The following is a 230,686-nucleotide window of genomic DNA, read 5'->3' on the forward strand; positions in this document are numbered from 1 at the left end:
GCGGGTTGTGCGGGACCGATCTGCACATCCTGCAGGGCGAGTTCGCACCGACCCTGCCGGTCGTGCCGGGCCACGAGTTCGCCGGGGAGGTGGTGGGCCTCGGCAGCGAGGTCACCGAACTCGCGATCGGCGACCGGGTCGCCGTGGACCCCTCGCTGTACTGCCACGAGTGCCGCTACTGCCGGACCGGCCACAACAACCTCTGCGACCGGTGGCAGGCGATCGGCGTGACCGTGGCCGGTGGCGCCGCCGAGTACGCCGTGGCACCGGTCGCCAACTGCGTACGGCTTCCGGACCACGTCGACGTCCAGGACGCGGCGCTGATCGAGCCGCTGTCCTGCGCCGTGCGCGGCTACGACGTCCTCAACAGCAGACTCGGCTCCCACGTCCTGATCTACGGCAGCGGAACGATGGGCCTGATGATGCTGGAGCTGGCCAAGCGCACCGGGGCAGCCTCGGTGGATGTCGTCGACGTCAACCCGGAGCGACTGGCGACGGCCGAGAAGCTGGGCTGCTCACAGGCGGCGCTCTCGGCCGACGAGTTGGGGCGACCGACCGGCTGGGACGTGGTGGTCGACGCGACCGGCAACGCCGCCGCCATCCAGGACGGCCTGGACCGGGTCGCCAAGGCCGGCACCTTCCTGCAGTTCGGGGTCTCCGACTACGCGACGACGGCCACCATTTCGCCGTACCGCGTCTACAACCAGGAGATCACCATCACCGGCTCCATGGCGGTGCTCCACAGCTACGAGCGCGCGGCGGAACTGTTCGCCACGGGTGTGCTCGATCCGCAGCTGTTCATCAGTCACCGGTTGCCGCTGACGGAGTACCCGCAGGCCCTCGACCGATTCGCAGCCGGCCAGGGACGCAAGATCGTCGTTCTGCCCTGACCTCTGTCCTGGCCCGGCATGAAAGGTCTTCCCGTCCATGCCGGGCGTGGTCGTCGGTGGGAGATGGTGCGCGATGCCGGAATCACGAAGCCATCTGAGTGGTGACGTAGAACCACACGCAGACCGACAGCAGGAACAACTCGGCCATGCCGCCGGCGCGTCGCTTGGTACTGACTTCTGGAGTGCTGCTCGGGCTGCTGCTACGTGCGGCGATGAGGTCTGTCATCATCTGCCGGCCGCGGGGCCCGGCAGGCCAGCCCGCGTAGGCGTCCAGCCGGACCGTAGGACCGCTGTGCAGTGCGAGTCGGGGCCCCTGACCAGGTACCCACGTTACGTCGGCGATGTCGCTGAACGGAACGTGCCACCTGGAGAAGCGGTTCCTCACCGTCAGCGCGGTGGGGCTTGCCTTGAGGTGAGCGCACAGGCCGAAACGCCACACGTAGTAGACCCCCATCGCCCCAAGCGTGCAGAAGGCGACGCGGCGCCAGGCTTCCAAGTGCCAGACTCCACGGAGCAAGTGGGCGCACAGCAGCAGCCACAGGACCAGCACGATCACCCAGCAGACCGTCTTGCCCACCCGCCTGGACGCCATCTCCATGCGGTGACCGCCGGCCGCCACCTGCGCCATATTCCCTCCCCACATCCCCACGCGGATGAGCATCGTAGGGCCAGCTCTGAGTCCGGATCACCGGGTCGTCGGCAGGCCGCGTAGTCAGAGGATGGATCCGCGCAGGTAGAGCGTGGCGTCGTGACTGGCCGGGCGGCCTCCGGCTGTTCGCTTCCTCTTGTGGTCGGCGGTCTGGCCGACCTTCTCCGGGATCACTGCCTGCGGCGTCGGCTTACCGCGCGGCGCCGCGCCCGTTCGGCTTCCTCACTCGGCGATCACCGCTTCCATGAGCGTCTGGAAGTCCCCGGTGGATGCCCACATACGGAACCGGTCGCAGATCGTCGATCAGCAGCCGTAGCTCTCGTGGCTACGCAGGTCAGGGATCAGCCCGACCGCCCCGAGTGGGAGGTGCGGCTCGATCAGCTCCCCTTCGCCATCGGTCAGGTCACCACCCGTTGCACAGCTGTGCTAGCAGCCGAAGGGTGAGCGCTTCAATTGTGGGTCTCCCCCTCCGCCGCCTCACCGGGCGGGCGCAGGAGCGTCGCAGGATCCTCCCGCATGGCAGGCGCTCTCGTAGGAGGACTCGTAGTAGTCCTGCGCCGCGCTCCCAGCGGCAAGCGCCAGCATGAGCAGCACTCCGCCCGCTATCAGCTGCCCGATGACCACTCTCCAGGAGCGGAGGACGGCGGCGACGAGGACAGCCGCGCCGGCGGCGGCCGCCACATACAGGGACTTCTCCTGGTAGGCGGCCGGCGGATCTCCGTAGCTCTGCGGATCCCACGACAGGTAGGACACAAACCAGCCCAGCCAGATCAGCCCGAAGATGGCCAGTTCGACAGCGCCCAGACCCACGCACACTCCCACGGCGACACGTACGCGGCGGCGTTCCTCTTCATCAACCATCCATCGACCGTCCCCTCTCCGCAGCCTGCTGTCTTGAGTACGGATACTCACGACAGAAGCAACTTCCGGGAGTACCGGGGGCACCAGTACGGGGCCTATTGGTGATCTGAACTCAGATCACGCCCTAGCGGGCAGGCGTGCAGCAGCCATGTCGGCATCGGCTCGGCCTCAGCCCGCAGCACAAACTACGGCCGACGTATGCAAGGACGTGTGCAAGGACGTGTGCAAGGACGTGTGCACACCGGACACGCGACTCAGCCTGCCGGTGCCGGCGCGGGGCAAGGCTGGTCAGATGCCGCTTCCGCCGTGGTGCGCCACCAGCGGCGCGACGCCAGCGCGGCCAGTACGGCGCCGCCTGCGTTGACCAGTACGTCGTCCACGGAGGACACCCGGTCAAGCCCCAGGACGTACTGCGCGGTTTCGACCAGGACCGAGCAGCCCGCCCCGAGTGCCAGGATCCGCGGCATGGACGCCAGCGCCGCGAACCGCATCGGGGCGAAGAATCCCAGCGACGCGAAGACCAGCAGGTTGCCGACGATGCCGAGCGGCCCCATCGTGACCAGGTCCCGCAGCGGCACCAGGCTCACCCGGGCGGGGACGATGCCCGCCCCGGCGCCAGGCATCATGGTCAGCCATACGAACGGCACCGTCCCATGGACCATGCCCACCTCGGCCAGAGACGTCCGCCACGCCGAGGTGACGCCTGCGGCGCGCCGACGGCGCGCCAGAACCCACGCCACCAGCGCGGCCAACGGCAGCGTGACCAGCGTCATGAGCACCACACCGTTGAACGTGTCGAAGCAGCCGTGCCATCGCCCTGCCATGCACGTCGGAGCGGACATCATGAGCGGCCGCCACAGAACGAACACGGCGCTCGCCATGCCGAGGAGCACCAGGCCGAGGAGCACGATCCCGCGCGTGCGGCGGGGCGTTGCTGACTGGGATGCGTTGTGGGTCATGCCCTCATTGGAGGCGGAGGGCCGTTGCGATGCCGTATGCGATTTTCGATACGCCCGCGATACCACGACATCAGACGCAGGGGGTGTCCAGGAGCCCCGGCGCTTCTGTCTCGCCATAGAACGGCGGTACCTCGCTTGTGTCGAAGTCCGGCTCGAACTTCCATACCCACCCACTGCGGCGGCACAACACTTCGCCGACGTACCACACAGCCCCTTGGATGAAAGGGGTCCGGCGCTGCTGAGTTACCTCCTCGGTCTTGGCGTACGTCTCCCTCACCAGGGGAAGTTCCGCGATCAGCCGTGGGCATCAAAGCCGTTGCTATCGAGTGCCGCTCGGATCTGGCTGAGCCACTCGGTGCCCAACTGGCGCCCGTTGGGGAGTTGGTCGCCTCGATCCCAGCGCCACGCTGTGATCATCGCCAGGACGAGGATCCGGCACTCGCGCAGCAAGTCTTGGTTGACACCCGGATAGTGCTCACCGACTTCTTCGGGTGCATGGGCGAGGTCGAATTCGACGGGCCCACGGCAACACGTCTCGAAGTCTATGAACAGCAACCCGTTCTTCGTGGTGAGCACGTTTCCCGGGTGCGGCTCTCCGTGCAGCAACTGCTCCGCGCCGCCGCGCTCGCCGATCACTCGTCTCAGTCTTCGTAACGTGTCGCCGAGCAGCTCCCGGTCCTCGTCGGCGAGCGCAGGAGTGCGGTCGCGGCTCGCCACGAGTTGCTGAGCCTGCTCGACTCGATCCGTGTACCGCGGCGTCGGGACTTCGAGTTTGCGCATGCCGGCATGCAGCCGCTCGAGCGCACCGGCGTAGTCGGCGGGTGAGGATTCTCGATGCGTCACGGGTTCGTAGTAGGTCCACAGCGTGACCGCAAAGCCCTCGCGCTCATGGACGCGTGGCTCCACTCGAGGGTCGAGAGCAGCCACAGGGCACCCGGATTCGGCGAGCCGCTGAGCAAGCTCGATCTCGAACTGTGCGACCTGATGCGCTACAGGTGCTACCCGGGCCATGACGTCACAAGGCAGCAGACGCAGAGTGAGCTTGTTCGAGTCATGCAGTACGACCGCGTCGTCCACTGCCAGGCCAAGTGATGAGACGGTCGACATGGCCGCGGCCACCGCGCGCCGGAATTCTGACGCCTGCATCGTCGCCTGGGCCCCTCTCCCTCGAGCGCTGCCACAACTCTCCAAGCGGTGAACCTGCCCAACCTACCAAGTCGTCGGTGGAGGAGCCGCGGTGGCTCGACGGGCAGGGCGCGACGGAATCCGCTTCTGCCCCTTCGGCTGCTCAGCCGACCACCGTCAAACAACGCAAACGACACCGCTCGCGGCGCTGGTCAAACGGTTGCGTCCATGGAGGTGGTGGTCGGTTTCGACCTGATCCGGATGTCTGCTCCGGCATCGGGATGGTGCCTGCACAAGACGATGCCTTGATTGGTGGCTGATACGCGATGGGGGCTGCCGTGTTACAGCTGATACCAGCCGTCGCCGCCGTCCCGTAGGGCGCGGCTGAGGTAGTCCTGCAGATTGTTGGCGACCCATCGACGACTGTCGCTCTCGTGTTCCCAGACGAAGATGTCGGGACGCTCGGGCGTCTGCACGAAGGCGAACTGGTCGCCGCCCCCGTTGTCTCCGAAGAAGAGGAAGGGTGTGAACGGCATGTAGAGCTGCGCGGACGTCTGGTCGGACCAGAAGTGAAGGTTCGTCTGGACGATCTGATCGATGGGCCAGACGGCGTCCACGTGCGTGTGGCCGATTACCCCGTTGCTCTCGAGGAGCAATTGCCGAAGCTCTAACGGCAGCGTTCGCCTGAGTTGCTTCTCCGCCGCGGCGAGTTCGGGAGCCTGCGCTGGTTCACGGAAGCCCACGCCGGGAAAGACGGCTGTCGCTGCTTCTCTCCACATGATCCGGAGCTTAGCCAACCACCTGCAGGGCGCCTGTACTGCACCGGCGGTAGCAGATGAGTGTGCTGGCGATTCCGACGAAGGCCAGGAAGTGCTCGGCCTGGCGTTCGTAGCGGCGGTGCAGGCGACGGCAGCCGTTCAGCCAGGACATCGTGCGCTCAACCACCCAGCGATGCCGGCCCAGACGTCCGGACGGCTCGATGCCTCGCCGGGCGATGCGCGGCACGATCTGACGGCGCCGTAGCCATCCGCGCAGGCGGTCGAAGTCGTATCCCTTGTCTGCGTGCAGCTTGGCCGGACGGCGACGCCGCGGGGGCCAGATCGGGAGCGGATCGGCGGGATGCCACACATCAACGGAATCAGCGCCTGACTGTCATGCAGGTTGGCACCCGAGATGCCCACCGAGATCGGCAGGCCGTTACGGTCACAGATGACATGGATCTTCGATCCGAGCTTGCCGCGATCGGTCGGATTCGGTCCTGTCAAGGGCCCCCTTTGACAGCTCGGATGCTGACTGAATCGATTGCGCACCGCGACCAGTCCAGCTCACCGCTCGAGCCGAGTAGGTCCAGCATGATCCGGTGCAGCTTCGCCCATACCCGGGCCCTGGACCAGTCCGTGAAGCGTCGGTGCACCGTCTGCCATGCCGAGGCAACGAGCCACCGCCAATCAAGACATCGTCTAAATGAACGGCCACCGGCTGATCTTCGAAGTGTCGAAGGAGATCAGCACGATGACCGCACCTGACAGCCTGCCCCTGCACACCCTCGCGCGCGCGACGCTCACCCTGCCGAGGAGCCACAGATCCCCCTCGCAGCAGCTGCTTGACATAGGAGCAAGCGGACGTGCCCCTCCGGCTGGGCTTCCTCCAGAGGCACAAGACGGCACTTGGCTCGGTTGATTGCGGCTCAGGTGCCGTCACGGCATCCGAGCGTTCTATGCCGGACGATGGCTCCCTCGTCGACCTCTGAGCCCTCCAGTCGAGTCGGCCAGCATGTAAGCAACGGGGTCCGCCGCCGGGGACCAACCGAGGGTACGCGAGCCAGATGGAGAAGCGCAGGGGGCTCTGCACTCAGCCGAGTTCAAGTCGCCCTGGAACAGGCGCCGTCGGATCTGTCCAAGAGGGTTCAGATCCAGTGCGGCTCTGCCACACTGATCGCAGGCGCGGCAACGGGGGGTTGCATGACAAGCGTTGTCCTGGTTCATGGCACAGGGGTCCGCGAAGACGGTTATACGGCGCTCTTCGATCGGGTTTCCGGTCATCTGTCGAAACTGAACCGCGACCTCACGCTGGTGCGGTGCTTCTGGGGGGAAGAACACGGAGCTCGCCTCAACCGCGACGGATCCTCGCTTCCAGCCCGGCCCGACAAGGCCGATGCCCGGGCACCGGCTCCGCTCACCGAGGATATGCGTCTGGCGTCCTGGGCTCTCCTGGACGCCGACCCTTTTGCGGAGCTATACCTCCTGGCCGAAGAGGACGAGCGCCGCGTCGAGAAGTACGTGCCCCTGGAGGAGACCCCGGCGGAGGAGCTCTGCCCACGCCTTCAGGATCTGGCTAACCATCCCACCGTCGTGGACACAGCCGCAGCGCACGGGCTGCTCATTCGCGAGATGGTCGACGCGGCGCACGAGGTGTCGGACATTCTGGCGACGACTCTGCGGGAGACGACGTCACCGCTGTCGACGGTGCGTCAGGTCGCCGCGCGTGCCGTGGTGGCGGCTGCCCTCGCCTCGGCGGACCAGCGATGGGACGCGGCGGGAGCGAGTGTCGACGGGAGCGCCGTCGACGCCCTTTTGGAGGTGGTGCTGAGCGCGCTGGGCGAGCCGGGGGCGGCGCTTGGCATCGTCTCCGATGTCACGCGGCCGGTGTGGTTGCCGTTGTGGCGCAGCGCGGAGTGGACGGCCTCATGGCGTGTGCGCCGCCGTCGGTCGGATCTCAGCCGTCAGGCCGCGCCGCCCATCGGCGACATCCTCCGCTATCAGGCCCGGGGGGAGGGACTTCGCCGGCACATATCCGAGGTCCTGCGAGCGGCGTCTCCGCCGGTAGTGGTCCTCGCCCACAGCCTGGGCGGCGTGGCGTGTGTCGACCTGCTGGCCACCGAGGACCACCGCAAACTGGTCAAGGCCTTGGTGACAGTGGGCTCCCAGGCTCCCTTCCTGTATGAGCTGGACGCCCTGAGCTCGTTGTCCTTCGGTGACGCACTGCCGTCGTTCTTCCCGGAACGGTGGATCAACGTGTACGACCCTCGCGACCCGCTCGCCTATGTCGGCGCCGGAGTCTTCGGGGCCAACCGAGTAACGGACGTTCCGTTCAACACCCGCCGGCCGCTGCTCCGCGCGCACTCGGCCTACTGGGATCACGCCCCGTTCTACAAGTGGCTGGACAAAGAGATCTTTGATGTCGCACGCGATTGATCCACTACGCACTCATGCACTGGTCGTAGGTGTCGAGACGTACGAAGACAGCGACTGGAACGTCGCGGGGCCCTATGCGGACGCGTGCGCGTTCATCTCCTGGCTGGTGAAGTGCGGCGTGCCCGGCAAGAACGTCACGCTCTTCGCCTCCCCGCTGCCTGCCAGTCTGCCCGGCGCCGGCGACCCTGCCGTCCTGCCGGAGGGCGTGCGGCCGCAAGAAGCGTGCTCCGCCGTAGTATCTCGTCACCTGCAAGAGGGCATGCGGCATCTGGAAGCCGACCTCCTGTGGGTCTTCTGGTCAGGGCACGGCCTGATCGACAGCAGCGGGAGTCATGTGCTGGTGCTGTCCGACAGTTCCGTGGACACGAAGCGGGTCGTGGACGTGGACTCGCTGCAACTCGCCCTGCAGTCCACCAGGTTGGGAGCGCGCGAGGGCCGGGGGGTGCCGAAGGTCGCCGTCGCTGTCAACGCCTGCCAGAACCAACCACGTGAGGACTGGATCAGCAAAGTCGAGGTGGGCGTCCGGCACAGCTACGTCACCGAGCGCGGCATGTTCGTCATGCACGGGTGCAGTACGGGTCAGAGGGCGCGTGTCGCCCCGCGCGAGAGGCAGGGACGGGGACAGGCAGCCAGCCTCTTCCCCCAGGCCTTGCTGCGGTTCCTCGACAATGGCACCAACGACGTCCTGCCGGACCTCCACCAAGTCAGCGACCGCGTCGACGCCGAGTTCGATGACTTACGGAAGAAGCGGCTGACCTGGCAGAAGCCGAGCCTGTTGCGGCGTAACTGGGACGGCCGGACCATCGCCACCGGCGACTTCCTCGTGCCGCCCACCGCTGAGGAGCAGCGCCTGGCCACGCTGCTTGACACGGTGCTGCCCGACGGCGCTGCCCGTGCAGCATGTGTCGCAATGCTCGGTGAGCGTGTCCCGATCGTGGTACCGGTGAGCGTAGGCGCGCGGCATCCGACGTCCCAGCAGATCGTCAGCGCCGCCGCCCGCACCCCGCACGGCGTTCCGACCCTGCTCGACCTGCTGAGCGGGCTGACCGAGGCACAGGCGGATACAGACACCCTGCGCATCGTCCGGGAGGCAGGACGTGAACTGCGCCCCAACGAGTACCTCACGAGCGAGGAGCACTCCCGGCTCATCGATCTCCTCTCCGCTCCTGGACTGCCCGACCCGCGTGCCACCGCACTGTACGACAGAAGGCTGCGCCACCATGTCGCCGCGAGCGCGGACACGGATGCGCTGGTGCGCTCGCTGGAGGCCACCGGATGTCGCAAGGACACAGGGGCGATTCCGCCGCTGTTCCGCTTCACATCACTCCTGGCCGCCGAAGCCGAGGCACGTGAAAGCGTCGAGGCCCTCGTGGAGTGGGGCGCACGTGTCGCACACCGGACCGGACATGGTGAAGCCCTGGCCTCCCGGCTGACGACGGCACGACAGGAGGCGGCACGCCGACGCGGCCACAAAGCCTGGCTGCTGGTGCGTCTCGACGTCGACGACCCGGAGGCCCCCACGGGGCGCGCACGCTACGTCCACTCCGCATGGCTCGTCGATCCCGTCAACAGGTACCCGCAGGCCCTGCCCTGCGAATCCGGCACCGAGTTCTCCACTTGGCGCCACACACAACTGGCCCTCGCGGAGCTGATCGAGCCGTTGATCTCCATGCGGCACGACAGCACGGAAGGGCAGGCCGACCTCGGCGTGGAGTTCTTTCTGCCCCGCAACCAGTTGGAACTCCAGGTTGAACGCATCCCCGTATGCCACCGCGAGGTGGACAACACGCCGTTGGGCCATGTCGCGACGGTCGTCGTCCGCTGTGCCGGTCGGCGCACGGCCTGGCACGACCGATGGAATGCGTGCCACCAGAACGACCTCCCGGGCGATCACCACTGGCTTCGGCAGGACGCAAAGGATTTGGCGGCCCTCAAAGCCGCCCTCGATGAGCAGCCGAACGTCGGATGCGTCGAACTCACGGGCTCGTGTCCGGAGTTCACACCGGCTCTGGCGTACTGCGCCGAGGCAGGGGTGCCCGTCATGACATGGCACCGGCGAATCGACGGCAGACGGTGCGACGGCGACCTCGCCGACCTGCGGACGGTCGTCCATCCGTGCCGTCTGCCCGAGGAGGTCCGGCAGTTGCGCAGCGACGCGGACGAAGCGACTGTGCGCAGCAGGAATGATCTGGTTCTCCTGTGGGACGATCCGGGCCGTGTGCCACCACGGATCCGCCCCCGCGTTCCTGGAAGGATCCCACGCTCGTGAGCGCCACCAATTCCCCCAGCGGGTTGTTCGGTCACTCCCATGACACGCGGCCAGTAAGGCTGCCTCCCGGCCCGCCATGGCGGCGGTTCGGACCTCAACGGCCCAAGCGCCCGGCCTATGTGATCAGGCCCGAGGACACCGATGTGGTCAACGCGGCCCTTCAACTGCGGCGGCCACTGCTCGTCACAGGCTTTCCCGGCGTCGGCAAGTCATCACTGGCGTACGCGATCGCCGACGACCTGGGCCTCGGAGAAGTCCTGCACTGGCCGGTCAACTCTCGCTCTGTCCTGACCGAAGCGCTGTATCGCTACGACGCTGTGGCCCGCCTCCGTGACGCCACCGCGTCCAAACAATCGGGCCGCCGCCTGCCCGTGGAGAAGTATGTCGTTCTCGGCCCTCTCGGCACGGCGCTGGCCTCCACCGCCGGCAGCCCCCGCGTGCTGCTGATCGACGAGCTGGACAAGGGCGACATCGACCTTCCCAACGATCTCCTGACTGTGTTCGAGGACGGTGCCTTCGAAATCCCCGAACTCAGCCGGCAAGCCCTGGAGACCGGTGACCAGGCAGCCCAGGTCGCGCTCACCCGCCCCGCCCCCTACCGGGCACCGGACACAGACGGCACGTCCGCGCAGGCCGGTCCGGTCACCGCATCGGCCACAGTGGTCGACGGGTGGGTGTACTGCCAGGAGTTCCCGGTCGTCGTCATCACCAGCAACGGGGAGCGGGACTTTCCCCCGGCCTTTTTGCGGCGCTGTGTACGCCTCGATCTCAAGGATCCGGAACCGGAGCACCTCAAGGAGGTGGTCAAAGCCCAGTTCGGGGATGATTTCAGCGGCGCGGACGAGGACGCACTGGCCGCAGTGGAAGAGATGATCAACAAGTTCGGTGAGGCGGGACGCCACGGCAGACTGGCCACGGATCAGCTGCTCAACGCCATCCATCTGCGGCTGAATGCCGTCCACCTCGACCCGCACGTCCTCAACGCCGTGCTCAGGCCGCTCGACAACACGGATGCCTCGTGATCGCTGCTCTGCGTGCTGCCCTGGCCTCCGCCGGGTACGACCCGACGCCCGAGGAACTCGCCGACATCTTGTGGCTGGCCGTGCAGCCGCGCAGAGGAACACTGCGCGAGCCGCTCAGCGGTGGGCCCCTCGCGGAGGGCGGTCCAGGGGCGACGGCCTTCGGCACGAGCGGCACCAACGGGCAGCTGACCGAGCGGGAACAGGCCGCCAGCCGTATGCTCTACGCCTCGGTGGACTGGTCGGGCACAGCAGGATCGGCCGTCTCACCGACTCGCATTCCCACACCGAGGGCTCTCACCAACGCCCGCGGCATGGCCAGAGCCCTGCGGCCGCTGCGTTCCACGGTCCGCTCGCGGACGCGTTTCCGTCTCGACGTCGCGGCCACGGTGACGGCACTCGCCGACGGCTTCCGTGACATCATCCTCGCCCCCGCGCGCGAGCCTCTGCTCGACCTCACACTCCTCGTCGACGACGGCATCTCCATGGCCGTGTGGCACGACGTGGCGAAGGAAGTGCACCAGGAGTTCCACCGGCTCAGGGCGTTCCGGCGCATCCGGGTCCTGGGCATGAACACCGACGACCCGAAGCAGGTCCGGTTCACGACCGAACCGTTCCGCCACACAGCTCCCGCAGCTCACCCTGCAACCGGCGACCGCAGCCTCGTGCTGGTTCTCACCGACGCAGTGGGGCAGGCCTGGCAGACCGGCAAGGCACAGGAACACGCGCTGCGCTGGGCGGCGAAGGGGCCCACCGCGATCTTCCACGTCCTGCCGGAGGACATGTGGCCGGGAACGGGCCTGCCCACCCTGCGGCTGATGGCCTCAGCCTCCCGACCCGCTGCCCCCAATCACCACATCCGCCTGCGCCACCCCCAACTGCCCCGAGGCGTCCTGCTCCTCCCCTCCCCACCGATACCGGTGATCGACATCATGCGTGGCACGTCGGCCCGGGCATGGGCCCAGTTGGTCGGCGCACCCGTTGGTGAGTCTGCCCTCCACTTCTACGACCCACAGCAGTTGGGCGCACTGCCGCCCTACGTGTCCGACGACGATGTGGTCGATCTGCCTGCGGAGGATGCCCTCGAGGAATTCCTGGCGTGCGCCTCGGACGGCGCGCGCCGACTGGCCGCACATCTCGCGTGCGCGGGAAGCGCCTTGACCGTCCCGCTGATGCGGCTGGTGCAACGCTCCGCCGTGCCGGAGTCGCGACCCGAGCATCTCGCAGAGGTGTTTCTCGCGGGCATGCTGACCCCCTACAAACCCGTAACGGCGGACGGGGCCGACCCGCTCCCTCACGAGGCAATGCCCTGGGACCGGCGCTCATTCGCATTCCCGCCGGTCGTCGCGGAATCATTGCGGGAACTCGTGCGACGGTCCGACGAACGGGCCACGCACCACTATGTGACCGAATACCTGGCACAGCAGTACAAGGAGACCCAGGCGGGTGCAGCTCTCATCTCGGACCCGCATGGGGTGCTGCGCGCGCGGACCGACCTGCCTTTGGGGAGCACCGTCGGCCCTGGCGGGTCCATCGTGCGAGGGCCGACCGGGACGAGCCGACAGGTCTCCCTCACCTCTCTGACAGTGCAGTTGAACGGACTCATGGACCGAATCCATGCCCCCCGCCTTGACTGGGTACACGAGGCCGTCGCCTCTGGCGCCAACACCGCCGAAATCGAGCGGGTGGCGAACCTCCTCACCCAGGCGACGGCACACAACCGAACAGCAGAAAGTTCGGGCGACTACACCGAACTGCAACGCGTGCTCGAGGCCCTGGCGCACGAACTCAGGCAGCCGGAGATGGCCAACAGGTACCGACGGGCGATCGCAGCCCTGCAAGAGACAAAGCCGGAGCCGGCCTTCTCGACCCACGCCCCCACCCCCTACGGCGACTCAAGCGAGACAGCTCCGTACTTTTACCTGAGCTATGCCCGCGCCCCCCGAGACGACGCAGAAAAGTCGGACCCCGACCTATGGGTCAACCGGCTCTTCGGCGACCTGTGTGACCACATCCGGAACATGACTGCTACGCCTGGCCCAGCGGGATTCATGGACCGATCCGTACGGGCAGGACAGGCCTGGACCCGAGAACCCCCCGAGGCGCTCGCCCACTGCCGGGTCTTCGTGCCGCTTTACTCCCCCCGCTACTTCCTTAGTTCCTGGTGCGGCAAGGAATGGGCCGCGTTCGCTCGGCGCCGAACGCAATACCGGCACGAAGAATCCAGCACAACGCCCAGCGCAATTGTCCCAGCCTTGTGGGCGCCAGTAATGGACTACCAACTCCCTGATATTGCCCAGGCATTGCAGTACACGCACCCGGAACTGGGGGACCGCTACAGAGACTTCGGCTTGTACGGACTCATAAAGATCAGCTCCCATCGCAGCACCTACCAGAGGAGTGTGTTCCATCTGGCCCAGCGCATCATCGAGGTTGGCGAGAGCATCGTCGTGGAGCGGGGCGACCCCGTCGACCTCTCCGCCCTGCCGGACGCCTTCGCGCCCCCGTCGTCCCAGCCGCCCAGGCCCGACCTGCGCGCCCCTGAACAGTCAAGCCGCGAGACACCCCGCTTCCGCATCAGGGCCGAGCCGCCGTCCCAGGAAGACTGACTGTTCCTTCGCCCACCGCGCACGAACCCGTTGGAACCGGGACAGGGCGCCTGAACATCGCAATGCATGTCAGGCGCCCGACGCAGCAGCTCGGCGCACCCTGCCGGGGGGCGATCGTGGCCTCGGCCACCTCGCTCCATCTGACGCCGGCGCCGACGGTGACGGTGGTGCTGTCCGGCCCCAGGGGGCCGATGTCCGCGAGGGTCGCCGTCTCGATGACCAGCCCGCCCTGGATCTGCGCCTGGCCGTTGGTGGCGTGTCCCTGGCCGCGGTGGTGCGACCGACAGGCGGTGGGTGTTGCAGTACCGGACCACGGCTACGACGTCACGGACCGAGCCCGGGCGCAGTACGGCGACGGGACGGCGGTGCACGATGTGGCCGAAGTCGTCGCAGGCGGCCGCGAGTGACGTCTCGTCCGTGACGAGAGTCCCGTCCAGCGCGGGTGTCCCTGCCAGGTCCGGGGCGGACTCGGCCCCGGTGCCGGTCGTGGCCCAGCTCCGGGTAGCGGGGTCAAAGCCGTCCGGTTCATCCTGGGCGACTTGAGGCCGTTTGGGAGCTGTTCACCGGTGTCCTGGCACCCCTGGCGGGTCACGGCACGGCCACCCCGTGCAGCCCGGCCCTGGTGCGGGGGAAGGCGACGGTGATGTCGAGCCCGCCCTCCGGGCCTTGTTCGGTGACGATCCGGGCCCGGTGGGCGCTGGCGATGGCCGCGACGATCGACAGTCCGAGGCCGTGGCCGTCGGCGCGCGCGGAGCGGTGGCCCAGGCGTTGGAAGGGCTGGTACAGCGAGGGGATGGCCTCGCGGGGGACGACCGGTCCGCTGTTCACGACCCGAACCGTGGGCGCCCCGTCCTGGAGGCCGGTGGTGATCCGGATCCAGCCGCCGTGGGGGGTGTAGCGCTGGGCGTTGCCGACCAGGTTGGTCACCAGCCGTTCCACGAGGCTGGCGTTGCCCTCGGCCTCGGCGGCGGTGAGACCGACGTCCAGGGTGACGTCCTCGGGGCGGGTGGGCGCGAGGTTGTCGAGCACGTCGGTGACGACCTCGGCGAGGTCCAGCGGATCGGTCCGGAAGACGCCGCTCTGGCTGCTCGCCAGCGTCAACAGGGCCTCGATCAGCCGCTCCTGGTCCTCGCCGACGGCCAGGGCCCGCTCGCACACCGCCCGCAGGGTCTTCACGTCCGGGTCCGGTTTGCTGAGCGCGACCTCGATCACCGTACGTTGCAGGGTCAGCGGGGTGCGCAGCTCGTGCGAGGCGTTGGCGACGAAGCGTCTCTGTGCGTCGAACGCGGCGTCCAGGCGGGCGAGCAGGCCGTCGAAGGTGTCGCCGAGGTTCTTCAGCTCGTCGTCGGCGGGCCCGGGCATCGCGAGCCGCTCGTGCAGATTGTGCGCCGAGATGCGCCGGGCCCGTTCCGTCATCACGCGTACGGGCCGCAGCACCCGTCCGGCCACCAGCCAGCCCAGCCCACCGGAGACACCGGTCATGACGCCGAGCGCGATCCCGGACCGGGTGAGCAGCGTGCGCTGTGCCTCTTCGCGCTGGCGGTCGGCGACGTACGAGATCTGTGCCGAGATCTCCTGCACCGCCGGGTTGCGAGAGGCGTTCATGGTGGTGATCTTGGTGCCTTTGGAGGCAGGGCTCTGCAGGACCAGAAGGTAGGTGACGGCGAGCAGGGTGGCGCCCGAGACGAAGAACAGCGTCCCGTAGAGGAGAGTGAGCCGGAGCCGGGCCGACCAGCGGATGCGGAACCGGCCGGCCGGCTCAGATGCGGTAGCCGACATGCGGCACCGTCTCGATCACGGGCGGTTCGCCGAGCTTGCGGCGCAGCCGGCTGATGGTCACCTTCACGGTGTTGGTGAACGGGTCGGTGGCGTCGTCCCAGGCCCGCTCCAGCAGTTCCTCCGCGGACACCACCGCGCCCCGCGCGGCCAACAGCAGCTCCAGTACGGCCATCTCCTTCGGGGACAGGTCGAGTTGGCGTCCGCCGCGCCAGGCGGTGTGCTCGGCGGGTGACAGCGACAGATCGTCGTGGGTGAGCACGGGGGGCACGGCGGGGTGCGCGCGCCGGGCGAGGGCGCGGATCCGCGCGACCAGCTCGGCGAAGGCGAACGGCTTGGTCAGATAGTCGTCGGCCCCCAGGCTCAGTCCGTCGACCCGGTCGGCGATGGTGGCGGAGGCCGTGAGCATGAGGATGCGGGCCCGGCAGCCGTGCTTGATCAGCGCGCGGCAGACCTCGTCGCCGTGCATCAGCGGAAGGTCCCGGTCGAGCACGATCACGTGGTAGTCGTACACGGTGGCCTGCTCCAGCGCCTGCTGGCCGTCCAGTGCCAGGTCGATGGCCATGCCTTCCTGCCGCAGTCCGGCGGCGATCGTCTCGGCGAGCTCGAGGTGGTCGTCGACAATCAGCACTCTCATGCCGGTCAGGATGCCCTGGGACCCATAACAGGGGAATAACGCCTGGGGAGGGCGAAAGTGGTCGACGACGTTGTTCCCCGCGTGTAACCGCACCCGGCGTACAACTCCGTTCATGTTCTCAACACACCGTCGCGCCCGGATCGGGCGCGTGCTTCTTCCCGTATCCCTGCTGCTCACAGGCGCGCTGATCAGCGGCTGTTCCGGCGACTCCAGCGCGGCCTCCGACGCAGAGGCGACCTCGGACTCCTCCGGGTCGGCGAACAGCGCGTTCGACCAGGCCCTGGAATTCGCCGAGTGCATGCGCGCGGAGGGCGTCCCCGAATTCCCCGATCCCCAGCAGGCCGACGGCGGTATCCGCATGGACGCCGGCGGCGTCGACACCAATTCGGCCGAGTTCCAGGGCGCCATGGAGGCCTGCCGCGACAAGGCCCCGCAGGGCCAGGGCCAGGGCGGGGGCGGCGAGCCGCTCGATCCGACCAAGGTCGCCGCCTGGGCGGAGTGCATTCGCGAGAACGGCGTGCCGAAGTTCCCGGACCCCGAGATCAACGGCGGCCAGATGGCTCTCGACTTCGGCGGCGCCGGCCTCAGCATGGCCGACCCCGCCTTCCAGAAAGCCCGTTCCGCGTGCCAGGACAAGTGGCCCGGCGGCGGCATGATGATTCAGGGCGGCGGAGGCCAGTGACCACGCAGGACGAGACAGAACACCTACCGGCCGTCGTGGAACCCGGCGGGGCCCCGGCGGTCGCGAACGAGGCGGAGCGGACGCCGGCCGTCGCCGAGGAGGCTGCGCAGCCGGCGGTGGGCGAGGCGAGGGACCGGCGCAAGCGCCGCACCCGCCGTACGGCCTTCATCGTGGTGATCGCGACAGCCGTGGCCGCCGCCGCGGGAGTTGCCGCCACCGGCGCGTTCAGTGGTGACGACGCAGCCGCGTCACCGACCGCCCCCGACCGGCCGGTCGCGACGACGAAGGTCCAGCGGATCACGCTGACCAGTACCGAGACCGTGGACGGCACCCTGGGCCACGGCGAACCGACCGCCGTCACCGACGCCTCCGCGTCCGGGCAGAGCGGGCAGGGTGGCGGCAGCCAGGCCGGTGCCGACGGTGAGTTCATCACCTGGGTGCCCGGCGAGGGCGACACGCTCGAACGCGGCGACACCGTCTACCGGGTCAACGAGCGCAAGGTGCCCCTGCTGTACGGGTCCATCCCCTTCTACCGCACGCTGGAGCCCGGCATTGAGGGCGCCGACGTGCGGATGCTGGAGCGCAACCTCGCCGATCTGGGCTACGACGGCTTCGACGTGGACGACGAGTACACCTCCGGCACCGCCCAGGCGGTCGAGGAGTGGCAGGACGACCTGGGCGCCGAGGAGACCGGGACCGTACGGCCCGGGGACGCGGTGGTCGCGCCGGGGGCGCGTCGGGTCGCGGAGCTGAAGACCTCGCCCGGCGCGGTCGTCGGCGGCGAGGTGCTGACCTGGACGGGTACCGAGCGGATCGTCTCCATGGACCTGGACCCGCAGCACGAGGACCTGGTGAAGGAGGGTTCCAAGGCCACGGTCCGGCTTCCGGACGGCAGCACCGTGGTCGGCGAGGTCACCGACATCGGCACCGCGGGCAACGACACGGCCGGTTCCGGGGCCGGGGCCGGCGGCGAGGGCCAGGGCGCGGACGAGGCGACCCTTCCGGTCCAGCTGAAGATCAAGGACCAGAAGAAGCTGGGCCGCTATCAGGCCGCGTCCGTCGACGTGATCCTGGAAGCCGACAGCCGCCGGGACGTGCTCGCGGTGCCGGTCAACGCGCTGATGGCGCGGCCGGGCGGCGGCTACGCCCTGGAAGTCCCGACGGCCGGCGACGGCGGCGACAGCGGCAGCGAGCTGGTGCCGGTGGAGCTGGGGATGTTCGCGAACGGACTGGTCGAGGTGAAGGGCTCGGGCATCAAGGAGGGCATGAACGTGGGGGTGCCCAAGTGACGCCTCACGTGGTCGAGTTGACGGACGTCTCCCAGCAGTACGGGGAGGTCGTCGCGCTGGCCGGCGCGAATCTGGTGATCGGGCGCGGTGAACTGGTCGGGATCGTCGGTCCGTCCGGGTCCGGGAAGTCGACCATGCTCAACATCATGGGCACGCTGAGCCGCCCGACCTCCGGGCACGTCCGGGTCGACGGCCACGCGGTCGAGGAGCTCAGCGACCGCGAGTTGTCGGCGCTGCGGGCCGGCACGATCGGGTTCGTGTTCCAGCAGTTCCATCTCACCTCGGGCATCCCGGTGCTGGACAGCGTGGCCGACGGGCTGCTCTACAGCGGCACCCCGCGCACCAAGCGGCGCCGGCTCGCCGAGGCGGCGCTGCGCCGCGTGGGGCTCGGGCACCGGCTGTACCACGAGCCGCACCAGCTCTCCGGCGGCGAGAAGCAACGCGTCGCGATCGCCCGTGCGGTGCTGGGCGATCCCCCGCTGTTGCTGGCCGACGAGCCGACCGGCGCACTCGACTCCCGGTCCGGCGCGACCGTGCTGGAGCTGCTGCACGAGCTGAACGAGGCCGGCACCACGGTCGTCGTCATCACGCACGACCGGGACGTCGCCGCGTCCCTGCCGCGCGAGGTACGGCTCAAGGACGGGCGTATCGAGCATGACTCGGCCGCGGGCCGGGAGATGGCAGCCGCCGCGGGCCAGGAGATGGCTGCCGTCGCCTCCGGGGCGGAGCGGTGACGGGGCCCGGCCGGCGCGCGGCCGGCTCCCGGCCCCGTCCCGCCCGCATGAGCCCGGCCGACGTGCTGCGAGTGGGTGGCTACGGGCTGCGGGCCCGGCCCATGCGGGTGTTCCTGTCCGCGCTGGGCATCGCCATCGGTATCGCGGCGATGGTGGGCGTGGTGGGCATCTCCACGTCCAGCACCGAGGACCTGGACCGGCGGCTGAGCGCCCTGGGGACCAATCTGCTGTCCGTCACACCGGGGCCGTCGCTCAGCGGTGACGCCTCCCATCTGCCGAGCGAGTCGGTGGAGATGGTGGGCAACATCCCGGACGTGGAGTCGGTGACGGCGCTCGGCAAGGTCGACGCCAAGGTCTACCGCAACGACCACATCCCCGAGGCCGAGACCAGCGGTATCGCCGTCTACGCGGCGAAGACCAACCTGCCCGACACCACCGGGGCGAAGCTCACCGACGGCCGCTGGCTGAACGCGGCCAACGACCGCTATCCGTCCGTCGTGCTCGGCCCGCGCGCCGCCGAACAGCTGGGGGTGCACCGGGCCGGATCCGACGTCCAGGTGTGGCTCGGCGACCGCTGGTTCACCGTGATCGGACTGCTCGCGCCGAATGAACTGACCCCGGAGCTGGACACCCAGGCGCTGGTCGGCTGGCCCTACGCGGAGGAGAACCTCGGCTTCGACGGCTACCCGACGGTGATCCACGTACGCGCTGTGGAGGAGCACGTCTCCGAGGTGCAGGGCATCCTCGGGGCCACCGCCAACCCGGAGAAGCCCGACGAGGCGGCCGTCTCGCGGCCTTCCGACGCGCTCGCCGCGAAGGAGGCCACGGACGACACCCTGAGCGGGCTGCTCCTCGGGCTCGGCGCGGTGGCGCTGCTGGTCGGCGGGGTCGGGGTGGCCAACACCATGGTCATCTCCGTGCTGGAGCGCCGCTCCGAGATCGGTCTGCGCCGGTCACTGGGGGCCACGCGGGGCCAGATCCGCAATCAGTTCCTGTGCGAGTCGCAGCTGCTGTCCGCGCTCGGCGGTGTCGGCGGGGTGACCCTGGGGATCGCGGTGACCATCGGCTACGCCTCCTATCAGGGCTGGCCGTCGGTCGTCCCGGCCTGGGCCATGGCCGGAGGCATCGGCTCGACGCTGCTCATCGGCGCGCTGGCGGGCTTCTACCCGGCGGTGCGTGCGGCCCGGCTGCCTCCGACGGAGGCCCTGGCCACGCCCTGATCAGCGGTGCCCCTCGACATTCCCCCGCCAGGGGCACCGTGCCCGGTCCGGAAATGACCCGGACCCGTGCCCTTCCCGGCCACTGGGCCGGGAAGGGCACGGGCGTGTCGCATTGCGTCACACGGGAAGCCCGACCAGCGCGAGTTCGGTCTCGTCCCGTACGTCGGGGTGCTGTACGACGTCCCAGCCCGCCGAGGCCAGCTTCTCCGCCAGGGTGTCCGCCTCGTCCGCGGCGAGCTCGAACCGGATGACCAGCGGTCCGTCCGGGCCCTGCGGAAAGAGGGGCGCGGCGACGGTGTCGGGGCCGGCGCCGCTTGCGGCCGCGGTGTCGAGGAGCCGGGCGAGTTCGCCGGGGCGCTCGGCGATGGTGACGTCGACATGGGCGGTGTCGGCGGCGAGCGGGCCGGACGCCGGGGCGGGCAGCGCCTCCAGCGCGGCCACACCGCGTTCCAGCAGGCCGGTGAGGTTTTGCCGGCTCCGCGCCCGGTGCCGAGGATCCCGCAGCGACAACTCCCCCACCGCGGTGAGCAGTTCGGTGAGGTCGGTCTGCAGGGCGGTGAGGACGCCGGCGACCTCGGCGGCGTTGGTCTCGATGATGTCGGTCCACAGCCGGGCCTCGCCGCGGGCGATCCGGGTCGCGTCCCGGAACCCCTGGCCGACGAGGAGCGCGGTGACCGGAGACCGGCCGCCGAGCCGGGCCGCGATCAGGCTGGCCATGAGGTGCGGGGCATGGGAGGTGAGTGCCACGGTCTCGTCGTGGGCCCCGCTCTGCATGACCGTGGGCACGCCTCCGCACAGGGCGATCAGGTCCAGCGCCCGGTCGAAGGTGGGTTTGGAGGTGAGCCGGGAGGGTGTGAGCACCCAGACCCGGTCCTTGAAGAGGTCGGGGCGCGCGGCGAGCGGCCCGGAGCGCTCACGGCCGGCCAGCGGGTGGCCGCCGACGAAGTGCGTGGGCCGCGCGGCGCGGGCCAGTACCTCGCGCTCCGGGCCGGCCTTGACGCTGGCCACGTCCGTGTAGCTGTGTGCCAGGCCCCGCGCCTGCTGGTCCGAGAGCACGTCGGCGACCTTGCTCGGGGGTACGGCGAGCACCGCGAGGTCCACCGGCTCCTCGGGCGGCTTCGCGGTGCCCGCGCCGAGCAGTTCGGCGGTGCGGACCGCGGACGCGTCGGCGTCGAGGAGGTGCACGGTGACACCGCGCCGGGCGGCGGCGAGCGCCACCGAGGTACCGATCAGCCCGGTGCCGACGACGGCGAGGGTGCGGATCACGAGACCGCCCCGGTGGCGATGCCGGCGGTGGCGTCGGTCGCGGTGTTGCCGGGCAGGCGTGCGGAGATGGCGGCGGCGAGCCGGTCGAGCCCCTCCTCGATGCGCTCCGGGGTCAAGGTGCTGATCGACAGCCGCAGTTGGCGGGAGTCGGTTCCCGCCCCGAAGAAATGGTGCATGGGCGTGAACAGCACCCCGTGCTCGCGCGCCGCGTGCTCCAGGAAGGCGTCGTGCACGGTGAACGGCACGGTGACGACCACGAAGAACCCGCCGTCGGGTTCGTTCCAGCTCACGCCGTCGCAGTCCCGGAACCGCTTGGCGAGCCCTTCCAGCACCTGAGTCAGATTGCTCTGGTACACGGCGGTTTCCCTGGTGTTGGCGGCCACCAGGCTGAAGTCGTTGGCGATCAGCTTGCCGCCGATGACGGCCTGGGCGATCGGTGAGGTGTTCACCGTCAGCATGCTCTTGATCTTCGACAGCTCGTCGGCGAGCAGTCCGCCGCCCACCGGCTGGTCGGCGACGGCGAAGCCGACCCGCGCGCCCGCGACGCCGCTCTTGGCGAAGGAGCCGAGGTAGACGACCCGGCCGTCGGTGTCGAGGGACTTCAGCGTGGGCGGGCGTCGGTCCGGGGTGCGGTGGAAGAGTCCGTAGGGGTTGTCCTCCAGCAGCAGGAGGCGCTCCGACGCGGCGATCTCCAGCAGCCGGTGCCGGTCGGCGACGGTCATGCTGATGCCGACGGGGTTGGCGAAGTCCGGCGTGACGTAGCAGGCGCGCACGCGACGGCCGGCGTCGCGCGCGGCGCGCAGCAGGCTCACCAACTCCCCCAGGTCGAGCCCCTGTTCCCCGGAGGGCACCGGCAGCACCGGCAGATCGGTGAGCAGGGCGGCGCCGCTGAGACCGACGTAGGTGGGAGACGGGGCGAGCAGCGCGTCGCGGTCATCGGCGCGCAGGGCGCGCAGCACCAGGAACAACGCCTCCTGGAAGCCGACCGTGACGACGACGGAGCGTGGGTCGGCGTCGATGCCCTCGTCGACCGCGAGGTTGCGGGCGATCAGCTCGGCGATGACGCCCTTGGTGTCGCCGTATTGGAGGAGGGTGCGGGAGACCTGCTGTTCCGTCATTCCCCGCTCGCTGCGCAGATAGCCCGTGAACACCTTCAGGTATTCATGGATCTGATCCGTGTCGAAGAATCCCTCGTAGGGCCGTCCGGCCGCGAACGACACTGCCTCGGGATAGGTCCCGGCAATATTGTTCAGCAGATTCATCGACTCCATGGACGCAGCGGTGAGCGAGGCGTGCAGCGGCTCCGAACTCAATTCCGCGAGATTTTCCCGGATCTGCATGGGGGCAGTATCACGCACCGCGTCAACTGCGACAACGCCGCTTCTTTGACACCCGTGAGACGTCCCTGACCAGCACCTTCCGGTGTCCGCCTTTGACAAGTGCGGCATTCACCAATCGAGTTGTACCGTGGCGCCGCAAATCCGATCCTTCTTCGACTCAGGGACCGTCATGAATGATCGAGCGAGCGCCCATCAGCCCATCAGTCACTACACGATCGACTACGTCGAGTTGTACGTAAAGGACCTGGAGACGGCGGCCCGCGGCTGGCAGGAAACATACGGCTTTTCAGTGGCCGGGGAGAGCACTTCCGCCGATCATCACGGCGTCGCGCTCCGGCACGGCGGGATCACCCTTGTCCTGACGACCCCGCTGAGCGACCGGCACCCCGCGTCCGCGTATCTCCCGGCCCACGGCGACGGAGTCGCCGACATCGCGCTGCGCACCCGGGACGCGGGTGCCGCGTTCGCCGCCGCCGAGGCCGCGGGGGCCCGTGCGCTGCGCAAGCCGGAGCGGCACTCCGGGGACGGGCCGCGCGCGAGCGCGCTCATCGGCGGCTTCGGGGACGTCGTCCACACGCTGGTGGAGCGCGAGCCCGGGGCGCCGGGCGGGCTGCCGGCCGGCTTCACGCCCGTCGCCGGTGAACAGCCGTCCTGGTCCGAGGAGGTGGGGCTGCTGGACATCGACCACTTCGCGGTCTGCCTGCCCGCGGGGGATCTCGACACGACCGTGCGGTTCTACCGCAACGCCCTCGGCTTCAACGAGATCTTCGAGGAGCGGATCGTCGTCGGCGCGCAGGCGATGGAGTCGAAGGTGGTCCAGAGCCCGAACGGCGCGGTGACCCTCACCCTCATCGAGCCCGACACCAAGGCGGAGCCGGGACAGATCGACGACTTCCTGAAGAACCACGACGGGGCCGGCATCCAGCACATCGCCTTCTCCAGCGACGACGCCGTCCGCTCGGTCCGCGCGCTGCGCGAGCGCGGGGTCCGCTTCCTGAAGACGCCGGACGCCTACTACGACCTGCTCGACGGCCGTATCGAGCCGGAGACGCACTCCATCGACACGCTGCGCGAGACGCAGCTGCTCGCGGACGAGGACCACGGCGGTCAGCTGTTCCAGATATTCACCGCCTCCACGCACCCCAAGCGCACGCTGTTCTTCGAGATCATCGAGCGGCAGGGCGCGGGCACGTTCGGCAGCGCCAACATCAAGGCGCTGTACGAGGCGGTGGAGCTGGAGAAGGCCGGGCAGCATGGCCTTCGGTGACTTGGACGGGCACGCGGCGGCGGGCCCGCTCGACATGGACGACGTCGAGCGGGCCGCCGCCATGGCCCTGCCGCCCGAGGTGTGGGACTTCATCGCCGGGGGCAGCGGCCGGGAGCTGTCGCTCGCGGCCAACCGGGCGGCGTTCGACGGTGTCTTCGTGCGCCCTCGGATCCTCAACGACGTTTCCGCGTGCGGTACGGAGGCGACCTTGCTCGGGCGGGCGGCGCGGATGCCGGTGGCGATCGGGCCGGTGGCGTACCACCGACTGGTGTGTCCCGAGGGTGAGTTGGCGACCGCACGGGCCGCGAAGGCGGCGGGTGTGCCGTTCACCGTGGCGACGCTGAGCAGTGTCCCGGTGGAGGAGGTCACGGCGGTCGGCGGCTCGGTGTGGTTCCAGCTGTACTGGCTGCGTGACACCGGGCGGACGCTGGATCTGGTCCGCAGGGCGCAGGACGCCGGCTGCGAGGCGATCGTGCTCACCGTCGACGTGCCGTGGATGGGCCGCCGACTGCGGGACGTCCGCAACGGGTTCGCGCTGCCGGACGACGTGCGCGCGGTGCACCTGGGTGCCGGGCCCTCTACGGCGCACCGCCGCGGCGACGGCGCTTCGGCGGTGGCCGTGCACACGGCGGAGACCTTCTCCCGCTCCCTGACCTGGGCGTCCGTGGAGCGGCTGCGCGAGTCCACGCGGCTGCCTGTCGTGCTCAAGGGCGTGCTGGCCCCCGAGGACGCGCGGCGCGCGGTGGAGCACGGCGTCGACGCCCTGGTGGTCTCCAACCACGGTGGCCGCCAACTCGACGGCGCAATGACCGCCGTGGCCGCGCTGCCCGACGTGGTCGACGCCGTCGGCGGCGCCTGCGAGATCCTCCTGGACGGCGGTGTGCGCAGCGGCACGGACGTCCTCAAGGCCCTCGCGCTCGGTGCGTCGGGCGTCCTGGTGGGCCGCGCGCCGATCTGGGGCCTGGCGGCCGGCGGCGAGGACGGGGTCCGGCAGGTGCTGGAGCTCCTGCACGGGGAACTGACGGACGCGCTGGGGCTGGCGGGGTGCGTGGGGGTCGCCGACGCGCGACGGCTGGAGACGCTGGTGACTTCGGTCGGCGGGAGCGTGCGCGACTCCGGCGGGCGGAGCGTGTAGCGCGGGGCGGAAATGGAAGCGAGGGGGCCGGGTGACCCGGCCCCCTCGCTTCCATTTCCGCCCCGCGGTCAGGCCCCGCCCGCCTGTTCCTGGTCGTGGACCGTGATGGCGTGCCCCGGGCAGCGCCAGACGACCGACCGCACGGCCGCGGCCAACTCCGCGGCCGGTGCGGCGTTGTCGACGACGCCCATGCCCTCGTCGTCCTGGTCGAAGACCTGGGGCGCGAACATCGCGCAGACGCCGCCGCTCACACACTTGTCGCGGTCGATCCGGATCTCCATCGCTCTGCCGTCTCCTTTCCGCCGGTCACCAGACGACCGGCAGCCGGTGCACTCCATGAGCCAGCGCGCGGTTGTAGAAGCGCACCTCCTCGGCGGGCACGGCGAGCCGCAGCTCCGGGAAGCGCCGCCACAACGCCTGGTAGGCGATGCGCAGTTCGGTGCGGGCCAGCGCGGCGCCCAGGCAGTGGTGGACGCCGTGTCCGAAGGCGACGTGCGCGACGGGCTCGCGGCCGAGGTCGAGGCGGTCGGGTCCGTCGGTGAGGCCCGGGTCGCGGTTGGCCATGGTGAGCGAGCAGATGACGGTCTCGCCCGACTTGATCAGGTGGTCGCCGATCCGCACGTCGTTCACGGCGGTGCGCGGGGTGGGCGCGTTGGCCACCGACATGTAGCGGATCAGCTCGTCCAGGGCGCGGTCGGAGGCGAGCCGGCCGCCGTCGCCCCGGCCCGGCCCCCTGTCCGACCCCGAGCCGCTGCCCGCACCAGAGGCCCTGCCCCGGCCGTCGCGTTCGCCGAGCAGCAGCGGCAGCTGGTCCGGGTGCTCCAGCATCGCCAGGACACCGAGGCCGATCATGCCCTCGATGTTGTCGATGCCGGCGAGGATCAGCAGGACGCACACGCCGCGCATCTCGTCGTCGGTGAAGTTCTCGCCGTGCTCGCGCACCAGCGCGCCGATGAACCCGTCGTCGGGGTCCTTGCGCTGCCGGGCCACCATCGAGACGAGATAGCGGGAGAACGCGGCGCCGTCGGCCGCCCGCACCTTGCGGCTACGGGAGAAGTCCAGGTGCCGGTGGCAGTGACGCAGGAACTCGGGCCGGTCGTCGCGCGGCACGCCGATCAGCTCGCACAGCACCTCGCCCGGCACGGGCTGGGCGAACAGCGGCATCAGATCGGCACCCGGTCCGGCGGCCTCGACGCTGTCCAGGTACTCCTCGACGATCGCCTCGATGTCCGGCTCCAGCCGGCGCAGCCGCCGTACCGTGAACTCGGGGGTGAGCATCTGACGCAGGCGGGTGTGCTCCGGCGGGTCGTAGTCCATCAGATGGCCCACCAGCTCCGGCGGGCGCCAGTCGGGTCCTTCGGCGCCCCACCGGCGGCGGGTGCTGAAGTTGGTGTGGTCGCCGAGGATCTGGCGCACCTCGGTGTAGCCGGTGGCCAGCCAGACCCATTCGTCGGACTCGTTGGGGCCGATGACGTACCTGCTCAGGGGCTCCGCGGCCCGCAGGTCCTCGGCCGGGTCGAACCGGGTGCGCCGGGTGTAGAGCAGTTCGGGGTACGCCTGCTGGGCCCGCGGGGCCTGCGGCTGGGTTTGCTGCGGCATGGGCGTGTCCTCCTACCAGGCCACCGGCAGCGCGTCCACGGAGTACACCCGCGAGGACGGCGTCCGGAACCGGATCTGCTCGTGCGGGACGGCGAGCCGCAGCTGCGGGAAGCGACGCCACAACGCCAGGTAGGCGATGCGCAGTTGCATCCGGGCCAGCGGGGCGCCGAGACAGTGGTGAACGCCGTGCCCGAACGCCATGTGCGGGGCGGGCTCACGGGTGATGTCGAACCCGTCCTCGGGATCGCCGCCGGGGGTCGCGATCCGGTTCACCGCGAAGGCGGAGCAGATGATCCGCTCCCCCTTCGGCACCACGTGCCCGCCGAGCGGCACGTCCTCGAGCGCGGTGCGCGGCGAGAGGGTCGGGATCACCGTGACGTAGCGCAGCAGTTCCTCCACCGCACGGTCGACCAGCTCGGGGTTCTCCTTCAACTTGGCGAGCTGGTCGGGGTGTTCGAGCAGCAGGAGGGTTCCGAGCCCCAGCATGCTGGCGACGTTCTCGATGCCGGCGGAGGTCAGTGACGCGGCCAGGCCCTCCAGTTCATCGTCCGTGATCTCCTCGCCGTACTCACGCACCAGCATGCCCAGCAGTTCCTCGCCGGGGTCCCGGCGCTGCCGTGCGGTGAGCTGCTGGAAGTAGGCGCGGAAGGCCCGGCCGGCCGCCATCTGGCGGGTCCGGCCGCGGCCGTCGTCGCGGGAGATGTCGAGATGACGGGACAGCTCCGCGCGGTCGTCGCGGGGCACGCCCAGCAGTTCGCAGGCGGTCTGGCCCGGTATCTGCCAGGCGAAGTGGTGCATCAGGTCGGCGGGCGCCCCGGCCTGCTCCATCGCGTCGAGGCACTCCTCGACGACGGCCTCGATACGCGGCTGGAGGCGTTGCAGGCGCCGCATGGTGAACTCGGGGTTGAGCATCCTGCGCAGCCGGGTGTGCTCCGGCGGGTCGTAGTGCAGAAGGTTGCCGATGTTCTGCAGCCGGCGGGACTGGGCCTCGGTGTCGGCGGGCGGCAGCATGGTGAACCGGTGCTGGTCACTGAGTACCTCGCGGGACTCCTCGCTGCCGGTGACCAGCCAGCCCACGACCTGGCTGGAGGGCCCACCGTGCAGTTCGGTGCGCAGCACCGGGCACTCGGTGCGCAGCCCGACCAGCTCCGGGACGGGGTCGAACCGGTCCCGGAGCTGGTACACGGGTATGTCACGGGACGCCATGTCGGGGCTCGCCTCCCTCAGGCGGTGGTGGACGGCAGCCAGTACAGGCCGTCCGCGGAGGAGACCAGACCGCCGGGGAACATGGGCGCCTCGGGTTCGGCGTCCTCGCCGAGCAGTGCCCGCATCTGCACCTGGCCCGCCTCCTGCATGGCGTTGCGCACGACGGAGGAGCTGAACAGGGGCACCGAGCTGCCGTCGTCGTTCGCCGCGTACTTCTCCACGGCGGTGGCGAACTCCTCGGAGTTCTCCGCGAGCCGCTCGCCGAGCGCCTCGGCGTTCATCAGGCCCTGCTCGCCGGAGGAGACACCGCCGATCAGCTCGACGAACGCCTGCAGTTCCGGCTCGGTGTTGGCGGTGACCTTCTTGGCCTGCCAGAAGTAGGAGTTCTCGTCGCGGTGCATCTCGTAGAAGGAGACGAGGAACTCGTAGAAGACGCCGTACTCGCGCCGGTAGCGGGCCTCGAACTCCTTCATCGCGGCGTCCTCGTCGACCTTGCCCTCCAGGACGCTGTTGAGGGAGCGGGCGGCGAGCAGCGAGCTGTAGGTGGCCAGGTGCACGCCGGAGGAGAAGACCGGGTCGACGAAGCAGGCGGCGTCGCCCACGAGCATCATGCCGGGCCGGGTGAAGGTGGTCTGGTGGTACGAGTAGTCCTTGCGGACCCGGATCTCGCCGTACTGGCCCTCGGTGACGCGGGTGGCCTCGGAGAGGTAGTCGGCGATCATCGGGCACTCGTCGATCAGCGCCCGCAGCGCCTTCTCCGGATCGCCCTGGATCTTGTCGGCCATCTCCCGCCTGACGACGGCGCCGACGCTGGTCAGGGTGTCACTGAGCGGGATGTACCAGAACCAGCCGCTCTCGAAGGCCACGCAGAGGATGTTGAAACGGTTGGGCTGCGGCATCCGCTTGCCGTTCTCGAAGTAGCCGAAGAGGGCGAGGCTGCGGAAGAAGTCGGAGTACTCACGGGTGCCGCCGACCTTGTTGTACAGCCGGCTCTTGTTGCCGGAGGCGTCGACGACGTACTTGGCGCGGATCTCGCGCTCGCTTCCGTCGGCGCCCGAGTAGGTGAGCCCGCGGACCCGCTCGCCCTCCTCGATCAGCCCGCGCACCGAGCAGCCCTCGCGGACGTCCGCGCCCTGCTTGCGGGCGTTCTTCAGCAGGATGTCGTCGAACTTGGAACGCTCGACCTGGTACGCCACCGAGGTCGGACCCGCCATACGGGGCGAGACGGAGAAGGCGAAGGTCCAGGGCTCGGGCCGGGCGCCCCAGCGGAAGGTGCCGCCGCGCTTGAGCGGGAAGCCCGCCTCGGCGAGGTCGTCCGCGGCGCCGGAGAGCCGGCACACACCGTGAATGGTGGACGGCAGCAGCGATTCGCCGATCTGGTAGCGCGGGAAGTTCTCCTTTTCCAGTACGACGACCCGGTGCCCTTGTTTGGCGACGAGTGCGGCGAGGGTGGAACCGGCGGGTCCGCCGCCGACGACGGCCACGTCGAATTCTTCGGTCTTTGCTGCCACAGCCAACTCCCTGTCCGTGTCTGCGTTCCTATTGAGCCTGAATTCGTCCGGCGGGCTGGTCAACTCGTCCAATTTCCTTTTCTGGACGGTCATTTCGCCCGATCAGGGTGAGCAGCGGGCCGGTCATGAAGGTGGTGATGAGCGCCATCAGGACCAGCACCGTGAACAGGCCGGGACCGATCACTCCGGCTTCGAGCGCCACGTTGAGCACGATGAGTTCGGTGAGCCCGCGGGTGTTCACCAGCGCGGCGACCCGTGCCGACTGACGGGGGTCGAGGCCGGTGAACCGGCAGGCCGCGTACGCCGGGCCGAGCTTGCCGACGACGGCGATGGAGAGGATCAGCGCCAGCAGCGCGAGTCCGTCGCCGTCGAGCGTGCCGACGTCGAACTTCAGCCCGGTGGTGACGAAGAACAGCGGCAGCAGCAGGGCCGCGGTCTGCTCCATGGGCTGGAGTACCTCGGCGTCCGGGACCTCGTTGCGACGCGGCATGACCAGTCCGGCGAGGAAGCCGCCGAACACCGGGTGCAGTCCGAGCATGGAGGTCACCCAGGCGCTGCCCATCGCGAGTCCGAACGCCAGCGGCACCTGCCCGAGCATCCGTGACTCCGAGCGCCGAAGCAGCCAGTCCAGGGCGGGCCTGACGAGGAGGAACATGACCGCGCTGAAGAGCACGACCAGCACCAGCGCCGCCAGCCACGACGGCCGCGAGGAGTGCCCGGTGCCGGCGAACGCGGCGGCCAGCACCAGCCAGGCGACCACGTCCATGACCCCGGCCGCGGTGGTGGCGACCGTGCCGGTGGCGGTGCCCGCCAGACCGCGCTCGCGGACGATCGCCACCAGCACCGGCAGCGCGGTCACCGAGCAGGCCACGGCCATGAACATCACGAACGTCCGCCCGCCGGCGTCCGGTTCGACCGCGCTGAACATCCCCTCCAGCACGGTCACCGCACCGGTGCTGAGTCCCGCCGGGACCAGCAGCGCGAGCGCCGCCACGGCCAGCACGGACCGTCCGCCGCCGCGCAATTGCCGGTAGTTGATCTCGTATCCGGCGAGGAACATGAAGATCACGACGGCGACCTGCGAGAGCACCGTCAGGAACGGCAGCACCTCCGCCGGGAACAGCGTCCTCGTGGGATCGCCCGGCAGCCGGCCGAGCAGGGTGGGGCCCAGGGCGATACCGGCCACGATCTGCCCGATCACGGTGGGCTGTCCGAGCCGACGGGCGAGCGCGCCCGTCAGCCAGGAGGCGACGACTATCAGCGCGACGTCGCCGATGACCAGAGCGGTCACCTGTTCGGAGTTCACGCGGCGCCTTCCGTGCGGGCGATGAGGCTCTTGGGCCGCATGTCGGTCCAGTGCTGCTCGACGAATTCCAGGCATTCGGCCCGGCTCGCCTCGCCGAAAGCGGTCGTCCAGCCCTGCGGAATCTCCGCGAAAACCGGCCAGAGCGAGTGCTGGCCCTCGTCGTTGACCAGCACCAGGAAAGTGCCGTTCTCGTTGTCGAAGGGATTCGTCATGGTGTCATTCGCTTTCTGTTCGGGAGCGGTTGGCGGATTCTTCGTTCGGCCCGGAAGCGGTGAGTTTCCGGGTGAGGACGCGGCCGACCGGTGGGAGATTTCCGGGGTGGAGCATCCGGTAGTGGTCGATCGGGATCTCGTGTGCCTCGACGGCACCGCCGGTGTACGGCGCCCAACTGGCCCTCGCCTCGGGGACGGGGAGCTCCTCGGGGCGGTCGTGGGCGGCGATGAACAGCAGCACGTCACCGCCGAAGCGGCGCGGGGTGTGGCCGGGCGCGAACCGGGCCATGTTGCCCAGCACTTCCTGCATCCGCGACAGCACCCGGTCGCCCAGGTTGCCGCGCGCGTCGACGCCCGCCGACACCTCGATCTCCTGCTCCATCAGTGTCGACGCCTGCTCCTCACGGGAGACCCCGCGATCCCTCGAGACCGACTTCCCGGCGTTGCTGGGGTAGGCGTCGAGCAGCGCCAACAGCGCGACCTCCTCCCCCAGTTCCTCCAGCCGGCAGGCGATCGCCTGGGCGATCATGCCACCGAAGGACCAGCCGAGCAGGTGGTAGGGGCCCTCGGGCTGCGCCGCGCGAATCTCGTCGGCGTAGTCGGCGGCCATCTCCTCGATGCTGTGCGGGAGTTCCCCGGGTCCGGCGAGTCCGCGCGCCTGCACGCCGTACACCGGAAGGTCGGCCGGCAGATACGGCAGCAGCGCCGCGTACGACCAGCTCAGGCCCATGCTCGGGTGCAGGCAGAACAGCGGCTTCCGGCTGCCCTCGGGACGCAGCGGCAGCAGCACGCCCAGTTCGCTGCCCGCGCGGCCCGCCGGCCTGCTTGTCGGCGCGACCCGCCGCTCGCGCAGCGACAGCACGCCCTCGCCGTCACGTCGGGCCCGCTTGCCGGTCCGCAGCATCCGGCCGCCGGTCCGGTACGGGTCGGCGACGAACAGCTCCGCCGTCGGTGCCGGCCGCCCCGAGTAGCCGCGCGCCAGGGTCCCGCCCGCCACGTACAGGTCCCCCTCGACGCCGGTGGGGACCGGGCGCAGCCGGTCGTCCAGGACGTAGGCGAGCGTGTGCGGGAGCGGCCGTCCGGCCGGGAGTGCGGAGGCGGGCGGGTGCATGCCGGCGCCGAGCCGGGTCTCCAGCCAGGTGCCGCCGGTCTCGGGGGTGGCGTGACCGGTGACCCGGGTGGTGACGGCGGGTGTCCCGTGCGCCTCCTCGTCGGCGACGAGAATCTCCGCGTACGACGATGCCACCACGGTTCGTTCGGCGAGCAGGGCGCCGGTGGTGACCAGGAGGTCGGCGCGCGGCCCGTCGGCGTCGGGGGTGCCGAAGCGCACGGTGCCGCCGGCGGTCAGCGTGGCGAGCAGCGGGGTGATCAGTGACTCGACCGGGACGCGCGGGTCCAGCAGGGTCACCCCGGCGACGGGCGAGGTCTGCGCGCGGTGCGCGGCGCGGGCGGCGAGGGTGCGGTGCTCGACGACTGCGTGCGCGCCGTCCCGGGCCGGGAGGAGGAGGGCGGGGTGGCCGGGGAGTGGGGGGCGTGGGGTGGTGTTCTTGGCGCTGGGTGCGAGGGTGGCGGGTTCACCGGTCACGGATTCACCGGTCACAGGCCCGCCCACCCCAAGGCCGCCGCTCTCAGGTCCCCCGGTGTCAGCGACCAGCACCGGCGTCCCCTCGACGGGTGCCCAAGACCCGGCGCCCGCCGCACTGGTGACCACGGCGGCAGTCCGGAGCTCCCCGAGGTCGGTGTCAGGCCCGGGCACCAGGCGGAACGCGGCGCCGGATTTCAGGACCCCGGCCAGCGCGCCGACCAGCCCGGCGCCCACGGGCTGGTCGACGGCGACGACGTCCTCGGGGCCGACGCCCCGTGCCATGAGCCGCAGTGCAAGCGTCGTTGCCGCCGCGTCGAGTTGGGCGTACGTGAGGGAGCCGGTGGCGTCCGCCACCGCGATCGCGTCCGGGCCGGCCTCCGCCTGCGCGGCCAGTGCCTCGACGATCGTCGTCTCGGGCGGTTCGGCGGCGGTGTCGTTGCCGAAGGTGAGGGCCGTGTGCCGCTCGGTGTCGTCCAGCAGCAGGTCGACGTCCGCGACCCGCAGTTCCGGGTCGTCGGCGACCTGCTCCAGGACCCGGACCAGCCGCGCGGCGAACGCGACGGCCGTGTCCCGGTCGAACAGGTCGGTGGCGTAGCGCAGTTCGCCCGTCAGGCCGCCGGGGGCGCCGTCGACGTCCTCGGTCTCGTCGAGGTGCAGCGACAGGTCGAACTCCATGGAGTCCGTACCGAGGTCGATTCGGCTGGTGTTCAGGCCCGGTAGTTGCCAGGCGTCCCACGGGTCCTCTCCCTCGTCGCGGACGTCGAGGGCGACCTGGAAGACGGGGTGGCGGTCGGGGGTGGGTGGCAGGTCGAGGGCCTCCAGGAGCCGGGCGAAGGGTACGTCCTGGCGGCGGCGGGCCTCACGGGCCGCCTCATGCGTCCGGCCGAGGAGTTCGCTGAACGTGGGATCGCCGGAGAGGTCCGTGCGCAGGGCGAGGGGGCGTGCGAAGGCGCCGATCAGCCCTTCCAGCTCGACCTCGTCGTCGCTGCGCGGCAGCACGGTGCCGAGGGTGACGTCGTCGGCGGCGCCGAGCCTGCCGAGCAGCAGCGCGAGGGCCGCCTGGACCACGGTGAACGCGGAGGCACCGGAGGGTTCCGCCGCCCGGGTGAGCCGGGCGTGTGCCTCGGCGGCGAGTTCGACCGGCACGGATCCGGCGCGGCGGGTGGGCAGCGCCGGGCGGGCACGGTCGACGGGCAGGTCCAGGGCCTGCGGGGCGCCCTCGAGAGTGGCACGCCAGTACTGGATCTCGTCCCAGGCCAGGGTCTCGCGGTCCTGCTCACCGCTGAGCAGCTCCCGCTCCCACAGCGCGTAGTCGGCGAACTGCAGCGGCAGCGGGGCCCGTTCGGGGGCACGGCCCCGGCGCCGGGCGCCGTAGGCGGCGGCCAGGTCGCGCATCAGCACACCGGTCGACTGCGCGTCGGCGGCCATGCGGTGCACCAGCACGTGCAGTACGTGGTCGGTGTCGGAGAGGGCGAACAGGGTGTGGGTCCACGGCACGTCGCGGGTGAGGTCGAAGGTGTGGGCCGTCGCCCGTTCCAGCAGCGCGGGCAGCTCTTCCTCACGGGCCTCGGTCAGCCGCAGCGCGGGCCGCCCGGCCGCCGGTTCCAGCACTTGCTGGCGTACCGAGCGGCCGGTGCCGGGGAAGGTGGTGCGCAGGATCTCGTGCCGGTCGGCGACATCGCCCAGCGCCGCCGTCAGAGCGTCCCGGTCGAGGGCGCCGTGTATGCGCAGGGCCAGCGCGTGATGCGCGGGCGCGGCGTGGTCGTCGTCGGCGAGTCGGTCCAGCAGCCAGGTGCGCAGCTGGCCGGCGGTGACGGGCAGCGGGTCCGGGCGGTCCTCGGTCTGCCGGAGCACGGGCCGGACCTTGGCGGCGAGCGCCCGCGCCACGCCTGCGGGGGTGGGCGCGGAGAACAGTTGCCGGATGGGCAGGTCGACGCCGAGTTCCTCGCGGATCCGGCGCGCGAGGCGCATCCCCAGGCCGGAGTCGCCGCCGAGTTCGAAGAAGTTGTCCTCGGCGCCGACCTCGTCGAGGGCGAGGACCTCGGCGAACAGCGTGCACATCAGCTGCTCGGTCTCGCTCTGCGGGGCGCGTCCGGCTGACCGCGAGACGAAGTCGGGGGCGGGCAGCGCCTTGCGGTCGACCTTGCCGTTGGCGGTCACCGGCAAGGTGACCATGGCCATCACCATCGCCGGGACCATGTACTCCGGCAGCACCTGCGCGACCTGTTCGCGGACCCGTTCGGGGTCGAGGTCCTGTCCGTCGGCGACCACATAGCCGATCAGCCGTTTCTCTCCGGGCCCGTCGTCACGGGCGGCGACCACGGCCTGCCGGACGCCGGGCTGTGCGGCCAGCGCGGACTCCACCTCGCCGAGTTCCACCCGGAAGCCGCGGACCTTGACCTGGGCGTCGGCCCGCCCCACGAAGACCAGTTGACCGTCGTCGGTCCAGCGCACCAGGTCCCCGGTGCGGTACATCCGCCGGCCCTGTGCGTACGGTTCGGGCACGAACCGCTCGGCGGTCAGGGCGGCCCGCCCGGCGTAGCCGTGGGCGACGCCCTCACCGGCGATGTACAGCTCGCCGGGTACCCCGGCCGGCACCGGCTGGAGGAAGGCGTCCAGGACGTAGACCCGACGCCCCGTCAGCGGCCGTCCGATCGGCAGCGTGCCGGTGCCGGGCGAGCCGGGTTCGACGAGGTGCCAGGTGGCGCACAGCGTGGTCTCCGTCGGCCCGTACAGATGCCGGATCCGCAGGCCCGGGCAGACCTGCCGTACCCGCTGCACGGCCTGCGGCGGGACGACGTCGCCGCCGGTCAGCACCTCGCGCAGCCCGCTGAAGCACTCCGGTGCCTCCTCGGCGAGCACCCTGAAGGTGCCCGCGGTCAGATGCAGCACGCTCACCCCGGCGGCGATCTCCTCGCGGATCCGCAGCGCGTCGACCACGCCCGGCTCCGCGACCACCACGCGGGCCCCGGACACCAGCGGCACCCACATCTCGAACAGCGTGGCGTCGAAGGCGTGCGGGGCGTGCAGCAGGACCGCGTCGTCGGGGCGCACGTCCCAGCCCGCGTCCCCGGCGAGCGCGGCGACGGCGCCGTGCGGCACGGCCACGCCTTTGGGCGTCCCCGTCGAGCCGGAGGTGTACATCACGTACGCGATGTCGTCGGCGCTCAGCGGTGCGACCGGCGGCTCGCCCGTGCCGGCGGCGAGGTCGTCGAGGACGAGCGGCGCCACCGGGGTGTCCTCGGGCACGGCGCCCCGCGTCGAGCGGGTGCACAGCACGGCGGCCGGCGCGGAGTCCTTCAGCAGGAACGTGATCCGCTCGGCCGGGTCGGTCACGTCGACGGGCACGTACGCGGCGCCGGTCCGCCAGATCGCGAGCAGCGCGGCCGGCAGTTCGGCCGAGCGTTCCATGAGGACGGCGACCCGGTCGCCGCGCCCCACGCCCCGCCGCGCCAGAGAGCTCGCGAGCCGGGCCGCGCCGGCGTCCAGCTCGGCGTACGTCAGGGTCCGCTTGCCGTCGACGACGGCGACGGCGTCCGGGGTGCGGGCGGCCTGCCGGGCGAACAGCTCGGGCACCGAACCGCCGGGCAGGGCCGCCTCCTCGGTGGCGTTCCACTCGCGCAGCACCCGCTCGCGCTCGGGCCCGCCGACCGCGGTGAGCCGGCCGACGGGCACGGCCGGGTCGGCGACCAGCTGTTCCAGCACGCGGATCAGCCGGTCCAGCACCGACTCGGCGGTGGCGCGGTCGAACAGCTCCAGCTGGTGGTCGAGTTTGACGTGGAGTCGGTCACCGGGGGCGACGACCAGCGTGAACGGGTAGTGGGCGGTGTCGCGGGAGAGTTTCGCCGGGCGCATGGTGAGGCCCTGGGGGCCGGGCTTGCCGGGCGCGTGCGGGAAGTTCTCGTAGACGACGAGGGTGTCGAAGACGGCTCCGGGGCCGCCGAGGCGCTGCACCTCGGGCAGTCCGAGGTGCTGATGGGCGATCAGCCCGGCCTGCCGCTCCTGGAGGGAGGTGAGCATCTCGACGGCGGGCTGCCGCCCGTCCAGGGGCACCCGCACCGGCAGGGTGTTGATCAGCAGTCCCACCATGGACTCCACGCCGGGCAGTTCCGCGGGGCGGCCGGAGACGGTGGCGCCGAACACCACGTCGGTACGCCCGGCGAGCTGGCCCAGCACGACCGCCCAGGCGCCCTGCACGACCGTGTTGAGCGTCAGCCCGTGGCCGCGGGCCAGGCTCACCAGGCCCGCCGTCAGCTCCTCGGAGAGGTCGGTGAGCACGAAGCCGGAGTCGGGCAGCCGGGTGAGGTCCGCGGGCGCGACCAGCGTCGGCTCGTCGAGACCGGCCAGCTCGGCCCGCCACACGTCCCGTGCCCGCTGCTTGTCCTGCCGGTTCAGCCAGGCGAGGTAGTCGCGGTAGGAGGCGGTGGGCGGCAGCCCGGAGGCGTCGCCGCCGCCCGCGTACAGGGCGGACAGCTCGCTCATCACGACCGGCATCGACCAGCCGTCCATCAGCACGTGGTGGCTGGTGACGACCATCCAGTGCCGGGTCTCGGCGAGTTTCACCAGGGCGATCCGCAGCAGCGGGGCCGCGGCCAGGTCGAAGCGCCGGCCCAGTTCCTCGCCGGCCACCCGGTCGGCGACGGCGGTCGCCTCGGCCTCCGGCCGGTCGCTGACGTCCTCCTCGTGCCACGGCAGGGTCACCTCGCGGGCGATGACCTGCACCATCTGGGCGCCGCTGACATGGCGGAAGCAGGCGCGCAGGGCCGCGTGCCGGGCCACCAGCGCCTCCCAGGCGGCGCGCAGCCGGGCGCCGTCCACCGGTCCGTCGAGCGCGAGCACGGCCTGCACGGTGTAGACGTCGGGGCCGCCGCGGTCGTCCAGGGCGGCGTGGAACAGCAGACCCTCCTGGAGCGGGGACAGCGGCCACACGTCTTCGACAAGGGATCGGGGCATCGCGGTACTCCTCACAAAGGCTTGCGGTCGTCTGTCACTTGTCGTCGGCGAGTCCCGCTTCCAGCTCCTCGATCTGGCTCTGCGCGAGGTCCAGGAGGGAGAAGTCGGAGGGGGTGTGGCCGCCGGCAGCGGGGTCGTCCGTGTGGGCCGCGAGGCCGCCGAGCAGCTCGTGCCAGGCCTGGCCGAGGCGGTCGAGCGCGCCGCGGCCGAGAGCGTCGGCCCGGCCGCGCAGTTTGAGGGTCAGTTCGAGGCCGTGGGGTGTGTCCCGCAGCTCGGCGGTGGCGTGCACCGGGTGGGCCGGGGGCCGGGTGGCGGCAGTCCGGGCGAGGGGCTGCCACGGCTCTGAGGTGTCCGGGGCGTGGCCGTGGTAGCCGAACGCCAGGGTGGGCGGGGCGAGCGCGGCGAGCCGGGGCGCGGTGTCGGGGTTGAGGTGACGCAGCAGCCCGTACCCCAGGCCGTCGCCCGGCACTGCCCGCGCCTGCTCCTTGACCGTCTTCAGCATTTCCCCGGCCGCCGCGCCACCGGCCCGTGCCGAGCCGAGGTCGAGTCCGTCGAGATCGATGCGTACGGGAATGTGGTGGGCGAAGCGGCCGACCGTACGGGCCGGATCCACCCCGTCGAAGGGCTGCCTGCCGGACACCTCCAGGTCCAGCAGTGCTCCGCAGGCGGTTGCGTTCTCCACGACGGCGCCCGCGAGGGCGGCGAGGACCACTTCGGACGGTGCGCAGTGGAAGGTCTGCGTGGTGCGCTCGGTGAGTACGGCCGTGACGTCGGGTGTCAGCGACCAGGTGGCGCGGGCCTCGGCGCCGGCGGCGGCGACCCGCTCGCCGGACGTCAACAGGGCCGCCCAGCCGTCGAGTTCGCCGATCCGCTCCTCGACGGTGGCCTGTGCGGCGAGCAGCCGCGCCCAGCGTCGGTAGGAGGTGACCTCCTGTTGCAGCGCGGGTTCCTGTCCGCCCACCGCGGCCTCGTACGCCGTCCGCAGGTCGGTGACCAGGATCCGCCACGACTCCTCGTCCACGACCAGTTCGTGGGCGACGACCACCAGTCGGCTCTCCCGGCCCGAGTCCGCCCACACCAGCCGGACGAGCACGCCCGCGGCCGGGTCGAGCCGGGACGCGGCGTGGGCGACGGCGTCGTCGAGCCGTCCGGCGGCGTCGACCCGGTCGACCAGCCCGGCCGCGTCCGGCGCCCCGGGCTCGCCGACGACCAGATCCTCGCCGATACGACAGCGCAGCATCGGATGGGTGTCGAGCACGGCCCGCAGCGCACGCACCAGGGCCGCCTCGTCGAGGCCCTCGGGCGTGGCGAGGGCCACCCACTGGGCGGGGCCGCTCGGCTCGGCCGGCACCGCCCGCATGGCCGGTGTCCACGGCACCTCGCCCGTGGCCGCCTCCTCGGCCGCGGCCGCCTCGGCGAGCAGCGCGAGCCGCTCGGGTGTCTTCTCGGCGAAGACCTGCCGGGGCGTGAGCGCGATCCCCTCGCGGCGGGCTCGCGAGGCGAGCTGCATCGAGGTGATCGAGTCGCCACCGAGCGCGAAGAAGTTGTCGTCCGCGCCCACCCGTTCCAGGCCCAGCACCTGCGCGAACAGGCGGCACAGCAGCGTCTCGGCGGGGGTGCGGGGGTCGCGTCCGCCCGCACGGCCGGCGAAGTCGGGGGCGGGCAGCGCGCGCCGGTCCAGCTTGCCGTTGGGGGTGAGCGGCAGCCGGTCCATCGGAACGAAGGCGGTGGGGACCATGTAGGCGGGCAGCCGCCGCTCGACATACTCGCGGAGTTCGGCCAGCAGGGCGCCGGTGCCGCGGCCGGCGGCGGGGTCGTTGGTGACGGCCGAAGGCGGCACCGGGGCAGGTGTGTAGACGTCCACCACGGTCGCCGACTCGGTCAGCCCTGCGCGGACGAACACGGCGTCCACCTCGTCCGCGGCGGTCGCCGCCCACGTGACGCCCACCCAGTAGCCGAGCCGGTCGCCGAGGTCGTACAGCTCCTCGACGTCCGGTCCGACGGCGGTCTGCTCGGGCACGGGCGGGACGTCCTCGTGGAGGGCGCGGGCCAGCGCGACCTCATGTGCCACACGGGAGTTGGGTACGCCGGTCAGCCGCAGCCGGTCGGGCCGCGCGGACTCCAGGTGGCGGGCCAGCCCGGTGAGGCCCCCCGTCCCGGTCCAGGGCAGCAGGGGCGCGTCGGCGGCGGTCAGGGTGGCCGCGCCCGTCCTGCGCAGCACCACGTCGTAGCGGTGCCGGCTCAGTTCGTTGTGGTGGCGGGCCCGCTTGAGGCGGATGTCGGCGCCCGCCGCGTCGGGCAGTTCGGCGCCGAGCGCGGCGAAGAACTCGGGGTCGACCAGCAGTTCCTTCTCGAGGGTGAGGTGCTGCTCGACGGCCCGGCGCAGGGCGGGGACGTCCTGGCCGTCGGCGCGCGCGGACTCCACGGCGGTCGCGAACGGCCGCAGCAGCCGGTGGTTGCGCACATCGCCGACGAACAACGCGCCACCGGGCACCACCAGCCGCAGCGCCCACTCCAGCACGCCCCGCAGGTAGTCCGCGTTGGGGAAGTACTGCACAACGGAGTTGAGCACCACGGTGTCGAAGTGGCCCTCGGGCAGTCCGTCGGTCTCGTCCGCGGCCTGCACCCGAAGCCGCACCGTCGCGGCCAGCTCCGGATCTCGCTCGACCTGGCGGCGCAGCTCTTCGATCACGGGGGCGGAGAAGTCGGTGCCCCAGTACTCCTCGCAGTCACCGGCCAGTTGGGACAGCAGCAGTCCGGTGCCGACGCCGATCTCCAGCACCCGGCGGGGCCGCAGCGCGCGGATCCGGTCCACTGTGCGCTCGCGCCACTCACGCATCTCGGCGAGCGGGATGGGCCGGCCGTCGTAACTGCTGTTCCATCCGGCGAAGTTCTGGCCGAACGCGGCGTCGGTGGGCTCGGCGTGCACGGAGTCGTACAGCACCTGCCACTCGCCGACCTGGTCGCGCGCGATCCGCTCGTCACGGCCGCGGTCGGCGTCGTCGGGCACGACGTACCCGATCAGGCGCCGCTCCCCGGGTGTGTCCTCGCGGGCGACGACCGCGGCCTGCGCGACGCCGGGATGTCCGGCGAGCACGGTCTCGACCTCGCCCGGCTCGATGCGGTGGCCGCGCACCTTGACCTGGGCGTCGGCACGGCCGGCGAAGAGCAGCAGCCCCTCGGGAGTCCAGCGGGCCAGGTCGCCGGTGCGGTACATCCGCCCGCCGGGCGTGAACGGGTCGGCCACGAACCGGGCGGAGGTCAGAGCGGCCCGGCCCAGATAGCCGCGGGCCAGCCCGGCGCCGGCGACGTACAGCTCGCCGGTGACACCGGGTGGGACCGGTTTCAGGAAGGCGTCGAGGAGGTAGGTGCGCCCGTTGGCGATGGGCCTGCCGATCGGGACGGCGTCTGCGCCCGGTGCCAGTGGCGGGCTCATCGACGCGCAGACGGTGGTCTCGGTCGGGCCGTACGCGTTGATCATCCGTCGGCCGCCGGCCCAGCGGTCGGCCAGGGCGGGCGGGCACGCCTCGCCGGCGACCACCAGGGTCCGCAGTCCGGCGGGGAGTTCGTCGGCGGTGGCCAGCGCGCTCGGCGGCACGGTGACGTGGGTGACGTCCCAGTGGCGCAGCGCCTCGGCCAGCGACACCTGCGGGGGCAGGGTCTCGGCGGGCGCGACGATCGCGGCGGCGCCGGACAGCAGCGCCATCAGCAGTTCGGAGACCGCCGCGTCGAAGCCGAGGGAGGCCAGTTGCAGCACGCGCGCGTCCGGGCCGACGGCGAAGCGGTCGATCTGTGCGGCGGCCAGGTTGCCGAGTCCGGCGTGCGGGACGACGACACCCTTCGGGGTGCCGGTGGAGCCGGAGGTGTAGATGACGTACGCGGCCTGCTGCGGCGGTACCGGCACCGCGTCGAGCGGCCGCGCGGGCAGGGTCACGTCGTCGAGGACGACGACGCGGCCGGGGTGTCCGGCGGGGATGGCGGCCCGGGTCCCGGCGGTGCACAGGAGCAGCTGGGGCGCCGCGTCGCCGAGCAGATATGTGATGCGGTCGGCGGGGTGCGAGGGGTCGATCGGCACGAAGGTGCCGCCTGTCCGCGCGACCGCGAGGAGCGCCACGACCATCTCCACCGAGCGCGGCACCAGCAGCGCCACCCGGATCTCGGCGCTCACGCCGAGGTCGCGCAGATGGCGGGCCAGCCGCCCCGACTCGCGTTCCAGCTCGGCGTAGGTCAGCTCACGGTCGGCCCCGACCAGGGCCGTGTTGCCGGGCGTGCGCGCGGCCTGGGCCGCGAACAGCTCCGCAAGGGCGGCCCGCGGCCGAATCGGCGTGAGGGTGTCGTCGCGGCCGTGGTCGGCCGAGCCCTTCGCCCACTCCCCCAGCACCAGCTCCCGCTGCGCGGCGCCGGTCACCTCCAGCCGCCCGACCTGGACGGACGGGTCGGCCACCAGCTGCTCCAACACCCGGACCAGAGCGGAGAGCAGCTCCTCCACGTCCGCACGCTCGAAGGCGTCGGGCCGGTAGACGAGGTCTCCGCGCACCCGCTCGTTCTCCAGGACCGCGACGAGGGTGAGCGGGTAGTGGCCGGCGTCCTCCGGTGTCCCGGCGGGCCGGATGGAGAGGGCATCCGGGTCGTCGGAACTCAGCGGCGGGCGTGGGTAGTTCTCGTAGACGACGAGGGTGTCGAAGGTGGCGGCGGGTCCGGCCAGCCGTTGGATCTCGGTGAGCCCGAGGTGCTGGTGGGACATCAGCGCGACCTGGCGTTCCTGGAGGTCGGTGAGCATCTCCAGCAGCGGCTGCGCGCCGTCGAGCCCGACCCGCACCGGCAGGGTGTTGATGAACAGGCCGATCATCGACTCGACGCCCGGCAGTTCGGTGGGGCGTCCGGCGACCGTGGTGCCGAACACCACGTCGGTGCGGCCGGTGAGCCGGGCCAGCAGGATCGCCCAGACGCCCTGGAGAAGCGTGTTGAGCGTCAGGCTGCGCCCGCGGCCGAGGGCGACCAGTTCGCGGCCGAGTTCCTCGTCGAGCTCGTAGGTCACCCGCTGCGGCTCGGCGGGCGCGGTGACCCGGTCCGCCGAGACCACCAGGGTCGGCTCGTCCACCGGGGCCAGTTCCGCCCGCCAGGCGGCGCGGGCGGCCTCCTTGTCCTGCCGCGCCAGCCACTCCAGGTAGGCGCGGTAGGAGGTGGCGGGCGGCAGGGCACGGGGGTTGCCGCCCGCCTCGTAGAGCCGGGCGACCTCGCTCACCATCACCGGCAGCGACCAGCCGTCGGAGGCGATGTGATGGCTGGTGAACGCCAGCCGGTGCCGCCGCTCGGTGATCCGCACCAGCAGCACCCGCAACAGGGGTGCGCCGGCGATGTCGAAGCGGTGCTCCTGGTCCTCGGCGGCCAGCCGCTCGAACGCCGCCAGCGCCTCGGCTTCGGGCAGGCCGGAGACGTCCTGCGCGCGCCACGGGATCTCGACCTCGCGGGCGACGGTCTGCACGAACCGCCCGGACTCCAGCTGCCGGAACCCGGCCCGCAGCGTGGCGTGCCGGGCCACCACGGCCTGCCAGGCGGCCCGCAGCCGTGCCACGTCCAGCGGCCCGGTCAGCTCCAGCCAGCGCTGGCCCTCGTAGACGTCGGGGCCCTGTTCGTCGTACGCGGCGTGGAAGAGGAGCCCTTCCTGGAGCGGCGAGAGCGGCCATACGTCGGCGAGCGCCGGCACCGCCGCGTCGATCTCGGCGACCTCCTGCTGGGTGAGGTCGAGCAGCGGGAAGTCGGAGGGAGTGTGGCCGCCGGCGGCGGGGTCGGTGACGTGGGCGGCGAGACCGGTCAGCATCGCCAGCCAGGCCCGCCCGAGCGCCTCGGCGTCCGTGGCGTCGAGCACTTCGCCGGCCCAGTTCAGGCTCAGCGTCAGCTCCGGCCCGTCCGCCGTGTCCCGGACGGCGGCGCCCGCCTCGATCACGTGCTTCACCGGTGTGGCGGGGTCGACCGATCCGCCGATGCCGGCCGTGGCCTGCCAGGGCTCGACGCCCGACGCGGCGGCCGGGGCGGCGGACCTCCCGAGGTAGTTGAACCCGATCTGCGGGACGGGGAGCGCGGCGAGTGCGGGCGCGGTGTCCGGGTTGAGGTGCCGTAGCAGTTCGAAGCCCAGCCCGTCACCCGGCAGGGAGCGCGCCTGCTCCTTCACGGCCTTCAGCAGCGCCCCCGCCGCGGGACCGCCGGCCTGCGCGTCGGCGAGATCGACCCCGGCGGTGTCCAGGCGTACCGGCTTCACACTGGTGAACCACCCGACCGTACGGGACAGATCGACCCCGTCGAGCGCCTCCCGGCCGTGGCCCTCGATGTCGACGAGAACGGAGGCCGCGGCCTTCTCGGCGGCCCGCTCCCGCCAGTGCGCGACGCCTCCGGCGAGGGTGGCGAGCAGCACCTCGTGGACGCCGCAGTGGAAGGCGTTGGGGGCGCGGTTGACCAGGTCCCCGGCCTGGGCGGGGGGCAGGGTCCAGGTGGCGCGGCGCACGGTGGCTGCGGTGTCGCGTGCGGGGTCGAGCGGCCGGCCGCCGATCGGGGCGTCGCGCTCGCCGAGCAGGGCGGTCCAGGCGGGCAGTTCGGCGGTCCGGGTGTCCGTGCGGGCCTCGGCGGCCAGCTTCTCGGCCCAGCGCCGGAAGGAGATTCCGGCGGGCACCGGCTCCGGCTCCCGTCCGGCGGCCACGGCCTCGCACGCCGCGCGCAGATCGGCGAGCAGCACCGGCCAGGACACGGCGTCGACGGCCAGGTGGTGCACGGCCAGCACCAGGCGTCCGGTCTCCCGGCCGCCGTCGATCCACCCGGCCTGCGCCATGACGCCGGAGGTGGGGTCGAGACGGGCCACGGCGTCCCGGGCGACACGGTCGGCGAGCGCGTCGAGATCCTCGACGGTGCCGGTGCTCGCGTCGATCCGGGTGACCAGCGCGGCGACGTCCACCGTGCCGCGCCCCGCCACGAACAGCCTTGGCTCCGCACCGGGTTCGACGCGGGCGCGCAGCATGTCGTGCGTGTCGAGCACGGCACGCAGACCGACGGCCAGCTGCTCACCGAGGCCGGGCGGGGCCGCGACCACCGCCCACTGGGCGAGGCCCCCGGTCTCCACGGCGTGCGGGGCACGCTCGCGCAGCGCCCGCATCACCGGCGTCCACGGCACCTCCCCCCCAAAGTCGGCCTCGGCGGTCTCCGGCCCGCTCGTGTCGTCCGCGAGCCGGGCCACGGCGGCGATGGCGGCCGGGGTCTCGTTCTCGAAGACGTCCTGGGCGCTGAAGACGATGCCCTTGCGGTTCCCGCGCGCGGCGAGCTGCATCGACATGATGGAGTCACCGCCCAGCTCGAAGAAGCTGTCCTCCACACCGACCTGCTCCAAGGAGAGGACGTCGGCGAAGAGTTCGCACATCAGCTTCTCCGCGGCCGTGCGCGGCACGCGGCCCGCGGTGGCGGTGAACTCCGGTGCGGGCAGCGCCTTGTGGTCGACCTTGCCGTTGACGGTCAGCGGCAAGGCGTCGAGCACGACAAGGGCGGCCGGAATCATGTAGTCGGGCAGAGTCCGTGCGAGCCGCGTACGCAGGTGGTCCGGATCGGCGTGCTCCCCGACGGGGACGACATATCCGACGAGCCGTTTCTCGCCGGGCCGGTCCTCACGGGCGACCACGATCGCCTGGGCGACACCGGGCAGCGCGGCCAACGCGGCCTCCACCTCGCCGAGTTCCACCCGGAAGCCCCGGATCTTCACCTGCGCGTCCGCACGGCCCGCGAAGACGAGGTCACCGTCGTCCGTCCAACGGGCCAGGTCCCCGGTGCGGTACATCCGCTCCCCGACGGCGAACGGCGACGCCACGAACCGCTGCGCCGACAGAGCCGCCCGCCCCGGATAACCCCGCGCCAGCCCGGCACCGGCGAGGTACAACTCGCCCGCCACGCCGGGCGGAACCGGCTGGAGAAAGGCGTCGAGCACATACGCCTGACGGTTCGTCAGGGGATGCCCGACCGGCAGCACTCGGCCGGTGTCCTGGCCCGGCTCCAGAAGGTGCCAGGTCGCGCACAGGGAGACCTCGGTGGGCCCGTACAGATGCCGGACGCGGACGCCGGGGCAGGCCGCGCGCACCCGCTCCACAGCCTCCAGGAGTACGACATCGCCGCCGGTGAGGACTTCCCGTGCACCTGTGAAACAGTCGGGCGCCTCCTCGGCCAACACCCGGAACAAGCCTGCGGTGACGTGCACATGGGTCACTCCGGCGGCGATGTGCTCCCGGACGGCCACGGCGTCCACCGCAGCACCCGGCTCGGCCACGACCACCCGAGCCCCGCTCGCCAACGGCACCCACACCTCGAACAACGAGATGTCGAAGGCATGCGGGGCATGGAACAGCACCACGTCACCGGGACCCACACCCCAGCCCGACTCCCCCACCAGCGCCGCCACACTCCCGTGCGGCACAGCGACACCCTTGGGCGTGCCGGTCGAACCGGACGTGTACATCACGTACGCGAGATCGTCCCCGGCCACCGCGACGCCGGGAACCTCGCCCTCGCCCTCGACGACCGCGTCGATCGTCACGACGGGGGCCGAGTCCTCCAGCACGAACGCGACCCGCTCCGCCGGATACGCACTGTCCACCGGAACGTACGCCGCCCCCGCCTTCCACACCCCCAACAGCGCCCCGATCAGACCGACCGACCGCTCAAGACGCACAGCCACCCGATCACCCCGGCCGACCCCACGCTCCCGCAGACGCGCCGCCACCCGATCCGAAGCCGCATCCAACTCCCCGTACGACACCCGTCGCTCGCCGTCGACCACAGCCACCGCGTCCGGCGCCTGCGTCGCCCGCGCGCGGAACAGTTCCAGCACCGAGGATCCCGCCGGGATGTCACCGGCGGTGGCGTTCCAGCCCTCCACCACCAGCCCGCGCTCCAGGGGGCCCACGACGTCGACCCGGCCGACCGGCGCGGACGGATCGGCGACGATCTGTTCAAGGACCCGTTCGACCTGGCGGGCCACGTGGAGGGCCTCGTCGCGGTCGAAGAGGTCGGGCCGGTAGGTGACGTGCACCCGCATCCGGTCGCCGGGCATGACCCCGACCGCCAGCGGATAGCTGGTGCTGGCACGGGTGTTGACGCGGGCGACGGTGATCTCGTCGTCCTGGGCGGTGAGTCCGGCCGGGTCACCCGGATAGTTCTCGAACATCAGCATGGTGTCGAACACGGTGCCCGCGCCGCACAGGGACTGGATCTCCGCGAGGCCGACGTGCTGGTGGGCGAGCAGCGCCGACTGGCTGGTCTGGAGGCGGGTCAGCATCGCCAGCACGCTCTCGTCGCCGTCGAGCCGCACCCGTGCGGGCACGGTGTTGAGGAACATCCCCACCATGGACTCCGCCCCGGCCAGCTCCGGCGGGCGGCCCGCGACGGAGATGCCGAAGACGACGTCGGTGCGTCGGGCGAGCCGGCTCAGCACCATCGCCCAGGCGCCTTGCGCGAGGGTGTTGAGGGTGAGGCCGTGGGATCGGGCCAGGGTGGTCAGGGCGCGGGTCAGCTTCTCGGTGAGCAGCAGCGAGTCGCCTTCCGTGGCCGCCGGTTGCCGGCCCGTAGCCGTCGGCGCGATCAGGGTGGGCTCGTCGGCGTCCGCCAGTTCGGTCCGCCAGGCCTCGCGGGCCGCCTCCTTGTCCTGCCGGGACAGCCAGGCCAGGTGATCGCGGAAGGAGGGCGCCGGGGCAAGCCCGGAGGCGTCGCCGCCGGCGGCGTAGATCCGGGACGCCTCGTCGAGAACGATCGGCGTGGACCAGCCGTCCAGCAGGATGTGGTGGGAGGTCATGACGAGGCGGTGGCGGCGCTCGCCGAGCCGGACGAGGAGCAGCCGCAGCAGCGGGGCACGCGTCAGGTCGAAGCGTTCGGTGCGCTCCGCTTCCGCCAGCGCCTCGGCCTCGGCGAGCGCCTCCGTCCCGGGTCGCCCGGAGAGGTCGACCTCGCGCCAGAGGGGCTCGGCCGCGCCGGTGACGGCCTGGACGCTGCGCCCGTCGGCCAGTTCGTGGAAGCTCACCCGCAGCATGTCGTGCCGGGCGACCAGGGCGTTCCAGGACCGGTGCAGCCGGTCGGCGTCCAGCGGGCCGGTGAGGTCGAGCACGCGCTGGGTCTCGTAGACGTCGGGGCCCCGGTCGCCGTAGGCCGTGTGGAAGAGGAGTCCTTCCTGGAGCGGGGAGAGCGGCCAGACGTCGCTCAGGGCAGGGAGCGTGGACTCCAGTTCCTCCACGTCGGAGCGGGTGAGGGTGAGAAGGGGGAAGTCGGACGGGGTGTGGCCGCCGGCCGCCGGGTCCGCGAGGTGCGCGGCGAGGCCGGTGAGGAGGGCGAGCCAGGTGCTGCCGAGCTCCTCCGCGTCGGCGGCGTCCACGATGTTCCCGGCCCAGTTCAGGGTGATGGTCAGCGCCGGGCCGTCCGGGGTGTCGCGGACCACGGCGGCGGCCTCGATCTTGTGCAGCAGCGGTGTGTCGGGGGCGACGATGCCGCCGAGGGCGGACGGTCCGGCCGGCTGCCAGGCTTCCGGTTCAGGTGCGGAGGCGGGGAAACGGCCGAGGTAGTTGAAGCCCACCTGGGGGGTGGGGAGTTGGGCCAGGACGGGCGCGGTGTCGGGGTTCAGGTGGCGCAGCAGTCCGTGACCGAGCCCGTCGCCGGGCACGGCTCGTATCTGCTCCTTGACCGCCTTCAGCAGGGCTCCTGCCGCCGGTCCGCCGGCCAGTGCGTCCGTGAGGTCGATGTCCGCGGTGTCCAGCCGTACGGGGTGGGTGTCCGCGAACCAGCCGACCGTGCGGGAGAGATCGACGTCGGCGAGCGGCTCGCGGCCGTGGCCCTCGACATCGACCAGGAGGGCGGTGTCGGCGGCGCCGGAGCGCACGTCGGCGACCGCGCCCGCCAGCGTGGCCAGCAGTACCTCGTGGACACCGCAGTGGAAGGCGGCGGCGACACGGGCGACGAGGTCGTGGGCCGGGGTGCCGGTCAGGGTCCAGGAGCGGTGCCGGAGGGTGGCGGCGGTGTCGCGCGCCGGGTCCAGGGCACGCCCGCCTATCAACGCGTCGCCGTCGCCGAGCAGTTCACGCCAGAGGTCCAGCTCCGCGACCCGGCTCTGGTGCCGCGCCTGGGACTCCAGCAGCCGCGCCCAGTGCCGGAACGACGTTCCCACCGGCGCGGGTTCGGCCGGCCGCCCCGCCACGGCCGCCTCGCACGCGGCCCGCAGATCCGGCAGCAGGATCCGCCAGGACACCCCGTCGACCACCAGGTGGTGCGCCACGAGGACCAGCCTTCCCGGGCGCCCATGCCCGGCGTCCACCCAGACCAGCCGCACCATCGCGCCGCCCGCCGGGTCCAGCCTGTCCGCGGCGTCCCGTGCCGCCCGCTCCGCGGCCCGGTCGAGGTCCTCACCGGTGCGGGGCTCGACACGCGCCACGAGTGGGACGGGGTCCACGGAGCCGCGCTCCGCGACCACCAGGGCCGCGGTGTCGTCCGCAGCTCGGGCGCGCAGCATGTCGTGGGTGTCCAGCAGGGTGCCGAGCGCGGCGGCCAGTGTCCGCTCGCCCAGCGCCGGCGGCGCCGCGACGACCGCCCACTGCGCGAATCCGGGGCGGGCGGCGGCAGGGCCCAGGGCACGCATGACGGGGGTCCACGGCAGTGAGCCGACGGCGTCGCCGGTCTCGGCCGGGGCACTCGCCTCGGCCGGGCGGGCGGCGAGGGCGAGCCGCTCGGGTGTACGCAGATCAAAGACCTGACGCGGTGTCAGCACCAGGTCGGCCCGGCGGGCGCGGGCGACGACCTGCATCGAGGTGATCGAGTCGCCGCCCAGATGAAAGAAGTCGTCCTCGACGCCGACGCGTTCCAGGCCCAGCACCGCCGCGACGATCTCGCACAGCGTCCGCTCGGCGTCGGTGCGAGGCGCGCGGTCCGTCGCCCGGCCCGCGAAGTCGGGTGCGGGCAGCGCCTTGCGGTCGACCTTGCCGTTGACGGTCAGCGGCAGCGCGTCGAGCACGATCAGGGCGGCCGGGACCATGTACTCGGGCAGCACCTTCGCCAGGTGCTCGCGCAGCAGCTCGGCGTCCAGGTCCTCGCCGTCCGGGACGACGTACCCGATCAGCCGCTTCTCCCCGGGGCGGTCCTCGCGGGCGGTGACGACGGCCTGACCGACGCCGGGCCGCGCGGCCAGCGCGGCCTCCACCTCGCCGAGTTCCACCCGGAACCCGCGGACCTTGACCTGGGCGTCGGCCCGCCCCACGAAGACCAGTTCCCCTTCGTTGGTCCAGCGCACCAGGTCCCCGGTGCGGTACATCCGCTGCCCGTCCGCGAACGGACAGGCCACGAACCGCTCGGCGGTCGACGCGGCCCGGCCCGCGTAGCCACGGGCGAGTCCGGCACCGGCGATGTACAGCTCGCCCGTCACGCCGGGGCCGACGGGATGCAGACAGGCGTCGAGAACATACACCTGACGGTTTGTCAGCGGTCGGCCGACCGGCAGTACTCGGGGAGTGTCCTCGCCCGGCTCCAGAAGGTGCCAGGTCGCGCACAGGGAGACCTCGGTGGGCCCGTACAGATGCCGTACCCGTACCTCGGGGCAGGCCGCGCGCACCCGCTCCACGGCCCGTCCGGGCACCAGGTCTCCGCCGGTGAGCACCTCCCGCGCTCCCGTGAAGCACTCCGGCGCCTCCTCGGCCAGCACCCGGAACAGGCCTGCGGTGACGTGCACATGGGTCACCCCGGCGGCGATGTGCTCCCGGACGGCCGCCGCGTCCACCGCCACGCCCGGCTCGGCCACGACCACCCGAGCCCCGCTCGCCAACGGCACCCACACCTCGAACAACGAGATGTCGAAGGCATGCGGGGCATGGAACAGCACCACGTCACCGGGACCCACACCCCAGCCCGACTCCCTCACCAGCGCCGCCACACTCCCGTGCGGCACAGCGACACCCTTGGGCGTGCCGGTCGAGCCGGACGTGTACATCACATAGGCGATGTCGTCCCCGGTGACCGTGACGGACACACGGTCGCCCTCGGCGGCGAGGGCCGAGGGGTCGTCGAGCGACACCAGGCGGACCGGTACGTCGTCGGGCACGAGGGCGCGCGTCCGCCCGTCGCACACCACGGCCGCCGGGTCGCAGTCCGTCAGCAGGAACGCGATCCGCTCCGCCGGGTACGCGGTGTCCACGGGGACGTACGCGGCCCCGGACTTGCCGATCGCGAGCAGCGTGATCAGCAGTTCCGCCGAGCGCTCCAGCACCACGGCGATCCGGTCGCCGGCGCGCACTCCCTGGTCGGCCAGACGGCGGGCCAGCCGGTCGGAGGAGGCGTCCAGCTGGGCGTACGTCAGTGCCCGCTCACCGTCTTGGACGGCGACGGCATCCGGCGCCCGCTCGGTCTGCCGGGCGAACAGCTCCAGGACCGACTCGCCCGGCGGCTCGGCCGCGGTGGCGTTCCAGTGGTCGACGACGCGGGTCCGCTCGGTCGTCCGTATCGCGTCGACGCGCCCCACCGGCTGCAGCGGGTGGGCGGCCAGTTGCTCCAACACCCGGACCAGCCGGCCGAAGATCGCCTCGGCTGCCTCGCGGTCGAAGAGGTCGGGCCGGTAGTCGAGCTTGAACAGCATCCGGTCCTTGGGGACGGCGACGAGGGTCAGCGGGTAGTGGGCCGTCTCCTGGCCGGCGGCGAAGCGCAGGGTGAAGGCGTCGGGGGCAGCGGGCTCCTCGGGCGGGCGAGGGTAGTTCTCGAAGACGACGAGGGTGTCGAAGACCGCGCCCGCGCCGCCGAGCCGCTGGATCTCGGCGAGGCCGAGGTGCTGATGGGCGATCAGCGTGGACTGGCGGGTCTGGAGTTCCTTCAGCACCTCCACCGAGGGCCGCTCGGCGTCGAGTTCGACCCGTACGGGGAGGGTGTTGATGAACATGCCGATCATCGACTCGACGCCGTCGAGACCGGCGGGGCGCCCGGCGACCGTGGCGCCGAAGACGACGTCCGTACGGCCGGACAGCCGGGCCAGGACCATGGCCCAGGCGCCCTGGATCAGGGTGTTGACGGTGAGGCCGTGCCGCCGGGCGAGGCCGACCAGGTCGCCGGTCAGCCGCTCGGGGATGTCGGCGATGAGGCTCTCGGGCAGGACGGGCCCGCGACCGGGGTCGGCCGCCACGACGAGCGTGGATTCGTCGGCGCCGAGGAGTTCGGCCCGCCACGCCTCGCGGGCCGCGTCCCTGTCCTGGCGGGCCAGCCAGGCGAGGTAGTCGCGATAGGAGCTGGGCTCGGGGAGCTTCGCGGCGTCGCCACCGGCCGCGTACACCTCGGTCAGCTCGTGCAGCAGGACCGGCATGGACCAGCCGTCCATGATGATGTGGTGACTGGTGACGATCAGCCGGTGCCGGTTGTCGGCCAGCCGTACCAGGAGCAGGCGGAGCAGGGGCGGGGTGACCAGGTTGAAGCGCTTGGCCCGGTCCTCGGCGGCCAGTTCCGCCAGCCGGGCCGCCGCCGTCTCCTCGTCCAGCCCCGAGAGGTCCTCCACCCGCCACGGCAGGTCCGCCTCGCGCGCGATGACCTGCACGGCCTCGCCCGACTTGCGGCGCCTGAAGCCCGCCCGCAGCACCGGGTGCCGGGCCACCAGCGCCTCCCACGACGCCCGCAGCCGGTCGGCGTCGACGGGGCCGTCCAGGTCCAGGAGCCGCTGCCCTTGGTAGACGTCCGGCCCGTCGCTGTCGTAGGCCGCGTGGAACAGCAGGCCCTCCTGCAGCGGCGACAGCGGCCAGACGTCCTCGACCTGGGATCGGGTCATCGCGTAACTCCTCAGAGACAAGCGTGTGCCGGGCGGACCGGCCGCCCACAGGCCGGTATGGGGCGGGGGATTACGGGTGCTCGTCGGCGAACTCCGCTTCGAGTTCGTCGACTTCGTCCTGATCGAGGTCGAGCAGGGTGAAGTCGGAGGCGGTGTGGCCGCCGGCCGCCGGGTGCGCGGTGTGCGCGGCCAGGCCGTCCAGCAGCCGCAGCCAGATCCGGCCGAGCTGTTGGACGCAGGCGGTGTCGAGCGGGCCGGAGGGGTGGCTCAGCAGCAGGGTGAGTTCGGGGCCTTCGGCGCCGTCGCGGATCACCGCTCCCGCGCCGAGGGCGTGCTTGACGGGCATGTCCGAGTCGTTCGAGGCGCCGAGCGCGGACGGTCCGGCGGGCTGCCAGGCGGCCACGTCCGCCGTGGGGGCGGGGAAGCGGCCGAGGTAGTTGAAACCCACCTGGGGGGTGGGGAGCGCGGCCAGCAGCGGCGCCGTCTCCGGGTTGAGGTGGCGCAGCAGTCCGTGGCCGAGTCCGTCGCCGGGCACGGCCCGGACCTGGTCCTTCACCGCCTTCAGCAGCGCCCCCGCGGCCGGTCCGCCGGCGCCCGCGTCATCGAGGTCGACGCCCGTCAGATCGATCCGGACGGGGTGGACGCTGGTGAACCAGCCGACCGTGCGGGACAGGTCCGCGCCGGACACCGCCGTACGGCCATGACCTTCGACATCGACGAGAACGTCATGGTTCGTACCGGGGCGCCACTCTACGACGGCTGCGGCGAGCGTGGCGAGGAGCACCTCGTGGACACCGCAGTGGAAGACAGCGGGGGTGCGGCCGACGATCACCCGCGCCCGCGCCGACGGCACGGTCCAGACATGGCGTTCGAGGGTGGCAGCCGTGTCCCGGGTCGGGTCGAGCGCCCGTGTGCCGATGGGCGTCTCCGGGGCGCCGAGCACCTTGCGCCAGCCGTCCAGCTCCGCGAGCCGGTCCTCGTGCCGCGCCTCGGACTCCAGCAGGGCCGCCCAGCGCCGGAACGAGGTGCCCACCGCGCCCAGTTCCGCCGCGCGGCCCCGCGCCGCCGCCTCGCACGCGGCCCGCAGATCCGGCAGCAGGATCCGCCAGGACACCCCGTCGACGACGAGGTGGTGCGCCACGAGGGCGAGCCGCCCCACCTGGTCGGGGCCGGCGTCCACCCAGACCAGTCGCACCATCACGCCGGCCTTCGGGTCCAGCCGCCCCGCCGCCGCACGCGCGGCCCGCTCCACGGCCCCGTCCAGCTCACCGGGGTCGGTCACCCGCAGCACGGAGATCAACCCCGAGGGCTCGATGCCACCCCGCTCCCCCACCACGAGCTGCGTCCCGTCCGCCAGCCGGGCCCGCAGCATGTCGTGTGTGTCGAGCAGGACGCCCAGCCCGGCGGCGAGGGTGTCGACGCCCAGCGCGGGCGGTGCGCCGACCACCGTCCACTGGGCGAATCCGGGACGGGCGGCGGTGGCGCCGGCGGCCACGAGGGCGGGGGTGGGCGGGACGGGGCCGGTCTCGACGTCCTGGGTGGCCTCGTCGTCGGTCTCCAGCCGGGCCACGGCGGCGATGGCGGCCGGGGTCTCGTTCTCGAAGACGTCCTGGGCGCTGAACACCACGCCCCGGCGGGTGCCGCGCGCGGCGAGCTGCATCGACATGATGGAGTCGCCGCCCAGCGTGAAGAAGCTGTCCTCCACACCGACCCGCTCCCGGCCGAGCACCTCGGCGAACAGCTCGACCAGGAGCTTCTCGGCGGGGCTGCGCGGCTCCCGGCTCGCGGACGCGGCGAACTTTGGAGCGGGCAGGGACTTGTGGTCGACCTTGCCGTTGACGGTCAGCGGCAGCGAGTCGAGCACGATCAGGGCGGCCGGGACCATGTACTCGGGCAGTCGGCCGGCCAGCTGTGCGCGGACGGCCTCGGTGTCCAGGTCCCCGCCGCTCGGCACGAGGTAGCCGATGAGCCGTTTCTCGCCGGGCCGGTCCTCGCGGGCGGCCACGATCGCCTGGGCCACATCGGGCAGCGCGCCCAACGCGGCCTCGACCTCGCCGAGTTCGACCCTGAAGCCCCGGATCTTCACCTGCGCGTCGGCCCGGCCGACGAAGACCAGCTCGACGCCGGTGGTCCAGCGCACCAGGTCGCCGGTGCGGTACATCCGCTCCCCTGCGGCGAACGGCGAGGCCACGAACCGCTCCGCCGACAGAGCGGCCCGCCCGAGATAGCCGCGCGCCAGCCCGGCACCGGCGACGTACAGCTCACCGGTCACTCCGGGCGGCACCGGCTGGAGGAAGGGGTCGAGGACGTAGACCTGACGGTTGTTGAGCGGCCGGCCCAGCGGCAGGACGTCGCCCTGCTCCTCGCCGGGCTCGAACAGATGCCAGGTCGCGCAAAGGGAGACCTCGGTGGGCCCGTAGAGGTGCCGGACGCGGACGCCGGGGCAGGCCGCGCGCACCCGCTCCACCGCCTCCAGCGGTACGACATCGCCGCCAGTGAGGACTTCATGAACGCCGTCGAAGCAGTCGGGCGCCTCCTCGGCCAGCACCCGGAACAGCCCGGCGGTGAGGTGCACATGAGTCACTCCGGCAGCGATGTGCCGCCGTACGGCCGCCGCGTCCATCGCCACACCCGGCTCGGCGACCACCACCCGAGCCCCGCTCGCCAGCGGAACCCACACCTCGAACAACGAGATGTCGAAGGCATGCGGGGCATGGAACAGCACCGCGTCACCGGGGCCCACACCCCAGCCCGGCTCCCCGACCAGCGCCGCCACGCTCGCATGCGGCACGGCGACGCCCTTCGGCGTCCCGGTCGAGCCGGACGTGTACATCACATACGCGATGTCCTCTTCGGCCGTCGCCACCACCGGGGGCTCGCCCTCGGAGGTGAGGGCCGAGGGGTCGTCAAGGGTCACGACGGGCGCGGAGTCCTTCAGCACGAACGCGACCCGCTCCGCCGGATACGCACTGTCCACCGGAACGTACGCCGCCCCCGTCTTCCACACGCCCAGCAGCGCCCCGATCAGGTCGATGGACCGCTCCAGCCGGACCGCCACCCGATCACCCAGGCCGACCCCGCGGCCCCGCAAGCAGGTCGCCACGCGGTCCGAAGCCGCGTCCAACTCCCCGTAGGACACCCGCCGTTCACCGTCGACGACAGCGACCGCGTCCGGCGCCTGCGCCACCCGCGCGCGGAACTGCTCCAGCACCGAGGAACCCGGCGGGACCTCCCCGGCGGTGGCGTTCCAGCCCTCCACCACCAGCCCGCGCTCCAGCCGCCCCACCAGGCCGACCCGGCCCACCAGCACCGACGGGTCGGAGACCAGCTGCTCCAGCACCCACTGCAGCCGGCCCAGCAGGTCCCGGGCCACGTCGGTGTCGAGCGCATCGGGCCGGTAGGTCACATGGACCTTCATGGGCCGTCCCGGCGTCACGCCGAGGGTCAGCGCGTAGTGGGTCGCCTGGTGGCCCTCGACGTGGGTGAAGGCGAGCGCTCCGGGCGCCGATGCCGCGTCGGGCGGCTGGGGGTAGTTCTCGAACATGAGCATGGTGTCGAAGACCGCGCCCGGTCCGCCCACCCGCTGGATCTCGGGCAGGCTGAGGTGCTGGTGGGCGAGGAGCGCCGACTGGCGGGCCTGAAGCTCGGTCAGCAGCCGCAGCACGGGCTGGTCGGCGTCCAGCCGGACCCGTACGGGCACGCTGTTGATGAACAGGCCCACCATCGCCTCGACGCCGGGCAGTTCGGCGGGCCGGCCGGCGACGGTCGCGCCGAAGACGACGTCCGTGCGGCCGGTCAGCCGGGCCAGAAGCATCGCCCAGGCGCCCTGCATCACGGTGTTGACGGTCAGTCCGTGGCGGCGGGCGAGGGTGGCGAGGGCGTCGGAGAGTTCGGTGGAGAGGGGCAGCTCCTGCTTCTCGGGCAGCGCGGGGGTGCGCTCCGGGTCGGCGGGGGCGACCAGGGTGGGGCCGTCGGCGTCCGCCAGTTCGGTCCGCCAGGCCTCGCGGGCCGCCTCCTTGTCCTGCCGGGACAGCCAGGCCAGGTGATCGCGGAAGGAGGGCGCCGGGCCGAGGCCGGAGGCGTCGCCGCCGGCCGCGTAGACGGCGGCGAGTTCGGTGAGCATGACCGGCATCGACCAGCCGTCCAGCAGGATGTGATGGGAGGTCATCACGGTCCAGTGCCGTTCGGGGCTGAGCCGGACGAGCAGCAGCCGGAGCAGGGGCGCCTTGGCGAGGTCGAAGCGCTCCGCCCGCTCCTCGGCGGCCAGCCGCCGCACCTCGGCGAGGGCCTCCGCCTCGGTCAGGTCCGGTTCCGACAGATCGGCCTCGCGCCAGCGCAGGGCGACCTCGCGCGGGATGAGCTGCACGGTCCGGCCCGACTTGCGGCGGTGGAAGCTGGCCCGTAGAGCGGAGTGCCGGTGCAGCAAGGCCCGCCAGGAGGCGCGCAGCCGGCCGGCGTCGATGGGTCCGTTCAGCAGGTCGGTGCGCTGGATGGTGTAGAGGTCGGGCCCCTGTCCGCCGTACTCGGCGTGAAAGAGCAGACCTTCCTGCAACGGGGACAGGGGCCAGACCTCGGCGAGCGCCGAGCCGTGGACCGGGGGTGTGGACGTCACCGGGAGAGTCCTCCTTCGAGGTCCGCCGCTATCGCTTCGAGTTGCTCGACCTCGTCCTGGTCCAGGTCCAGCAGGGGGAAGTCGGACGGTGTGTGGCCGCCGACCGCCGGGTGGTCGCAGTGGGCCGCCAGTCCGCGCAGCAGCGCCAGCCAGATGCGGCCGAGGGAGTGGGCGGCCTCGTCGGCGAGGACCCGGGCCGGGCGGCCGAGGGTGAGGGTCAGTTCGGGGCCGTGGCGTGTGTCGCGGATGACGGCGCCCGCCTCCAGGGCGTGCGGCACGGGCATGCGCGGATCGTCCGAGCTGTACAGGGCACGCGCGGTGGCCGGCTCCCAGGGCACGGCCGCGCGGGATCCGCCGGGGCCGCCGGCGCGGGCGTCGAACCGGCCCAGGTAGTTGAAGCCGACCTGCGGGACGGGCAGTTCGGCCAGGACCGGCGCGGTCTCGGCGTTGAGGTACCGCAGCAGCCCGTAGCCCAGCCCGTCGCGGGGCACCGCCCGGCTCTGCTCCTTGACGGTCTTCAGCAGCCGCCCCGCCGCGGCCTCGCCGGCCAGCGCCCCGTGCAGGTCGACCCCGCCGATGTCGAGTCGTACCGGGTGGGCGCTGGTGAACCAGCCGACGGTCCGGGACAGGTCGGCGCCGTCCAGCGGGGTACGGCCGTGGCCCTCGACGTTCACCAGGACCGGCGCGAACGGGTCCTGCCGCCAGTGGGCGACGGCTCCGGCCAGCGTGGCCAGCAGGATGTCCTGGACGCCGCAGTGGAACAGCGCGGCCGTCCGGCCGACGAGGGTGGCGGTGTCGTTGTTGCGCAGGGTCCAGGAGTCGTGGCGTACGGTCGCCGCCGTGTCCCGGTCCGGGTCGAGGGGCGGCACACCGGGCAGTGGGGTGGCGTCCCGCAGCAGGGCGGCCCAGGCGGGCAGTTCGGCCACGCGGTGGTCGCGGTGGGCCTCTGCCGCCAGCCGCCGGGTCCAGCTCCGGTAGGAGGTGGCGACCGGGGCGGGACGTGGTGTGCGTCCGGCGGCCGCGGCCTCATAGGCCTCCTTGAGGTCCGGCACCAGGATCCGCCACGACACCCCGTCGACGACGAGATGGTGTGCGGCGACGACCAGCCGCCCGGCCCGCTCGGGGCCGGCGTCCAGCCATACGGCACGGACCATGGCCCCGGCCGCCGGGTCGAGTCGCGCCACGGCATCGCGGGCGGCCTGGTCGGCGGCGTCGGCGAGTTCGGCCGGGGTCGCGGTCCCGGTCGCGTCCACGCGGACGAGGAGACCGGCGGTGTCCGCGCGGTCCTGGGCGTCGGCGAGCAGCCGGGGCCCCGCGCCGTCGTCCGTCACGCGGGCGCGGAGCATGGCGTGGGTGTCGACCATGGCGGCGAGGGCGGCGGCGAGGGCGTCCTGGCGCAGTCCGGGCGGTGCCGTGAGGATCGTCCACTGTGCGAAGGCGCTGCCCGTGACCCGCTCGCCGAGGAAGCACGCCGCGGGCGTCCAGGGCACCTCGCCCGCACCGTCGTCGGCGTCGGCTGCCCGGCCCCCGGTTCCGACGGGCTCGGCGACGACCGCGAGTCGCTCGGGGGTCTTCTCGTCGAAGATCTGCCGGGGCGTGACGAGGAGTCCGGCCTGCCGGGCCCGGGTGACGAGTTGCAGCGAGGTGATGGAGTCGCCGCCGAGCGCGAAGAAGCTGTCGTCGGCGCCGACCCGGTCGAGCCCGAACATCTCGGCGATGGCGGTGCAGAAGACGTCCTCGGCGGGAGTCCTCGGCGCCCTGCCGACGGCTCCGGCGCCGAAGTCGGGCGCGGGCAGAACCTCGCGGTCCAGCTTGCCGTTCGGGGTCAGGGGCAGCTCGTCGAGGACCACCACGGCCGCCGGGACCATGTAGTCGGGGAGCGTGCGGGAGGCGTGGGCGCGGACGGCCGAGGGGTCCGCCTCGCGCCCGTCCGCGGGCACGGCGTAGCCGATCAGCCGGGCGTCGTGGATCGCCGCGACCGCCTGCTCGACGTCCGGGTGGTCGGCGAGCGCGGCCTCGACCTCGCCCAGCTCGATCCGGTGTCCGCGCAGCTTGACCTGTTCGTCGGCCCGTCCGGCGAACACCAGCTCGCCGCCGCGGGTCCGGCGGACCAGGTCACCGGTGCGGTACATCCGTCCGCCGCGGCCGCGCGGGTCGGCGACGAACCGCTCGGCGGTGAGCGCCGGCCGGTGGAGATAGCCGCGGGCCAGCCCGGCGCCGGTCACGTACAACTCGCCCGTCACGCCCGGCGGCACGGGACGCAGGAAGCCGTCGAGGACGTGTACGCCTGCCCGCGCGATCGGGCCGCCGATCGTCAGCGGGCCCGTGTCGTCGAGGGGGGCGGTGACGGTGGAGACGACAGCCGCCTCGGTCACGCCGTACTCGTTGTGGAGGTCGCAGCGGGTTGCCCAACGCCTGCGGGTGTCCGCCGGGAGGGCGTCACCGCCGCTCACCAGCACGCGCAGCGCGGGCAGTTCACGGTCCGGGAGGTGGGTGAGCTGGACGGCGGGCATCACGGCGTGGGTGATGCCGTGGTCGGCCAGCAGGCCGCCGAGCTCGTCGCCGGTGGTGTGCCCGCCGGCGGGCGCCAGCACCAGCCGCCCGCCCGCGCACAACGTCGGCCAGATGTCCGCCATCGACACGTCGAAGCTCGGCGAGACCAGCTGTACGAGACGTGTGTCCGTGCCGATGGCGTACCGCTCGATCCGGTCGGCGACCAGATTCCGCAACCCGCCCCAGGTGACGGCGGCGCCCTTGGGGGTGCCGGTGGAACCGGAGGTGTGGATGACGTACGCGGTGTGGTCGGCGTCGGGGGCCACGAGGACCCGCCCGTCGAGGGCCACCGCCGGTGGTTCCTCGTCCAGGATCACCAGCGGGCCCGCGAACCGCTCCGGCACCATCGGCCGGGTCCGCGCCGTGCACAGCACCGCGTCGGGCGCGGCGTCGGCGAGCACGAAGGCGATGCGGTCCGCGGGGTGGCCCGGGTCGACGGGGACGTACGCGCCGCCCGCGAGCGCGATGCCCAGAAGGGCGGTGATCAGCTCCACCGAGCGGGGCGCCAGGACGGCCACGCGGGAATCGGGGCCGACGCCGTGCGCGACCAGGTGGTGCGCCAGGCGCTCGGCGTCATGGGCGAGTTCGGCATACGTCAGCTCGCGGTCGGCCGCGACGAGGGCGATGCCCGCGGGGGTGCGGGCGGCCTGGTCGGTGAAGCGGCGAGGCGGGAGCGGGGAGGCGTCCGGGTGCGCTTCGCGGGCGTGCGGCGACGGGGTGGGATCGGCTGCGACGCCGGGCACGGTCAGCCGTCCCACCGGCACCGACGGATCCTCGATCATCTGCTCCAGCACCCGTGTCAGGGCGTGCGCCAGGCCTTCGGCGTCCGCGTCCGGGAAGCGGGCGCGACGGTGGGCGAGGCGGAGCTGGAGGCGGTCACCGAGGACGACGCCCAGCGTCAGCGGGTAGTGGGTGCCCTCCACGGTGGAGACGTGGTCCGTCCGCAGGGCGTCGGAGGACTGCGGGGAGCCGACCGCGCGGGGGTAGTTCTCGAAGACGAGGACCGAGTCGAAGGCGGAGCGGGACCCGGTGAGCCTGTGCAGTTCCGGCAGTCCCAGGTGGTGGGAGCCGATCAGCGCGGACTGGCGGCCCTGCAGCGCGGTCAGCATCTCCAGCACCGACTGGCCGCCGTCGAGCGGTACCCGGACGGGCACGGTGTTCATGAACACCCCGACCATCCCCTCGACGCCCGGCAGTTCGGTGGGACGGGCGGCGACCGGGGCGCCGAACACCACGTCGGTGCGGCCCGTGAGCCGCGACAGCACCAGCGCCCAGGCTCCTTGCAGCAGGGTGTTGACCGTCAGCCCACCGCCGCGCGCGAAGGCGACCAGCCGGGCGGTGAACTCCTCCGGGAACTCTCGGGTCAGACAACCGGCGTCGGCCGAGTCCTTCGCCCGTTCCAGGGGATCGACGAGGGTCGGCTCCGCCACCCCGGCCAGCTCGGCCCGCCACGCCGCACGCGCGGCCTCCTTGTCCTGCCGGGCGAGCCACGCCAGATGGTCCCGGAAGGACGGTGCCGGCCCGAGCGCCGAGGCATCGCCGCCGGACGCGTACAGCGCGGAGACCTCGTTGAGGACGACGGACATGGACCAGCCGTCGAAGAGGATGTGGTGCGTGACGACGACGAGCCGGTGACGCGTGTCGGAGAGCCGGACGAGGACGAGGCGCAGCAGCGGGGGCCGGGCCGGGTCGAGTCGTACCGCCTGCTCCCGCGCGGCCGTCTCGGCGAGCCGCGCCTCGGTCTCCCGCGTACCGAGCCCGGAGAGATCGACCTCCCGCCACGGGATCCGTACGTCCTGCACGACGGCCTGGACCAGCCGTCCCGAGGCGAGCCGGTGGAAGCCGGCCCGCAGGGTCGCGTGCCGGGCCGCCACACCCTGCCAGGCCGCCCGCAGCCGGCCGACGTCGAGCCGCCCGCTCAGTTCCAGCACCCACTGGCCCTCGTAGACATCGGGGCCCTGCTCGTCGTAGGCGGCGTGAAAGAGCAGTCCTTCCTGCAGCGGGGTGAGCGGCCAGATCTCGGCGACGCCGGGAACCTTGGCCTCCAGCTCGGCGGACTCGTCCGCGGTGAGGTCGACGAGGGGGACGTCTGCCTGCGCTGCCGCCGCGTCGTGTGTGACGTCGAGCTGTGCCACGGCGGCGAGAGCGGCGGGCGTTTCATGCTCGAAGACGTCCTGGGCGCCGAAGGCGATGCCCTTGCGGTTGCCGCGTGCGGCGAGCTGCATCGACATGATGGAGTCGCCGCCCAGCTCGAAGAAGCTGTCCTCCACGCCGACCCGCTCGCGGCCGAGGACGTCCGCGAAGAGCGCGCAGAGGAGTGCCTCCGCCGGGGTCCGCGGCGCACGGCTTGCCGTCGCCGTGAACTTTGGTGCGGGAAGGGCGTTGTGGTCGACCTTGCCGTGGACGGTCAGGGGCAGGGCGTCCAGGACGACCAGGGCGGCCGGGACCATGTAGTCGGGCAGGACCTGCGCCAGACCGTCGCGCAGGAGGTCGGGGTCCGTGGCGTCGCCGTCCGGGACGAGGTATCCGATGAGCTGCTTCTCGCCGGGCCGGTCCTCACGGGCGACGACGACGGCCTCGGCGACGCCCGGCCGGCCGGTCAACGCGGCTTCCACCTCGCCGGGTTCGACCCGAAAGCCCCGGATCTTCACCTGGGAGTCCGCGCGGCCCGCGAAGACCAACTCGCCGTCCTGCGTCCGGCGGGCCAGGTCACCGGTGCGGTACATCCGCTCCCCGTCCGCGAACGGGGAGGCCACGAATCGCTCGGCGGTCAGCGCGGCCCTGCCCGGATACCCACGGGCCAGGCCGGCACCGGCTATGTACAGCTCGCCCGTCACGCCGGGGGCGACGCACCGGAGCGAGTCGTCGAGAACATGGACCTGACGGTTCGCCAGGGGGTGGCCGATCGGCAGTTCCCGAGCGGTGTCGTCGCCCGGCTCGATGAGGTGCCAAGTGGCGCACAGGGTCGATTCCGTGGGGCCGTACAGATGACGCACGCGCACCTGCGGGCAGGCCTCACGGACCCGCTCCACGGCCTCCAGCGGTACGACGTCACCACCGGTGAGGACTTCCCGTGCGCCGGTGAAGCAGTCGGGCGCCTCCGTCGCCAGCACCCGGAAGAGTCCCGCGGTGACGTGCACGTGCGTGACACCGGCGGCGATGTGACGCCGTACGGCCGCCGCGTCGACCGCCACACCGGGCTCCGCCACGACGATGCGCGCACCCGTCGCCAACGGCACCCACACCTCGAACAGCGAGATGTCGAAGGCGTGCGGGGCGTGGAACAGCACCGCGTCGCCCGGCCCCACGGCCCAGCCGCGGTCGGAGACCAGAGCCGCTACGCCGCCGTGCGTCACGGCGACACCCTTCGGCGTTCCGGTCGAACCGGACGTGTACATCACGTACGCGAGATCGTCCCCGGCCACGGCGACGGACGGAGCCTCGCCGTCGTCCTCGCCCTCGTCGGTGACGACCGCGTCGATCGTCACGACCGGCGCGGAGTCCTCCAGCACGAACGCGACCCGCTGCGCCGGGTACGCACTGTCCACCGGCACATAGGCCGCCCCTGCCTTCCACACGCCCAGCAACGCGCCGACCAGGTCGGCGGAACGTTCCAGCCGGACGGCCACCCGGTCTCCGCGACGGACGCCGCGCCCGCGCAGATGCGCCGCCATGCGGTCGGAGGCCGCGTCCAGTTCCCCGTACGACATCACCCGCTCACCGGCGAGCACCGCCGCCGCGTCCGGTGCCTGCGCCACTCGGGCACGGAACAACTCCAGCACCGAGACCGGCGCTGCCACCGACGTGCCGTTCATCTCTCCCCCTTCGAGGGACGACTGCTTCCGCGTGCCGCTGATGCCGATCAGGGGGAGCCGTCGCCCCGCACCCGGGGGCCACGCAGACCGCCGCCGCCCATGCCGGGACCGCCCGTTCCGCCGCCGGGCATGCCACCTCCCATGCCTCCGCCGGGCATTCCGCCGCCGCGCGTCCGGATCTTCGGGGCCGGCGGACCCTGCGGCGGGACCTGTTCACGGTGGCCGTTGCTGGGGGGCGGAGGCTGCGTCTCGGACTTGCGGAACTGGGTGTTGTACAGGTGGGTGTAGAGGCCGCCGGCGGCGAGGAGTTCCTCGTGGGTGCCGCGTTCGCGGACCTTGCCGTCGTCGATGACGAGGATCTGGTCGGCCTCGCGGACGGTGGAGAGCCGGTGCGCGATGACCAGGGAGGTGCGGTTGCTCAGGGCCGTCTTCAGGGCGCGCTGGACGGCGGCCTCCGATGCGGAGTCCAGGTGGGCGGTGGCCTCGTCGAGCACGACGATCGCCGGTGCCTTCAACAGGAGCCGGGCAACGGCCAGTCGCTGCTTCTCGCCGCCGGAGAGCCGGAAGCCGCGGTCGCCGACGACCGTGCCGAGCCCGTCGGGCAGGGAGGCGACCAGGTCCCAGATGCGGGCCTGCACGCACGCCTCGATCAGCTCTTCCTCGGTGGCCTCGGGGCGGGCGTAGGCGAGGTTCGCACGGATGGTGTCGTGGAAGAGATACGCGTCCTGGGCGACGACGCCGACGGTGGAGCGCAGCGAGTCGAACGTGAGGTCGCGGACGTCCTTGCCGTCGATGCGGACGGCTCCCGAGGTCACGTCGTACAGCCTGGACACCAGGTGGGTGAGGGTGGTCTTTCCGGCGCCGGACGGGCCGACCAGTGCCGTGAGCGTGCCGGGGGCGACGGTGAAGTCCAGTCCGTGCAGCACCTTCGGCACCGCCCTGGCGCGCTCGTCGCCGGAGGCCGGGTGGGTCTCCAGGGAGGCCAGGGAGACCTCCTCGGGCCGGGGATAGGCGAAGGACACCTGCTCGAAGCGGATCTCCGGGGCCGACCCGCTGCTGGGCGCGGGGAGCGCTACGGCGTCCGGGCGCTCCTCGATGAGCGGTTTGATGTCGAGCAGTTCGAAGATCCGGTCGAAACTGACCATCACCGTCAGGGCGTTGGCCTGCATGCTGGAGAGCTGGGTGATGGGGCCGAACAACCGGCCCAGCAGGGTGGCCAGGGCCACCAGGGTGCCCAGTCCGATGACCTCGTCGAGGACGAGTCCACCGCCGACGCCGTACACGAGGGCGGTGGTGAGCGCGGTGAGCAGGGCCATGAGGATGAACGCGAGGCGACTGAAGATCGTCAGCCGTACGCCGACCTCCCGCACCTTCTCCGCCTCGCTCTGGTACTTCGCCAGTTCCTCCACCGGGCGGCCGAACAGCTTGGCGAGCATGGCGCCTTGCACATTGAAACGCTCGTGAATCGTTCCGCTCAGGTTGGCGTGCAATTCCATTTGCTTCCTGGAATGCGCCTGAAGCCGACGGCCGATGTACATCCAGGGCAGGAAGAACACCGGCAGCAGCACGAGTGCGATCAGACTGACGAGCCAGGAGAGATAGAACATCTCGGCGAGTACCAGCACCACGGTGAGGGAGCCGGTCGCCGACAGCAGCAGGGTGGTGAGGGCCTGCTGGGCCATGACCACGTCGGTGTTGAGCCTGCTGGAGAGGGCGCCGGTCTGGGTGCGGGTGAAGAAGGCCAGGGGCAAGCGCTGCACATGGCGGAACGCCTGGACCCGCAGGCCGTAGCTGACTCCCTGGCCGATACGGCCGGAAAGCGCGCTCTGCGCGAGCTGGGTCACGGACCCGACCAGGGCGAGCGCGGCCACGAGCAGGGCCAGGCCGGCGACGACGCCGGCGTCGTCCTTCAGGATCCCGCTGTCGACTATCTCCTTCAGCACCAGCGGAGTCGCGACGATGATGAGTGAATCGACGAGCGTGATGAGGATGAGGGCGATCACCGCGCCGCGATGCGGTTGGACAAAGGCGAGTACCCGCCGCGGTGTTCCCGGCCTGATCTTTGAGGGCTCCGAATCATCGCCGCCCTTCATCATCACCCCACCGGGGGTCTGAGTGACCAGCATGTCGAGGAGGACCTCCTGCTGTAGGGATTGGGTGAAGCAGCGAACGCGAATGGGCGGAGAGTCTCTCGGGTGCATTCCCGCACCGCGATCCGGGAGGCGACGATACCTGTCTGAATTCCGGCCAACCACGCGATCCCGCTGGGCTTTTGGGCGTTCCTGTCCTGCCCGAGGGGGACAGCCGAAGATAACGTGCACATGACAGAAATGCGGGCGTACTTCGCACATGGAAGTACGGGAAGCGCATCGGGTCAGCCGTACGGCATACCGTTCCGGCCGGGCGGCGTCAGACAATGCCGCCCGGCCGGAAGGCTTCCGCTCGCCGCGAGAGGGGTAAGCGGCGCCCGCGTCCAACTGCTCGCACCACACAGTTGGACAAGCCGGTTGAACAGGCCGGTGAAATCACACGGTCGGACAGGCCGACGAATCGGCCGGGGAATCCGATGAATCGTTGCCCTGGGCGGTATTCTTCTCGACCCGGGCGGCGACCTCTTCCCAGATATGCGCGCACTCGCGGGCCAGATGGGCCACGGTGCCGCTCCAGTACGGCGGGACGGTGTCGACGATTCCCTCCCACTCGTCCGGCGGAAGCATGTGCACGCTGAGGAGCCGCAGCAACTGCCGCCCGGTCTCGTTGAGCCGGAGAGCGGGGTCCGCCTTGAGCCGGTTCACCGCCGAGAGCCCTTCCGTGAAGGCGGACCCGGCGGCCGTGTCGTGCCGGTCCTCACCATAGGGAGTGCGGGGCACGACCTTCAGGATCTCCTCACGCGGACGGGGCCGGACGCCCCGTGGCCTTGGAGGGAGCAGCGGCTCCTCCCCTCGGCCGAGGCGATTGCGCACATCCCGCGCGGTCTCCGGGGAAATGCCGGCGGCCCGGGCTATCTGACGTAGCGACAGATTCGGGTTCTGCGTGATGAGTTCGCCTGCCCGCCTGCGCCCCTCGGCGATGTCGACGGGACGGACCCGCCCGTCCCGGCCGATCCTCGCGACGTCCCCGGGCGCGCCGACCGTCGCCGACCGTCGGACATCGGCGACCGTACCGGCGGCGATACCGGTGACGGAGGCGATCTTCCGGTCCGACCACTGCGGATGCGTGGCGATGATCCGCGCGGCGGCCCGTTTGCGGTCCGGCAGTGACAGCGGCAGTCCATGCCGCACGTTCGACTCGACGGCGAGCACGAAAGCGTCCGCCTCGGTGCCCTCGTAGAAGGTCACCGCGATGGTGCTGTGGCCGCGCAGTTGGGCGGCACGCAGTCGGTGCAGTCCGTCGATCACCCGCATCGATTCGCGGTGCACGATGATGGGCGGCAGTGGACCGTCCAATTCCGCGAGAGCCGCCACATGGTCCGGGTCCTCGCCGCCGTTTCTCGGTGAACCTTCCACGGATAATGATCGAATATCGATGTCGACGATCCCGTCATTGGTACTCCCCCGTCGCACCCACATCTCCGTTCGCTCGATCAACGCCTTCCTCATGCGTCGCACCTTCGGGCGACGCATTCCGGCACACCCGATTCCGCTGCCACGAGTGGATCAATCGACCCTCGTCGCAATTTGATCCGGGGTGACGTGCACCGACATCAGGCGCTCATATCGTGGCGACCGGGTCATCGATGCCGGCACTGTACGGCTGCGTCACCACTGCGCCCGCCGCAGTCAGGTCGTGGGGCACTTCGATTCCCCTACCTGTGGAGTCCGCTCGAGCGAGGAGCCGAACTGTGACGCACCCGCTTTTCGAACGAGCCTCCAGGTGAACAAGAGTCCTTTTCCCTGGCGCGTTCACTCTAACAGCAGCGCACAGTCCAGAGGGCGGGCCAGTGGCGCCATCCAGCACGTGAGGCGGCCCGTCAATTCCGCTGAACAGGAAACCTCTACACGGCAGCACGGAAGCCGGAACGACTCATTCTCCCTTTCCTTCCGGCAATTTCTCGCCCATTCAACCACCGGCCGACCGCTCGGTCGGGCCGGGGGAATACTCGATGCCATAGGCGGCGGCCGTTAGAGGGCGCGCCGAAGCCCCCGGAAGCGGAATTCCCCTCCCTCCCGCAGAGCCGCCAATCCAGGATGCGCACCCCGACAGCCGATCAGAGCCCTTTCGCCATGGATCTGCGCAGCCCTGACTTCACCGCCGGCGCCCGATGCTCTCACCGAGGGGGTTTCAGCGACGTAACAGCCGTCCGGCCTGCACCATCGCGACCGCATCGCACATCCCGGGTTGCAGCGGGGTAACGGCAGGCGTTCCGGCGCGGTAACCATCGCCGCGCTCTACTGAGCAACGGATCGCGATGACCCCCCACTCCGACCCGGGAGGCCCCATGAGCAACGCCACCAGTCTCTGCGCCACATGCGGCATCGAGTTCGTCCCGACGTCCCGTCGCCGCGACCGCCCCGACTCACGCTTCTGCACTGCCACATGCCGTGCACTCTGGGAGCGGACGCATGGCACGCGGATCGCCCCCGCCCCGCCCACGGCCGAACCGGCGGGCACGGGCGAGGCGGTTGAGGCGGTTGAGGCGGCTGAGGCGGTCAAGATGCTCGGGTCGGTCGGAGCGGCCGGGGCCGACGCCGGCCACTCGGTGCCGTTGCCGCCGCTGGGTACCGAGCACTCATGCCCCCACTGCGGGCACCAGCTCACGATCGTCAACTTCGTGCAGCCGGGCCTGGATTCGGCCGGTGCCGTGGACGCGGCCGACGAGGGGGACCTGGGCAGCCGCTACTCCGCGGGGTGAGTGGCGCCATTACGCGGTCCGCGACACATCCCCGTCCGGCGAACCGGCCGAGAGAGGGTTTCGTCGACCTCAGCTCCGGAGACCTGTCAGCGTGCTCAGACGGTGCCGTCGGGGCGGTGCAGAAGCGGGCGCAGGGTCTCGATGACGCTCGGGTCGTCCACCGTGGACGGGATGGGTTCGTCGAGGCCGTCGGCGATACCGCGCATCGTCTTGCGCAGGATCTTCCCCGAGCGCGTCTTGGGCAGGGCGGCCACGACGGCGACCTCCTTGAGGGAGGCGACGGCGCCGATGCGCTCGCGTACGAGTTGGACCAGTTCGGCCTCGACCTCTTCCGGGTCGCGGGCGGTGCCCGCCTTCAGGACGACGAAGCCGCGGGGGACCTGCCCCTTGAGGGTGTCCGCGACGCCGATCACGGCGCACTCGGCGACATCGGGGTGTGCGGCCAGGGCCTCTTCCATGCTGCCGGTAGACAGCCGGTGTCCGGCGACGTTGATGACGTCGTCGGTACGGCCCATGACGTACACGTAGCCGTCCTCGTCGAGGTGCCCGCTGTCGCCGGTGAGGTAGTAGCCGTCGTAGGCGGAGAGGTAGGAGGCGACGAAGCGGGCGTCGTCGTTCCAGAGGGTGGGAAGCGAACCGGGCGGCAGGGGAAGCTTCACGACGATCGCGCCGTCGACGCCGGCCGGCACGGGCTGCCCCGAGGGGTCGAGGACGCGCACGTCCCAGCCCGGAAGTGGACGGGTGGGCGAGCCGGGTTTGACGGGGGCGGCCTCGATGCCGACCGGATTGGCGACGATCGGCCAGCCGGTCTCGGTCTGCCACCAGTGGTCGATCACCGGGATGTCCAGGAGGGCGCTCGCCCAGTGGTAGGTCTCGGGGTCGAGGCGCTCACCGGCGAGGAAGAGGTAGCGCAGCCGGGACAGGTCGTAGTCGGCGGTGAGTGCGCCCTTCGGGTCCTCCTTCCTGATGGCGCGGAAGGCGGTGGGCGCCGTGAACATGGTCTTGACGCGGTGCTCGGCGGCGACCCGCCAGAACTGGCCCGCGTCCGGGGTGCCGACCGGCTTGCCCTCGTACAGCACCGTCGTGGCACCGGCCAGCAGCGGCCCGTAGACGATGTACGAGTGCCCGACGACCCAGCCGACATCGGACCCGGTGAACATCGTCTCGCCCGGGCCGATGTCGTACACGGCACCCATCGACCAGTGCAGCGCCACCGCGCAACCGCCGCAGTCGCGGACAACTCCCTTGGGTTTCCCGGTCGTTCCGGACGTGTAGAGGATGTAGAGGGGGTCGGTCGCGGCCACGGGAACACAGTCGGCCGGCGGTGCGTCGGCGACCACGCCGGCCCAGTCGAGGTCGTCCGGCCCCAACGCGGCTTGCTCCTGCGGCCGTTGGAGGATGATCCGCTTCTGCGGCTTGTGCCCGGCGAGTTCGATCGCGCGGTCCAGCAGCGGCTTGTACGGGATGACGCGCTTGCCCTCGATGCCGCAGGAGGCGGAGACGATCACCTTGGGGGTGGCGTCGTCGATGCGGACCGCGAGTTCGGGTGGGGCGAACCCGCCGAAGACGACCGAGTGGACGGCCCCGATGCGTGCACAGGCCAGCATCGCGATGGCGGCCTCAGGGACCATCGGCATGTAGATGACCACCCGGTCGCCGTGTCCCACACCGAGCCCGGCGAGTGCCCCGGCGAAGGCCGCGACCTCGTCCCTCAGTTGGGCGTAGGTGTAGGTGCGCCCGGTGCCGGTCACCGGGGAGTCGTAGACGAGCGCGGGCTGTTCGCCCCGGCCGGCCTCGACATGCCGGTCCACCGCGTTGAAGCAGACGTTGAGCCTGCCGTCCGGGAACCAGCGGTAGAAGGGCGCGCCCGAGGAGTCCAGGGCACGGGACGGCGCCACCTCCCAGTCGACGCCCTGCGCCGCCCGCAGCCAGAAGCTCTCCGGGTCTTCGAGGCTGGTGCGGAAGACGTCGTCGTACATTCCCATCGCGCTCTCCTTGACCAGAGTCGTGGTGCCCTGCCTGCAACCATGTCACATGTTGATCACGTGGCAGGCCAGGCTGTGGACAGCCTTCACGAGTGGTCGTCCAGGATCTCGTCGGCTTTGCGCGCCGCGTCGTCGTTCCAGCGGCGCCGTGCCTCCAATGTCGCCCGGTGCCGGGCGATGAGCTGATTCTGGATGCGTACGTCGATGGCGTGCACGGTGCGGACGTAGCCGGTCCGCTGCTTGCAGCGGGCGTCGGCCGTCGCGGTCCGCTTCTCGAGGGCGGAGGGCTCGTCGGCGTCGCGGGACGCCCCGTTCAGCCGGTCCTCCAGCTCCTGGCGTCGGCGGTCCTCACCCATCTCGGCGTCCCTGGGGCTTGCGTAGCGGTAGCCGGCTTTGCGCATACAGGCCGACCACGCCCTGTCCGCCTCCTTCCAGACGGGGGACAGCCTGCCCTGCTGGATGCTCTTGGTCTGAAGGTCCAGGACCGGATCCTTGCGGTCCTGCGGATTCGCCCCGTAGATCGCGCGGTCCGCCTCGCCGAGACAGCCGCGCCTCGGGATGCGGTGGCCGTGCACGCTCGTCGGATCCTCCCCGACGAACTGGCCGGTGAGCGCGAGGTATTCGGACAGGGTCCAGTTCTTCTCCGGGTAGCGGCGCTCGTGGTCGGCCCGCGCCGCCTGGTAGCCGTACCGCGCGGCCTGCTCGGGGTCCTGGACGCCGTAGCGGAGGTCGTCGGAGGCGTACAGGGCAAGCTGCACCACCCCTGTGCCCGCCGGACGTCGGGGCCAGGCGGGGAGGGGGTCGATGTCGAGGTTCCTCAGGCCTCCGAAGCCGAGGCGGACCATGCACTCCTTGGCGAGCGTCCACCTCGCCGTCCCGACCGTACGGCTGTCGCTCTCGGCCATGTCGTAGGCGGCAAGCGGCTGGAAGCGCGGGTCGTTCGAGGAGGTGGGGCTCGCGTGGGATGCGGGCGGGCCGGGTTGCTGCCCGCATCCTGCGAGGGCCAGGGCCAGGGCGAGGACCGGTAAGAGGGGGGCGGCTGTGCGCATGGGGCCACCTCATCAGGGCCCGGGAAAAACGGACCGTGGCGGAGGCCACACTTCCGGGTCACAGCCGCATTACAGGGTCCGGCGCCGGTCAGCCGTTCGCGAGCAGTTCCAGCGTGTCGATCACGCGGTTGGAGAAGCCCCACTCGTTGTCGTACCAGGCGACCACCTTGATGTGGCGGCCGTCGACGCGGGTGAGGGCCGAGTCGAAGATCGACGAGGCGGGGTTGCCGGTGATGTCGGACGAGACGAGGGGGTCCTCGGAGTACTCCAGGACGCCGGCCAACGGACCCTCCGCCGCGGTGCGGTAGGCCGCCAGTACGTCCTCGAGGGTGACGTCCCGCGCGACGGTGGTGTTGAGCTCCACGATCGAGCCGACCGGAACCGGTACGCGGATGGAGTCGCCCGACAGCTTGCCGTCGAGGCCCGGCAGCACGAGGCCGATCGCCTTGGCGGCGCCCGTCGTGGTCGGCACGATGTTGACCCCCGCGGCACGCGCCCGGCGGGCGTCGCGGTGCGGGCCGTCCTGCAGGTTCTGCTCCTGCGTGTAGGCGTGCACCGTGGTCATGAATCCGTGCTCGATGCCGGCGAGTTCGTCGAGGACGGCGGCCAGCGGCGCGAGCGCGTTGGTCGTGCACGAGGCGTTCGAGACGATCGTGTGCAGGGCCGGGTCGTAGACGTCGGTGTTGACGCCGTAGGCGAGCGTGACGTCCGCGCCGTCGGACGGCGCGCTGACGAGGACCTTCCGGGCGCCCGCGTCGAGGTGGGCGCGGGCGGCCTTGGCGGAGGTGAAGCGGCCGGTGGCCTCCAGCACGACGTCGACGCCGAGCTCGGCCCAGGGCAGCTGCGCCGGCTCCCGCTCGGCGAGGACCTTGATGCGGCGGCCGTCGACGACGAGGGTGTCGCCGTCCACGGTCACGGGGCGGCCGAGCCGACCGGACGTGGAGTCGAAGGCGAGGAGCCGGGCGAGGGCGGTGGGCTCGGTGAGGTCGTTGACGGCGACGATCTCGAGGTCGCTGTCGCGTTCGAGCAGGGCGCGCAGCACGTTGCGCCCGATGCGGCCGAATCCGTTGATGGCGATGCGAGTCATGGGTGTCCCTGGTGTCCCTTGGTGTGCCTGCGGTTCTCGTCACCACCAGCCTTCCGTGCGGGACCCGGCCATGGCCGTGGCGTGAGCGCCATGGTTCGCAAGGATCGCGCCAGCCAGCCGTAGGACGGGCTACTGCCGTACGACGGGCTACTCACCCTTGGTGAAGGTGCGCCGGTACTCGCTCGGCGTGGTCCCGAGGATGCGCTGGAAGTGCATGCGCAGATTGGCGCCGGTGCCCAGACCCACGTCGGTCGCGATCTGCTCGACGCTCCGCTGCGACCGCTCCAGCAACTCGCGGGCCAGGTCGATACGGGCGCGCATGACCCATTGCATCGGCGTGTACCCGGTGTCCTCGACGAAGCGCCGCGAGAAGGTGCGCGGTGAGACCGCCGCGTGCTCGGCGAGGGCTTCCAGGCCGAGAGGTTCGTCGAGCCGGTGCAGGGCCCACTCGCGGGTGGCGGCGAACCTTTCGCCGAGCGGCTCGGGCACGCTGCGTGGTACGTACTGCGCCTGGCCGCCGCTGCGGTAGGGGGCCGCGACCAGACGCCGGGCCGCGTGGTTGGAGGCGGCCACGCCGAGGTCACCGCGCAGGATGTGCAGGCACAGGTCGATGCCCGAGGCGGCACCGGCCGACGTCAGCACGCTGCCCTCGTCGACGAACAGGACGTTCTCGTCGACCCGGACGAGGGGGTGCTTCTCGGCGAGCGCCCGTGTGTAGTGCCAGTGTGTGGTGGCGCGCCTGCCGTCGAGCAGGCCCGTGGCGGCGAGCGCGAAGGCGCCCGTCGAGATGGCGGCGAGGCGGGCTCCTCGGCCGTGGGCGGCGGTCAGCGCGTCGACGACGGACCGCGGCGGGTCCTCGCGATCCGGGAACCGGTAGCCGGGCACGAAGACGATGTCGGCCCAGGCGAGCGCGTCGAGCCCGTCGGCGACGTGGTACGCCAGCCCGTCCCCGCCGGTCACCAGCCCGGGCGCCGCGCCGCACACCCGTACCTCGTACGGCATGCTCGCGCGCGTCGTGAACACCTGTGCCGGGATGCCGACATCGAGCGGTTTGGCACCTTCGAGCACGAGGACGGCGACACGGTGCAGGCGGGAGGGGGACACGGGAACAGGGTACGAGCGGTCGGGGGCGCAGCGATCATCCGCACCTGCTCCCTCTTGTCCCGAACGGCACATCACCCGTACGCTCACCAACCGTACCGACCAGATGGTATGCCATGTGGGAGCGCCGAAGGAGCCGCCGGAGATGAGCAGGATCAACCGCCAGGTGCGTCTGGCCGCCCGACCCGTGGGAGAGCCGCGGCCCACCGACTGGGAGCACGTCGAGGAGCCGGCCGGGCAGCCGGGCGACGGGGAGTTCCTGGTGCAGGTGCTCTGTCTGTCGATCGACCCGGCGATGCGCGGCTGGATGAACGCGGGCCGGTCCTACATCCGCCCGGTCGAGATCGGCGAGGTGATGCGGGCCGGTGCGGTGGGAAGGGTGATCGCCTCCCGGCACTCCGGGTTCGCGGTCGGCGACCATGTGTCGGGCTCGTTCGGCGTGCAGGAGTACTGCGTGTCGGACGGACGCGACGTGACCAAGGTCGACCCGGCGGCCGCTCCCCTGCCGACCTACCTCGGTACGCTCGGTATGTCGGGCCTGACGGCCTACTTCGGCCTGATCGACATCGGACGTCCCGAGCCCGGCCAGACCGTCGTGGTCTCCGGGGCGGCCGGGGCCGTCGGCAGCGTCGTCGGGCAGATCGCCAAGATCCTGGGCTGCCGGGTCATCGGCATCGCCGGCGGTGAGGCCAAGTGCCGGATGGTGGTGGACGAGTTCGGGTTCGACGCCGCGATCGACTACCAGAACGAGGACATCCGCAAGGCACTGCGCGAGCACGCCCCCGACGGCGTCGACGTGTACTTCGACAACGTCGGCGGAGATGTTCTGGACGCCGTGCTGCTGCGGCTGGCGCGCGGGGCCCGCATCGTGGTCTGCGGCGCGATCTCCCAGTACAACAGCACCAAGCCGCAGGGCCCCGCCAACTACCTGTCGCTGCTGGTGAACCGCGCCTCCATGACGGGCTTGGTGGTCTTCGACTACGCCGACCGGTACGCCGAGGGCATCACTCAGATGGCCACGTGGCGGGCGGAGAGCCGCCTGAAGTCCCTGGAGGACGTGGTGTCCGGCTCGGTCGCGGAGTTCCCCGAGACCCTGATGCGGCTCTTCCGTGGTGACAACCGCGGCAAGCTCGTGCTGAAGATCGCGGACTGACCGGCCTGAGGGGAGGGCGAAATCCGATGAAGGCACTGACCTACCACGGCCGTCACGACATCCGCTACGGCGATGTCCCCGACCCGGCCGTCACCAGCCCCACCGACGCGGTGGTGCAGGTGACCGCGGCCGGTATCTGCGGCAGCGACCTGCACATCTACGGCGGCAATCCGTTCAGCCCGGAACTCGGCTACACGCCGGGACACGAATGCGTCGGCGTCGTCGTCGAGACCGGCGGCCAGGTCACCCGCTTCAAGCCCGGCGACCGGGTTCTGGTGCCCGCCTCCGTCGGCTGTGCGCACTGCCGGTCGTGCGCGGCCGGGTTCACCGCCCGGTGCGAGAACGCCAAGTCGAGCATGGAGCTCTGCTACGGAGTGAGCCCGCAGCTTCCGGGCAGCCAGGCTCAGTCCCTCGCGGTGCCCTATGCCGACGTCAATCTGGTGCACCTGCCCGAGGGCGTGTCCGACGAGGCCGCCCTCGTCCTGACGGACAACGCGCCCACGGCCTGGTACGGCTGCCGCCGCGCCCGTATCCAGCCCGGCGAGACCGTCCTGGTCGTCGGCCTCGGCCCGGTCGGCCTCATGGCGGCCCAGTCCGCCTTCGCGATGGGCGCCGCGCGCGTGCTGGGCGCGGACCTGGTCGCGGAGCGCCGCGCCTTCGCCGCCACCCTGGGTGTCGAGCCGGTCGAGGGCGAGGACGTGCGGGCGGCCGTACGGGAGTTGACCGGCGGACGCGGGCCGGACGCCGTGGTGGAGGCCGTGGGCTCGGACGCCACCATCGAACTCGCCCTCAAGGCAGTCCGACAGGCCGGCCGGGTCAGTGTCATCGGGGTCAGCCAGAACAAGGCGTTCCCCTTCCACATGGGGCTGGCGCAGATCAAGGAGCTGGAGTTCGCCATCGGGCTGTGCTCGGTGCACTACGAACTCCCGCCCCTGATCGCCCTCACCCAGGCCGGCCGGATCAAGCCCGAGGTCGTGGTGTCCCACCGCTTCGCCCTCTCCGAGGGTCCCGCGGCGTACGAACTGTTCGCGAGCCGCGCCGACGGCGTCCGCAAGATCCTTCTCGACCCCACCTCCTGACGCTCCTCCCCCGGCCGATGGGCAGGGCTGCGGACCGCCGTACGGCGTCCGGGCGGTCCGCAACCGCGCCCACGCAGCCCTCAGGAGGTGCCGCCGGCCAGTATGCGGCGTTCGAAGGCGGCCCGGGCGGCCGGGTGGGGCTTGTCCCTGCTCAGCACGGAGCCGAGCCATCCGAGCACAAATCCCAGAGGGATGGAGACGATGCTCGGATACTTCAGGGGGAACACGGCGAAGTCCATGTCGGGGAACAGCGCCGTCGGAGATCCGGAGACGGCGGGCGAGAGCACCGCCAGAGCCACCGAGCAGATCAGGCCCCCGTAGAGGCTCCACACCGCTCCGGTCCGGCGCTCACGGTACCCGTAGTCCGATAAACCGAACGACGTTTGGAACGAGAGGCAATCAATCCCTCGGGGAGGTTCACTTGCTAAGCGTTCAGCCAGTCTCCTAGGGTGAGCCCCCGGACGTTGGAGGTCGCCATGTCACAGCGCCACGAAGCCGCCCGACAGGCCAGTCCCCGGCTGGTGCCGATCCCCGAAGAGCAGTGGGACGCACGGACCCGGAAACTGCTGGCCACCGCGGCCCGCGACCCCGGGGGCCGGATCCCGAACATCTTCACCACGCTCGTGCGCCATCCCGACCTCTACGAGCAGTTCCTGCCTTTCGGAGGCCAGTTGCTCCGCAGGGGCCGACTGTCGGAAGGACACCGCGAGCTGCTGATCCTGCGCACCGCCTGGAACACCGGCGCCCGCTACGAGTGGGGACGGCACCTCCCCCTGGCCAAGGCCGCGGGCGTCACGGATACGGACATCGACCGCATCACCGAGGGACCGGACGCGCCCGGCTGGACGGGCCTGCAGAGGCACTTGATCCTTGCGGCGGACGAGTTGAACCGCGATGCGCGGATGTCCGACACCACCTGGGAGGCCCTGGCCGAGCACTTCGGCGACGCCGAACTCATCGAGATCACCATGCTCGTGGGGCAGTACCACATGGTGGCCTTCTTCCTGAACTCCACCGGTGTGGAACTGGACCCCGGTTTCGACGGCACCGGCTTTGCGGAGGGGGACCGTACCCATGGGTGAGGGACACCTGGAGGACCCGGCCCGCCGCCTGACCGGCCGCAAAGTGCTGGTGGTCGGCGCGGGCACCCGCCCCGACGACGGCCCACGCGCACCCGTCGGCAACGGCCGGGCGATCGCCGTCCTCGCCGCCCGGGAGGGTGCCGACGTGGCCTGCGCGGACGTGGCCGCACCGGCCGCGGCCGCGACCGCCGAACTCGTCGGCCGCGAGGGGAGGTTGGGCGTCACGGTGGTGGGTGACGCCACGCAGGCCGAGCAGTCGGCCGCCATGGTCGCCGAGGCGGTTCACGGGCTGGGCGGGCTGGATGCGCTCGTGGTGAACGTGGGCGTGGGTCTCGGCACCGGGCTGGAGGGCTCGTCACCGGAGGACTGGGAACAGGTGCTCTCCCTGAATCTGCGCGCCCCCTTTCTGGCCGCCAAGCACGCTCTTCCGGCGTTGGCCGACGGGGGCGCCGTCGTCTTCATCGGGTCCGTCGCGGGACTGCGCGCCGCCACGAACTCGCCGGCCTACGACAGTTCCAAGGCCGGCCTGTTCGGGCTCACCCGCCATGTCGCCAAGGAGGGCGGGGCTCGCCGCATCCGCGCCAACCTGGTCGTGCCCGGCCTGATCGACACACCCATGGGACGGCAGGCCTCGGCCGGGCGGGCGTCCCGTACGGCATCGTTCGAGCGGATCCCCCTGGGCCGCCAGGGCACCGCATGGGAGGTCGCGCAGGCCGTCACGTTCCTGCTCTCCGACCGGGCCTCCTACATCACCGGTCAGAGCCTGGTGGTGGACGGCGGGCTCACTGCCGTATGACGCGAGGACCCGGTTCCCGCCCACGCCGTTGACCTGGACCGCCGGCGTCTGCTCGCCGCGCTGCGGCACTGCCGACGCATATCTGCGGCCGACTGTCCGCGAAGGTCCTGCCGGTGGCGTCCGGCTCCGGAGGCGTCCACCACGCGTAGGTCGCTCACTCCGTGCACCCTGAGCCGGCGAACGCGGTCCGGGCGGCGATCTCGTGCTCCGACGCGGCGGCATCCCGATACCCGATCGGCCATGGCCGAAAACGGGCGGCGGCGGGTCGCCGCCGGGCGACCGGAAGCTCAGTCTCCGCCCCGCGTCGACGTGAGCCCGAGCGCCAGCATCTCGTGGGCGGCCCGTCCGATGTCCGCCAGGCGGGTGCGGGCGGAGTCCAGTTGATACTGCAGGAGCACACCGCGCGCGATGCTCTCCACCAAGAACGCCTGCGCGACCGTATCCAGGTCCGGGCGGATGCTTCCGTCCGCGATCCCGCGCCGGATGTCCTCCTCGACGCCGGTCCGCACGAGACTGAGATGCTCGGCCATCAGGCCCTTGATCCCGTCGGCGCTGCCGATCGCCTCGACGAGGAGCACCAGCAACGCGCGCGCCCGTAGCCCCGGTTCGGGCTCGGCCAGTCTGGCGAAGAACTGGTCGAGCTTGGCCAGTACGGCTTCCAGCCCGCTCATCCGGGCGTAGCCGGGCCGCGCCCGCAGCACGTCGATGAACGTCTCGCGGATGTCGGCGACCACGGCTTCGACGAGCCCGGCTTTGGAGGTGAAGTGGTAATTCACCATGCCTCGGCTGACTCCGGCACGCTCGCCGACCTTCTTCACCGTCAGCCCGAGGTAACCCTCCTCGGCGAGGATCTCCACCGCCGCGTTCAAGAGCCTGCGCCGGGAGGCCTCTCGCTGCTCATCGCGCTTGGTCGTGGGGCGTCCGGCTGCCGCGGTTGGTTCGCTCATCGGACCAGAAGTATGCCATCGACGGTGCGGCTCCCCGGCCCTGCGGCGGCTCCCCGCCCCGGCGTCCCCCGCCGACACCTCCGCAGGCCGCGAGCGCCTCGGCCGGTCGGCGCGACCAACACTCATGGCGCTCAAGCGGCTTCTTCTCCCCAGGGTCACGGCATCCTCATTCGGCCATTCAGGCGTCCGCCGGTGGACGCGGCACAGCCTGAATGGAACGCTCGCTACAGACCGGGCGGTATGGAGGCGCGGCTCCGTGGCCGCGCCGACGCCATGCCCCGTACGAGCCGCCGCGCATCGCTCGCCGGCACGAAGTCCTCGCAGCAGCCGAGTCCTGCCATGCCCGGATTCCTGACCCGAGAGGGGTTCACCGCATGAAGTCCTTGGCCGTCACGGCCGCAACCGCCGCCGTCCTCCTTGCCACCGGGGCTCAGCCCGTCGCCCACGCCACGGCTCCCGCGGCCGCCGACCCTGCGGAGTTCACCGTGGACACCACGTCCGACGCGGTCGACGCCGACGCCTCGGACGGCCGGTGTCTCACCGCTTCGGGCGCGTGCAGCCTGCGTGCCGCGGTGATGGCCGCCAACGCCCGGCCGGGCAGTACGATCACGCTGCCTCCCGGCCATTACCGGCTGACGATCCCGCCGGACCCAAAGCTGATCATCGGCGACAACCCCGACCCCACCACGGGCGACCTGAACGTCGCCGCCCCCGTCACGATCAAGGGCGCCGGCGCTCGGACCACCGTCATCGACGCCAACCACCTTGACCGGGCCTTCCGCATGCAGGCGGACTCCCGGCTGTCCGATCTGACGATCACCGGTGGAGTGGCCAAGCAGCGCGAACTGCCCATCACCGACACCGGTGGTGGCGCGATCGCCAACGGACATCACATGACGTTGCGCCGGGTCACCGTGAGCGGGAACTCCGCCGGTTACGGCGGCGGCATCTTCAACGTCCCGGACTCCCACCTCGATCTGATCGACAGCACCGTGAGCGGGAACGTCGCGGGAGAGGCCGGAGGCATCAGGTTCGACGACACCGGCACCGTGACCAACTCGACGATCGCGGACAACCGGGTGACGAACCCCGGCGACCGCCCCGGCAGCCTCGCCGGTTACGGCGGAGGAATCGACATCCGCGGGCGAGGACCCGTGGAGATCCTCAACTCGACCATCACCGGGAACCGTTCCAGCGACGGCGGGGGCGGGATCAACATCGCCCCCGCCTATCTCGACAGCCTGCCCTCACCGATCCCCGACATCATCGATCTGCCCCTGGGGCGCATGACGCTGCGCAACTCCGTCATCGCGGGCAACACCGTCGACGGCGCACCGGCCGACTGCAAGAAGGCCTTCGCCACCATCGCGTCGCAGGGCAACAACCTTGACGGCCACGGCAGTTGCCGCCTGAGCGCGACCGGCGATCTGCCCAGCCGCGCCCCGCTGATCGGACCGCTCGCGGACAACGGCGGCCCCACCGACACCGTGGCGCTGCTGCCCGGCAGCCCCGCCCTGGACGCGGCCGCCGACTGCCCGCCCACCGACCAGCGCGGCGTCGCACGCCCCCAGGGCGCCGCCTGCGACATCGGCGCCTACGAGCGAACGCCATGACACTCACACCGGCCCCCACATACCGGCACCTGGAGCGACGGATGAGACCCCTGAGCCTGCGCCCCACACTGGCCCGGGCCACAGCCGTCTTCGCGGCCCTCTTCCTGTCCCTGACCCTTCTCCCGCTCTCCGCCCGCGCCCATTCCGGCGCCGATACCCTGCTCGTCCGTACCGACCGGGGCTGGGTGCGGGGCGCTGCCGGCCACGACGGCGGGCGGGTCTTCCACGGGATTCCGTTCGCCGCCCCGCCGACCGGTGAGCTGCGCTGGCGTCCGCCACGACCCGCGGCGCGATGGACCGGCGTACGGGACGCCACCGCACCGGCCCACCCCTGCCCCCAGTTACCGCTCACGCTGCTCCCCGACGGCGGCCCCGTCCTGCCCGGCGAGTCCAACCGCACCGGCAGCACGGTCGAGGACTGCCTGTACCTCAATGTCCGGACACCCGCCCGCGCCAACGGCCGACCTCTCCCGGTGCTGGTGTGGCTGCACGGCGGAGGCAACACGTACGGCGCGGGCAGCGACTACGACAGCGCCGCGCTGGCCGCGCGGGGTGTGGTCGTGGTGACGGTCAACTACCGCCTCGGAGCACTGGGATTCATGGCTCACCCCGCCCTGTCGGCCGAGAGCACGGACCACGCCTCCGGCGACTACGGCCTGATGGACCAGCAGGCCGCGCTGCACTGGGTACGGCGCAACATCGGCGCCTTTGGCGGCGACCGGAACCGGGTGACGCTCGGCGGCCAGTCCGCCGGATCGGCGGACACCTGCCTCCACATCGCCTCACCGACCGCGAAGGGCCTGTTCCACCGGGCGATCCAGCAGAGCGGATCCTGCGCCGCGGACGGCGGTCTGACACCGCTGACACTCGACGCGGCCGAGCGCAAGGGACGCGACTTCGCGGCCTCGGTCGGCTGCACCGACCCGACGACCGCGGCGAGCTGCCTGCGCGCCGTCCCCACCACCGACCTCATCCGCGCCACCGGGACGGGGACCGCCTCCCTGTGGGCCCCGAACACCGGACCCCGTGTCCTCCCCCGCCCTCCGCGTACGGCCTGGGCCGAGGGACGAGTAAACGCGGTCCCGACGCTGAGCGGCAGCACCCATGACGAATACCGCTACTTCACCGCGCTGTACGTGGATCTGCTCGGCGGCGGCCCACTGACCCCCGCCTCGTACGCCGCCCTCATCAGCCTCCAGTACGGCAACCGCGCGGCCGCTGTCCTGGACACGTACCCCGCCTCGGCGTACCCCTCCCCCAACCTGGCCTACTCGGCCGTCGGCACCGACCAGCGATTCGCCTGCCCGGCACGGGCCGACAGCCGGCTGTACGACAGCCGGGTGCCCGTCTACGCCTACGAGTTCCACGACGCCCAGGCACCGCCGTTCATCCCGGCACCACACACACCGCAGGGGGCCTTCCACGCCTCCGAACTGGTCTATCTCTTCCCCATGAACACGCTGGCGCCCCTGACGCCCGCCCAGCGGCGGCTGTCCGCCACGATGACCGCCTACTGGGCCCGCTTCGTGGCCACCGGCGATCCCAATGCGCCCGGGACTCCGCCCTGGCCGCGCTACACGGCCGCCGGGGACCGGATCCAGGTACTGGCACCGGACAGGGTCGCACCCACCAGCGGGTTCGCGGCCGACCACCACTGCCCGTTCTGGCAGCCCGCCCCGGATTCCCGAGAAGCCGTGCGATGACATCGGGCGGCGACCACCGAGTCGTCATTCCCCGGTCGTGACGGGGCCGGAGGGGGCGTCCTCGCCAGGGACGCCCCCCACCGGAACACCGTGGTGGGTCGCCAGTGCCAGCAACGCCACGCGCAGCGGCCCGGTCTCCAGGACGGCGTCCGGATCGAACCAACGGGCCACCGCGGTTCCGCTCGCCATCCTCAGGGTGAAGCGCGCCAACTCGTCCGCCACCTCGGGGCGGTCACACAGGGCGAAGACGGAGCTCACCGAATCCCGGGCCCAGGCCAGCAGCGCGTCGCGGTACTGATGGACCTCGGCCGCTGCCGCCGCGCTGGCGTCCTGCTGCACCATGCCCAGCCCCAACAGCAGCTTCACACCTCGCGGATGGCGTCGGAACGCGTCCTCGACCTCCGTGAGAAAGGTGTCCAGACGCTGCGCGACGTCGGCGCCCGGCACCTCGGCCGGGGGCAGGGCCGCCAGCAGCGCGGTCCTGGCGCGTTCCAGCACCGCGACGTAGATACCGTCCTTGCTGCGGAAGTGCCAGTAGATGGAGCTGACCGGCAGGCCGCAGGCGGCGGAGATCATCGAGATGGACGTGGCGGCGTAGCCGTGACGCGACATCAGGTCGCCGGCGGTGTCGAGTATCGCGTCACGCGACCGCGCTCCGCGGTCCAGGGCCGGTGCCTCCGTCATAGGGCCGACTTTAAAGGAGGCACAGGCCGATGGTGCCCAAGACAGGTGTCAGAAGGCAGAGTTGGCGAACCAGTCGGCCAGCAGATGCTCGTCACCGTCGTGTGTGAGGGTCTCTGCCGCGTAGGGCAGGCGGCCGTAAACGAGCAGGAGCAGGTCGGCCGCGGTTCCCCGGACGGTCGCGTCAGCGGTGTCCGTGGTCGGGTGGGCGGTGTCCAGTCCGAAGCCGTCGGGCCGCAGGCGTACGAGCCAGGCGTCGTCTCCGTCGGTCGTGTCGAAGCGGATGGTCTTGTCAGGGCCGCGCAGGTTGGCCACCTTGGGGGCGAAGAAGGTGGCGAAGGGCAGGTTGACGAGGAACTCGTCGATCCCGTCGACCGCGAGCGGACGGTCGATGACGGGCCGTAGCCCCAGTGCGAGCTCGGCGTCCGCCCGGTGCAGCAGGGTCTCGAAGAGCATGCGGCGTGCCCAGAAGCGGGCGTGCTGGTCGACACCCCATGCCCACATCGGCAGGTCCGGATCGGTGGCCGCGAAGGCGTCGGCGGCCACGGTCGCGCTCTCGGCCAGCCAGTCGGCGTATCCGTCCTCCTGCTCCGGGAGCCGCAGATCCACCTCCCGCTTGCGCGGGGGTTCCTGGATGCGCGCCCGCAGCAGGGCCGAGAACCAGCGCTGGACACTGCCTGTGTGCTTGACCAGGTCGGCGAGGGTCCAGTCGGGGCAGCTGGGCACCGCGGTGGCCAGGTCGGCCTCCTTGACCACTGCGACGAACCGGGCCGTCTCCGACGCGACGGCCCTGCGGTGGTCGACCGGCGTGAGAACGGGTGCGTGGCCGGTGTGGTCGTACGTGCTCATCGTGACGGGCCTTTCGGAGAAGCTGCGGGTCAGCCGGACGGACGGGCCGTACGAGGCGCATGCGCCGGCGAGTGAGCCCTCGACGAACTACTTGCGAACGTCGAAGCTTGAGAACGTCAAGCAATGGGCGTGACCGTAGCCTCCGATATTTGAGGTAGTCAAGTTTTCGGGCGCCGGGTGAGGTACATGGCACTCCCCCGCGTTCAGGGGCGGGGGCGGTTCCAGGGACTGGGCATCGACCGGGACCGCCCCCGCCGGCTCACTTGGTCGGCGGGCCGAACTCCTTGCGGGTGTCCACCGGCTCGCCGAACAGCTGCCACCGCTCACCCTTGAACTTCATGAGCTGCATCGTTTCGAGCGGGAAGGCGTCGTCGGACCCCGTGGAGAGGGTGACTCCAGGCAGCAGCATGTCCACCTTCACGTCCTTCAGGTTGCGCACCGCGTCCCGCAGCCCTTCCCTGGTCGGGCACTCCATCGCGTCCAGGGCCTTGTGCAGGCTGGAGGCGACGGCCCAGCCGTAGGCGTTGAGCTGGTTGGCCGGGTCGGAGTCGGGCGCGTACTTGTTCAGGGCCTCCTTGTACGTCTTCATCTCGGCGTCGTCGGCCCACTGCGGGTCGGCGGGGTCCTTGAAGTAGGTCGCCGAGACAACGCCCTGGACGTTCTTGAATCCGACGGGCTTGAGCACGGTGGTGGACGCGGACACCGCGTTGACGATGTGCAGCGGGTTCCACTTGGTGTTCTTGGCGTCGGCGGCGAGGGCCTGGCTGCCGAACTTCGGCGTGGTGATGTCGAGCAGTACATCGGCCTTGGAGCGGGCGAGACTTGTCAGCTGCGCCGAGACGGACGGGTCCGTGACCTCGTAGCTCTCCTCGGCCACCACCTTGATGCCGCTGCCGGCGACGGCCTCCTTGAACCCGCCGAGCAGGTCCTTGCCGAAGTCGTCGTTCTGGTACAGGACGGCGACCTTGGCCTTCGGCTTCTCCTCCTGCAGGTACTTCGCGTAGATCCGTGCCTCGGCAACGTAGTTGGGCTGCCAGCCGGTGGTCCACGGGTGCTCGTCGTCCGTGCCCCAGATGGAGGCCCCCGTGGCGACGAAGGGCTGGGGCACCTTCCGCTTGTTGAGGTAGTCCCACACGGCCGCCGTGGACGGGGTGCCCAGGGTCTGGAACACGGCGAAGACCTTCTCCTGCTCGACGAGTCTGCGGGCCTCCTCGACCGCCTTGGGCGGCTGGTAGCCGTCGTCGCGGACGACGAACTCCACGGTGCGGCCGTCGATTCCGCCCTTTTCGTTGACGTGCTTGAAGTAGGTGCTCACGCCGTCGCTGATCGCACCGTACGCCGAGGCCGGTCCCGAGAGCGGGTAGATGCCGCCCAGCTTGATGGTCTTGTCGGTGATGCCGGTGGTCTGCTGGCCCCGGCACGCGCCGTCGGCGGCGGCTTCCTTGTCGTCCTGGCCGCGCTGGCTGTTGCAGGCGGTGGCGAGGAGCAGGGCGGCGGACGCGGCCGCGGCCGCCCGCAGAGCGGTCGTCTTGCGCATGTGAATCATTCCTTTTCCGTGCGGGGCGGTGCGCCCACGGGTTCGGCATCGGCAGGTGCGGTTTCCGCGGGTGCGGGGGGCGCGGAGGGGGGTTCGGATTCGGGGGTCCGCACGGCGGCGGAGGGTTTGGTGCGGGTGAGGAGAGGGGTGATCACGCCCCGGACGCGGCCCGCCAGTCCGGCCAGTCCCGTCGGGGCCACGAACATCACCGCGATGATCAGCAGGCCGAACACCACACCGGGCGCCGCCTCACTGATGTCCTGGGCCACGCTCGGCACGTACATCACGAACGCCGCCCCGAGCAGCGGTCCGTACAGCGAGGCGAGGCCCCCGACCACCAGGCCGGCCAGCAGCGTGATCGAGAGGACGAAGCTGAAGGAGTCGGGCGAGACGAAGCCGATCACCCAGGTGTACACACACCCGGCGACACCCGCGAACATCGCGCTCCAGGCGAAGGCGAGGGTCTTGTGCAGGGACAGCCGCACGCCCATGACCTCGGCGGCGCTCTCGTTGTCCCGCACGGCGAGCAGGGCCCGGCCGACCCGGGAGCGCAGCAGGTTGCGGGCGAGCAGCAGGGCCACCGTGGCGACGGCGAGGACGACGAAGTACATCCACTGGTCCTCGGCCAGCCCGCTCCACGCGGGCGGCTGCAGCTTGTCCACGGTCAGTCCCATGGAGCCACCGGTGACCGGTTCGAGCCGCTTGAGCAGCGGCGGCAGGAACACCGCGAACGAGAGGGTGACCAGGGCCAGGTACAGCCCGCGCAGCCGGAGGGCGGGCACTCCGAACCCGAGGCCCAGCAGGAAGCATCCGGCGGCCGCGACGGGCAGCGTGGCCAGGTGGCCGGTGTCGTACCGGTCGAGCATGACCGCCGCCGTGTAGGCGCCCGCCGCGAAGAAGGCGCCGTGCCCGAGCGATATCTGCCCGCCGAAGCCGACCAGCAGGTTCAGTCCGGCCAGCGCCACGGCGTACAGCAGCACCATGGTCAGCTGGAAGACCTGGAAGGGGGCGAAGTAGAACGGTGCGCCGACGACGGCGGCCACCGCGAGCAGCGCGGTGAGCGCTGCTCGCAGGCGTCGGGCGCGGTCGGTACCGAGGGTTGCGACGTTCATGCTCATGCGCGCTCCACCGCCGCCCGTCCGAACAGGCCCTGGGGGCGCACCAGCAGCACCGCCAGGATGATCACCAGGGGTACGCCCACTTTGAGATCGGCTCCGATCACATCCACGTACGCCCCGGCCAGCGTCTCGGCGACGCCCACGAGCAGGCCGCCGACGACCGCGCCGACCGGGCTGTCGAAGCCTCCGAGAGTGGCCGCGGCGAACGCGTAGATCAGCACTCCGCCCATCATGTTGGGCTCCAGGAACAGCACCGGGGCGACCAGCACGCCCGACACCGCGCCGACCGTCGCGGCCAGCCCCCAGCCGAGCATCAGCACCCGGCCCACCCGGATGCCCGACAGCCGGGCGGAGGCGGGGTTGCAGGCGACCGCCCGCATCATCAGGCCGATGGAGGTGTGCTGGAACAGCAGGTACAGCAGTCCCATCACGACGGCCACCACTGCGATGATCCCGAGCGTCGACCAGTCCACCCGCACCCCGGCCAGGTCGATCCCGCCGTCGGGGAACTGCTGCGGGAAGTCCTTCACGGTGAACGACCAGATCAGGCCGGCCATGGCGTTGACGAAGATGAACAGGCCGACCGTGACGATGACCGTCGTCAGCTCGGGCGCGGCCTGCACGGGACGGATGACGAGCCGTTCGATGAGCATGCCGCCGGCGAACGACACCGCCAGGGTGACCGGCAGCGCCAGCCAGAACGGCATCCCGGACGCCACGAGCTGCCACGCCACGTAGGTGGAGATCATGGCCAGCTCGCCCTGGGCGAAGTTGACGATGCCGGTGAACCGGTGGATCAGCACCAGGGCCAGCGCCAGGCTGGCGTAGACGGCGCCGGAGCCGACCCCTTCCACCACTTGCTGGAGTACTTCGGTCACGGCGCTCACCCGCCCGTCCCCGCGCGGACGGAGACACCGAGGTACACCTCGGCGACCTGTCCGTCCTCGCGGATCTGCGCGGCAGGCCCGGACAGCACCAGGCGGCCGGCCTCCAGTACGTGGGCCCGGTGCGCGACATCCAGCGCGAGTTGGGCGTTCTGCTCGACGACGACCACGGTGGTGCGTTCCTCCTCGTTCACGGCACGGACGATCTCGAACAGCTCACGGGTGACCAGCGGCGCGAGCCCCAGCGACGGTTCGTCCAGCAGCAGCAGCGAGGGGCGCAGCATCAGCGCCCTGCCGATGGCGAGCATCTGCTGCTCGCCGCCGCTGAGACTGCCGGCGGCCTGACGGGACCGATCACGCAGCTTGGGGAAGTAGCCGTAGATCCGTTCCAGGTCGGCCGCCACGGCCGCGCGCTGGGCGCGGCCCCGCCGCCAGTGGCCGGTGTGCAGGTGGGCGCCGATGCGCAGGTTCTCCTCGACGGTCAGGTCGTTGAAGGTGCCCCGGCCCTCGGGCACGTGCGCCACGCCGAGCCGTGCGGCCTGCTCGGGCGAGCGGCCCAGCAGCTCCGTACCGTTCAAGGTCACCGAGCCGCGTCCGCGGACCATGCCGCACAGGGCCCGCAGGGTCGTGGTCTTGCCCGCGCCGTTGGGTCCGAGGACCGCGCACACTTCGCCGCGTGCGACGGTGAAGTCCAGGCCCTGGAGCACGCGGGCCTGGCCGTATCCGGCGTGCAGGTCGGACACCTTCAGGAAATCCGGCTCCGCCGGCGTCCGCCCGGCCTCGGTGCTGGCCCCGGCCTCGGTGTCGTCGGTGGTCGGCTTCTCGCTCATGCGGCCACCCCGAGGTACGCCTCGATGACCGCCGGGTCGCGCTGGATCTCCTCCGGCGGGCCCTCGGCGATCTTGCGCCCGAAGTCGAGGCACACCACCTTGTCGCACAGGCCCATCACGAACCCCATGTGGTGTTCGACCACGACGAGCGTCAGGTCGAAGTCGTCGCGCACCGCCCGGACCAGATCCGCGAATTCGTCGACCTCGCCGTGACTGAGACCGTTGACGGGTTCGTCGAGCAACAGCAGCCGGGGGCGTACCGCGAGCGCCCGGGCCAGTTCGACGCGTTTGAGGGTGCCGAACGGCAGCCCCGAGGCGGGGTGATCGGCCACGTCCGCCAGGCCGAGCCGCCGTAGCAGCTCGTCCGCCTGGTCACGCAGTTCCCTCTCCTCCCGCCGGACTCGGGGCAGCCGGAGCGCCGCGGCGAGGTGTCCGGCGCGCCCCCGGTTGTGGGCGCCGACCATGACGTTCTCCCGGACCGTGAGCCGCGGGAACAGTCCCAGGTTCTGGAAGGTGCGGGCGATGCCACGCCCGGCCACGGAGTGCGGCGGCAGGGCGAGCAGGTCCTCGTCCTCGAACCGCACCGTTCCCGCATCCGGCGTGCAGCGCCTGGTGAGGCAGTTGAACAAAGTGGTCTTGCCGGCTCCGTTCGGTCCGATGAGCCCCACGGCGGTGCCCGGCTCGACGCTGAACGCGACACCGTCCAGTGCCGTGATCCCGCCGAAACGCACGCTGATACCGTCGACCGCGAGCATGAATGACGCCCCTTCCGATGTGCTGGGGGGTGAGCGAGCGTCACAGTAGGTGGGGGCCTTCCAGGCGCACATTGGGTGCGAGCACCCAACTTCACGGCCACCGACTTGTGCGCCGCGCCCAACACGCCGGAGATCTCCCCCGCCGGACCTGTTGACGTGACACGAGGCGGAGAGCGACGATCTGCGCCATGCCTGACGGTCCCGCCCCGGGCGCCTCCGCACTCTCCGAACCGCTCAGCCGGGAGCGGCACCGGATCCTGCACGCCGTGCAGGACCGGCTCGAGGAGATCGCGCAGACCACCGTCGCGGTGATGCGCACGGAGATCCCCTCCTACGCGCTGCAGGACGAGCGGTTCTTCGACGACGTACGGGACCAGGTGCTCACGCACTACCGGATGCAGCTGGCGGCGCTGGCCGGCGACCGCGACATCGCCCCCGAGGACCTGGTCTTCAGCCGTGCCGCGGCCATGCGCAGGGCACGCGCGGGGTTCGCCCTGGAGGACTGGATCAGCGCCTTCCGGGTCGGCCGCCAGGTGCTGTGGGACGCGCTGCTGGACTGCGCGGGCCCGACCGCCGAGGCACAGCAGGCCGCGCTGTCACTGGTCACACCGCTGATGCGGTACATCGACTACGCCAGCACCCATGCCGCGCAGGCCTACGTCGAGTACAAACAGCACGTGGTCGCGGACGCCGACCGCGAGCGCCGGGACCTTTTGGACCAGCTCCTGTCCGGCGGGGCTCCGACGCGCGGCCCCCTGCACGCCGCGGCCCAGGCGTACGGCATCGGGCCGCACTCGCCGATGATGGTGGTCGTGGCCGTGTGCGTCGACGACACCCGCACCGGCGTCCTCACCTCCGCCGAGCACGGGTACGCGACCAGCGCGTCCATCAGCCTCGCGGGGCCCTGGGCCGGCCGGACCCTGGTCGTCGTCCGCCACGGCGAGGTGGTGGCCGTGCCCGTGGTCCGCACCGGCATGGACGCGGACGACATCTGCGCTCACTTCGAGGCCGTGCAGCGGCGGCTCGCACGGGAGGGAACCATGCTCGCCATGGGCATCAGCACCGTCGCCCAGGGCGCCGGCGAACTGCCGCGCGCCTACGAGGAGGCCCGGGCCGCCCTCGACCTCGTGCCGAACGCGGGCGGGGTGGCGGCACTGCCGCGCCTGTCTCCCTTCGACTACCTGGCGCTGCGCGCCGACGACCTCGCCCGCCAGCTGGTCGATCCCCGCGTGCGCGCACTGCTGGAGGAGGACCGAAGACGGGGCGACCCGCTGGCGGCCACCATCCGGGCCTTCGCCGAAGCGGATCTCAACCTGCGGCTGGCCGCCGACCGGCTGCGGGTGCACCACAACACGGCGCACTACCGGTTGCGCCGGATCGAGGAACGCACCGGGCGCAATCCGCGCCGGATCGCCGACCTCCTGGAACTGCTGGTCGCCCTCGCCATCCGCGACGGGGCCGGGGAAGACGGAGATCACCAGTGAGCGAAATCCTGGAGCCGGCCGGGGCGCAGACGCCGCAGCAGCACCCGGACGGGCGGGCGACGACGCGCCCGCCGGAAGCGCTTGCCGAGCGGAACGGCTCCGTTCGGCACGCCCTGCTGAACGCCGCGCTGGAGGTGTTCATCGAGCGCGGCTACACCGAGGCCGGTCTCAACGAGATCGCGACCCGCTCCCGCATCCCGCTGGGCAGTCTCTTCCAGCACTACGGCGGAAAGCGCGGCCTGTACCTCGCCCTCTGGGAGGAGTTCCGCGAGGAGCAGGAGCGCCGCACCGCGGCCACGCTGGCCGCCGAGCGTGAACGCGGCGTGGACGATCCCATCGCCCTCTTCGTCGCGGGAGCCAGGGCCTACCTGGAGGGTGCCTGGGACAACCGGCGCCTCGCCGTGCTCCTCGTGGAGGACGACGGCCCCGCCGGCATCGACGCGCTGCGCCGCCAGTGGGACCGCGCCTGGGTACGGCGCAACGCCCGGCTCCTGGAGGTGGACGAGAAGCGACGTGTCGGACGGGTCCGGGTGAGAGTGCTGACCACCGTGATCGGCGGGGCGGCGCGCGAGCTGGGCGACTGCGAGGACGAGCGGGAGGCCCGGGAGATCGTGGACGAGGTGTGCGGCATCCTCATCCATCTGTCGGCTCCGCCCGACGAAAGCCCCGGCACCTCGGGATAGGCCACCAGCGCTCCCGCGCCGTCATCACCGGCTGTTGAGGAATCCGATCGTCAGGGCTCCCCACCACCCGAGTTGGGAGAGAACGGCCGAGATCACTCCACGCACGAGCAGCCGCCGCGGGGGCCGGGAGCCGGCCCGGTCGACCAGGGTGCGGTGCAGGGCCTGCGCGTGCACTCCGTTGAGCGCGATCAGCAGGACGAGCACTGCGGCGTCCGACGCCCCCGGTCTCGAAGCCGGCTCCCCGCCCCTGACCTCTCGTCAGCACCAGATCGTCCGGTTGGTCGCCCAAGGCGCGACCAACAAGGAGGTGGCGGCCCGGCTGTACCTGAGCCCACGCACTGTCGACTGCCACCTGCGTCGCATCTTCGAGCGCCTGGGCATCACGTCGCGTGCCGACCTGATCCGCCGGTGCGCAGCCGACGCCGGTTCCGGCAGGTGAGCGGCCGGTGCCGGCAGGTCGGCTCGGCGACATCGCCCGCGGCGACCGTCCTCCGGAGACCTCGCGCGGCGGCGCACTAGCCTCGCGTCTCATCGGGAAGGCGGTAGGCGGCGAGGGCTGCGATGTCGTCATCGAGGTTCCCGCCGCTGTATGCGAGCAGGTCCTGGTGCAGGTGGTCGAGGAGCTCGCGGGGAGGGAGGGTGGCCCATGAGCGGATGCGCTCGGTGAGCGGGTAGAAGCATCCGGCGCCGTCGCGTGTCTCGGTCACGCCGTCGGTGTAGAGCAGCAGCTGGTCGCCGGGGTGGAAGGCCTCGACATCCACGCGATAGTCGGCGCCGAGCAGAACACCGAGGTTGATGGGCAGTGCCGGATCGGCCGAGTCCAGCTCGGTGATCCCGTCGGGGCCCAACCGCAGGGGTGGCGGGTGGCCGCAGTTGACGATGCGGACCACGGGTTCGTGGTCGGGGACCTCGGCGAACACGGCGGTGACGAAGCGCTCCGCCACTTCGCTGCCCGGCAGCTCCGCGGCCCTGCGGGTCATGCTCCTCTCGACGCGGTGCGCCACACCGGCCAGATCGGGCTCGTCGTGGGCGGCCTCGCGGAAGGCGCCGAGCATCGTCGCGGCCGTTTCCACCGCCTGCAGGCCCTTGCCCCGGACATCACCGATGAGCAGCCGGATTCCGTGTGCGGTGGGCACCGCCTCGTACAGGTCACCACCGATGCGTGCCTCGGCGGCGGCGGACAGATAGAGGGCTTCCATCGAGACGTGGCCGAGGCGGCGGGGCACCGGGCGCAGCAGCACACGCTGCGCTGTCTCGGCCACCGAGCGCACGGTCGCGAGGGTACGCTCCCGGCGCGTTCGGTGGGCAGCGAGCAGCGTGCCGAGGACGCCGACCAGGGCCGTGCAGACGTAGGCGCCCACATAGTGGCGGTCCCACAGGTAACCCACCATGCGCCCCGCGCAGCACGGGGTGCCGGCCAGGACTCCTTCCAACACGACGGCGAACACCGCGATCGCCGCGACACCGGCAGGACGGTGGGCGTAGGCGGCGACCACCGGGAGCGCGATGAGCAGGAAGCTCACCGGCCACTGCACCGGGGTGATCGGCTCGAGCAGCAGGACGGCCGCGACGTAGAAGGCCGGCAGCCAGCGCATCCATGCGGGCGGGGCAGGCACCTGCGGGCCGGTACCGCCGGCCCGTGCCGCACGGCGGCTCTCGGCTCTACGACGGCCGGGCCACCTCACGGCTCACTCCGGTCGCCGCGGATCCACCCACGCGTGCTGTGCAAGAGAACTCCCCGCGGGGCTTGATCACAAACAACAGGATCTTCATCGTAATTGCATGACATTCCTGACTCGTGATGATTACCGCGATCCCTGGACGAACCGGACTACGAGGTGCATGAGCTCGCCGGCGGTGCCATCGGCTGCTGCGGCAGGATCACCTGCCTGGCCGCTGTCGCCTTCCGCAGCAACGGCTACGACGTCGTACGGGAGTTGGTGTGCCCGCGGGTCGGTGTGTCGCGCCGGGACTCGGCCACCGCCCGCAGCACGTCGATGGGTGCCGCCACCGTGGGCCGGCGCTCCGCGGAGCAGCGGAACACCACGACGATGTGCCGCTCGACCGTCTCGCGCAGCCGCACGACGTCGAAGCGCGAGGCGCGCAGTCGGAGCATCAGATCCGTCACCGTGCTCACCCCGATACCCGCCTCGACCAGCGCCAGAGTGGCCGCGGTGTCGGTCACCTCGTCCCGTACGTCCGGCTCGACGCCCGCCCGTCGGCAGGCGGTGCGCACGGCGCGGCCGGCCGTCGACCCGGTGGGCACGGCGAGGGAGAACCTCTCCCGGTACAGCTGCGCCACCCGCAGGACGGGGTCGCGGGGGATGGGGACGTCGGGGTAGTGCAGGCCGAGCGCCAGGTCCACGGCGCCCGAGGCGACGGCGTCGTACACCTCGTCCCCGGTACGGCAGGCCGGCGTTGCACCACCCTGCGGCCCCTCATCGTCCACCGCGACATCGCGGACACGCTCGTCGCCCGTCTGACGTCCGCGTACGCCCAACTCCCCATCGGCGACCCGTTCGACGAGGGCACCCTGGTCGGCCCCCTCATCACCACCGCCGCGCTCGACACCATGCGGGACGCGGTCGCCCGGGCGCAGGCACAGGGCGGGAAGGTTCTCGTGGGCGGCGGCCGGCGCCTGACCGACACGGCGCCGCGGGCCGCCTACGCCGAGCCGGTCATCGTCCGCGTCGACGAACAGAGCGACGTCGTACGAGAGGAGACCTTCGCCCCCCATCCCCTACGTCCTCACCTACGACACCTTCGAGGAAGCCATCGCGCTGCACAACGACGTCCCGCAGGGCATGTTCTCCAGCATCTTCACCCGCGACCAGCGGGAGGCCGAGCGCTTCCTCGCCTCCGAGGGCTCCGACTGCGGCATCGGCAACGTCAACATCGGCACCTCCGGAGCGGAGATCGGCGGCGCCATCGGCGGTGAGAAGGAGACCGGCGGCGGCCGCGAGTCCGGCTCCGGCGCCTGGCGCGCGTACATGCGCCCGGCGACCGACACCATCAACTACTCCAGCCGCCTCGCTCTCGCCCAGAGCGTCAGCTTCCTGTAGCCCACGCGGCACGAACGAAGAGCGCCCGCAAGCCGGTTCGGCCCGGCTTGCGCGGCAGGGCCGAGATCCGCCCTCAGTGGTCGGTGTCGGCGTCCGTCCCGACGGTGTACAGGTCCTTGACCTTCACCTCGGTGACGCCGCGGCCCTCGGCGAACACCGCCCGCCAGTCGCCGATCACGTGCAGCTCGTCGGTGCCCATCGCACGGACGACCATCAGGCCCTGGTCATAGGCCCGGTAGGCCTTGAGCCACAGGTTCACGAAGGCCTGGCTGCGGATGAGGTGCATCCAGTCGGTGCGGTAGATCTCGCGGTTGTAGTTGGACTCGCCGAGGGTGGAGACGAACTTGGAGTACATCGCCTTCACGTACGCGAGTGTCACCTCGTCGTCCTCGGCGATCGCCTTGTCCCGGGCGTCCTTCATCGCCACGCGGAACTTCTCCAGCAGGCCCTCCGTCGCTCCGGAGGTCCACGACTCGTGGATCTCCGGCGGGTCGCACAGGCCGTACTTCGGTCCGGACAGGCGCAGCAGCAGGCGCAGGGTGGGTTCGGTGACCCACAGGGGGCCCGGCTCGTCGCGGCTGCCGATCGGGTTGGGCAGTACGGCGTCGTGGTCCCACTCGGGTGGGGTGATCAGGTGGACGCCGGCGCGGCGGCGGTCGTGGTGGTTGCCGGTGGAGTGGTTCAGCTGGCCGAGCGGCAGCCAGGTCTTGAGCGCGCTCAGATAGGCGCCGTTGGTGTCGAGCGCGGCCACCTCGTGCTTGCCCGGGGGGAGTTCGGGCCTGGTCCACTTGGGGCGCGCCTCCCAGATCTGGTCGGGCCCACGGGCGCTCTGCTTGTGCAGGATGTCGGGCAGCCACGGGTGGGCGACGATCTCGTACCGCCCGCCGATGCGGGTGGTGTCCAGCAGCGCCATCGCGTCCGGGATCGCCCGCTTGACCAGCGCCGCTGTGGCCTTCTCGACGTCACCGGCGTGCTTGGCGAGCGTCTCGGACACGGCCTGATCGATCAGGTCGGGCATGGCGTCGGCCGACTGTGCCCGGCGCCCGACCGGCATGATCTTGACACCGGGGCCGGTGTCGGCGGGCCGCGGCCGAGTCCGGGGCGCCTGTCGTGGTTCCCGGCCCGCGGGCTGGGCCTCGGGTTCCGGTGCGGGGGCGGCGGACTCGGCAGGGGTACTGGCGGCGGCCGCGCAGTCGGCCGGGTCGAGGTGCTGGGGGAAACCGGCGACCTGGTGGCGGGCGGGTGCGCCGCACAGAACACACGGCTGAGCCACCGGGAGGGCCTCGACCTCGTCCGCGGCGACGTCCCCGTCCGGGACCTCGGCCGGTGTCTCGTCGCCGTCGGAACTGTCCCCGCCGACCGGGACGTCCGTGTCCTCGGCCTCGGGGGCTGCTTCCTGGGCCTGGGCCTGGGCCTGCAGTTTGGCGTGTGCCTTGTCGAGGAAGTACGCGTATTTCTCACGGAGTTCGCCGCTCGGGTCCCGGCCGGACTCCCAGCCGCCGACCGTGGACGGGCTCACCCCGAGGGCCTGTGCCACCTGTGCGCGGGACACGTTCAGGCCCTCGCGCAGGCGGCGCCTTTCGTCCGCGGGAGGCAACGGGACCTGTTGGCGGGCGCCGTCCACGAGTGCGTCGATGGGGTCGAAGTCGGTCACGCGTTCTCCCGGGCGGCGGCGTCGGCTTTCAGGTAGGCGATCGGTCCGCCCGAGACGGCGGTGTGCACGCGGGCGCCGAGCAGTCGGCGCGTCAGGTCCGCCACCGCCCTGTCCGTGGCCAGGACCCGGAAGGTCTCTGAGCTGTCGAGGGTTCCGACCCGGCCGGCGACGGTGGCGGTGAAGGAGTGCCGCACCTCACCGTGGCCCAGATGCCATGTGTCGTCTCTCCCGTGGACAGCGAGGACCCCGGTCACCCACCCGCCAACGGCCACCGGCAGCACCCCCGCCCGCACGATCGCCTCCGGCTCGCATCGCCACCACCGGCGCGAGGCCTCGCGAAACTGCTCGTCCGTCAGGTCGGGCGAGTCGCCGATGAAGGCGCGGTCGTCGTCCGGGTGGGCGGGAGGCGCGGCCGCGGCGGTGCGCAGCACCGGGAGTATGCCCTCGACGACGCTCACGTGCGGGGCACGGGCCAGGGCCAGCACCCGTGTCGCCTGCAGATCGTGAAGGAACTTGCTGTCGAGCAGCTTGGTGACGGTGTTGGGCGACACGCCCAGGGCGTTCGCCGCCTGACTGCGGGTGAGCACGTCGTCGGTGGAGTCCTCGGATTCCACCAGTTCGATGGACGGCAGCAACGATCGACCTCACTTGGCGGGTGGCGCTTCCGCTTCTGTGGGAGCACGGCGACGACTGCATTGCATCAATACACAGTGCGTTGCGTCAACGCATGATCGACTGAGATCGTGACCCATGTCGGCCGACCCATGCGGTGCGCCTCAGATGCGGAGCGTCCCGGGGAACGCACCGTGGCCGACACCCGGCTCGGTGAGGGCCAGCCAGCCGTGGCCGCGCACCTCGGTGTCCGGGCCGACCGCGTCGGGGTCGACCGAGAGGTACCCGCAGGCGGACCGGGCGCCCATGGTCCCCGCGTTGGACGGGGCCTCGTCGTAGTCCGGGTCGTCGGCCGCGAGGATCTCCCACGGCAGCGGGTCACCCTCCCATTCGGGGTAGCCCTCGGCGGCGTACCGACGGATCATCCGGCCGTTCTCGGCAACCATCCACACGTCGGAGCCGCCTGCGTCGTCCAGGAAGAAGAGCTGGGCCTGGCCGCAGTGGACGCTGACCCGCTCGACCGTCTCGATCATGCCGTCCCAGGGGTCCCCGGCGACGAGCAGGTCGAAGGAGCCGAAGACCAGGCGCCAGCCGTCCAGTTCCGGGGTGACGAAGACCCGCCCCACGCTGCGGCTACCGCCCTCCGGCCCGGGTACCTGGATCTCCCGGCCCTCCGACGCCCGGACGCCGGCGGCGACCGTGACGGGCCGCCGGTCGTGCAGGCCCAGAGCCTCGAAGACCCCCTCGTACGACGCCCCGGGCACGGCCATCCACCAGCCGCTGAGGGTCGACGACGGAAGGCTCGGGATCTCGTCGAGGATCTTCACCCGTATCAGCCGCTCGACCGCCGCCCGGTCGCGATCGTCGAGCGCGTCGGCGCCGCCGCCCGCCACCAGCGCCGCCATCGCGCCCCGCCGGATCCTCGGGGACTCGGCCGGGTCGCGGCGCAGGGAGCGCAGCCGGGGTCGGTAGGAGTCGTGGAGCAGGCGGGCGTAGTCGGATGCCTTGTGGGGGATGAAGCCGCTGCGGGCGAAACAGGCCACCAGAGCCCGCAGTCCGGCTTCGGAGTCCGTCCGCAGCCTGACGAGCCCCTCGAAGCCGTTGCCCGACTTACGGAAGTCCGGATCGGCCGCCAGGGCCGCGTACTGGTCGGCGGAGCGCTCGTCGAACACCTCGAGGAAGTGGCCCACTTGCCAGTCCGCCACCTCCTTCCGGCGCCAGGCCGCCAGCAGGGCGTCGAAGGCAGGCGGTCCGATGTACCTCAACACCCGTATGAACGGCTTGAGTTCATCGGTCGGCCGCCTGTCGGCCAGCCCCTGCAGCAGCGTCGGCACCACACTGTCGGCCTGCTCCGCCAGCCGTGCGGCGGCGGCCTCCACGCGCGCGGCGTCGTCGCTGTCCAGGTCCTCGAGAAGGGATTCGATCTTCATACGGCAGCACAGTAGCTGCGGCCACTGACCGCGCCCTGCGGGGGCCGTGGGCCGGGGCGGCTCACGCCGGGAACGGCGGGCTGTTCACTTGTGGGCGTCCAGGAAGGCGGGGATGTCGTCGCGTGTCGGGTAGTTCGGTACGGGTGACGGTCCGGCCTGAAGGAACGCGTTGATGACGGCGGCCGCTCGGTCGTTGTTGTCGTCCAGACCGTTCCACATGCGGTGGCCGACTCCGGGCATGTACTGCGTGCGCTCGATGCCAGGGGCGTTGGCAAGAATTTCCGTCGCCCATTGACGGACCTGGGAGGAGCACTCAGCGATCATCAACATCGCGGGGGTCCGGGAGCGTCCCAATTCCGGGGAGATGGAAGGCGAGTCCTTGACCGTCTGCTGGACGCGGAGGCTGGCAGCGGGGCTGAAGGAGAAGTTCTGTGCGGTGTCCTCGGTCGGAATACGGTGTGCGTCGCGCGCGCAGTAGGCGGATGCGGTGTCACTGGCGAGGTCTGCGGCGGTGAAGGCGTTGTCGCCTTCGGCCTGTCCGATCAGCCCGGTGTCGGGGGTGAGCAGCCCGAGCCGCATGAGGCCGAACGCGACGGCGTAGCGGGGGACGTGCGTCGAGCGCGGTCCGGTCATCTCCGGCGCGAGGCCGCGCGCGGATGGCCGGCCCTTGTGCCCGGCGCTCCGTGCGGTCGGGCCGTCCATCGGGCCGGGCTCGGCGATGATCGCCCGGTGCAGGCGTGCGGCGGCACGCGTGTCCGCGAGGGCTCGGGTGAGTATGACCCCGCCGCCGGAGAATCCGAGGACGTCGACCCTGCCCTTGTCCAGGCGGTCGACGAATGCGGCGAGGTCGCGGACCGACCTGGAGATCGTGTACTGGTCCATGGGAAGCAGGTCGCTTCGACCGCCGCCGGCCTGCTCGTAGGTGTAGACGTCGTAGCCCTGTCGGGCCAGGAGTTGCAGGAACCGGTGGTCGAGCACCGAGATGCCGCGGACCGGCCCGCCGTTGAGGTAGACGAGCGGAACAGGGTGTCGGGCGCCGGTGTTCGCGGGCGGGTAGTGATACACCGCGACCCGGCTGCCTGTGGCCAGGCTCCAGTGCTGCGTGGCCACGAACGGCAGGTCAGGCGGGTACTGCCGGGCCGTGGGCGCGGTCGGGACGCAGACCGACGCCGTCAACGCCGCGGCGACGACCACCGGCAGGAACGGCACGAGCCGCGCCGCCCGGGTACGACGCCGACCCCGCCACAGTGCGGCGAGGGCCCCGATTCCAAGGGCCGTCAACCATGCGGCGAGTCCCGAGCCTGCCCCGTCCGTGAGGACGATCGCCGCGAGGAAGACGACGGTCAGCGTCGCGACGGCGGCCAGCGTCAGCAGTAAGCGTCCGGTGAGGCGAGCGAGGCGTATGGCGAATGCGGGCATGGCGAACCTCCGAAGTAGCGTAACGCCGTTTCAGAACAGTGTTTCAAAACGACGTTACCAAAGGGGGTAGGCTCCTTGTCATGGGTAGGCCGAGAACGAACGACGCGACCGTCAAAGAGCGACTCGTGGACCGCGCGACCGAGCTCCTCGCCACCCGTGCGCAGGAGTCGGTCACGGTCCGCGCCGTGGCCACGGCCGCCGAGACGTCGACGGCGGCCGTCTACTCCCTGTTCGGCGACAAGGAAGGACTGATCGCAGCGGTGCGCGACAGAGCCGTCGCCAGCCTGTTCCAGGCCGTGACGGCGGTGCCGACCTCCGAGGATCCTCTCGCCGACCTCTACGCACTGGCCGTCGCCTACCGGCGATGGGGACGCGAACACAGCCACCTGTACTCGGTGTTGTTCGGTGGGGTGCAGTCCTTCAAGCCGTCAGGGGCGGCGGTCGGTACCAGTGACCCGGTCCGGCCTCTCGTCAAGGCGATCGATCGCGCCGTGACGGCGTCCGTCCTCGACGGCGAAGCGACGGCGATCGCCGTCTCGCTCTGGGTGACCCTGCATGGGCTGGTGACCCTCGAACTCGCCGGTGCCTTCGACACCTCCACGGCAGAAGCCGCATTCCGATCGACGATCCACGCCACGCTGCGTGGCTGGACGACCCCCGAGGTGTTCCGCAACCTCCGGCACGACGAACCCGCCTTCTGACCAGCACCGCCGGTTCCGCTGTGTCAAGTCCCGACAAGCAGTGCCATGACGTGCATCGATGACCAGGGCGCAATGGAGTCATGGATCGCACGGAACTGTGGCATCCGCTGAGGTTGGGAGTGAGTCAGATGCCGAAACGTCCTGAGCAACCCTCGACAGAGGGCGCGGTACCAGCCCCCCGGTGTCAACCGAAGGGCTTCCGTGCCGCGCTGCGGTGGCAGATCATCGCCCTGGCAGCCTTCGCGATCTGCTTCGGCACGCTCGCGGTGGGGTGGTACATCACGGACAGTCCCAGCGCGGGTATTCACGGCGGCAGCAGCGCAGGTACTGATGGTGGAGGGGATCCCCGTACCGACAGCACGGACCCAGGTGCAGGCGGAGGCGCCGAGGCGGGTGCGGGCGGAGGTGCCGAACCAGCCCCCGAGGAACCGGCCGCCGAAGAGCCGCCCCTCGAGGATCCGGCCGCCGAGGACCAAGCTGTCGCGGAGCAAACCCCCGGCCCTGCTACCAGAGCCGACATGGGCGCCATCAACGAGGGCGGGCCGGACCTGGCCCCAGCCAGCGTGCTGGCACTCGTGATCGCCGGAGTGTCGGGCGTCGGAGGCTTCCTCAGCGGTGCCGCGGCGATGATCACCGCGCGACAAGGCGCCCGCCAGGGGCGGAGGCCGCAGGCCCTCCGCACCAGGCACGCGTGGCACCCCTCGGAGCGCCATCGCCTCCGCCGACGTCGCGGCCATTGACGCCATCCCGACAACCCCGGATGTCGCACGGGTGCGCCCACCTCGCGTGCGCCCACCTGCTGTGCGATTGACTGGGCCGGCACATGACCGAACCACACGAGCTCATGGGGGCCACGCAGTGCAGAGCAACGACACGCCGCTGATACCGGACGCGGCGTGGCTGGAGGAACGGCTGGGCCAAGGCTCGCTCTGGCGACCGGACGAGGCCGACCTGCCGGCCGAGCTCACCCACGCGGGATCGCGAGAATTCCTGCTCACCGTCGGCTTTCCCGCCGTCGACCTCGAGGTGGTGGGGATCGACACGCGGCATCTGCGGGACGAGGACGGGATGGAGCCGTTCGACGCCGACGAGATCTACGGCGAGCGCTACCCCGACGACGACTCCCCGCCCAAGAACTTCGCCTTCACCGTGGCCACCTGGTCCGACCAGCACCTGATGCTCGGCGCGGCGGACGGCGGGATCACCCACTACGACCCCAACGGCTGGGACCACGGGGCAGGATGGAAGGGCCTGGCCGCCGATGACCTCCCCCGGCTGGCCGTGCTCCTGGGGCTGATCGCCGAGTCGAGCAAGGCCCTGGAATCGGCCGACGCCGCCGTACGCGCGGCCGCGGTCACCGATCTGCGCGAGCGAATGATCGGCCAGGATCCGTATGTGGACGATTCCGCGTTCTGGGACGAGATCTTCGAGCATCTGGAGTGAGGACGGGGCAGGTCGGCGCGGGCGGACCACCCCTGCCGCACCAGGCCCATCGGTGGACCGGTTCGTAGCGCACACCGCCGGCGTCCGGATTCTGGACGGCGAGAGCCACTTCGCCGGTACCGGCCTTCGGGGGAATTCCGGGTCCGCCGCGCGGTCCGGTCCCCCGGTGGGTGGTACGGGCATCAGATGTCCACGCCCTCTGATCCGCCCGCCGCGCCGCTCGGACGTCCGAGCGGCGCGGAGACACGCGTGCCGGGCTCGCTGCGTACGGCGGCCGCGTACGCGTGGCGGATCATCGCAGTCGGCGTCGTCGTGCGCGCCGCCTTCTCCGTGCTCGGGCAGTTCCACCGGATCGCCGTCGCCGTCTTCCTCGGCCTTGTCGTCACTGCCGTGCTGCGCCCCGTCGCCGGCCTCCTGGCCCGGTTCCTGCCCCGGCCGCTCGCGGTCGCCGCCGCGCTCGTCGGCGGCATCGCCGTCGTCCTCGGGGCACTGGCCCTGGTCGGCGAGATCGTGGCAGGTCAGCGGACCGGGCTGGAGAAGGAGTTCGTGGCGGGCATCGACCGGATCGAGCGACGGCTGCAGGAGCCTCCTTTCCGGCTCTCGCCGGACGTGTTCAACGATCTGCAGTCCCGCATCGGCAAGCTCCTGTCGAGCCACCGCTCCGCCCTGGTCAGTGAGGCGCTCAGCGGCGCGAGCCGGCTCCTCGAGGTGCTGACCGTGCTCGCCCTGGCCCTGTTCTGCGCGGTCTTCTTCACGCATTCCGGCGATCGGCAGTGGCAGTGGCTGTGCGACCAACTCCCCGCAAGGACGCGGCAACGTTTCACGATCGCGGGCCGGGCGGCCTGGCGGACCTTCACCGGCTACACGCACGGCATCCTGCTGGTGGCGGCGACCAACGCGGTACTCGTGGGCATCGCACTGTCCGTTCTGCGGGTACCGCTCGCCGTGCCGCTGGCACTGCTGGAGTTCCTGGCCGCCTTCATCCCGCTGATCGGCTCGCCGATCGCTCTGGCCGTCGCGGCCGTGGTCGCGCTCGCGACGAAGGGTCCGGTCATCGCCCTGCTGGTCGTGGTCCTGATCGTGGTGATCGGACAGATCGAGGGCCACCTCCTGCACCCCATCGTGATGAGCTGGGCCGTCCGGTTGCACCCTGTGGTGGTCGCACTGGCGGTCGTCGGCGGAGCGGTCGCGGCCGGCGTGATCGGCGCCGTCGTGGCCGTGCCGCTGGTGGCCGTGTTGTGGTCGGTGCGCCAGGCGCTGCGGGGCCGTACCGGTAGCCCGGACGGGGGCGAGGAAGGGGGCGGGGCAGGTGACAGCCGCCCCTAGACCGGCGGTCACCCCGCTCCGAGACCACGAAAGACCCGCCGCGTTACGGCAACCACCTTCACCAGCGGCTTCACGGCCGGCGTCACCGCTCCCGGATCCGCCCCAGGTCCCCACACAACGCGAGGCCTCGCACACGCTCGCAGGAACGACACGCCCGCCCCGACGTCAATCCTCGCCACCGAATCCGCTTTGTCATAATTTTTCGGGTATTCACCATGCCCTCTCGCAGGAATACCGAGGCCTGCCCCACCATGTCCGACGGACAGCCCAACCGGACGCACAGGACGCGCGGCCTACGCGCATACATGCTGAGGATCTGCGCCGCCTGTGCTGCGACCGCAATCGTGGCGTCGCTCGCCGCCTGCTCCACCGCCGGCACGCACCACAAGACGCAAGCCCCGGCGCGGACAGGCGCACCGGCTCCCGGCCCACCGGCACCCCCGCGTGAGAAACGGGGCGCGACTCTCGCGCGTGCGCTCAAGCCGCTCCTGCCGGGCGGCGACACTCGGCTGGCGGTGGCGGTGCTCGACCTCGACAGCGCCGACCAGGAGATCGCGTCGTACGGGGAGGACTCGAAGTTCGCCACGGCGAGCATCGTCAAGGTGAACATCCTCGCGGCGCTGCTCCTCCAGGCGGAGGACGAGGACCGCGAGCTGACACCCGCGGAGCGTCGGCACGCCGAGGAAATGATCCGGTCCAGCGACAACGCCGCGGCGCACGTCCTGTGGCGGGCGATCGGCGAGGCGGAGGGCCTTGAAGCGGCGAACGAGCGGCTGGGGCTCTCCTCGGCACAGGGCGGCCCCGACAACCGCTGGGGGCTCACCCAGACCACAGCGACGGACCAGGTCAGGCTGTTGCGCGCGGTGTTCGCCCGAGGGCCGGTGGCCTCCACCTCGTCGCCCGACGGGCTGAGCCCGGCGTCCCGGGCCTACATCCGGGAACTGATGGGCCAGATCGTGGAGGAACAGGACTGGGGAGTGTCCGCGGCCGCCTCCCGAGATTCCCGGTGGGCCCTCAAGAACGGCTGGCTGCAGCGGAACACCACCGGCCTGTGGGTCATCAACAGTGTCGGTCAGGTCACGGTGCACGGACATCGGTATCTGGTCTCGGTCCTCAGCAGCGGCAACGCTTCGATGAGAAGCGGGATCACCCTGGTCGAGCGCGCCGCAAGAGCGGCGATCGGCGCGGCCAGCGCACATGTCCGCCCCTGGCCGCAGTGAGCGGTCCCTCGGGCCTGATACGACGCCGAACTCGGCAAGGCCCTCGCCACACACCCCGACGACACCGAGGCCGCGCTCACCGACTACGAGCAGACCATGTTCCCGCGCAGCGCCGAGGTCGCAGCCTTGAAGGGGCCGGTGTCCACAGGCTCGACTCCGACGACACCGATGCCCGATGCCCAGTAGGTTTGTGCCGCCGAAGCTCGAGTGGCTGGAGGCCCTTCAGGTGTCGAAACGCGGCGGTGTGGCGGAGACTGATCTCGAGCTGGGAGACGGCCGTAGATTGCACGTCTACGACACCGGCACGGAAGATTCCGACAGCCGTACCGTCGTCTTCTGGCACCACGGCACGCCGAACATCGGGACCCCTCCCGAGCCCCTCTTCCCGTACGCCGACCGGCTCGGCATCCGCTGGGTGTCCTACGACCGGCCGGGCTACGGCGGGTCCACACCCCGCCCCGGCCGGGACATGGCGTCAGCCGCCGGAGACGTGGCCGCAGTCGCCGACGCGCTGGGCATCCAACGGTTCGCGGTCATGGGACATTCCGGTGGCGGTCCGCACGCCCTCGCCTGCGGCGCCCTGCTGCCCGATCGCGTCCTCGCCGTGGTCAGCGTGGCGGGGCCGGCACCGTTCGGAGCCGAGGGGCTGGACTGGTTCGCGGGCATGTCGGACTCCGGCACGGCATCCCTGCTTGCCGCCACAAAAGGGCGTGCGGCGAAGGAGACCCACGAGGCGTCCGCCACGTACGACCCGCGGATGTTCACCCCGGCCGATCACGCCGCGCTCGCCGGTGAATGGTCCTGGTTCGGCGATGTCGTCGGTCCGGCCGTGGAGGCCGGCCCGGGCCCGCTGATCGACGACGACCTGGCGTACGTCGCCCCATGGGGTTTCGACCCCGGGCAGGTCACACCACCCGTCCTCTTCCTGCACGGCGGCAGCGACCGCGTCGTGCCCAGCTCCCACAGCCAGTGGCTCGCGAACCACTGCCCCACTGCGGAACTGCGACTGAACCCGACCGCCGGACACATCTCCATCCTCAACGCCGGCGCGGCTGCCCTGGAATGGCTCGCGGACCGCTCCAACTCCTGATCCGCGACCTGGACTCGAACTCGAGCCTTGCCCGCCTGCCTCCGCTGCCGCACGCCCCTGCCTCATGCGTTCTTGGTGAAATTTGGTGTGCAGATATGTTGACCTCTGTTCGAGGTCTCTTCTACGTTTCGGAAGCCCACCAAGCCGCCCAACCCGCATGCGAGGTTGCGCGGTCGCACCTACCCAGAAAGGGATGTCGTGCCACGAGAGAACCATCGCGGGACAGCTTGCCTGGCGGCAGTGCTGGCCGGCGTCACGGCATTCGGCGCAGCCCTCGCCTCCCCCGCCTCCGCGGCTCCGGGGGACGCCTCCCGCCCCGCCTCGCCGCCGCCCGTCAGCGACTTCCGCGGGGTCAACTGGGCCGACCCGCGCGACAACTACGCCGACGACGCGGTCGTACCCTCGGGTCTGTCGACCTCCGACAGCTATGCCACGACCTACGCCAAGTCCAAGGCGATCATCGGCGGGTTCTCCGAACTCGGCGCCAACACGGTCCGCCTCCCGGTCAACCCGACCTCCGTGAACGGCCCTTTCTGGAAGGCGTACCGGGGCGCGATCGACGCCGCCACCGCCAAGGGCTTCAAGGTCATCCTGGGCTACTGGGAGGCCGACAACGCCAAGGACGGCAAGATCGACGACCAGGCCTCCTGGGACCAGATGTGGGCGCGGATCACGTCCGCCTACGCCCGCAACTCCCAGGTGTACTTCGAGCCGATGAACGAGCCGTTCGGCTACACCTCCCAGGAGTGGCGCGACGTGGCCGCTCGTTGGGTGACCACGCACCGCTTCATTCCCCGCGACCGGATCCTCATCGGAGGCATCAAGTACAGCGAGGACGTCAAGCCCGTGTGCGCCGACAGCCGACTCGACGGCACCCGCATCGCCCTGCACAACTACGGCTTCTGGCACACCGACTGGACCAGCGTCGACCAGTGGAAGCAGGACTTCAAGGAGCGCATAGGCACCTGCGCCTCACGCACCGTCCTCGACGAGTTCGGGGCGACCATGACCTCCGGCCTCGACTACAACGGCCCGGTCAACGGCTCCGGCGAGATCGCCTACATCCAGGCCGCGACCGACACCATCCGGGAGCTGGGCCTGGGCTCGGTCTACTGGCCCGGCCTGCGCAACGGTGACACCTACTCCCTGACCACCCTCCAGGGCACCGGCACCCGCCTCAGCCTGAAGGTGAACAACCCCAGCGGGCTCGACCGCCTGCACTGGGCCTGGAAGCAGTAGCCGCACAAGGCGCTCCAGCCGATCGGTCCCCCCGGGCCGGCAGGAGGCCAAGCCCGGGGGACACCGTCCCCTCCCCCACCGCGAGCGACGTGGCGCCCTGCCCGCGGCCCAGCCGAGTGTGTGGTGGCCGAGCCTGGGCATTCGGACTGCGGGAGGTCTCCATGGGCACGGGTGGGTTGGCATGGCCCGGACGGTTCCGGCCGCGGCGGACGGCGGCACGGGGTTCGGTCACCGAGGGGGCGGCGCGGGCGGGTCTCGCCGCGCGGGGTGTGATCTATCTGCTCGTCGGCGCGCTGGCGCTGCAGATCGCCTTCGGCGACACGAGCGAGGAGGCCGACCGTAGCGGGGCACTGGCGGAACTGTCACAGCAGCCGTTCGGCGCGGTGCTGCTGTGGGCGCTGGGCGTCGGACTCGTCGGCATGGCCCTGTGGCGGCTGTCGGAGGCGGTCTTCGGCTCGGTCGGGCAGGACGGCCGGAGCGTGCGCAAGCGGCTGCTGGCGGCCGTCCGCTGCGCGTTCTACGTCTTCGTCGCCTACTCCGTGCTGTCGTTCGCGGCAAGCCGGAACCAGAGCGGCGGCGGATCCAGCGACCAGCAGTCCCGGGACGCCACCGCCCGGGCACTGGAGATGCCCGCCGGTCAGTGGCTGGTCGGCGCGGCCGGGCTGGCCGTCGTCGTGGCCGGTGGCTGGATCGGCGTACGGGCCGTCCTGCGCAAGTACCACGACAATCTCAGGCTCGGGCAGATGAGCCACCGGACGCGGCAGCTGGTGGACGTCACCGGCGTGGCGGGCGGCGCCGCTCGCGGGCTGGTGTTCGCCGTGGCGGGTGTCTTCGCCGTGCGAGCCGCCATCGACTACGAACCCGAAAAGGCGAAAGGGCTCGACGACACTCTGCGTACCTTCGCCGACACTCCGCTCGGCCCCTGGCTGCTGGCCTGCGTCGCGGCCGGGCTGGTGCTGTTCGGTGTGTTCTCCTTCGCCATGGCCCGCTGGCGACGGGTGTGAGCCGTGTTCCCGCCGGTGACATGTGTGGGCGGCGTTCTGTGGGAAACACGAAGCGAATGAGCGAATCCGAGATTCCGTATGGCGACGGCCGGCCCGTGGACGTGTACCTGGACCTCCTGCGCATCCGGATGGACACGGAGGATTACCGCCTTCTGCTGCGCATGGTGGAACCGGTCCTCCGGGCGATCGAAGAAGAGCGCCTGTCCAGCCTCGACCTTGCGCTCGACTCAGGGGCAGGCGAAGAGCTGCCCCAGGAGGTCCGTGACGAGGCCGCCCTCGTCATCGCCACAGCCGTCACCGGTCGCCTCGACAACGAAGTGATCGAGATCGACGTCGATGAGACCGGCCCGGTCCGGATCGTCACCGACGCGACCACCGCCTCCGACCCCGAACGCCTCGGCGAGATCGCCGACTACATCAGGGAACGGCACAGGGAGACCGAGGAGCTGCGCGGTATCGCGGAGGTCAGTGGGCTGCCCACGGACTTCTGAGCGGCCGCGGCAGCGGCAGCGGTGTCACGGCCGGGGACGCCGATTCCTCGGCCTGGGCGCCGTGCGCTGTCATACCCGGCTGACACGATGTCCACATGACGACCAGCCAGTCGATAACTTACGTACGGATTGCCGAAGTTCTCACCGAACTCGGAATGATCACGGAACAGACGGCCCGACGCGTCCTGGACGAGTTCGTCGACTTCGCGGCCAAGCCGATCGAGGATCGCTATGAGGTCGCCAGCGCCCTCGAATCCTTCGACGTGGCTGTTTCCATTCACGCCGACGACGTCGACTTCGCGGACGCGCACTACGAATGGCTCCTGAACGAGGCGGCGAATCTCACCGGAGGCAAAGTCACGGTCTCCGACTACCGCTTCGACAAGTCCTACCCGGACGACGAGGACTGCGGCCTGGGGACGATGCACTTCGCCTGCAACGGCAAGCCGCTGTCGTTCGGCATCGAGCAGGAGTCGAACGACTACCTCGACATGGGAGCGGCGCAGGAGGCCATCGAGGCGCTCGACCTCGGTGACGACCCCCGGGAATTCCGCCGCTTCGAGCAGGAAGGCCCAGACCTCAGCGACGACATCATGGTGCTGGCCTCGGCCGAGCAGCGGGAAGGTCTCCTCCGGCTTCTGGGCCTCACGTTCGAGGCCCGGTGGTATCAAGGCTGACTGCGGATCGAGTCGTTGCCGGTCACCGCTTCCAGGGACAGCGCGAGGACCGCCCGGTCGTCGTCGTCCGGCTGGGTGCACTGGGCCGACCACCGTTCCGCATCGGTCCGTACGAACGACACGACCGTCTCCGGGTCGGGTGGGCGCTCCCCGCAGAACCGTTCGCCGAGGCGTTCGAGGACCGGGTAGAAGACGCCGTCAGCGTCGCGTGCCTCGCTCACCCCGTCCGTGTGCAGGACGAGCACCTCCGCCGGTTCGAGGCGGTGCACCGTCGTGTCCTCCCCGTCCGGTGCCAGTGCGCCGAGCCCCAGGGGCAGTCCGGGCGCCGTGACCAGCCGCCGGGCACCTTGCGGGCCGACCGCCAGGGGAGCGGGGTGCCCGCGGTCGGCGATGCGCACCTCGCCGCCGTCCGGCGAGAACTCCAGCACCAGTGCGGTCACGAACAGCTCGGGGTCGCCGTCGTCGCCGGCCGGGCTGTTGCGGGCGATGCTCAGCTCCAGCCGCCCGGCCAGAGCGCTCAGGCTCTGCCACTCGTGGGCCGACACCCGGAAGCTGCCCAGCACCGCCGCGACCGTCTGGACCGCGTCCAGCCCCTTGCCGCGAACGTCACCGATGATCGCGCGTACCCCGAAGGGCGTCTCGCACACGTCGTACAGATCCCCGCCGACGAGCGTGCCGCCCTCCCCGGCCTCGTAGAACCCGGCGGCGCGCACCGGCCCGAGCCTGCGCGGCACGGGACGCAGCAGGGTCCGCTGCATCGCCTCGGCGACCGAGTTGGCCCGGATCAGATGCTGCCGGGTCCGCTCCCGCTGCCGGGCCAGGGCGACGCCGGCGATGCCGATGAGGGTCGTGGCGATGTAGACGGCGACATGGTGCTGCTCGTCGAAGTGGCCGGGGCGCCGGGCGGCCATCCACATCTGCAGCCCCAGGCACACCAGCGCCGACAGGGCGGTGCCCCTCGGGCCACGTGTCGCGGCGGCCAGCGGCGGCACCGCGATGAGCATGAAGCTCACCGGTTCGCGGCCTCGGACGATCAGTTCGGCCGCCACGTCGACGAGTACCGCGGCCAACGGCAGCCACCACACCCACCCGCGGGGTGAGGGGGGCCGGAGGTCGGAGCGGAGGTAGCGGTCGGACACGGGGCGCCTACCTTCCGGGCCCGGTGGGCCGGGACGTGGAGCCCACGGTTCCGGTGGCCGTCTTACCGCGGCCCGGCCCTCGGATCGCCTCGGGCAGCCCGGCCTCGATACGGGCGAGCTGATGGGTGAGGCTGCGCAGCCACATGTCGAGGTCGACCAGCACGGGCAGCGCCGGAGCGGTCGGTTCCACGGGTGCCTGCTCTGTCCGCGGCGGCTGCGTGCGGTCGCCGTCGCACAGGGCGGCGAGCCGGTCGGTGGTCTCGGCGAGCGTGCGGGCGCCGGTCCGAGCGCGGTCGGCCGCGTCCGGGGGCAGGGCGGTCGTGGACAAGTCGAAACGGGGCAGCCACTGGGCGCCGAGCAGGATGTGGTTGGCCGTGATGAGCACGGCGTGCCAGTCCGCGCGCACAGATGCGCTGCTCCCCGGTTCGCTGCGGAACTGGGCGTAGGCGGATTCCGCCAGGCGCAGCCGGTGCAGAGCGGGCAGCGTCGGCGGGGCGGGGGCCGAGCCCGGCGGTAGGGCGGTCAGCATCTCGACGGTGCCCTTGATCAGCGCGCCGCACTCCCGCAGCAGCCCCGCCATGGTTCTGCGTACCTCTTTGCGGGCGCCGGCCGGCCAGGCGAGCATCGCGCACAGCAGGCCGATGGCACTGCCCGTCACCACGTCGACGATCCGCGCCTCGGCCAGTCGCCACGAGGACGGCGCTATCTGGGCGAACGCGGTGGCCACCACGAGGGTGAACAGGCCCTGCGCCCAGGCGATACCGAGCAGCGGGCCGAGCGCGAAGGCGATCAGCATGGCCGGTGCCAGGATCGCGGCGTACGCCTCGGTGTGCCGGCCCAGGCCGATGAGCAGGGCGCCCGCTGCCACCGCGCCCACGAGGTTGCCGGTGACGGCCTGACGGATGGCCGTCCAGGTCTCCCCGACGGTGGTCCGGCTCAGCGTCAGCACCGCCAGCAGCACCCAGAAGCCGTGGGTCAGGTCGAGCGAACCGGCCACCAGGCGTGCGGCCGCCAGGGCCACGGCGATCCGTACGGCGTTCTGGAACTGCACCGAGCGCAGTGTCATGTTGCCGGTGATCCGGCGCACCCACAGCCGGGGCGTGGCGGCCTCGGTGTACCAGAAGAGTTCGCGTGGCTCGATCGGCGGGGTGCGCCGCCCTTCGAGGCCGACCCGTACGGAGATCTCCAGGATGCGCACCGACTCGGCGACGGCCAGCAGCGCCGCCTGCCGACGCAGCACCGGTACCGGCGGTACCTCGTCGGCGGACCCGGTCGCCTGCCGCAGGCGCATCCGCTGGAAGTCGTCGATGGCCTGGTCCATCCGCTGCGGGCCGGGAGCGGCCCGACCGGTGCGTAGGGCGGTGGCGGTGTCGTCGCACAGGGACACGACCTGAGGCAGCAGTGACCCGGACGCCGTGTCGGTCGGGCTCCTGCCCGGGTCGGCGCCGTACCGGACGAGTTCGCGGAGTTCGCCGGTCTCGGTCAGATGGGCCAGCTGCTCGAGCAGCCGGCGGGTGGCGGAGCCCGCCTGGGAGAGGCCGCGGGCCGCGCGGCCCGGACCCGCGGGGCGTTCCGCGGGCGGGACGCTCGACAGCCGCAGCCGCGCACCGGCCTCCCGCAGGGCCTGCGGGGACAGGCCGCCGCGCCCCGCGATGCTGTCCCCCGCCGTGGTCAGGGCGTCGGCGAGGGTCGTCCGGTACGTCGGCTCCGGCGGCTGCGGCAGCAGGAACAACTCGCACAGGGCCAGCACCGCCACGCCGAAGGTCAGACCCGCCAGCCGCAGCCACAGGGTCTCGGGTTCGTACGGCGGGAAGCACGCGAGGATGTAGAAGAGCTGGAGTCCCGGCGCCGCCCCGGCCGGGCGCGGGCCCGCGATCGCCGCGAAGGCGAGGAGGAATCCCACGACGAGCATGCCGAGCACCGCCGCCCAGGTCCGCACCGCCAGCACGGTCCCCAGCGCCACCAGCAGCATGCCCACGGGCAGCGCCTTCAGCATCACCTCGGCGCGCTGCCGTCCGGACCCCGGGATCGGGGACAGCAGGCCGAGGGAGATCGGCGCGAACAGGGCGTACAGCGCCAGCACCGGCTCGTCGAGCCCGTACACGAAGGTGTAGAAGCCCGTCGACGCGGCGAGGGTCACCCGCACCGACCGGTGCAGGATCAGCGTCCGCTCCGCCGCGCCCTTCACGGCAGGCGCCCGCCGCACGGCACTCGCGAGCCGACCGGCGGGACCCTGCCGTGGACCACGAGCCGATGGCGTACGGACATGACGACGACGGAAGCCGCGAGGATCTGCGCGCCTCCGAGGCGCGGGATCGCGTCGTACGCGGCCTTGGGTGTTCGCTCCGGCACCATCGCCGTGAACACCGCGCCCAGCGCCGTCCCGCCGAGCAGCGCGCCCCGGCGTCCGACGACGTCGCCGACCCTCCCGCCCACGATGAAGCAGCAGCCGATGACGAGCACGTACGCGGACAGCGTCCACTGGGCGGCCGAGGCGATGACGCCGAACTCGTCCGCGATCCCGGGGACGGCCAGGTTCAGCGCGAAGGAGTCGAGCCGGATGCAGAACAGAGCGACCGCCACCGCGATGAAGGCTCCCGTCCGCGCGGCCGGCGAAGACTCAGCGCGCATGAGCACGTTCCTCTCGGGCCGACGCGCCGCACCGGCGTCGTGGCCGGGCCGGACATGCGATCCACTGCCCATTGTCGGCCGACCCGGGAGGTACCGCAGCACGGCGGTTCCACGCCGGAACGCCCCCACATCGGAACCCGAGCCACGGCCGTGTTGCCGAATCGGCAAACGGGCTCGTCTTCTCGGCTCGGCCGTCCGGATGATCGGCGTTGAGGTAACGAACGACCGTAGGGGCGGGTGGCGCGCGCAAGGCGCCGGGTGTCCCGGAGGAGGGCGTATGTCGCAGCACATCGGGGAGATCACTCACCGGTCGGTGTCCTCGCCGGCCGGGCAAGCAGGTCGCGGCCGGATTCACCTCGTGGAGCAGGGAAGCGGGCCGCTGGTGCTGCTCGTCCACGGATTCCCGGAGTCCTGGTACTCCTGGCGCCACCAGCTGCCGGTGCTCGCGGCGGCGGGATACCGCGCGGTCGCCATCGATGTCCGCGGCTACGGCCGTTCCTCCAAGCCGGTCGCGACGGAGGCGTATCGGATGCTCGACCTGGTGGCGGACAACGTGGCGGTGGTGCACGCCCTGGGCGAGGAGTCGGCGGTGGTCGTCGGCCACGACTGGGGCGCGGCCATCGCCGCGAACTCCGCCCTGCTCAGGCCGGACGTCTTCAGGGCGGTCGGGCTGCTCAGCGTCCCCTACGCGCCACGTGGCGGACCCCGCCCCACGAAGGCCTTCGCGGGGATGGGCGGCGACGAGGAGTTCTACGTCTCCTACTTCCAAGAGCCCGGCCGCGCCGAGGCCGAGATCGAACCCGATGTACGCGGCTGGCTCACGGGTTTCTACGCGGCCCTGTCCGCCGACACCATGCCCGCACCGGGCGCTCCCGATCCGCGTTTCGTCAGCCGGGGCGGAGCGCTGCGAGACCGGTTCCCCACCGGCCGGCTGCCCGCCTGGCTCAGCGACGCGGACCTCGACGTCTACGCCGGGGAGTTCGAACGGACCGGCATGACCGGAGCGCTCAACCGGTACCGGAACATGGACCGCGACTGGGAGGACCTCGCCGCCCTCGAAGGCGCCCCCATCCCCCAGCCGTCTCTCTTCATCGGTGGCAAACTGGACGCATCCACGACATGGCTGGCCGACGCGATCGCGGCATACCCGGTCACGCTGCCGGGCCTGATCTCCTCCCACCTCCTCGACGGCTGCGGCCACTGGATCCAGCAGGAACGGCCCGACGAGGTCAACCGCCTCCTGACCGACTGGCTCGCCGCTCTGCCCGCGTGACGCGCAGAACGTGGGGAACGTGCGGAACGTGCGGAACGTGCGGAACGTGCGGAAGGACGTGATGACAGTGCCGACCAGCTCCGACTACGCCAAGGTCAACGGCCTGGAGATGTACTACGAGGTCCACGGCGTCCACCACGAGGGCCGGCGCCCGCTGGTGCTGCTGCACGGCGGCGTCACCACCATCGGTCTGTCCTTCGCCGCCGTGCTGCCCGCTCTGGCGGCCGACCGGCACATCGTGGCTCCCGAACTCCAGGGACACGGACACACCGCCGACACCGACCGTGACCTGACGGTGCCGAACCTGGCCTCCGACGTGGTGGCACTGCTCGATCAACTCGGCATCGGGCAAGCCGACTTCCTCGGGTACAGCCTCGGCGGGCTGACCGCACTCGAGATCGCCGTCAAGCATCCGGAGCGCGTGGGCCGACTCGTACTCGCGGCCGCTCAGTACAGCCAGGACGGCGTCCACGACGAGGTACGCGCCGCCGACTTCGACTCCCCGCGGCTGCCCAGCCAGGCGGACTTCCAGGAGATGGCCGACGCGTACGCCGCCTGCGCACCGTATCCCGGGCACTTCGAGGCCTTCCTCGCCAAGGTCTCCGCGTCGGCGCACGCCCCGCTGCCCTGGACCATCGACGACCTGCGCGGAGTGCGGGCACCCACGCTGCTGGTCGTCGGCGACACCGACTTCGTACGCGTCGAGCACGCGGCCGCCATGCAGCGACTGATTCCCCGGGCCCGGCTCGCCGTCCTGCCCGCCACCACGCACATGACCCTCATGCGGCGCACTTCTCTGCTCCTGCCACTGCTGAGCGAGTTCCTCGTCGAGTGACGGGCTCACCTCATGGGCATGAAATCGGGCAGGGTGAGGGCCGAATGAGCCGGTCGTCCCGCCGGCGAGGGCACGGCGGAGGGCATGGCACTGAGATGGCGCAGCATGTCATTGCGCTGCTCCAGAGCCCGATCGGTGGTCGGGAAGAGCGTGGCATCGCCCTCGCCGACCTGCTCCTGATTCAAGGTCACAAACTCACGGGTGCTGTGTTCGTAGGCGGCGAGTCCCGCGGCGTGGTCCCTGTCGGCCAGAGAACCGGCGAGCATGTACGCGCCGACGAGCGCGAGGCTGGAGCCCTGTCCGGTGAGGAACGAGGGTGCGTACGCGGCGTCGCCCACCAGCGCGACCCTGCCGCAGGACCATCGGGGCATGCGGATCTGGCTGACCCCGTCGAAGAACAGGTCATCCGCGTCGCGCAGGGCGGCGAGCATGCCCGGGACCTCCCATCCCGCGTCGGCGAAGACCGCGGCGACCAGGTCCCGTTGGGCTTCCGGGTTCCGGAACGCGTCGAACGGTGGTTCCGGGCGGGCGAAGTTCAGGAAGGCGTGCACGTCGTCGTTGTCCCCCACGGCGTAGAGTGCCGCGGCCCTGCCCGGGGTGTTCCACATCATGAGCTCGTGGGAGAGCCCGAAGGTGTTGCGCATGGTGAATCCGGCGAAGCAGTAGCCGAGGTATCGGTGGAACCGCTCTTCGGGGCCGAACAGGAACTCGCGGGTATGTGAGTGCACCCCGTCCGCGCCGAACACCATGTCGAACGTACGCCTGCCGCCTCCTCGGAACGTGATGTCGACCCCGTGGCCGGACGACTGGTCGAGGGTGTCGATGGAGTCGTTGAACAGGAACTCCACGTCGTCGCGGACCGCCGTGTGGAGAGCGTCGGTCAGATCTCCGCGCCGCACTTCGAGGTCCTGTCCCGCGACGCCGCCGGTGACGGTGTGGGGGTTGACCGAGGCCACCTGCTCACCGTCCCCGTCGAGGAAGGTCAGCCGGCGCAAGTCGATGTGCGCGTCCCGCAGTTGCGGGAGGATACCCATCCTCCGGACGACCTCGAGTGCGGTGCCGCGTACGTCAATGGGATAGCCACCGCCACGCAGTGAGCCCGCCTTCTCGACCACCGTGACCGCGAATCCGTAGCGGTTCAGCCAGAACGCGAGGGCGGGCCCCGCGATGCCGGCCCCGGATATCAGGACCTCGCGCCTCGGCGTGGCACGGGCACCCCTGTCCCTCAACAGACCGGTGCGGGTCATTCCTTGACTCCTTTGCTCATGGTCCGGGCGACCAGCAGGGACAGCGCCGTGACGGCGCCGGCCATGACGAAGCCGGTGACGAAGGCTGATTCGGCCGGGACATCCGACCCGGAAGGAGTCTGGGCGGTGAGGAGCGCACCACCGACCTGCACACCCACGGCGTAGCCGATCACGCGAGTCACCAGGACCAGGCTGGTGGCGATTCCGGTGTCACTCCGATCGACGGATGTGGCGGTACTGGTCACCAACGCCGTGACGCACAGGCCGTTGGCAAGCGCGATCATCACCTTGCCGATGACGAGGTGCCAGACCTCGGTGTGCACGGCCGCCAGGGCGATCAGGGCGGCGGCCATGATGACGATCCCGGCGGTGACCACGGCTCGTGAGCCGAAACGACGCGCCCCGATCCCGCTGATCGGCCCGGCAAGGGACGCGGCCATGGCGCCGGGCAGCAGGTAGAAGCCGATTTCGGTGGCACTGGCCCCGAAGCCGTACTCGTCCGCGGACACCGCGAGCAACTGCGGGACGAGATAGACCGCCACCGAGGTACCGACGCAGATCACGAACGTCAGCACACACGACTTCCACACCGCGGGCCGTGCCAGCATGCGCAGATCGACCATCGGCGAGACCGCACGACGCTCGACGGCTGTCCATGCCGTTACGAAGGCGGCCAGTACGGCGATGAGGGCGCCGAGCACGAGTGGCTGCGAGCCGAGGTCGGGTGCCAGCGCGAGCACGAGCATGAGCGTGACCAGCGTCCCGCTGAGCAGAACCAGGCCGGGCCAGTCGATCCCGGCGCCGTCCGACCGCCGGCTCGGCGGATCATGCGGCATCAGCCTGTTCACCAGCGTGGTGGCCGCGATGACCGCGATCGTCGGCAGCGCGAACATCCAGTGTCGGGACAGGCCTTCCGCCACGGGCCCGGCCGACAGCGTTCCCGCCATCCCGCCGCCCACGAACAGCCCGCTGACCACACCGATGGCCACCTTCGACTCCCCCTCGGGGAGGTGTGCGCGCACCAGGATGAACGACAGGGGCAGCGCGCCCACCATCGCTCCCTGCAGTACCTGACCGACTAGCAGCACGGGCAGGTTCGGCGCCAGGGCGGACACCAGACCACCGGCCGAGACGACCGCCATCAGCCGGATCAGGACCCGTTTCCCGCCGTAGCGGTCGCCTAACTTGCCCGCGACCGGTGTGACGAGCGCGCCGGTGATGAGAAGCATGATGCTGAGCAACGCCCCTTCGGCCGGACTCATGTCCAGCTCGCGTTGCAGGAGCGGGAGCGTCGGCGTCACCACCGACTCCAGGGCACCGGTGGCGACTGCCAGCATGCCGAGGGCCCCGACAGCGGCCCTCCCGATGCGGAGTGGGGGAGCCAGAGTTGCGGTCATGGACGTCCTTCCGTCATTGCCTGGCGGGTAAGGGGTCGGCCGTACACGTAGAGCTGCCGGGCGGAGCGGATGCAAGAGCCATGCGCGCTCCAGGCCACTATCACAATTACTACACTACACCGTGCAGTGTAGAACGGTTACGATGTGCCCATGCCGACCACGAAGACACTGCGCGAGGGGTCCACGCGGAAGCGGACCGCCATCCTTTCGGCGGCCCGGGAGCTGTTCCTCGCCGACGGCTTCGACCGGACCAGCGTCGACGCGGTCGCCGCCCGGGCCGAGGTGTCCAAGCGGACGGTCTACGACTACTTCGGCGACAAGCAGACGCTGCTGCGAGCAGTCGTCGACGCCATCGGCCAGTCGCTGATCACCACGATCCGGCGCACCCTCGACGACACCCTCACCGACCTCACCGAGGCCGCCGACCTCGAGGACGCCCTGGTCACGTTCTCGATGCGCATCTCGACCGACATGCTCGACTCGGCGGAGTACGCGACGCTGCAACGACTGGTCCGGGCGGAATCCGGCCACCTGCCGCACCGGGGCTACAACTCCATGGCCGACACCCCCGACGAGGCACTCGCCGAGCGTTTCGCCGCCTTCGCCGCGGCCGGGATGCTCGACGTCCCCGACCCGCGGCTCGCGGCCGACCAGTTCATCGCGCTGACCTTCGGCGTCGCGCTGGACAGACTCGGTTCCGCGAACGCCGCGGAGGACACCCGCGTCCGGCCACTCATCGTCGAGGGAGTGCGGACCTTTCTCCGGGCCTACCGAACTGTGTAGGGCTTGGGGCAGCACGGGAGAACAGCGCGCCGTCAGCCCACGTTTCCTCCCTCTTCGGCCGAGCGCTCACGCCCTTCCGAACGGCCGAGGCGCGACACGGAGGATTGCTCCCGATTGCCGTGTCAGGGACGGGGGTTGAGGGGTCTCGGTCCAGCCCGAGGACGTCACCGTGGATCGTGCCGGATGAGCTGTGGGGCCGTCTGAAGACGTTGTCCGCCGCGGCGTGAGCGGGGTTTCGCCATCCGGGCCGCAAGCCGTTGCGGCCCGGGGTTGAGCGGGAAGCCTCCGGCAGCACATGCAGCGGCAGATTGTGTCACCGGCTTCGCAGCCGCGGGCGTAGGCGCGCTCGGCGGCGGGGGTGTCGCCGAGTTGCTCGCGCACGCCGCCCAGGGCAGTGGGCCAATGTAGCGCGCCGGAATTCGCCCCGGTCCCCGGAGCGTTCCCGGGGCCGGGACCGGAGTCGGCCTGCGTCCCAGGCTGCGGCCGCCTGTTTGCCGTCCGGCTTCCCATGCGGCCGCGGCCCGGCGCTCGCCCGCCGCCCGGGCGGCCACGGCCTGGCGTTCGGCGGCGGCGAGGGTGAACACCCCCGTGCGCGCCCCGCCGCCGATCGCGGCCCCGGCGGCGACCAGCGGCGGCGCCACCAGGGCGTCGGCCTCGTCAGGCGCCCAGCGCCGCGAGCACCACGGACCTGGCCTCCTCCTGGACCTGCCGCAGATGGTCGGTGCCGAGGAAGGACTCCCCGTAGATCTTGTAGACGTCCTCGGTGCCCGAAGGACGGGCCGCGAACCAGGCGTTGGCGGTGGCGACCTTGATGCCGCCGAGGGCGGCGCCGTTGCCGGGGGCCTCCGTGAGCACGGTGGTGACCGGCTCGCCGGCGAGGGTGTCGGCGGTGACCTGGCGCGGGGACAACTCGGCGAGCAGCGCCTTCTCCTCGCGGGAGGCCGGGGCGTCGACGCGTGCGTAGGCGGGGGCGCCGAAGCGGTCGGTGAGCTGCGCGTAGTGCTGCGAGGGCGTCTTGCCGGTGACCGCTGTGATCTCGGAGGCGAGCAGGGCCAGGATGATGCCGTCCTTGTCGGTGGTCCACACCGACCCGTCGCGGCGCAGGAAGGAAGCGCCCGCCGACTCCTCGCCGCCGAAGCCGAGGCTGCCGTCGGACAGGCCGTCCACGAACCACTTGAACCCGACCGGGACTTCGACCAGCTCCCGGCCGACGTCCGCCGCGACTCGGTCGATCATGCTGGACGACACCAGGGTCTTGCCGATACCGGCGCCCGCGGGCCACTGCTCCCGGTGCGAGAACAGGTACGAGATCGCCACGGCCAAGTAGTGGTTGGGGTTCATCAGGCCGCCGTCCGGCGTGACGATGCCGTGCCGGTCGGCGTCGGCGTCGTTGCCGGTGGCGATGTCGAACCGGTCGCGTTGCTCGATGAGCGAGGCCATGGCGTACGGCGAGGAGCAGTCCATACGGATCTTGCCGTCCCAGTCCAGCGTCATGAAGCGCCAGGTGGGGTCGGTGAGCGGGTTCACCACCGTCAGGTCGAGCCTGTGCTGTTCGGCGATCCGGCCCCAGTAGGCGACCGAGGCACCGCCCAGCGGATCGGCGCCGATCCGCACACCGGCGGCCCGGATCGCGTCCAGGTCCAGCACGCTCGGCAGGTCGGTGACGTAGTTGCCGAGGAAGTCGTGGCGGCCGGTGCCGGGGGCGGCCAGGGCGCGGGCGTAGGGGATGCGCCGTACGTCCTTCAGGCCGCCGGTGATGATCTCGTTGGCCCGGTCCTGGATCCACGAGGTCGCCTCGGAACCGGCGGGGCCGCCGCTCGGCGGGTTGTACTTGAAGCCGCCGTCGGCGGGCGGGTTGTGCGAGGGAGTGACGACGACTCCGTCGGCGAGCGCCGAGGTGCGGTTCCGGTTGTGGGTGAGGATGGCGTGCGAGACCGCCGGGGTGGGCGTGTAGCCGTCGGCCTGGTCGATGAGGACCGTCACGTCGTTGGCGGCGAACACCTCAAGGGCCGTGATCCGCGCCGGCTCGGACAGGGCGTGGGTGTCGGCGCCGAGGAAGAGGGGGCCGTCGGTGCCCTGGGCGGCGCGGTACTCGCAGATGGCCTGGCTGGTGGCCGCGATGTGGTCCTCGTTGAACGCCGCCGCGAAGGACGAGCCACGGTGTCCGGAGGTCCCGAACGCCACCCGTTGCCCGGGCTCGGCCGGGTCGGGGTGCAGTGCGTAGTACGCCGTCACCAGCCGGGCCACATCGATGAGGTCCTCGGGCCCGGCGACCTGCCCCGCTCGCGCGTCCTGCATTTCCCCACTCCTCCGCAAGGGTCGACCGTTGGGTACGGCCCTCATTCTCCCCTGCCCGGCCGGCCGGGACGCGCACTTGGGCGGGCGTTGCGGGACGGGTGGGGCGGATGCGATGCCGCGGCTCGCTTGGCTGCCAGACCTTGACATTGCCTGCCGAAACGCCAACTCGCGGCGCTGGGGGTGCGGTTCCTCTGAAGGGCATCCCGTTCAGGCTGTGGGGGCGTGTTCCTGCTCCTTGCCCGATCCCGGTGGCGCCCCCTCACGCTTGCAGCACACAGGAGCCTCATCCCACCCGCCAGGACCGCCAACCCGGCGAACCTACGGCACTAGACACCTCCGATGTGGCGCTGCGCCGCCGGCACCACTTTGCCGAGCGTGGTGGCGAGCGTGGCTCCGAGGACGCTGACGCCGACCAGGGTCAGCCAGATCTCGGCTGCTCCCGTGGACAGCAACCCGGAGAGGGCGGCCGGAGCGACCGCTCCCGCGACGCTCACGGCGAGCTGGTTGAGGGCCAAGTACCGGCCGCGGAGCCCGTCTGGGGCGCTCTCCGCGGCGACAGTCGACGTAATGGGGCCACTGACGACTTCACCGAAGGTGTAGCTGATTGCACCGAGCAGCACGACGCCGACCGCGAGGGCGTGGGAGGCCAGGCGGTCGGCGGCGAGGAACAGGAGGTAGCCGGTCGCGAAGCAGGCGTGTCCGACGACGAGGACGCGGCTGCGGATCCGTCCGCCGAGCCACCCGACGATGATGCCTTGAGCGAAGCCGACCATCAGGGTGTTGAGCGTGAAGACAGCGCCGGCAGTCCAGCCAGGCAGTCCCAGCACGTCCACGGCGTAGACCGGTATCGCGATGTTGAGGACGAACAAGGAGATCGCGAAGCACAGTTGATGCGCGACCACTGACAGGTACCGCAGGTCCCGGAGTACGCGCCCCCAGCCTCCCGCAGCGTCCTGGCCCACCTCGGGACGGATATTCGGCACGGCCCGCATCAGAACGAAGGCGGTGAGATAGGACAAGGCATTGACGACCACGATCGCGGCGTAGACGCCGTGAGTACCGAAGCTGACGGCGACGGCGGTGAGGAGGCCGCCGAGTGCGTAGCCGAGGTTGCGTACCGACCCCAGAAGACCGAACCAGCGCTCGCGTCGGCCGGGCGCGGCCAGCGCCGTGACGGTCACGCCGTAGCAGCTGAAGAACACCGCCCGTCCGGCACTGTTCAACCAGGCGCAGATGGCGATCTGCCATGTCTGGCCCACGACGAGGTACCCGGCGAAGCCGAGCGCCTGGGCCAGGTTTGCCGCCTGCAGTACCGGTTTGGCGCCGTACCTGTCGACCAGTCCTCCGACCATTGGGCCCACCGGGAGCGCCAGCAGCCCGGCCGTCGTCAGTGCCGCGCCCACCTGCACCAGCGTCAGCGACGTCGTGGCCAGGAAGTACAGCATCGAAACGGGGACGAAGACACCGGTGCCGATCGAGTCGATGACGATCGCTGCGACGAAACGGCGGTGCCGAGCCATCGAGGGACGCACCGTGCAATCGGGAATGGTCACAACCCGGACGGTATAGATTCGATACCGGTATCTACAACGCTACCGGGAGTCGTGCATGGGTAACGCCTACAACGTCATGGCCGCGACCTGCCCCAGTCGCACCGTTCTGCACCGGATCGGGGCGCGCTGGACGGTGTTCATCGTCAACGCGCTGGACAACAGGCCGATGCGATTCACCGAGCTCAAGGCGCACATCCGGGGGATCACACCGAAGGCGCTCACCGAGGCGCTTCGCGCGATGGAGTACGACGGTCTGATCTCTCGCACGGAGATTCCCGCAAGTCCCCCGCATGTCGAGTACGCCCTCACCGACCTCGGGCGGTCACTGCTGACGCCCCTACGTGCCATCCGGGAATGGGCCGAGAGCCACGTCCCCGACATTGAACGCGCCCGCGCGCGAGCCGATGCGCAACGGTAACTCCGTTCGCCGATGGATGCGGTTGGCCGTACCTTACGGATCACGTCGAGTTGATGGCCCGATGGCGTCCCAGCCGTTGAGAGGCCTCGATGCCCCTGCGGGCGATGCGTGGGGGGATGTTCCGCTCGCGGAGCCACCTGCGCAGATGGTCGTAGTCGTAGCCGTTGTCGGCGTGGAGCTTGTAACGGTGGCCAAGCCCGGCGGCAGTTGCCGCCACGTCGGCCGGCGGCTTCCGCGCGGCGAGCCGCGACAGCGCGTGCAGCGCCACTGCCCGCACCCGATCCGCCCTGAAGGCTGCCTAGCTGGCCCCACCACATGGCGGGCGGCGCCGACTCGCCGCGCTCAAGCACGAGTTGGAGCGGCGCACGGCTCCCCAAGCGCCGATCCACAGGCCTCACCAAGGCCCTCGACACCGGGGAGTCCGCGACGCGCGAGGAGAGGTCGGCGACCGGCCGCCGTGCGCACGCGAGCCGTCGCACCTTCACGCGGAAGGTGTTCTTCGCCAGCGGTGCCACGGCCGTCGCGACGACGGGCGGCGAGGCGCCTGGGCCGCCATGGCCGACGCCACCGCCTCCGCGGCACCGAGCGGGACACCCAGCGGGGCCCCCGGTGGCGGCACCGGATCGACTCCTACGACCGTCTGCGCGTCTCCCTCGCCGACCTGAGCGACGAGCAGAAGGCCCTGGGCACCGCCCGACACCGAGCCCTGGGGCTTCCAGTTCGACGGCCACCACCTGGTCATCAACTACTTCGTCCTCGGCGACCAGGTCGTCATGAGCCGCTGTTTCCGGGGCTCCGAGCCGACCTCGACAAGGCCGACGTCGCGCAAGCCCGGATGGCGGAGGTCCGCAAGCACATCAACGACACGTACGTGACCTGGGCGGGCGGTATCGAGGAGTCGACTGCCAGGCCCCCGGCCCGCTCGCGGGCGCGTACGGCGCGAGCCAGGGCAGCGGCGCGACCCAGATGCACGTCCACTCCGTCATCCGGACCCCCAACGGGAACGACTACGGAAAGGAGCTCCTTCGACAGCGCTACCTGACGTCACCGCACCACCAGTGACGTGACAACCGAGCATTCCCGTCATCGCGAGGGCCGCACTATCCGGTCATGTGCCCCTCTCCCAGAGCACATGCAGGCTGACGGGCTTACGGAAGACCAAACCGTACGGGGCCGCCGGGCGGTCGGGGTCGAGGCGCAGGGCGGGGAGGCGGTCGAGGAGCTGCTGGAGGGCGATGCGGGTTTCCAGGCGGGCCAGGTGTGCCGCGAGGCAGTAGTGCGGGCCGTGTGCGAAGGCCAGTTGGAGGCGGGCGTTCTCGCGGCGCACGTCGAAGCGGTCGGGGTCGGGGAAGACGGCCGGGTCGCGGTTGGCTCCCGTCAGGGAGACGGTGACGAGGTCACCGCGGTGAATGGTGGCGGGGCCGAGGACGGTGTCCCGGGTGGCGTAGCGGTCCACGACCGCGGCGCCGGGCTCGAGGCGCAGTGATTCCTCGATCGCGCCGTCCAGCAGGTCGGCGTCGGCCCGGACCAGTGCGAGTTGGTCAGGGTGTCGTAGCAGGTGCAGCAGCGCATTGGTGATCATCGCCTCGGTGGTCTCTATGCCGCCGAACATCAGCACCGCGGCATTGGACGCCACCTGGGGCACTGTCAGTTGCCCGGCGGCCGATACGAGGAGCGACGAGGCGTTCCGGTCGGCGACGGTGGCTTCCACCGCACGTCGCAGCTGCGTGTACGCCGCCACGCCCGCGGGTCCTGCCTCGTGGCCGGCGGTGATGTCCGAGACCGACTGCACGATGGAGTCGTACCAGGCGAGCACCGTGTCCCCGGTGGTGCCGACCAGCCCCAATGCCTCGGTCACGACCGCGACTGCGAGAGGGCCGGCGAAGGATCGTCGCAGTTCGGCGACGCCTGCCGGCTCCAGCGTGGTGATGAGCCGGTCGGTCTCCCGCTCGATGAAAGCGGCGAACCCGTCCCGCACGGCACGGGGGCGGAAGGGGGCGGTGAAGGGTTCGCGGTGCCGGGTGTGGAAGTCGCCGTCGAGGGACAGCATGCTGGGGCCGACGACTTGCGCCGTGGAGAACCGGGGGTCGTCGACGGTGAAGGTCTCGGCGTCCCGCATCACGCTCAGCGCGAGATCACGACGGGTCACCAGCCAGCCGTCCAGCTCGGGGAGCCAGGAGACCGGCTCCTGCGCACGGAGCAGCGCCAGGCGCGGATGCGGATCCCGCGCCAGTTCGGCGAGCGTGGTCGCGGCGCCCAGCGGACAGGAGTCGACGACGCTCACGGTGTGCCGTGGCCCGGCAGGGAGGAATCGATCACGGTGCTGAGGCTAACAAAGCGCTCCACGGGTGAGGAGGCTGAAGGATCTACCCCAGGGGACGGCAGCGACGCCCGCCCCCTGCGTGAGCTCCCATCGTGGCTACCGCTCGAACACGGCCACGGAGCACGCCGGGACCGTGAAGGAACCCGAATTCTCCTTGTATGACGCCTACTTGACCACGTCGTCGCCACCGGCGGACTGCACGGGATGGAGCCGGTAGGCCGTTCCCGCGACACCCGCGACACACGCGACGGTCTGGGTCTGCCGTTCGGGCGTCGCGTTGAAGACGACGAGGTCACCGAGGCGCATGGTGATCACGCCGGGCGTCTCGTCCTTCCCGGACAGCGGGAAGGAGAGCTTCGACTGCACCTGGTCGGCCGTGTCGAGGGAGAACGCCGTCTCCGTCGAACGGATCCTCAACAGGTCCCGGTACGCCGCCGAGGTGCCCTCGATCTGCTCGCAACCCACCTTGACCGAGCCCAACAAGGGCTTGGCGACGGCCACTTCGAGGCGTTGTAGGCCGCCATCGGCAGGCGGTGAGGTTGCCGGACAGGCCGACCTTGATCAGGTCCTGGTAGTGCAGCAGGCGGGCCTTCTGCTCGGCCGACGTTCCGTTGTTCTTGGAGGAGTTGGGGTCGGTGTACAGCCCGGACGCGAAGCCCTGGATGCCGGGGTCCTCGTCGAAGGGCCCGCCGCCGCGCGCGGCGTCACGCGCCCGGTCGGAGAACGTCGCGATCCCCGTCCCCGCCATGTTCTTCTGGGTGGCCTGCACGAAGCGGACGTCGTCGGCGATCTCGCCGAAGTTCCAGCCCTCGCCGTACAGGATGATCTTCTTGCCGTCGACGCCGTCCCTGGCCGGGGTCAGCGCGTCCAGGGCCTTGCGGACCGCCAGGATGTTGGCCTTGGGGTGGTGGCCCATCAGGTCGAAGCGGCCCCGTCGCTGCGGCGAGGGCTCCGTTGGCGAGGCTCTGGGTCAGGACTACCTGGCCGCGCAGCGCCTCGCGGACCCGGTCGCGCGGGTCGACGGACCAGGCGGTGTAGTCCTTCAGGTGCGGGAACTTCGCCTTGTGGGCATCGGTCAGCGATCCGGGCGGCAGCCGGAGCCAGCGGCCCTCACTGCTCAGCGATCCGTCCTCGACGGTGATGCGTCCGTCGTGGTCGTACACCAGTTGCGTGGACTCGGCCGGCTTCGCGTCGACCTTCTGGGGCAGGGCGACGGTGTCGGCGTCGAGCCACTGGGCCTGTGCCTTGGTGAGGTCCGGGTTCGATGTCGAACCGAATCGTGGGCAGGAGGTAGTCGGCGTCGGCGGAGTTCAGCCACACCCCGTGGCCGTATGTGGTCAGGTCGAGGGAGCGGTCGTACGCGACGTCCTTCTCGTCCCCTTGTGCATGATGGAGCTCAGCGATGTCGCCCCGGCCGCGAGGGGCACCTCGAAGGTGACGCCGTACGCGTCCCAGCCGGTGGGCCGCGACGCACCTGGGTGGGCGAATCCTCCGGCGTGTGCCTCATGGGTGCCGCAGGACCTGGTCAACTACGGGAGCGTGGAGCACAGCGTGCTCTTCCGGGGCGCCCGGATCGGCGCGGGGCGAGGGTGCGACGCAGCGTCGTCCTGCCCGGCGCCACCGTCCCGGTCGGCGCCGACATCGACTCGGCGGTGGTCCTGGAGAACGGCGCCGTCCAGCACGTGCCCCACGACGACGTGTCCGATCCCGAGCCTGCGAAGGAAACACACCCATGACCGAGACCACGTACGACATCCTCGTTGCGGGCGGCGCCGGAGTGGACACCATCGTCCGCGTGCCGGAGCTGCGCGTGCCGCCCGGCGACTCCGTGTCCGTGCCGCCGGTGCACGACTACGTGGCCCACACCGGCAACGGCGTGGCCCGCGGCTGCCGCGCACTGGGCCTGGCCACCAAGTTCATCGACTTCCTCGGGGAGGACTCGCAGGGCCGGGAGATCCTGTCCGTGTACGCCAAAGACGGTCTCGACTTCAGTCACGTCGTCTCCCCGCACGGCACCCCGCGCGGCATCAACCTCGTCGACGCGCAGGGGCGCCGCTTCTCCTTCTACGACGGCCGCCACCCCGCCGATCTGCGGCTGCCGCGCGACTTCTATCTGCCCTACCTGGAACGCGCCCGGTTCGTGCACCTGTCCATCACCGGCGTCACGAAGGACATGTACGCCGACATCCACCGGCTCGGCCTGCCCAGTTCGACCGACCTGCACGACTGGGACGGCGTCAACCCGCACCATCGCGCGTACGCCCTCGCCTCCGACTACGTGTTCCTCAGCGCCGCCGCGATCCACGACCGGCTGGACGCCGTGCTGCGCTCCGTCCTGGACGAGGGCCGGGCCCGGCTCGTCGTCGCCACCGACGGCTCAGCGGGCTGCCATGTGCTGCAGCGCGGGGACGCGAAGGTACGGCACTTCCCCGCCGTGACCCCGGAGCGGCCCGTCGTCGACAGCAACGGCGCCGGGGACGCCTTCGTCAGCGCCTTCCTGCACGCCCTGTCGGAGGGGCGGCCGGTGGAGGAGTGCGTGCTCGCCGGATCGGTCTCGGGCGCGTTCGCGTGCACCAGCGCCGGCACGCACACCGAGTTCATCGACCTGCCCGGATTGCGCGCGGCCTGCGTGCGCGCCGCAGCGACCGGTTGACCGAGGAGGACGACGTCCCCGTGCACATCATCACCTTCTCCTTCGAGTGCGGCGCGTTCGACAACCGGCTCATGCGCCGGAGGGCTCTCCCCGCTCGTGTGGCAGCTTTCGCGCCGGTACGCCGCGCTCGGCCACCGGGTCTCCCTGGTCACACCGGCGCACGGCCATCTCGACCGACTGCGCGAGACCTACGCCATCGAGGATCTCGACCATCGGTGCGCACACACCTTGCCGCTCGTGCCCGACCCCAAGGTGTGGGAGAACCAACCCGTGAGTTCACCTGGGAGCGCGCCGCCCGCACCCGCCTCGACGCGTTCGAGGCCCTGCTCCGTGGCAGGACCCTCCCCCCCTGACGTACGGCGATCTGGACGCGCGGGAGCGCTGCACCGGCCAGACGCAGGACGCGGACACCTACGAGCAGCTCTTCGAAGCTGCCTACCGAAGGGCCGACGTCGAGCGTTGCCTGCACCTCGCCGTCAAGGACGCCGGCGGCCGGTGGCGCGTGGAGTACCGGCACGATCACGTGGAGCGCGCCGAGGTCGTGGTCGAGAGCACGGGCACCGGTGCCGTCTCGGCCCTGGGGTCCGCGGCGGAGGTCCTGGCCTCGGACGAACCTGTGCCGGCCGGGAACGGGGCGGAGCTGCGGGCGCTGTCCCCGGGTGCCGAGCCGGGTTCCTTCACGGGCCTGCTGGACGGCCCGCCCGGGGGACGGGACTTGGTGCTGATGCTCACCCTCAGCTCCGGCCGCGTCACCTGGGAGCGACTCCCCCTGAGCCGTCCCCTGTACCGCCGCGTCGCCACCGACCTCGACGGCACCCGGCACCCTGCTCCGCGGCGACCTGACCGTGTCGCAGCGAACCCTGCGGCGCCCTCCCGCCCGACGAACGCGTGTGCCTGACCAGCGATCAGCTGACCCGGTTGCCGCGCATGCGTGGCATTCGGGTGCTGAGGGTCCGGGAGAGTGCGGGTGGCGTGGTGGTGCGGTTTCAGGCCACGTCGCGGTGGACGCCGTCTCGCCCTTCCCGTGGGTGACGTCAGCCGGCATGTGTTCAGGGACGCAGTCAGATCCATCTGCCTTGGTGCATGACCCGCTTCAGGTGGAGGTTCTCGTCGAGCACAGCGAAGTCGGCTGCGGCACCGGGCTGGATCGCCCCGATCCGTCCGCTCTGGCCGAGCAGGTGAGCCGGACGCTCGGACGCCGCGGCGACCGCCTGCCGAACGGTCATCCCGCAGTCGCGGACGAAATTGCGCACCGCGGCGTCGAGGGTCAGTGTGCTGGCGGCCAGTACGCCGGTGCCGTCGACGGTGGCTCTTCCTTTCCGGACGGTGACGGGCAGCGTGCCGAGCATGAACCGGCCGTCTCCGTACGCGGCGGCGGCCATCGCGTCCGTGACGAGCACGGTGCGTTCCGGTCCGGCGTGTCTGGCCGCTATCCGGACCATCGTGGGATGCACCAGCACCAGGTCACAGATGAGTTCGACGTTGACGCGGTCGTCATCCAGTAACGCGCCGACGGGCCCGGGGTCGCGGTGATGAAGCGGAGGCATCTGGTTGAACAGGTGCGTGGCCACCGTCGCTCCCGCGTCGACGGCGGCCCGGATCCGGGCGTCGTCGCCGTCGGTGTGCCCGATCGCGGCGATCACGCCCGCGTCGCTGAGCTGTCGTACGGCGTCGATCCCGCCCTCCAGTTCGGGGGCGATCGTGACCATCCGGATGGTGCCCCGGCCCGCATCCAGCAGTCGCGCCACCGCTGTACGGTCCGGCGGGCACAACACCGCCGCGTCGTGTGCTCCGCACCGGGCCGAGGAGATGAAAGGGCCCTCCAGATGGATGCCTGCGAGCAGACCGTCGTCGACGAGATCGGCAAGCCGACCGATCTGCTCGATCAGCTCAGGGAGAGGTCGGGAGACCAGGCTGGCCAACGTCGTGGTGGTGCCGTGACGGCGGTGAGCGGTGACGGCGGCCGCCAGTCGCTCCGTGTCCCCGTCGGCGTACGACGCGCCGCCACCGCCGTGACAGTGCAGATCGACGAAACCGGGCAGTAGCCAGCAGCCTGCGGTGTCCGTCGCTCGCCGCGTCGTCGGTCTGCCGGCCGTCACCGCTGTCGTGGCCGTCTGCGGTGCGGTGGCGTGCACGGACTCGATGACGTCGTTGCGCACCACCACCCACCCGGGGTCGAGGATCCCCTCCGGAGTGACGACCCGGCCACCCCCGATGACCTGCTGGGGGCCTGTCACCGGTTCACCTACTGCCAGGCCGGAAGTGCCGCACCGTGACCGTCTCCTCCCCGGCGTCGACCGCCAGGACGCTTCCCGGGTTGCTCATACCGGCCCCTTCCGCCGTCAGGCGAGCCCTGGCTCCACTGCCAACGCCTCTGCCGGCGCGGGGAGTTGAGAACACGGCCGCATTGAAGCAACCCGGCTCAGGGGTGTCATGTCCCCTGAACACGTGACCCCTGGCCCGGTACCGCGACACCGGCTCCCGGACCACCATGGGAGGCATGTCCAGGGCGTGCGGCGATCTGACGCACGGAGCCCCGGACGCCGGTCACCCGCATGAAGAGGATGTATGGCGCGTCACAGTCCAGCAGTCCTGGTAGCGACAAAACCCGCGCCTGTCGTCCATGAACGGGTGGGTGACCATGTTGTTCCCCGCCTCTCGGTGAGCACGGGAAGCGTGGTCGGAGACATGGCCGGCCGGCTGCGGGTCACGGCCGTGGCGAGCGCGGCTTCCGAGGAGGATGCCGTACTCGCGCAGCGCTTTCCGGAGGGCATGGCGGTGCGGGCAGCGGGTGGCCAGGAGATCCGCCTCCGCCTGGTCCGGCACGCCCCCGAGACGCTGTCCGCCGAGAACTACGGGCTGGTCACCGAGGTGCTGTGGCACACCATGCACAACCTCTGGGACCGGTGGAGCAACCCGACCTTCGATCGGGCCTCCCGGCGTGCGTGGGACGCGCTCCACGCTCTCAACGAGGACATCACCGACGCGCTTCTCGCACAGTCCCCCGGCCAGGGCGCCGGATACCTGGTCCACGACTACCAGCTCAGCCTGGTGCCCGCGCGACTGCGCCGGGCCGATCCCACGGCTCGCGTCCTGTTCTTCCATCACATCGCCTGGCCCGGACCCGAAGGGCTGACGCTCTGGCCGCGACAGTTCGTCGACGACCTCCTGCAGGGCGTCCTGGGTGCGGACGTGATCGGGTTCTTCGCCCGGCGCTGGTGCCGGAACTTCCTGCGCTGCGTGGAGGATCTCGTCCCCGCGGCGCGGGTCGACCACGACGCCGGCACCGTGCTCCTCGACAACCGTGAGATCCGGGTCGTGGCCGAACCCCTGAGCTACAGCCCCGACGCTCTGGCCGGGCTTCCTCAGTCCTGGCCGGACGAACTGGACGCATGGGTGGGTGACCGCCCGCTCGTGGTGCACTCGGGACGCACGGACCCGATCAAGAACGCGCACCGGGCGGTGGATGCCTTCACGCTCGCGGCGGAGAACCCGGCTGTGGCGGACGCCCGGCTGTTGCTGCGTGTCAATCCCCACCGCCTGCACATCGGCGCCAACGCCGAGTATCTGGAGAAGACCGAGCGGGCGGTCGCCGCGGCGAACCACCACTTCGGCGACGAGCGGGTCCGCATGCTGGTGGGCAACGACCGGAGCCTCACCTTCGGCTGTCTGGCGCGCGCCGACGCGGTGATGCTCAACTCGACCGCGGACGGCCAGAACCTGACCGCCTTCGAGGCGCTCGCCGTGGGAACACGCGATCCCGTGCTAGTGATCTCCCACAGCTGCGGCGCGAGCGAGGTCCTCGGCGACGCCGCCTTGGTCGTCCACCCCCATGACCTGGTCGACCAGGCTGACGCTCTCGTCACCGCGGTCGCCATGACACCCCTGCGGCGAGCTGAGGCAGCCGGTCGCCTCAAGGAGCGTGCGGCGCGCATCTCCCTTCCCCGGTGGACGCAAAAGCAACTCGAACTGCTCGGCATCGGGTCGACGATGACCGATGCGGTGAGACTGAACCATGGCGCATGACGCGGTACGGCGCGGGGCCGTACGCGCCGCGTGGCTCGCGTTCGGGTGGTTCTGGGGTACGTGGAGCGCGCTGATCCCGGCCGTGAAACGGGCCACGGGCGTGGACGACGAAACCCTGGGCCTGCTCCTGCTCGCCGTGCCCCTGGCCGCGATGCCGGCCATGATCGTCTCCGGTCGCGCATACGACCGCAGGGGCGGAAGCGTCCTGATCGGCGGGTTCCTCACGATGGGCGCGCTCGCCCCGGTGCTGGGAGCGACGAGCGACGGCCTGGTGCTGGCCGGCTGCCTCGCGGTGCTGGGTGCTGCCTCGGGGATGGTGGACGTGGCCCTCAACTCCGCCACCGTCGCGACCCCGTCGCGCCCGGGGCGGGACTTCGTGCAGTCCGCGCAGGCCATGTTCCCCGTCGCGGGCGTCGCCGCGAGCGCGGTCGTGGCGGCGGCACGGGAGCTCGGGGTGCCTGCCTGGGCGATGCTCGGCAGTGCCACCTTGTTCCTGGGAGCCGCCGCCGTATGGCTCGGTGTGTCGGGCATCGCGGCAGCGCCCGCGCGCAAGGCGGTGGACGGTGAGGCGCCGGCGCTCACGGGGACCACGCTCGTCCTTCTCGGAGCCACTCTGGCGGCGGCGCTCCTTGTGGAGAACGCGATCCAGCAGTGGAGCAGCAACCGGCTGGAGTTCGAGCTGGGGGCCGCTCCGGGAGTGGCAAGCCTGGCGCCGGGAGTGTTCGCGCTGTGCATGTTCGGCGCCCGGCTCCACGCCCAGCGCAGGGCACGGATCACCGCCCTCGTGCCCACTCTGCGTACCGCCGCGATCGTGTCCGGGTGCGGCCTGGTCATCGCGGCATGGGCACCCTCACCCCTCCTCGCTCTCGCGGGCTTCGCCCTGGCGGGGCTCGGTCTGGCACCGGCCGCACCCGCGCTCTTCGCTTCGGCGGGCCGGAGCGTTCCCGAGGAACTGCGCGGTCGTGCGATCTCGTTGGTCTCCACCATCGGCTACTCGGGCTACTTCATCGGGCCGGTGGCCGTCGGCCTCGTGTCCTCGGGCGGTGGCCTGAGCGCGGGCTTCACGGTCGTAGCCGTCATCGCGATGTCACTGGCCGTCCCGACCCAGTGGCTACGGGATCGTGTCGCCCGGACGGCACCATGAGCCAGACGGCACACGACGTCGGCCGGCCCGCCCAGGAGCTCCGGGCATCGGGTGGGCGCCCGGTCGCTCCCTTCCCCGCGGCGCAGACCCTGATCCTGACCGACCTCGACGGCACCCTGCTGCCCGCGAACGCTCCCTCGTCGGACATGGCGCGTCACCAGGCCGACCTCCACGATCTGTGTCGGCTTCTGCTCGCACAGCCGCACTGCGCCGTCGTGTGCGTGACCGGCCGACGCGCCCTCAATGCCCGGGACATCCTCGCGGCTCCCCTGTGGATCGCGGGCGTACACGGCGCGGAACTCCTCGCACCGTACGCAGGTGCGCCGCTGCCCCATCCGCGGATGTCCAGACCGCTGCCCGAAGTACGACGGCTGGCCCGGGACATCCTCGAACTCGACCTGTGCCCCGCCGAGATGCACGTCGAGGACAAGGGTGTCGTGCTGGCCGTGCACCACCCGCACCTGCCCGCCGACCGTGCCGCGGTGCCGCTGGCGCGGTTGATCTCCCTCGCCCGTGCCTCCGGGCTGGTGGTGGTGGCAGGACGCGGGTGGACCGAGATCAGGCCGCCCTGCCCTCCCCACAAGGGTGATGTGGTGGTGGAGATGGTCCGGCGATGGCGGCCTCGGAGGGTGATCGTGGCTGGTGACGACCACAGCGACGTGGCCATGTTCGACGCGGCCGGCCGGCTTCGGGAGGCGGGCCTGGTCGAACAGGCCATATGCGTGGCCGTCAGCACTCCCGGAGCCGCTCCGGAATGCATTCGGCGCGCCCATGTCGTCCTTGAGGGGCCGGCGGAGTGCCGTGCCTGGTTCCGTGGCGGTGCGCACCGCTTCACCGCCCCTACCAGGACAGCCGGTTGGGTCGGTCGGCGAACGCGACCGGAGGACGACCGTGGATGACGTGCGCGCGGTCCTGCTGGCCGGCGGTGAGGGACGGCGATTGGGCCGTCTGGGCAGCGGTCGGCTCAAACCCCTGGTGCCGTTCGGAGGGACCAGCCGACTGGTCGACTTCAGCCTGGCCAACGCCCGGCGATCCGGCTTCTCCGAGGTGCTGCTGTTGTCCCAGTACGAGGAGCGGCAGCTCATGGACGATCTGCATCAGGTGTGGAACTGCCGGGACTTCCGGGTTCACTTCGGCCCGTACGACACCGCGTACCGCGGGCTGCCTCCCGGCGAGCTGCCGGGCGGGCTGCCGGAGCGGAGCCTGCCCAGGGAACGCGGCACCGCCGACGCACTCATCCGCAAGGCCGCCCATGTGTTCGGCGGGCACCCGTCCGACGTCCTGGTCCTGCATGCCGACCACGTCTATCGCTTCGACTACCGGGACATGCTGCGTGAACATCGCGCGACCCGCGCTGCCCTGACCATCGCCTACCAACGCGTCGAACGCCGCTACGTGCACCTCTTCGGCATGGTCGAGTTCGATACCGGCGGGAATCTCGTGCATTTCACGGAGAAACCCGCCGAGCCGACCAGTGACCTTGTTTTCGCCGCCTTCTGCATCTTCGACGCGGCGCGCCTGCGGCGATATCTGGAAAGACTCGACGGCACTGACTGGCAGCACGACATCAGCCGGGACGTGATACCCGCCATGCTGGCAGGGGGTGAGCGAATCCGGGGCCATCTCGTTCGCGGGCACTGGGAGGACATCGGAACGGTGGACCGGTACCTCCGAGCGCACCTGGCTCTGCTCTCCGCAGCGCCCACGCTTTCGCTCGGCCATCTGCCGCTCACGATCCGGCCGGACGTCGCACGGCGGTTCATCCGTGGCACCGCGGGTGTACGAACCGCCATCGTGCCGTCCGACCTGGACAACGCCGGGTTGGTCGAGCGCAGTGTGGTCTTCCCCGGTGCGCGGATAGGGCAGGACGCCGTCGTCCGGGACAGCGTGCTGCTGCCGGGCGCCGAGGTACCCGCCGACGCCCGAGTCGGTTCGGCCATCGTCCTGGAGGACGGTTCCGTCCAACCGGTCGACCCGTATTACTCGGCTGAATTTCCACCTACCGAATAATCGATGCAGCCTACATGTTTCAACCCTGCAGGCAATACACAGCCATTCACCTGGGATTTTCACGAGCGGTCCACAAACCGCCATCCGTTCGATTTTGTACATCATGTAAAATCCAGGTTATCCGGGTCGCAAGCCATCCGGTTCCCGTGTCAACCTTCTATCCGCGGACGGCGAAGCGGAATTTCTCATGGCGCATCGCCGCGCCCAGGGGAGAGGGAGGGGCAGGACATGTCGACACCGGTCTGGGAGATGGAACCCGCCCAAGGACAGCGGAGATTGGTGCACGTCAACGCGACAGCCACCGGCGGCGGGGTCGCGGAACTGCTGCACGGCCTGCTGCGCTGCCAACGCTCCGCCGGACTGAACGTGGGATGGGCCGTGATCGCCGGCGACGAGGCCTTCTACGCCGTCACCAAACTCCTGCATCACCTTCTGCACGGAGCCGCCGACCCAGGGAAGTTACGACCGGTGTTATTACGGACCTACCATGATCGGCTCGCGTCGCAGGTGCCATGGTTCGCCGGACGGCTGACCCGTGACGACGTGGTCGTCCTGCACGATCCGCAGACGCTGGGCCTCGCACCCGCGTTACGGGCCCTGGGAGCCCGGGTGGTGTGGCAGTGCCATGTCGGCGCGGACGTCCCGCCCGACCGCGGACCCGGCACCGTCTGGCGAGCCTTCGAGAAGGAACTGTCCGCGGCCCACGCGGTGGTCACCACACTGCCGGAGTTCGCGCCCCCTTCGGTACCGCGGGCCAGCCGGTTCGTCGCCGCCCCGGCCATCGACCCCGCCGCCCCGAAGAATCGGCACCTGACCCCGGCGGAGATCACCGCACTCCTGGACGAGGCAGGACTCACGACCACCCGCACAGCGCCCGACGTGACGGTCGTCCAGGAAGCGCCTTTGCCGGGCGACGCCCGCGTCGTGTTACAGATCTCGCGCTGGGATCCGCTCAAGGACATGCCCGGCGTCATCCGCTGCATCGAAGGTCTCGCCCCGGACGTGCACCTGGTGCTCGCGGGCACCGACCCCACCGAAATACCGGACGACCCCGAGGGGTTGGCCGTCCTCGCCGAGGTGCACGACACGCTGGCCGCTCTGAGCCCGCAGGATCGGGCACGGGTGCATCTGGTGAGCATCTCCATGCGGACACCGGTACGCAATGCGCTGCTGGTCAACGCCTTGCAGCGGCGGGCGGACGTGGTGGTGCAGAAGAGCCTGGAGGAGGGCTTCGGGCTCACCGTGACCGAGGCGATGGTCAAGGGCCGGGCCGTGGTGGCCTCCGCGGTGGGCGGGCTCCGGCTGCAGGTGATCGACGGGCGCAACGGATTCCTCGTCGACCCCACCGACCTCGACGGTGTCCGCAGCGCGCTGACCCGGCTTCTCGACAACCCCCAACTGCGCCGCGAGCTCGGTGAACAGGCCCGCAAGGACACGCTGGAGCGGTACACGATGCCCCGCCTCGCCGCCGACTACACGGTGGTCGTCGACACCGCCCTGGAGGCTGCCGCATGAGTGTCGCCGTCGTCACCGCCGCCGCCGGCGGAATAGGCCGGGCCGTGGTCACCACGCTGCTGGCGGAGAAGACCGTCTCCCGGGTCATCGCCGTCGATGTGGCGGAGCCGGCCGCACCGCTGCCCGACGGCGCCGAACTGCTGCGCTGCGACCTGCGCACCGAGGAGGGCCTGGCCGACCTCGCCGACGCCGTCCCCGCGGAACTCGCCGTACTGGTCAACGTACTCGGCGGAGAACGGCAACCGCCGGTAGAGCCCATCGAGGACGTGGCCTGGCCGCCGCCGTCCGTCTGGGACGACATCGTCGACCTCAATCTCTCCGGGGTCTACCGGGTCACCAGGCTGCTTGCCGACCGGCTGACGTCCGGCGCGGCGGTCTGCAACGTCAGCTCCATCGCCGCCACCATGCCCTGGGTCGTCTCGCCCGCCTACGGCGCCGCCAAAGCGGCACTGGAGCACTGGACCGTCTCGCTCGCCGTGCTCCTGGCCGACCGCGGTGTCAGGGTCAATCTGGTGCGCCCCGGGTTCGTGTGGAGCAGGCAGTGGCAGCTGGTCGACCGCGCGGAGTTCGAAGCGGTGGTGCGCGACCGGGTGCCCCTGCGGCAGGTCACCGGTACGACGCCGACCGACCGGGAGCAGACGGCGGACGACGTCGCACGGTCCGTCGCGTTCCTGTGCTCGCCCGCGGCCGCGCATGTCACCGGACAGGCCATCAACGTCGACGGCGGCGCCACCCTCGTACGCGCCGCCCGATGAGAGGGAATCGCATGGCAAGCAGCGTGCGCGCCACGAGCGCGACCGGGCTGCGCGGCAGCACCGTCTTCCTGGCCTTCGGCGCGTTCGGACTCCTGTGGGGCCTTTACGCAGCGGCGCTTCCGGAGATCAAGGCGAACACCGGAGCCACGGACGGCGAGCTCGGCACCGCCCTGGCCTGCGTCGGGCTGGCGGCGGCCCCGGCGATGTTCCTGGTCGGCAGACTGCTGGACCGCTACGGAAGGCCGCTGGCGATCGGGGCGCTGTTCCTGTTCGCTGCGGTGGCGCCGCTCCCCACGCTCGCCGATTCGACGACCACACTGGTCGTGACCCTCCTGCTCTTCGGGTTCGGATCGGGCGCCTGTGACGTCGTGATCAACAGTCTGGCGGCGACCGTCGAGGCCGAGACGGGCGGACGCGTACTCAACCGGGCGCACGCCCTGTTCAGCGTCGGGCTGCTGCTCGGCTCCGTGGCCACCAGTGCCACGCGTGGCAGCGGAGTGTCGACCGCCTGGCCGCTCGGCGGGCTGGCCGTCCTGACGGTGATCGGCGGATGGGTCCTGCGCGGCAGGCTGCCCGAGCGGTTGAGCCGCGCGCAGCAGTCCGACAAGTCCCCCCGCGGCCGCAGGATCGACCCCTACGTGCTCGCCTTCGGCGCGCTGGCCGCGCTGGCCGCCCTGGTGGAGAGCGGCGTCCAGCAGTGGAGCGCGGTCTTCCTGGAGGACGGGGTCGGCGCGTCGCCTCAGCTGTCCGGCCTGGCACCCGGCGTGTTCGCCGGATCGATGGCGCTGGGCAGGCTGGGCGGGCACTGGTTGTCGACCCGCTGCTCCGACCGGATCGTGCTGCTGTCGTCGGGGCTGGTGTCCGGGCTGGGCGTCCTGGTCGTCTCCCGGTCGCAGGAGCCGCTGGCCGCGCTGGCCGGATTCGCCGTCGCCGGTGCGGCGATCTCGGTCGCGGCACCGACCGTGTACAGCGTCGCGGGCCGAGCCGCACCGGCTGAGCGGCGCGGAGCGGTCATCGGCCTGACCGCCTCCATCGGCTATGTCGGACTGCTGCTCGGCCCGGTGGTCGTCGGCCAGGTCGCCGAGTTCACCCAACTGCGTACCGCGATCGGCTCGTTGGTCGTGGTCTCCCTGGCGCTGAGCATCGCCGCTCTCCTGCTGCGGGCAGCGGGCCGAAGCCAATCGCCAGGGTCGTAGGCGCTCCCACCGTTTCGTAGACGCCCCCACCGTCACGAGGGATTCCGTGTTGAACGCAACCCCATCTTCGATCACGGTCTTCGACATCGGAGGAACGTATCTTCGCTGGGCCGACTGGTCACCCGGGCACGGGCTGAGTCGGATTCAGCGCACGCCGTCGCCCAGCCGGGCACGTCTGCCGGGAACCGCGGTCGACGAACTGCAGTCGCTGCTGGTGGACGCCGTGGCCCAGCCGGTACCGCCCGACGGGGTCGCCGGGATCTCCATGGGCGCGGCGCTCGACCACCGGACGGGCACCGTGTACGCCTCCGCTCCGCTGTGGGGCGCACACGAGCGGCCCTTCGACCTGCTCGCCGCCCTGCGCTCGGCCCGCCCCGACGTGCGGTGGCACATCGTCAACGACGTCACCGCCGCTCTGCTGCACCTGGCGGACACGCCTGTCGCACAGGCCCGGTCCAAGATCCTGCTCGCCACCATCAGCACCGGCATCGCCTGCCGCAGCATCGACCGACGGACCGGTGCCATCCCGGTGGACGGCTGCGGCCTGCAGGGCGAGATCGGCCACCTGCCCGTGTCCGTCGCGCTCGACGGCGGACCGGTGGAGCTGCGCTGCGACTGCGGTGAGCCGGGACATCTGGCGGCGTACTCGTCCGGGCCCGGGATCCGCCGGCTCGGCGAGGTCATGCGCGACGGTAGGCCGGACCGATGGCACGCGTCCGGGATCGGCACACGGCTCTCGTCCGGAGCCGAGTTCGAGCCCGCGTTCGTGGCCGCCCTGGACGAAGGCGACCCGGTGGCGACCCGGCTGCTCGACGCGGCGACCGGCCCCGTGGCCGATGTCGTCCGCACCGCGTTGTGTCTCGATCCGCAACTCGACCTCGTGGCCTTCACCGGCGGTGTCGCCGTGGCCCTGGGACACCACTACCGCGCCTCGCTCCTCAGGCACCTGGACCGATCCGGCCTGTACCTCACCAGCGAGCGGGACCCGGGCTGGCTGCGTGACCGCATCGTGGTCTGCGGGCCGGGCCAGGCGGACGGGCTCGTCGGCGCCGGGCTCGCCACGCTCTCCGGGGAGGCCGCATGACCGGGCATCGCGCGGTCGTCCGCACCGACGGCGACGTCTCGGTCGGTGTGCGGCCGACCGCCGCGCCCGGCCCGGGCGAGCTGAGCATCGCGACGCTGTACGCGGGGTTGTGCGGCACCGACATCCAGATGCTGCGCGGTCTGCGCGACGACCCCGCGGCGGTGATCGGCCATGAGGGGATCGCCCAGGTGGTGGCGGCCGGCGCGGGGGCGCCCGACTGGTGCGCGCCGGGCACGCTGGTCGCGGTCAACCCGACCCATCCGACGGACCCCGCCTTCCTGCTGGGGCACAACGTCGACGGACTGCTTCAGGAACGTACGTTGCTGCCCGCCTCGGCGCTCACCGGCGGCATGGTCCTGCCGCTGCCCGCCGGGACGGACATCAGCCTGGCACCGCTGCTGGAACCGCTCGCCGTCGTCCGCTACGCACTGGCAGGACTGCGTCCCTTCGCTCCCCGGACGCTGGTGATCGTGGGAGACGGCACGATCGGGCACCTCGCCGCCCGTGCGGCCCGTCGCTGGATCGACGAGGACGTCACAGTGGTCCTGGTCCACCACACCGCCGACAGCCGCGCCCTCAGCCGGGCGGGATCACACCACGCCGATCTGCTGCTCCTCGCACCGGAACTGACGACCACTCGGTTGCCCGGTCCGGTCGCCGCTCTGCTCGCCACCCCTCGCAACGCCACGGTCGCAGCCCTGGAGGCCGTACTCACCGCGGCGGGAGGGGACCTCGTCGTGGACGTCGTGGGCGGGCTGCCCCCTGGTGCGCGGACACCGTTGCTGCCGGGAGTCGACCTCGCCGCCGTCCGCGCCGCGAACTGCGGTGGCATTCCCGATCCGCCGAGCATCACCACGACAGCGAACGGCGTGCGCCTCTTCGGGCATCGGGGGGTGGCCAACGACCATCTGCTGGCATCCGCCGCGGAACTCGCCCGCGACCCCGGGCGCTACCGAGATCTGATCACCCACGAGACCGACCTCGACGGCGCGGCCCGCGTGATGCGAAGCCTCGCCGGCTCACCGGACCGCGTCATCGACGGCCGACGACTGGTCAAACTCGCCGTCCGGATCAACAACCGATTCGACGACAGGTCCGACAACAGGGAGGAAACATGACGGCCGCATCCCCACTCGCCGGCCACCGCACCATCGTCGTCGGCGGCTCGACGGGCATCGGCCGCGGCATCGCCGACGCCTGGGCCGCCGCAGGCGCCGAGGTGATCGTCTGCAGCCGCCGACGTCCTACCGGCGCCGGTGCCGAACGGCTGGGCTGGGAGCACGTGGATCTCACCGACCCCGAACTCACCCGCTCGCGATTACGCCGCCTCGCAGCCGACCCGGTGAACGCCGTGTGCTTCTCGTCCGTCCACTACGGCGCCAGGCGTGCCCCTTTCAGCGACGTCCGCGAACAGGAATGGCGCGACCAACTGGAGGTCAACACCACCGGGTTGTGGCTCACCCTGGCGGCGACGCTGCCCGCTCTGCGTGCGGCCGCGCCGGGACTCTTCCTGGGCGTTTCGTCGGAGGTCGCCTTCAACGCCGGTCCGGGCAGGTCCGGCTATGCCGCGTCGAAGGCAGCGGCAAAAGCCCTGCTGGACTCCGTCGCCCAGGAGGAAGACAGCACGCGGGTACGCATCGTCCAGGTGCTGCCCGCCGGCATGGTCGACAGTCCCGGCATCCGCAGCCGCCGGCCCGCCGACTTCGACTACAGCTCCTACATGCGGCCGGCGGACTTCGCCGCGGTCGCCACCGAGCTGGCCGCGACGGCCGGGGACAAGCACCACGGCGACTGCCTGGTCGTCGGCGACAACGGGCAGTGGTGGTCGGCATACGACTCCGCGCCCGTCTCCCAGAGCCGACCGGTCCGCCGATGAACTGCCAGGTGGCCTTGGCCGAATGGCGGCTGCCCGTGCAGGGAACCGAGGCACTGCGGCTGGCCCGGGCCGTCGGAGCCGACGGTGTGCAACTGGACTTCGGCGGGCCGGGACGCGGCGAGTGGCTCGACACACCCGGTCGCGTCGACGCGCTGCGTGCCGAGGCGCAGTCCACCGGCGTACGGCTGCTCGCGGTGGCGGGCAACCACCTCAACGACGTCGGTCTGACGTCGCGCGCGGCCCGTCCGGTGCTGGAACGGCTCCTCGACGCCGCTGCCGCGCTCGCCGTGCCCCTGGTGTTCGTGCCGAGCTTCCGGCGCAGTGCCATCGACAGCGCCGCCGCGTTCGACCGCACGGCCGAGGTGCTGGGGTGGGCCGCTGCCGACGCCGCGGCGAGAGGCCTGGTGCTGGCCAGCGAGAACGTCCTCACCGGCAAACAGGCCCGCACCCTCGTCGAGCGGGTGGCGTCGCCCGCCTTCCGCCTGGTGCTCGACACGTTCAACCCGGTGGAGGCCGGCCTGTCGTGCCGGGAACTCGTCGCCGAACTGGGCGAGTTCCTGGCCGACCAGGTCCACCTCAAGGACGGGCCGCCGGCCGTCGGCGCCACCCCGCCGCTGGGCACCGGCACGGGCCGGCTCGACGACACCCTCGAGGCGCTGCGCGAGCAGCAGGTACCGGTGCGCGCCTTGGTGCTGGAGAACGACTACCGCGACGGCGATCGTGCACGGATGCTCGCCGATCTGCACTGGGCGCGGCAGCGGACGCGCTCGTTCGTCACGACCCGAGGAGGGAACGAAGGATGAACACCGCACCGCTGCCGACGGGTATCTCCGCCACAGCCCTGCTGTTCGACATGGACGGCACGCTGGTCGACTCGAACCCGGTGGTCGAGCGGACCTGGCGCGGCTTCGCCCGCAGACACGGCCTGAACGCCGAGCGGATTCTCGCTGTCTCACACGGCCGGCGCACGGAGGAGACCGTCGCACGTTTCGCCCCCGCAGGGGTCGATGCCGCCGCGGAGGCCCAGCGCCTCATCGCCGAGGAGGTCGCGGACACCCGAGGGGTCGTGGCGATACCCGGTGCCGCGGAACTGCTCGCCACGCTGACGTCCGGCAGCTGGGCAGTGGTGACGTCCGCCGGGCGTGAACTGGCCGAGACGAGGATGCGTGCGGCGGGGCTCCCTCTGCCGTCGGTCCTCGTCAGTGCGGACGACGTCACCATGGGCAAGCCCAGCCCGGAGGGATATCTGAAGGCGGCCGGACACCTGCGGCATCCGCCCGAGTCGGTCGTGGTCTTCGAGGACGCGGAGGCCGGCATCCTCGCGGCCCGGGCGGCCGGGGCCAGAACCATCGTGGTCGGCCAGTCCCGTTGCGCCGCCGCCACGGGTCTCGACCGCGTGCCGGACCTACGCGGCGTCCGGGTGGACATCGACCGGGCGACCGGCAGGTTGCGGGTGTCACTGACAGCGAACTGACTGACGGCGAACCAATCGACCAACCATCGACGCTCGACCCAACCGACCATCGATGCTCGACCCGAAGGAAGCAGAACCATGACCAGTACGAACCTGACCGAGACGCCTCTGGGCCTGCACTTCAGCGAAGGCTCCCAGGGATGGCTGGTCCGTGCCGAGAAGCAGATCAGCTACGAGGTCCGGTTTCGGGACGGAATATTCCGGCCCGAGTTCACCGACCTGCTGGAGAAGGCGGGGGGGAACGAAGGCACATTACGCTGCTTCGTCATCGTGGACAGCAACGTCGACATACTCCACGGAGATCAGATCCGCGCCTATTTCGAGCATCACCGTGTCGACTGCTCGATCATGGTGGTGGAGGCGAACGAGACCGTCAAGGACTTCGAGACGGCCGCGCGCATCGTCAGCGAGATCGACGCCTTCGGGATAGCGCGACGCAAGGACCCGCTCATCGTCATCGGTGGCGGCGTCCTGATGGACATCGTGGGCCTGGTCGCCAGCCTGTACCGCCGTGGTGCGCCGTTCCTGCGGGTGCCCACCACGCTCATCGGGCTGGTCGACGCCGGTGTCGGGGTGAAGACCGGCGTGAACTTCAACGGTCACAAGAACCGGCTCGGCACCTATGCCTCCGCGGACCTCACACTTCTCGACCGCCGGTTTCTCTCCACCTTGGACCGTCGGCACATCGGCAACGGCCTCGCGGAAATACTGAAGATCGCGCTGATCAAGGATGCGACACTTTTCGAACTCCTTGAGGAACACGGCCCCACCGTCCTGGACGAGAAATTCCAGGGCGTTACCGCAGCCGGTGAACAGGCCGCGCAATCGGTGCTGCACGCCGCGATCCAGGGCATGCTGGAGGAGTTGCAGCCCAACCTCTGGGAAGCCCAGCTCGAACGCTGCGTCGACTACGGACACACCTTCAGTCCCACCCTGGAGATGCGCGCCCTGCCCGAGCTGCTGCACGGCGAGGCCGTCTGCGTGGACATGGCCCTCACCACCGTCATGGCCTTCCTCCGTGGACAGCTCACCGAGAGGCAGCGCGACCGGATCTTCGCCGTGATGAGCGCCCTGGAACTGCCGAGTTGGCATCCGATACTCGACCCGGACACGCTGGCGCACGCCTTGCAGGACACCATGCGCCACCGGGACGGCCAGCAACGGCTGCCGCTGCCCGTCGGCATCGGCGGTGTCACCTTCGTCAACGACGTCACGCCCCAGGAACTCGAAGCGGCCTGCGCCCTGCTGGAACGGCTGGGCGACGCACGGGTTCCGGAACACGGCCGACGGCGGGACGGCGAGAGCCGGCAGACGTCCGGAGCCTCGGCCGCCTGACCGACGGTGTGCCCCCGCACCCGCCCCCCTTCGGTGAGGGGGCACACCGTCGGCCCGTCAACTGTCTGGCAGCGCTTTCAAGGGAGCCTGGGAGTCTGCGGCTTGATGCCAGTCACGACCCAAAAGTCAGCCCAGGAGCGGCAACTCATACCTCGTGTGAGCCACGGCCTGGCATCGCTGTCTCATGGTCGACGCAATCGCTATCACGGGTGCTGATCGGAGGCCTATGACCTCGCACGACGCGTCCGGGACTGAACCTGTCTTAGGTGTCGGCATCGTCCACGGAAATCCCCTGATGTTGTGGGCTCTTCGGGAGTTGCTCACCACGCAGCCCGGCTTGGACGTCCGTCTCGCGGAGCCGAGCCTGCGGGAGACACCCGTCAGCACGCTGGATGTACTGATCCTCGACCCCCGTGCCTGTCAGGCGACGTCGGCCACCCGATTGACCGCACGGGTCTCCCCCCACACACGGGTCCTGATGATGACGCCCCCGGATGAAGACATCCCGTCACCGGTGCCGGTGACCGCTTCGACGCCCGGCCGGTTGAGTGATCGATCCAGCCCTCGGTCGATCGTCGAGGCCGTGCGTGCGGCCGGCTGGAGCCAAGGGCTCCGCTCGCATCCCACCGACAGCACGACCGGCAGCGCCCTCGAGGAACACCAACCTGCCGCACTCTCCGTACGCGAGCGCCAGGTCCTGACAGGCATCGCCAAAGGGCTCACACACGATCAGATCGCCAACCGCCTACGGATCAGCCGCCACACCGTCGACACGTACGTCAAACGTGTGCGCAGAAAGCTCGGGCTGGGCAACAAGGCGGAGCTCACGAGGGCAGCCGTGAGCCAGGACTTCCTCTCGGCCTCTTGGTGAATCCTGCTCTCCGGATCTGCACAACACCGAAAGAACGGTATTCCTGTGAACGGGGAACTCCTTCCTGCCGTCCTGGTCTTCAACGAAAACTACCTCCCGACCTCACACGGGATGGCTTCCAGGGTGGGTGCGACTTCTTTCATGCTCGAGGCTGCCGCATGCCTTGAGGAAGCCGGGGTATTCGCAGGCGTCATCCTGTACAAGAGACAGGAAGGGCTGGAAACGCCGACGCTGCACCCCGTCATCAGGAACGGCATGCCGTGCATGGAAATGCGGTTCCATTTCTCCATGCCGCCCGAGGAAATTCGGTCCGCCCTTGCCGTGGCGGCCATGAAACTGGCCTCCGAAGCAACGGCCGCGGGACCTCCCATGCTGTACTACCAGACCGACACCCTGCTCAGATATCACCCCCGTCACCTGCCTGCCTGCGTCACACACCACGGCCCCTTCTTCAGTGATTTCGCGGATCAGTTCTCCACGGATGGAGCGTTCCAGGCGTTCGGAAGCGCAGAAAAGGCCCTGCACATAATGCGCCAGCAAGAGCTCGGTCTCGCCGAACTCGTCGCCGGAAAGCACCTCTTCGTGATTCAGCACTCCAGGATGCAGCGCAACTACCTGGTTGATCAGGGGGTGAGTCCAGCACACATAAGAGAGGTCAGCCCACCCATCGATCCGGTCAGCATCCGGACTGCTCGCCCCCCTGCCGAACTGCTGAGTTTCGTCGAGTCGGCTCAACTTCTCCTCTGCACGGCGGTGGCACGACTCGACTACTTCAAGAACATCGACCTCCTCGTCGGCGCGAGCGTGGAACTGATGGACCGCGGACTCCCCATAAAGGTTCTACTGATCGGCGGAGACGAATCCGACAGAATCCATCGGAACTCCCTGCTCCGCGATGTCCCGGCACATCATGAAGGCAGGTTCTCGGCAACCGGGAGACTTGCCAGGGGTGAACTCTACTCGGTCTTCGGAACGGCACGGGAACGATCGGTCTTCGTTTGCACATCTCGATATGAGACCCTGGGGATCACTCCCCTCGAAGCAGCGTTGAGCGGCCTCTCCACCATAATTCCTGACGCACGCCCCATCGAGGCTGCAAGATTCTTTCCAGTAGATTCAAAATTCGAGCCCACCACCAGCGGCCTGGTGAAGTTGATCGAGCGTCTCAAATGCGACGACTTCATCAAACGCGGCACCGAGTTACGTGAGTTGATGAGGGATCAGATCTCCATCCCGAAATTCCGGAAGGATCTGATCCAGGCTTGGCAGGGATTCTCCGTCATGGGCAGACGTTCCGTGCAGCGAGGAGCCCGGTGAACCAGTGTCACGGCCCCGGGGTTCGGCACGGGTGGGACTCCGATCGCGCCCGCGCACCCCTCCGGGTGACCATGGCAGGAGGAAGCCGGCCGACGTAGCGCGCCCGCGCCGATCCGGGAGGTGACCACGCTGCACACCCCGCTGTCCGTCGTGTTCGCGCTGTGTGCGGCGCTGAGCAACGCCGTCGCGACGGTGCTGCAGCGCAAGGCGGCGCTCACCGTGCCGCGCTCCCAGGGGTTCCGGGCCGGGCTGATGCTCGACCTGCTGCGACGGCCCGTCTGGCTGGCCGGCATCCTCGCGGTGATCGCCGCCGCGGTCTGCCAGGCCCTGGCGCTGGCCACCGGACCACTGACGATCGTGCAGCCGCTCTTCGTGCTGGAGCTGCCGCTCACCCTGATCGTCGCCTCGCTGCTGATGCACGGGCAGCTGGCGGGCACGGGGTGGCTGGCCGTGGCGGCTGTGGTGGCCGGGCTGGCGATCGCGCTCGCCGCCGCGTCCCCCACCGGCAATCGCACCCATGTGCCCCTGGACCGCTGGATTCCCGCGCTCGCCGTATGCATGGGGGTGGTCGTCCTTCTCGCGCTCGCCGCCCTCCGGCGGCCGGAGGGCCGTGCCCGGGCAGCCTGCCTGGGCGCCGCGACGGCGATCAGCTACGCGGCCACCGCGGCGCTGATGAAGGCCTCCACTCACATCCTCGACGAGCAGGGCCTCGTCGCCTTCTTCTCCGCCTGGCAGACGTACGCGTTCGCCGCGACCGGCGTATGCGCGCTGTTCCTGCTGGAGAACGCGATGCAGGCCGGCCCGCTGGTCGCCTCCCAGCCCGCGCTCACCCTCGGCGACGCCCTGGTGAGCCTCGCGCTCGGCATCACCCTGTACGAGGAGCACATCCGGTCCGGGTGGTGGCTGGTCCCCCAGCTGTTCGGTGTCGCGCTGATCGCCGCCGGCGTCCTCACACTGTCGCGGATCCCGCTCACCAAGACGCTGGTGGCGCTCGAGGATGAGCGTCGGACGGCGTAGCCGATGCCGGTGTACGGTCCGTTACGGGCTCTTCGAAGTTGAGCGGTTCGCTGGTCCTGAGAGACTGACCGGCTGTCACGTTGGGTGAGTGTCAGGGGTGGTTGGGGGCGGCCCTGGTAGCGGGACGTGATGCCTCCGAGGCCGAGCCCTCGGCCGTGCCGCAGCCGTAGATGTCCAGGCAGCTGCTGGAGGCCGCGTTGACCTGACGGTCACTGTGTGCCCGCCCACCGGGGCCCGTGTGGCGATGCCCCGGGCCATGGTTCCGGGCGCCGACGATGGTGATCTGCACAGGTGCAGCGGTGTGTACGGCCGGGGACGACCGGTGGCCCGCGCTGCCCCGGCACCTTCCGCCACATCCACCAGGGCCAGTAGCGGCGCCGTGAAGGCCAGGTGGCGGGCGCGGCCGATGACATTCGAAGCGCTTCGACGGCGAAGCGCTTCGACAGCGATGTCCGCCGGTGAAAGAAATGTGTCTTGCTGCGCAGAGCCTTGCCGTTCAAACATCCCATCATTACTGTCCACTGACGCAAGCGCTTCGACACTTCGCACCTGCGTCTGGCAGGTCCGGTGCTTGAAAGTAAGGGGACCGAGCACCGTTCCCGCAGCTCTTGAGCGCGCCACCTCGGCGACGCGAGCCACCCATCATCGCGAGCAGCACCACAGGCGAACGGAGCGGAGGTGTCAACGCGTCAGCTGACCGACCGTCTCGGCCGCCTCGCTTTCGGCGGGGACTCCAACTGCGAGCAGTGGAAGGAACCACTTCGCTCAGGGTCGGCCATCGAGCCGATCAGTCGGCCAACTGCGCAAGTACCTCGGACGGGCTGAGTCGCGCCGTCCCGAGCCCGGACTCGCCGACGAGTGACACCTCCCGGCACCAGAGTCCACCACCAGACCGGGGGGGCCGGAACAACCCATAGCCGTCCTTGGAGGGACACATGAGATGGCAAACCTTTAAATCCATCAGCAGCAAGTCGGCCGGGTTCGGCCGGTTGGCCGTGATCGTCGCCGTGATAGCCGGGTTCCTGAGCATCGCGTCTCCGGCGCAGGCCGCGGTGTACAACACCTGCGACCGGTGGGGTTCGTACACCCAGGGCACCTGGACGGTCTACAACAACGTCTGGGGCGAAAACCACGGCCCGCAGTGCCTGACCGTCGACAGCATCAAGTCCTGGTACGTCGATGCCAACCACTCCGGCGGCGGGATCAAGACCTACCCGAACACCTCGGTCCGGCCCCAGACGCCGCTGTCGCAGCTGAACTCGGCGGGCTTCTGGTACAACACGTCGTCGGCTCCCGTCTCCGGCAGTGACCACTGGAACTGGACGAGCGACCTCTGGTCGACCAACAACCAGGACGAGATCATGGTCTTCACCAGCTGGGCCGGGGGGACGGCAGGCGGCTGGGGACGGCAGATCGCGTCCAACGTGACCATCGGCGGCATCCTGTACTCGGGGATCTGGCAGGCCGATCCCGGCTGGAACGTCCTGCAGCTCATCCCCGCCCAGCAGACCAACACCGGCAGCATCGACGCGTCGGCGGTCTGGCGTTGGGCCGCGTCGTGGAACCTGCTACGCAACACCAATTTCGACACGATGCAGTTCGGCCTTGAGATCACCTCGACCAGCGGCGTGCAGAAGCGGTACTCGCTGAACGCCTACAGCGCCTGGTGGAGCAACACCTCCGGCGGCGGATCAAGCATCTAGCCGCACTACGCGCGACACGACGGTGCACTCCGTCCGCGCATAGAGACGAACGCCGGAGCAATTCCCAAACGCATACCTTGCCGCCGGGCCTCGAACGATAAATTCCGTCGGCAAGGTTTGTGGCGTCTTCGAATTCAGGCAGGGTGGAGGTGGCCTCGGGCCCGGCGGGTGGTGACGCAGCGTGTGCGTAGGCGTTGGTTGGTGGGGTTGCGGAAGCAGTGGGCGGCTCGCCAGGCGAGCTTGATCACGCGGTTGATGCCTTCGCTCTTGGCGGTGCCGCGGCCGGTGGCGATGAACGCTTGGATCTCGGGCCCGCCACCAGCGGTCGATGGTGCGCGCGAGGGTGGGGACTTCTGGGATGACGCAGTCGGCGCACCAGGTGAGGAACTTCGTTGAGCATCTTGTTCGCCGGCTGAACGACGTGGAAGTGGTCGACTTGTCGATGGCGACGTAAGCGATCTGCTCACGCCAGGGCTTGGGGGTGGTTGCCAGCCAGGCCAGCCCGTCGCTGGGGGCGCGGCCTTCGACCTGGCCCAGCAGGCCCTGGATCCCGGTTGCGTCCACGAAGCCGGTGTGCCAGCGGTCCGCCGTCTGCTCCCACCGGCCGGTGCCCGGATCTTGGCGTCACCGCATGCGACCTCGGCGGGTCTCTTCGATCCCCAGCACCGTCACCGGCCCAGGAGGGGCGGTGATCACCTCCTGCCCGACCTGCCGGAAGGCGTCCATCACCGTCGGCCACGACAGGCCCAGGTCCGGCCTGCACGACCGTGGATCCGGCATCCCGAACCCGCCTCCCGGCCGCCTGCCGCAGCCGGCTGGTGATCCTCGCACCCGCCGGGACCTGGCGAACCTGCTCGGTGAACGACCGGCGAGCACAACCCGGTTGGGCGCAGTACCAGCGGCGTTCACGCCATACCAGCTCCAGCCCCCACTCCCCGCAGGCAGGTCACGTGGCCGGGTGACCACCCAGCCCTTCACCCGCGTGGCGAGCACTCACGACCACGGGCGTCCTGCTGCCGGTCCGCTCCCCCGAGGCACCAGAGGCGGTCGAGGTATCCGCGGCGATCGCGCCGAGCCGGGCGCGCAACCGTCCCTCGTCCCGCGGCAGCCTCCCGGTGGCGGCCAGCCAGTGCCGAGCCGGTCCTCACTTCCCTCCTGGAGAAGGCCGCCGCCGACACTCGAGTGACGCGCTTCTCCCGCGCCCCGCCTCAGGGTTCCAGGACGCGGTCCGGTCCCAGCGGCACCTCGTGCAGCAGCAGTCGGCTGCGCAGTTCCCGCACCCCGAAGTCGGCCTTGAGGCGGTCGATGACCGTTTCGAACTCGTGGGCGTCGGTGCAGGCCATCCTCAGTTGGTAGTCGTAGTCCCCGGTCAGCCGCATCGCGCCGACAACCTGCGGCACTTGGTGCAACTGCCCCTCGAACGCCGTACGGTCCACGCCCTCGCGCAGGCGGACATCGCTGAGCAGTTCGAGCCCGCGCCCGAACGCCGCGAGGTTCAGCTCGGCCCGGTACCCGCGGACGATCCCGGACGCCTGGAGGCGACGTACACGGTCGGCGACGGTGTTGGCCGACAACCGGACCTGACGGCCCAGCTCCTGGTAGGTCGCCCGGCCGTCGCCGAGGAGGATCGTGAGGATCTGCCGATCGATGCGGTCCATGACGCCCATGCTACAAATACTCGGTCCAGCATGGGAACAGCCGAGTTTTCCTCGACGAGATAGGTGTTGACGCCGAGAAGTCCGAGCCAAAATCGGCATTGTCGGTGCCAGGCTCGCAGGTATGGAAATCCTGCTCCTGCGGACCGCCCTCGCCCCCTCCCTCATCCTTCTCGTCTCCGTCGTAGCCAGGCGTTCGGGCCCGCGCCTGGGCGGGCTGTTGCTGGGCGCGCCGACGACATCGGGGCCGTTTCTGGCGCTCATGTGGCTGGACGGCGGGAGCGATGCGGCCGCGCGGGCCGCGCACGGCAACATCGCGGCCCAACTTGCCGTCGTTTCCTTCTGTCTCGCCTACGGGCGGCTGGCGCCCGCTCTGCGTCCGGCGTGGTCGCTGACGGCAGCGCTGGTCTGCGCGTCCGGCGCCGGTCTGGTCGCGGCGGTGTGCGCTAGCGTCTGGCTGACGGCGGCACTGACCCTGGTCGTCATCTGCCTGGGGCTGCGGACCTGGCCCGCCCCGGCGCACACGGAGCCGGCGCCCGCCCGCGCCCCGAGCTGGGAGATACCGGTGCGGATGGCGGTGTCGGCCACGACGGTCCTTTTCGCCGTGAACGCCGCGGACACCCTCGGCTCCTTCACCGGCGGCATCCTCGCCGCGTTCCCGGTGCTGCTGGCCGTGATAGCTCCCTCGGTCCACCGTTCGACCGGCGCGGACGCCGCCGCCGCGATGATGCGCGCCGCCCTGACCGTCGCACCGGGCACCGTCGCCTTCCTCCTGGTGCTTCATACGGCCTTTGCCGCTGCCGGGGCCCAGTAGGTAGTAGCGGCGTACGTCGGCACACCGGTCACGGGATGCGCCGAACACAATGGAATGCCGCGCCTGCCGGACCTCGCTAGCCTCCTCCGCATGCCCGACGACAGCACGCAGGCGACACGCGACGACAGGCCCGAGGAGTCCCGGCGGGCGCGGCTGAGCCGGACCTTCGACGAGGACGCGGAGCTGTACGACCGTGCCAGGCCCGGATATCCGCCGGAGCTGTACGACGACCTGGCAGAACTCGCGGCCACCCGCGCGGGCAGTCGGGTTCTGGAGGTGGGCTGCGGGACGGGCCAGGCGACGGTGCCGCTGGCCGGGCGGGGCTGTCGGATCACGGCCGTCGAGGCGGGGCCTCGCATGGCCGAGGTCGCCCGCCGCAACCTGGCCGGGGCCGCGGCGGTGGAGGTGGTGACAGCGCGGTTCGAGAGCTGGCCACTGCCGCAGGAGCCGTTCGACGCGGTCGTCGCTGCGACGGCGTTCCACTGGATCGACCCGGCGGTACGGATGGTGAAGGCCGCCGACGCGCTACGCCCGGGCGGGGCGCTCGCCGTCGTGCGCACCCAGCACGTGTGGGGCGGCACCGAGGAGTTCTTCGTCGAGGTCCAGCGCTGCTACGAACGCTTCGACCCGGACACGCCGCCCGGGCTGCGGCCTCCCGCGGCCGCCGACGTCCACGGATCGGACCATGCGCGGGAGGTCGCGCGCAGCGGCCGGTTCGGCCCGACGGTCTTCCGCCGCTACGAGCGGGACCTCACCTACACCACGGCGGAATACCTCGACGTGCTGCGGACCTACTCCGGCCACCGGGCTCTTGCGGAAGCCGCCCGGAACGGGTTGTTCGAGTGCGTCGCGGGCCTGATCGACGGCCGGTACGGCGGGCGGGTGACGAAGCGCTATCTCATCGAGCTCGCGGTGTCGCAGCGACGGTGACGCCGTCCGTCAGTGGGATTCGCGGCTGACCTCGGAACCGCTGGAACCCACGAGGAAGTCGAGGTCGGCGCCGGTGTCGGCCTGGCGGACGTGGTCGACGTACAGGCGCTCCCAGCCGCGCCGGGGGTTGGCGAAGCCGGTGAGCGTGGCCTCGTCGGGGTGCCTGCGGGCGAGTTCGTCGGCGGGCAGGTCGACCTCGATACGTCGGGCCTCGACGTCCAGGGCGATGACGTCACCGGTCCGGACCAGCGCCAAGGGGCCCCCGGCCGCGGCCTCTGGAGCCACGTGCAGGACTACCGTGCCGTACGCCGTGCCGCTCATCCGGCCGTCGCAGACGCGGACCATGTCACGGACGCCCTGTTCGAGCAGCTTCTTCGGCAGGGGCATGTTCGAGACCTCGGGCATGCCCGGGTAGCCCTTGGGGCCGCAACCGCGCAGCACGAGGACGGAGTCGGCGTCGACGTCGAGTCCGGGGTCGTCGATCCGGGCGTGGAAGTCCTCGATGGAGTCGAAGACGACGGCCCTGCCGCGGTGGCGCAGCAGATGCGGTGAGGCCGCGGCCGGTTTGATGAGGGCGCCGTCGGGCGCGAGGTTGCCGCGCAGGACGGCGATACCGCCCTCGGCGACCAGGGGTTCGGCGCGGGTGCGGATGACCTCGCCGTCCCAGATCCCGGCGTCGTCGAGCGCGTCGACCAAGGGCTTGCCGGTGACAGTCAGGGCATCGGGGTCGAGCAGGTCGCGGACCTCGCGCAGGACGGCGAGAAGGCCTCCGGCGCGGTGGAAGTCCTCCATGAGGAAGCGGCCCGCCGGCTGGAGGTCCACCAGGACCGGGACGCGCGAGCCGATGCGGTCGAAGTCGTCGAGGGTGAGGTCGATGCCCAGGCGGCCCGCGATGGCGAGGAGGTGGACCACGGCGTTGGTGGAGCCGCCGATGGCGGCGAGCGCGACGATCGCGTTGTGGAAGGACGCCTCGGTGAGAAAGGAGCCCGGCCGGCGATCGGCCGCGACCATGTCCACCGCCAGGCGACCGGTGGAGTGCGCGGCCTCCAGCAGACGGCTGTCGGGCGCCGGGGTTCCCGCCACCCCGGGGACGACCGTGCCCAGCGCCTCGGCGACCAGGGCCATCGTGGATGCGGTGCCCATGGTGTTGCAGTGGCCGCGGCTGCGGATCATCGCCGACTCGGAGCGGGTGAACTGCTCCTGCGAGAGCGTGCCCGCGCGGACCTCCTCCGACAGCCGCCACACATCGGTGCCGCACCCCAGCGGCCTGCCCCGGAAGGTCCCGGTGAGCATCGGGCCGCCGGGCACGACCACGGCGGGCAGGTCCACGGACGCGGCGGCCATCAGCAACGAGGGGATCGTCTTGTCGCAGCCGCCCAACAGCACGACCCCGTCGATGGGGTTGGCCCGCAGCATCTCCTCCGTGGCCATCGCGGCCATGTTGCGCCACAGCATGGCGGTGGGCCGTACCTGTGTCTCACCGAGCGACACCACGGGCAGGTCCAGCGGGATACCGCCCGCCTCGTACACGCCGTCGCGCACCGAGGCGGCGACCTCGTCGAGATGCGCGTTGCACGGGGTCAGGTCCGAGGCGGTGTTGGCGATGGCGATCTGCGGCCGGCCGGTGAAGGCGTCCGCCGACACGCCCCTGCGCATCCACGCCCGGTGGATGTAGGCGTTCCGGTCGTCTCCCTCGTACCACTGTGCGCTGCGCAGCCTCACCTGGACCTCTTCCAGCAGTCGGTACGGTGGTCTACAGTCCGGATCGCCATGGAGCATACGCAGACGTACGTCGGATCGACAGACCACACAAACGGCGGCCGCCGATGCGCGCGTTCGTACTGACCGCCCCCGGCGCGTACGAGGTCCAGGACCTCCCGGCGCCCGTGGCCGCACCCGGCGAGGTCGTCGTCGACGTCGAGCGGGTCGGCGTGTGCGGCACCGACATGGAGTTCTTCACCGGTGCCATGGCCTATCTCCATCAGGGGCACTCCACGTACCCGATCCGGCCGGGTCACGAGTGGGCCGGGCGGGTGACGGTGGTCGGTGACGGTGTTGATCCGGGGTGGGTCGGCCGCCGCGTCATGGGCGACACGATGCTGGGGTGCGGCAGCTGCCGCCGCTGTCTCCGGGGCCGACAGCACGTGTGCGAGAAGCGCCAGGAGGTCGGCATCCGCGGGGCGCGGGCCGGGGCACTGGCGGAGCGGCTCGCCGTACCGGCGTCCTCGTTGCACGCCCTGCCCGACTCGGTCGACGCCGAGCTCGGCGCGCTCGTGGAGCCGGGTGGCAATGCCCTGCGCGCGGCGCGGGCGGCCGGGCTGCGTGCCGGGGACCGGGCTCTCGTCCTGGGGCCCGGGACCATCGGGTTGCTGGTCGCGCTGTTCCTGCGGGCATCGGGCGCGGAGGTTCACCTGCTGGACCGTCCCGGCACCTCACCGGCGTTCGCGCATGCCCTGGGCTTCGAGCACGTATGGGACGAGGCCTCCCTACCGGAGCTGCCCTTCGACGCGGTCGTCGACGCCTCGAACGCGCCGCATCTGCCGTCCACGGCGGTGGAGTTGGTCGAACCGGGGGGCCGTCTGGTGTACATCGGGCTGGCCGGCGAGCCCAGCAGGATCGACACCCGCGCGCTGGTGCTCAAGGACGTGGCGGCGGTGGGCATCCTGTCCGCATCTCCCGGTCTGGACGCCACCATCCGGGCGTACGCGTCCGGCGAGGTGGACCCCAGGCCTCTCGTCGCGGCCACCGTGGGGCTGGACGAGGTCGGCGCGGTGCTCGCGGGTGAACGGCCGGAGGGTGCCGGACCTGGTCCCAAGATCCATGTCGACCCTCGACCGGATCGGACGGGCAGACCGTCGAGGACGAGTTCCGGTTGATCGGGAGGCAGCGGGCCGGTCAGCTGACGTGTGCGGAAATGGTTCGCGCGCACTCCAGGGACTCGGTGTGGGTGGTGTCCACCTCCAGGTCGTAGGCGACCCCCTGGTGCACCACGTCCGCCTGCATCGCGGCCATCCCCGGGACGCGATCGCCCCGTGCGATCTCCCGCCCCGCGGCGACCGTGCTGTCGCAGCGAACACCCACCCACAGAACGGTCAGTCCGGCCAGGGCCTTCTGCCACCGCTGCTGGGACCCCGCTCCGCCGAGGAAGACGTCGTCGATGATGATCCTGGCTCCGGCCCGGGCCATCGCGACCATGCCTTCCTGCCAGGCCGTCTGCAGAACCATGAAGTCCTCCCCGACGTTCACCCGGCCGTCCGCCGCGAACTCGATCCCCGCGTCCGACGCCTGCATCCTCGCGGGCATGGCATCGACCAGCGAGTCGCACCCGAAGGCCAGCCAGGGATCCGGCAGCACGTCCTGCAGACACCGCACGATCCCGGACTTCCCCGAGCTGGAGCCGCCGTTGAGAATGATCAACTGTGTCGTCACAGGGGCACGGTATGACGTCTCCCAGGGGGAACGTAAACGAATATTGGACGGCCGCCCAAGTCGGGGCGGGCTACCACGGCACCTGGTCGTGCGGCGGCAGCCCGCGTCCTCAGCGCCTCAAGCACCGACCGACGCGGCGACAACCCGGTCGCGCTCCACCCGCGTGAGCAGGCCCTCGGACAGCCACCCGTCGGCGAGGGCGCGCGTACCGACTGGATGAAGTGGGCGGAGGTGTCGAAGGAGTCCTGGTGCCAGAGGGCGTCGAGGAAGGTCGGGCCGTCGGCGCGGGGGCGGTTCGGTATGCCGGAGTCGGTTGTGCCGAGGACGACGAGGGGCTCGGAGCGCTTGAAGCAGGCGTGGTATCGGGTGTCGTCCGCGATGTGGAAGGAGGCGAGGGTGAGGCGGTGTGTCGTGAAGTGGAGCGGGCGGCCCTCGGGGGCGATCGCGTCGGCCAGGTCGCCGCGGAGCGTGAAGTCCTTGTAGAAGGAGAACGCGCGGAAGGTCGGGTCGGGGGTGCGGGCGACCAGGAGGCCGGGCCGTAGAGCAGTGACTAGCGGCCGCGACATGGGCGCTGGGTGTCCCGCTGACCGCACCCTCGGGAGAGTGGCCGACCGGGGGGACCGGGTCATTCCGGAGAGTGACAGAGCGCAAGCGGACGGCCATCAACTGGCGCCTGCTCCCGTACAGTTCGCCGCATGGACGCCGAAGCCAGTCTCGACTCACTCCCGCAGGTGCCAGGAACCGGGCGACCGGTCCCCACCGTCGATCCCGAACTCGTGAAGCGGTGGCATGCAGAGGGAGGCGAACTGGTCGATCTGCTGTCCCAGGTGCGGGAGCGGGCCGGTGGCGTCGCCGGGGTCCGGCTCGGGCCGGCCCTCACCGTTCTCGTCACCGACCCGCAGGCGGTCCAGCATGTGCTCGCCCTCCGGCCGGACCGGTACGTCAAGCGTTCCCACCGTGCCCGTCTGCTGATCGGTGACGGTCTCCTGGCCGCCACCGGTGAGGCGTGGAAGCGGCAACGCCGCTTGCTGCAGTCCCAGTTCACCGGCACCGGGATGCGCCGCTATGAACATCGGATCACCGAGGCGGCCCGGACCACCGCCGAGCGCTGGGAGGCGTACGCCCGTACCGGACAGAGCCTCGATGTGGGCAAGGAGATGCACCGCTTCGCCCTGGACACCATCTGGCGCTCCCTCACCGGGCACCCCCTCGACGACGAGACCGCACACGAGTTGGAGGCCGTGGAAGCAGTGGGGGCCGCCCTGCCGACACTGCCGGCAGATGCCGACAAGGCGCGGGACGCCGTCGCGGCCGATCTCGCCAGGATCGACGCGGTCGCCCTGCGCGCCATCGAGGCCGTCCGCGGCGGAGATGCCGGGCCCGACGGCCCGGGCCTGCTGCACATCCTGACCGACGCCGCCACCGAACGCCCCGAGTACACCGACCAGTTGATCCGCGACGAGCTGGTCACGCTGCTCGCGGCGGGGCACGAGACGACGGCCACCACCCTGACCTGGCTGTACCTGCTGCTCGACCAGTACCCCACCGCCCGCGAGGAGGCGCTGGCCGCCGGCGACGCGGGCTCGGAGGAACGCCGCCGGGCCGTCCAGGCCCTCGTCCACGAGACGCTCCGCCTCTACCCGGCCGCCTGGCTCCTGCCCCGCCACGCCGCCGAGGACGACACCCTCGTCGGCCACACCGTCGAAGCGGGCACCGACCTCCTGGTCTGCCCGTACCTCACGCACCGCGATCCGCGGCTGTGGCCGGACCCGGACCGCTTCGACCCGCAGCGCTTCCTCGTCCCGGGCTGCCGCCCCACCCATCCGGGCGCCTACCTTCCCTTCGGTATCGGCCCCCGTGCCTGCCTGGGTCTGCAGTTCGCACTCCGCGAGTCGACCATCCTGCTCGAACACCTGCTGCCGGCCCACACCGTGGCGTTCTCCGCCACGCCCACGAAGGCGCAGTACGGCATCACGGTCCGCCCGGACGGTCCCACGCCGGCGACCCTGGAGCCCGCGCTCGTGTGAAAGGCGGTCCGTGCACGGCCGAGGCCAGGAGCGGTGCGGCGCTCCCCCCTGCTCCTGGCAGTCCCGGCGCTCGAGTACGGTGCCGCCATGGAGTTGGACGACGACGGGGTGCGCCTGCCGCGGCTGCGGATGCGCGATGTGCTGGCGCGTGGGGTGCTGTTCGGTCTGGGGGCGGTGGTCCTGGTCGCCGTCGTCGCCTTGTTCGTCCCCCGCCACAGCGCACGCCTGGAGTTCCTCGCCGTCACCGGCGGGCTGTCCGGCGCGGGCGCCCTCGTCTTCCTCCTGACCGGCTTCGCCTTCTGGGGAGCCTGCGCCGGCGACGTGCGGCGCTTCCGTGACTGGCGGACCATCACCGGCCAGCCCGAAGCCCTCACCGTCTTCGCCCCGTTCAGCCTGCGCGTCGGCGCCCTGGCAGCCGTCCTGGCGCCTGCCGCCATCGGCCTGTACACCGTGGTCGACGCGGCCGCCTACGACAGCTGGCTGCACAGCCACTGACCGCCTGGCGACGTCGAAGTGCGCCACCCCCATCCGGTCCCGGAGCCGGGACCGGTCCCGCGCGGACGGCGGTAGTAGTGACACGTTGCACCGTCAACTGATCACGCACTCACTCTCCTCCGGGGGCGCGCATGCCGGTCGATGCCATGCCATTCCGCGTAGCCGCAGGCCAGGAGCCATCCAGCCCCGCGCAATGGATGCTCGTCGTCGCGATCATTCTCGTGGGGCTTTGTTGTGTCCTGGTGTTCATAGGAGGGATGGGCTTGGGGTGCCTCGGCATCGTCGCAGCCGCACTTGTCCTTCCACTCGGCCTGTACGTGGCCGCTTCGTTGGGCGCCAGTGAGTTGACGGCCGCACTGGTCGGTGCCCTTGTCGCGGAATTCGCATTCCTGGCTTCGAGACTGTCTCTCGCCTTCGTGCTCGGTCGTCGGGAGAACCGAGCACACCAGGCCAGGTTGAACGAATGGCACCAAATTCGCAGTCGGCCACGATCGGTGGCGGAGATGCGGGACTACTGGGACAGGGGGGAGTGAGCTGCGGCCGGCCCGCCTGTCAGGGCAGTTCAGACGGTGGCCAGGTCGATCGCCCGGTCGACGTCCTGTGGCTGGAGCACGCGCAGGATGCCTTCCAGGAGGTAGTAGTCGGCGTACGGGAGGGAGATCTCGACCCCGTCCTCGTTCGGCCGGTGGCGGGTGCAGCGGGCCACGGCCCCGTCCGCGCGGGTCGAGTTCCTCGTCAGGCAGGTCTCCGACAGTGCGGTGAGCAGCCGTAGCGCCACCTCGCGGTATGCGTGGCGGCCGGTGGCAGCGGACAGGTCGAGCAGGCCGCAGGCCATGATCGCGCCGGCGGAGGCGTCCTTGATGTCGTACGGCTGTTGCGGAGCGCGGTAGTCCCACACGGGTACGTGGTCCGGGGTGAGCGCGCCCACCGCGAAGTCCGCCAGGCTGCGGGCGGTGGCCAGGAACTCGGGGTTCCTGGTGCGCCGGTACATCGTGGTGAATCCGTACAGGCCCCACGCCTGGCCGCGCGACCAGCACGACGTGGGGCTGTACCCCTGCACGGTGTTCGGGCCGATCGGGGCGCCAGTGGCCGGGTCGAAGTCGTACACGTGCGGGGTCGACCCGTCCGGGCGTGGGAAGACGCGCCGGGTCGTCCTCGCGTGCTCCACGGCGATGTTCAGGTACTTGTCGTCGCCGGTCTGGCTGCTCGCGAACGCCAGCAGGTCGAGGTTCATCATCGTGTCGATGATGACCCGGCCGGCGTTCCGCTCGTCGTTCAGCGCGCCCCACGCCCGGATGAAGCGCCCGCGCGGGTTGTACCGCTGGATCAGGGAGTCGGCCGCCCGCAGGGCTCCGGTCCGCCATCTGGCATCGCCCGTCAGCCGCCAGGCCGTGACCCACGACGGGTAGAAGAGGAAGCCGAGGTCGTGCGTGCCGGTGTCGTACTGGCGAGGGGCCAGCTTCTCGGCGGACGCCACGGCCCATCCGCGGAAGGCGTCGTCCTTGCTGTGGAGCCATGCCATCCACAGCGTGCCCGGCCAGAACCCGCCGACCCAGTCCCCGTTCTGCGAGTAGACCCACTTCTCGAACTTCGTCCCGACGGGGAAGGCGGTCACGGACGGTGCGACGGCGCGGACCTTCTCGACGGCGTAGTCGGCCGCCGCGCGGAGCTTGTGCAGGGTCGGTGCCGGTGGTCTGGCGACGGTCGTGTCCGCGGCCGCGGCCGGTGTCGACGTGGCGGATACCGCCGCGACACCGGCTGCCGAAGCCAGCACAGTACGCCGGGAAACACTCATGCTGGTCCTCCAACTGGTCATCGGGGGAATGGAGTTGACCGAGCCTTGCACGGCGGGCACATCGCTGTACACCCACGTGAGCCATGTTCATACATATGAACCAGGTCACTGCCCTCGACGAAGCGGAACGGGGCGGGGTCGGCGAGGTAGGAGAGCAGGTCGTCGTCCCTGTTGCAGTGGATACCTCGGCTCTGTTCCTGGATGAGGAAGTTCGGCGTCGCGAACCCGACTTGGAGGCTCGCGGCCGGCGCGATCGGGCCGAGCGGGCAGTGCGGGGCGAGCTGGGCGCCGTAGGTGTCGGTGGTCATGCCGAGGCCTTCACGACGCTCCAGCCCCCCGTCCACGACGAGGCTCGCCCCCGTGATGTCAGGGGATGACGCGGGCCGCTCAGGGCGGGGACGTAGGCGTCACGGCGATGTCTATGTCGTAAGGCCGGAACCCTGTCAATATTGATTACCAATTTAAAGAAACATGGCTCACCCTCGGCCGCTTCCCTGCCACGGCCGCATCGGGTGGAACGATGCCACGATGACCCACCTCGCGGATCCCGACCGCTACAACGGCACCATGCGCTTCCGGCGCACCGGACGCTCAGGACTCGACCTCCCCCTGCTGTCCCTGGGGTACTGGCACAACTTCGGTGACGACCGCCCCTTCGAGAGCCAGCGCGAGATCGCCCTGCGCGCCTTCGACCTGGGGATCACCCACCACGACCTCGCCAACAACTACGGCCCGCCTTACGGCGCCGCGGAGATCAACTTCGGTCGACTGCTGAAGCAGGACCTCGCGCCGTACCGGGACGAGCTGGTGATCTCCACCAAGGCGGGCTGGGACATGTGGCCCGGCCCGTACGGCCAGGGCGGCGGCTCACGGAAGTACGTCCTCGCCTCGCTCGACCAGTCGCTACGGCGGACGGGACTGGAGTACGTGGACATCTTCTACTCCCACCGCCTCGACGCCGGCACCCCGCTGGAGGAGACGATGGGCGCGCTCGACACGGCCGTACGCCAGGGCAAGGCCCTGTACGTCGGCATCTCCTCGTACGACGCGGAGCGCACCCGGCAGGCGGCCGCCATCCTCCGCGAGCTGGGCACCCCGCTGCTCATCCACCAGCCCTCGTACAGCATGCTCAACCGCTGGATCGAGACCGAGGGGCTGCTCGACACCGCCGAGCAGGAGGGGTTCGGGGTCATCGGCTTCACGGCCCTCGCGCAGGGGCTGCTGACCGGGCGCTACCTCGACGGCGTCCCCGCGGACTCCCGAGCCACGCAGGGCAAGTCGTTCGACGAGACGTGGCTCTCGGACGACATGCTGCGCAGGCTCCGCGCGCTCAACGACATCGCGGCCCGGCGCGACCAGACCCTCGCCCAGATGGCGCTCGCCTGGGCCCTGCGCGACCGGCGGGTGACCTCGCTGGTGATCGGCGCCTCCCGTGCCGAGCAACTGGAGCAGAACGTCGCCGCGTTGGAGAACCTCGACTTCACGGCCGAGGAGCTGGCCGAGATCGACAAGTACGCCACCGACGGCGGAGTCGACCTGTGGCGGGACGCCCGCACCGGCAATCTCGACTGAGGCATGAAGGGCCATCGCTATGCAGGACATCCGTGGCGGACGTCCATGGCGGACGTTCATACCGGAATTCAGGCCTGTATTGGTATGGACCTGACACACCACACATCGCTAGGCTCTGCCCGACCCTGAATGAGAGCGCTCTCACATTGCGGTTGTTCCACCCCACCTTGCTGGAACGACGAAGGGCAACTCCCTTGAGACGCATCAGATTCACGTACGCAGGCCTGGCCGTACTCCTCGTGCTCGGCGGCTGGACCGCGTCCGGCACAGGGCCCGCCTCGGCGAACGACGCCCCCGCGGCGACCGACGAAGCACCCGCCTCCGCCGGACTGCTGCAGGCGATGCAGCGCGACCTCGGCCTGTCGAAGCAGCGGGCCGAGGCGCGGCTGGCCGCCGAACGCACCGCGATGGACCGCACACCGCAGGCACGGAAGGCCGCCGGGTCCGCCTACGGCGGCGCGTGGTTCGACGCGCAGAGCGAGCGGCTGACCGTGGCCGTCACCTCGGACGCCCCGCCCGCGACCGTGCGGAAGGTCCGGGCCACCGGAGCGACGGTGCGCACCGTCGCACACAGCGCGCGCGTTCTCGACGCGGCCAAGGCCCGTATCGACCGCATCTCCGCCCCGGCGGGCGTCAGCAGCTGGCACGTCGATCCGGTGGCCAACAAAGTCGTGGTGAACGTCGTACGCGACAGGCAGGCCGACAACGATGTCCGGCGCTTCGTCTCCCGCGCCCGGGAAGCCGGACCCGTCACCGTCGAGACGGTCGCATCGGCTCCACGCACCTTCGCGGCGGGAACGGTCGGCGGCGATCCCTACTACACGGGCAACGTCCGATGTTCCATAGGCTTCTCGGTGCACGGCGGATTCGTCACCGCGGGGCACTGCGGCCAGGCGGGGGCCGGGGTCAGGGGCTGGGACGGAAGCTACATCGGCTCCTTCCAGGGGTCGTCGTTCCCGGACAACGACTACGCCTGGGTGAGCGTCGGCAGTGGCTGGTGGACCGTGCCGGTGGTCCTCGGCTGGGGCACCATCCCGGACCGGCTGGTGCGCGGCTCGGCCGAGGCGCCCGTCGGCACCTCCATATGCCGCTCCGGCTCCACGACGCACTGGCACTGCGGGACGGTGCTGGCCAAGAACGAGACGGTCAACTACAGCCAGGGCGCGGTGCACCAGATGACCAAGACCAGCGTCTGCGCCGAACCCGGCGACTCCGGAGGCTCCTTCATCAGCGGTGACCAGGCGCAGGGCGTCACCTCGGGTGGCTGGGGCAACTGCTCCGGCGGTGGGGAGACCTGGTTCCAGCCCGTCAACGAGATCCTCAACCGCTATGGGCTGACACTGCACACGGCCTGATCCGCACTGATCCAGCCCGATCCGGCCCGATCGGGCAGGTGTGGGCCGAGTCGCTGTCCGGGGGCCGGAGGGCGTGCGGCAGGATGAGGGACATGAGCGTAGTCAAGATCAACGTACTGACCGTCCCCGCCGAGCAGCGCGAGACGCTCGAGAAGCGGTTCGCCTCGCGTGCGCACGCCGTGGAGAGCTCCGACGGGTTCGAGTGGTTCGAACTCCTGCGGCCGGTCGAAGGCACCGACCAGTACCTCGTCTACACCCGGTGGCGTGACGAGGAGTCCTTCCAGGCCTGGATGGAGGGACCGATGAAGTCGGCCCACCAGGGCGGCGGCGCGGAGGGCGGCGAGCGTCCCAAGCCGGCGGCCAGCGGGTCCACGCTGTGGTCCTTCGAGGTCGTGCAGCAGGCGGCGCCGACGAGCAAGTAGTGGTTGCCGGCCGGGGGTGCCCGCCCAGGGTGCCCCCGGCCTGCCGGCCGCATCCCGCGGGCGCCGCGGTCAGGCGGCCCGGGCCCGCCCGCGGTCCACACCCAGCGCCTCCGTGAGCAGATCGAAGCGACGCGTCAACCAGCCCTCGCCGAAGCGGCTCCACAGGGCGGGCAGCACCTCGAAGCACGGGTCCCCGCCAGCGGCTTCGGATCGATGGCCGGCCAAGGCCCGCCGTGACCGCGACCAGCCCTCGCAGCCCGGCCGGTGCCGGTACGGCCGTCAGCCGTGCGAGCAGCTCCGCGAGGATCCGGGTCGCCTCCATCATAGGTCGGGCACGGTGAACAACGGCCGCTCCTCGTCGAGCCGTTCGAGCAGCAACGTGCCGGTATGCGGGTCCTCCGCCAGCAGATGTACGGCCCCGTCGTCGCCCCAGACCGCCGCACACCACGGGCAGCACGACCGACGCACGCCCGCGTATCGGTGCCCCCTCCTGGCGAAGCCCCCACCGGTCCGGAAAGACCGCGTCCCGTTCCTCCAGTCCCCCGTTCACGGCTCTCCCGGAATCGGGCCGTGCGTGCCGTGGACCTCCCGGCGGCGGGACGGTCGGGCCACGGCCGCCAGGACGAAGGTGACGCTGATCAGCAGGGACCAGGCGCCGATCTTGTCCGCGCCCACGGGCTCCCAGCCGTCGAGCTGGTAGGGGTAGCGCCAGGCGCCGAGGTACGTGGCGAGGTTCTCCGCGACCCAGAGGAAGAAGCCGATCAGGACGAAGGACAGCGCCAGCGGCATCCGGCGGCGGACACCGCGGACCGTGTAGCGCACCGAGGTGCCCGCGGTGACGGCCAGGAGCAGGCAGGCCAGGAGCCAGCGCGCGTCGGGCAGCCAGTGGTGGCTGAAGAAGTTGACGTAGACGGCCGCGGCCACGACCGCTGTCGCCCGTGGCCGGTAGCGGACCAGCTCCAGGTCGAACAGGTGCCAGGCGCGGCAGACGTAGCTGCCGACGGCCGCGTAGAGGAACCCTCCGTAGAGCGGGACGCCCGCGAACTTCAGGACGGCCGGTTCCGGATAGCTCCAGGATCCGAGCGACACCTTGACCAGTTCGAAGGCCAGGCCGATGACATGGCACAGCGCGATGACGGCGATGTCCCGGCCGTTCTCCCAGCCGCGCAGCCAGAACACGAGCGTGAGCAGCACGCCGTAGGCGACGAGCAGGTCGTAGCGGGCCACGGGCAGCCCGGGCAGCAGGGTCGACGCGGCCACGCCGGAGAGCAGGGCGATGGCGAAGGCGCAGGACCGGGTCTGGGTCCAGGCGAAGTCGAGCAGGTGACGGACCGAGGCGGCCAGGGGGCGGGTGTTGATGGTGGTGAGCATGATGCCTTGAAAGACGGCCCCCCGGCCTGCTCGGTTCGTCAGTGCCAGTTCGTGTTCGTCAGGGCGTGGCCGTCGCCCGCCGGCAGGGCGGGCGAGACGCTGTGGCCGGCAGGGTCTGGAGCGGTCGGCGGCGTATGCGGGGCCTCTTTCGTGGGTCGGTGGTGTCCTGCTCGTCGCGCTCGCCCTGCTCGGGCCGCTCACCGCCGTGACCGACCGTCGTGCCGTAGGAGACGGTCAACGTCCGCTCCGGACCGGCGCGTTCATACGGGAGGGGGACCGGGGAGCACCGCCGCAGGGTGAAAATCCGTTGCGGCCGGCCTCCCCTCCCCCGAACCTGAGCCCATGCCTTACGTCCTGCGTCCCGCCGGCCTCACCGACGCGGCCGCCATCACCGACCTGCTCAACGACATCGACCGGATGGAGATAGGTCGGCCCGAGACGGACCTGCACACCGTCGAGGCCGATCTGAAGCGGTCCGACGTCGCTCTGGAGCGCGACTCGTGGCTGGCCTTCGACGGCGACCGGCTGGTGGCCTACGGCCTGCTGTGGGACGAGTCGGGGGGTGAGCGCGTCGACATCGATCACTACGTGCTGCCCGAGCACCAGCGGGCGGGCGAACTCCTGCTGGACGCGATGGAGGCCCGCGCCCTGGACAAGGCACGCGCGAACGGTGCGTCGAGAGCGGTCGTGCATCTGCACCTCAACACGGAGCCGACGCTCGACACGAGGCTGATCGAGCGGCGGGGCTGGTTCGCCGTACGGCGGTACCACGTCCTGCACCGGCCGCTGGACGCCGCCGAGGACCTCGTCCCGCAGGCTCCGCCCGGCGTGCGGCTGCGGGCGTGCGCCGACGAGGCGGATCGTGCGCGGGTGCACGCGCTGTACCAGTCGAGCTTCGCCCAGCACTTCGACTTCCAGTCGCGTACGTACGACCTGTGGCTGGAGGACGTCGACGCCGACGTCCTCGACTGGTCGCTGGTGTGGATCGTCGGCACCGAGGAGCTGGGGGACGCCGGGTTCCTCATCGCGCGCGACGACCGTGAGGCGATGGGCTGGATCCGGAGCATCGGAGTGCTGCGTGAAGCCCGTGGTCAGGGTCTCGGCGGCCTGCTGCTGCGGCACGCCTTCGGCGCCTTCGCCGCGCGGGGACGGGAGACGGTGGGGCTCGGCGTCGACACCGCCAACGCCACGGGGGCTCCCGCCCTGTACGCGCGCCATGGGCTGACCGTCCATTACGCCGTCGACACCTGGGAGACGGTCCTGAAGTGACCGTGACCGCCTGCGACGAGGGCGGCGGGGCACCGTGAGCATCTGGTGGTAGCCCCACAAGCCGGTCGCGCTGTGGGCGTCGAGGCCGCCGCCGTAGATGTGGAGGTGACCCGTGAAGTCGCCGCCCCAGGCCGTCGACGCGGTCACCGTCTCCAGACGCGGTCCGCTGCCGTCGACGTGGCCGCACGTACGGTCGTTGCAGCCTGACGCACCCGCGAACGCCGTCGGCGTGCCCGCCGCCAACAGCGCCGCCGCGCCGGCCGCGCTCACCGCAGGGACCCTGAGATGGCGTGGCGACCGAGGAACGCCTCCCCACGGGTGACTCGCTCCCGGTCTCAGGCGGCGGCCGGGCCCTCGGCCTTGGCGAGGGCCTCGCGCTGCTTCTCATGGGCCTTGCGCCGCCTCTCGTGGTGGAGAGCCGCGGCCGTGGCCAGCGCGCCGAGTCCCTCCCACACTCCCGCGCCCAGGAAGCCGGACGGGGCACGGCCGCCGAGTACCGCCAGTGTGAAGACGCGGTCAGGAAGACCGGTGTGTGATCGCCCTGCGCCCGTCCGGCGTCCCCTACACGGGTGAAGCCCATGACGGTGAGGAGGGCGTCCGGGGCGATGAGCCCGACGGCGCCCATGACGGCGGCGATCGCACCGAACACGGCCATGGTCCAGCCGGACGGGGAGCGGGGCAGGAGTCGCACGAAGTCCTCGGTGGGCCTGGGGAGTTGGGGCTGTGGTGTCCCTGCGTACCCTGCGGGTCCCGTGCGGTGAAGACAGGGGTCGCAGACCGGGGACCGGGACCCTGCCGACCTGCTCCCGAGGGCCCTTTTCCCGACCGGAAAACACTTGGACTGCGCGGTCGTCGTCGCGGGACACTTCCGCACTCGAACCCAAGCTCACACGGCCGTTGCCGGCGATGACCCCTGCCCGCGTGACGCATGGCAGGCCGCCGCAGAACAACACAGGGTTGGGATGGAAACCCCTCAAGCACGCAAGGTCCAGCCGGGCAAACGCTCGGTACTTCTCGCACTTCGCTACTACGGACGGGAGTTGGCCAGGCTCCGCCGGCTGACGCTCCCCACGATGCTGCTCTCGGCGCTGGGCAACATCGGAATCAACTACGTCGCGCCGCTGATCGTCGCCAAGCTCGTGGGTGACATCGCCGACGACAAGGACATCACCGTCGGCTCGGCGCTGCCGTACGTCCTCGGCTTCGTCGGTGTCCTGCTGCTGGCGGAGACGCTGTGGCGCATCGCCCTGCACTGCCTGAACCGCCTCGACGCCCTCGGTATCGAGCACCTGTACGTGATCGGGATGGACGAGCTGTTCGCCAAGGACGCCGCGTTCTTCCACGACAACTTCGCCGGATCGCTGACCAAGCGCGTCCTGAGCTTCGCCTCCCGTTTCGAGCAGTTCGTCGACACGCTGACGTTCCAGCTCGTGGGGAGCTTCGTGCCGCTGGTGTTCGGGGCGGTGGTGCTGTGGAGGTACGAACCGCTGCTCGTGGTCGGACTGCTGGTGATGATCGCCGTGACGGCGGTGTGCGTGGTGCCTCTCATCCGGCGCCGTCAGGCGCTCGTCGACGAGCGTGAGGAGGCGATCGCCCGGGTCTCGGGCCATGTCGCCGACAGCCTGATGAACATGGACACGGTCCGGGCGTTCGCCGCCGAGGGGCGCGAGGCCGCCGAGCACCGCGCCCGCGTCGCCACGTCGCGCCGGCTCACGCTGCGCTCGTGGGACTACGGCAATCTGCGCATCGACACGCTGGTCGCGCCGATGTCGGTGCTGACCAACGCGCTGGGACTGCTGCTCGCGGTCACGCTCGGCGGGGGCGCGCACGGTGTGGAGGCGATCGTGGTGGCCTTCACCTACTACAACAACGCGACGCGGATCATGTTCGAGTTCAACCAGATCTACCGCCGGCTGGAGAGCTCGATGACGGAGGCCGCGCAGTTCACCGAGCTGCTGCTGACACCGCCGACGGTGCTCGACCCCCCGTCGCCGGAGCCGCTGGTGCGCGGGGCCGCCGATGTCCGCTTCGAGCGGGTGGTGTTCGCCCACTCCGGGGGCCGGCCGCTGTTCGAGGGCCTGGACCTGGACGTGCCCGCCGGATCGAAGATCGGCCTGGTGGGGCGGTCCGGTGGTGGCAAGACCACGCTCACCAGGCTGCTGTTACGGATGACGGACGTCGACTCCGGCCGGATCCTGATCGGCGGTCAGGACATCAGCCGGCTGCGCCAGGCCGATCTGCGCGGTCTGATGGCCTACGTGCCGCAGGACCCGGCGATGTTCCACCGCACGCTGCGGGACAACATCGCGTTCGCCCGGCCGGACGCCACCGACGCCGAGATCCGCCGCGCGGCGGAGGCGGCCCACGTCACGGAGTTCGCCGACGCGCTGCCGTACGGCTTCGACACCATGGTGGGCGAGCGCGGCGTCAAGCTGTCCGGCGGTCAGCGCCAGCGGGTCGCCCTCGCCCGGGCGATCCTGCGCGACGCACCGATCCTCCTGCTCGACGAGGCGACCAGCGCGTTGGACTCCGAGAGCGAGATCCTCGTCCAGGAGGCGCTGTGGCGGCTCATGGACGGGCGGACGGCGCTCGTGGTGGCACACCGGCTGAGCACGGTCGCCGGCATGGACCGGCTCGTCGTCCTGGACCGCGGACAGATCGTCGAGCAGGGCACCCACGACGAACTGCTCACGGCGTCGGGCGCCTACGCGAAGCTGTGGCAGCACCAGTCGGGCGGATTCCTCGACGACACCCCGGCGCGGGCCGAGTTGCCCTGAACCGGAGACGGCCCGCGGCGGGCGGGCGGCGGATGTGTTCCGCCGCCCGCCCGCGCTTCGGTGGTCGGCCGGTCCGGCGTCGTGGGAGTCGTCACGGGGAGAGTCCGGCCCGGGCGCAGGCGGGGCGGAGCTTAGGAGTGCAGATCTGGTCGACGGTGTACACGCCGCCGTCGACGAGGGTCTGCCTGATCGTGTCGGCCGTCACCGCTTCCGGAGTGAGCAGTACGGCCGGGATGTCCTCGGTGGTGGCGCTGTCCAACGTCGTCGTGGCCATGTCCTGGACGTCCTCGCCACGCCCCAGCGCCACGGCCATCTCGGCGGCCGCGGCGGCTTCCGCCCGGAACGGCTTGTACACCGTCATGTACTGCTCGCCCTTGACGATGCGCTGCACGGCGTCGAGGTCGGCGTCCTGGCCGGTGACGGGGGGAAGCTTCCTGACACCGGCCGTCTTGAGAGCGGAGATGACCCCTGCGGCGATGGAGTCGTTGGCCGCCAGGACGCCGCCGATCCGGTCCGAGCCCAGGGCCGTGATGGCGGCGGACATGTTGGCGTGGGCGTTGTCGGTGCTCCACGCCGCGGTGTCGTAGGACTTGGCGACCTTCAGCCTGCCCGTGATGACGGACAGCGCGCCGCTGCGGAACCACGCCGCGTTGGCGCTGGTCGGGTCGCCGTTCATCATGACGACGTTCCCGCTGCCCCCCATGGCCGCCAGGAGCGCCTCGCCCTGGAGCCTGCCGACCTGCGCGCCGTCGAAACTGACGAAGCCCGAGATCGGTCCTTCGGTGAGCCGGTCATAGGAGATGACCGAGGCACCCGCTCTGCGTGCCTCCTGGACCGAGGAGCGCATCGCCTTGCTGTCGGCGGGGTCGAGGATCAGGACACTGGCCCCTTTGGTGATCATGGAGCTCATCTGTTGCTGTTGTCTCGCCACGTCTCCCCCGGCGTTGGCGTACGCCACGGTGCAGCGAGGACACAGCTCCTTCAGCCGCTGCTCGATCAGCGGCTTGTCCCATTTCTCCCAGCGGGGGGTCACTCGGTTCGGGAACAGCAGGCCGATCGTGAAGCTGTCCGTGCCTGCCTCGTTCTCTCCCCCACAGGCGGCCAGGGACATCGTCATGAGCCCGGCGACGAGCGCCGCGGCGATCTGCCGCGTACGGGTACGGATACGGGTACGGATACGGGGCCTCAGGGCGAGCCCCCTCAATCCCCTCATGGCACGCCCCCCAGGTCCCCTGGCGGCACCGAGCCCGCGAGCGCCGGTTCGGGTCGCGGCACGCGGATCTCGCTCCACACCTGTTTGCCGCCGGCCACCGGCACGGAACCGAAGGTCTCCGACATCGCCTCGACCAGGAGCAGGCCCCGGCCGCCGGTCGACTCCCAGTCCACGATCACCGGTTTGGCGGGCGCCCTCGGCGAGCCGTCGGTCACGCTCACGCGTACCAGGTCGCCGCGGAGGATCAGATCGAGTCGGACCGAGCCCTGGGTGTGCACCAGGGCGTTGGTGACCAGTTCGGACACGACCAGCAGCACCCCGTCGGCCGCTTCCGCCACCTTCCACCGGCGCAGGGTGCGCGAGGTGAAACGGCGGGCGTGCATGACGGCGTCGGGCAGCCGCCACACCTCCCAGCCGGCCCGGATCGGCCGGGCGGTCATGCCGTCGTAGCGCAGCAGCAACAGGGCGACGTCGTCCTCGCGGCGGCCCTCGTCGCCGAGCAGTTCGTCGGCCATCCGCCCGGTGTCGGCCGGGTCGGCCGCGGCGAGCGCGGCGCGTGTGCGGTCCATCCCCTCGTCCAGCGGCAGGTCGGCGGCCTCGACGAGGCCGTCGGTGACCAGGGCGAGCACCGCGCCGGGGGTCAGCGCCACCGCGGTCATGGGGAACTCCGCCTCGGCGAGCACGCCCAGCGGGAGCCCTCCCTCGACGTGGACCTCCTCGGTGGTGCCGTCGGGATGGCGGACCAGCGGGGAGAGGTGTCCGGCACGGACGAACAGGGCGTTGCCCTCCTCCAAGTCCAGTTCGACATAGCAGCAGGTGGCGAAGAGGTCGGTCTCCATGCCGACGAGCAGCCGGTTGGCGTGCGAGACGACCACGTCCGGCGGGTGGCCCTCCACCGCGTACGCCCGGACCGCGGTGCGCATCTGGCCCATGATCGTCGCGGCTCCGGCGCTGTGTCCCTGCACGTCACCGATGACCAGGGCCACCCGGTCCTCGGAGATGACGATGACGTCGTACCAGTCGCCGCCGACCTGGAGTCCGCGCCGGGCGGGCAGATAGCGGGCGACGGCCGTCCCGCCGGGCAGTTCGGGCAGGCGCCGGGGCAGCAGGCTGCGCTGGAGCAGCGTCGCGAGTTCCTGCTCGGCGTCGTAGGCGTGCGCCCGCTCGAGGGCCTGTCCGACCAGCGCGGCGGTCGCCGTCAGCACGGACCGCTCCTCGGTGGCGAACTCGTGCGGCTGGTCCCAGCCGACCAGGCATACGCCGACGACCGCGCCCTTGGCGGGCAGCGGCAGAACGGCCAGTCCTCCGGCGCCGATCCCCGCAAGTCCCGGTTCGAGGGCGGTGCCGACCGGCCACAGGTCCATCCGCCCGTCCCGCAGGGCCAGTTGGAGGGTGGGAAGGGCTCGCACCGGGGCGTCGGGCCACTCCGAGCGCCACTCGGCCCGCCAGATCTCCGGCCAGGCGGCGGGCTGCGGCGGGTCGAGGACGATGACCACCAGCCGGTCCTCGGTCAGTTCGGCGAGCGCCACCCGGTCGGCGGCCAGCGGTTCGCGCAGTGCGGTGACGACCACACGGCCGACGTCCTGGACCGTCACGGCGTCGTCGAGTGCGGCGGTCAGCCACTGGATCCGGGAGACGTCGTCGGCGCTGCGGCGCTGGACCGAGGTCGCCGTCACCACGCCCAGCACCTGCTGCGGCCGGTCGTCGGAGCTCGCCGTCATCCGGCAGCTCAGACTCAGCCAGCGAACCTCGCCCGTGGAGTGGCGGACCCGGAACTCCAGCTCGCGCCGGGCGGACTCGGGGGCAGTCGGCTCAAGGACCGACATCAGCGCGTGCATGTCCTCCGGGAGGGCGTTCGCCAGCAGGGTGTCCGCCTTGCCGTCGAAGTCGGCCGGGGTGATGCCGACCAGTCCGAGCAGCGTCTCGTCCGCGTCGACCACGCCGGTGTCCGGCTCCAGGACGAAGGAGCCGACGCGCAGCGCGCGCAGGGCGAGGCTCAGCAGGGGCGGTGATCCGGGCCGGTCGGCGCCGCTCCGCAGCAGGTCGGCGACGGCGTCGGCGTACCGCTCCAGGAAGCGGCGTTGCTCGGCGTCGAACCCGTCGGCGGACGTCCCCACGACGACGAGGCAGCCCGGCCGTCCGCCCTCCGCCCTGAGGGGCAGTGCGCCCAGTGACGTCCCCACTCGTGGCGGTGCCGGTCCGCCCTGGTCGTCGTAGGAGGAGAGGGCCGCGGGGTTCAGCCACAGCGGCCGGTCGGCGCGGACGGCCCGCGCGGCGGGTGAGTCACCGGACCGGGGCAGGAGCTTCGGCAGGCCGTACTGGGCGGTGCCGGCTCCGGTCATCCGGGCGGTGCCGACTCCGGCCGTCCGTGCGGTGCGGTCTTCGGCCGTCTCCAGCAGCCGGAGCTCCTCGTCCCCGGCGCCGGGCACATAGACGGCCGCCATCGCCACTCCGGCGAACGTCAGAGCACGCTCCACCGGCGCGGCCTCGCGCTCCGCAGACGGTGGACCGGTGCCCGCGGCCCCGGCCTCCGATGCCCGCAGCTGCGAGACCCCGGTCCGGGCAGGGCCGTCATGAGGCATGTCCGCACCTTCCTCCCGCCCCAAGGCCACAGGTGCCGACAGACTGAGATCGGGGCGTTCAGCTTCCAGCGTCTCATATGGGAGCCAAGCGGACAGATCAGGATGAATTCCCCTTCATTGACGATTCCACCCTCGCCTTTCCGCCATCGGTCGGGCTCCACTCCGGTCGGGTCCGTCATCGCGTTCGCAGTTCATCCCGGCCGGTGCCACACTTACCGCATAGCCGCTTTGCCCCTCTTTGACACAGCATGTACCCCGATCTCAGGCAGAACGTTCGCCGTGACGCCCGGCGTCGGCAAACGCGGCTGTTCGTCCTGGACGCCCTCCTCACCCCGCGAGGTGAAGGAAAGGGAGGTCTCTCGTATGAAGGGCTGCGCACGGGGGGCGGTCGTCGCGGTGGCCGCGGCCGCGACGGCCGCCGTGCTCGCGGCCTGTGGGGAGAGCGGCGGGAGCGACTCCGGCGGGGGAAACGGGCCGAGGATCGGCGTGCTGCTGCCGGACGCCACCACCGCACGCTGGGAGACCAACGACCGGCCGCTGCTCGACCGGCACATCAAGGAGCTGTGCGAGGAGTGCGAGGTCGAGCATGCCAACGCCAAGAGCGACGTGGCGATCCAGCAGGCCCAGATGGAATCGATGATCGCCGAGGGGGTCGACGCCATCCTGCTGGTGGCCGTCGACTCCAAGTCCCTGCGTCCCACGGTCACCAAGGCGGACGAGGCGGGTATCCCCGTCATCGCCTACGACCGTCTCGCCGAGGGCCCCATCGCCGCCTACGCCTCCTTCGACGGCGAGGAGGTCGGCAGGCTCCAGGGCAGGGCGCTGGTGCGGGCCATGGACGACGACGGGGTCGGCGACCGGATCGTCATGATGAACGGCGATCCCAGCGACCCCAACGCGGTGTCGTTCAAGAAGGGCGCCCTGTCCGAGCTGGAGGGCAAGGTCGAGATCTCCAAGGAGTACGACACCCGCCAGTGGCGGACCGAGATCGCCCACATGAACATGTCCGGCGCCATTTCCGCCCTCGGCGCCGGCAACATCGACGGGGTCTACGCCGCCAACGACGGCCTCGCGGCCGGCAGCATCTCCGCCCTCAAGGCCAACAAGGTCGACCCGCTGCCCCCCGTCACCGGACAGGACGCCGAACTCGGCGCCCTGCGGCGCATCGTCGCAGGCGAGCAGTACATGACCGTCTACAAGCCCTTCGAGCCCGAGGCCTCCGCAGGCGCCGCGCTGGCCGTGGCCGCGGCCCGCGACGAGAGCCTGGAGCGGGTCGCCGAGGACACGGTGCGGACCAGCACGGGGAGCACGGTTCCGGCCGTCCTGCTCACCCCTGTGTCCGTGACCGTCGACACCATCGAGGACACCTTGGTGAAGGACGGTGTGTACACGATCCAGCAGATCTGCACCCCCCAACTCGAAGCCGCCTGCGCCAGGGCCGGACTCACCTGACCGACCGGCTGCGGAGCCGGACCGGCCACGGGAAGGAGATGGTGTTCGTGCCGAGTCCCCCCTTGCTGGCGCTGCGCGGTGTGTGCAAGCGCTTCGGGGTCGTCGAGGTCCTCACCGACATCGAACTGGAGATCCGCGCGGGGCAGGTCGTCGCGCTGCTGGGCGACAACGGGGCCGGCAAGTCGACCCTGGTCAAGGTAATCTCCGGAGTCACACCGGCGGACCGGGGCGTCATCGAGTGGGAGGGCCGGCCGGTCCAGATCAGACGCCCGCACGACGCCCGGGACCTGGGCATCGCCACCGTCTACCAGGACCTCGCGCTGTGCGGGAACCTCGACGTGGTGGGCAATCTCTTCCTCGGCCAGGAGGTACGCCGGTACGGGTTCCTCGACGAGGTCGAGATGGAGCGTCGCACCAGCCTGCTGCTGGAGCGGCTGACCAGAGGGGTCCCCGATCTGCGCGCCCCGGTCGTCTCCCTGTCCAGCGGTCAGCGGCAGACGGTCGCCATCGCCCGCTCGCTCCTGGGCGACCCGCGGATCCTCCTCCTGGACGAACCGACCGCCGCGCTGGGGTTCGAGCAGACCAGCGAGGTCCTGGACCTGGTGGACCGGCTGCGCGACCGGGGCCTCGGGGTGCTGCTCATCAGCCACAACATGGGCGATGTCAAGGCTCTCGCGGACCGGGCCGCCGTGCTGCGGCTCGGCCGCAACAACGGCTTCTTCGACGTGAATACCGCGTCCCAGGAGCAGATCATCGCCTCCATCACCGGCGCCACGGAGAACGTGCCGCGCCGGATGGCCCACCGGGAGGCAGGGTGGTGAAAGGGATGCAGAGCGGGGCGGAGGCGCCGGCGCCCTCCGCGCCCACCGCCAAGACCGGCCGGCCGCCCCGTGGTGCGGCCCTCGCCCAGCTGCTGGACAGCGGGGTCGCGGTCCTGCGGCGCAAGCTGAGCGCCGGCGAACTGGGCTCGCTCCCGGTCGTCCTGGTCCTCGCCGCCGTATGGATCACCTTCCAGTCCCTCAACGCCAGCTTCCTGTCCCCGCGGAACCTGTCCAACCTCAGCGTGGACATCGTGGGTACGGGCCTGATCGCCGTCGGCATCGTCTTCGTCCTGCTGATCGGCGAGCTGGATCTGTCGGTCGGGTCGATCAGCGGTCTCGCCGCCGCCGTCTTCGCCGTGCTGAACGTGAACCACGGCGTGCCGGAATGGCTGGCCCTCATCATCGCGATACTCGCTGGCACCCTGGCGGGAACCGTGCAGGGCTACTCCGTCGCCAAGACGCGGGTGCCGGCCTTCGTCGTCACCCTCGCGGGGCTGCTGACCTTCAACGGCCTCATGCTCTACATCCTGGGGACCAGCGGCACCGTCAACCTCGACGAGAACGGGCTCGTCGCAGAGCTGACGAGCCACTACTTCACCCACGACGCCGCCGCCTACGGCGTGGCAGCGGTCGCCACGGGCCTGGTCTTCCTGGTGTCGCACCAGGACCGGCGGCGGCGCATGGCGATGGGCATGCCGCACCGCTCGTTCCGGGGAGTCGTCACACGTACGGCGTTCCTCGCGGCGGTGGCGTTCACCGCCGCGTATCTGCTCAACCGGTTCCAGGGGCTGCCGCTCGCCCTGCTGATCTTCCTCGTGGTCGTGGCCGGCCTCGACATCGTGCTGCGCCGCACGCACTACGGGCGGCAGGTGTACGCGCTCGGCGGCAGCATCGAGGCGGCCCGCCGCGCCAGTCTCAACGTGACGGGCGTGCAGACCGCCGTGCTCGCCGTCTCCGGCACCATGGCCGCGATCGGCGGTCTGTTCCTGGCCTCGCGCATCACCTCGGTGAGTCAGGGGGCGGGCTCGGGCCTGCTGCTGCTCAACGCCATCGCGGCGGCCGTCATCGGAGGCACCAGCCTCTTCGGCGGCCGCGGTACGACCTGGTCAGCGGTGCTCGGCATGCTGGTCATCCAGTCGATCGCCTCGGGCATGGTGATCACGGACACCCCGACCGCCGTCCAGTTCATGATCACGGGCGGGGTGCTCTTCGCCGCCGTGGTCATCGACGCCCTGGCGCGACGGTCGCAGGAGGCGCATGGGCGGGCGTGAGGGAGCGGCGTCACGCCGTCGTCAACGGCCGCGTCATACCGTCGTCAACGGCAGTTCCGCGAACGTGTGCCCCTCCCAGAGGCGCCGCGAGGCCTCCTCCGGGTACGCGGTGACCGTGGGTTCGGCGTCGAGGAGCCGGACGAGGCGCCTCTCGCTGTCGTAGGCGGGCCAGCCCGGGTCGCCGGTGTGGGCGAACCCGGTCCAGGCGGAACGGATGAGGGCCGAGAGCGCCTCGGTCTGCGGCGTGGGCTCAGGGCCGATCAGCAGGGCGCCGAGCCCGTCGTACCGGCCGAAGGTCAGGGGCACGTCGAGGCCGTGGCAGGCGCCGAGGAGGCCGCCGTTCGCCGGGGCGGGCCAGGTGAGCTCGTACAGGTGAGCCCGGCCGCCGCCCGCCACCTGGGCCTCGGCCAGATGGAGCGAGGGCATGCGGAAGAGCCAGTCGGACTGCACCAGCTCGAAGAGGTGCTCCGCGGAGGCGTCCGGGAACGCCGCACGATAGGCCCGCTCGGCGTCCGGAACCGGCCCGAACATGCCCAGCGCCATGGACGCCAACCCCTCGTCCACCCGGCCGAGCAGCCCGCCGAGCAACAGGAAGAGGCGGTACTCGTCCCGGTTGTGCCCGGCGATCAGCTCCACGTCGCGCCCGGCGCCGCCTGCGAGGGCCTGCCACGGCGTCGCGGGCAGCACCTCACCGTCGACGACCGGTGAGTACGGCGTCGGGGTGAGGGCGACCGCGCCCCACCGGTGGACGTACTCGCGCATCCGGGCGCCGAGCGCGGCGCTCGCTTCGGGCAGCTTGCGCGGGTCCACGCCGGACAGGTCCGCCACCGTCGGACGCAGCCCCAGCTCACCGGCCACGGCCTCGGCGATGTCGGCGGCCAGCGCGTCCGAGAAGAAGGTGCCGGGCACGCTCTGCGCGATGGCGCGGCGGAACAGGCCGCGGGCCCTCGGCATGGCCATCAGCGCGGCGGTGGAACCGGCCCCGGCCGACTCGCCGAAGACGGTGACCCGGTCGGGGTCGCCACCGAAGGCGGTGACGTTCTCGCGCACCCACTCCAGGGCCGCGACCTGGTCGAGCAGTCCGCGGTTGGCGGGAGCGCCCTCGATCCGCAGGAACCCCTCGACGCCGACGCGGTAGTTGAGGGTGACGACGACCAGGTCGCCGTCGCGGGCGAGGCGGGCCGCGTCGTAGGCGGGGTCGTCGGCGGAGCCGAACTTGTAGGCACCGCCGTAGAGCCAGACCATCACCGGGCGGCCGGCCGCCGGGTCGGCGTCGGGGGTCCAGACGTTGACGGTCAGCCAGTCGTCGCCGGTCGGGACGGGACCGGGAGGAGCGCCTTCGGGACCGAACGGCTCCTGCGGAGGCGGCGGGCCGAACGCGAAGGCCTCCCGGACGCCGTCCCAGCGCTCCACCGGCCGCGGCGCGGCGAAGCGCGCCTCGCCCACGGGCGGCTGCGCGTACGGGATGCCGCGGAACACCGCGAGGCTGCCCTCCAGCCGACCGCGGACCGTACCGGCCGGCGTACCGGCCTCCGGGAACTGGCCACTGCTCATCGATGACTCCTCGACGACTCGGGGCGCCTGTGAATTTGACTTCACTCGGCGAACCTACCGGTCCCGTCCCGATTGCGCATGCCCCTCACCCACGCTGCTCCACGTCTTCCCGGACGTCGCCGCGAGTGAGCTGCGGCCGGCCTGCGTGCCCGCCTCTCCGTCAGTCGGCGCAGCAGCCGTCCTCGGGGCCGGTGCCCTGGTGGATGTCGAGCCGGCAGAAGCAGGACGCCTCGATCGGTACGTCCGCCAGCGCGACGGCGAGACGCAGTTGCTGGGCCACCATCTGGGCCTCCTCCACCTTGCCCCGGCGCATCAGGCACTCGTGGAGGCCGTGCAGGGACCAGACGTTGCCCGGGTGCTGCAGGGCGCGCGGAAGGGTGCCGTCGAGGCCGAGGTCGGCACGGTAGACCGCCTCGGCCTCCTCGACCCGCCCCTGTTCGAGCAGGAGCGCGCCGTAGGCGTGCCGGGTGGGCTGCATCCAGCCCCACGGCTCGTCGTAGGGAAGGTTGTCGTCCAGCTCGATGGAGCGTTCCAGAGCGGCGAAGGCGGCGTCGTGATCGCCCTTGCGGTATTCGAGTTCGCCGTCGAGCATCGCCGAGGCGATGGCGAGGATGTCGGCGCAGGTGTTGTTGAAGAGCATGCGCGTCTCGGGGACCCGGGCCACCGCCTCGCGGAAGAGCCGGCGTTCCGCCTCCGCCTCCAGGACCTGGTGGGTCGAGGAGAGCGCGACGCCGCGGGCGTAGTGGATCATCGCGGTCGTCACGCAGTACAGCTCGGGGTCGGCGGGCAGCGCCAGGTCCAGGATCTCGTCCCAGCGGCCGAAGCGGATCAGGGCGTGGACGCGCATGGCGAGGAAGCTCTCCAGCCAGTCGGCCATGGGAGGGCTGGGCACCCGCAGCAGGTCCTCCGGGATGGAGGCCTCGAGCTGCGCGGCGGTCTCGAGGGCGACCCGGGACTGGCCGAGGAACATCGCGCCGTAGATCTTGAAGTGGTAGTTGTGCGAGCGGTACAGGGTGTAGAAGTTCATCGCCCCGGCTCGGGCGTGGTACTTCTCGTCGGCCGCGATCGCCGAGGTGTTGTCCGAGACCACCCGCCGGTAGTCGCCGCAGAGCACCTCCAGGTGGGAGGGCATGTGGAGGAGGTGCCCGGCGTCGGGCACCAGGCCGCGCAGCCGGTCCGCGACGGGCAGCGCCACCTCGGGTGTCGGGGACATCTCCATCAGGTGGATGTACAGGTGCACCACACCCAGATGGTCGCGTCCCGCGTCGGTGGCGAGGGCCCGGTCGAGGACTGCCTTGGCCTCCAGCGTGCGCGCGCCCTCGGCCGGCTTGCCGGTCCTGAGGTCCCACAGCTGCCAGGGCGTGAGGTTCATCAGCGCGTCGGCGAACAGGGTGGCGATGTCCGGGTCGTCGGGGGCGAGTTCGTAGACCGCGCGCATGCTTTCGGCGTACGGGGCGTTCCAGACCGAGCAGTCCTCCACGGCCTTGGCCTGCGGGTAGCGGGCGCGCAGGGCGGCGATCAGTGCCCGTTCGACGGGGGTCGCGGTCGCCGCCTTCTCGTGGGCCAGCTCCACGGCGGCGTGGGTGCGGTCCACGGTGCGGGCCAGATCCTGGTCGTCGAAGAACTCCCAGGGTTTGTTGTAGTTCGGGCCGAGCGCGTAGGCGATGCCCCAGTGCGCCATGGCGCAGTCGGGGTCCGCCGCGACGGCGGCCTCGAAGCAGGCGACGGCCTCCTCGTGATGGAAGGCGTACGTCCATGTCAGCCCTCGGTCGAACCAGAGCTGGGCCTGGGCGGAGGACGTGGTCACGGAGCGGGTGTGGGTGCCGAGGTCGTAGTACTCCATGGGGCTGTCTCCTGCCTGTGCCGCGTCGGCGGCTCACGTATCCGAGTCTTCCCGAGAGCGTCCGCCTTGCCGACCCCTGTGCCGTCGGGTCGGTGCTGTGCGGACCCCGCAGCGACAACGGGGCGGGCTGCCGCGCGGTTGCGGGTTTCCGGTACATCCGGTCGAGGCCGGTGGCATGGCCCCGGCGGCGCCCGGACCCCTGTTTCACTCCGGTCCCGCAGACCCCTGGTCAAGCCGCCCAGGTGCGGGCAAGGTGCGTCGTGGCGCATTCTTGCTGTGTCGCACGCGTGAGGGCGTACGAACGAGGTAGGGCCGATGACTGGGAGCGCCGAAGGCGCAGAGCGGACGTCCGGCAGGCTGGCGGCGTTGCTGATCGATGCCTCGGCGGAGGCGATCAGCGCGGCCGGTGGCCACGCGGGTGGGGTCTATCTGCGCTCAAGCACGCCCGGACTGCTGCGTCTGGCAGTCCTGGAGGGGTTGCCGGGGCCGTTGTTCCGGCCGTGGTGGCGGCTGCACGTGGACCGGCCGTTCCCCGTCGCGGACGCCTACCGGCTCGGCGTCGAGGTGGCGCTGCCGAACGCGACGGAGACGATGCGCCGCTATCCGCAGTTCGCGGCCGGCCTGCCGTTCCAGTTCGGCTCCCTGCACGTGCCCGTCATGCGCGGCTCCACCGTCTTCGGAGTACTCACCGTGCTGCGGCCCTCGGCGTCGGACGCCACGGAGCTGCTGCCCGTGCGCGAGCGCATGGCGCACCTGGCCGAGGAGCTGGGGATGGCGCTGGAGAAGCTGGAGGACGGGGACGCGTCGGCGGCGTCCTGGGATGCCGGGCCGGTGTGTGTACGCCCGCCCGCCGGCCGTTCGCCCTCGGGGCGCCTGGGCCGGTTCGCGTGGGATCCGCAGACGGACGTCGTGACGGCGGACGAGCGGCTGAACCTCGTACTGGGCCGGGCCGCGGAGGAGGCCGACGGCACCGCGGAGGCGTTCGCGCGGGATGTCGCGCCGGGTGACGCGGAGCGGATCCTGGCGGCTCTGCGGGAGGCGGCCGGAGGCCGGCCACCGGCGCTGCCGCTGTACGCGCGCTCGGCGGACGGGACGCTGCGGCTCGTCGAGGTCTGGGGGCCGTACGACGACCCGGCGCGCTCCGGGGTGCGGGGCGTGCGCGGTGTCGTCCTCGACCCGGGGCCGGGCACGGTGGCGGACGCGGCGGCCGATCTGCTGCCGGACGGGGTGTTCTGCCTGGACCGGGTGGGAACGGTCGTCTACGCGAATCCGCGGGCGGCGGCGCTGCTGCGCCGGCCGCGTACCGAGCTGCTGGGGCGGCCGCTGTGGGAGGGGGTGCCGTGGCTGAACCAGCCCGCCGTCGAGGATCATCTGCGCGGAGCGCTGCTGTCTCCGGATCCGGTGCACTTCCACATCCGCAGACCGTCCGCCCACGGGCGTGAGACCGCCGCCCGCCCGTTCGGCGGCGACTGGCTCGCCGTTTCCCTCTACCCCGGCCCGGACCTGCTGACCTGCACGCTCCGCCCGGGACACCGGATGACCGACAGCCCGTCCGGTCCGCCGGAGGCGCACGGCACGCCGGAGACGGCCGGTACGCCGTCGCTGGCTCCCCTGTACCGCCCCATCGTCCTCGCCATCGCGCTGACGGAGGCGGTCACGGCACGGCAGGTGTCCGCCGTGGTGATGCGGGAGCTGCTGCCCGCGTTCGGCGGTCGGCGGCTGGCCATCTACCTGCTGCAGGAGCGGCATCTGTTCCTGGCCTGGGAGGCGGGCTTCCCCAAAGGGTTCCTCGCCCCGTTCGACGGTGTGGGCCTGGACGAGCGGCTGCCCGGGGTCGAGACGCTGACCAGTGGGCGCCCGCTGTTCTTCGACTCGATGCAGGACCTCGCCGACGCCTACCCGGGCATCGCCCTGGACGCGACGGAGGGCGCCCGCGCCTTCCTCCCGCTGATCGCCTCCGGGCGCCCCGTCGGCTCCTGCATCCTCGGCTTCGACCGTCCGCGCAGCTTCAGCACCGAGGAACGCACGGTGCTGACCGCGATGGCGGGGCTGATCGCGCACGCCATGGAGAAGGCGCGGCGCTACGAGAGCGAGGCGGCGCTGGCCCGCGGGCTGCAGCAGGCGCTGCTGCCGCGGCGGCTGTCGCAGCACCCGCTGCTGGAGACCGCCGGACGCTATCTGCCCGGCACCCAGGGCATGGAGGTGGGCGGGGACTGGTACGACGTCATCGCCGCCGGCGACGGGATCGCCCTGGTGATCGGCGATGTGCAGGGGCACGGGGTGCAGGCCGCGGCGACCATGGGGCAGCTGCGCACCGCGGTGCGGGCCTTCGCCTTCGGGGACCGGCCGCCCGACGAGGTCATGAGCGGCACCAACAGGCTGCTCATCGACCTCGACTCCGGACTGTTCGCGAGCTGCTGCTACATCCGCCTGGATCCCGTGACCGGCGTCGCGCGGGCGGCCGTGGCCGGGCACCCGCGGCCGCTGCTGCGCCGCCCGGACGGCCGTACCCATGTCATCGACCTGCCCGGCGGTGTGGTGCTCGGCGTGGATCCCCTGGCCCTCTACCCGGTGACGGAGCTGCGGATGGAGCCCGGTGCCGTGCTGGCGCTGTACACGGACGGGCTGGTCGAGCGGCCCGGTGTCGACATCGACGAGGGGATCAGCGCGCTGCGGGTGGCGCTGGCCCGGGCCGGCGCCCCGGCCGCGCGCGGGGGCGGGCGCGCGCTGGGCGGGGTCGCCGACAGGCTCACCGCGAAGGCCCGGCACACGGCGGACCGCCCCGACGACATCGCGCTGCTGCTGGCCACGCGGCGGATCGCCCCGCTGCGCCGGAAGTGAGGGCGCGCGGGCCTCGCCACAGCCGCGCTCCGGCGGTGCCCGCGTCCGCGTATCCCTGTGACGGGGACGGGAGTTGCCCGGATTCGGTGTATCGCTCCCGTGATCATCCTGTGTGCGGGCGAGCGGGTCCTGTCACGTTCCGTGACGTCTCTCGCCTCCTGGGGCCCGGCAGTGTAGACATGGGCACATGGTCCGACTATTGGGTCGATCCGGGGCCCGGTCGGCCCGTCGTCCCAGCGGTCTGAGCGCACCCGGTGCGCCCGACCGCGTCTTTGGGATGCCCGAACGGGGAACGCCGCCCGACACGCACGAGGAGGAGCCGCGCAAGGGCCGGTTCTCCCGGTTGCGGTCGGCCGTGGGCGGGCGCAGCGTCGCCGGACAGGTGTTCCTGCTCCAGGTGGTGATCGTGCTGCTGCTGGTCGTCGCCGCCGTGGTGGCCCTGGTGCTGCAGGTGCGGTACGACACCACGCAGGAGGCCCGGCATCGTTCGGTGGCGGTCGCCGAGGCGTTCGCGAACGCGCCGGGCACCCGTGAGGCGCTGGAGAGCCCGGATCCCACCGCCGTGCTGCAACCGCGGGCCGAGGCGGCGCGCGAGGCGACGGGCGTGGACTTCATCGTCGTCATGAACACCGACGGCGTCCGCTACACCCATCCCAAGCCGGACCGCATCGGGAAGACGTTCGTCGGGAACATCGAACCCGCGCTGGCCGGGGGCGTCGTGGTCGAGGAGATCACGGGCACCATCGGGCCGCTGGTGCAGGCGGTGGTGCCCATCAAGGACCCGGACGGGAAGGTCGTCGGGCTGGTGTCGGCCGGCGTGACGAAGGCGACCGTGGGCGGTACCGCGGACCGTCAGCTGCCGCTCCTGCTGACCGCGGCGGCGGTGGCGCTCGCCCTGTCCACGGCGGGCACCGCGCTGGTCAGCAAGCGGCTGCTGCGGCAGACGCACGGCCTGGGCCCGCACGAGATGACCCGCATGTACGAGCACCACGACGCCGTGCTGCACGCCGTCCGGGAGGGCGTGATCATCGTCGGCGGCGAGGGGAAGCTGCTGCTCGCCAACGACGAGGCGCACCGCCTGCTGGACCTGCCCGAGAACGCGGAGGGGCGCCGGGTCCTCGACCTCGGTCTCGCCTCGGACACCGCCGAGCTGCTGGACTCCGGCCGGATGGCCACGGACGAGGTGCACCTGGTGGCGGACCGGCTGCTGGCGGTCAACCAGCGGCCCACCTACCTCCGGGGCCGGCCGTCCGGCAGTGTCGCCACGCTGCGCGACTCCACGGAGCTGCGGGCCCTGTCCGGCCGGGCCGAGGAGGCCCGCGAGCGCCTGAACATGCTGTACGACGCCGGGGTGGGCATCGGCACCAGCCTCGACGTCACCCGCACCGCCGAGGAGCTGGCGGAACTCGCGGTGCCGCGGTTCGCGGACTTCGCCACCGTCGACCTGTTCGACGCCGTGCTCGGGGGCGGTCAGCCGGAGGCGGTGACACTGCTGCGGCGCACGGCGTTCAGCGGGATACGCAAGGACGCGCCGCTGTATCCGGTGGGCGAGCAGATCCGTTTCGTCGACTCCTCGCCGCAGGCCCGCGCGCTCAGCGACGGGCACGCCGTCGTCGAGCCGCGGCTGCAGGCGGCGCCAGGGTGGCGGGCCCAGGATCTGGAGCGGTCGGCGCAGGTGGTGGAGTTCGGCATCCACTCGCTGATCGCGGTGCCGCTCAGGGCGGGTGCCCTGGTGCTGGGTGTGGTCAGCTTCTGGCGGTCGCAGAAGGGCGAGCCGTTCGACGGCGAGGAGGTCGCGCTCGCCGAGGAGCTGGTCGCCCGGGCCGCGGTGTCCATCGACAACGCCCGCCGGTACACCCGCGAGCACAGCATGGCGGTGACCCTGCAGCGCAGCCTGCTGCCCCGCAGTCTGCCCGAGCAGAACGCCCTGGACATCGCCTACCGGTACCTGCCGGCGCAGGCCGGCGTGGGCGGCGACTGGTTCGACGTGCTGCCGCTGTCCGGGGCCCGGGTGGCGCTGGTGGTGGGGGACGTGGTGGGCCACGGGCTGCACGCGGCGGCCACCATGGGCCGGCTGCGAACGGCCGTGCACAACTTCTCCGCACTGGACCTGCCGCCCGACGAACTGCTCGCGCTCCTCGACGAGCTGGTCGCCCGCATCGACCAGGACGAGGCGCAGGAGGGCGACAGCGCCCCGGTGACCGGCGCGACCTGTCTGTACGCCGTCTACGACCCGGTGTCCCGGCGGTGCACCGTCGCCCGCGCCGGTCATCCGCCGCCGGCGCTGGTGCGCCCGGACGGCACCGTGGAGTTCCCCGACGTGCCCGCCGGTCCCCCGCTGGGCCTGGGCGGGCTGCCGTTCGAGTCGGCCGAGCTGGAGCTCGCGGAGGACAGCCGGCTCGTGCTCTACACGGACGGGCTCGTGGAGGACCGGGAGCACGACATCGACGAGGGCCTGGAGCTGCTGCGCGTCGCGCTGACCCGGGCCGGGCATTCGCCGGAGGAGACCTGCCAGGCCGTGCTGGAGGACAGGCTGCCGGCCCGGCCGAGCGACGACATCGCGCTGCTCGTGGCCCGCACGCGGGCGCTCGGTCCCGCCCAGGTCGCCGAGTGGCAGGTGCCGTCCGACCCGGCGGCCGTCGCCCAGGTGCGCTCCGCGGTGACGCGGACCTTGGAGGAGTGGGGTCTGGAGGAGCTGTCGTTCACCACGGAGCTGATCCTCAGCGAGCTGGTGACCAACGCGATCCGGTACGGCGGCGAGCCCATCCGCGTCCGCATGCTGCGCGACCGCACCCTGATCTGCGAGGTCTTCGACAGCAGCAGCACCTCGCCGCACCTGCGCTACGCGGCCATGACGGACGAGGGCGGGCGTGGCCTGTTCCTGGTCGCGCAGCTCGCCGAGCGCTGGGGCACGCGGTACCTGCCCGCCGGAAAGGTGATCTGGGCGGAGCAGCCGCTGCCGTAGCGGTGCCTGCCTTGTAGATTGGTACGAACCTTTGACGCGACAGGTGTCTCTCGTGAGCCGCGTCTGATAGGAAACCTTCCTATCAGTTCACGTACGGCCAACTCCCCACCCCCCACCATCATTTGGAGCCGCCGTGAAGCACCCCACGCACACGTCGCGCCGCACACTCCTCGCCCTGATCGGCGCGTCCCTGGCATCCGTCCCGCTCATCGGCTCCCCCCGCGCCGCCGCGCTCTGCGCCGCGGTGGGACTCGACGACCCGGCGAAGAAGGAGATCGCCATGAAGCTGGTGTCGAGCGCGGAGAACTCCTCGCTCGACTGGAAGGCCCAGTACAAGTACATCGAGGACATCGGCGACGGCCGCGGCTACACCGCCGGCATCATCGGCTTCTGCTCCGGCACGGGCGACATGCTCGACCTCGTCGAGCTGTACGCCGACCGCCGCCCGGGCAACGTCCTCGCCCCCTACCTGCCGGCCCTGCGCCGGGTCAACGGCACCGACTCGCACGACGGGCTCGACCCGCACTACCCCCGCGACTGGGCGCGGGCCGCGCAGGACCAGGAGTTCCGGCGGGCCCAGGACCACGAGCGCGACCGGGTGTACTTCAACCCGGCCGTGCGACAGGGCAAGACGGACGGGCTGCGCGTCCTCGGCCAGTTCGCGTACTACGACGCCATCGTCATGCACGGCGACGGAGACGACCCCACCAGCTTCCGCAACATCCGCAGGCGCGCCCTGAACCGGGCCCGGCCGCCGGCGCAGGGCGGCGACGAGGTCACCTACCTGCATGCCTTCCTGGACGCGCGGGTGTGGGCCATGAAACAGGAGGAGGCCCACAGCGACACCAGCCGCGTCGACACCGCCCAGCGGGTCTTCCTGCGCAAGGGCAACCTCGACCTCGAAACGCCCCTCGACTGGCAGGTGTACGGGGACAGTTACCACCTCGACTGACCGGCAACCGGGAGCCGGGAAGCGGCGGGGCACGGCCGACCACCTCGGCCGTGCCCCGTGACCGAACCACGGTTTCCAGCCCATAGAATGCGTTTATGAGCTCATAGGCCGGACCCGCGTACCGACTTAGGCTTGCCTTAGTTTAGGCTTCCCGACGAGATCGTTCTGTCGCCGCTCGAAGGGAACCTGATCATGCCCCGCCCCCTGCGGGTAGCCATCGTCGGAGCCGGCCCCGCCGGGATCTACGCCGCCGACGCCCTGCTCAAGTCCGACGTGGCCGCCGACCCCGGTGTGTCCATCGACCTCTTCGAGCGTATGCCGGCGCCGTTCGGACTGATCCGCTACGGCGTCGCCCCCGACCATCCCCGCATCAAGGGCATCATCACGGCCCTCCACCAGGTGCTCGACAAGCCGCAGATCCGCCTCTTCGGCAATGTCGACTACCCGAACGACATCAGCCTGGACGACCTGCGCGCGTTCTACGACGCGGTGATCTTCTCCACGGGCGCGACGGCCGACCGCGAGCTGCGCATACCCGGCATCGACCTCGACGGCTCGTACGGCGCGGCCGACTTCGTCTCCTGGTACGACGGCCACCCGGACGTGCCGCGCACCTGGCCGCTGGAGGCCGAGAAGGTCGCCGTCCTCGGCGTCGGCAACGTCGCCCTGGACGTCGCCCGCGTCCTGGCCAAGACGGCGGACGAGCTGCTGCCCACGGAGATCCCGCCGAACGTGTACGAGGGCCTGAAGGCCAACAAGGCGCTGGAGATCCACGTCTTCGGCCGCCGTGGCCCGGCGCAGGCGAAGTTCTCCCCGATGGAGCTGCGGGAGCTGGACCACTCCCCCAACATCGAGGTCATCGTCGACCCCGAGGACATCGACTACGACGAGGGCTCGATCGAGACCCGGCGCGGCAACAAGCAGGCCGACATGGTCGCCAAGACCCTGGAGAACTGGGCGATCCGCGACGTCGGCGACCGGCAGCACAAGCTGTTCCTGCACTTCTTCGAGTCGCCCTCGGAGATCCTCGGCGAGGACGGCAAGGTCGTCGGCCTGCGCACCGAGCGCACCGCCCTCGACGGCACCGGCAACGTCAAGGGCACCGGCGAGTTCAAGGACTGGGACGTCACGGCGATCTACCGTGCCGTCGGCTACCTCTCCGACAAACTCCCCAAGCTGCCCTGGGACATCGACTCCGGCACCGTCCCGGACGAGGGCGGCCGGGTCGTCCAGGAGTCCGGCGAGCACCTGCAGTCGACGTACGTCACCGGCTGGATCCGCCGCGGCCCGGTCGGTCTGATCGGCCACACCAAGGGCGACGCCAACGAGACGGTGTCGAACCTGCTGGACGACTTCGCGAACGGCCGTCTGCAGACGCCGGGTTCGCCCGAGCCCGAGGCCGTGGAGGCGTTCCTCGCCGAGCGCGAGATCCGCTTCACCACCTGGGAGGGCTGGTACAAGCTCGACGCCGCCGAGAAGGCGCTGGGCGAGCCGCAGGGCCGTGAGCGCGTGAAGATCGTCGAGCGCGAGGACATGCTGCGGGAGAGCGGCGCGTAACTCACCGACGCGGACCGGGAGGGCCGGGGGTTCGATCCACCGGCCCTCCCGGAATTCGCGCGCTCGGGGTGATCACCGCCTGTTAGCGTCCCCCGGTGTTCTCACTCCTCGAACCTCCTTTCTTCACGCGGCTGCGCACTGCGCGGCGGGTGCTCGTCGTCGGCGCCGGCGGCGGTTTCGACATCTACGCCGGTGTCCCGCTGGCCCTCGCGCTGCGAGCGGCCGGCAAAGAGGTCCACCTCGCCAATCTGTCCTTCGCGGACCTGTACGGGCTGGACCTCGACGTATGGGTGGACCACGACGTCGCGGCGATACGCCCGGACACCGCGGCCCGCGGTGACTACTTCCCCGAGCGCACACTCGCCCAGTGGCTCCGCCGGCAGGACCTGCCCGACACCGTCTACGCGTTCGCCCGCACGGGCGTCCGGCCGCTCAGGGCCGCCTATCGCGCGCTGCTGGACCACTTGGGCGGCGTGGACGCCATCGTGCTGGTCGACGGCGGCACCGACATCCTGATGCGCGGCGACGAACACGGGCTGGGCACGCCCGAGGAGGACATGGCGAGCCTGGCCGCCGTGGCCGGGCTCGACGGGGTTCCGGTGCGGCTGGTGGCGTGCCTCGGCTTCGGGGTGGACGCCTATCACGGGGTCAGCCACTCCCTGGTGCTGGAGAACCTCGCCGCGCTGGACCGCGAGGGCGGCTACCTCGGTGCCTTCTCGTTGCCGCGCGACAGCCGCGAGGCGGTCCTCTACCTCGACGCGGTGGAGCACGCCCAGCGGTGCACGGCCAGTCATCCGAGCATCGTGCAGGGTTCCGTCGCCGCAGCCGTACGCGGCGACTTCGGCGACGTCCGGTTCACGGAGCGGACCAAGGACGGCGAGTTGTTCGTCAATCCCCTCATGGCCCTGTACTTCTGCGTCGACGCACCCGTCCTCGCCCGCCGCAACCTCTATCTGGACCGGCTGGAGAACACCACGCTGATGCGCCAGATCAGCTCGGTCATCGCGGAGTTCCGCGACGAACTCGACCACCAGCGGCCACCTCGGGCCTACCCGCACTGAAGTACCGGCGTCTCGCCTTCCGGTGAAGTCGGTACAGCTCTCGCGATGGCTGTATACACTCCTGATCTTCACGGAAGCTCCACACAGGGGGGTAATTCTCCATGCGCATACGCCTTGTCGTCACAACTGCCGTCGCCGCCGGCACGCTCGCCGCACTGTCCGCCGTACCGGCCGAGGCCACCGAGTACTCGTCCGCGCTGAAGATCAAGGGCATCCAGTACGACGCGCCCGGCAGCGACTCCAACAGCTGCTCCACCGGCAACACCGACGAGGAGTACCTGACGATCAAGAACTACTCGTCCGGTACCACGGTCAACCTCAAGGGCTACGTCGTGAAGGACAAGGCCGGCAACCGCTTCACCTTCACCGCGAACCACTACCTGCAGCCCGGCGACTACGTGAAGCTCCGGGGCGGCAACGGGACCGACTCCGACTCGCGCAACGTCGTCTACCGCGACAACTGCAACTTCATGTGGAACAACGACAAGGACTCGATCTACCTGTACAAGCCCTCGGGCGCCGGCGCGGACTCGCACTCCTACACCAGGAGCGGGAACGACCCGGACCGCAACGGCTACATCACCTACCACGGCTGAGCCTGCGGTGAGGTGTGAGCAGGACCCGCCCCAATGCGGATGGTGGGCGGGGCCTGCTCACCGGGCCATTGTCATGAACGGGCGTGGTGCGGGCCACGAGTGAGCGGCAGTCGGGCTGTGCGGACGGCACACACCCCGTGTGCGCACCCCGGTCGGTCGACCATCACCTGTGGCGGCCATACTGGTACAAGTACGCACCCAGCCCACAGATGGACCCATGCCCAGCTCCTCCAGCGCCCGCCCCACGCCCCCGCCCTCGCTGTGGTTGGCCCGTGGCCGCCACCTCGGATCCGCCGCGCAGGACGTCCTCCGGGTCAGTCTGCGGCAGCTCAAGGACAGCGGGGCCATAGACGACTTCCTGGAGGTGCCCGAGACCGAGGGCGCCCAGGAGTGGATCTTCGAGGCCCGCTGGCGGGTCGCCGAGTCCGTGACCGTGCGAGCCCGGCTGACCGTCGAACACGACTCCGGCGGCGGTCAGAGTTGGGTGCTGGCCGCGGAGGCGGAGGCCCCGTGGGACCCGCGGTGGCCCTCGCCGGCCGCCAAGTTCTGGCCGCAGGAGCCGGACGCAACCTGGGACCACGACGCGGTCACGGGCCTGCGCCTGCGGGACATCAACCCGCTGCCCGCGGACGACAAGGACGTACGGCGCGTGCTGCGGGACTCCGTGCGCGACGGCTGGAGCATCCATGTCGTCGTCCACGAGGCCATGTCGACGGACGAGCGCGGCCGCGTCCCCCTGGCCGGGATGCTGCCGCCGGGCCTGCGGCACCGGGTCGTCGAGCACCGGGCGGCGCCGAGCCAGCTGCGCGTCGTCAACTGGGCGCTGCGGGACGCCGGCGTCGAGGTGCCGCGCGGGGGTGCCGTGGTGCTGCCCGGGACTCCGGCGCCGTCCGACTACGGCGTGGACGACTTCGCCGTACGCAGTGTCTTCCTCGACGGCTCGGAGCCCGCCGAACTCATCCATGCCGTGACGCGCTTCGCCGCGCTGCCCAGGCCCCTGCCGGACGGCGCCGAGGAGGCCGTCACCGCCCTGCGGGAGGACTGGCGGCTGCTGACGCTCGAGGAGGAGCTCGCCCGTGAGCGCAGGCTGGTGAAGATGTACGCCGACGCGCTGGAGGCCATGACGAAGTCCCGCGACCTGTACCGGGAGGCGGCCGAGCAGGCGCACGCGGCGCTGGTCGCCTCCCGGGAGTCCGCCGACCTCGCGCCCGACACGCGGCCCCAGCCGCACGCCGGCCCGTCGGCGTCCCCGCTGCAGCAGCTGACCCGGACCTTCGAGCGGCTCAAGGGCTCGGCCCGCTCCCGCCGGACCGCCTCGGACGCGGACGCCGCCCAGGAGGCCAGGGCCGTCGAGGAGCAGCCGGAGACGTCGGACCGCTAGCGGGGGCACGAGAAGCACGGGAACCGGCTGCGGGCGCGTGCGCGCGGGTGCGTACGACGGCTGCGAAGGAGTCGTACGCACTGTGTACTGCGTCGGGCGGGTGCGCTCCGGTGCGGGGACGAACGGGCCACGTGCCTGACCTGGCAGGTGTCCGGACCGATTGTGCGTCTTCCCTCCTGACGGGTGAAGCGCTGCGCCAGGTGACGGCCGTCATGCAATGCGCACGCCACAACCGGGAATCCGTCCAGCAGTGCGTTGGGTGCGCACCGAGGGCTGAAGGAGGGTCCGTGGATTCGACCACGACACTGATCGTCGCCGCCGTGGCCCTCGCGGCCGTCCTGCTCGCCGTGGCCGTCGGGGTGCTGGTGCGGCTCGTGCGCACACGGCGCAGTCTGCGGCGCGCCGGGCTGCCGACCGGACCGCGATGGGTGTTCTGGGGCGCTCTCCTCTATTTCGTGCTGCCGGCCGATCTGGTGCCCGATCCGGTGTATCTGGACGACATCGGCGTGCTCCTGCTGGCACTGCGTACCCTGCGCCGTTCTCCCGATACCGGGCGGCCCGACCCCCTTGACTACGGAAAGTAAGGAAACCAACCACTCGTTCGATTCGTTTAAGTAAGTGGAAACCAAAGGGCGTCGACGGACCGAGGGGCGGCGCCGGGTGACCAAGCTCGTTCGGAGCAGCACCTGTGAGGGAGAGACGATGCAACCGTTCGCGCTCAACTATGCACGGCCGGCAGCGGAGTTGGAGGTCACCGCTCCGTACGTCTACGACTCCGGGCTGCAGTTGAACGTGCTCCGTGACGGGCGGATAGCCGCCAGTGATCATGGGCTGTTGCGAGAGCTCGGGACGACTACGTCCACGGCCGGCTCGAAGACTCACTTCGACGACTGAACACAGGTCGGCGACGATGACCGTCTTGATTCTGACCAGCGAAGAAGACGTGACGGCGGACATGGTGGTCGTGCACCTGAACGCCACGGGCGTCCCGGTGGTCCGCCTCGATCCCGCCGACCTGACCGGCGGGGTCGCGCTGTCGGGCGAGTTCGTGCACGGTGCCTTCCGCGGGCATCTGTCGGCCGCCGGACGGCTGGTGAGCATCGGCGGGCTGCGGTCCGTCTGGATGCGCAGGCCGGGGACCCCGGCAGCGCGCGCGGCCGCGCCGTCCGCCTGGCTCGCGGAGGAGGCCGGGCAGGCGCTGTACGGCATGCTGCGGGGCTGTGACGCGCGCTGGATGAACCATCCCGACGCGGCCCGCCGGGCCCGTTACAAGCCCTGGCAGTTGCGTCTGGCCCAGCGCTGCGGCCTGCCTGTGCCGGCCACCTTGATCACGACGTTTCCCCAGGCCGCCAGAGAGTTCGCCGCGCGGTATCCGGATCTGGTGGTCAAGCCGGTGTCCGGCGCGCATCCGCAGGATCCGCCCCGGGCGGTGCCGACCAGCAGGGTGGCTCCGGACGCGGACTTCTCCGCCGTCGCCTTCGGCCCCACCCTGCTACAACGGCGCGTCGCCAAGCGGGCCGACATACGTCTGACCGCGGTGGGCGAGCGGCTGCTGGCCGCCCGCAAGGCGACCGGCGCCGAGGCCGAGGTGGACGTCCGCTTCGCCGAGTCCGCGACGCCGTGGCGTCCCGTCGAGGTCGCGCCACGGGTCGCCGAGGCCGTCCGCGCCTATCTGCGGGACGCCGAACTCGCCTACGGCGCCTTCGACTTCGTCGAGGACGCCGACGGGACGTGGTGGTTCCTGGAGTGCAACCAGTCAGGTCAGTTCGGGTTCGTCGAGGTGGACACGGGCCAGCCGATCGCCCGCACCATCGCCGAGTGGCTCGCCCGGCCCGTCGCCGGGCAGGAGGCGCACGTCAACGGGGTGAGCGCGAAGGCCACATGACCTGGCTCAGAGCTGCCCGGGGCCCGGCGGCAGGGCGCTGCGCTGCCACGTCGGGGCCGGGGGTGCGGGCCGTACGGGAGCGGGTACGGAGCCGCCGGACAGCAGCGGCTGCATGGCGAACTCGACTTCGCGGCTGACGCGTTCGGCCTCCCGACGCACCTGGGTGGGGATGTCGCCGCGCTCCGCGATGAGCCGGTCGTAAATGGGGGAATCCTGGAACACCCGTCAACGCGCCTTTCCTGTCGTGGCCCTGTGTGCATTTGGGCACGGCTGTCGAGTCTAGGCGCGGACGCACCCTGAAGTATGAATTCTGCCAGAGCGCTTGACGGGCGCGTACCGAATGCTTCCGGGAAACGGGCCGCCCGTCCCCGGGTCAGGCGCCCGTCGTCGACCCCGGCCGGACGATCATCAGGATGGTGACGGTGGCCCAGAGCAGGTTGAAGATGCCGGTGAACATCGCGAGTTGCACCGTGGCCGCGTGCTCGACGGGCTTCTCGGCGTCCAGTTGCCCCAGGAGTTCCTCCTGGCGGGGCAGGACGAAGGCGACCAGAATTCCGGCGGCCGCGGCGGTCAGGCCGATGGACGTGATGAGCCAGCCGCTGCCGAGGACACCCATCGCCAGGGCTGTGGCCAGGCCGAGGACGGGGACCGAGACACCGATGCCCGCGTAGACGCGGCAGATGCGGTGCAGGAGCCGGACGGTGCCCACCGCCACGGCACCGTCCGCCTCCGGGACGCGGCGCGCCGCCGGCGGGAACATGCTGGCCGCGACGGTGACGGGGCCGACGGCGACGATGGCGGCCAGGACGTGAAGGATGAGCAGGATCTTGGTCACCGGGCCCACGGTAGGGATCTCCCGACTGATCGCACAGCGGCTGAAATGACAGTTTCCAACGGATTCTCGCCACCCCCTGAAATCGGCCCTCGCCTGCCATGTCGGCTTCCGCGCACTCCCCCGACCTGGGCTTCTGTCGCTGGCGGGAACCTGCTTAAAGTGGCGCTCATGCACACCGTGGCGATCCTGGTTCTCGACAACGTGGTGCCGTTCGACATGGCGACGCCCTTCCAGATGTTCGGCTGGACGCGGCTGCCGGACGGCCGCCGTCCCTACCGGGTGCGGCTGTGCGCCGAGTCGCCGGAGGTGCCCACCGAGGGCTTCGCGCTGCGGATCGACCGGGGGCTCGACGGACTGGCGGACGCGGACACGATCATCGTGCCGGGCTGCGACTGGACCGGGGCGCCCTCCCCTGACGTGGTGACGGCCCTGCGGGAGGCGGCGCGAGCCGGAACGCGGATCGCGTCGGTGTGTGTGGGCGCCTTCGTGCTGGCCGAGGCGGGGCTGCTGGACGGGTTGCGCGCCACCACCCACTGGATGGCCACCGACGACCTGGCCCGGCGCTTCCCGCACGTCGAGGTGGAGCCCGACGTGCTGTACGTCGACAACGGGCAGGTCCTCACTTCCGCCGGAGCCGCCGCGGGACTGGACATGTGCCTGCACATGATCCGGCGGGACCTCGGTTCGGCGGTCGCCGCGCACACCGCGCGCATGGCCGTCGTACCGCTGGAACGGGAGGGCGGGCAGGCGCAGTTCATCGTGCACGAGCACCCGCCGGTGCCACGCGGCTCGGCGCTCGAACCCCTCCTGGAGTGGATCGAGGACAACCTGGCCAAGGAGGTCACCCTGGCGGAGATGGCGCAGCGCTCCGGCATGAGCGAGCGCACCCTCAGCCGGCGCTTCCGCGAGCAGACCGGCACCACTCCACTGCAGTGGCTGCTACGGGCGCGGGTGCGGCGGGCCCAGTATCTGCTGGAGAACAGCGACCACCCGATCGAACGGATCGCACGGCAGGCCGGCTTCGGGTCACCGACGGCGTTCCGCGACCGCTTCCGCCGGGTGGTCGGCACGTCCCCGCACGCCTACCGCTCCGCGTTCCAGGGGAAGCCCGCGATTCGCGTCCAGACATAACCGGTGACCCGCCCTGGTCGGTCACGGTGGTAAAAATCACCCGAGTCCCCAACGGGCCGTGCACAGTTGGACAAGGGGTATCGATCCGCCCCAAGGACGGTGTACGCCCATGAACTACTCCAGCCGCTTCCTCTGTGTTCTCTACGTCGCCACGAGCGCGGGGCTCGCCTGGACCACGGTCCTGGCGTTCCGGTACGGCCCCGTGTGGGCCGCCTGCCTGTTCGCCGCCGCCAGTCTCGTGCCGCTCATCGCCGTCGTACGGGAGACCGTGATCGGCGAACAGCGGCGGTGGCTCCTGGAGTTGGTCGCGCGGGCCGGGCGGGCCGGCGACGCCGCCGAGGCGATCGTCCAGGCAGAGCTCGACTCGGCGTGCTGCGAGCGCTGGTGGACGAGCCTCGGCAGCGCGCACGACCTGACCTGCCGGCACGGGATGCCGCACAGCAGCAGCGCCGCCTGAGCGTGCGAGGGTCCGTGGCCGAGAGCCCGCGGTCCTCCTGTGTGCCACCGGACCACTGCCCCGACACGATGCTTCAGACGAAGATCGTTCAGCACTGGGCGACCTTGTACGAACCGGAGAGGCACCCCATGACCAGGCCGCAGGCGACGCGCAGGAAGCGTGCGAACGGGGCGGAGTCACGGCAGCGGATCCTCGACACCACCGTGGGTGCGCAGCCGTGCCCTGAGGCGTGCGACGACCAGGGCCGCGGCCCGGCACGATCACGAGGAAGACGGGCACGAACTCCGGTGTCCGTTCGGCGATGATGACGAGGCCGCCGATGAGCACGATGCCCGCGCCGAGGCCCGTCTCCGCGGTCTGCTGCACCATCTGCTCGACGGTCTCCACGTCACGCACGACCTTGGCCTGCAGCACACCGGCACTGACGCGCGAGCGGTAGCCGATGGAGAGCTGCTGCATACGCGTGCACAGCGCGGAGCGCAGGCTGGTGCCCATCCGGCGGACGCTGCCGTACAGCAGCCGGACGTACAGCACGTGCAGCGGGTAGTTGACCAGCAGGATCAGCATGATGACGCCGGTGCTCAGCCAGAGCCTGCTGATCGGCTGGTGCTGGACGACGGTGTCGATGATGGACGCGGTGATCAGCGGCAGCAGCCAGACCGGGCTGTGCTTGACCGTGAAGGCGCCGGATGCGTGGCAAGCGCTTTCCGATCCCTTCGGGGAAGGACTGCACACGCGGTCGGCCACCGATCCCGAAAGAGTCTCAGACGGCGTCCAGCTCCGCGATCTCCTCGGCGGTGAGCGCAAGCTCGGTCGCGCCCAGCGAGTCCAGGATCGTCTCCGGCCGGCTCGCACCCGGGATCGGCACGACGACCGGCGACTTGGCGAGCATCCACGCCAGGCACACCCGCTGCGGACTCACCCCGTGGGCCTCGGCGACCCGGGCGAACGGGGCGTACGCGGAGCCCAGTTCACGGGCGCGGGAGATACCGCCGAGCGGGCTCCAGGGCAGGAACGCGATACCGAGTTCGTCGCACAGGCGCAGCTCGGGCTCGCTGGACCGGAACGCCGGGGAGAACTGGTTCTGCACGGAGACCAGCCGGCCGCCGAGGATCTCGTTCGCCTCCCGGATCCGGTCCGGGTTCGCGTTGGAGATCCCGGCCATAAGGATCTTGCCCTCGTCGAGCAGGTCGCGCACGGCGCCCACCGACTCGGCGTAGGGCACCCTCGGGTCGGGACGGTGGAACTGGTAGAGCCCGATGGCCTCCACGCCGAGCCGGCGCAGGGATGCCTCGCAGGCCGCCTTGAGGTGGCGGGGGCTGCCGTCCAGCGTCCAACTGCCGTCGCCGGGGCGCAGATGGCCGCCCTTGGTGGCGACCAGGACGTCCTTGCCGCGGTCGTGGGAGGCGAGGGCCTTGGCGATCAGGGTCTCGTTGTGGCCGACCTCGTGCGCGTCCCGGTGGTAGGCGTCAGCGGTGTCGATCAGGGTCACGCCGGCGTCGAGCGCGGCGTGGATCGTGGCGAGGGAACGCGCCTCGTCCGGGCGTCCCTCGATCGACATGGGCATCGCGCCCAGTCCGATCGCGCTGACCTCGACGTCACCGATACGGCGGGTGTGCATGGGCTCGTGACCTCTTTCGCCTGTCGCGCAAGGAACGTTGACGTCCGGTGGGCGACGGTGGATCACGGCCGCCGGACTCACTCAAGCCTGGCCGCCTCCCGGCGGGAGGTCCAATAGAAGATGGAGAACGCATTCAGCGACGGCACCGCTGAATCACCCGTGCCGAAGCCGAATCTCCCCTACTGAGACCGACCGCATGATCCCTTGCGCCGACTCCCGGGAGGTATGACACGCTCACCTCGACCGACGCCGGACCGACCTGCCGCCCCGGCATCGGTTCGCGGACACTTCGGCACAGTGAGAGGCGACGGCATGCGGATAGGACTCCTCGGCACCGGACCGTGGGCCCGGATGGCCTACGCGCCCGCCCTGAGCCGGCACGGCGAGCTGGACTTCGCGGGTGTGTGGGGCCGCCGTACGTCCGCTGCCAAGGAGTTGGCCGACAGCTACGACGTGCCGGCGTACGACGATGTCGACGCGCTGCTCGCCGACGTGGACGCCGTCGCCGTGGCCCTGCCGCCCGCCGTCCAGGCCGACTTGGCGGTACGGGCGGCGCGGGCGGGACGGCATCTGCTCCTGGACAAGCCGCTCGCGCTGACGGTGGCGGACGGACGCGCGGTCGTGGGGGCCGTCGAGGAGTCCGGCGTGGCCTCGGTCGTCTTCTTCACCGCCCGGTTCCAGTCGGAGATCGAGGCGTGGATCACCGAACAGGCGGCTGTGGAGGGCTGGTTCACCGGGCGCGCCCACTGGCTCGGCGCGGTGTTCAGCGATGACGGCAGTCCGTTCGCGGCCTCGCCGTGGCGGCGGGAGAAGGGCGCGCTGTGGGACGTGGGCCCCCATGCACTGTCCGTGCTGCTGCCGGTCCTGGGTGACGCTCAGCGGGTGGCCGCCGCAGCGCACGGCCCCGGCGACACCGTCCATCTGGTCCTCGAGCATGTCAGCGGCGCGTCGAGCACACTGACCCTGAGCCTCACGGCACCGCCCGGGGCGGCGGGGGCGACGGTGGAGCTGCGAGGTGCGGCCGGGGTGAAGCTCCTGCCGGAGAGCTCCGACGGCGCGGTGGCCGCGCTGCTCCGCGCCGGGGACGCGCTGCTGGCCGCCTCGGGCACCGGCCAGGCGCACGCGTGCGACGCGGCCTTCGCTCTGCGGGTCACCGAGATTCTGGCCGCGGCCGAGGACCTGTTGAACGGCGGAGCCTGAGGGGTCGGTCGCCGTCAGGCTCTTGGCGGGGGTTCATGTGGTGCCCCGCATCGTGGCGACCCGCACCGTGATGTTCCGGGCGGCTGTGCTCGGGATGCCTTCGGGCGGCCGGGCGAGTGGCGCCGGGCGGTCTCCCGCCGCGTGTGCGACGGCTCCTCGGGGTTTGGGTACGGCGTGGAGCCCGGTGATGAGGCCGTCTCTCGACACATACCCGCCAGCACGGTCTCGATCTCGCCGTCGAACCGGAGAACCAGGGCCAGCAGCCGATGGGCAGCCGTTGACCTGCGCCGGTTGCAGCGGTGTCCCGGGGTCAAAGTCGGGCCAAAGCCCTAACAGGTCCTTGCCCGGGGTGAGGCCGCTCGGCTCGAAGAACCGGCACCCAGCAACCCGCTACGACGTGGGCAAAGCGCTCAGGCGGCCCGAGACAATTGCCGAACGTGACCAGGTCAGACCTCAAAGAACAAGCTGAATGCCTGTTCCTGAACCGTCTTGTACCTAAGGAGACGCTTCTGGAGTTCTAGCTTTGGAGGCGACGCCGGGCCCGCATGGTGCGTGAGCGCGAGACGGAACAGCAGTTCCTTGGCGGCGTCCCGGTCGGTCACGTTGGCGGCAGTGACCATGATCAGCAGCACCAGGCCCCTGTTGTCGCAGATCAGGTGCCTTTCCGCCCATTGATCTCTTTGGCTTCATCCCATCCCCGGGTGTTCTTGCCGACAGGCTCGGAGCCCTTGATGCTCTGCGAGTCGACGATCGCCGACGCCGCGCGGGCTGTCTTCCCGCTGGCGAGGCGGACCTTGCGGCGCGGCTGGTCGCGGATGACACCGATGCCCCCGGGCCGCGGCCCAGCGCCGCGCGAACCCGTAAATCGTCCGCCACGGAGGGGAATCTGCGGGCATGGACCGCCTTGTATGGAATCGAGCCGTGCTAGCAGTGCGGCCGATTGCAGAGGAAGCAGCCGTCCCAGAGCGGGAGCGCGCTGAGGACGCGGTGGCGCACGCACGAGGCCATCGCGGCCTCGTCCGGGCCGGGGAAGCCGCGTGCGGCGCTGCTGTCGGCGGGCGGGGTGCAGGACTCCACCATGGTGGTGAAGCGGTGCAGGTAGTCATGCACGCGGGGCGGGTGGTAGCCCAGCTCGCTCCAGCGATGTCCGCTCGCCGCGAGTGCTGTGGCACGCAGCACGAAGTCCTTCGCGCGGGCGCGTTCCCGCTCCGTCGCACCCCAGTCGAACTCCGCCAGGTCGAACCCGACGGCACCGCGCCCCATGACGTTCTGGTCCTGCAGGGTCAGCAGCGCCGCGAAGCGGAAGTCCCAGTCCTCGGAGGCGAGATCGGACACGGCCAGCATCAGCACGTCGATGAACACCGCGGTGGCGCCATTGGACAGGTCCAGGTCGTGGCTACCGCCGGAGAAGATGTTGCTCACCGACCTATGATGCGATCCCGGCCCTCCAGCTGCTTGGAGAAGACGCATGACGGATGCGAGCACCGGCAAAGTGGTCGTGAACAGGGTGATGTCCCTGGATGGGTTCATCGCCGGTCCCGGCCACACGATGGACTGGATCTTCGAGCACATGACGTCGGCGACGTTCCCGGAGGTCATGGCGGCCACCGGCGCCATGCTCATCGGCCGGGGCACGTACGAGGTCGGCAAGCGCATGTCCGACGAGAACACCGACTACGACGGCGGGGCGCAGTTCGTCCTCACCCACCGCCCGCCCGCCGAGCCGGACCCCGACGTCACCTTCCTCACCTGCGACATCGAGGAAGCCGTGGCCACGGCACGCCGCGCCGCCGGCGACAAGAACCTGGAGATCCTCGGCGCCGACGTGGCCGCCCAGTGCCTGCAGCGCGGCCTCGTCGACGAGATCCTGGTGTACGTGCTGCCGGTGCTGCTTGGCGACGGCGTCCGCTTCGCGCCGCCGGGCCTCGACCGGATCGACCTGGAACCGTTCAGCAACGTCCAGTCGGGCGGGGTCACCATGCTGCGCTTCCACGTGCGCAAGTAGGCACAGTCGCAACTACCAGCCTGCTGTCATGGCCCCATCCCGAGGGGCAAGTTCCCCACTCTCGCTGAACATCAACTGGCCCGACGGTGGCTGCAGTTCATGGCGAACATCGGTCGGGCTTCCAACACGATCGAGGGCGGGGCGGTCGAGGACCACCTGCGGTTCTGTGCAGTTGAGGCCACAGAACCCGTACTGGCCGGTGCGGACACGGTTGCCGCCTGGATCGGGGACATGTTCGACCGTCCCCGTCAGCGATCGGCGAAGGCGCCGCTGCATCCGGAGACGGGACTGGCGAACGCGACCGACGCCCGCATCCCGTCCCCGCACAGACAGCGGGGCTTGGATCTGTGCCTCGATCGCTTCGGCGATCGCCGGGTCGACGTGTCGTTCGGGCCGGGGGCTCGGTGCGCGGCGAGCGCCTGGTGGTAGCCGTCGGAGGCGGTCTCCCGGGTGCGCACCGGTCCGGCGGGCACGGGTACGGGTCGGCGGCCGCCGTGGCAGCCGTACGTAGCGATTCAGGAGACGTCCGGCCGACTTGGGGGCGGCGTACTTGGCGTCAGTTCGCGGGCTCCCTGCCAAAGCGTCTCGAAGAACTCCCGGCAGCGGGCGAGGTTCTTCCGGTCCTGTTCGCCGTTGTCCAGGGACCGGCGGTCCAGCCGAGAGCCGCCGAGAATGTCCAGGAGATCGCCCTCGGCCGCGTCCGGTCCGGGAGCTGCAGCACAGTCCGGGTCAGGGCGCAGATCCAGCTTGTCGTAGAGCCCCTCATACGCCACGTCGGTGTTGATGAAGTAGAGCTTGCGCATGGGTGACACGTGCAGCACGCGGAACTCGACCGTGAGTGTTCCCTGGCCGCGCGCGGCCATCCGCCTTATGTGGGCCTTCAGTCGTAGCTCGTGCCCCACGACCATGCGTCTCAGGTGCTCACGGAACTCTGGAGCGTCGCAGAACCTGCCTCCGGCACCCACCTGGCCAGGGACGTCGATCTCCTCGGTGAAATCCGGTACCAGAACGCGCACATGCACGCTCCGTGCGGGATCCGTGCTCAGGTTGTACAGCATGGACTTCACAGGATTGACGAACGTCTCTCCGGTGAAGCTCATCGCCGCCAAGTGCACCTCTCGCCCGGCTTCGAGCGCCTGCTGGATCTCGGTTCGCAACGCCGCGGGCGTGACCCGAGGACGCAGAACCTGGTTCAGTCGCTGCAGTTCGTCTTCGAGGCGACGCACCGTGGCGGCCAGGGACTGCTCTGTCTCCTGGTGCGTCGTATGCACCGCGTTCAGGCGCTGCACCTCGCTGTACAGCACGTAGCCCACCGCGGTGAGCAGTGCCCCGCCCAGGTAGACCTTGTCCTGCAACGCGTCACCGACGGGCTTCACGAACTGGGCGACCAGCCCCAGAGCGAAGACAACGGCGAGGACACTCTTCGTGACGGTCGACTCCGCGCGCCCCCATATGCCAGCCAGTCTCACGCTCCACGACAGCCCCGTATCCGACACAACTTCCCCCCGGCGAGCCACCGATATCGCCTTCCTACGCCCAGAGTGCCCGCCAAACCAGCAGATGAGTCCGGATAGGACTGGCCGGCCTCGTCCTCGAAGACGATCCAGCCGTTGCAGGCCCCCGCGGTGCTCTTTACCGCGGCCGGCTCTCCTTCTTCCACACGTCGACCGATGCTTCGTGGGGCTCGATCGCCCGACGTGTGGGCTCCTGCCACGACCACCCGTGCCGCTTCAGCAGCCGCCGCGTACTCGCGACGGTGTAGCTCACGTGGAACAAGCGGCCGAGCAGAGTCCTGACCCGCGCCGCCGTCCGCCGCTGGTCTGCCGGGACGTGAACGAGGGGCCACGCTCCAGCTCCCGTTCCAGCCTGGCGCGGCCCGCCGCGACGCTGCGGGTGAGGGAGCGGTCAGCGTCGCGCCTGGTCAGGGCCGGGCAGGCTGGAACAGCTCGATGAGATTGCCTGCCGGGTCGGCCAGCAGGATCTGGCGTCCCCCGGGACCGGAGACGACGTCACCGAGGAAGGAGAGACCGGCGCTACGCAGCCGAGCGATCTCGGCATCGAGGTCGTCGAAGGTGAGGTGGATGCGGTTGCCGCCCACGACGGCAGCCTCCTTCGGGGTGGCCCGGGCGCCCGAGCTCGCCGGGCCCGACAGCAGCAGGCGCAGCCGGCCTCGGACCACGTCGGCGAAGGCAGGGGCGGCGCTGGAGTTCAGCGTGAACCCGAGGTGGGTGGTGTAGAAGTCGGTGGCGGCTCGCACGTCATCGACGAGGTAGCGGACGCTGACGTATTCGTCGTGAGTGTTCATGGCTCGGACCTCGCAACGGCCTCGGGGGTGTTCAGGACCGGCATCAGGTACCTGATACGGGTGTCTATGTCTGCCGCCGCTTGCTGGAAGGCCGCATAGCCGGCCTGGCCGGTGGCGCCCGCTGCGCCCGGGTCGGCCATACTCCAGTGGACCCTCCGCGGACCGAACCCCGGGCAGACCTCACGAGCCTTGTCGCACAAGGTGATCACGTGATCGAAGCGGCGGTCGGCCAGGTCGTCCACGTGCTGGGTACGCCGACCGGAGAGGTCGATGCCGAACGACTCGCGCAGCACCCGGACGGCATGCGGGTGCAGGTGCGGCTTGGGACTGGTGCCCGCGCTGGCCGTCGTTACGCGGCCGGCCGTGTGGTGGCGCAGCAGAGCTTCAGCGATCGGCGAGCGGGCGCTGTTGCCTGTGCACACGAAGAGGACCGCGACCCGGCGGTTTCCGGCCCGGGCGACCGGACGACGGGGAGGTGACGGGACCAGGCGCAACGCCGGGTGCAGGGCAGCACCGCCGGCAGCCAGCGCCTCAGCGCAATGCTCCAGGTCGAGGCGGTAGTAGCTGTCCCGGCCGTCGAAGCTGCTGCGCCTGGCCGTGACCAGACCGCCGTCGCGCATCAGCCGCAGGTGATACGAGACCAGGTTCTGCGGCTCCCCGACACGTTCCACCAGTTCACGGACCCGATAGTCGCCGTCGGCGAGTTCCGTCAGCAGGCGCCAGCGCAGCGGATGCGCAGCCAGCCGGACAAATTCCGGCGGCGTGACAGCCGCTTCCGCGGGTCGGGGTCCCATAGCTCGAAGGTACATCAAGCCAAATTGATGGGCCTGATCTGCTTTGGCGACATCCGAGATCAGGGGTTCTGCCCCGGGAGGGTGTCCGTCAGGGAGAGCACGGGAAAGAGGAAGCCCCGGCCTCGCCGTTCGTTCACGCCGGAGTTCGAGGCCGAGATTTTCGCGAAGGAGACCCGGTCACGGCGCACCCGTTCACCGAGACGGAGAAGCGAGCCGGTCCCGACGTCAAGCGCAAGCCGGACGACCGGGCCGGGATGGCCGGATGTGACACCTGAGCAGGCTGCTGCGCTGTAGCGGGTGTGGACCGGCGAGCACGGTCCCGCGAGGCCCGCCCCGTTCCTCCTTCGTCGGCGGGCCGTCGCGCCAGAGGCGGGCAGGCGCTCATCCCCCCGACGTCTGCCTGCCCGGCGCGCCGTCGCCCGGCGCCGATCGGCCCAGCGCCGAACCCAGCCCCGTGCCGGGCCGATCGGTGCTGGACGCCGGAGCGTCTGTACGCTGAACGCGCCCGGCGCAATTGATGTCGTATCGCTTGAATTCAGGCGCCGGGGCGATGAGTTGTCCTCGGGGCGAGGGGTGGGTGTGTACGTGCTCGTAGCTGATCGGTACCAGCTCGACCAACCGCTGGGGCGCGGCGCGATCGGCGAGGTCTGGCACGCCACCGACCAGGTCCTGAACCGGGCGGTCGCCGTGAAACTGCTGCGGCCCGGCCAGACCGATCAAGTGGCGGCCACCGACGCCGAACGCTTCCGCCTGGAGGCCCAGACCGCGGCCCGCCTCAACCACCCCAACCTGGTCGGCGTCCACGACTTCGGCTCCCACGGCGGCCGGCTCTTCCTGGTCATGGAACTCGTCGACGGCTGGACCCTGGCTCAGGAACGCGCCCGGCGCAGCGTCCTGCCCCCGGACGAGGCCGCCGGCATCGCGGCGCAGATGGCAGCGGGCCTGGCCGCCGCACACTGCCGGCAGGTGATCCACCGGGACATCAAGCCGGGCAACGTGATGCTCACCGCCGACGGCACCGTGAAGATCACCGACTTCGGGATCGCGCGCTTCGCCAACGACCAAGCCGGCACCCTGACCGCTACGGGCAAGATCGTCGGCTCCGCCGCCTACCTCTCCCCCGAACGCGGACTCGGCCAGCCCGCCCAGCCCGCCTCCGACGTCTACTCCCTCGGCTGTGTGCTGTACGAACTTCTCACCGGGCGACCGCCCTTCCCCGGCACGAACGCCGTGGCCGTGGTCAAGCAGCACATCGAGACCGCCCCGATCCCACCCGCCCAGCTACGCCCGGAACTCCCGCACCCGCTCTCCGACTACGTCCTGGACCTGCTGGCCAAGGACCCGGCACGGCGCCCCACCGCCGAACAGGCTGCCACCTGGTTGACCGGGTACCAGGAGCGGCCGAATCCGGTCAGTCCCGAGCCGAGGGACGAGCCCACCACCGAGCTCCCTGCGTCATCGCCGACCGAACAGACCGGCACATCCCCGGCCCCCGCCCAGCGAGCACACAGCCGCAGGATGTCCCCCAAGGCGCTCCTCGGCTTGGCCGGCTTCGCCCTCCTCGCCACGGTCGTCGCTGTCGGCGTCTCCCTGGCCTCCGGTGACAACGACCCCGCCATGCCGGCCCCCGGCAGCACGCCGTCGTCCTCCGCACCCGCTGCCCCCGCGTCCGAGACGCCGTCATCCTCGCCCCCGGCTGCCTCCGCCCCTTCACCCACGCCGGGCGACCGCAAGCCTGAAGAGAATCGGCGGGAAGCAGACGAAGAACGCAAGAAGGCGGAGGAGCAGCGGAAAAGGGAGGATCAGAAGGAGGACAAGAAGGGCAAGGGCTGAGACCCGCCCGTAGAGCGAACGGCCCTGCCGCACGGGGGATTGCGGCAGGGCCTTGCCGGCAGCGTATGCCCGGACGCGACCCACATGGCCGGCACACGCAAGCGGGAAGTCGTCAGGCGGTGGCCGGAGCCGGGCCGACCAGTTCGCACAGGACGTCTTCCCTGGTCCCGAAGCCGAGAACGGCGCCCGTCCCGCCCATGACGGCGGCCAGGCGGCTGCCGTCGGCGCGCAGCGCGGTGATGGTGTCGTCCAGCGGGATGTCGATGCGGACCTGGGTGACCGGGTGCAGGCACTGCGTGGGAAGGGCTGGAACCGGTCGGCGACGCCGAGCGTGTTTTTGATGTGCAGATAGCCGAGCAGGGTGCCGTTCGGACCGGTGACGGGGAATCGGGAGTGCCCGCGTCGGCGGCCGTTCGGCCCCAGGTGGGCAGGTGTGATGGTGTGGTCGACGGTGCGCATCTTCTGCACGGGGACGAGGATCTCACCCACCGGCCGGGTGCCCGGTTCCAGTGCGTCGCGCAGCCGTTCGCCGTCGGCGGGGGCGAGCAGGCCGGCCTCACTGGAGTCGAGGACCGTGCGGGCGAGCTGGTCGTCGGTCCGTCCGGCAGCCCCACACGCCTGCGAAGCCGGGAGCGAGCCCTGTCTGTTCCCCACTCGGTCACGACGATGAGACCCGCCCCACGGCCAACGCCCCGCCCAGCGGCGGATGAGGACCCGCCAGTCGGCGGGGGCAATCCGGCCACCTGCCGGATGGTTGCACCGGCACGTTTCCTGAAGTCTTGTGACCAACGCTGCGGTCGGCACATGACCAGGCCGGCAGCGTCCCCGTCCCGATCGGGGAAGGAGGTCGCAGGATGGCTCTGCGAGTGACGATGCTGTGTGCAACCGGCGCGGAAGTCAGGGATGACCTGGTCTTCGGGGACGGTTCCTTGAGTGACCGCGGACGGGGTGAGGACACAGCGACGGAGGCTGTCCTTCCGCCGTACTCACTGGCGCTCCGAGCGCCCTCCGCCCGCTGCGCGCGGGCCGCTGAGGCCCTCGCGATCGCGGCCGCGCCCGAGAATGCCCTGCGTGACCTGGATTACGGCAGCTGGTACGGCCGCCCGCGCAAAGACATCGTGGCCGAGGACCCCTACGGCTTCTCAGCTTGGCTGACGGATCCCGACGCCGCACCGCACGGGGGCGAGTCCGTCGCTCGGCTCTGCCGTCGGACAGCGGCATGGCTGAGTTCTCTGCCCGCCGACGCGGAGCGCATACTCACCATCACCGAGGCCGCCATTGTCCGAGCCTCACTGGTCCATGTCCTGTGCGCACCTGCCCACGCCTTCTGGCAGCTCGGTGTTCCGCCCCTGTCCGCGGTCACACTGACGATGCGCGACGGCTGCTGGAACGCCCGGCTCGGCTGCATGGCCATTCCCCAGCAACAGCAGTCGGCCGACAGCTCTGCATCCGTCACCCCCCTCCTCGTCCGGCCATGACCTCCATGTGAGCCGTCCGGGAAGAGTACGAAGTGCCGTGAGCCAGAAGGGGCGCAGTTCGGCGCAGGCCCGCGCCGAGGGCGCCTCGGCGAGGTGAAATCGTGTCCTTCCCGGGCAGGAGGCACCGGCCCCGGCGCGCGGAGCCGGCCTGATCCGCCGGACGGGCCATGTCGGGATACGCCGTAGAACCTGGCCCTCCTCCCATGAACGGTGTGCGAAATGATCCGCAGCCCCGTCGCCGGGCGGAGGTCCGGTCAGTAGCGTCGTCGTCCACCACATCCCCGTCCCAGGACCCGAGACGAAGACCGCCAACGGCACGTGGACTGGCCGGTGGAGGACATCGCCGGCCAGGACCTGGACGGCGTACGGGCCATCCGTGACGACATACGGGCCCGCGTCGAGCGCCTGGCCGACGGCCTGGCGGACGCGGACGTATTCGCCGGAGGCCGAGCCGTACGGGCGGCGGCGACGCCGACGATGAAAGGGCTGTTCAGCCTGCCTTCGACAGTGCTCGGAAGCGCGGGTACTCGCCGCTGCCGCAGATGTCCTCCCGGTGCTGAAAGCCCAGCCGGTGAGTGCCACGACTGCGGCCGCGCCGGCGCGAGCAGGAGCGACACCCCGGAACCGGCCGGGTCGCAAGGCGGCGGATCGGATCAGCCTGCGGGACATACGCACGTTGTGTCGCGCCGCCAGTCCGTTCGATCTGCCACCACGCTCGCCGCCGACAGCCGCCGAACAGCGAGGACGCGTGCTCAGAAGCGCCCACACGGACGCCTAATCGGATAGGTCATCCGGTTCTGCTATGTTGACCTCAACCGGATAACTCATCCACATAGACGGAACGGATCGCGCGATGAAGCAGACAGCGGTGGTCACCGCAGGAACAGCGGGAATCGGACTGGAGACCGCGTTGGGGTTGGCCGAGGCAGGCCTGGCGGTCACCGTGGTCGGGCGCAACGCCGAGCGCGGTGCCCGCGCCATCGAACGGATCAACGCCACAGCACCGCTGCATTCCGCGCGGTTCCTGGCCACCGACCTCGCCTCGCTCGACGCGGTCCGCACCCTCGCCGACCGGATCGCCGCCGAGGGCCCACTGACGGTGCTGGTCAACAACGTCGGGGCGATGTTCCCGGACCGGCAGGACTCGGTCGACGGGATCGAGGCGTCGTTCGCCGTCAACCACCTCTCGCCTTACCTGTTGACCGAACTGCTGCTGCCGGCACTGCGAGCCGGTGCGCCGAGCCGGATCGTGAACGTCACCTCGGGCGCCGTCGGCGTCGCCAAGCGCGCCTTCGACGCCGTCGAGCCGCCCGGCGGCTACTACGGCTTCCACTGGTACGGCCGCGCCAAGCTCGCCAACCTCGCCTACGCACTGGAGCTTGCCGGCCGACTCGACGGCACGGGCGTCTCGGTCTTCGCGGCGGACCCCGGCGGCGCCGCGACCGACATGACCAACGGCACCATGCGCGACCCGAAGATCGTCTCGCCGGGACTGAGGCTGCTCTGGCCGCTGGTCCGGCGGAAGTTCGAACGCTCGACCTCGGGCCCGGCGTCAGCGGCCGCCAAGCCCTCGATCTTCGCCGCGACCGACGGCTCGCTGACCGGCCGAACCGGCGTCGTCATCGGGCCCCGGGCGCAGCCTGTCACGCCCTTGCGTTCGGCAGCTGATCCTCGCGTCGCCGAAGCCGTCCGCCACCTCAGTGAGCGCCTCGCACCCCTCACGGCCGGGTGACGAGACCCAAAGCCGATCAGCATCACTCCAGAGACGTGAGCGGGTACCTCATCCGGTTCGCACGCAACAGCAATCCGGATGAGCTATCCAGTTAGACTCCTCCCATGACGACCGCCCCCATGCGCAAGGACGCCGCCCGTAACTGGGAACGGATCGTCGCCGTGGCCCGCCAGCTCGTGGACGAAGGCACACCACTCCAGCTCAACGACGTTGCCCGCCGCGCCCAGCTGGGCGTCGGCACCGTCTACCGCCACTTCCCCACCGCCGAGGCGCTCCTGGAGACCGTCGCCAACCCCTGCCTGGAGACACTCGCCGCACACGGCGAGCAGGCACTCACCGACGACGACCCCGGGCGCGCCCTCACCGACTTCCTGATCCGCACCATCGAAGCGCAGGTCACCGAGGCCGCCCTGTCCACGGTCACCGCAGCGCCCACGGACGCCCTGCCGCGCACCACCGAACTGAAACAGACCTTGCGATCGGTCGGCGGACAACTGCTCGAACGGGCCCGCGACGCCGGAGTTGTACGGGCCGACCTGACCTCCGAAGACCTGGTCCCGCTCATGTGCGGGATCGCCTACGCCGCGAACGTCCACAGCGTCCCGGCCGCCCGTGTCGAGACCGCCCACCGCTATCTGACCGCGCTCCTGGAAGGCTTGTGCATCCGTAAGGGCCCAACGTGATCCAAGGTCCGCGCCAGACGCGTGCCGGGTTTTGCAGGGCATCACGGGCAACTCCGGGGGCAGGTGCAACGGGCAGAGGGTGGAACTCATGCGCGCAGCCGCTTACCGTTCGCTCGGCGTTTCGGATGTGGTCCATGTCGCCGAGGTCGACAAGCCTGTTCCGAGCTTGACCCCTGCGCCTCCTCCGCTCCTGGACCGCGACAACCGACCACTCCGCGACCGACCGACAGGACGTGACCGGCCCGGTCACAACTGGGGCGTGGACAACAGACGACTGCAAACCCGGTCCATAACTCCTGATCTCCGCGTTGATGCTGCCGCTCGGCACCTGGCTCATCGCCCGGACCCTACGGCCCGCACCCACCGAGTACCGACGACCTGAACCCGCGCCCCGGCCTGTGACCGACCTTGCGCTCGCAGTCGGAGTCATGGGCGGCATCTACCGCATCGGCGGCGGCTCCATCCTCGGCCCCCTGCTCAGAGGCGTATGGCCCGGGGTTTGTCGTTGCAAGATGGCGCCGGGCCATGGCTACGCAAGCCCTGCTTCGACGGTTCCACCCGGCCATGCGAGCTGGTAGTTCACAAAGCGCTGCATGTCCACCAGGTACAGCCGCCCTCGAAGGCGCCGACCAGCGCCGCGGTGGCTGCCGCCAACACGCGGCAGGGGCCGGGCGCGAAGCGGCAATGCGGAGGCAGAAGCCCGAGCAGAGAGGGCAAGACTGCGATGAAGCCGTGCCCTCCGGTCATGCACGCGAGGCGGGCCAGGAGTTGAGGGGTAGCGGGCCGCGGTCAATGACGGTGCGGATGCAGAAGGTGCTGCGGGCGTCGCGAACGGGACCGATGGCCAGGATCTGGTCGGTGAGCACCCTTTCGAAGGTGCGCAGGTCCGGCACGGCTAGCTCGACGAAAAAGTCGGCGTCGCCGGAGACCACATGGCAGGCGACCACGTGGTCGATCGCCTTCAGTGCCTCTTCGACCACCTGGGAGGTGGTGCGGGAGTGCTCGACCTTGAGGGAGAGGAACACCGTCAGCCCGAGGCCGAGCCGGTCGCGGTCCAGATCGGCCCGGTAGCCGGCCAGGACCCCATCCTCCTCCAACGCCTTGGTGCGGCGCAGGCAGGACGAAGGCGACAGTCGCACGGCCTCGGCGAGGTCGACGTTGGGGGTGCGGCCGTGGCGCTGGAGGTGGTCCAGGATCGCCCGGTCGATACGGTCGTACAGGGGGCGTGGCATGAAATGCAGCGTATCGGCGGTACCGACGAATAATCCTGCGCTGCAGCGCCGTACAGGCACTCACTACGCCATCGTGTGCCGGGCTCGGCGGCGCATTCTGTTCACGCGCCGCGGCCCGCGAAGCCGGTCCCGCTGCCACCTCCGTACCCCCTCTCACCGCCTTCGGACTGCCTCATGCACCCCTTCCCCCTGGAACCCGACCGCGCCGCGATGACCGAGATGGGCCGTCTCGTCCTGAACCGTGTCGTCGATCGCACCGAGAACCTCGCGGCACGCCCCGCGACCAGCCCCCTGTCGCCGCGGGCCGAGGCCGAGCTCGTGAAGTCCTTTCTGGCGCCGCCGCCCGACCGGGGCGGTGACCTCGAGGCTTTGCTCGCGCGCCTGGACGAGGCCGCCGACTGCGCTCTGGAGACGGCTGGGCCCGGCCACCTGGCGTACATCCCGGGCAGCGGTCTGTACTCGGCCGCGCTCGCCGAGTTCTACAACCGTGCCGTCAACCGCTACGGCGGCCTGGCCTCGGTGGCCCCGGCCCTCGCCGCGCTGGAGGAGGGTGTGATCCGCTGGATGGCGCGGGATGTGTGCGGGCTACCCGAGGGCAGCGGTGGCCTGTTGACCAGCGGTGGCTCGATGGCCACCTTCTCCGCTACGGTCGCCGCCCGGCACGACAGGCTCGGCGAGGATCTCGCCGACGGCACCGTCTACACCACCGCCTTCGCCCACCACTCCGTCGCCAAGGCCGCCCGCCTCGCCGGAATCCGCGCCGCCCATATACGTACCGTGCCGCACACCCCGGACCTGCGGATGGACCCCCACGCCGCCGCCGCGATGATCCGCGCCGACCGGGACGCCGGGCTGCGGCCGTTCCTGCTGGTGGCCACCGCCGGCACGACCGATACCGGCACCGTCGACCCGCTGCCTCAGCTGGCCGACCTGGCCCGCCGCGAGGACGTGTGGTTCCACATCGACGCGGCCTACGGAGGCTTCTTCCGGCTCACCGCACGCGGCCAGGAACGCCTCGCCGGTTTCGAGCAGGCCGACTCGATCACCCTGGACCCGCACAAGACCCTGTTCATGCCGTTCGGCACCGGCGCCCTGGTGGTCCGCGACATCGCCGCCCTGCACGCCGCGCACGACAGCACCGGCAGCTACCTCCAGGACATGGGGGCGGCGGGGAGCGTCCCGGACTCCGGTCACCTCGGGCCCGAGCTGACCCACGAGATCCGCGGTCTGCGGGCTTGGCTTCCCCTGCACCTGCACGGAGTGGACGCCTTCCGCGAGGCTCTGGAAGAGAAGCTCGACCTGGCCGAACACGTCCACGACACACTGTCCGGCGTCGCGGAGCTGGAGGTCCCGCCGCGCCCGGACCTGTCCACCGTGATCTTCCGCTTCCGCCCCGCCGACGGCAGCCGGGCCGCCGCCGAGCGGGCCGATGAGGCGAGCCGCCGCCTGCTGGAGCGGATCAACAGCCACCGGCGCATCGTGCTCTCCAGCACGATCGTCGACAGCCGCTACACCCTGCGCGTCTGTGTGGTCTCCCACCGCACCCACCACGACCGCATCGCCGAGGCGCTGAAGATCATCACCGACGAGACCAAGCGCCACACCACCGCGTAGCGATCTCCGGCCACCCATGCCTGGTCGCTTCGGTGGCAGTCCTACGAACGCTTGCAATCACGCAGTGAGTGCCGTTCCCAAGCACGCAAGGTGGTGGCTGTGCACACCCCGCTGCGTCCGTCAGCCGGCGGACGCGCAGGTCCGCGGTGCGCACGCGGCACCACGCTGCTAGGCCGTGTCTAGCGTCACGACCCGGCCGCCGTCCTTGAGGTCACAGCGATTGCCGTATGAGGGTGAGCTGAACCGTGGCCCCGTCGCGGACGGCGAGTTTGTCGTAGCGCGGCGCGAAGACGCGGGCCTGTTTCAGCAAGCCGATCCGATTCTCGGCCTTGTGCCTGCGCTTGTACACCTCGCGGACGAAGCCGGGCGGGCGCCCGCCCGCCGAGCCCCGGCGGAGTGGGCTCGGGTGCGAGGAGCGGTGGGAAGTACCGGGGCGCGGCGCCCGGCGCGAAGCTGATCGTCGGAAAGGTCCTCGACGACTCCGGCAGCGGCAGCGACTCGGCGATCATCGCCGGGATGCAGTGGGCGGTGGCACATGGCGCCAAGGTCGTCGCCATGAGCCTGTGTTCGTCGTTTTCGTTCCGGCTGCTCCTGTCTGCTCCCAACACGCCCCCCAGCGCCGCCTTTTGACCGCTGGCGGGACCAGCGCCGGTACGGGTCCTTCGCCCAATGGCAGCTGGACGGCATGTTCGAGCAGCTCACAGGCCTGCCGCGGTGCCTGGTCCGCGAAGCCGAGGGCAGACGCGCGGTAGACCGCGTCGCGCACACGGGAGAAGCGGTGCTCGAAGGCGAGGATCTCTTCTGCGGGCAGGGCCGACAGATGGTCGACGACGGCAACGTCGAGCGGCTTGTCACTGTCCTGAGCGGCGTCGAGCACGCGCCCGAACGCTTCGGTGTCCATGGCGGGCAGTCTGCCGGGGTGCTACGACAGCCTCCTCCGCGGTGCTTCCAGCGTCGGTGACGGACCACGTGGCGGCCCTGGCCGCGTCAGCGTGATGCCGGTGACCGTGACGCGCTGTGCAGTCTTTGCTGCGCGTGTACGCGTCATGGTCACCGGCATGCTGTGGCGCCGAGAGGGCACGGCCTGCCTATGCGGCTTGGGTGAGTTCGGCGCGGCCGAACAGCAGCGCGTAGCCGGAGGGGAGTTGGCGCAGGATGCGGGTGAGGAGGTCGGGGCCGGCGTAGGCCGCGACGGCGGAGAAGACGGATCCGGTGTCCCAGCGGGTGGTGCCCAGGGATGCGCCTGTGCGGGCGGCGAGGTCCTTGACGAAGGCCCAGCCGCCCAGCGGCTGGGTGTCGGGGATCTGGGCGGTGAGGATGCGTGCGGCTTCGACGGGAAGGCGGGCGGCCAGTTCGACGCGTTCGTCGCCGGTCAGCTGGCGTCCCAGTCCCGAAAGGACGAGGCGGACGGCTTCCTCGGCCTTCTCCCGGGTGGGGTAGGCGCCTTCGTAGCGGACCTTTTCCAGCATGTGCTCGTACGCCCTCCCGTAGGGCTGCTGGAGCGGTGCGCTCTGGTGGGACATCACTGCGGTGGTTGCCTTTCTGTCACCAGGTCGTGGTGGCCGGTGTGCGGTCACCGAGGGTGGGTGGTCAGGTGGGCTGGGGGCGGCCGAAGAGGAGGTCGTAGCCTGCGGGGAGCTGGAGCAGGATCTGCTTGAGGAGGTCGTCGCCGGTGGCGTCGGCGACCGTGGACAGGACGGCGCTGACGTCCCAGGCCGCGGTCTGGTCGGTGGCCCCCTCTATCCAGGCCGCGGCCGCGCGCACGAACCGCTCCGGGGGCAGCGGCTCGGCGCTTTGCAGCGGGTTGAGCAGGATCAGGGCGAAGTCCTCCGGCAGCCGCGCCGCGAGCTGGGCGCGTACCTCGCCGACCAGGTGCGCGCCCAGTAGGGCGAGCACCACGCGGGCCGCGCGTTCGGCTTCGTGCAGGGTGTCGTATTCGCCGCGTTCCTTCACATGGTCGAGGAACGCTTCCCGTCGCACCGTCACGTCGGCCGTCACCCCTTCCTCAGGTCCACGGGGCGCGGAGGACGAGCGAGGGGGAGATCAGATGGATGCCCGTCCTCCGCCGCTGTTCAGCCCTCATCGGGTCCGGCTCAGCCGGAGATCTCCTTATGGCCGGTTCCGATGCCGATGGAGATCTTGCGGGGCTTGGCGCGCTCGGCGATCGGGATGCGCAGGGTGAGCACGCCTGCGTCGTAGTCGGCCTGGATATGCTCGGTGTCCAGGCTGTCGGCGAGCACGATCTGGCGGGAGAAGGCGCCCAGAGGCCGTTCCGACAGCTCCATCTGCACGTCGTCGGCCTTCGTCACGGGACGGCGCTCGGCCTTGACGGTCAGCATGTTGCGTTCGACGTCGATGTCGATCGCGTCCGCGCTGACGCCGGGGATGTCGAAGGCCACCACGTACTGGTCGCCCTCGCGGTAGGCGTCCATCGGCATCGGGGACGGCCGGGACCAGGTGCCCGGGCCCATCAGCTGCTGGGCCAGCCGGTCCAGCTCACGGAAGGGGTCAGTGCGCATCAACATTGGAAAACACCTCCAGAGGTTCGGGCAGTGGCTGCCAATGCGCCTCACTGACACCGTTGTAACATGTCATCCAATGGATGACAAACTCGATGTCGTCCAAGCGATGACGAGAGAGGGAGGTGCCCATGACCCCGGTCGATCAGCCGGCATCGTCCAGCACCGACACACACAGCCCGGCGTCGTTCCTCGCTGCTGCGGCAGCCCTGCATGCCATAGACGACGCCCTGCATGCAGCCCGGCACCAGGACCCCGGCACTGCCGAGAACCACGACATCGGCCCGGAACAGGCCCTGGCCTCGCTCCTGCTGCTGCGCCAGGTACGCGAGCAGCTCGCCGGATGGGAGACCGGCCTGATCGAAACCGCCCGCCACGCGGGCGCCAGCTGGGCCGACCTCGCCCAGCCCCTCGGCGTCGCCAGCCGCCAGGCCGCCGAACGCCGCTACCTGCGCGGCCGGCCCGGCCCGGCCGGAACCACCGGCGAACAACGCGTCCAGGCCACCCGTGAACGCCGCGCCGCCGAACGCACCACCGCCACCTGGGCCCGCCGCAACGCGGCCGACCTGCGCCGCATCGCCGGCCAGATCACCGCCCTCACCGACCTGCCCACCGCGGCCCGTCAACCGCTCAGCCGGCTCCACGCCGCCCTCTCCCAGGACGACCCCGCCGAGCTCATCCGCCCCCTCAATGACACCCGCCCCCACCTCACCCCCGACCTCGCCGCCCAGCTCGATGCCCTTACGAACTCCGCCACGAACCCGGCAGCCCCTTAGTGTTCGAGCTGGTAGTCAGTTCGAAGCGTGATCGCCGCACGTAACGGCCCCACCCCGGCGACGATCCTGCGACCTGAACCGGGATGCGGGACCGATCATGTGATTCAGGCGGCGGCCTGCGGCATCACGTAGCCGTGGGGGCCGCCGCGCCGTTCGGCGGGACGGTTCTTGCGACGGGTGAGAGGCCGGCTCATCAGCGTGATCGCCGCCCACTTGATCAGCGACTCGCTCATCTCGGGCAGCCGTTCGTGGTCGCGGCAGTGACGGCGGGCCCTCATGATCCACGACCGGCCCCGTTCCACTGCCCACCTGCGAGGGAGCACGACGAAGCCCTTGGCGTCCGGCGGGCGCCGGACCGTCTTGACGGTGATGCCGAGGTATTCCTTCGCCCAGGACACCAGATCGTTCTTGGCGTAGGCCTGGCCGGAGAGGGTCCGGGCCTACAAGGGGCTCTCGTGGCATGGGAGGTGAGCACACCGAAGACCTCGCGCAGGACGGACACCGCCTGCCCGGCCGGCGTGAGCATCTCAGCACCAGCACCAGCACCAGCACCAGCGGCATCGCCATCGAGTCGCTGTCAGCCAGGACAACGGCGAGCCGGTCGCCCGCATCGCCTCACGCCCCGGCCTGTTCACCGGCCCGACGGACTGACCGATCAGTCCTCGAACGGCTCGTCGCTCCACCGGAACCACGCCCTGTAGCCGTCGACATGCAGCAGGAACTCGGCGACGGGACCTTCGGGTGAGGACAGGGAGACGCCTCTTCGGATCTCGTCGTAGACCGCCTCCCATTCACCCCTGCCCTCATCGAGGTCCCGCTCCAGCAGGGCGAGTTCACGGGCGAACAGATCGCGGACCGCGGCGTACCCCGGGCCGGGTGTGAACCGGCCCGACAGCCAGGGGAAGTCGGCGTCGTCGATCAGGATCTCCCCGACCGGCCCGTCGCCGCCGCGCACATGCCAGACCTCGCCCTCGAACGCCATGCCCGCCTCCCGTACCCGCTGTCGATCACACCGTCGGCCAGCATGCCACCCGGCACTGACAGACGGTCCGGACCCGCCGAAGGTCCGGACCGCCTGCCGTTCACCGCCCCTCGGGTCCATGCCTCTGCCGGCCCTCGGGGCTACGCCTCGCTACGCCTGGCCCGCCGCATGGAAGTTGATGCGTTCCTTGGCGACGGGGAAGCCCGCCCTGGCGAAGTTCGCGGCCATGGGGAAGTTGCCCAGGTCCGTGCTTGCGCTGACGAACTCCGCGCCCTGCTGGACGAGGAAGTGGGTGCACTCCGCGAGGAGGTCGTAGGCGTAGCCGTGGCCGCGCTGTTCCGGGACGACGCCGATGAAGCCGATGGTCGGGCCGGAGGGGTTGTGGGCCGGGATGTGGATGCCGGCGAGTTCGCCGTCCGGGGTGTGCGCGACTTGCCACCACTCCCGTGGGGACGGGCACCAGTGGAAGAAGTCGAGCTCTTCCTGGGCCGCTTGGTCGAGGCCGCCCTCTTCGATGGCCCGCAGGGCGTGGGCGTCGAGGGTGGCGGAGTGGATGCGGCGCAGCGCGTCGAGGAAGACCGCGTCGTCCGGCTCGGCGCCGAAGCGCAGGCGCCCGGGACGCTCGGGCAGACCGAGCTCGGGGGTCCAGCGGTACAGGAAGCGTTCCACGAGGAGTTCGTAGCCCGCCGCCCGCGCGGCTCCGAAGCGGGCCTCGGCGGCGGCCTTCAGGGCGGGATCGTCCCGCCAGCCGCTGGGCAGGTTGATCTCGAGTTCGACCCGCCAGGGGACGGAGCGCAGGAGTTCGGCGCCGGCCTCCTCCTCGCCCTCGGCCACGTCGAACCAGTTGATGTTGACGGGCTCCGAGTCGTCGGGGCCGCCCCACCAGGCGCCGCGAGCGACGACCGTGCCGTCGCGCAGGGCCACCCGCTGCCACTCGGGGCGGAACCGGGTCCGCCGGTGTCCCTCGCGGGCGCCGAGCGGGTCGGGGTGGGCGTCGAAGAGATGGGCGTCGCTCGCGGTGAGCGCGCGAATGACCAGGTCGGTCACGGATTCCTCCGGGATAGATGCTGTGTGGAGCGCTCCCGGTCAGCTCTCACGAACCACGCCGGGGCAACGGGAGAGGGAGCGCTGGAGAGGTGTGAACTGCACGGCGCTCGCCTCCTTCCGACCGTCTCAGGGCGTGGAGCCACACCGTACGTGATCTTTCGGGAGTCGGTCCACGGAATTTCCCGGCACTTCGCAGAGGGTTCTCCGAAAGCTTTCCCTGCCGGTCGGGAGCGCTCTCAACGGCCTGTTGGGCTTAAGTGAGCCTTAGGCAAGGGTTAAGCGGTCGTGCCCATCCTGTGGTCTTTCAAGTTCCCCCAGTTCAGCGGGATTTGGGACGCCGCCGCAACCATTGGCCCACGCCGGAAGGGTGCGTACCATCGGGGCCCATCGGTGGTGGCGACCAGGGATTGAGAGCGCTCTCAGACCTCAGACCGACCGCTCTCCCGCCTCCGTCTCCCCACCGAGACCCAAGCACCCGCACACGTACTCCGGGAGACCCCCCACATGACATCCCGCCATCAGCGCCATCTCGGTCGACGCAGGCTGCTCTTCGCTCTCGGCGGCGCGGCCGTGGCCGTCCCCACCGCCGCCACCGTGGCTCCGTACGCCCTCGCCGGCACACCTGCGGACGGCGACACACGGGCCGCGGCGGCCGCACTGCCGCTGACGATCGTCAACGACAGCGGTTCCTTCGGCAACGCCAGCGTCCACGTCTACATCGTCGGCAACCAGGACGGCAGGCAGGTACGCGTCACGCCCGACGGCACCCTCGCTCCGATCGCCCTGTCGGACAACGGCTCCGACGGCTTCACCGATTACGCGATCAGCCTGTCCGGCAGTGGCGAGACCCGGCTGTCCCTCCCCCAGATGTCCGGCCGGATCTATGTGTCGCTCGGCCAGAAGCTCAAGTTCAAGGCCGTCGCGGACGGCAACGGCAACGCGGCGCTCCAGTACCCTGCGGGCTGGGTGACGTCGGACCCCAACTACCCGGTGGTGCACGACTGTGCCGAGTTCACCTTCAACGCCGCCGGCATGTTCTGCAACACCACCATGGTCGACATGTTCAGCGTGCCGCTGAGCATCCGGCTGACCGGCGCCAAGGACCAGACGACGGGCACACTGCGGGCCGGCGGGCGCGCGGCCGCGTTCGCAGCGGTCCGTCAGGTCGAGGACTTCGCGCGGCTCGTCGTGGACGACACGCGCGTCATCGCCCCGGGACACGGCCTGGACGCCGGCCTGTTCGCCGAGGACTACCTCGCCCCGTACATCGACGAGGTGTGGAGCACGTACACCGGACGGGACCTCACGGTCACCACCAACGCGGGTACGTTCACGGGACGGGTCCGCGGCGACCGGTTCACCTTCGACGGGCCCGCCCAGGTCTCCTTCGGCAAGCCGTCGACCCGGGACGTGCTGTTCTGCGACGGCAGCCTCGCCGCCCCCAACGACGGCACGACCGGCCCCGTCGCCGCCGTCCTCGGCGCAGGATTCAACCGCTCGACGCTGCTCAGCCATCCCGCCCAGCCGACGACCGACCCCGCCACCTTCTACCGCACCGACCTGACCAACCACTACGCCAAGGCGATGCACACGGCGACGGAGGACGGCAAGGCGTACGGCTTCGCCTTCGATGACGTGGCCGACTTCGCGTCGTACATCCAGGACACGGCGCCGACGGGGATCCGGCTGACGCTCACGCCCTTCGAGAGCTGACGAGAGGGGCCGCCGGGCCCGGTGGATGCGAGGTGCCCGGTTTCGGGCGTTTCCCCGCGGTGCGCAGAGGTACTCCTGGTGTCCAGGGGGCCTCAGTGCACAGCGGGTCGGCGCCTCCGGATGCAGGGTCCGCTCCGGCGTTGAATGGTGTTAACAGACCCGATGACCGCACCGGGCCCGAAGAAGTCATCCGGATCCGAGGAGCAGAGATGATGCCGACGTCCCAGCCCGAAACATCCGGGCCGTCCGAGGAGCGCGCCACCCCGGACGACCTGCTCCACGCCCGCACCGGCACCGAAGTGTCACCCGAGGACATCGTGCTTGCCTCAGGCAAGGACATCACCCCACGCAACCTGGAATGGGCGAAGCGCAAGCTTGAGGCAGAGGGTCCCTCCGCCCTCGACAAGCTGCTGCCCTAGCCGTACCGGCCATCCGCACGGGTCGCCCTCGGGTGCGGGCCGGCACCCGGGGCGGCCGTGTGCGCCTGCCGCGGCCCGCCCGCGGCCCGCCCGCGGACCTCATCCCGCGACCCGCCCGCGGACCTCACCCCGCAGCCTCACCCCTCGTCCACACACAGCACCGGCACCCGCTGGACGACGTTGTTGGCGAAGCCCCCGCGGTTCCACAGCTGCTCCAGTGGCTGGCCGTGTCCCTCGGCGTCGGTGGCCCGCGCGCTCAGCACATGGTCGCCCGGGGTCGCCGTCCAGTCGTACCGCCAGCGGCGCCACGCCCACCGGTGGCCCGTGTCCGGCTCCAGCTCGGCCTTCCGCCAGGTGCGACCCGCGTCCGAGCTGACCTCGACACACGTCACGGGCGCCCGCCCGGACCAGGCACGCCCTTCCAGAGCCACCCGGCCGGGCCGGACCACCCGCGCCCGGGACATGAAGTCGGGGAAGCCGGGTGGGACGAGCAGGGCGCGAGGGGCGATGCGGGTGACCGGCTCGCCCTCCTCCTCACGGTGCCGGCGCAGCCGGTAGGCCACGGCCTGCTGGAACCCCGCGAACGGCACGTCGGTGACCTCGACCTCGCGCAGCCACTTCACGTGTGCCATGCCGTACCAGCCGGGCACGACCAGCCGTAGCGGACGGCCGTGCTGCGGGGGCAGCGGGGCGCCGTTCATCGCGTACGCCACCAGCACCTCGGGGTCGCCGGCCGTGGCCACGTTCAGGGGGAGCGCGCGCCGGTAGTCCTGCTCGACGCCGCGCTCGACCCCGTGGTCGGCGCCGGTGAAGACCACCTCGACCGCCTCGGGCTCGACTCCGGCCTGCGCGAGCAGCAGACGCAGCGGTACGCCCGTCCACTCGGCGGTGCCGACCGCCTCGACGAGCCAGGGCTGGCTCACCGGCCGTGGGGTGAGCAGGGCCCGGCCGTTGCCCGCGCACTCCAGCGTGACCCGGGTGGTGACCTGCGGGAACGCCCGCAGGTCGGCCAGGTCCAGCCGCAGTGGGCGGCCGACGCGGCCGCCGATGGCCAGGTGCCACGGGGTGTCGTCGGGGACGTACGGGATGTCGTAGTGGGTCAGGACGTAGTGCAGGCCCGGTGGGGTGAGGTCGTAGCGCAGGGCTTCGAGTGGGAGGCCGTGGTTGCGGGTCGCGAGCGCCAGTTCGTCCCGGCCGATGCCCTCCTCGGGGGCGGCCAGCCGGGCCGGTGCGCTCGCGTCGGCGAGTCGATGCCCCATATCTGCATTATCGACCCGTATGCACGGTGTGGCACCGTGCGCCGGCGGTGGCGCAACTTCCGTTTCCCTCCCGGTACTTCACGCACGCAATGGTTGCCGACTCACCCTTTCGTAAGGGCCCCTCCGGCTGTCAGACTCCGGAGGGTGCCCGACTTCGACATGCTCGTCATCGGATCCGGTCCGGGTGGCCAGAAAGCCGCCATCGCCGCGGCCAAGCTGGGCCGCCGGGTCGCGGTCGTCGACCGTCCCGACATGGTCGGCGGCGTCTCCATCCACACCGGGACCATCCCCTCCAAGACCCTGCGCGAGGCGGTGCTGTACCTGACCGGTCTCACCCAGCGCGATCTGTACGGGCAGAGCTACCGGCTCAAGGAGGACATCACCGTCGCCGACCTCACCGCCCGCACCCAGCACGTGGTCGGCCGTGAGGTGGACGTCATCCGGAGCCAGCTCTCCCGCAACCACGTCGCCCTGTACGCCGGGACCGGCCGCTTCGTCGACCCGCACACCGTGGCCCTGCGCGAGGTCACCGGCCACGAGCGGCTGCTGACCGCCGAGCACATCGTCATCGCCACCGGCACCCGGCCGGCGCGGCCCGGCAGCGTGGAGTTCGACGGGCGGACGATCCTGGACTCGGACAACGTCCTGGCGCTGGAGCGGGTGCCGCGGTCCATGGTCATCGTGGGTGCGGGCGTGATCGGCATGGAGTACGCCAGCATGTTCGCCGCGCTCGGCAGCAAGATCACCGTGGTGGAGAAGCGCGCCGGTATGCTCGACATGTGCGACGTCGAGGTGATCGAGTCGCTCAAGTACCACCTGCGGGACCTCGCCGTCACGTTCCGCTTCGGGGAGACCGTCGCCGCGGTGGAGCGGCATCCGCGCGGGACGCTGACCATCCTGGAGAGCGGCAAGAAGATCCCCGCCGACGCGGTGATGTACTCAGCGGGCCGACAGGGGCTCACCGAAGGACTGGACCTGGACAAGGCCGGGCTGACCGCGGACCCGCGCGGCCGGATCACGGTGGATGAGCACTACCGTACCGAGGTGCCGCACATCTACGCCGTCGGCGACGTCATCGGCTTCCCGGCGCTGGCCGCGACCTCGATGGAGCAGGGCCGGTCGGCGGCGTACCACGCCTGCGGCGAGCCCGTCGGCCGGATGCACAACCTCCAGCCGATCGGCATCTACACCATCCCGGAGATCAGCTTCGTGGGGCGGACCGAGGACCAGCTCACCGATGAGTGCGTGCCGTTCGAGGTGGGCATCTCCCGCTACCGCGAGCTGGCCCGGGGGCAGATCATCGGTGACTCGCACGGCATGCTGAAGCTGCTGGTCTCCCCCGAGGACCGCACGCTTCTCGGGGTGCACTGTTTCGGCACCGGGGCGACGGAGCTCATTCACATCGGGCAGTCGGTGATGGGGTGCGGCGGAACGGTCGACTATCTGGTCGACGCGGTGTTCAACTACCCGACGCTCGCGGAGTCGTACAAGGTCGCGGCCCTGGACGCCACCAACAGGCTCCGGCAGATCGACCGCATCGGGGACTGAACCCGGCCTCGGGCTCCCCGGTGGCCCACATCGCCACCCCACGCGCCGTTCTGAGCCTCCGGCGTGCGCTCTTGAAGCCTCAATAATGTGGCTATCATCACTCGCACACACGGCGTAACTGCACGGCGACGCAACGGCGTACAGTGTCCGCCACCCCTTTTCGCCGCCCCTGCCCGAGGTCAACCCTCTCCGGTTCGTGGCGTTGTACCACCCCACCCCCCCATACGCGTCGGGGCCTGGTCGCCCCCGCGCCGTGCAAGACGGAGAGCAGCGCATCCATGAGCAACAACAGGGGCAGAGGGCTGCAGGCCAATGTCCTCGGTACGTTCGACACGGTGGTGATGGCGGTCGCGGGCAGCGCCCCGGCCTACTCGCTCGCCGCGACCACGGCGGTCCTCGTCTCGGCGGTGGGACTGGCCAGTCCGGCCGCTCTGCTGTACTGCGCGATACCGATGCTGGGCATCGCGCTGGCCTTCAGCTATCTCAGCCGCATCGACGTGAACGCGGGCGCCAGTTACTCGTGGGTGGGGCGGACGCTGCACCCCTTCCTCGGGTTCATCAGCGGCTGGGCACTGGTGATCTCGGCGACCATCTTCATGGTGGCCGGTTCCCTGCCCGCCGGATCGATGACGCTGGCCCTCTTCGACGAGCAACTCGCGGAGAACACCGCCCTGTCGACACTGGTCGGTGTCGGCTGGTTCCTGATCATGCTGTTCGTGGTGCTGGGCGGCGCCCGCCTCACCGTCCGGGCCCAGCTCGTGATGTCCGGTGTCGAACTGGCCATACTGGCCCTGTTCGCCGTACTCGCCCTCTTCCACTCGGACAACGCCCGGGCGTTCGACTGGTCCTGGCTCGGCTTCGGTCACTTCGACGGGGTGACGGGGTTCGCCTCGGGGGCGCTGATCGCCGCGTTCTACTACTGGGGCTGGGACGTCACCAGCAATCTCAGCGAGGAGACCCGCAACAGCCGCCGTACGACGGGCCTCGCGGGGCTCATCGGGGTGGGCATCGTGTTCCTGCTGTTCGAGGTGTTCACGATCGCGGTGAACGTCATCCTCTCCGCGCAGCAGATCCAGGACAACGACGCGAATGTGCTGGCGGTGCTCGGTGCGGAGATCTGGCCGGGCTGGGGCGGCAAGTTGCTGATCGTGGCGGTGATGCTGTCCACCATCGCCACGTTGGAGACCACGCTGATCCAGGTCACGCGTTCGCTGTTCGCGATGGGCCGGGACCGTACGATGCCGTCCGCGCTGGGCAAGGTGCACCGCCGGTGGAACACGCCATGGGTGGCGATCGCGGTGGTCGGCGTGGTGGCACTGGCGATGTTCATCGCCGCCAACTTCCTGGGCACGGTGGGCGACATCCTCTCCGACGCCATCTCGGCGATGGGGTTGCAGATCGCCGTCTACTACGGGCTGACGGGTCTCGCGGCGGTCGTCGCCTATCGCGGGATGCTGCTGAAGTCGGTGGGCAACTTCGTGTTCGGCGGGCTGTGGCCGTTGTTCGGGGCGCTGTTCATGTTCTGGATCTTCGTCGAGTCGCTGGGTGAGCTGAGCGGTTCCGCGATCGCCATCGGCATCGGCGGCCTCGCGGCCGGGCTGATCCCGATGCTCTGGTACTGGCGGCAGGGCAGCGACTACTACCGGCCGGCCAAGCTGGACGCCACGCGGACCGTCGAGGCGGACTGTGTTCCGGCCGGCGCGGGCGGCTCGAACTCCCTTGTCCACGAAGGTCTTTCCACCGACTTCTGAGGGAGCCCTCGATGGCGAGAGACCGCTTCGCTCCCGACTTCGACCCCGACTGCGGGGACGCGCCCCTCACCTGCGCCCGTCAGGACATCGTCATCGGGCGCTGGCAGGGGCTGCGGGAACTGCTGCGTGCCACCGGTCCCGACTGGCTGGTGCGCGGCCACCGGGTCCGGCTGCTCGCACAGGCCTGTGCGGGCAGTTCGACGGTGGAGTCGTGGCTGGCCGCCGAACCGCACAGCTCCGACGCGCTGGTGCTGCGGGCGGCCACGGAGACGACCCGGGCGTTCAATCTGGCGATCGCGGCGGGCCGGGGTGTGCCGATCGACCAGCACCGCATCGACACCGCGGTGCTGTCCTGCCTCAAGGCCGCGGACTCCTACCCGGACGACCCGACGCCGTGGATCTCGCTGATCTCCGTCGCACGGCTGTATCCGGCGGGCGTACGGCGGCAGGAACTGGGGCGCTGGTGGGACGAGTTGCACCAGCGTGACCCGTTCAGCGTGGAGGGGCATCTGCAGGTGCTGCACTACTACTCCTCGCGCTGGCACGGCACCCACGGCCTGATGTACGACTTCGCCCGCGACGCGGCCGGCGTCGCCCCGCCCGGCTGCCCGCTCCCGGTGCTCGTGCAGTACGCCCGCGTCGAGGAGTTCCGCTACGCCCTGGACGCGGCCAAGGGACAGCACGCCTCCATGGGGCTCGGCCAGCACTGGAGTCACGACGGCGCGGTCAGCGACGTACGCCGGACCTGGGAGCGCTGGATCACGAACCGCGCCTCCGCCGACGTGGCCCCCGGCGAGCTGCGCGACCTCAACTACCTGGCACACGCGGCCTGTCAGGCGGGCGTCCGCGACATCGCCGCGGCCCTGTTCCGGATGCTGGGGCGCCGGGCGACGCGGGCTCCGTGGGGGTACACCGGCGATCCGGAGAAGCAGTTCGTCAGGTGGCGGGGGGAGGTGGGGCTGCGCCGGTGAGCGGCTGTGCGACCACCGTGACGACGAGGACCCTGCGCAGGGCGGCAGCCGTCGGCGCCGACGTCCAACGCTCCTTCCTTCAGGCAGCCTTGGTCCACGCAACCTGAGTTCTTTTCAGCAACTGCCGTGCATTCCTCGGTGAATGAGGAGCAGTGTCATCGCATGTGGTCGCTGGGACCACGGTGGCGCCAGAAGCCTCCAGCCTCCAAGTCCTGTGACAGTTCGGGGACATGGGCGGCGGACACTACCCAGGGTGAGGGTGAAAGCGCTGTCCGCCCCTGCGCGCCGATGTGCCACCTGTGCGCCAGTGCGCGGGGCGCTCCCTACGTGCCTGCTGGGCAGACTGATGAGAGTCGGCTTCACCCGCGTCCAGCGGCAGGAGGTTTGGGCATGGCGGTACCGCGCATGGGTCAGCGACACAGAGCGATCCTCCGGAGAATGGGCATACTGGCCGCCTCGATGAGGCGCGGGCGACAAGCGTGGACCGAGGGGCGCCGAAGGCCCTCAGGCCGGACGAAGTGGCTCCTGCTGGGCGTCTGCCTGATCGTGACTGCCTTCGGCTCCAGCACAACGTCGATGGCCGCTGCCACCAAGCCGTCGGCCCAGCAATGCGACGAGGTGCCGACCGGCGTCGCCGCCCGCGACCACTGGCTGAGGTTCAGGGTGCCGCCCGGGCTCATGCCGGACCCTCAGTTCGACGGGCGCCCCGCGAGGATCCAGGTGCATCGCGTTCAGCCGGTGTACGCGAACGGCAAATGCCCTGGAGTGCCCAACAGGGCCGCAGTGCTGATCCACGGCCGCTCCGTCACCGCCTCGCCGCTCTTCGACCTGCGCCACCCCGCCCCGGAAGGTGACTCGCTCAGCGTGCAGGACGGACTCGCGCGGGCGGGAATCGACACCTTCGCCCCGAGCCTGCTCGGCTACGGCCACTCGACGCGCTTCGACGACGGCCTGAACGATCCCGCCAACGCGAGCCTCAGGCCCTACAACCCGGACGGCACCTGTTCGCACCCCGAGGGGTGCGACCGCACCCACAACCCGATCTTCCCCCTCGATCAACAGGGGACTCTGCTCATGCCCAATCCGCTGGGCGAGGAGAGGCGCGCACACTCAAGCAATCACCGCTTTGCCGGCACCGACGTCTGGGTACGCGACATCCGCCAGGTCATCGACGACGCCATCACGCGCGCGCAGCCCACGGACGGCAAGGTCACCCTGCTCGGCCATTCGCTCGGTGGGCTGCGCGTCGGGCGGACCCTCTACGCAGCCAACCCCAACCCACTCCTTCCCGGAAGCTCTGACGTCATCGCGAAGGTCAACCGTGCCGTGTTCATGTCGTCGCTCTTCGGTGTACCGACTGAGGAGACGGAGCCTTCGACGGGCTTCGTCACGTACCCGCTGACGCTCGACCGCCGCCCGGGGGCACCGGTGCTGCCGCCGGATCGCGAGGCCGTGTGCACCGGGCGTGTCGTGCCCGGCAGCCAGGATCAGTTCTGGGAGCAGATCATGGAGCAGGACACCGAGGGGCGGAACTGGGGCGGGAGCGACCCCGGCAACCCGACCGGCCTCAACCGCTCGCCGACGTTCTCCAGCTACGGCTGGAACACCGCCGTCGCGGGGCAACTGACCCCGCCCACACTGGTCATCCACGGTCTCGAGGACGCCACCGCGCCGCCGGCCAACGCGTCCGCCATCTTCAACGCGCTCCCGGCGTCGATGACGAACAAGGTGCTCGTCCAGGTCGAGTGCGCCAGCCACCAGATGCCGATGGAGGGCTGCTCCGGCCCGCGCTGCACACCGGAGTCCGGAACCCCCTACGGCGGGCGCCCCGGTGAACCGTGGGCCGGCCCCCATGCCACGGTCAAGGCGGCACTGACCGAGTGGATCAGGAGCGGGACCTTCAACGGCTCCGCGAACGGACAGTTCACCGTCGACGAAAGCGGTGTGGCCAACGCCGGACCGTAGAGCGACCCAGGGCCCTCAGTTGGCAGCGGTGACAGCCGCGGTCAACGCCTGGGGTGCAGGCTCCGGGGCAACCCGGAGCCTCCACCCGTATCTGGCCGTCCCCACTTCTCCTCGATCCGCCCGACCCGCCACACCAGCAGGGCGACGACCCACGTCACGACGAAGAGGCCCACGACCACGAAGCCGGCGGTGTTGAGGTCGAGGCCGGCGATCCGGTTCCAGAACGGGCCGTGCAGGGCGAGGCGGTCGGCGAGGAGGCCGAGGAGTTCGACCGTGCCGATGAGCAGGGCGACCGCGACGGACAGGCCGGTGACGATGAGGTTGTAGTAGACCTTGCGGACCGGCTGGGAGAACGCCCAGCCGTAGGCGAAGTTCATGAACGTGCCGTCGATGGTGTCCAGGAGGGACATGCCGGCGGCAAAGAGGACCGGCAGGCAGAGGATCGCGTACCAGGGCAGACCGGATGCGGCACCCGAGCCGGCCAGGACGAGCAGGGCGACCTCGGTCGCGGTGTCGAATCCGAGGCCGAAGAGCAGGCCCAGCGGGTACATGTGCCAGGGCTTGGTGATCGACCTGGTGGCGCGGCCCAGGAGGCGGTTCATGAAGCCGCGGTTGTTCAACTGCTCTTCGAGGGCCGCGTCGTCGTAGCTGCCCGAGCGCATCCGGCGGAACACCTTCCAGATCCCGGCGAGGACGACCAGGTTGATCGCCGCGATCAGACAGAGGAAGGCTCCGGAGACCGTCGTACCGATCAGACCGGTGATGTCGTGGAGGCGGGAGTCGTCGTCACTGACCGGTCCGGCCAGGGTCTTCACGCCGAGGGAGAGCAGCAGCGCCAGGGCGAAGACGACGCTGGAGTGGCCGAGTGAGAACCAGAAGCCGACCGACAGCGGCCGCTGCCCCTCCCCCATCAGCTTGCGGGTGATGTTGTCGATCGCCGCGATGTGGTCGGCGTCGAAGGCGTGCCGCATACCGAGGGTGTACGCGGTGACGCCGATGCCGATGCCGAAGGACTGCTGACCGATGCTGTAGTGCTCGGGCGCCACGACAGCGACGAGGGTGAACCACCCGATGACGTGCAGGGCCAGCACGAACGCGGCCATGCCGCCGACCCTGCTCCACTCCTGCCGCGTCATGGAGGTGCGGACGCGGTGCCAGGCCGTGCGCCGCGAGGGGGCCGTGGCGGGGAGGGTCGGAGTGGAGTCAGGGGCAGCCGTCATCGGGGAGGGAGCGTCTTTCTTCCGGAGGGCGGCTGCGCTGTACAGCCTGCGGCCATCCTCCGGTACTTGCAAACCATGTGCAGTAAAGGCCGCGGCAGTTCTTCCCCATGGAAACCAAACCCGCGGGCCATGGAGAGGGAAAGCGCGCAGGGTCGGGACGGCGGACGGCCGTCAGGGAACGGCGTTCGGGCCGTCCGGCCGCCTGCGGCGCTGCTCCACCATCTCCCGGCTCAGATCCTCCGTCTCCGCGTCGGTCAGCCGCTCGAAGCCGTCCTGGGTGATCACCGAAACGCTGGGGAAGATCCGGCGGTTGATGTCCGGTCCGCCGGTCGCCGAGTCGTCGTCGGCCGCGTCCCACAGTGCGTGCAGCGCGGCCAGGGCCGCCTCGTGCCGGGACATGCCCGAGCGGAACAGCTTCTTGAGGGCGCCGCGGGCGTACGGCGACCCGGAGCCCTCGGCGTGGAAGTCGTACTTCTCGTACGGTCCGCCGGTGACCTCGAAGTCGAAGATACGGCCCCGCGCGCCCTCGGGCGCCCTGGTGTCGTAACCGGCGAGGAGCGGCACCACGGCGAGACCCTGCATGGCCTGGCCGAGGTTCTGCCGGATCATGCCGGCCAGGCGGGACGCCTTCGCCTGGAGGGACATGGGGATGCCCTCGATCTTCTCGAAGTGCTTCAGCTCGACCTGGTACAGCTTCACCATGTCCAGCGCGAGCCCGACGGTGCCGGCGAAGGCGACCGCGGTGTGGTCGTCCGCGGGATGGACCTTCTCCAGGTCGCGCTGGGCGATGAGGTTGCCCATGGTGGCCCTGCGGTCGCCGGCGATCAGTACACCGTCGCGGTAGGTGAGGGCCAGCACCGTGGTGCCGTGCGGGAAGCGGTCGGGTGCGGCCCGGACGCCGTCGGGGAAGGGGCGGCGCATGGGCAGCAGGGCCGGGCGGTGTGCCGCCAGGAAGTCGGTGAACGACGAGGTCCCCGGAGTGAAGAACTCCTCCCCCAGCCGCCCCTCGTGCTCAGTGCTCGCCATGGCACTCCCCCTCCGCCGTTCGGCCGACAACCGGACTCCTACCTGAACGGGCCGACCGGGAAACGCCTTTGGCGCTCACAGGGCCCGACGCCGGACGAGCACCCCGAGCACCACCAGCCCGGGAAACAGCGGCAGTCACACGGTCAGCAGCCGGTGGCCGAGCACGGCGGAGTCGGCCACCGCGGCCGGTGCGCCGACGGAGGTGAGGGCGAATGCGAGCACCGCTCGAGGAAGCCGAGCGCCGAGAGTGGGCAGCAGGGCGGCCGCGGTACTGGCGGCGAGGTGGAGCAGTGCCACGCGGGCGGGCGCAAGGGGCAGCGCGACTGCCCGCGTGGCGACGACGAGCGCGCCGGCGGTGCCCTCGACCACGACCGCCGTGCCCGCACCGGCGACCGGAATGCCGCAGCACATCAGGAAGTGCAGGCTCACCGCGCCCGCCGGGCAGAACCTGGTTGGCGTCGGAGGTGGCGAACGTGCCGCGACGAGCCACTCGAGGGCAGTCGCCCGGGCACCGCGCCCTGCTGGGCGAGCGCCGCCCAGGGCCACGTCGCGAGGGTCGCCGCGGTGGCGACCAGGAGCCGGCCGTGGTCCGAGGCGGCGAGCCGGACCGCGCCGGATTAAGGCCGGCCAGTGACGCCTCGCCGGCCGGACCACGGCGACCAGCACGGTCAGTGTGAGGGCGGTGTGCCAGTAGGCGCGTCCACGCTTGGGTTTGGCGAGCAGCTCATCCGGCGTCATGCCCGTCCGCCCGCGCCCGGCGCCGGGGCGATGCGGACCTCAAGGCCGTCGAGGCGGTGCCGCTCCCAGTCGCGGGCGTACCGGGGCGGGGTGCCGCCGGGGGCGGTGAGGGCGCCGACCGGGATGCTGCGCGTGGTCCGCAGAATCTCGGCCGTCGTGGTGTTGGCGTTGTGGCCGCGGGTCGCGCCGGACGAGCAGCCGGTGTAGTAGGCGACGGGGATGGCCTCGTGCCCGGTGAGGAGGCAGGGCGGGCGTACGCCGAGGCGGTGGAGCTCTGCGGCGGAGCGGGCCCAGTCCTGGCGGCCCGCGGTGCTGCGCTCCACGGTGCGGTCCAGGACGGCGTACTGCACGGCCAGATGTCCGGCCAGCCCGACGCCGATCACGGCGGCGGCCGCCGGGCGCCACCGGCCGTTCGGTCTCTTGGCCAGGTGGAGCAACGCGTCCGCGACCGGGATGGCGAGCAGGGCGTAGGCCGGCAGGAGGAAGCGGGGCGCCGCGTATCCGATCATGAACAGGTACGGGAAGGCGGCCGTCGCGGCGCAGAGCAGCGGGACCGCGGTGCGGGTGGTGCGACCGGCCAGGACGGCGATCGCCAGAGCGCAGGCGGCGAGCAGAGGCAGGACGAACCACCAGGCGTAGACGACCGGGTGGGGCATCTGGCCGTCGCAGGGCCGGCACAGGGTGCTGCCGACCAGGCTGCGCACCTGGTCGTCGACCGCGAGGTTCCAGCCCAGGTCGCCCTGGATCCGGGAGGCCTGGTTCAGCCGCTCCCGCAGGCCGCCGTAGCTGACGAACGCCTCGATCACCCACTCGGCGCCGCCTGCCACGAGGCCCGCCGCCAGGGCGATCCCGAGCCCCCGGTGCCGTGCCGCGACCGCGAGGACGAGCAGAGGGAGCACGATCCATACGGCGTCGGTGGGCCGCATCCACGCCATCACCGCGGCACCGGCCAGGACGCCCCACAGGGCCCGTCCGTCGAGGCGGTCGGCGCGGGCGCGCAGGAAGCAGCCGACGCAGAGCAGGGCGCCGAACGCGACCCAGAGGTTGGGCATGGCCTGCGGGCCGTAGAAGAGGGTCACCCACAGGGTGGCGAACAGGGCGCCCGCGCCGGCCAGGACGCGGGGCGGGAACAGTCCGCGCCAGGCGCGCAGGGCCAGGTACAGGGCGAGTCCGGACAGGACGGCGAGATAGACGCGCAGCAGGGTCGTGGACGAGGACCAGGAGGCGACGGGCCACACCAGCAGCGAGACGCCCCGCGCGCGTGGTGCGCTGAAGAAGGCGGCCGGAGCCTCGGTGCCGACCTGGCTGACGTACACCACCTCGTCCCAGCCGAGGCCCATCGTGGGCCGCGCGAGGAGGAGTTGGGCGAGGGTGAAGGCACCGGCCACCGCCGCGAGCAGGCCCTCGCCGCGCGCTCGCCAGGACCCGCCGGGCATGGTCGCCGCGTAGCGCCGCTCCATGCTCGTGAGCATGGGCTTCGTGCCGTGCGTCATCGTCCACCCTTCATCCCTGCAAGTCCAAATCCCTACAAGTCCGAAAACAGGCACAAACTAACCCGTAAGGGATGTTGACGCAGTGTGGAGTTCGGCCAGGTGCCTGATGCCGGCGGGTGACACACTCTGCGGTGTGAGCCTGACCTTCGACGATCTCCTCACCCGCGCCCGGTCCCTGCCCCGGGACGGCCGCCGCGCAGTCCTCGGTGTCACCGGCAGCCCCGGCGCGGGCAAGACGACGCTCGCCGAGCACCTGGTGCGGGAGCTGAACGGTGCCGGGGACCCCTGGGTCGCGCATGTGCCCATGGACGGCTTCCACCTCGCCGACGTCGAACTGGACCGGCTCGGCCGCCGGGACCGCAAGGGCGCGCCGGACACCTTCGACGCGGCGGGGTACGCGGCGCTGCTGCGGCGGCTGCACGAGGAGGCCGGTGGCGACACCGTGTACGCGCCCGGCTTCGAGCGGGTCCTGGAGCAGCCGATCGCGGGCGCCGTTCCGGTGGAGCCGACGGCCCGGCTGGTGGTGACCGAGGGCAACTACCTGCTGCTGGACACGGGCGCGTGGGCGCGGGTGCGCCCGCAGCTGGACGAGGTGTGGTTCTGCGAGCTCGACGAACCCGAGCGGATCGGGCGGCTGGTCGCCCGGCACGAGGAGTTCGGCAAGGCCCACGAGCAGGCGGTGGCCTGGGTGCTGGGCTCGGACCAGCGCAACGCGGAACTGGTCGCCGCGACCCGCGACAGGGCCGACCTGGTGGTGCCGGGCACGGCACTGCCCCTCCCGCGGGAGACGCCGGCCGCCCGCGCGAAGGCCTGACCGGATGGGGCTGGACATCACGGTTGTGGCCGTGGACTGGGAGCGGCTGGAGTCCACG

General features: G+C 71.0%; 183 protein-coding genes and 10 pseudogenes (2 of these 193 cut by a window edge). 101 read left to right on the forward strand and 92 right to left on the reverse strand.

Annotation, left to right across the window (positions count from 1 at the left end; genetic code table 11):
- Positions 1-890, forward strand: the 3' portion of a protein-coding gene (locus EJ357_RS01580) for a zinc-dependent alcohol dehydrogenase family protein (RefSeq protein WP_126387868.1). The gene continues 100 nt to the left of window position 1, outside the view; 890 of the gene's 990 nt are visible here — the last part of the coding sequence; its start codon lies beyond the left edge, outside the window; its stop codon occupies positions 888-890.
- Positions 891-972: 82 nt separating this feature from the next.
- On the opposite strand, the gene EJ357_RS01585 is transcribed toward EJ357_RS01580, so the two are convergent.
- From EJ357_RS01585 to EJ357_RS01610, 6 genes and pseudogenes are all read right to left on the reverse strand, one after another.
- Positions 973-1,518 (reverse strand): hypothetical protein, encoded by a 546-nt coding sequence (locus EJ357_RS01585; protein ID WP_126387870.1) that lies wholly within the window; start codon positions 1,516-1,518, stop codon positions 973-975.
- 498 nt (positions 1,519-2,016) lie between these two features.
- A complete protein-coding gene (locus EJ357_RS01590; RefSeq protein WP_126387872.1) occupies positions 2,017-2,400 on the reverse strand; it encodes a DUF6234 family protein in 384 nt (127 codons plus the stop codon).
- 254 nt (positions 2,401-2,654) lie between these two features.
- A complete protein-coding gene (locus tag EJ357_RS01595) occupies positions 2,655-3,359 on the reverse strand; it encodes a VanZ family protein (protein ID WP_126387874.1) in 705 nt (234 codons plus the stop codon).
- Positions 3,360-3,653: 294 nt separating this feature from the next.
- On the reverse strand, positions 3,654-4,505 hold the full coding sequence (locus EJ357_RS01600) for a phosphotransferase enzyme family protein (RefSeq protein WP_126387876.1): 852 nt from the start codon (positions 4,503-4,505) through the stop codon (positions 3,654-3,656).
- 320 nt (positions 4,506-4,825) lie between these two features.
- The gene (locus tag EJ357_RS01605) at positions 4,826-5,263 is read right to left on the reverse strand and encodes an SMI1/KNR4 family protein (protein ID WP_126387878.1); all 438 of its coding nucleotides are present in this window, start codon (positions 5,261-5,263) and stop codon (positions 4,826-4,828) included.
- Between the two features lie 10 nt (positions 5,264-5,273).
- Positions 5,274-5,901 (reverse strand): annotated as a pseudogene (locus tag EJ357_RS01610) (IS5 family transposase); the annotation flags it as partial.
- A 544-nt stretch (positions 5,902-6,445) separates the two neighbouring features.
- On the opposite strand from EJ357_RS01610, the gene EJ357_RS01615 reads away from it, so the two are divergent.
- Genes EJ357_RS01615 through EJ357_RS01630 form a run of 4 tightly spaced genes read left to right on the forward strand, consistent with a single transcriptional unit; the run spans position 6,446 to position 13,575 of the window.
- Positions 6,446-7,678: a lipase family protein gene (locus EJ357_RS01615; RefSeq protein WP_126387880.1), complete on the forward strand. Its 1,233-nt coding sequence runs from the start codon at positions 6,446-6,448 to the stop codon at positions 7,676-7,678.
- Positions 7,662-9,947, forward strand: a complete 2,286-nt coding sequence (locus tag EJ357_RS01620; protein ID WP_126387882.1) for a VMAP-C domain-containing protein — start codon at positions 7,662-7,664, stop codon at positions 9,945-9,947. The genes EJ357_RS01615 and EJ357_RS01620 overlap by 17 nt, the downstream gene beginning before the upstream one ends.
- Positions 9,944-10,969 carry an AAA family ATPase gene (locus tag EJ357_RS01625; protein WP_175647266.1) on the forward strand — a complete coding sequence of 342 codons (1,026 nt, stop codon included), beginning with the start codon at positions 9,944-9,946 and terminating at the stop codon, positions 10,967-10,969. The genes EJ357_RS01620 and EJ357_RS01625 overlap by 4 nt, the downstream gene beginning before the upstream one ends.
- Positions 10,966-13,575 (forward strand): TIR-like protein FxsC, encoded by a 2,610-nt coding sequence (locus tag EJ357_RS01630; RefSeq protein WP_126387884.1) that lies wholly within the window; start codon positions 10,966-10,968, stop codon positions 13,573-13,575. Before EJ357_RS01625 ends, EJ357_RS01630 begins: the two co-directional genes overlap by 4 nt.
- On the opposite strand, the gene EJ357_RS48950 is transcribed toward EJ357_RS01630, so the two are convergent.
- Positions 13,544-13,810: a hypothetical protein gene (locus EJ357_RS48950; protein ID WP_323378103.1), complete on the reverse strand. Its 267-nt coding sequence runs from the start codon at positions 13,808-13,810 to the stop codon at positions 13,544-13,546. The two genes, EJ357_RS01630 and EJ357_RS48950, sit on opposite strands and share 32 nt — an antisense overlap.
- Between EJ357_RS48950 and EJ357_RS48955 the strand changes: the two genes are divergently transcribed.
- On the forward strand, positions 13,692-13,982 hold the full coding sequence (locus EJ357_RS48955; RefSeq protein WP_228472901.1) for a hypothetical protein: 291 nt from the start codon (positions 13,692-13,694) through the stop codon (positions 13,980-13,982). The genes EJ357_RS48950 and EJ357_RS48955 overlap by 119 nt on opposite strands.
- A 181-nt stretch (positions 13,983-14,163) precedes the next feature.
- On the opposite strand, the gene EJ357_RS01640 is transcribed toward EJ357_RS48955, so the two are convergent.
- Together EJ357_RS01640 and EJ357_RS01645 are read right to left on the reverse strand one after the other, a co-directional pair.
- Complete coding sequence (locus EJ357_RS01640; RefSeq protein ID WP_126387886.1) at positions 14,164-15,354, reverse strand: sensor histidine kinase; 1,191 nt, start codon at positions 15,352-15,354, stop codon at positions 14,164-14,166.
- Positions 15,335-15,988, reverse strand: coding sequence for a response regulator transcription factor (locus EJ357_RS01645; protein ID WP_126387887.1), 654 nt, complete (start codon positions 15,986-15,988; stop codon positions 15,335-15,337). The genes EJ357_RS01640 and EJ357_RS01645 overlap by 20 nt, the downstream gene beginning before the upstream one ends.
- 148 nt (positions 15,989-16,136) lie before the next feature.
- Between EJ357_RS01645 and EJ357_RS01650 the strand changes: the two genes are divergently transcribed.
- From EJ357_RS01650 to EJ357_RS01665, 4 genes are read left to right on the forward strand one after another with little or no spacing between them, the layout of a single operon-like run.
- A complete protein-coding gene (locus EJ357_RS01650; RefSeq protein ID WP_228472902.1) occupies positions 16,137-16,670 on the forward strand; it encodes a hypothetical protein in 534 nt (177 codons plus the stop codon).
- On the forward strand, positions 16,667-17,959 hold the full coding sequence (locus EJ357_RS01655; RefSeq protein WP_228472903.1) for a peptidoglycan-binding domain-containing protein: 1,293 nt from the start codon (positions 16,667-16,669) through the stop codon (positions 17,957-17,959). Before EJ357_RS01650 ends, EJ357_RS01655 begins: the two co-directional genes overlap by 4 nt.
- Entirely contained in the window at positions 17,956-18,693 is a 738-nt protein-coding gene (locus tag EJ357_RS01660; protein ID WP_126387891.1) for an ABC transporter ATP-binding protein, read from the forward strand. The genes EJ357_RS01655 and EJ357_RS01660 overlap by 4 nt, the downstream gene beginning before the upstream one ends.
- Before the next feature lie 47 nt (positions 18,694-18,740).
- Positions 18,741-19,913, forward strand: a complete 1,173-nt coding sequence (locus tag EJ357_RS01665) for an ABC transporter permease (RefSeq protein ID WP_126387893.1) — start codon at positions 18,741-18,743, stop codon at positions 19,911-19,913.
- Between the two features lie 117 nt (positions 19,914-20,030).
- Here EJ357_RS01665 and EJ357_RS01670 read toward each other — a convergent pair whose 3' ends face one another.
- Both EJ357_RS01670 and EJ357_RS01675 read right to left on the reverse strand, forming a co-directional pair.
- Positions 20,031-21,179 (reverse strand): prephenate dehydrogenase, encoded by a 1,149-nt coding sequence (locus tag EJ357_RS01670; protein WP_126387895.1) that lies wholly within the window; start codon positions 21,177-21,179, stop codon positions 20,031-20,033.
- The gene (locus EJ357_RS01675; protein ID WP_126387897.1) at positions 21,176-22,519 is read right to left on the reverse strand and encodes an aminotransferase-like domain-containing protein; all 1,344 of its coding nucleotides are present in this window, start codon (positions 22,517-22,519) and stop codon (positions 21,176-21,178) included. The genes EJ357_RS01670 and EJ357_RS01675 overlap by 4 nt, the downstream gene beginning before the upstream one ends.
- Positions 22,520-22,688: 169 nt before the next feature.
- Between EJ357_RS01675 and hppD the strand changes: the two genes are divergently transcribed.
- Positions 22,689-23,786, forward strand: coding sequence for a 4-hydroxyphenylpyruvate dioxygenase (gene hppD / locus EJ357_RS01680; protein WP_126387899.1), 1,098 nt, complete (start codon positions 22,689-22,691; stop codon positions 23,784-23,786).
- Positions 23,773-24,921: an alpha-hydroxy acid oxidase gene (locus tag EJ357_RS01685; RefSeq protein ID WP_175647267.1), complete on the forward strand. Its 1,149-nt coding sequence runs from the start codon at positions 23,773-23,775 to the stop codon at positions 24,919-24,921. Before hppD ends, EJ357_RS01685 begins: the two co-directional genes overlap by 14 nt.
- Positions 24,922-24,989: 68 nt before the next feature.
- Here the strand turns inward: EJ357_RS01685 and EJ357_RS01690 are convergent, their stop codons facing one another.
- The 12 genes from EJ357_RS01690 to EJ357_RS01745 form a co-directional block, all read right to left on the reverse strand.
- On the reverse strand, positions 24,990-25,202 hold the full coding sequence (locus tag EJ357_RS01690; RefSeq protein WP_126387901.1) for a ferredoxin: 213 nt from the start codon (positions 25,200-25,202) through the stop codon (positions 24,990-24,992).
- 25 nt (positions 25,203-25,227) lie between these two features.
- Entirely contained in the window at positions 25,228-26,520 is a 1,293-nt protein-coding gene (locus tag EJ357_RS01695) for a cytochrome P450 (protein WP_126387903.1), read from the reverse strand.
- Positions 26,521-26,532: 12 nt separating this feature from the next.
- The gene (locus EJ357_RS01700) at positions 26,533-27,726 is read right to left on the reverse strand and encodes a cytochrome P450 (protein ID WP_126387905.1); all 1,194 of its coding nucleotides are present in this window, start codon (positions 27,724-27,726) and stop codon (positions 26,533-26,535) included.
- A 17-nt stretch (positions 27,727-27,743) separates the two neighbouring features.
- Positions 27,744-29,237 (reverse strand): tryptophan 7-halogenase, encoded by a 1,494-nt coding sequence (locus EJ357_RS01705; RefSeq protein WP_228472905.1) that lies wholly within the window; start codon positions 29,235-29,237, stop codon positions 27,744-27,746.
- A 28-nt stretch (positions 29,238-29,265) separates the two neighbouring features.
- Positions 29,266-30,543 carry a cation:proton antiporter gene (locus EJ357_RS01710; RefSeq protein ID WP_126387909.1) on the reverse strand — a complete coding sequence of 426 codons (1,278 nt, stop codon included), beginning with the start codon at positions 30,541-30,543 and terminating at the stop codon, positions 29,266-29,268.
- Positions 30,540-30,755 carry an MbtH family protein gene (locus EJ357_RS01715; protein ID WP_126387911.1) on the reverse strand — a complete coding sequence of 72 codons (216 nt, stop codon included), beginning with the start codon at positions 30,753-30,755 and terminating at the stop codon, positions 30,540-30,542. The genes EJ357_RS01710 and EJ357_RS01715 overlap by 4 nt, the downstream gene beginning before the upstream one ends.
- Positions 30,756-30,759: 4 nt before the next feature.
- A complete protein-coding gene (locus EJ357_RS01720; RefSeq protein ID WP_126387913.1) occupies positions 30,760-37,293 on the reverse strand; it encodes an amino acid adenylation domain-containing protein in 6,534 nt (2,177 codons plus the stop codon).
- A gap of 34 nt (positions 37,294-37,327) precedes the next feature.
- On the reverse strand, positions 37,328-52,093 hold the full coding sequence (locus EJ357_RS01725; protein ID WP_126387915.1) for a non-ribosomal peptide synthetase: 14,766 nt from the start codon (positions 52,091-52,093) through the stop codon (positions 37,328-37,330).
- Between the two features lie 70 nt (positions 52,094-52,163).
- Positions 52,164-56,705 (reverse strand): non-ribosomal peptide synthetase, encoded by a 4,542-nt coding sequence (locus EJ357_RS01730; protein ID WP_126387917.1) that lies wholly within the window; start codon positions 56,703-56,705, stop codon positions 52,164-52,166.
- A complete protein-coding gene (locus EJ357_RS01735; protein WP_228472906.1) occupies positions 56,702-63,073 on the reverse strand; it encodes a non-ribosomal peptide synthetase in 6,372 nt (2,123 codons plus the stop codon). The genes EJ357_RS01730 and EJ357_RS01735 overlap by 4 nt, the downstream gene beginning before the upstream one ends.
- Positions 63,074-63,120: 47 nt before the next feature.
- Entirely contained in the window at positions 63,121-65,076 is a 1,956-nt protein-coding gene (locus EJ357_RS01740; RefSeq protein WP_228472908.1) for an ABC transporter ATP-binding protein, read from the reverse strand.
- 522 nt (positions 65,077-65,598) lie between these two features.
- A complete protein-coding gene (locus EJ357_RS01745; RefSeq protein ID WP_228472910.1) occupies positions 65,599-66,672 on the reverse strand; it encodes a ParB/RepB/Spo0J family partition protein in 1,074 nt (357 codons plus the stop codon).
- A gap of 839 nt (positions 66,673-67,511) precedes the next feature.
- Here EJ357_RS01745 and EJ357_RS48055 point away from each other — a divergent pair.
- The gene (locus tag EJ357_RS48055) at positions 67,512-67,925 is read left to right on the forward strand and encodes a hypothetical protein (RefSeq protein WP_175647269.1); all 414 of its coding nucleotides are present in this window, start codon (positions 67,512-67,514) and stop codon (positions 67,923-67,925) included.
- Positions 67,926-68,020: 95 nt separating this feature from the next.
- Here the strand turns inward: EJ357_RS48055 and EJ357_RS01750 are convergent, their stop codons facing one another.
- From EJ357_RS01750 to EJ357_RS01765, 4 genes are all read right to left on the reverse strand, one after another.
- Entirely contained in the window at positions 68,021-69,910 is a 1,890-nt protein-coding gene (locus tag EJ357_RS01750; protein ID WP_126387919.1) for a propionyl-CoA synthetase, read from the reverse strand.
- A gap of 86 nt (positions 69,911-69,996) precedes the next feature.
- Positions 69,997-70,959, reverse strand: coding sequence for a hypothetical protein (locus EJ357_RS01755; RefSeq protein WP_126387921.1), 963 nt, complete (start codon positions 70,957-70,959; stop codon positions 69,997-69,999).
- 88 nt (positions 70,960-71,047) lie between these two features.
- Positions 71,048-72,046 carry a type I glyceraldehyde-3-phosphate dehydrogenase gene (gene gap / locus EJ357_RS01760; protein ID WP_126387923.1) on the reverse strand — a complete coding sequence of 333 codons (999 nt, stop codon included), beginning with the start codon at positions 72,044-72,046 and terminating at the stop codon, positions 71,048-71,050.
- A gap of 147 nt (positions 72,047-72,193) precedes the next feature.
- On the reverse strand, positions 72,194-73,150 hold the full coding sequence (locus EJ357_RS01765) for a GlxA family transcriptional regulator (protein WP_126387925.1): 957 nt from the start codon (positions 73,148-73,150) through the stop codon (positions 72,194-72,196).
- A gap of 142 nt (positions 73,151-73,292) precedes the next feature.
- Here EJ357_RS01765 and EJ357_RS01770 point away from each other — a divergent pair, with 142 nt between their 5' ends.
- Together EJ357_RS01770 and EJ357_RS01775 are read left to right on the forward strand one after the other, a co-directional pair.
- Positions 73,293-74,300 (forward strand): NADP-dependent oxidoreductase, encoded by a 1,008-nt coding sequence (locus EJ357_RS01770; protein ID WP_175647270.1) that lies wholly within the window; start codon positions 73,293-73,295, stop codon positions 74,298-74,300.
- 26 nt (positions 74,301-74,326) lie between these two features.
- Positions 74,327-75,379, forward strand: a complete 1,053-nt coding sequence (locus tag EJ357_RS01775; RefSeq protein ID WP_126387927.1) for an alcohol dehydrogenase catalytic domain-containing protein — start codon at positions 74,327-74,329, stop codon at positions 75,377-75,379.
- 80 nt (positions 75,380-75,459) lie between these two features.
- Here the strand turns inward: EJ357_RS01775 and EJ357_RS01780 are convergent, their stop codons facing one another.
- Positions 75,460-75,711: a hypothetical protein gene (locus EJ357_RS01780; protein ID WP_175647271.1), complete on the reverse strand. Its 252-nt coding sequence runs from the start codon at positions 75,709-75,711 to the stop codon at positions 75,460-75,462.
- A gap of 144 nt (positions 75,712-75,855) precedes the next feature.
- On the opposite strand from EJ357_RS01780, the gene EJ357_RS01785 reads away from it, so the two are divergent.
- Entirely contained in the window at positions 75,856-76,461 is a 606-nt protein-coding gene (locus EJ357_RS01785; protein ID WP_126387929.1) for a carboxymuconolactone decarboxylase family protein, read from the forward strand.
- Positions 76,454-77,257: an SDR family NAD(P)-dependent oxidoreductase gene (locus tag EJ357_RS01790; RefSeq protein ID WP_126387931.1), complete on the forward strand. Its 804-nt coding sequence runs from the start codon at positions 76,454-76,456 to the stop codon at positions 77,255-77,257. Before EJ357_RS01785 ends, EJ357_RS01790 begins: the two co-directional genes overlap by 8 nt.
- A 287-nt stretch (positions 77,258-77,544) precedes the next feature.
- On the opposite strand, the gene EJ357_RS01795 is transcribed toward EJ357_RS01790, so the two are convergent.
- Positions 77,545-78,204 (reverse strand): TetR/AcrR family transcriptional regulator, encoded by a 660-nt coding sequence (locus tag EJ357_RS01795; RefSeq protein WP_126387933.1) that lies wholly within the window; start codon positions 78,202-78,204, stop codon positions 77,545-77,547.
- Positions 78,205-78,578: 374 nt separating this feature from the next.
- Between EJ357_RS01795 and EJ357_RS01805 the strand changes: the two genes are divergently transcribed.
- Together EJ357_RS01805 and EJ357_RS01810 are read left to right on the forward strand one after the other, a co-directional pair.
- Positions 78,579-79,817 (forward strand): choice-of-anchor Q domain-containing protein, encoded by a 1,239-nt coding sequence (locus EJ357_RS01805; RefSeq protein ID WP_126387937.1) that lies wholly within the window; start codon positions 78,579-78,581, stop codon positions 79,815-79,817.
- A gap of 41 nt (positions 79,818-79,858) precedes the next feature.
- Positions 79,859-81,520, forward strand: a complete 1,662-nt coding sequence (locus EJ357_RS01810) for a carboxylesterase/lipase family protein (protein ID WP_126387939.1) — start codon at positions 79,859-79,861, stop codon at positions 81,518-81,520.
- Positions 81,521-81,544: 24 nt separating this feature from the next.
- On the opposite strand, the gene EJ357_RS01815 is transcribed toward EJ357_RS01810, so the two are convergent.
- The 7 genes from EJ357_RS01815 to EJ357_RS01845 form a co-directional block, all read right to left on the reverse strand.
- Positions 81,545-82,204, reverse strand: coding sequence for a TetR/AcrR family transcriptional regulator (locus tag EJ357_RS01815; RefSeq protein ID WP_126387941.1), 660 nt, complete (start codon positions 82,202-82,204; stop codon positions 81,545-81,547).
- Positions 82,205-82,252: 48 nt separating this feature from the next.
- Positions 82,253-83,050: a maleylpyruvate isomerase family mycothiol-dependent enzyme gene (locus EJ357_RS01820; RefSeq protein WP_126387943.1), complete on the reverse strand. Its 798-nt coding sequence runs from the start codon at positions 83,048-83,050 to the stop codon at positions 82,253-82,255.
- A gap of 259 nt (positions 83,051-83,309) precedes the next feature.
- Complete coding sequence (locus EJ357_RS01825) at positions 83,310-84,587, reverse strand: ABC transporter substrate-binding protein (RefSeq protein WP_126387945.1); 1,278 nt, start codon at positions 84,585-84,587, stop codon at positions 83,310-83,312.
- 5 nt (positions 84,588-84,592) lie between these two features.
- Positions 84,593-85,705 carry a branched-chain amino acid ABC transporter permease gene (locus EJ357_RS01830; RefSeq protein WP_126387947.1) on the reverse strand — a complete coding sequence of 371 codons (1,113 nt, stop codon included), beginning with the start codon at positions 85,703-85,705 and terminating at the stop codon, positions 84,593-84,595.
- The gene (locus EJ357_RS01835) at positions 85,702-86,583 is read right to left on the reverse strand and encodes a branched-chain amino acid ABC transporter permease (RefSeq protein ID WP_126387949.1); all 882 of its coding nucleotides are present in this window, start codon (positions 86,581-86,583) and stop codon (positions 85,702-85,704) included. Before EJ357_RS01835 ends, EJ357_RS01830 begins: the two co-directional genes overlap by 4 nt.
- 5 nt (positions 86,584-86,588) lie before the next feature.
- Positions 86,589-87,419, reverse strand: coding sequence for an ABC transporter ATP-binding protein (locus EJ357_RS01840; protein ID WP_126387951.1), 831 nt, complete (start codon positions 87,417-87,419; stop codon positions 86,589-86,591).
- Positions 87,416-88,174, reverse strand: coding sequence for an ABC transporter ATP-binding protein (locus EJ357_RS01845; protein ID WP_175647272.1), 759 nt, complete (start codon positions 88,172-88,174; stop codon positions 87,416-87,418). Before EJ357_RS01845 ends, EJ357_RS01840 begins: the two co-directional genes overlap by 4 nt.
- A gap of 188 nt (positions 88,175-88,362) precedes the next feature.
- On the opposite strand from EJ357_RS01845, the gene EJ357_RS01850 reads away from it, so the two are divergent.
- Together EJ357_RS01850 and EJ357_RS01855 are read left to right on the forward strand one after the other, a co-directional pair.
- Positions 88,363-89,658 (forward strand): PucR family transcriptional regulator, encoded by a 1,296-nt coding sequence (locus EJ357_RS01850; RefSeq protein ID WP_126387955.1) that lies wholly within the window; start codon positions 88,363-88,365, stop codon positions 89,656-89,658.
- On the forward strand, positions 89,655-90,341 hold the full coding sequence (locus EJ357_RS01855) for a TetR/AcrR family transcriptional regulator (protein WP_228472912.1): 687 nt from the start codon (positions 89,655-89,657) through the stop codon (positions 90,339-90,341). Before EJ357_RS01850 ends, EJ357_RS01855 begins: the two co-directional genes overlap by 4 nt.
- Positions 90,342-90,365: 24 nt before the next feature.
- Here the strand turns inward: EJ357_RS01855 and EJ357_RS48970 are convergent, their stop codons facing one another.
- Positions 90,366-90,545: a hypothetical protein gene (locus tag EJ357_RS48970; protein WP_228473285.1), complete on the reverse strand. Its 180-nt coding sequence runs from the start codon at positions 90,543-90,545 to the stop codon at positions 90,366-90,368.
- Between EJ357_RS48970 and EJ357_RS48975 the strand changes: the two genes are divergently transcribed.
- On the forward strand, positions 90,490-90,780 hold the full coding sequence (locus EJ357_RS48975; protein ID WP_323378104.1) for a response regulator transcription factor: 291 nt from the start codon (positions 90,490-90,492) through the stop codon (positions 90,778-90,780). The two genes, EJ357_RS48970 and EJ357_RS48975, sit on opposite strands and share 56 nt — an antisense overlap.
- Before the next feature lie 76 nt (positions 90,781-90,856).
- Here EJ357_RS48975 and EJ357_RS01865 read toward each other — a convergent pair whose 3' ends face one another.
- Positions 90,857-91,957: a PP2C family protein-serine/threonine phosphatase gene (locus EJ357_RS01865; RefSeq protein WP_228472913.1), complete on the reverse strand. Its 1,101-nt coding sequence runs from the start codon at positions 91,955-91,957 to the stop codon at positions 90,857-90,859.
- 302 nt (positions 91,958-92,259) lie between these two features.
- A pseudogene (locus tag EJ357_RS01870) lies at positions 92,260-92,739 on the reverse strand (LysR substrate-binding domain-containing protein); the annotation flags it as partial.
- On the opposite strand from EJ357_RS01870, the pseudogene EJ357_RS50440 reads away from it, so the two are divergent.
- Positions 92,737-93,403 (forward strand): annotated as a pseudogene (locus tag EJ357_RS50440) (aldehyde dehydrogenase family protein); the annotation flags it as partial. The pseudogenes EJ357_RS01870 and EJ357_RS50440 sit on opposite strands and share 3 nt — an antisense overlap.
- A gap of 73 nt (positions 93,404-93,476) precedes the next feature.
- On the opposite strand, the gene EJ357_RS01880 reads toward EJ357_RS50440, so the two are convergent.
- The 4 genes from EJ357_RS01880 to EJ357_RS01895 all read right to left on the reverse strand — a co-directional run bounded on the left by EJ357_RS01880 (position 93,477) and on the right by EJ357_RS01895 (position 98,518).
- Complete coding sequence (locus tag EJ357_RS01880; RefSeq protein ID WP_126387958.1) at positions 93,477-95,057, reverse strand: helix-turn-helix domain-containing protein; 1,581 nt, start codon at positions 95,055-95,057, stop codon at positions 93,477-93,479.
- Positions 95,054-95,692, reverse strand: a complete 639-nt coding sequence (locus EJ357_RS01885) for a DNA-binding protein (protein ID WP_126387960.1) — start codon at positions 95,690-95,692, stop codon at positions 95,054-95,056. The genes EJ357_RS01880 and EJ357_RS01885 overlap by 4 nt, the downstream gene beginning before the upstream one ends.
- A gap of 141 nt (positions 95,693-95,833) precedes the next feature.
- Positions 95,834-97,099, reverse strand: coding sequence for a hypothetical protein (locus EJ357_RS01890; RefSeq protein WP_126387962.1), 1,266 nt, complete (start codon positions 97,097-97,099; stop codon positions 95,834-95,836).
- An 84-nt stretch (positions 97,100-97,183) separates the two neighbouring features.
- Positions 97,184-98,518: an alpha/beta fold hydrolase gene (locus EJ357_RS01895; protein WP_126387964.1), complete on the reverse strand. Its 1,335-nt coding sequence runs from the start codon at positions 98,516-98,518 to the stop codon at positions 97,184-97,186.
- 80 nt (positions 98,519-98,598) lie between these two features.
- On the opposite strand from EJ357_RS01895, the gene EJ357_RS01900 reads away from it, so the two are divergent.
- The 9 genes from EJ357_RS01900 (at position 98,599) to EJ357_RS01940 (ending at position 107,709) form a co-directional block, all read left to right on the forward strand.
- Positions 98,599-99,219: a TetR-like C-terminal domain-containing protein gene (locus EJ357_RS01900; RefSeq protein ID WP_126387966.1), complete on the forward strand. Its 621-nt coding sequence runs from the start codon at positions 98,599-98,601 to the stop codon at positions 99,217-99,219.
- An 858-nt stretch (positions 99,220-100,077) separates the two neighbouring features.
- On the forward strand, positions 100,078-100,662 hold the full coding sequence (locus tag EJ357_RS01905) for an SUKH-4 family immunity protein (protein ID WP_126387968.1): 585 nt from the start codon (positions 100,078-100,080) through the stop codon (positions 100,660-100,662).
- A 186-nt stretch (positions 100,663-100,848) separates the two neighbouring features.
- Positions 100,849-101,988, forward strand: coding sequence for an AI-2E family transporter (locus EJ357_RS01910; protein ID WP_126387970.1), 1,140 nt, complete (start codon positions 100,849-100,851; stop codon positions 101,986-101,988).
- 344 nt (positions 101,989-102,332) lie between these two features.
- On the forward strand, positions 102,333-103,208 hold the full coding sequence (locus EJ357_RS01915; protein ID WP_228472915.1) for a serine hydrolase: 876 nt from the start codon (positions 102,333-102,335) through the stop codon (positions 103,206-103,208).
- A 244-nt stretch (positions 103,209-103,452) separates the two neighbouring features.
- Positions 103,453-104,298, forward strand: coding sequence for an alpha/beta fold hydrolase (locus tag EJ357_RS01920; protein ID WP_228473266.1), 846 nt, complete (start codon positions 103,453-103,455; stop codon positions 104,296-104,298).
- Positions 104,299-104,496: 198 nt separating this feature from the next.
- A complete protein-coding gene (locus EJ357_RS01925) occupies positions 104,497-105,537 on the forward strand; it encodes a cellulase family glycosylhydrolase (RefSeq protein ID WP_126387974.1) in 1,041 nt (346 codons plus the stop codon).
- A gap of 161 nt (positions 105,538-105,698) precedes the next feature.
- On the forward strand, positions 105,699-106,541 hold the full coding sequence (locus EJ357_RS01930) for a DUF1206 domain-containing protein (RefSeq protein WP_126387976.1): 843 nt from the start codon (positions 105,699-105,701) through the stop codon (positions 106,539-106,541).
- Between the two features lie 56 nt (positions 106,542-106,597).
- Positions 106,598-107,032: a hypothetical protein gene (locus tag EJ357_RS01935; RefSeq protein ID WP_126387978.1), complete on the forward strand. Its 435-nt coding sequence runs from the start codon at positions 106,598-106,600 to the stop codon at positions 107,030-107,032.
- A 95-nt stretch (positions 107,033-107,127) separates the two neighbouring features.
- On the forward strand, positions 107,128-107,709 hold the full coding sequence (locus tag EJ357_RS01940) for a hypothetical protein (protein WP_126387980.1): 582 nt from the start codon (positions 107,128-107,130) through the stop codon (positions 107,707-107,709).
- Here EJ357_RS01940 and EJ357_RS01945 read toward each other — a convergent pair.
- From EJ357_RS01945 to EJ357_RS48060, 3 genes are read right to left on the reverse strand one after another with little or no spacing between them, the layout of a single operon-like run.
- Positions 107,700-108,848: a PP2C family protein-serine/threonine phosphatase gene (locus tag EJ357_RS01945; protein ID WP_126387982.1), complete on the reverse strand. Its 1,149-nt coding sequence runs from the start codon at positions 108,846-108,848 to the stop codon at positions 107,700-107,702. The two genes, EJ357_RS01940 and EJ357_RS01945, sit on opposite strands and share 10 nt — an antisense overlap.
- Before the next feature lie 7 nt (positions 108,849-108,855).
- A complete protein-coding gene (locus tag EJ357_RS01950; RefSeq protein WP_126387984.1) occupies positions 108,856-111,036 on the reverse strand; it encodes an FUSC family protein in 2,181 nt (726 codons plus the stop codon).
- The gene (locus EJ357_RS48060; protein ID WP_175647273.1) at positions 111,033-111,479 is read right to left on the reverse strand and encodes an MFS transporter; all 447 of its coding nucleotides are present in this window, start codon (positions 111,477-111,479) and stop codon (positions 111,033-111,035) included. Before EJ357_RS48060 ends, EJ357_RS01950 begins: the two co-directional genes overlap by 4 nt.
- Positions 111,480-111,756: 277 nt before the next feature.
- On the opposite strand from EJ357_RS48060, the gene EJ357_RS01960 reads away from it, so the two are divergent.
- Both EJ357_RS01960 and EJ357_RS01965 read left to right on the forward strand, forming a co-directional pair.
- A complete protein-coding gene (locus tag EJ357_RS01960; RefSeq protein ID WP_126387987.1) occupies positions 111,757-112,752 on the forward strand; it encodes an alpha/beta fold hydrolase in 996 nt (331 codons plus the stop codon).
- A gap of 61 nt (positions 112,753-112,813) precedes the next feature.
- Entirely contained in the window at positions 112,814-113,587 is a 774-nt protein-coding gene (locus tag EJ357_RS01965; RefSeq protein WP_126387989.1) for an alpha/beta fold hydrolase, read from the forward strand.
- A gap of 5 nt (positions 113,588-113,592) precedes the next feature.
- Here EJ357_RS01965 and EJ357_RS01970 read toward each other — a convergent pair whose 3' ends face one another.
- Complete coding sequence (locus tag EJ357_RS01970) at positions 113,593-114,834, reverse strand: FAD-dependent monooxygenase (RefSeq protein WP_126387991.1); 1,242 nt, start codon at positions 114,832-114,834, stop codon at positions 113,593-113,595.
- The gene (locus tag EJ357_RS01975; RefSeq protein ID WP_126387993.1) at positions 114,831-116,231 is read right to left on the reverse strand and encodes an MFS transporter; all 1,401 of its coding nucleotides are present in this window, start codon (positions 116,229-116,231) and stop codon (positions 114,831-114,833) included. The genes EJ357_RS01970 and EJ357_RS01975 overlap by 4 nt, the downstream gene beginning before the upstream one ends.
- 150 nt (positions 116,232-116,381) lie before the next feature.
- Here EJ357_RS01975 and EJ357_RS01980 point away from each other — a divergent pair, with 150 nt between their 5' ends.
- Complete coding sequence (locus tag EJ357_RS01980; protein WP_126387994.1) at positions 116,382-117,014, forward strand: TetR/AcrR family transcriptional regulator; 633 nt, start codon at positions 116,382-116,384, stop codon at positions 117,012-117,014.
- A 657-nt stretch (positions 117,015-117,671) separates the two neighbouring features.
- Here the strand turns inward: EJ357_RS01980 and pgm are convergent.
- Positions 117,672-119,312: a phosphoglucomutase (alpha-D-glucose-1,6-bisphosphate-dependent) gene (pgm, locus tag EJ357_RS01985; protein ID WP_126387996.1), complete on the reverse strand. Its 1,641-nt coding sequence runs from the start codon at positions 119,310-119,312 to the stop codon at positions 117,672-117,674.
- A gap of 326 nt (positions 119,313-119,638) precedes the next feature.
- Positions 119,639-120,865, reverse strand: coding sequence for an MFS transporter (locus EJ357_RS01990; protein ID WP_228472917.1), 1,227 nt, complete (start codon positions 120,863-120,865; stop codon positions 119,639-119,641).
- A gap of 55 nt (positions 120,866-120,920) precedes the next feature.
- On the opposite strand from EJ357_RS01990, the gene EJ357_RS01995 reads away from it, so the two are divergent.
- Positions 120,921-121,283: a winged helix-turn-helix transcriptional regulator gene (locus tag EJ357_RS01995; protein ID WP_126387998.1), complete on the forward strand. Its 363-nt coding sequence runs from the start codon at positions 120,921-120,923 to the stop codon at positions 121,281-121,283.
- A 58-nt stretch (positions 121,284-121,341) separates the two neighbouring features.
- On the opposite strand, the pseudogene EJ357_RS02000 reads toward EJ357_RS01995, so the two are convergent.
- Together EJ357_RS02000 and EJ357_RS48985 are read right to left on the reverse strand one after the other, a co-directional pair.
- Positions 121,342-121,464, reverse strand: a pseudogene (locus tag EJ357_RS02000) (IS5/IS1182 family transposase); the annotation flags it as partial.
- Between the two features lie 300 nt (positions 121,465-121,764).
- Positions 121,765-122,025 carry a hypothetical protein gene (locus tag EJ357_RS48985; RefSeq protein ID WP_228472919.1) on the reverse strand — a complete coding sequence of 87 codons (261 nt, stop codon included), beginning with the start codon at positions 122,023-122,025 and terminating at the stop codon, positions 121,765-121,767.
- Here EJ357_RS48985 and EJ357_RS48990 point away from each other — a divergent pair.
- The gene (locus EJ357_RS48990) at positions 122,024-122,158 is read left to right on the forward strand and encodes a hypothetical protein (RefSeq protein WP_267132877.1); all 135 of its coding nucleotides are present in this window, start codon (positions 122,024-122,026) and stop codon (positions 122,156-122,158) included. The two genes, EJ357_RS48985 and EJ357_RS48990, sit on opposite strands and share 2 nt — an antisense overlap.
- A gap of 233 nt (positions 122,159-122,391) precedes the next feature.
- Here EJ357_RS48990 and EJ357_RS02010 read toward each other — a convergent pair whose 3' ends face one another.
- A complete protein-coding gene (locus tag EJ357_RS02010) occupies positions 122,392-123,567 on the reverse strand; it encodes a cytochrome P450 (protein ID WP_126388000.1) in 1,176 nt (391 codons plus the stop codon).
- A 135-nt stretch (positions 123,568-123,702) separates the two neighbouring features.
- Positions 123,703-125,048 (reverse strand): annotated as a pseudogene (locus EJ357_RS02015) (alpha-1,6-glucosidase domain-containing protein); the annotation flags it as partial.
- A 147-nt stretch (positions 125,049-125,195) separates the two neighbouring features.
- On the opposite strand from EJ357_RS02015, the gene EJ357_RS48070 reads away from it, so the two are divergent.
- A complete protein-coding gene (locus EJ357_RS48070) occupies positions 125,196-125,342 on the forward strand; it encodes a hypothetical protein (RefSeq protein ID WP_175647274.1) in 147 nt (48 codons plus the stop codon).
- Positions 125,339-126,259 (forward strand): carbohydrate kinase family protein, encoded by a 921-nt coding sequence (locus tag EJ357_RS02025; protein ID WP_126388002.1) that lies wholly within the window; start codon positions 125,339-125,341, stop codon positions 126,257-126,259. The genes EJ357_RS48070 and EJ357_RS02025 overlap by 4 nt, the downstream gene beginning before the upstream one ends.
- Positions 126,260-126,328: 69 nt before the next feature.
- On the opposite strand, the gene EJ357_RS48075 is transcribed toward EJ357_RS02025, so the two are convergent.
- Positions 126,329-126,472, reverse strand: coding sequence for a hypothetical protein (locus tag EJ357_RS48075; protein WP_175647275.1), 144 nt, complete (start codon positions 126,470-126,472; stop codon positions 126,329-126,331).
- Between the two features lie 289 nt (positions 126,473-126,761).
- On the opposite strand from EJ357_RS48075, the gene EJ357_RS02030 reads away from it, so the two are divergent.
- A complete protein-coding gene (locus EJ357_RS02030; protein ID WP_126388004.1) occupies positions 126,762-127,157 on the forward strand; it encodes a hypothetical protein in 396 nt (131 codons plus the stop codon).
- A 163-nt stretch (positions 127,158-127,320) separates the two neighbouring features.
- Here the strand turns inward: EJ357_RS02030 and nagA are convergent, their stop codons facing one another.
- The gene (gene nagA / locus EJ357_RS02035) at positions 127,321-128,496 is read right to left on the reverse strand and encodes an N-acetylglucosamine-6-phosphate deacetylase (RefSeq protein ID WP_126388006.1); all 1,176 of its coding nucleotides are present in this window, start codon (positions 128,494-128,496) and stop codon (positions 127,321-127,323) included.
- Between the two features lie 424 nt (positions 128,497-128,920).
- Here nagA and EJ357_RS02040 point away from each other — a divergent pair, with 424 nt between their 5' ends.
- The 17 genes from EJ357_RS02040 to EJ357_RS02120 all read left to right on the forward strand — a co-directional run bounded on the left by EJ357_RS02040 (position 128,921) and on the right by EJ357_RS02120 (position 147,582).
- Positions 128,921-130,285: a trehalose-6-phosphate synthase gene (locus EJ357_RS02040; RefSeq protein WP_175647276.1), complete on the forward strand. Its 1,365-nt coding sequence runs from the start codon at positions 128,921-128,923 to the stop codon at positions 130,283-130,285.
- A complete protein-coding gene (locus tag EJ357_RS02045; protein ID WP_126388010.1) occupies positions 130,275-131,429 on the forward strand; it encodes an MFS transporter in 1,155 nt (384 codons plus the stop codon). Before EJ357_RS02040 ends, EJ357_RS02045 begins: the two co-directional genes overlap by 11 nt.
- Positions 131,426-132,328, forward strand: a complete 903-nt coding sequence (locus EJ357_RS02050; protein ID WP_126388012.1) for a trehalose-phosphatase — start codon at positions 131,426-131,428, stop codon at positions 132,326-132,328. Before EJ357_RS02045 ends, EJ357_RS02050 begins: the two co-directional genes overlap by 4 nt.
- Positions 132,321-133,439, forward strand: coding sequence for a sugar phosphate nucleotidyltransferase (locus tag EJ357_RS02055; protein WP_126388014.1), 1,119 nt, complete (start codon positions 132,321-132,323; stop codon positions 133,437-133,439). Before EJ357_RS02050 ends, EJ357_RS02055 begins: the two co-directional genes overlap by 8 nt.
- Before the next feature lie 228 nt (positions 133,440-133,667).
- Positions 133,668-134,954, forward strand: a complete 1,287-nt coding sequence (locus EJ357_RS02060) for a glycosyltransferase (RefSeq protein ID WP_175647277.1) — start codon at positions 133,668-133,670, stop codon at positions 134,952-134,954.
- A complete protein-coding gene (locus tag EJ357_RS02065; protein ID WP_126388018.1) occupies positions 134,951-135,709 on the forward strand; it encodes an SDR family NAD(P)-dependent oxidoreductase in 759 nt (252 codons plus the stop codon). The genes EJ357_RS02060 and EJ357_RS02065 overlap by 4 nt, the downstream gene beginning before the upstream one ends.
- Positions 135,710-135,720: 11 nt before the next feature.
- The gene (locus EJ357_RS02070) at positions 135,721-136,905 is read left to right on the forward strand and encodes an MFS transporter (RefSeq protein ID WP_126388020.1); all 1,185 of its coding nucleotides are present in this window, start codon (positions 135,721-135,723) and stop codon (positions 136,903-136,905) included.
- Between the two features lie 49 nt (positions 136,906-136,954).
- A complete protein-coding gene (locus EJ357_RS02075) occupies positions 136,955-137,989 on the forward strand; it encodes an ROK family protein (RefSeq protein WP_175647278.1) in 1,035 nt (344 codons plus the stop codon).
- On the forward strand, positions 137,986-139,107 hold the full coding sequence (locus EJ357_RS02080; protein ID WP_126388024.1) for an alcohol dehydrogenase catalytic domain-containing protein: 1,122 nt from the start codon (positions 137,986-137,988) through the stop codon (positions 139,105-139,107). Before EJ357_RS02075 ends, EJ357_RS02080 begins: the two co-directional genes overlap by 4 nt.
- The gene (locus tag EJ357_RS02085; RefSeq protein WP_126388026.1) at positions 139,104-139,865 is read left to right on the forward strand and encodes an SDR family NAD(P)-dependent oxidoreductase; all 762 of its coding nucleotides are present in this window, start codon (positions 139,104-139,106) and stop codon (positions 139,863-139,865) included. Before EJ357_RS02080 ends, EJ357_RS02085 begins: the two co-directional genes overlap by 4 nt.
- An 8-nt stretch (positions 139,866-139,873) precedes the next feature.
- Positions 139,874-140,668, forward strand: coding sequence for a sugar phosphate isomerase/epimerase family protein (locus tag EJ357_RS02090; RefSeq protein ID WP_175647279.1), 795 nt, complete (start codon positions 139,874-139,876; stop codon positions 140,666-140,668).
- Positions 140,665-141,339, forward strand: a complete 675-nt coding sequence (locus EJ357_RS02095; protein WP_228472921.1) for an HAD-IA family hydrolase — start codon at positions 140,665-140,667, stop codon at positions 141,337-141,339. Before EJ357_RS02090 ends, EJ357_RS02095 begins: the two co-directional genes overlap by 4 nt.
- 78 nt (positions 141,340-141,417) lie before the next feature.
- Positions 141,418-142,674 (forward strand): sedoheptulose 7-phosphate cyclase, encoded by a 1,257-nt coding sequence (locus tag EJ357_RS02100; RefSeq protein WP_126388030.1) that lies wholly within the window; start codon positions 141,418-141,420, stop codon positions 142,672-142,674.
- 226 nt (positions 142,675-142,900) lie between these two features.
- The gene (locus EJ357_RS02105) at positions 142,901-143,545 is read left to right on the forward strand and encodes a response regulator transcription factor (RefSeq protein WP_126388032.1); all 645 of its coding nucleotides are present in this window, start codon (positions 142,901-142,903) and stop codon (positions 143,543-143,545) included.
- A gap of 45 nt (positions 143,546-143,590) precedes the next feature.
- The gene (locus EJ357_RS02110) at positions 143,591-144,862 is read left to right on the forward strand and encodes a glycosyltransferase (RefSeq protein WP_126388034.1); all 1,272 of its coding nucleotides are present in this window, start codon (positions 143,591-143,593) and stop codon (positions 144,860-144,862) included.
- A 129-nt stretch (positions 144,863-144,991) separates the two neighbouring features.
- Positions 144,992-145,879, forward strand: coding sequence for a DMT family transporter (locus tag EJ357_RS02115; RefSeq protein ID WP_126399104.1), 888 nt, complete (start codon positions 144,992-144,994; stop codon positions 145,877-145,879).
- A 935-nt stretch (positions 145,880-146,814) separates the two neighbouring features.
- Positions 146,815-147,582, forward strand: coding sequence for a glycoside hydrolase family 12 protein (locus EJ357_RS02120; protein ID WP_126388036.1), 768 nt, complete (start codon positions 146,815-146,817; stop codon positions 147,580-147,582).
- Between the two features lie 1,208 nt (positions 147,583-148,790).
- On the opposite strand, the gene EJ357_RS02125 is transcribed toward EJ357_RS02120, so the two are convergent.
- Positions 148,791-149,240: an Lrp/AsnC family transcriptional regulator gene (locus EJ357_RS02125; protein WP_126388038.1), complete on the reverse strand. Its 450-nt coding sequence runs from the start codon at positions 149,238-149,240 to the stop codon at positions 148,791-148,793.
- Positions 149,241-149,361: 121 nt separating this feature from the next.
- Between EJ357_RS02125 and EJ357_RS02130 the strand changes: the two genes are divergently transcribed.
- Complete coding sequence (locus EJ357_RS02130) at positions 149,362-150,051, forward strand: hypothetical protein (protein ID WP_126388041.1); 690 nt, start codon at positions 149,362-149,364, stop codon at positions 150,049-150,051.
- 90 nt (positions 150,052-150,141) lie between these two features.
- Positions 150,142-150,981, forward strand: a complete 840-nt coding sequence (locus EJ357_RS02135; protein WP_126388043.1) for a class I SAM-dependent methyltransferase — start codon at positions 150,142-150,144, stop codon at positions 150,979-150,981.
- A gap of 9 nt (positions 150,982-150,990) precedes the next feature.
- On the opposite strand, the gene EJ357_RS02140 is transcribed toward EJ357_RS02135, so the two are convergent.
- The gene (locus EJ357_RS02140) at positions 150,991-152,703 is read right to left on the reverse strand and encodes an IlvD/Edd family dehydratase (RefSeq protein ID WP_126388045.1); all 1,713 of its coding nucleotides are present in this window, start codon (positions 152,701-152,703) and stop codon (positions 150,991-150,993) included.
- Positions 152,704-152,807: 104 nt separating this feature from the next.
- Here EJ357_RS02140 and EJ357_RS02145 point away from each other — a divergent pair, with 104 nt between their 5' ends.
- Positions 152,808-153,857, forward strand: a complete 1,050-nt coding sequence (locus EJ357_RS02145) for a zinc-dependent alcohol dehydrogenase (protein WP_126388047.1) — start codon at positions 152,808-152,810, stop codon at positions 153,855-153,857.
- Between the two features lie 19 nt (positions 153,858-153,876).
- Here EJ357_RS02145 and cpt read toward each other — a convergent pair whose 3' ends face one another.
- Together cpt and EJ357_RS02155 are read right to left on the reverse strand one after the other, a co-directional pair.
- Positions 153,877-154,410, reverse strand: a complete 534-nt coding sequence (gene cpt, locus EJ357_RS02150; protein WP_126388049.1) for a chloramphenicol phosphotransferase CPT — start codon at positions 154,408-154,410, stop codon at positions 153,877-153,879.
- Positions 154,407-154,976 carry a hypothetical protein gene (locus EJ357_RS02155; protein ID WP_126388051.1) on the reverse strand — a complete coding sequence of 190 codons (570 nt, stop codon included), beginning with the start codon at positions 154,974-154,976 and terminating at the stop codon, positions 154,407-154,409. Before EJ357_RS02155 ends, cpt begins: the two co-directional genes overlap by 4 nt.
- Positions 154,977-155,105: 129 nt before the next feature.
- On the opposite strand from EJ357_RS02155, the gene EJ357_RS02160 reads away from it, so the two are divergent.
- Positions 155,106-156,437 (forward strand): cytochrome P450, encoded by a 1,332-nt coding sequence (locus tag EJ357_RS02160; protein ID WP_126388053.1) that lies wholly within the window; start codon positions 155,106-155,108, stop codon positions 156,435-156,437.
- 87 nt (positions 156,438-156,524) lie between these two features.
- Complete coding sequence (locus EJ357_RS02165) at positions 156,525-156,932, forward strand: DUF6336 family protein (RefSeq protein ID WP_126388055.1); 408 nt, start codon at positions 156,525-156,527, stop codon at positions 156,930-156,932.
- Positions 156,933-157,494: 562 nt separating this feature from the next.
- On the opposite strand, the gene EJ357_RS02170 is transcribed toward EJ357_RS02165, so the two are convergent.
- Positions 157,495-158,727 carry a glycoside hydrolase family 88 protein gene (locus tag EJ357_RS02170; protein WP_126388057.1) on the reverse strand — a complete coding sequence of 411 codons (1,233 nt, stop codon included), beginning with the start codon at positions 158,725-158,727 and terminating at the stop codon, positions 157,495-157,497.
- 110 nt (positions 158,728-158,837) lie between these two features.
- Positions 158,838-159,098: pseudogene (locus EJ357_RS02175) on the reverse strand (enolase C-terminal domain-like protein); the annotation flags it as partial.
- Between the two features lie 157 nt (positions 159,099-159,255).
- Here EJ357_RS02175 and mgrA point away from each other — a divergent pair.
- The 3 genes from mgrA (at position 159,256) to EJ357_RS02190 (ending at position 162,076) form a co-directional block, all read left to right on the forward strand.
- Positions 159,256-160,299, forward strand: coding sequence for an L-glyceraldehyde 3-phosphate reductase (mgrA, locus tag EJ357_RS02180; protein WP_126388059.1), 1,044 nt, complete (start codon positions 159,256-159,258; stop codon positions 160,297-160,299).
- Positions 160,300-160,493: 194 nt separating this feature from the next.
- Entirely contained in the window at positions 160,494-161,654 is a 1,161-nt protein-coding gene (locus tag EJ357_RS02185; RefSeq protein WP_126388061.1) for a trypsin-like serine protease, read from the forward strand.
- Between the two features lie 92 nt (positions 161,655-161,746).
- Positions 161,747-162,076, forward strand: a complete 330-nt coding sequence (locus EJ357_RS02190) for an antibiotic biosynthesis monooxygenase family protein (RefSeq protein ID WP_126388063.1) — start codon at positions 161,747-161,749, stop codon at positions 162,074-162,076.
- 546 nt (positions 162,077-162,622) lie between these two features.
- Here the strand turns inward: EJ357_RS02190 and EJ357_RS02200 are convergent.
- On the reverse strand, positions 162,623-163,447 hold the full coding sequence (locus EJ357_RS02200; RefSeq protein WP_175647280.1) for a DUF817 domain-containing protein: 825 nt from the start codon (positions 163,445-163,447) through the stop codon (positions 162,623-162,625).
- A 342-nt stretch (positions 163,448-163,789) separates the two neighbouring features.
- Between EJ357_RS02200 and EJ357_RS02205 the strand changes: the two genes are divergently transcribed.
- The 3 genes from EJ357_RS02205 (at position 163,790) to EJ357_RS02220 (ending at position 167,493) form a co-directional block, all read left to right on the forward strand.
- The gene (locus EJ357_RS02205; protein ID WP_126388065.1) at positions 163,790-164,716 is read left to right on the forward strand and encodes a GNAT family N-acetyltransferase; all 927 of its coding nucleotides are present in this window, start codon (positions 163,790-163,792) and stop codon (positions 164,714-164,716) included.
- Positions 164,717-164,828: 112 nt separating this feature from the next.
- On the forward strand, positions 164,829-165,038 hold the full coding sequence (locus EJ357_RS02210; protein ID WP_126388066.1) for a hypothetical protein: 210 nt from the start codon (positions 164,829-164,831) through the stop codon (positions 165,036-165,038).
- A 640-nt stretch (positions 165,039-165,678) separates the two neighbouring features.
- The gene (locus EJ357_RS02220; protein ID WP_126388068.1) at positions 165,679-167,493 is read left to right on the forward strand and encodes an ABC transporter ATP-binding protein; all 1,815 of its coding nucleotides are present in this window, start codon (positions 165,679-165,681) and stop codon (positions 167,491-167,493) included.
- Between the two features lie 91 nt (positions 167,494-167,584).
- On the opposite strand, the gene EJ357_RS02225 is transcribed toward EJ357_RS02220, so the two are convergent.
- Positions 167,585-168,706, reverse strand: a complete 1,122-nt coding sequence (locus EJ357_RS02225; RefSeq protein WP_126388070.1) for a sugar ABC transporter substrate-binding protein — start codon at positions 168,704-168,706, stop codon at positions 167,585-167,587.
- Positions 168,703-171,288 (reverse strand): SpoIIE family protein phosphatase, encoded by a 2,586-nt coding sequence (locus tag EJ357_RS02230; RefSeq protein ID WP_126388072.1) that lies wholly within the window; start codon positions 171,286-171,288, stop codon positions 168,703-168,705. The genes EJ357_RS02225 and EJ357_RS02230 overlap by 4 nt, the downstream gene beginning before the upstream one ends.
- A gap of 363 nt (positions 171,289-171,651) precedes the next feature.
- Between EJ357_RS02230 and EJ357_RS02235 the strand changes: the two genes are divergently transcribed.
- Genes EJ357_RS02235 through EJ357_RS02245 form a run of 3 tightly spaced genes read left to right on the forward strand, consistent with a single transcriptional unit; the run spans position 171,652 to position 174,832 of the window.
- A complete protein-coding gene (locus EJ357_RS02235) occupies positions 171,652-172,740 on the forward strand; it encodes a substrate-binding domain-containing protein (protein ID WP_126388074.1) in 1,089 nt (362 codons plus the stop codon).
- 38 nt (positions 172,741-172,778) lie between these two features.
- Complete coding sequence (locus EJ357_RS02240; protein WP_126388076.1) at positions 172,779-173,561, forward strand: ATP-binding cassette domain-containing protein; 783 nt, start codon at positions 172,779-172,781, stop codon at positions 173,559-173,561.
- Positions 173,562-173,566: 5 nt separating this feature from the next.
- Positions 173,567-174,832: a sugar ABC transporter permease gene (locus EJ357_RS02245; protein WP_126399108.1), complete on the forward strand. Its 1,266-nt coding sequence runs from the start codon at positions 173,567-173,569 to the stop codon at positions 174,830-174,832.
- A gap of 33 nt (positions 174,833-174,865) precedes the next feature.
- On the opposite strand, the gene EJ357_RS02250 is transcribed toward EJ357_RS02245, so the two are convergent.
- Both EJ357_RS02250 and EJ357_RS02255 read right to left on the reverse strand, forming a co-directional pair.
- A complete protein-coding gene (locus EJ357_RS02250) occupies positions 174,866-176,386 on the reverse strand; it encodes a carboxylesterase/lipase family protein (protein ID WP_126388078.1) in 1,521 nt (506 codons plus the stop codon).
- Between the two features lie 160 nt (positions 176,387-176,546).
- Positions 176,547-178,229, reverse strand: coding sequence for a tetratricopeptide repeat protein (locus EJ357_RS02255; RefSeq protein WP_126388080.1), 1,683 nt, complete (start codon positions 178,227-178,229; stop codon positions 176,547-176,549).
- Between the two features lie 315 nt (positions 178,230-178,544).
- Here EJ357_RS02255 and EJ357_RS02260 point away from each other — a divergent pair, with 315 nt between their 5' ends.
- The 10 genes from EJ357_RS02260 to tgmB all read left to right on the forward strand — a co-directional run bounded on the left by EJ357_RS02260 (position 178,545) and on the right by tgmB (position 191,467).
- Positions 178,545-181,070: a SpoIIE family protein phosphatase gene (locus EJ357_RS02260; RefSeq protein ID WP_126388082.1), complete on the forward strand. Its 2,526-nt coding sequence runs from the start codon at positions 178,545-178,547 to the stop codon at positions 181,068-181,070.
- 277 nt (positions 181,071-181,347) lie between these two features.
- Positions 181,348-184,035, forward strand: coding sequence for a SpoIIE family protein phosphatase (locus EJ357_RS02265; RefSeq protein ID WP_407698461.1), 2,688 nt, complete (start codon positions 181,348-181,350; stop codon positions 184,033-184,035).
- Between the two features lie 133 nt (positions 184,036-184,168).
- Positions 184,169-184,987: a chitosanase gene (locus tag EJ357_RS02270; RefSeq protein WP_126388084.1), complete on the forward strand. Its 819-nt coding sequence runs from the start codon at positions 184,169-184,171 to the stop codon at positions 184,985-184,987.
- A 192-nt stretch (positions 184,988-185,179) separates the two neighbouring features.
- Positions 185,180-186,544, forward strand: a complete 1,365-nt coding sequence (locus tag EJ357_RS02275; protein WP_126388086.1) for an FAD-dependent oxidoreductase — start codon at positions 185,180-185,182, stop codon at positions 186,542-186,544.
- 95 nt (positions 186,545-186,639) lie between these two features.
- Positions 186,640-187,605 carry a DUF1152 domain-containing protein gene (locus EJ357_RS02280; RefSeq protein ID WP_126388088.1) on the forward strand — a complete coding sequence of 322 codons (966 nt, stop codon included), beginning with the start codon at positions 186,640-186,642 and terminating at the stop codon, positions 187,603-187,605.
- Positions 187,606-187,706: 101 nt separating this feature from the next.
- The gene (locus EJ357_RS02285; protein WP_126388090.1) at positions 187,707-188,201 is read left to right on the forward strand and encodes a lamin tail domain-containing protein; all 495 of its coding nucleotides are present in this window, start codon (positions 187,707-187,709) and stop codon (positions 188,199-188,201) included.
- A gap of 217 nt (positions 188,202-188,418) precedes the next feature.
- A complete protein-coding gene (locus EJ357_RS02290; protein WP_126388092.1) occupies positions 188,419-189,582 on the forward strand; it encodes a hypothetical protein in 1,164 nt (387 codons plus the stop codon).
- 287 nt (positions 189,583-189,869) lie between these two features.
- Positions 189,870-190,166: a DUF1232 domain-containing protein gene (locus EJ357_RS02295; protein ID WP_175647282.1), complete on the forward strand. Its 297-nt coding sequence runs from the start codon at positions 189,870-189,872 to the stop codon at positions 190,164-190,166.
- 118 nt (positions 190,167-190,284) lie between these two features.
- A complete protein-coding gene (gene tgmA / locus EJ357_RS02300) occupies positions 190,285-190,476 on the forward strand; it encodes a putative ATP-grasp-modified RiPP (RefSeq protein ID WP_126388094.1) in 192 nt (63 codons plus the stop codon).
- Between the two features lie 16 nt (positions 190,477-190,492).
- The gene (tgmB, locus tag EJ357_RS02305) at positions 190,493-191,467 is read left to right on the forward strand and encodes an ATP-grasp ribosomal peptide maturase (protein ID WP_126388096.1); all 975 of its coding nucleotides are present in this window, start codon (positions 190,493-190,495) and stop codon (positions 191,465-191,467) included.
- A 6-nt stretch (positions 191,468-191,473) separates the two neighbouring features.
- On the opposite strand, the gene EJ357_RS02310 is transcribed toward tgmB, so the two are convergent.
- Both EJ357_RS02310 and EJ357_RS02315 read right to left on the reverse strand, forming a co-directional pair.
- The gene (locus EJ357_RS02310; RefSeq protein ID WP_126388098.1) at positions 191,474-191,689 is read right to left on the reverse strand and encodes a hypothetical protein; all 216 of its coding nucleotides are present in this window, start codon (positions 191,687-191,689) and stop codon (positions 191,474-191,476) included.
- 151 nt (positions 191,690-191,840) lie between these two features.
- Positions 191,841-192,302 carry a DUF2269 family protein gene (locus EJ357_RS02315; RefSeq protein ID WP_126388100.1) on the reverse strand — a complete coding sequence of 154 codons (462 nt, stop codon included), beginning with the start codon at positions 192,300-192,302 and terminating at the stop codon, positions 191,841-191,843.
- Positions 192,303-192,470: 168 nt separating this feature from the next.
- Here EJ357_RS02315 and EJ357_RS02320 point away from each other — a divergent pair, with 168 nt between their 5' ends.
- On the forward strand, positions 192,471-193,433 hold the full coding sequence (locus EJ357_RS02320; RefSeq protein WP_126388102.1) for a GlxA family transcriptional regulator: 963 nt from the start codon (positions 192,471-192,473) through the stop codon (positions 193,431-193,433).
- 109 nt (positions 193,434-193,542) lie between these two features.
- The gene (locus EJ357_RS02325; protein WP_126388104.1) at positions 193,543-193,890 is read left to right on the forward strand and encodes a hypothetical protein; all 348 of its coding nucleotides are present in this window, start codon (positions 193,543-193,545) and stop codon (positions 193,888-193,890) included.
- A 203-nt stretch (positions 193,891-194,093) separates the two neighbouring features.
- Here the strand turns inward: EJ357_RS02325 and EJ357_RS02335 are convergent.
- Together EJ357_RS02335 and EJ357_RS02340 are read right to left on the reverse strand one after the other, a co-directional pair.
- A pseudogene (locus tag EJ357_RS02335) lies at positions 194,094-194,657 on the reverse strand (ABC transporter transmembrane domain-containing protein); the annotation flags it as partial.
- Positions 194,654-195,511 (reverse strand): aldo/keto reductase, encoded by an 858-nt coding sequence (locus EJ357_RS02340; RefSeq protein ID WP_126388106.1) that lies wholly within the window; start codon positions 195,509-195,511, stop codon positions 194,654-194,656. The gene EJ357_RS02340 and the pseudogene EJ357_RS02335, both read right to left, overlap by 4 nt.
- 312 nt (positions 195,512-195,823) lie before the next feature.
- On the opposite strand from EJ357_RS02340, the gene EJ357_RS02345 reads away from it, so the two are divergent.
- Positions 195,824-196,711 (forward strand): Gfo/Idh/MocA family protein, encoded by an 888-nt coding sequence (locus tag EJ357_RS02345; protein ID WP_126388108.1) that lies wholly within the window; start codon positions 195,824-195,826, stop codon positions 196,709-196,711.
- A 446-nt stretch (positions 196,712-197,157) separates the two neighbouring features.
- On the opposite strand, the gene EJ357_RS02355 is transcribed toward EJ357_RS02345, so the two are convergent.
- The gene (locus EJ357_RS02355; RefSeq protein WP_126388112.1) at positions 197,158-197,343 is read right to left on the reverse strand and encodes a hypothetical protein; all 186 of its coding nucleotides are present in this window, start codon (positions 197,341-197,343) and stop codon (positions 197,158-197,160) included.
- Between the two features lie 292 nt (positions 197,344-197,635).
- Complete coding sequence (locus EJ357_RS02360; RefSeq protein ID WP_126388114.1) at positions 197,636-198,133, reverse strand: hypothetical protein; 498 nt, start codon at positions 198,131-198,133, stop codon at positions 197,636-197,638.
- Positions 198,134-198,179: 46 nt separating this feature from the next.
- On the opposite strand from EJ357_RS02360, the gene EJ357_RS02365 reads away from it, so the two are divergent.
- Together EJ357_RS02365 and EJ357_RS02370 are read left to right on the forward strand one after the other, a co-directional pair.
- A complete protein-coding gene (locus EJ357_RS02365; protein WP_126388116.1) occupies positions 198,180-198,716 on the forward strand; it encodes a dihydrofolate reductase family protein in 537 nt (178 codons plus the stop codon).
- Between the two features lie 99 nt (positions 198,717-198,815).
- Entirely contained in the window at positions 198,816-199,145 is a 330-nt protein-coding gene (locus EJ357_RS02370; protein ID WP_126388118.1) for a hypothetical protein, read from the forward strand.
- Positions 199,146-199,231: 86 nt separating this feature from the next.
- On the opposite strand, the gene EJ357_RS48080 is transcribed toward EJ357_RS02370, so the two are convergent.
- The 4 genes and pseudogenes from EJ357_RS48080 to EJ357_RS02395 all read right to left on the reverse strand — a co-directional run bounded on the left by EJ357_RS48080 (position 199,232) and on the right by EJ357_RS02395 (position 201,815).
- A complete protein-coding gene (locus EJ357_RS48080) occupies positions 199,232-200,185 on the reverse strand; it encodes an ATP/GTP-binding protein (RefSeq protein ID WP_228472923.1) in 954 nt (317 codons plus the stop codon).
- Between the two features lie 65 nt (positions 200,186-200,250).
- A pseudogene (locus tag EJ357_RS50965) lies at positions 200,251-200,587 on the reverse strand (helix-turn-helix domain-containing protein); the annotation flags it as partial.
- A 50-nt stretch (positions 200,588-200,637) separates the two neighbouring features.
- The gene (locus EJ357_RS02390; RefSeq protein ID WP_126388120.1) at positions 200,638-201,021 is read right to left on the reverse strand and encodes a VOC family protein; all 384 of its coding nucleotides are present in this window, start codon (positions 201,019-201,021) and stop codon (positions 200,638-200,640) included.
- Complete coding sequence (locus EJ357_RS02395; protein ID WP_228472925.1) at positions 201,018-201,815, reverse strand: metalloregulator ArsR/SmtB family transcription factor; 798 nt, start codon at positions 201,813-201,815, stop codon at positions 201,018-201,020. Before EJ357_RS02395 ends, EJ357_RS02390 begins: the two co-directional genes overlap by 4 nt.
- Before the next feature lie 585 nt (positions 201,816-202,400).
- Between EJ357_RS02395 and EJ357_RS02400 the strand changes: the two genes are divergently transcribed.
- Positions 202,401-203,648 carry a serine/threonine-protein kinase gene (locus EJ357_RS02400; RefSeq protein ID WP_126388122.1) on the forward strand — a complete coding sequence of 416 codons (1,248 nt, stop codon included), beginning with the start codon at positions 202,401-202,403 and terminating at the stop codon, positions 203,646-203,648.
- Between the two features lie 112 nt (positions 203,649-203,760).
- Here the strand turns inward: EJ357_RS02400 and EJ357_RS49005 are convergent.
- Positions 203,761-204,245 (reverse strand): annotated as a pseudogene (locus tag EJ357_RS49005) (hypothetical protein); the annotation flags it as partial.
- A gap of 257 nt (positions 204,246-204,502) precedes the next feature.
- Here EJ357_RS49005 and EJ357_RS02410 point away from each other — a divergent pair.
- From EJ357_RS02410 to EJ357_RS02425, 3 genes are all read left to right on the forward strand, one after another.
- The gene (locus EJ357_RS02410; protein ID WP_126388124.1) at positions 204,503-205,126 is read left to right on the forward strand and encodes a histidine phosphatase family protein; all 624 of its coding nucleotides are present in this window, start codon (positions 204,503-204,505) and stop codon (positions 205,124-205,126) included.
- Between the two features lie 853 nt (positions 205,127-205,979).
- Entirely contained in the window at positions 205,980-206,858 is an 879-nt protein-coding gene (locus tag EJ357_RS02420; protein ID WP_126388126.1) for an SDR family NAD(P)-dependent oxidoreductase, read from the forward strand.
- A 104-nt stretch (positions 206,859-206,962) separates the two neighbouring features.
- Positions 206,963-207,541 carry a TetR/AcrR family transcriptional regulator gene (locus tag EJ357_RS02425; RefSeq protein WP_126388128.1) on the forward strand — a complete coding sequence of 193 codons (579 nt, stop codon included), beginning with the start codon at positions 206,963-206,965 and terminating at the stop codon, positions 207,539-207,541.
- A gap of 743 nt (positions 207,542-208,284) precedes the next feature.
- Here EJ357_RS02425 and EJ357_RS02435 read toward each other — a convergent pair.
- Positions 208,285-208,773 carry an Lrp/AsnC family transcriptional regulator gene (locus EJ357_RS02435; protein WP_126388130.1) on the reverse strand — a complete coding sequence of 163 codons (489 nt, stop codon included), beginning with the start codon at positions 208,771-208,773 and terminating at the stop codon, positions 208,285-208,287.
- A gap of 210 nt (positions 208,774-208,983) precedes the next feature.
- On the opposite strand from EJ357_RS02435, the gene EJ357_RS02440 reads away from it, so the two are divergent.
- Positions 208,984-210,387 (forward strand): pyridoxal phosphate-dependent decarboxylase family protein, encoded by a 1,404-nt coding sequence (locus EJ357_RS02440; RefSeq protein WP_228472926.1) that lies wholly within the window; start codon positions 208,984-208,986, stop codon positions 210,385-210,387.
- A 211-nt stretch (positions 210,388-210,598) separates the two neighbouring features.
- Here EJ357_RS02440 and EJ357_RS02445 read toward each other — a convergent pair whose 3' ends face one another.
- Positions 210,599-210,736 (reverse strand): hypothetical protein, encoded by a 138-nt coding sequence (locus EJ357_RS02445; protein WP_126388134.1) that lies wholly within the window; start codon positions 210,734-210,736, stop codon positions 210,599-210,601.
- Positions 210,737-210,786: 50 nt separating this feature from the next.
- Here EJ357_RS02445 and EJ357_RS02450 point away from each other — a divergent pair.
- Positions 210,787-210,951: pseudogene (locus EJ357_RS02450) on the forward strand (S8 family serine peptidase); the annotation flags it as partial.
- Here EJ357_RS02450 and EJ357_RS50680 read toward each other — a convergent pair.
- The 4 genes from EJ357_RS50680 to EJ357_RS02470 all read right to left on the reverse strand — a co-directional run bounded on the left by EJ357_RS50680 (position 210,893) and on the right by EJ357_RS02470 (position 212,912).
- Positions 210,893-211,288: a DUF4240 domain-containing protein gene (locus EJ357_RS50680; RefSeq protein ID WP_407698549.1), complete on the reverse strand. Its 396-nt coding sequence runs from the start codon at positions 211,286-211,288 to the stop codon at positions 210,893-210,895. The pseudogene EJ357_RS02450 and the gene EJ357_RS50680 overlap by 59 nt on opposite strands.
- 187 nt (positions 211,289-211,475) lie before the next feature.
- Positions 211,476-211,910: a DUF2267 domain-containing protein gene (locus EJ357_RS02460; RefSeq protein WP_126388138.1), complete on the reverse strand. Its 435-nt coding sequence runs from the start codon at positions 211,908-211,910 to the stop codon at positions 211,476-211,478.
- 67 nt (positions 211,911-211,977) lie between these two features.
- Positions 211,978-212,373, reverse strand: coding sequence for a DUF2267 domain-containing protein (locus tag EJ357_RS02465; RefSeq protein ID WP_126388140.1), 396 nt, complete (start codon positions 212,371-212,373; stop codon positions 211,978-211,980).
- Positions 212,374-212,480: 107 nt separating this feature from the next.
- On the reverse strand, positions 212,481-212,912 hold the full coding sequence (locus EJ357_RS02470; RefSeq protein WP_126388142.1) for an Hsp20/alpha crystallin family protein: 432 nt from the start codon (positions 212,910-212,912) through the stop codon (positions 212,481-212,483).
- Positions 212,913-213,037: 125 nt separating this feature from the next.
- Between EJ357_RS02470 and EJ357_RS02475 the strand changes: the two genes are divergently transcribed.
- Complete coding sequence (locus EJ357_RS02475) at positions 213,038-213,682, forward strand: type III effector protein (protein ID WP_126388144.1); 645 nt, start codon at positions 213,038-213,040, stop codon at positions 213,680-213,682.
- Positions 213,683-213,786: 104 nt separating this feature from the next.
- Here EJ357_RS02475 and EJ357_RS02480 read toward each other — a convergent pair whose 3' ends face one another.
- The 3 genes from EJ357_RS02480 to EJ357_RS02490 all read right to left on the reverse strand — a co-directional run bounded on the left by EJ357_RS02480 (position 213,787) and on the right by EJ357_RS02490 (position 215,711).
- Complete coding sequence (locus EJ357_RS02480; RefSeq protein ID WP_175647285.1) at positions 213,787-214,080, reverse strand: transposase; 294 nt, start codon at positions 214,078-214,080, stop codon at positions 213,787-213,789.
- A 257-nt stretch (positions 214,081-214,337) separates the two neighbouring features.
- On the reverse strand, positions 214,338-214,664 hold the full coding sequence (locus tag EJ357_RS02485) for a hypothetical protein (protein ID WP_126388148.1): 327 nt from the start codon (positions 214,662-214,664) through the stop codon (positions 214,338-214,340).
- Positions 214,665-214,814: 150 nt separating this feature from the next.
- On the reverse strand, positions 214,815-215,711 hold the full coding sequence (locus EJ357_RS02490; RefSeq protein WP_126388150.1) for a GNAT family N-acetyltransferase: 897 nt from the start codon (positions 215,709-215,711) through the stop codon (positions 214,815-214,817).
- Between the two features lie 504 nt (positions 215,712-216,215).
- Here EJ357_RS02490 and EJ357_RS02495 point away from each other — a divergent pair.
- Complete coding sequence (locus tag EJ357_RS02495) at positions 216,216-217,424, forward strand: beta-1,3-glucanase family protein (RefSeq protein ID WP_126388152.1); 1,209 nt, start codon at positions 216,216-216,218, stop codon at positions 217,422-217,424.
- A 212-nt stretch (positions 217,425-217,636) separates the two neighbouring features.
- On the forward strand, positions 217,637-217,843 hold the full coding sequence (locus EJ357_RS02500; RefSeq protein ID WP_126399118.1) for a hypothetical protein: 207 nt from the start codon (positions 217,637-217,639) through the stop codon (positions 217,841-217,843).
- Positions 217,844-217,980: 137 nt separating this feature from the next.
- On the opposite strand, the gene EJ357_RS02505 is transcribed toward EJ357_RS02500, so the two are convergent.
- Positions 217,981-219,102, reverse strand: a complete 1,122-nt coding sequence (locus EJ357_RS02505) for a sulfite oxidase (RefSeq protein WP_126388154.1) — start codon at positions 219,100-219,102, stop codon at positions 217,981-217,983.
- Positions 219,103-219,246: 144 nt separating this feature from the next.
- On the opposite strand from EJ357_RS02505, the gene sthA reads away from it, so the two are divergent.
- The 4 genes from sthA (at position 219,247) to EJ357_RS02525 (ending at position 225,337) form a co-directional block, all read left to right on the forward strand.
- Complete coding sequence (gene sthA / locus EJ357_RS02510) at positions 219,247-220,650, forward strand: Si-specific NAD(P)(+) transhydrogenase (RefSeq protein WP_126388156.1); 1,404 nt, start codon at positions 219,247-219,249, stop codon at positions 220,648-220,650.
- Between the two features lie 278 nt (positions 220,651-220,928).
- Entirely contained in the window at positions 220,929-222,401 is a 1,473-nt protein-coding gene (locus tag EJ357_RS02515; RefSeq protein ID WP_126388157.1) for an APC family permease, read from the forward strand.
- Between the two features lie 11 nt (positions 222,402-222,412).
- Complete coding sequence (locus EJ357_RS02520) at positions 222,413-223,372, forward strand: hypothetical protein (RefSeq protein WP_126388160.1); 960 nt, start codon at positions 222,413-222,415, stop codon at positions 223,370-223,372.
- 576 nt (positions 223,373-223,948) lie between these two features.
- The gene (locus tag EJ357_RS02525; RefSeq protein ID WP_175647286.1) at positions 223,949-225,337 is read left to right on the forward strand and encodes an alpha/beta fold hydrolase; all 1,389 of its coding nucleotides are present in this window, start codon (positions 223,949-223,951) and stop codon (positions 225,335-225,337) included.
- A gap of 41 nt (positions 225,338-225,378) precedes the next feature.
- Here EJ357_RS02525 and nicT read toward each other — a convergent pair whose 3' ends face one another.
- From nicT to EJ357_RS02545, 4 genes are all read right to left on the reverse strand, one after another.
- Complete coding sequence (nicT, locus tag EJ357_RS02530) at positions 225,379-226,557, reverse strand: Nickel transporter NicT (protein WP_126388164.1); 1,179 nt, start codon at positions 226,555-226,557, stop codon at positions 225,379-225,381.
- Between the two features lie 171 nt (positions 226,558-226,728).
- Positions 226,729-227,583, reverse strand: coding sequence for a proteasome subunit beta (gene prcB / locus EJ357_RS02535; protein WP_126388166.1), 855 nt, complete (start codon positions 227,581-227,583; stop codon positions 226,729-226,731).
- A 135-nt stretch (positions 227,584-227,718) separates the two neighbouring features.
- The gene (locus EJ357_RS50450) at positions 227,719-228,012 is read right to left on the reverse strand and encodes a hypothetical protein (RefSeq protein ID WP_323377791.1); all 294 of its coding nucleotides are present in this window, start codon (positions 228,010-228,012) and stop codon (positions 227,719-227,721) included.
- A gap of 305 nt (positions 228,013-228,317) precedes the next feature.
- Complete coding sequence (locus EJ357_RS02545; protein ID WP_407698462.1) at positions 228,318-229,814, reverse strand: hypothetical protein; 1,497 nt, start codon at positions 229,812-229,814, stop codon at positions 228,318-228,320.
- 133 nt (positions 229,815-229,947) lie between these two features.
- Between EJ357_RS02545 and EJ357_RS02550 the strand changes: the two genes are divergently transcribed.
- The gene (locus tag EJ357_RS02550) at positions 229,948-230,628 is read left to right on the forward strand and encodes a nucleoside/nucleotide kinase family protein (RefSeq protein WP_126388168.1); all 681 of its coding nucleotides are present in this window, start codon (positions 229,948-229,950) and stop codon (positions 230,626-230,628) included.
- A gap of 4 nt (positions 230,629-230,632) precedes the next feature.
- Positions 230,633-230,686, forward strand: partial view of a hypothetical protein gene (locus tag EJ357_RS02555; protein ID WP_126388170.1) — the 5' end (the start) only. 552 nt of this gene lie beyond the right edge of the window; 54 of the gene's 606 nt are visible here — the first part of the coding sequence; its start codon is at positions 230,633-230,635; its stop codon lies beyond the right edge, outside the window.

The organism is Streptomyces cyaneochromogenes (assembly GCF_003963535.1).
Lineage (GTDB): Bacteria > Actinomycetota > Actinomycetes > Streptomycetales > Streptomycetaceae > Streptomyces > Streptomyces shaanxiensis.

Bases quoted from the DNA above. Each gene is read 5' to 3' on its own strand.
- EJ357_RS02065 (WP_126388018.1), top strand. From the start codon at position 134,951: ATGAGTGTCGCCGTCGTCACCGCCGCCGCCGGCGGAATAGGCCGGGCC.
- EJ357_RS01590 (WP_126387872.1), bottom strand. From the start codon at position 2,400: ATGGTTGATGAAGAGGAACGCCGCCGCGTACGTGTCGCCGTGGGAGTG.
- EJ357_RS02245 (WP_126399108.1), top strand. From the start codon at position 173,567: ATGCAGAGCGGGGCGGAGGCGCCGGCGCCCTCCGCGCCCACCGCCAAG.
- EJ357_RS02230 (WP_126388072.1), bottom strand. From the start codon at position 171,288: ATGCCTCATGACGGCCCTGCCCGGACCGGGGTCTCGCAGCTGCGGGCA.
- EJ357_RS02125 (WP_126388038.1), bottom strand. From the start codon at position 149,240: ATGGACCGCATCGATCGGCAGATCCTCACGATCCTCCTCGGCGACGGC.
- EJ357_RS01805 (WP_126387937.1), top strand. From the start codon at position 78,579: ATGAAGTCCTTGGCCGTCACGGCCGCAACCGCCGCCGTCCTCCTTGCC.
- EJ357_RS02135 (WP_126388043.1), top strand. From the start codon at position 150,142: ATGCCCGACGACAGCACGCAGGCGACACGCGACGACAGGCCCGAGGAG.
- EJ357_RS02505 (WP_126388154.1), bottom strand. From the start codon at position 219,102: ATGGGGCATCGACTCGCCGACGCGAGCGCACCGGCCCGGCTGGCCGCC.
- EJ357_RS01720 (WP_126387913.1), bottom strand. From the start codon at position 37,293: ATGCCCCGATCCCTTGTCGAAGACGTGTGGCCGCTGTCCCCGCTCCAG.
- EJ357_RS02325 (WP_126388104.1), top strand. From the start codon at position 193,543: ATGAACTACTCCAGCCGCTTCCTCTGTGTTCTCTACGTCGCCACGAGC.
- EJ357_RS01895 (WP_126387964.1), bottom strand. From the start codon at position 98,518: ATGCCCGCATTCGCCATACGCCTCGCTCGCCTCACCGGACGCTTACTG.
- EJ357_RS02105 (WP_126388032.1), top strand. From the start codon at position 142,901: ATGACCTCGCACGACGCGTCCGGGACTGAACCTGTCTTAGGTGTCGGC.
- EJ357_RS02500 (WP_126399118.1), top strand. From the start codon at position 217,637: ATGCCGACGTCCCAGCCCGAAACATCCGGGCCGTCCGAGGAGCGCGCC.
- EJ357_RS01960 (WP_126387987.1), top strand. From the start codon at position 111,757: ATGTCGCAGCACATCGGGGAGATCACTCACCGGTCGGTGTCCTCGCCG.
- EJ357_RS01825 (WP_126387945.1), bottom strand. From the start codon at position 84,587: ATGCGCAAGACGACCGCTCTGCGGGCGGCCGCGGCCGCGTCCGCCGCC.
- EJ357_RS02460 (WP_126388138.1), bottom strand. From the start codon at position 211,910: ATGTCCCACCAGAGCGCACCGCTCCAGCAGCCCTACGGGAGGGCGTAC.
- EJ357_RS48060 (WP_175647273.1), bottom strand. From the start codon at position 111,479: ATGCGCGCTGAGTCTTCGCCGGCCGCGCGGACGGGAGCCTTCATCGCG.
- EJ357_RS02520 (WP_126388160.1), top strand. From the start codon at position 222,413: ATGGCGAGAGACCGCTTCGCTCCCGACTTCGACCCCGACTGCGGGGAC.
- EJ357_RS01795 (WP_126387933.1), bottom strand. From the start codon at position 78,204: ATGAGCGAACCAACCGCGGCAGCCGGACGCCCCACGACCAAGCGCGAT.
- EJ357_RS02160 (WP_126388053.1), top strand. From the start codon at position 155,106: ATGGACGCCGAAGCCAGTCTCGACTCACTCCCGCAGGTGCCAGGAACC.
- EJ357_RS01830 (WP_126387947.1), bottom strand. From the start codon at position 85,705: ATGAGCATGAACGTCGCAACCCTCGGTACCGACCGCGCCCGACGCCTG.
- EJ357_RS01900 (WP_126387966.1), top strand. From the start codon at position 98,599: ATGGGTAGGCCGAGAACGAACGACGCGACCGTCAAAGAGCGACTCGTG.
- EJ357_RS01615 (WP_126387880.1), top strand. From the start codon at position 6,446: ATGACAAGCGTTGTCCTGGTTCATGGCACAGGGGTCCGCGAAGACGGT.
- EJ357_RS01770 (WP_175647270.1), top strand. From the start codon at position 73,293: ATGAGCAGGATCAACCGCCAGGTGCGTCTGGCCGCCCGACCCGTGGGA.
- tgmA (WP_126388094.1), top strand. From the start codon at position 190,285: ATGCAACCGTTCGCGCTCAACTATGCACGGCCGGCAGCGGAGTTGGAG.
- EJ357_RS01600 (WP_126387876.1), bottom strand. From the start codon at position 4,505: ATGCAGGCGTCAGAATTCCGGCGCGCGGTGGCCGCGGCCATGTCGACC.
- EJ357_RS01725 (WP_126387915.1), bottom strand. From the start codon at position 52,093: ATGACCCGATCCCAGGTCGAGGACGTCTGGCCGCTGTCGCCGCTGCAG.
- nicT (WP_126388164.1), bottom strand. From the start codon at position 226,557: ATGACGGCTGCCCCTGACTCCACTCCGACCCTCCCCGCCACGGCCCCC.
- EJ357_RS48985 (WP_228472919.1), bottom strand. From the start codon at position 122,025: ATGACCAGGTGGTGGCCGTCGAACTGGAAGCCCCAGGGCTCGGTGTCG.
- EJ357_RS02155 (WP_126388051.1), bottom strand. From the start codon at position 154,976: ATGTCGCGGCCGCTAGTCACTGCTCTACGGCCCGGCCTCCTGGTCGCC.
- hppD (WP_126387899.1), top strand. From the start codon at position 22,689: ATGAATGATCGAGCGAGCGCCCATCAGCCCATCAGTCACTACACGATC.
- EJ357_RS01755 (WP_126387921.1), bottom strand. From the start codon at position 70,959: ATGCGCACAGCCGCCCCCCTCTTACCGGTCCTCGCCCTGGCCCTGGCC.
- EJ357_RS02100 (WP_126388030.1), top strand. From the start codon at position 141,418: ATGACCAGTACGAACCTGACCGAGACGCCTCTGGGCCTGCACTTCAGC.
- EJ357_RS02475 (WP_126388144.1), top strand. From the start codon at position 213,038: ATGACCCCGGTCGATCAGCCGGCATCGTCCAGCACCGACACACACAGC.
- EJ357_RS02070 (WP_126388020.1), top strand. From the start codon at position 135,721: ATGGCAAGCAGCGTGCGCGCCACGAGCGCGACCGGGCTGCGCGGCAGC.
- pgm (WP_126387996.1), bottom strand. From the start codon at position 119,312: ATGCAGGACGCGCGAGCGGGGCAGGTCGCCGGGCCCGAGGACCTCATC.
- EJ357_RS02250 (WP_126388078.1), bottom strand. From the start codon at position 176,386: ATGAGCAGTGGCCAGTTCCCGGAGGCCGGTACGCCGGCCGGTACGGTC.
- EJ357_RS02235 (WP_126388074.1), top strand. From the start codon at position 171,652: ATGAAGGGCTGCGCACGGGGGGCGGTCGTCGCGGTGGCCGCGGCCGCG.
- EJ357_RS02290 (WP_126388092.1), top strand. From the start codon at position 188,419: ATGCCCAGCTCCTCCAGCGCCCGCCCCACGCCCCCGCCCTCGCTGTGG.
- EJ357_RS01845 (WP_175647272.1), bottom strand. From the start codon at position 88,174: ATGCTCGCGGTCGACGGTATCAGCGTGCGTTTCGGCGGGATCACGGCA.
- EJ357_RS02080 (WP_126388024.1), top strand. From the start codon at position 137,986: ATGACCGGGCATCGCGCGGTCGTCCGCACCGACGGCGACGTCTCGGTC.
- EJ357_RS01695 (WP_126387903.1), bottom strand. From the start codon at position 26,520: ATGCCGCAGCAAACCCAGCCGCAGGCCCCGCGGGCCCAGCAGGCGTAC.
- EJ357_RS02220 (WP_126388068.1), top strand. From the start codon at position 165,679: ATGGAAACCCCTCAAGCACGCAAGGTCCAGCCGGGCAAACGCTCGGTA.
- EJ357_RS02145 (WP_126388047.1), top strand. From the start codon at position 152,808: ATGCGCGCGTTCGTACTGACCGCCCCCGGCGCGTACGAGGTCCAGGAC.
- EJ357_RS01585 (WP_126387870.1), bottom strand. From the start codon at position 1,518: ATGGCGCAGGTGGCGGCCGGCGGTCACCGCATGGAGATGGCGTCCAGG.
- EJ357_RS48055 (WP_175647269.1), top strand. From the start codon at position 67,512: ATGAGCAACGCCACCAGTCTCTGCGCCACATGCGGCATCGAGTTCGTC.
- EJ357_RS01940 (WP_126387980.1), top strand. From the start codon at position 107,128: ATGACGACCAGCCAGTCGATAACTTACGTACGGATTGCCGAAGTTCTC.
- EJ357_RS01690 (WP_126387901.1), bottom strand. From the start codon at position 25,202: ATGGAGATCCGGATCGACCGCGACAAGTGTGTGAGCGGCGGCGTCTGC.
- EJ357_RS01735 (WP_228472906.1), bottom strand. From the start codon at position 63,073: ATGAACGGCACGTCGGTGGCAGCGCCGGTCTCGGTGCTGGAGTTGTTC.
- EJ357_RS02390 (WP_126388120.1), bottom strand. From the start codon at position 201,021: ATGAACACTCACGACGAATACGTCAGCGTCCGCTACCTCGTCGATGAC.
- EJ357_RS02495 (WP_126388152.1), top strand. From the start codon at position 216,216: ATGACATCCCGCCATCAGCGCCATCTCGGTCGACGCAGGCTGCTCTTC.
- EJ357_RS02485 (WP_126388148.1), bottom strand. From the start codon at position 214,664: ATGGCGTTCGAGGGCGAGGTCTGGCATGTGCGCGGCGGCGACGGGCCG.
- EJ357_RS02130 (WP_126388041.1), top strand. From the start codon at position 149,362: ATGGAAATCCTGCTCCTGCGGACCGCCCTCGCCCCCTCCCTCATCCTT.
- EJ357_RS02165 (WP_126388055.1), top strand. From the start codon at position 156,525: ATGGAGTTGGACGACGACGGGGTGCGCCTGCCGCGGCTGCGGATGCGC.
- EJ357_RS01815 (WP_126387941.1), bottom strand. From the start codon at position 82,204: ATGACGGAGGCACCGGCCCTGGACCGCGGAGCGCGGTCGCGTGACGCG.
- EJ357_RS02255 (WP_126388080.1), bottom strand. From the start codon at position 178,229: ATGGAGTACTACGACCTCGGCACCCACACCCGCTCCGTGACCACGTCC.
- EJ357_RS01995 (WP_126387998.1), top strand. From the start codon at position 120,921: ATGGGTAACGCCTACAACGTCATGGCCGCGACCTGCCCCAGTCGCACC.
- EJ357_RS02365 (WP_126388116.1), top strand. From the start codon at position 198,180: ATGACGGATGCGAGCACCGGCAAAGTGGTCGTGAACAGGGTGATGTCC.
- EJ357_RS02045 (WP_126388010.1), top strand. From the start codon at position 130,275: ATGGCGCATGACGCGGTACGGCGCGGGGCCGTACGCGCCGCGTGGCTC.
- EJ357_RS02170 (WP_126388057.1), bottom strand. From the start codon at position 158,727: ATGAGTGTTTCCCGGCGTACTGTGCTGGCTTCGGCAGCCGGTGTCGCG.
- EJ357_RS02340 (WP_126388106.1), bottom strand. From the start codon at position 195,511: ATGCACACCCGCCGTATCGGTGACGTCGAGGTCAGCGCGATCGGACTG.
- tgmB (WP_126388096.1), top strand. From the start codon at position 190,493: ATGACCGTCTTGATTCTGACCAGCGAAGAAGACGTGACGGCGGACATG.
- EJ357_RS01700 (WP_126387905.1), bottom strand. From the start codon at position 27,726: ATGGCGTCCCGTGACATACCCGTGTACCAGCTCCGGGACCGGTTCGAC.
- EJ357_RS48075 (WP_175647275.1), bottom strand. From the start codon at position 126,472: ATGGTCGAGATCCTCGATGGCGTAGGTCTCGCGCAGTCGGTCGAGATG.
- EJ357_RS02425 (WP_126388128.1), top strand. From the start codon at position 206,963: ATGACGACCGCCCCCATGCGCAAGGACGCCGCCCGTAACTGGGAACGG.
- EJ357_RS02085 (WP_126388026.1), top strand. From the start codon at position 139,104: ATGACGGCCGCATCCCCACTCGCCGGCCACCGCACCATCGTCGTCGGC.
- EJ357_RS01775 (WP_126387927.1), top strand. From the start codon at position 74,327: ATGAAGGCACTGACCTACCACGGCCGTCACGACATCCGCTACGGCGAT.
- EJ357_RS01645 (WP_126387887.1), bottom strand. From the start codon at position 15,988: ATGAGAGTGCTGATTGTCGACGACCACCTCGAGCTCGCCGAGACGATC.
- EJ357_RS01975 (WP_126387993.1), bottom strand. From the start codon at position 116,231: ATGACCGCAACTCTGGCTCCCCCACTCCGCATCGGGAGGGCCGCTGTC.
- EJ357_RS01935 (WP_126387978.1), top strand. From the start codon at position 106,598: ATGAGCGAATCCGAGATTCCGTATGGCGACGGCCGGCCCGTGGACGTG.
- EJ357_RS02515 (WP_126388157.1), top strand. From the start codon at position 220,929: ATGAGCAACAACAGGGGCAGAGGGCTGCAGGCCAATGTCCTCGGTACG.
- EJ357_RS01620 (WP_126387882.1), top strand. From the start codon at position 7,662: ATGTCGCACGCGATTGATCCACTACGCACTCATGCACTGGTCGTAGGT.
- EJ357_RS01595 (WP_126387874.1), bottom strand. From the start codon at position 3,359: ATGACCCACAACGCATCCCAGTCAGCAACGCCCCGCCGCACGCGCGGG.
- EJ357_RS02435 (WP_126388130.1), bottom strand. From the start codon at position 208,773: ATGCCACGCCCCCTGTACGACCGTATCGACCGGGCGATCCTGGACCAC.
- EJ357_RS01850 (WP_126387955.1), top strand. From the start codon at position 88,363: ATGCCTGACGGTCCCGCCCCGGGCGCCTCCGCACTCTCCGAACCGCTC.
- EJ357_RS50680 (WP_407698549.1), bottom strand. From the start codon at position 211,288: ATGGACACCGAAGCGTTCGGGCGCGTGCTCGACGCCGCTCAGGACAGT.
- mgrA (WP_126388059.1), top strand. From the start codon at position 159,256: ATGACCCACCTCGCGGATCCCGACCGCTACAACGGCACCATGCGCTTC.
- EJ357_RS01675 (WP_126387897.1), bottom strand. From the start codon at position 22,519: ATGCAGATCCGGGAAAATCTCGCGGAATTGAGTTCGGAGCCGCTGCAC.
- EJ357_RS02120 (WP_126388036.1), top strand. From the start codon at position 146,815: ATGAGATGGCAAACCTTTAAATCCATCAGCAGCAAGTCGGCCGGGTTC.
- EJ357_RS01640 (WP_126387886.1), bottom strand. From the start codon at position 15,354: ATGTCGGCTACCGCATCTGAGCCGGCCGGCCGGTTCCGCATCCGCTGG.
- EJ357_RS01930 (WP_126387976.1), top strand. From the start codon at position 105,699: ATGGGCACGGGTGGGTTGGCATGGCCCGGACGGTTCCGGCCGCGGCGG.
- EJ357_RS01685 (WP_175647267.1), top strand. From the start codon at position 23,773: ATGGCCTTCGGTGACTTGGACGGGCACGCGGCGGCGGGCCCGCTCGAC.
- EJ357_RS02525 (WP_175647286.1), top strand. From the start codon at position 223,949: ATGGCCGCTGCCACCAAGCCGTCGGCCCAGCAATGCGACGAGGTGCCG.
- EJ357_RS01715 (WP_126387911.1), bottom strand. From the start codon at position 30,755: ATGACGAATCCCTTCGACAACGAGAACGGCACTTTCCTGGTGCTGGTC.
- EJ357_RS01605 (WP_126387878.1), bottom strand. From the start codon at position 5,263: ATGTGGAGAGAAGCAGCGACAGCCGTCTTTCCCGGCGTGGGCTTCCGT.
- EJ357_RS02200 (WP_175647280.1), bottom strand. From the start codon at position 163,447: ATGCTCACCACCATCAACACCCGCCCCCTGGCCGCCTCGGTCCGTCAC.
- EJ357_RS01910 (WP_126387970.1), top strand. From the start codon at position 100,849: ATGTCCACGCCCTCTGATCCGCCCGCCGCGCCGCTCGGACGTCCGAGC.
- EJ357_RS02470 (WP_126388142.1), bottom strand. From the start codon at position 212,912: ATGTTGATGCGCACTGACCCCTTCCGTGAGCTGGACCGGCTGGCCCAG.
- EJ357_RS02420 (WP_126388126.1), top strand. From the start codon at position 205,980: ATGAAGCAGACAGCGGTGGTCACCGCAGGAACAGCGGGAATCGGACTG.
- EJ357_RS01790 (WP_126387931.1), top strand. From the start codon at position 76,454: ATGGGTGAGGGACACCTGGAGGACCCGGCCCGCCGCCTGACCGGCCGC.
- EJ357_RS02345 (WP_126388108.1), top strand. From the start codon at position 195,824: ATGCGGATAGGACTCCTCGGCACCGGACCGTGGGCCCGGATGGCCTAC.
- EJ357_RS02545 (WP_407698462.1), bottom strand. From the start codon at position 229,814: ATGACGCACGGCACGAAGCCCATGCTCACGAGCATGGAGCGGCGCTAC.
- EJ357_RS01665 (WP_126387893.1), top strand. From the start codon at position 18,741: ATGAGCCCGGCCGACGTGCTGCGAGTGGGTGGCTACGGGCTGCGGGCC.
- EJ357_RS02205 (WP_126388065.1), top strand. From the start codon at position 163,790: ATGCCTTACGTCCTGCGTCCCGCCGGCCTCACCGACGCGGCCGCCATC.
- EJ357_RS01785 (WP_126387929.1), top strand. From the start codon at position 75,856: ATGTCACAGCGCCACGAAGCCGCCCGACAGGCCAGTCCCCGGCTGGTG.
- EJ357_RS01970 (WP_126387991.1), bottom strand. From the start codon at position 114,834: ATGACCCGCACCGGTCTGTTGAGGGACAGGGGTGCCCGTGCCACGCCG.
- EJ357_RS02025 (WP_126388002.1), top strand. From the start codon at position 125,339: ATGACCGAGACCACGTACGACATCCTCGTTGCGGGCGGCGCCGGAGTG.
- EJ357_RS01980 (WP_126387994.1), top strand. From the start codon at position 116,382: ATGCCGACCACGAAGACACTGCGCGAGGGGTCCACGCGGAAGCGGACC.
- EJ357_RS01890 (WP_126387962.1), bottom strand. From the start codon at position 97,099: ATGAAGATCGAATCCCTTCTCGAGGACCTGGACAGCGACGACGCCGCG.
- EJ357_RS02190 (WP_126388063.1), top strand. From the start codon at position 161,747: ATGAGCGTAGTCAAGATCAACGTACTGACCGTCCCCGCCGAGCAGCGC.
- EJ357_RS01965 (WP_126387989.1), top strand. From the start codon at position 112,814: ATGACAGTGCCGACCAGCTCCGACTACGCCAAGGTCAACGGCCTGGAG.
- EJ357_RS02320 (WP_126388102.1), top strand. From the start codon at position 192,471: ATGCACACCGTGGCGATCCTGGTTCTCGACAACGTGGTGCCGTTCGAC.
- EJ357_RS02225 (WP_126388070.1), bottom strand. From the start codon at position 168,706: ATGAGGGGATTGAGGGGGCTCGCCCTGAGGCCCCGTATCCGTACCCGT.
- EJ357_RS02275 (WP_126388086.1), top strand. From the start codon at position 185,180: ATGCCCCGCCCCCTGCGGGTAGCCATCGTCGGAGCCGGCCCCGCCGGG.
- EJ357_RS02395 (WP_228472925.1), bottom strand. From the start codon at position 201,815: ATGGGACCCCGACCCGCGGAAGCGGCTGTCACGCCGCCGGAATTTGTC.
- EJ357_RS01840 (WP_126387951.1), bottom strand. From the start codon at position 87,419: ATGAGCGAGAAGCCGACCACCGACGACACCGAGGCCGGGGCCAGCACC.
- EJ357_RS01810 (WP_126387939.1), top strand. From the start codon at position 79,859: ATGAGACCCCTGAGCCTGCGCCCCACACTGGCCCGGGCCACAGCCGTC.
- EJ357_RS02260 (WP_126388082.1), top strand. From the start codon at position 178,545: ATGACTGGGAGCGCCGAAGGCGCAGAGCGGACGTCCGGCAGGCTGGCG.
- EJ357_RS02285 (WP_126388090.1), top strand. From the start codon at position 187,707: ATGCGCATACGCCTTGTCGTCACAACTGCCGTCGCCGCCGGCACGCTC.
- EJ357_RS02265 (WP_407698461.1), top strand. From the start codon at position 181,348: ATGCCCGAACGGGGAACGCCGCCCGACACGCACGAGGAGGAGCCGCGC.
- gap (WP_126387923.1), bottom strand. From the start codon at position 72,046: ATGACTCGCATCGCCATCAACGGATTCGGCCGCATCGGGCGCAACGTG.
- EJ357_RS01745 (WP_228472910.1), bottom strand. From the start codon at position 66,672: ATGAGGAAGGCGTTGATCGAGCGAACGGAGATGTGGGTGCGACGGGGG.
- EJ357_RS02095 (WP_228472921.1), top strand. From the start codon at position 140,665: ATGAACACCGCACCGCTGCCGACGGGTATCTCCGCCACAGCCCTGCTG.
- EJ357_RS02060 (WP_175647277.1), top strand. From the start codon at position 133,668: ATGTCGACACCGGTCTGGGAGATGGAACCCGCCCAAGGACAGCGGAGA.
- EJ357_RS01750 (WP_126387919.1), bottom strand. From the start codon at position 69,910: ATGGGAATGTACGACGACGTCTTCCGCACCAGCCTCGAAGACCCGGAG.
- EJ357_RS02440 (WP_228472926.1), top strand. From the start codon at position 208,984: ATGACCGAGATGGGCCGTCTCGTCCTGAACCGTGTCGTCGATCGCACC.
- EJ357_RS02410 (WP_126388124.1), top strand. From the start codon at position 204,503: ATGGCTCTGCGAGTGACGATGCTGTGTGCAACCGGCGCGGAAGTCAGG.
- EJ357_RS01820 (WP_126387943.1), bottom strand. From the start codon at position 83,050: ATGAGCACGTACGACCACACCGGCCACGCACCCGTTCTCACGCCGGTC.
- EJ357_RS02370 (WP_126388118.1), top strand. From the start codon at position 198,816: ATGGCGAACATCGGTCGGGCTTCCAACACGATCGAGGGCGGGGCGGTC.
- EJ357_RS02050 (WP_126388012.1), top strand. From the start codon at position 131,426: ATGAGCCAGACGGCACACGACGTCGGCCGGCCCGCCCAGGAGCTCCGG.
- prcB (WP_126388166.1), bottom strand. From the start codon at position 227,583: ATGGCGAGCACTGAGCACGAGGGGCGGCTGGGGGAGGAGTTCTTCACT.
- EJ357_RS02240 (WP_126388076.1), top strand. From the start codon at position 172,779: ATGGTGTTCGTGCCGAGTCCCCCCTTGCTGGCGCTGCGCGGTGTGTGC.